General features: G+C 42.4%; 205 protein-coding genes, 6 tRNA genes and 3 pseudogenes (2 of these 214 only partly in view). 105 read left to right on the top strand and 109 right to left on the bottom strand.

Features of this window, described 5'->3' with window-relative positions; translation table 11 throughout:
- Positions 1 to 457 carry the 3' portion of a DUF2806 domain-containing protein gene (locus AMBT_RS08525; protein WP_013784211.1) on the top strand. Its footprint begins 398 nt before the window's first position, so 457 of the gene's 855 nt are visible here — the last part of the coding sequence; its start codon lies beyond the left edge, outside the window; its stop codon occupies positions 455 to 457.
- A gap of 131 nt (positions 458 to 588) precedes the next feature.
- On the opposite strand, the gene AMBT_RS08520 is transcribed toward AMBT_RS08525, so the two are convergent.
- Complete coding sequence (locus AMBT_RS08520) at positions 589 to 1,290, bottom strand: toll/interleukin-1 receptor domain-containing protein (protein WP_013784210.1); 702 nt, start codon at positions 1,288 to 1,290, stop codon at positions 589 to 591.
- 236 nt (positions 1,291 to 1,526) lie between these two features.
- On the opposite strand from AMBT_RS08520, the gene istA reads away from it, so the two are divergent.
- Both istA and istB read left to right on the top strand, forming a co-directional pair.
- A complete protein-coding gene (gene istA / locus AMBT_RS08515) occupies positions 1,527 to 3,071 on the top strand; it encodes an IS21 family transposase (protein ID WP_013782551.1) in 1,545 nt (514 codons plus the stop codon).
- A 29-nt stretch (positions 3,072 to 3,100) separates the two neighbouring features.
- Positions 3,101 to 3,863 (top strand): annotated as a pseudogene (gene istB / locus AMBT_RS08510) (IS21-like element ISShfr5 family helper ATPase IstB).
- A gap of 726 nt (positions 3,864 to 4,589) precedes the next feature.
- Here the strand turns inward: istB and AMBT_RS08505 are convergent.
- Positions 4,590 to 5,321: a CPBP family intramembrane glutamic endopeptidase gene (locus tag AMBT_RS08505; RefSeq protein ID WP_013784209.1), complete on the bottom strand. Its 732-nt coding sequence runs from the start codon at positions 5,319 to 5,321 to the stop codon at positions 4,590 to 4,592.
- Positions 5,322 to 5,423: 102 nt separating this feature from the next.
- On the opposite strand from AMBT_RS08505, the gene AMBT_RS08500 reads away from it, so the two are divergent.
- From AMBT_RS08500 to AMBT_RS08425, 15 genes are all read left to right on the top strand, one after another.
- Positions 5,424 to 6,338 carry a LysR family transcriptional regulator gene (locus AMBT_RS08500; RefSeq protein ID WP_013784208.1) on the top strand — a complete coding sequence of 305 codons (915 nt, stop codon included), beginning with the start codon at positions 5,424 to 5,426 and terminating at the stop codon, positions 6,336 to 6,338.
- Between the two features lie 977 nt (positions 6,339 to 7,315).
- Positions 7,316 to 8,251, top strand: a complete 936-nt coding sequence (locus tag AMBT_RS08490) for a retron St85 family effector protein (RefSeq protein ID WP_148259090.1) — start codon at positions 7,316 to 7,318, stop codon at positions 8,249 to 8,251.
- Positions 8,252 to 9,190, top strand: a complete 939-nt coding sequence (locus AMBT_RS08485; RefSeq protein WP_013784205.1) for a retron St85 family RNA-directed DNA polymerase — start codon at positions 8,252 to 8,254, stop codon at positions 9,188 to 9,190.
- Between the two features lie 118 nt (positions 9,191 to 9,308).
- A complete protein-coding gene (locus tag AMBT_RS08480; RefSeq protein ID WP_148259089.1) occupies positions 9,309 to 9,509 on the top strand; it encodes a hypothetical protein in 201 nt (66 codons plus the stop codon).
- Between the two features lie 539 nt (positions 9,510 to 10,048).
- Positions 10,049 to 10,444 (top strand): hypothetical protein, encoded by a 396-nt coding sequence (locus tag AMBT_RS08475; RefSeq protein ID WP_013784203.1) that lies wholly within the window; start codon positions 10,049 to 10,051, stop codon positions 10,442 to 10,444.
- A gap of 114 nt (positions 10,445 to 10,558) precedes the next feature.
- Positions 10,559 to 11,071 (top strand): hypothetical protein, encoded by a 513-nt coding sequence (locus AMBT_RS08470; RefSeq protein WP_013784202.1) that lies wholly within the window; start codon positions 10,559 to 10,561, stop codon positions 11,069 to 11,071.
- A gap of 125 nt (positions 11,072 to 11,196) precedes the next feature.
- Entirely contained in the window at positions 11,197 to 11,583 is a 387-nt protein-coding gene (locus AMBT_RS08465) for a hypothetical protein (RefSeq protein WP_013784201.1), read from the top strand.
- Positions 11,584 to 11,597: 14 nt separating this feature from the next.
- The gene (locus AMBT_RS08460; RefSeq protein ID WP_148259088.1) at positions 11,598 to 12,179 is read left to right on the top strand and encodes a hypothetical protein; all 582 of its coding nucleotides are present in this window, start codon (positions 11,598 to 11,600) and stop codon (positions 12,177 to 12,179) included.
- A gap of 97 nt (positions 12,180 to 12,276) precedes the next feature.
- Positions 12,277 to 12,627, top strand: coding sequence for a DUF6438 domain-containing protein (locus AMBT_RS08455; RefSeq protein ID WP_013784199.1), 351 nt, complete (start codon positions 12,277 to 12,279; stop codon positions 12,625 to 12,627).
- Positions 12,628 to 12,866: 239 nt separating this feature from the next.
- The gene (locus tag AMBT_RS08450; protein ID WP_013784198.1) at positions 12,867 to 13,580 is read left to right on the top strand and encodes a MalM family protein; all 714 of its coding nucleotides are present in this window, start codon (positions 12,867 to 12,869) and stop codon (positions 13,578 to 13,580) included.
- 543 nt (positions 13,581 to 14,123) lie between these two features.
- Entirely contained in the window at positions 14,124 to 14,495 is a 372-nt protein-coding gene (locus tag AMBT_RS08445) for a MerR family transcriptional regulator (protein WP_013784197.1), read from the top strand.
- A gap of 72 nt (positions 14,496 to 14,567) precedes the next feature.
- Positions 14,568 to 15,560: an NAD-dependent epimerase/dehydratase family protein gene (locus tag AMBT_RS08440; protein WP_013784196.1), complete on the top strand. Its 993-nt coding sequence runs from the start codon at positions 14,568 to 14,570 to the stop codon at positions 15,558 to 15,560.
- Positions 15,561 to 16,155: 595 nt separating this feature from the next.
- Complete coding sequence (locus tag AMBT_RS08435; protein WP_013784195.1) at positions 16,156 to 17,115, top strand: hypothetical protein; 960 nt, start codon at positions 16,156 to 16,158, stop codon at positions 17,113 to 17,115.
- 77 nt (positions 17,116 to 17,192) lie between these two features.
- Positions 17,193 to 18,017, top strand: a complete 825-nt coding sequence (locus AMBT_RS08430) for a hypothetical protein (RefSeq protein ID WP_013784194.1) — start codon at positions 17,193 to 17,195, stop codon at positions 18,015 to 18,017.
- Positions 18,018 to 18,141: 124 nt separating this feature from the next.
- On the top strand, positions 18,142 to 18,684 hold the full coding sequence (locus AMBT_RS08425; protein ID WP_013784193.1) for a hypothetical protein: 543 nt from the start codon (positions 18,142 to 18,144) through the stop codon (positions 18,682 to 18,684).
- A gap of 413 nt (positions 18,685 to 19,097) precedes the next feature.
- Here the strand turns inward: AMBT_RS08425 and AMBT_RS08420 are convergent, their stop codons facing one another.
- Positions 19,098 to 20,252: an IS110 family RNA-guided transposase gene (locus AMBT_RS08420; protein WP_013784192.1), complete on the bottom strand. Its 1,155-nt coding sequence runs from the start codon at positions 20,250 to 20,252 to the stop codon at positions 19,098 to 19,100.
- A gap of 128 nt (positions 20,253 to 20,380) precedes the next feature.
- Here AMBT_RS08420 and AMBT_RS08415 point away from each other — a divergent pair, with 128 nt between their 5' ends.
- The 5 genes from AMBT_RS08415 (at position 20,381) to AMBT_RS08385 (ending at position 25,323) form a co-directional block, all read left to right on the top strand.
- On the top strand, positions 20,381 to 21,121 hold the full coding sequence (locus AMBT_RS08415) for a hypothetical protein (RefSeq protein WP_013784191.1): 741 nt from the start codon (positions 20,381 to 20,383) through the stop codon (positions 21,119 to 21,121).
- A gap of 113 nt (positions 21,122 to 21,234) precedes the next feature.
- Positions 21,235 to 22,644, top strand: a complete 1,410-nt coding sequence (locus AMBT_RS08410) for a serine hydrolase domain-containing protein (RefSeq protein ID WP_013784190.1) — start codon at positions 21,235 to 21,237, stop codon at positions 22,642 to 22,644.
- A 53-nt stretch (positions 22,645 to 22,697) separates the two neighbouring features.
- Entirely contained in the window at positions 22,698 to 23,207 is a 510-nt protein-coding gene (locus AMBT_RS21900; protein ID WP_013784189.1) for a hypothetical protein, read from the top strand.
- 448 nt (positions 23,208 to 23,655) lie between these two features.
- A complete protein-coding gene (locus AMBT_RS08395; protein ID WP_041452530.1) occupies positions 23,656 to 24,339 on the top strand; it encodes a DUF4386 family protein in 684 nt (227 codons plus the stop codon).
- Positions 24,340 to 25,026: 687 nt separating this feature from the next.
- Positions 25,027 to 25,323 (top strand): hypothetical protein, encoded by a 297-nt coding sequence (locus tag AMBT_RS08385; protein ID WP_148259087.1) that lies wholly within the window; start codon positions 25,027 to 25,029, stop codon positions 25,321 to 25,323.
- A gap of 39 nt (positions 25,324 to 25,362) precedes the next feature.
- Here the strand turns inward: AMBT_RS08385 and AMBT_RS08380 are convergent, their stop codons facing one another.
- The gene (locus AMBT_RS08380; RefSeq protein ID WP_013784184.1) at positions 25,363 to 25,860 is read right to left on the bottom strand and encodes a GNAT family N-acetyltransferase; all 498 of its coding nucleotides are present in this window, start codon (positions 25,858 to 25,860) and stop codon (positions 25,363 to 25,365) included.
- Positions 25,857 to 26,129, bottom strand: a complete 273-nt coding sequence (locus tag AMBT_RS08375; RefSeq protein WP_013784183.1) for a type II toxin-antitoxin system TacA family antitoxin — start codon at positions 26,127 to 26,129, stop codon at positions 25,857 to 25,859. The genes AMBT_RS08380 and AMBT_RS08375 overlap by 4 nt, the downstream gene beginning before the upstream one ends.
- Before the next feature lie 278 nt (positions 26,130 to 26,407).
- On the opposite strand from AMBT_RS08375, the gene AMBT_RS22920 reads away from it, so the two are divergent.
- From AMBT_RS22920 to AMBT_RS08345, 6 genes are all read left to right on the top strand, one after another.
- The gene (locus tag AMBT_RS22920) at positions 26,408 to 28,153 is read left to right on the top strand and encodes a YHYH protein (RefSeq protein WP_013784182.1); all 1,746 of its coding nucleotides are present in this window, start codon (positions 26,408 to 26,410) and stop codon (positions 28,151 to 28,153) included.
- An 8-nt stretch (positions 28,154 to 28,161) separates the two neighbouring features.
- Positions 28,162 to 28,689: a hypothetical protein gene (locus AMBT_RS08365; protein WP_013784181.1), complete on the top strand. Its 528-nt coding sequence runs from the start codon at positions 28,162 to 28,164 to the stop codon at positions 28,687 to 28,689.
- Between the two features lie 210 nt (positions 28,690 to 28,899).
- The gene (locus AMBT_RS08360; protein ID WP_013784180.1) at positions 28,900 to 29,604 is read left to right on the top strand and encodes a spondin domain-containing protein; all 705 of its coding nucleotides are present in this window, start codon (positions 28,900 to 28,902) and stop codon (positions 29,602 to 29,604) included.
- Between the two features lie 10 nt (positions 29,605 to 29,614).
- Positions 29,615 to 30,337, top strand: a complete 723-nt coding sequence (locus AMBT_RS08355) for a spondin domain-containing protein (protein WP_013784179.1) — start codon at positions 29,615 to 29,617, stop codon at positions 30,335 to 30,337.
- Positions 30,338 to 30,466: 129 nt separating this feature from the next.
- Positions 30,467 to 31,180 (top strand): winged helix-turn-helix domain-containing protein, encoded by a 714-nt coding sequence (locus AMBT_RS08350; protein ID WP_013784178.1) that lies wholly within the window; start codon positions 30,467 to 30,469, stop codon positions 31,178 to 31,180.
- Positions 31,181 to 31,184: 4 nt separating this feature from the next.
- Positions 31,185 to 32,672: a sensor histidine kinase gene (locus tag AMBT_RS08345; protein WP_013784177.1), complete on the top strand. Its 1,488-nt coding sequence runs from the start codon at positions 31,185 to 31,187 to the stop codon at positions 32,670 to 32,672.
- 171 nt (positions 32,673 to 32,843) lie between these two features.
- Here AMBT_RS08345 and yfaE read toward each other — a convergent pair whose 3' ends face one another.
- The 4 genes from yfaE to ubiG all read right to left on the bottom strand — a co-directional run bounded on the left by yfaE (position 32,844) and on the right by ubiG (position 37,986).
- A complete protein-coding gene (gene yfaE, locus AMBT_RS08340; RefSeq protein ID WP_013784176.1) occupies positions 32,844 to 33,116 on the bottom strand; it encodes a class I ribonucleotide reductase maintenance protein YfaE in 273 nt (90 codons plus the stop codon).
- Positions 33,117 to 33,189: 73 nt separating this feature from the next.
- Entirely contained in the window at positions 33,190 to 34,320 is a 1,131-nt protein-coding gene (gene nrdB / locus AMBT_RS08335; RefSeq protein WP_013784175.1) for a class Ia ribonucleoside-diphosphate reductase subunit beta, read from the bottom strand.
- A gap of 86 nt (positions 34,321 to 34,406) precedes the next feature.
- Positions 34,407 to 36,728: a class 1a ribonucleoside-diphosphate reductase subunit alpha gene (gene nrdA, locus AMBT_RS08330; protein ID WP_013784174.1), complete on the bottom strand. Its 2,322-nt coding sequence runs from the start codon at positions 36,726 to 36,728 to the stop codon at positions 34,407 to 34,409.
- Positions 36,729 to 37,281: 553 nt separating this feature from the next.
- A complete protein-coding gene (gene ubiG / locus AMBT_RS08325; RefSeq protein ID WP_013784173.1) occupies positions 37,282 to 37,986 on the bottom strand; it encodes a bifunctional 2-polyprenyl-6-hydroxyphenol methylase/3-demethylubiquinol 3-O-methyltransferase UbiG in 705 nt (234 codons plus the stop codon).
- A gap of 424 nt (positions 37,987 to 38,410) precedes the next feature.
- On the opposite strand from ubiG, the gene gyrA reads away from it, so the two are divergent.
- The 10 genes from gyrA (at position 38,411) to pyrF (ending at position 51,275) form a co-directional block, all read left to right on the top strand.
- Positions 38,411 to 41,107: a DNA topoisomerase (ATP-hydrolyzing) subunit A gene (gyrA, locus tag AMBT_RS08320; RefSeq protein ID WP_013784172.1), complete on the top strand. Its 2,697-nt coding sequence runs from the start codon at positions 38,411 to 38,413 to the stop codon at positions 41,105 to 41,107.
- A 96-nt stretch (positions 41,108 to 41,203) separates the two neighbouring features.
- Positions 41,204 to 42,289 (top strand): 3-phosphoserine/phosphohydroxythreonine transaminase, encoded by a 1,086-nt coding sequence (serC, locus tag AMBT_RS08315; RefSeq protein WP_013784171.1) that lies wholly within the window; start codon positions 41,204 to 41,206, stop codon positions 42,287 to 42,289.
- A 2-nt stretch (positions 42,290 to 42,291) separates the two neighbouring features.
- The gene (gene aroA, locus AMBT_RS08310) at positions 42,292 to 43,572 is read left to right on the top strand and encodes a 3-phosphoshikimate 1-carboxyvinyltransferase (protein ID WP_013784170.1); all 1,281 of its coding nucleotides are present in this window, start codon (positions 42,292 to 42,294) and stop codon (positions 43,570 to 43,572) included.
- Positions 43,573 to 43,729: 157 nt separating this feature from the next.
- On the top strand, positions 43,730 to 44,401 hold the full coding sequence (gene cmk, locus AMBT_RS08305; protein WP_013784169.1) for a (d)CMP kinase: 672 nt from the start codon (positions 43,730 to 43,732) through the stop codon (positions 44,399 to 44,401).
- A gap of 121 nt (positions 44,402 to 44,522) precedes the next feature.
- Positions 44,523 to 46,193, top strand: a complete 1,671-nt coding sequence (gene rpsA / locus AMBT_RS08300) for a 30S ribosomal protein S1 (RefSeq protein ID WP_013784168.1) — start codon at positions 44,523 to 44,525, stop codon at positions 46,191 to 46,193.
- Between the two features lie 76 nt (positions 46,194 to 46,269).
- Entirely contained in the window at positions 46,270 to 46,557 is a 288-nt protein-coding gene (gene ihfB, locus AMBT_RS08295) for an integration host factor subunit beta (RefSeq protein ID WP_013784167.1), read from the top strand.
- A gap of 152 nt (positions 46,558 to 46,709) precedes the next feature.
- A complete protein-coding gene (locus tag AMBT_RS08290; RefSeq protein ID WP_013784166.1) occupies positions 46,710 to 49,049 on the top strand; it encodes a PilZ domain-containing protein in 2,340 nt (779 codons plus the stop codon).
- A gap of 94 nt (positions 49,050 to 49,143) precedes the next feature.
- Entirely contained in the window at positions 49,144 to 49,401 is a 258-nt protein-coding gene (locus AMBT_RS08285) for a LapA family protein (RefSeq protein WP_041452528.1), read from the top strand.
- Position 49,402: 1 nt separating this feature from the next.
- A complete protein-coding gene (gene lapB, locus AMBT_RS08280; protein ID WP_013784164.1) occupies positions 49,403 to 50,572 on the top strand; it encodes a lipopolysaccharide assembly protein LapB in 1,170 nt (389 codons plus the stop codon).
- A 7-nt stretch (positions 50,573 to 50,579) separates the two neighbouring features.
- Positions 50,580 to 51,275 carry an orotidine-5'-phosphate decarboxylase gene (gene pyrF, locus AMBT_RS08275; protein WP_013784163.1) on the top strand — a complete coding sequence of 232 codons (696 nt, stop codon included), beginning with the start codon at positions 50,580 to 50,582 and terminating at the stop codon, positions 51,273 to 51,275.
- Between the two features lie 146 nt (positions 51,276 to 51,421).
- Here the strand turns inward: pyrF and ald are convergent, their stop codons facing one another.
- Positions 51,422 to 52,552 carry an alanine dehydrogenase gene (ald, locus tag AMBT_RS08270; RefSeq protein ID WP_013784162.1) on the bottom strand — a complete coding sequence of 377 codons (1,131 nt, stop codon included), beginning with the start codon at positions 52,550 to 52,552 and terminating at the stop codon, positions 51,422 to 51,424.
- A 146-nt stretch (positions 52,553 to 52,698) separates the two neighbouring features.
- Here ald and lrp point away from each other — a divergent pair, with 146 nt between their 5' ends.
- The 6 genes from lrp to serS all read left to right on the top strand — a co-directional run bounded on the left by lrp (position 52,699) and on the right by serS (position 59,916).
- On the top strand, positions 52,699 to 53,184 hold the full coding sequence (gene lrp / locus AMBT_RS08265; protein WP_013784161.1) for a leucine-responsive transcriptional regulator Lrp: 486 nt from the start codon (positions 52,699 to 52,701) through the stop codon (positions 53,182 to 53,184).
- A gap of 240 nt (positions 53,185 to 53,424) precedes the next feature.
- A complete protein-coding gene (locus AMBT_RS23125) occupies positions 53,425 to 56,118 on the top strand; it encodes a DNA translocase FtsK (protein ID WP_013784160.1) in 2,694 nt (897 codons plus the stop codon).
- A 5-nt stretch (positions 56,119 to 56,123) separates the two neighbouring features.
- Positions 56,124 to 56,879 carry an outer membrane lipoprotein periplasmic chaperone LolA gene (gene lolA / locus AMBT_RS08255; RefSeq protein WP_013784159.1) on the top strand — a complete coding sequence of 252 codons (756 nt, stop codon included), beginning with the start codon at positions 56,124 to 56,126 and terminating at the stop codon, positions 56,877 to 56,879.
- Between the two features lie 10 nt (positions 56,880 to 56,889).
- Entirely contained in the window at positions 56,890 to 58,224 is a 1,335-nt protein-coding gene (locus tag AMBT_RS08250) for a replication-associated recombination protein A (protein WP_013784158.1), read from the top strand.
- Positions 58,225 to 58,229: 5 nt separating this feature from the next.
- On the top strand, positions 58,230 to 58,613 hold the full coding sequence (gene crcB / locus AMBT_RS08245) for a fluoride efflux transporter CrcB (RefSeq protein WP_041452527.1): 384 nt from the start codon (positions 58,230 to 58,232) through the stop codon (positions 58,611 to 58,613).
- A 10-nt stretch (positions 58,614 to 58,623) separates the two neighbouring features.
- Entirely contained in the window at positions 58,624 to 59,916 is a 1,293-nt protein-coding gene (gene serS / locus AMBT_RS08240) for a serine--tRNA ligase (protein WP_013784156.1), read from the top strand.
- A gap of 182 nt (positions 59,917 to 60,098) precedes the next feature.
- Here the strand turns inward: serS and AMBT_RS08235 are convergent, their stop codons facing one another.
- The 6 genes from AMBT_RS08235 to AMBT_RS08210 all read right to left on the bottom strand — a co-directional run bounded on the left by AMBT_RS08235 (position 60,099) and on the right by AMBT_RS08210 (position 63,319).
- A complete protein-coding gene (locus AMBT_RS08235) occupies positions 60,099 to 60,917 on the bottom strand; it encodes an HAD family hydrolase (protein ID WP_013784155.1) in 819 nt (272 codons plus the stop codon).
- A gap of 72 nt (positions 60,918 to 60,989) precedes the next feature.
- Positions 60,990 to 61,337 carry a TusE/DsrC/DsvC family sulfur relay protein gene (locus AMBT_RS08230; RefSeq protein ID WP_013784154.1) on the bottom strand — a complete coding sequence of 116 codons (348 nt, stop codon included), beginning with the start codon at positions 61,335 to 61,337 and terminating at the stop codon, positions 60,990 to 60,992.
- Positions 61,338 to 61,392: 55 nt separating this feature from the next.
- Complete coding sequence (locus AMBT_RS08225) at positions 61,393 to 61,776, bottom strand: DsrH/TusB family sulfur metabolism protein (protein ID WP_013784153.1); 384 nt, start codon at positions 61,774 to 61,776, stop codon at positions 61,393 to 61,395.
- Positions 61,776 to 62,138: a DsrE family protein gene (locus tag AMBT_RS08220; protein WP_013784152.1), complete on the bottom strand. Its 363-nt coding sequence runs from the start codon at positions 62,136 to 62,138 to the stop codon at positions 61,776 to 61,778. The genes AMBT_RS08225 and AMBT_RS08220 overlap by 1 nt, the downstream gene beginning before the upstream one ends.
- Complete coding sequence (gene tusD, locus AMBT_RS08215) at positions 62,138 to 62,527, bottom strand: sulfurtransferase complex subunit TusD (RefSeq protein WP_013784151.1); 390 nt, start codon at positions 62,525 to 62,527, stop codon at positions 62,138 to 62,140. The genes AMBT_RS08220 and tusD overlap by 1 nt, the downstream gene beginning before the upstream one ends.
- A gap of 126 nt (positions 62,528 to 62,653) precedes the next feature.
- Positions 62,654 to 63,319, bottom strand: coding sequence for a Bax inhibitor-1/YccA family protein (locus AMBT_RS08210; RefSeq protein WP_013784150.1), 666 nt, complete (start codon positions 63,317 to 63,319; stop codon positions 62,654 to 62,656).
- 237 nt (positions 63,320 to 63,556) lie between these two features.
- Here AMBT_RS08210 and AMBT_RS08205 point away from each other — a divergent pair.
- Positions 63,557 to 63,648, top strand: a tRNA-Ser gene (locus tag AMBT_RS08205).
- A 114-nt stretch (positions 63,649 to 63,762) separates the two neighbouring features.
- Here AMBT_RS08205 and AMBT_RS08200 read toward each other — a convergent pair.
- Positions 63,763 to 64,932, bottom strand: a complete 1,170-nt coding sequence (locus AMBT_RS08200) for a serine hydrolase domain-containing protein (RefSeq protein WP_013784149.1) — start codon at positions 64,930 to 64,932, stop codon at positions 63,763 to 63,765.
- Positions 64,933 to 65,122: 190 nt separating this feature from the next.
- Between AMBT_RS08200 and AMBT_RS08195 the strand changes: the two genes are divergently transcribed.
- Positions 65,123 to 65,704: a porin gene (locus AMBT_RS08195; RefSeq protein WP_013784148.1), complete on the top strand. Its 582-nt coding sequence runs from the start codon at positions 65,123 to 65,125 to the stop codon at positions 65,702 to 65,704.
- 158 nt (positions 65,705 to 65,862) lie between these two features.
- Here AMBT_RS08195 and AMBT_RS08190 read toward each other — a convergent pair whose 3' ends face one another.
- Genes AMBT_RS08190 through AMBT_RS08180 form a run of 3 tightly spaced genes read right to left on the bottom strand, consistent with a single transcriptional unit; the run spans position 65,863 to position 69,316 of the window.
- A complete protein-coding gene (locus tag AMBT_RS08190; protein ID WP_013784147.1) occupies positions 65,863 to 67,107 on the bottom strand; it encodes an aspartyl protease family protein in 1,245 nt (414 codons plus the stop codon).
- A 43-nt stretch (positions 67,108 to 67,150) separates the two neighbouring features.
- A complete protein-coding gene (locus tag AMBT_RS08185) occupies positions 67,151 to 68,215 on the bottom strand; it encodes a type 1 glutamine amidotransferase domain-containing protein (protein WP_013784146.1) in 1,065 nt (354 codons plus the stop codon).
- A gap of 51 nt (positions 68,216 to 68,266) precedes the next feature.
- Positions 68,267 to 69,316, bottom strand: a complete 1,050-nt coding sequence (locus AMBT_RS08180) for a S41 family peptidase (RefSeq protein WP_158306766.1) — start codon at positions 69,314 to 69,316, stop codon at positions 68,267 to 68,269.
- Between the two features lie 214 nt (positions 69,317 to 69,530).
- Here AMBT_RS08180 and AMBT_RS08175 point away from each other — a divergent pair, with 214 nt between their 5' ends.
- Together AMBT_RS08175 and AMBT_RS08170 are read left to right on the top strand one after the other, a co-directional pair.
- On the top strand, positions 69,531 to 70,220 hold the full coding sequence (locus AMBT_RS08175) for a response regulator transcription factor (RefSeq protein WP_013784144.1): 690 nt from the start codon (positions 69,531 to 69,533) through the stop codon (positions 70,218 to 70,220).
- Positions 70,213 to 71,439 carry a sensor histidine kinase gene (locus AMBT_RS08170; RefSeq protein WP_013784143.1) on the top strand — a complete coding sequence of 409 codons (1,227 nt, stop codon included), beginning with the start codon at positions 70,213 to 70,215 and terminating at the stop codon, positions 71,437 to 71,439. Before AMBT_RS08175 ends, AMBT_RS08170 begins: the two co-directional genes overlap by 8 nt.
- A gap of 90 nt (positions 71,440 to 71,529) precedes the next feature.
- Here the strand turns inward: AMBT_RS08170 and AMBT_RS08165 are convergent, their stop codons facing one another.
- Positions 71,530 to 72,207, bottom strand: coding sequence for a hypothetical protein (locus tag AMBT_RS08165; RefSeq protein WP_013784142.1), 678 nt, complete (start codon positions 72,205 to 72,207; stop codon positions 71,530 to 71,532).
- A 375-nt stretch (positions 72,208 to 72,582) separates the two neighbouring features.
- Here AMBT_RS08165 and AMBT_RS22400 point away from each other — a divergent pair, with 375 nt between their 5' ends.
- Both AMBT_RS22400 and AMBT_RS08160 read left to right on the top strand, forming a co-directional pair.
- The gene (locus tag AMBT_RS22400) at positions 72,583 to 72,729 is read left to right on the top strand and encodes an NmrA family NAD(P)-binding protein (protein WP_013784141.1); all 147 of its coding nucleotides are present in this window, start codon (positions 72,583 to 72,585) and stop codon (positions 72,727 to 72,729) included.
- A 159-nt stretch (positions 72,730 to 72,888) separates the two neighbouring features.
- Complete coding sequence (locus AMBT_RS08160; RefSeq protein ID WP_013784140.1) at positions 72,889 to 73,311, top strand: MarR family winged helix-turn-helix transcriptional regulator; 423 nt, start codon at positions 72,889 to 72,891, stop codon at positions 73,309 to 73,311.
- A 42-nt stretch (positions 73,312 to 73,353) separates the two neighbouring features.
- Here AMBT_RS08160 and AMBT_RS08155 read toward each other — a convergent pair whose 3' ends face one another.
- Entirely contained in the window at positions 73,354 to 73,842 is a 489-nt protein-coding gene (locus AMBT_RS08155) for a nuclear transport factor 2 family protein (RefSeq protein ID WP_158306765.1), read from the bottom strand.
- A 404-nt stretch (positions 73,843 to 74,246) separates the two neighbouring features.
- Here AMBT_RS08155 and AMBT_RS08150 point away from each other — a divergent pair, with 404 nt between their 5' ends.
- From AMBT_RS08150 to AMBT_RS08055, 20 genes are all read left to right on the top strand, one after another.
- Positions 74,247 to 75,713 carry a DUF3360 family protein gene (locus AMBT_RS08150; protein ID WP_013784138.1) on the top strand — a complete coding sequence of 489 codons (1,467 nt, stop codon included), beginning with the start codon at positions 74,247 to 74,249 and terminating at the stop codon, positions 75,711 to 75,713.
- A 286-nt stretch (positions 75,714 to 75,999) separates the two neighbouring features.
- A tRNA-Ser gene (locus tag AMBT_RS08145) sits at positions 76,000 to 76,091 on the top strand.
- A 158-nt stretch (positions 76,092 to 76,249) separates the two neighbouring features.
- A tRNA-Ser gene (locus AMBT_RS08140) sits at positions 76,250 to 76,341 on the top strand.
- 647 nt (positions 76,342 to 76,988) lie between these two features.
- Positions 76,989 to 79,088, top strand: a complete 2,100-nt coding sequence (gene ovoA, locus AMBT_RS08135) for a 5-histidylcysteine sulfoxide synthase (RefSeq protein WP_013784137.1) — start codon at positions 76,989 to 76,991, stop codon at positions 79,086 to 79,088.
- Between the two features lie 51 nt (positions 79,089 to 79,139).
- Positions 79,140 to 80,624: an aminotransferase class I/II-fold pyridoxal phosphate-dependent enzyme gene (locus AMBT_RS08130; RefSeq protein WP_013784136.1), complete on the top strand. Its 1,485-nt coding sequence runs from the start codon at positions 79,140 to 79,142 to the stop codon at positions 80,622 to 80,624.
- Positions 80,625 to 80,877: 253 nt separating this feature from the next.
- The gene (locus AMBT_RS08125) at positions 80,878 to 81,603 is read left to right on the top strand and encodes a pirin family protein (RefSeq protein ID WP_013784135.1); all 726 of its coding nucleotides are present in this window, start codon (positions 80,878 to 80,880) and stop codon (positions 81,601 to 81,603) included.
- 205 nt (positions 81,604 to 81,808) lie between these two features.
- Positions 81,809 to 82,453 carry a UvrY/SirA/GacA family response regulator transcription factor gene (gene uvrY, locus AMBT_RS08120; protein ID WP_013784134.1) on the top strand — a complete coding sequence of 215 codons (645 nt, stop codon included), beginning with the start codon at positions 81,809 to 81,811 and terminating at the stop codon, positions 82,451 to 82,453.
- 6 nt (positions 82,454 to 82,459) lie between these two features.
- Positions 82,460 to 84,277 carry an excinuclease ABC subunit UvrC gene (gene uvrC, locus AMBT_RS08115; protein WP_041452526.1) on the top strand — a complete coding sequence of 606 codons (1,818 nt, stop codon included), beginning with the start codon at positions 82,460 to 82,462 and terminating at the stop codon, positions 84,275 to 84,277.
- Positions 84,278 to 84,391: 114 nt separating this feature from the next.
- The gene (gene pgsA / locus AMBT_RS08110; RefSeq protein ID WP_013784132.1) at positions 84,392 to 84,970 is read left to right on the top strand and encodes a CDP-diacylglycerol--glycerol-3-phosphate 3-phosphatidyltransferase; all 579 of its coding nucleotides are present in this window, start codon (positions 84,392 to 84,394) and stop codon (positions 84,968 to 84,970) included.
- Between the two features lie 151 nt (positions 84,971 to 85,121).
- Positions 85,122 to 85,197: transfer RNA gene (locus AMBT_RS08105), tRNA-Gly, on the top strand.
- 14 nt (positions 85,198 to 85,211) lie between these two features.
- A tRNA-Cys gene (locus tag AMBT_RS08100) sits at positions 85,212 to 85,285 on the top strand.
- 62 nt (positions 85,286 to 85,347) lie between these two features.
- A tRNA-Leu gene (locus AMBT_RS08095) sits at positions 85,348 to 85,434 on the top strand.
- Positions 85,435 to 85,567: 133 nt separating this feature from the next.
- A complete protein-coding gene (locus tag AMBT_RS08090; RefSeq protein ID WP_013784131.1) occupies positions 85,568 to 86,275 on the top strand; it encodes a tRNA-uridine aminocarboxypropyltransferase in 708 nt (235 codons plus the stop codon).
- Positions 86,276 to 86,340: 65 nt separating this feature from the next.
- Positions 86,341 to 86,835 carry a thiol peroxidase gene (gene tpx, locus AMBT_RS08085; protein ID WP_013784130.1) on the top strand — a complete coding sequence of 165 codons (495 nt, stop codon included), beginning with the start codon at positions 86,341 to 86,343 and terminating at the stop codon, positions 86,833 to 86,835.
- 77 nt (positions 86,836 to 86,912) lie between these two features.
- Positions 86,913 to 87,737: a sulfurtransferase gene (locus AMBT_RS08080; RefSeq protein ID WP_013784129.1), complete on the top strand. Its 825-nt coding sequence runs from the start codon at positions 86,913 to 86,915 to the stop codon at positions 87,735 to 87,737.
- A gap of 58 nt (positions 87,738 to 87,795) precedes the next feature.
- A complete protein-coding gene (gene cobB / locus AMBT_RS08075) occupies positions 87,796 to 88,512 on the top strand; it encodes a Sir2 family NAD+-dependent deacetylase (RefSeq protein WP_013784128.1) in 717 nt (238 codons plus the stop codon).
- 101 nt (positions 88,513 to 88,613) lie between these two features.
- Positions 88,614 to 89,306 (top strand): LysE family translocator, encoded by a 693-nt coding sequence (locus tag AMBT_RS08070; protein WP_013784127.1) that lies wholly within the window; start codon positions 88,614 to 88,616, stop codon positions 89,304 to 89,306.
- 138 nt (positions 89,307 to 89,444) lie between these two features.
- Positions 89,445 to 90,206 (top strand): hypothetical protein, encoded by a 762-nt coding sequence (locus AMBT_RS08065; RefSeq protein ID WP_013784126.1) that lies wholly within the window; start codon positions 89,445 to 89,447, stop codon positions 90,204 to 90,206.
- Complete coding sequence (locus AMBT_RS08060; RefSeq protein WP_013784125.1) at positions 90,199 to 90,990, top strand: glucosaminidase domain-containing protein; 792 nt, start codon at positions 90,199 to 90,201, stop codon at positions 90,988 to 90,990. Before AMBT_RS08065 ends, AMBT_RS08060 begins: the two co-directional genes overlap by 8 nt.
- Complete coding sequence (locus AMBT_RS08055) at positions 90,987 to 91,622, top strand: DUF2987 domain-containing protein (RefSeq protein ID WP_013784124.1); 636 nt, start codon at positions 90,987 to 90,989, stop codon at positions 91,620 to 91,622. The genes AMBT_RS08060 and AMBT_RS08055 overlap by 4 nt, the downstream gene beginning before the upstream one ends.
- Here AMBT_RS08055 and AMBT_RS08050 read toward each other — a convergent pair.
- From AMBT_RS08050 to ccoN, 12 genes are all read right to left on the bottom strand, one after another.
- A complete protein-coding gene (locus AMBT_RS08050) occupies positions 91,614 to 92,627 on the bottom strand; it encodes a patatin-like phospholipase family protein (protein ID WP_013784123.1) in 1,014 nt (337 codons plus the stop codon). The genes AMBT_RS08055 and AMBT_RS08050 overlap by 9 nt on opposite strands.
- Positions 92,628 to 93,569, bottom strand: a complete 942-nt coding sequence (gene ttcA / locus AMBT_RS08045) for a tRNA 2-thiocytidine(32) synthetase TtcA (RefSeq protein WP_013784122.1) — start codon at positions 93,567 to 93,569, stop codon at positions 92,628 to 92,630.
- 180 nt (positions 93,570 to 93,749) lie between these two features.
- The gene (gene uspE, locus AMBT_RS08040; RefSeq protein ID WP_013784121.1) at positions 93,750 to 94,673 is read right to left on the bottom strand and encodes a universal stress protein UspE; all 924 of its coding nucleotides are present in this window, start codon (positions 94,671 to 94,673) and stop codon (positions 93,750 to 93,752) included.
- A gap of 97 nt (positions 94,674 to 94,770) precedes the next feature.
- Positions 94,771 to 95,511 carry a fumarate/nitrate reduction transcriptional regulator Fnr gene (gene fnr / locus AMBT_RS08035; RefSeq protein WP_041452525.1) on the bottom strand — a complete coding sequence of 247 codons (741 nt, stop codon included), beginning with the start codon at positions 95,509 to 95,511 and terminating at the stop codon, positions 94,771 to 94,773.
- A 50-nt stretch (positions 95,512 to 95,561) separates the two neighbouring features.
- The gene (locus AMBT_RS08030) at positions 95,562 to 96,221 is read right to left on the bottom strand and encodes a sulfite exporter TauE/SafE family protein (protein ID WP_013784119.1); all 660 of its coding nucleotides are present in this window, start codon (positions 96,219 to 96,221) and stop codon (positions 95,562 to 95,564) included.
- Positions 96,208 to 96,423 carry a cbb3-type cytochrome oxidase assembly protein CcoS gene (gene ccoS, locus AMBT_RS08025; protein WP_013784118.1) on the bottom strand — a complete coding sequence of 72 codons (216 nt, stop codon included), beginning with the start codon at positions 96,421 to 96,423 and terminating at the stop codon, positions 96,208 to 96,210. The genes AMBT_RS08030 and ccoS overlap by 14 nt, the downstream gene beginning before the upstream one ends.
- A gap of 1 nt (position 96,424) precedes the next feature.
- Positions 96,425 to 98,827: a heavy metal translocating P-type ATPase gene (locus AMBT_RS08020; RefSeq protein ID WP_013784117.1), complete on the bottom strand. Its 2,403-nt coding sequence runs from the start codon at positions 98,825 to 98,827 to the stop codon at positions 96,425 to 96,427.
- Complete coding sequence (locus AMBT_RS08015) at positions 98,827 to 99,306, bottom strand: FixH family protein (protein WP_013784116.1); 480 nt, start codon at positions 99,304 to 99,306, stop codon at positions 98,827 to 98,829. The genes AMBT_RS08020 and AMBT_RS08015 overlap by 1 nt, the downstream gene beginning before the upstream one ends.
- A gap of 137 nt (positions 99,307 to 99,443) precedes the next feature.
- Positions 99,444 to 100,397: a cytochrome-c oxidase, cbb3-type subunit III gene (gene ccoP / locus AMBT_RS08010; RefSeq protein ID WP_041452524.1), complete on the bottom strand. Its 954-nt coding sequence runs from the start codon at positions 100,395 to 100,397 to the stop codon at positions 99,444 to 99,446.
- 16 nt (positions 100,398 to 100,413) lie between these two features.
- Positions 100,414 to 100,575 carry a cbb3-type cytochrome oxidase subunit 3 gene (locus tag AMBT_RS08005; RefSeq protein WP_013784114.1) on the bottom strand — a complete coding sequence of 54 codons (162 nt, stop codon included), beginning with the start codon at positions 100,573 to 100,575 and terminating at the stop codon, positions 100,414 to 100,416.
- Position 100,576: 1 nt separating this feature from the next.
- Positions 100,577 to 101,182, bottom strand: coding sequence for a cytochrome-c oxidase, cbb3-type subunit II (gene ccoO, locus AMBT_RS08000; protein ID WP_013784113.1), 606 nt, complete (start codon positions 101,180 to 101,182; stop codon positions 100,577 to 100,579).
- Positions 101,183 to 101,197: 15 nt separating this feature from the next.
- The gene (gene ccoN, locus AMBT_RS07995) at positions 101,198 to 102,631 is read right to left on the bottom strand and encodes a cytochrome-c oxidase, cbb3-type subunit I (RefSeq protein WP_013784112.1); all 1,434 of its coding nucleotides are present in this window, start codon (positions 102,629 to 102,631) and stop codon (positions 101,198 to 101,200) included.
- Between the two features lie 322 nt (positions 102,632 to 102,953).
- Here ccoN and AMBT_RS07990 point away from each other — a divergent pair, with 322 nt between their 5' ends.
- Positions 102,954 to 103,340, top strand: a complete 387-nt coding sequence (locus tag AMBT_RS07990; RefSeq protein WP_232363206.1) for a hypothetical protein — start codon at positions 102,954 to 102,956, stop codon at positions 103,338 to 103,340.
- 6 nt (positions 103,341 to 103,346) lie between these two features.
- Here the strand turns inward: AMBT_RS07990 and bfr (AMBT_RS07985) are convergent, their stop codons facing one another.
- From bfr (AMBT_RS07985) to AMBT_RS07975, 3 genes are all read right to left on the bottom strand, one after another.
- Positions 103,347 to 103,814, bottom strand: a complete 468-nt coding sequence (gene bfr / locus AMBT_RS07985) for a bacterioferritin (protein WP_013784110.1) — start codon at positions 103,812 to 103,814, stop codon at positions 103,347 to 103,349.
- The gene (gene bfr, locus AMBT_RS07980) at positions 103,814 to 104,290 is read right to left on the bottom strand and encodes a bacterioferritin (protein ID WP_013784109.1); all 477 of its coding nucleotides are present in this window, start codon (positions 104,288 to 104,290) and stop codon (positions 103,814 to 103,816) included. The genes bfr (AMBT_RS07985) and bfr (AMBT_RS07980) overlap by 1 nt, the downstream gene beginning before the upstream one ends.
- Before the next feature lie 136 nt (positions 104,291 to 104,426).
- Entirely contained in the window at positions 104,427 to 106,001 is a 1,575-nt protein-coding gene (locus tag AMBT_RS07975; RefSeq protein WP_013784108.1) for a cation:proton antiporter domain-containing protein, read from the bottom strand.
- A 329-nt stretch (positions 106,002 to 106,330) separates the two neighbouring features.
- On the opposite strand from AMBT_RS07975, the gene AMBT_RS07970 reads away from it, so the two are divergent.
- Entirely contained in the window at positions 106,331 to 107,962 is a 1,632-nt protein-coding gene (locus AMBT_RS07970) for an FMN-binding glutamate synthase family protein (protein WP_013784107.1), read from the top strand.
- Here the strand turns inward: AMBT_RS07970 and AMBT_RS07965 are convergent.
- Entirely contained in the window at positions 107,959 to 108,447 is a 489-nt protein-coding gene (locus AMBT_RS07965) for a c-type cytochrome (protein ID WP_013784106.1), read from the bottom strand. The genes AMBT_RS07970 and AMBT_RS07965 overlap by 4 nt on opposite strands.
- Before the next feature lie 136 nt (positions 108,448 to 108,583).
- On the opposite strand from AMBT_RS07965, the gene AMBT_RS07960 reads away from it, so the two are divergent.
- Together AMBT_RS07960 and AMBT_RS07955 are read left to right on the top strand one after the other, a co-directional pair.
- On the top strand, positions 108,584 to 109,006 hold the full coding sequence (locus tag AMBT_RS07960; protein WP_013784105.1) for a universal stress protein: 423 nt from the start codon (positions 108,584 to 108,586) through the stop codon (positions 109,004 to 109,006).
- 87 nt (positions 109,007 to 109,093) lie between these two features.
- Entirely contained in the window at positions 109,094 to 109,471 is a 378-nt protein-coding gene (locus AMBT_RS07955) for a diacylglycerol kinase (protein ID WP_013784104.1), read from the top strand.
- Between the two features lie 61 nt (positions 109,472 to 109,532).
- Here the strand turns inward: AMBT_RS07955 and AMBT_RS07950 are convergent, their stop codons facing one another.
- The 4 genes and pseudogenes from AMBT_RS07950 to AMBT_RS07930 all read right to left on the bottom strand — a co-directional run bounded on the left by AMBT_RS07950 (position 109,533) and on the right by AMBT_RS07930 (position 113,950).
- Entirely contained in the window at positions 109,533 to 109,889 is a 357-nt protein-coding gene (locus AMBT_RS07950) for a hypothetical protein (protein WP_013784103.1), read from the bottom strand.
- Between the two features lie 283 nt (positions 109,890 to 110,172).
- Positions 110,173 to 111,276, bottom strand: coding sequence for a tyrosine-type recombinase/integrase (locus tag AMBT_RS07945; protein WP_013784102.1), 1,104 nt, complete (start codon positions 111,274 to 111,276; stop codon positions 110,173 to 110,175).
- A gap of 1,214 nt (positions 111,277 to 112,490) precedes the next feature.
- Positions 112,491 to 112,919: a hypothetical protein gene (locus AMBT_RS07935; RefSeq protein ID WP_013784100.1), complete on the bottom strand. Its 429-nt coding sequence runs from the start codon at positions 112,917 to 112,919 to the stop codon at positions 112,491 to 112,493.
- A pseudogene (locus AMBT_RS07930) lies at positions 112,916 to 113,950 on the bottom strand (phage/plasmid replication protein, II/X family). Before AMBT_RS07930 ends, AMBT_RS07935 begins: the two are co-directional and overlap by 4 nt.
- A 279-nt stretch (positions 113,951 to 114,229) precedes the next feature.
- On the opposite strand from AMBT_RS07930, the gene AMBT_RS23160 reads away from it, so the two are divergent.
- Together AMBT_RS23160 and AMBT_RS22590 are read left to right on the top strand one after the other, a co-directional pair.
- Entirely contained in the window at positions 114,230 to 114,355 is a 126-nt protein-coding gene (locus tag AMBT_RS23160) for a helix-turn-helix domain-containing protein (RefSeq protein ID WP_083820142.1), read from the top strand.
- 6 nt (positions 114,356 to 114,361) lie between these two features.
- The gene (locus tag AMBT_RS22590) at positions 114,362 to 114,535 is read left to right on the top strand and encodes a hypothetical protein (protein ID WP_013784097.1); all 174 of its coding nucleotides are present in this window, start codon (positions 114,362 to 114,364) and stop codon (positions 114,533 to 114,535) included.
- A 569-nt stretch (positions 114,536 to 115,104) separates the two neighbouring features.
- Here AMBT_RS22590 and AMBT_RS07925 read toward each other — a convergent pair.
- The 7 genes and pseudogenes from AMBT_RS07925 to AMBT_RS07900 form a co-directional block, all read right to left on the bottom strand.
- A pseudogene (locus AMBT_RS07925) lies at positions 115,105 to 115,503 on the bottom strand (transposase); the annotation flags it as partial.
- 326 nt (positions 115,504 to 115,829) lie between these two features.
- Complete coding sequence (locus AMBT_RS07920; RefSeq protein ID WP_013784095.1) at positions 115,830 to 116,744, bottom strand: hypothetical protein; 915 nt, start codon at positions 116,742 to 116,744, stop codon at positions 115,830 to 115,832.
- Between the two features lie 172 nt (positions 116,745 to 116,916).
- On the bottom strand, positions 116,917 to 117,267 hold the full coding sequence (locus tag AMBT_RS07915; protein ID WP_013784094.1) for a hypothetical protein: 351 nt from the start codon (positions 117,265 to 117,267) through the stop codon (positions 116,917 to 116,919).
- A gap of 107 nt (positions 117,268 to 117,374) precedes the next feature.
- A complete protein-coding gene (locus tag AMBT_RS07910; protein WP_013784093.1) occupies positions 117,375 to 118,700 on the bottom strand; it encodes a DUF2254 domain-containing protein in 1,326 nt (441 codons plus the stop codon).
- A gap of 43 nt (positions 118,701 to 118,743) precedes the next feature.
- Positions 118,744 to 118,881: a DUF2256 domain-containing protein gene (locus AMBT_RS22155; RefSeq protein ID WP_013784092.1), complete on the bottom strand. Its 138-nt coding sequence runs from the start codon at positions 118,879 to 118,881 to the stop codon at positions 118,744 to 118,746.
- On the bottom strand, positions 118,868 to 120,406 hold the full coding sequence (locus AMBT_RS07905; protein ID WP_013784091.1) for a cryptochrome/photolyase family protein: 1,539 nt from the start codon (positions 120,404 to 120,406) through the stop codon (positions 118,868 to 118,870). The genes AMBT_RS22155 and AMBT_RS07905 overlap by 14 nt, the downstream gene beginning before the upstream one ends.
- A gap of 7 nt (positions 120,407 to 120,413) precedes the next feature.
- Positions 120,414 to 121,859 carry a cryptochrome/photolyase family protein gene (locus AMBT_RS07900; protein ID WP_041452523.1) on the bottom strand — a complete coding sequence of 482 codons (1,446 nt, stop codon included), beginning with the start codon at positions 121,857 to 121,859 and terminating at the stop codon, positions 120,414 to 120,416.
- Positions 121,860 to 121,970: 111 nt separating this feature from the next.
- Here AMBT_RS07900 and AMBT_RS07895 point away from each other — a divergent pair, with 111 nt between their 5' ends.
- On the top strand, positions 121,971 to 123,284 hold the full coding sequence (locus AMBT_RS07895; RefSeq protein ID WP_013784089.1) for a DASH family cryptochrome: 1,314 nt from the start codon (positions 121,971 to 121,973) through the stop codon (positions 123,282 to 123,284).
- A gap of 124 nt (positions 123,285 to 123,408) precedes the next feature.
- Here AMBT_RS07895 and AMBT_RS07890 read toward each other — a convergent pair whose 3' ends face one another.
- Complete coding sequence (locus tag AMBT_RS07890) at positions 123,409 to 123,684, bottom strand: hypothetical protein (protein WP_013784088.1); 276 nt, start codon at positions 123,682 to 123,684, stop codon at positions 123,409 to 123,411.
- 131 nt (positions 123,685 to 123,815) lie between these two features.
- Between AMBT_RS07890 and fabA the strand changes: the two genes are divergently transcribed.
- Entirely contained in the window at positions 123,816 to 124,334 is a 519-nt protein-coding gene (gene fabA, locus AMBT_RS07885) for a bifunctional 3-hydroxydecanoyl-ACP dehydratase/trans-2-decenoyl-ACP isomerase (protein WP_013784087.1), read from the top strand.
- Between the two features lie 80 nt (positions 124,335 to 124,414).
- Here the strand turns inward: fabA and rmf are convergent, their stop codons facing one another.
- From rmf to AMBT_RS07740, 28 genes are all read right to left on the bottom strand, one after another.
- Complete coding sequence (gene rmf / locus AMBT_RS07880; RefSeq protein WP_013784086.1) at positions 124,415 to 124,591, bottom strand: ribosome modulation factor; 177 nt, start codon at positions 124,589 to 124,591, stop codon at positions 124,415 to 124,417.
- A 303-nt stretch (positions 124,592 to 124,894) separates the two neighbouring features.
- Positions 124,895 to 126,661: a DUF3466 family protein gene (locus AMBT_RS07875; protein WP_013784085.1), complete on the bottom strand. Its 1,767-nt coding sequence runs from the start codon at positions 126,659 to 126,661 to the stop codon at positions 124,895 to 124,897.
- 15 nt (positions 126,662 to 126,676) lie between these two features.
- Positions 126,677 to 128,614 (bottom strand): ATP-binding cassette ATPase Uup, encoded by a 1,938-nt coding sequence (gene uup / locus AMBT_RS07870; protein ID WP_013784084.1) that lies wholly within the window; start codon positions 128,612 to 128,614, stop codon positions 126,677 to 126,679.
- Positions 128,611 to 128,844: a glutaredoxin family protein gene (locus AMBT_RS07865; RefSeq protein ID WP_013784083.1), complete on the bottom strand. Its 234-nt coding sequence runs from the start codon at positions 128,842 to 128,844 to the stop codon at positions 128,611 to 128,613. Before AMBT_RS07865 ends, uup begins: the two co-directional genes overlap by 4 nt.
- The gene (rlmKL, locus tag AMBT_RS07860; RefSeq protein WP_013784082.1) at positions 128,841 to 130,982 is read right to left on the bottom strand and encodes a bifunctional 23S rRNA (guanine(2069)-N(7))-methyltransferase RlmK/23S rRNA (guanine(2445)-N(2))-methyltransferase RlmL; all 2,142 of its coding nucleotides are present in this window, start codon (positions 130,980 to 130,982) and stop codon (positions 128,841 to 128,843) included. The genes AMBT_RS07865 and rlmKL overlap by 4 nt, the downstream gene beginning before the upstream one ends.
- 75 nt (positions 130,983 to 131,057) lie before the next feature.
- The gene (gene pyrD, locus AMBT_RS07855; protein ID WP_041452863.1) at positions 131,058 to 132,065 is read right to left on the bottom strand and encodes a quinone-dependent dihydroorotate dehydrogenase; all 1,008 of its coding nucleotides are present in this window, start codon (positions 132,063 to 132,065) and stop codon (positions 131,058 to 131,060) included.
- Positions 132,066 to 132,142: 77 nt separating this feature from the next.
- Positions 132,143 to 136,981: an NAD-glutamate dehydrogenase gene (locus AMBT_RS07850; protein ID WP_013784080.1), complete on the bottom strand. Its 4,839-nt coding sequence runs from the start codon at positions 136,979 to 136,981 to the stop codon at positions 132,143 to 132,145.
- A 172-nt stretch (positions 136,982 to 137,153) separates the two neighbouring features.
- Positions 137,154 to 139,472, bottom strand: coding sequence for an efflux RND transporter permease subunit (locus AMBT_RS07845; RefSeq protein WP_013784079.1), 2,319 nt, complete (start codon positions 139,470 to 139,472; stop codon positions 137,154 to 137,156).
- Between the two features lie 15 nt (positions 139,473 to 139,487).
- Positions 139,488 to 140,534, bottom strand: a complete 1,047-nt coding sequence (locus tag AMBT_RS07840; RefSeq protein WP_013784078.1) for a WD40/YVTN/BNR-like repeat-containing protein — start codon at positions 140,532 to 140,534, stop codon at positions 139,488 to 139,490.
- A gap of 46 nt (positions 140,535 to 140,580) precedes the next feature.
- Positions 140,581 to 141,948, bottom strand: coding sequence for a DUF1329 domain-containing protein (locus tag AMBT_RS07835; RefSeq protein WP_013784077.1), 1,368 nt, complete (start codon positions 141,946 to 141,948; stop codon positions 140,581 to 140,583).
- 12 nt (positions 141,949 to 141,960) lie between these two features.
- Positions 141,961 to 144,024, bottom strand: coding sequence for a DUF1302 domain-containing protein (locus tag AMBT_RS07830; RefSeq protein ID WP_013784076.1), 2,064 nt, complete (start codon positions 144,022 to 144,024; stop codon positions 141,961 to 141,963).
- 256 nt (positions 144,025 to 144,280) lie between these two features.
- Complete coding sequence (locus AMBT_RS07825; RefSeq protein WP_013784075.1) at positions 144,281 to 144,523, bottom strand: DUF2835 family protein; 243 nt, start codon at positions 144,521 to 144,523, stop codon at positions 144,281 to 144,283.
- Complete coding sequence (pepN, locus tag AMBT_RS07820; RefSeq protein WP_013784074.1) at positions 144,501 to 147,161, bottom strand: aminopeptidase N; 2,661 nt, start codon at positions 147,159 to 147,161, stop codon at positions 144,501 to 144,503. The genes AMBT_RS07825 and pepN overlap by 23 nt, the downstream gene beginning before the upstream one ends.
- Before the next feature lie 33 nt (positions 147,162 to 147,194).
- A complete protein-coding gene (nhaC, locus tag AMBT_RS07815) occupies positions 147,195 to 148,676 on the bottom strand; it encodes a Na+/H+ antiporter NhaC (protein ID WP_013784073.1) in 1,482 nt (493 codons plus the stop codon).
- A 23-nt stretch (positions 148,677 to 148,699) separates the two neighbouring features.
- The gene (locus tag AMBT_RS07810; RefSeq protein ID WP_013784072.1) at positions 148,700 to 150,034 is read right to left on the bottom strand and encodes a sodium-dependent transporter; all 1,335 of its coding nucleotides are present in this window, start codon (positions 150,032 to 150,034) and stop codon (positions 148,700 to 148,702) included.
- An 87-nt stretch (positions 150,035 to 150,121) separates the two neighbouring features.
- Positions 150,122 to 152,161 (bottom strand): carboxy terminal-processing peptidase, encoded by a 2,040-nt coding sequence (gene prc, locus AMBT_RS07805; RefSeq protein ID WP_013784071.1) that lies wholly within the window; start codon positions 152,159 to 152,161, stop codon positions 150,122 to 150,124.
- A gap of 2 nt (positions 152,162 to 152,163) precedes the next feature.
- Complete coding sequence (gene proQ / locus AMBT_RS07800) at positions 152,164 to 152,835, bottom strand: RNA chaperone ProQ (RefSeq protein WP_041452862.1); 672 nt, start codon at positions 152,833 to 152,835, stop codon at positions 152,164 to 152,166.
- A gap of 17 nt (positions 152,836 to 152,852) precedes the next feature.
- Positions 152,853 to 153,143, bottom strand: a complete 291-nt coding sequence (locus tag AMBT_RS07795; protein ID WP_013784069.1) for a hypothetical protein — start codon at positions 153,141 to 153,143, stop codon at positions 152,853 to 152,855.
- A complete protein-coding gene (locus AMBT_RS07790) occupies positions 153,140 to 153,601 on the bottom strand; it encodes a free L-methionine (R)-S-oxide reductase MsrC (RefSeq protein WP_013784068.1) in 462 nt (153 codons plus the stop codon). Before AMBT_RS07790 ends, AMBT_RS07795 begins: the two co-directional genes overlap by 4 nt.
- 12 nt (positions 153,602 to 153,613) lie before the next feature.
- Positions 153,614 to 154,354: an SIMPL domain-containing protein gene (locus AMBT_RS07785; protein ID WP_013784067.1), complete on the bottom strand. Its 741-nt coding sequence runs from the start codon at positions 154,352 to 154,354 to the stop codon at positions 153,614 to 153,616.
- A gap of 235 nt (positions 154,355 to 154,589) precedes the next feature.
- The gene (locus AMBT_RS07780) at positions 154,590 to 155,711 is read right to left on the bottom strand and encodes a pyridoxal-phosphate-dependent aminotransferase family protein (protein WP_013784066.1); all 1,122 of its coding nucleotides are present in this window, start codon (positions 155,709 to 155,711) and stop codon (positions 154,590 to 154,592) included.
- Between the two features lie 577 nt (positions 155,712 to 156,288).
- Entirely contained in the window at positions 156,289 to 156,807 is a 519-nt protein-coding gene (locus AMBT_RS07770; protein WP_013784065.1) for a gamma carbonic anhydrase family protein, read from the bottom strand.
- Positions 156,808 to 156,863: 56 nt separating this feature from the next.
- Positions 156,864 to 157,727, bottom strand: a complete 864-nt coding sequence (locus AMBT_RS07765; protein ID WP_013784064.1) for an acyl-CoA thioesterase — start codon at positions 157,725 to 157,727, stop codon at positions 156,864 to 156,866.
- Positions 157,720 to 159,615 carry a protein kinase domain-containing protein gene (locus tag AMBT_RS07760; protein WP_013784063.1) on the bottom strand — a complete coding sequence of 632 codons (1,896 nt, stop codon included), beginning with the start codon at positions 159,613 to 159,615 and terminating at the stop codon, positions 157,720 to 157,722. Before AMBT_RS07760 ends, AMBT_RS07765 begins: the two co-directional genes overlap by 8 nt.
- Before the next feature lie 85 nt (positions 159,616 to 159,700).
- Positions 159,701 to 160,552 (bottom strand): 23S rRNA (adenine(2030)-N(6))-methyltransferase RlmJ, encoded by an 852-nt coding sequence (locus AMBT_RS07755; RefSeq protein ID WP_013784062.1) that lies wholly within the window; start codon positions 160,550 to 160,552, stop codon positions 159,701 to 159,703.
- Positions 160,553 to 160,813: 261 nt separating this feature from the next.
- Positions 160,814 to 162,223, bottom strand: a complete 1,410-nt coding sequence (locus tag AMBT_RS07750) for a 2-oxo acid dehydrogenase subunit E2 (RefSeq protein ID WP_013784061.1) — start codon at positions 162,221 to 162,223, stop codon at positions 160,814 to 160,816.
- A 15-nt stretch (positions 162,224 to 162,238) separates the two neighbouring features.
- Entirely contained in the window at positions 162,239 to 163,216 is a 978-nt protein-coding gene (locus AMBT_RS07745) for an alpha-ketoacid dehydrogenase subunit beta (RefSeq protein WP_013784060.1), read from the bottom strand.
- Positions 163,216 to 164,403: a thiamine pyrophosphate-dependent dehydrogenase E1 component subunit alpha gene (locus tag AMBT_RS07740; protein WP_013784059.1), complete on the bottom strand. Its 1,188-nt coding sequence runs from the start codon at positions 164,401 to 164,403 to the stop codon at positions 163,216 to 163,218. The genes AMBT_RS07745 and AMBT_RS07740 overlap by 1 nt, the downstream gene beginning before the upstream one ends.
- Positions 164,404 to 164,916: 513 nt before the next feature.
- Between AMBT_RS07740 and AMBT_RS23095 the strand changes: the two genes are divergently transcribed.
- Positions 164,917 to 169,800: a S8 family serine peptidase gene (locus AMBT_RS23095; RefSeq protein ID WP_013784058.1), complete on the top strand. Its 4,884-nt coding sequence runs from the start codon at positions 164,917 to 164,919 to the stop codon at positions 169,798 to 169,800.
- A 136-nt stretch (positions 169,801 to 169,936) separates the two neighbouring features.
- On the opposite strand, the gene rmuC is transcribed toward AMBT_RS23095, so the two are convergent.
- Both rmuC and AMBT_RS07725 read right to left on the bottom strand, forming a co-directional pair.
- On the bottom strand, positions 169,937 to 171,328 hold the full coding sequence (rmuC, locus tag AMBT_RS07730) for a DNA recombination protein RmuC (RefSeq protein WP_013784057.1): 1,392 nt from the start codon (positions 171,326 to 171,328) through the stop codon (positions 169,937 to 169,939).
- 83 nt (positions 171,329 to 171,411) lie between these two features.
- A complete protein-coding gene (locus tag AMBT_RS07725; protein WP_013784056.1) occupies positions 171,412 to 172,941 on the bottom strand; it encodes a fumarate hydratase in 1,530 nt (509 codons plus the stop codon).
- Positions 172,942 to 173,204: 263 nt separating this feature from the next.
- On the opposite strand from AMBT_RS07725, the gene pabB reads away from it, so the two are divergent.
- The 3 genes from pabB to AMBT_RS07710 all read left to right on the top strand — a co-directional run bounded on the left by pabB (position 173,205) and on the right by AMBT_RS07710 (position 176,827).
- Positions 173,205 to 174,737 (top strand): aminodeoxychorismate synthase component I, encoded by a 1,533-nt coding sequence (gene pabB, locus AMBT_RS07720; RefSeq protein ID WP_013784055.1) that lies wholly within the window; start codon positions 173,205 to 173,207, stop codon positions 174,735 to 174,737.
- Positions 174,724 to 175,296 carry a CoA pyrophosphatase gene (locus AMBT_RS07715; RefSeq protein WP_013784054.1) on the top strand — a complete coding sequence of 191 codons (573 nt, stop codon included), beginning with the start codon at positions 174,724 to 174,726 and terminating at the stop codon, positions 175,294 to 175,296. Before pabB ends, AMBT_RS07715 begins: the two co-directional genes overlap by 14 nt.
- 157 nt (positions 175,297 to 175,453) lie before the next feature.
- Positions 175,454 to 176,827, top strand: a complete 1,374-nt coding sequence (locus AMBT_RS07710) for an L-serine ammonia-lyase (RefSeq protein ID WP_013784053.1) — start codon at positions 175,454 to 175,456, stop codon at positions 176,825 to 176,827.
- A gap of 179 nt (positions 176,828 to 177,006) precedes the next feature.
- On the opposite strand, the gene cysB is transcribed toward AMBT_RS07710, so the two are convergent.
- Positions 177,007 to 177,981, bottom strand: coding sequence for an HTH-type transcriptional regulator CysB (cysB, locus tag AMBT_RS07705; protein ID WP_013784052.1), 975 nt, complete (start codon positions 177,979 to 177,981; stop codon positions 177,007 to 177,009).
- A gap of 245 nt (positions 177,982 to 178,226) precedes the next feature.
- On the opposite strand from cysB, the gene AMBT_RS07700 reads away from it, so the two are divergent.
- Complete coding sequence (locus tag AMBT_RS07700) at positions 178,227 to 178,928, top strand: sensor histidine kinase (protein WP_013784051.1); 702 nt, start codon at positions 178,227 to 178,229, stop codon at positions 178,926 to 178,928.
- Between the two features lie 72 nt (positions 178,929 to 179,000).
- Complete coding sequence (locus AMBT_RS07695; protein WP_013784050.1) at positions 179,001 to 179,756, top strand: hypothetical protein; 756 nt, start codon at positions 179,001 to 179,003, stop codon at positions 179,754 to 179,756.
- Between the two features lie 27 nt (positions 179,757 to 179,783).
- Here AMBT_RS07695 and AMBT_RS07690 read toward each other — a convergent pair whose 3' ends face one another.
- On the bottom strand, positions 179,784 to 180,671 hold the full coding sequence (locus tag AMBT_RS07690) for a LysR family transcriptional regulator (protein ID WP_013784049.1): 888 nt from the start codon (positions 180,669 to 180,671) through the stop codon (positions 179,784 to 179,786).
- Positions 180,672 to 180,889: 218 nt separating this feature from the next.
- Here AMBT_RS07690 and AMBT_RS07685 point away from each other — a divergent pair, with 218 nt between their 5' ends.
- From AMBT_RS07685 to AMBT_RS07660, 6 genes are all read left to right on the top strand, one after another.
- On the top strand, positions 180,890 to 181,621 hold the full coding sequence (locus tag AMBT_RS07685; protein WP_013784048.1) for a CoA transferase subunit A: 732 nt from the start codon (positions 180,890 to 180,892) through the stop codon (positions 181,619 to 181,621).
- A complete protein-coding gene (locus tag AMBT_RS07680; protein ID WP_013784047.1) occupies positions 181,621 to 182,277 on the top strand; it encodes a CoA transferase subunit B in 657 nt (218 codons plus the stop codon). Before AMBT_RS07685 ends, AMBT_RS07680 begins: the two co-directional genes overlap by 1 nt.
- Before the next feature lie 92 nt (positions 182,278 to 182,369).
- Positions 182,370 to 183,770 carry a DEAD/DEAH box helicase gene (locus AMBT_RS07675; RefSeq protein ID WP_013784046.1) on the top strand — a complete coding sequence of 467 codons (1,401 nt, stop codon included), beginning with the start codon at positions 182,370 to 182,372 and terminating at the stop codon, positions 183,768 to 183,770.
- Between the two features lie 433 nt (positions 183,771 to 184,203).
- Complete coding sequence (locus tag AMBT_RS22585) at positions 184,204 to 184,449, top strand: hypothetical protein (protein WP_013784045.1); 246 nt, start codon at positions 184,204 to 184,206, stop codon at positions 184,447 to 184,449.
- A 729-nt stretch (positions 184,450 to 185,178) separates the two neighbouring features.
- Entirely contained in the window at positions 185,179 to 185,415 is a 237-nt protein-coding gene (locus tag AMBT_RS07665) for a hypothetical protein (protein WP_013784044.1), read from the top strand.
- Positions 185,416 to 185,566: 151 nt separating this feature from the next.
- Entirely contained in the window at positions 185,567 to 185,920 is a 354-nt protein-coding gene (locus AMBT_RS07660) for a hypothetical protein (RefSeq protein ID WP_013784043.1), read from the top strand.
- 230 nt (positions 185,921 to 186,150) lie between these two features.
- Here AMBT_RS07660 and AMBT_RS07655 read toward each other — a convergent pair whose 3' ends face one another.
- Positions 186,151 to 187,455, bottom strand: a complete 1,305-nt coding sequence (locus tag AMBT_RS07655) for an IS1380 family transposase (protein ID WP_013784042.1) — start codon at positions 187,453 to 187,455, stop codon at positions 186,151 to 186,153.
- Between the two features lie 274 nt (positions 187,456 to 187,729).
- Here AMBT_RS07655 and AMBT_RS07650 point away from each other — a divergent pair, with 274 nt between their 5' ends.
- The 3 genes from AMBT_RS07650 (at position 187,730) to AMBT_RS07635 (ending at position 190,154) form a co-directional block, all read left to right on the top strand.
- A complete protein-coding gene (locus AMBT_RS07650; protein ID WP_013784041.1) occupies positions 187,730 to 188,647 on the top strand; it encodes an acyl-CoA thioester hydrolase/BAAT C-terminal domain-containing protein in 918 nt (305 codons plus the stop codon).
- A gap of 86 nt (positions 188,648 to 188,733) precedes the next feature.
- Positions 188,734 to 189,171 (top strand): hypothetical protein, encoded by a 438-nt coding sequence (locus AMBT_RS07645; protein ID WP_013784040.1) that lies wholly within the window; start codon positions 188,734 to 188,736, stop codon positions 189,169 to 189,171.
- A gap of 626 nt (positions 189,172 to 189,797) precedes the next feature.
- Complete coding sequence (locus AMBT_RS07635) at positions 189,798 to 190,154, top strand: hypothetical protein (RefSeq protein ID WP_013784038.1); 357 nt, start codon at positions 189,798 to 189,800, stop codon at positions 190,152 to 190,154.
- 182 nt (positions 190,155 to 190,336) lie between these two features.
- Here AMBT_RS07635 and rluF read toward each other — a convergent pair whose 3' ends face one another.
- The 4 genes from rluF to AMBT_RS07615 all read right to left on the bottom strand — a co-directional run bounded on the left by rluF (position 190,337) and on the right by AMBT_RS07615 (position 193,084).
- Complete coding sequence (gene rluF, locus AMBT_RS07630; RefSeq protein ID WP_013784037.1) at positions 190,337 to 191,077, bottom strand: 23S rRNA pseudouridine(2604) synthase RluF; 741 nt, start codon at positions 191,075 to 191,077, stop codon at positions 190,337 to 190,339.
- Positions 191,078 to 191,211: 134 nt separating this feature from the next.
- A complete protein-coding gene (locus tag AMBT_RS07625) occupies positions 191,212 to 191,454 on the bottom strand; it encodes an EF-hand domain-containing protein (RefSeq protein WP_013784036.1) in 243 nt (80 codons plus the stop codon).
- Positions 191,455 to 191,516: 62 nt separating this feature from the next.
- Positions 191,517 to 192,512 carry an oxygen-dependent tRNA uridine(34) hydroxylase TrhO gene (gene trhO, locus AMBT_RS07620; protein ID WP_013784035.1) on the bottom strand — a complete coding sequence of 332 codons (996 nt, stop codon included), beginning with the start codon at positions 192,510 to 192,512 and terminating at the stop codon, positions 191,517 to 191,519.
- An 86-nt stretch (positions 192,513 to 192,598) separates the two neighbouring features.
- Entirely contained in the window at positions 192,599 to 193,084 is a 486-nt protein-coding gene (locus AMBT_RS07615; RefSeq protein ID WP_148259085.1) for a VC2046/SO_2500 family protein, read from the bottom strand.
- Between the two features lie 192 nt (positions 193,085 to 193,276).
- On the opposite strand from AMBT_RS07615, the gene AMBT_RS07610 reads away from it, so the two are divergent.
- The 3 genes from AMBT_RS07610 (at position 193,277) to AMBT_RS07600 (ending at position 196,440) form a co-directional block, all read left to right on the top strand.
- Positions 193,277 to 194,920 (top strand): tetratricopeptide repeat-containing response regulator, encoded by a 1,644-nt coding sequence (locus AMBT_RS07610; protein ID WP_013784033.1) that lies wholly within the window; start codon positions 193,277 to 193,279, stop codon positions 194,918 to 194,920.
- Complete coding sequence (locus AMBT_RS07605) at positions 194,920 to 195,249, top strand: hypothetical protein (protein WP_013784032.1); 330 nt, start codon at positions 194,920 to 194,922, stop codon at positions 195,247 to 195,249. The genes AMBT_RS07610 and AMBT_RS07605 overlap by 1 nt, the downstream gene beginning before the upstream one ends.
- Before the next feature lie 195 nt (positions 195,250 to 195,444).
- Positions 195,445 to 196,440 (top strand): ATP-dependent 6-phosphofructokinase, encoded by a 996-nt coding sequence (locus tag AMBT_RS07600; protein ID WP_013784031.1) that lies wholly within the window; start codon positions 195,445 to 195,447, stop codon positions 196,438 to 196,440.
- A 182-nt stretch (positions 196,441 to 196,622) separates the two neighbouring features.
- Here the strand turns inward: AMBT_RS07600 and AMBT_RS07595 are convergent, their stop codons facing one another.
- From AMBT_RS07595 to AMBT_RS07580, 4 genes are all read right to left on the bottom strand, one after another.
- Positions 196,623 to 197,450: a LytR/AlgR family response regulator transcription factor gene (locus tag AMBT_RS07595; protein ID WP_013784030.1), complete on the bottom strand. Its 828-nt coding sequence runs from the start codon at positions 197,448 to 197,450 to the stop codon at positions 196,623 to 196,625.
- Entirely contained in the window at positions 197,447 to 198,526 is a 1,080-nt protein-coding gene (locus AMBT_RS07590; RefSeq protein ID WP_041452856.1) for a sensor histidine kinase, read from the bottom strand. Before AMBT_RS07590 ends, AMBT_RS07595 begins: the two co-directional genes overlap by 4 nt.
- Before the next feature lie 119 nt (positions 198,527 to 198,645).
- Positions 198,646 to 199,107, bottom strand: coding sequence for an Mpo1 family 2-hydroxy fatty acid dioxygenase (locus AMBT_RS07585; RefSeq protein ID WP_013784028.1), 462 nt, complete (start codon positions 199,105 to 199,107; stop codon positions 198,646 to 198,648).
- 57 nt (positions 199,108 to 199,164) lie between these two features.
- The gene (locus AMBT_RS07580) at positions 199,165 to 199,848 is read right to left on the bottom strand and encodes a PilZ domain-containing protein (protein WP_013784027.1); all 684 of its coding nucleotides are present in this window, start codon (positions 199,846 to 199,848) and stop codon (positions 199,165 to 199,167) included.
- Between the two features lie 130 nt (positions 199,849 to 199,978).
- On the opposite strand from AMBT_RS07580, the gene AMBT_RS07575 reads away from it, so the two are divergent.
- On the top strand, positions 199,979 to 201,763 hold the full coding sequence (locus AMBT_RS07575) for a M61 family metallopeptidase (protein ID WP_013784025.1): 1,785 nt from the start codon (positions 199,979 to 199,981) through the stop codon (positions 201,761 to 201,763).
- Between the two features lie 225 nt (positions 201,764 to 201,988).
- Here AMBT_RS07575 and AMBT_RS07570 read toward each other — a convergent pair whose 3' ends face one another.
- The 3 genes from AMBT_RS07570 to yejK form a co-directional block, all read right to left on the bottom strand.
- A complete protein-coding gene (locus AMBT_RS07570) occupies positions 201,989 to 202,876 on the bottom strand; it encodes a M23 family metallopeptidase (RefSeq protein WP_013784024.1) in 888 nt (295 codons plus the stop codon).
- Positions 202,877 to 203,029: 153 nt separating this feature from the next.
- A complete protein-coding gene (locus AMBT_RS07565; RefSeq protein ID WP_013784023.1) occupies positions 203,030 to 203,905 on the bottom strand; it encodes a 6-pyruvoyl trahydropterin synthase family protein in 876 nt (291 codons plus the stop codon).
- Between the two features lie 65 nt (positions 203,906 to 203,970).
- Positions 203,971 to 205,035: a nucleoid-associated protein YejK gene (yejK, locus tag AMBT_RS07560; protein ID WP_013784022.1), complete on the bottom strand. Its 1,065-nt coding sequence runs from the start codon at positions 205,033 to 205,035 to the stop codon at positions 203,971 to 203,973.
- Between the two features lie 159 nt (positions 205,036 to 205,194).
- On the opposite strand from yejK, the gene AMBT_RS07555 reads away from it, so the two are divergent.
- Both AMBT_RS07555 and AMBT_RS07550 read left to right on the top strand, forming a co-directional pair.
- Complete coding sequence (locus AMBT_RS07555; RefSeq protein WP_013784021.1) at positions 205,195 to 205,410, top strand: YejL family protein; 216 nt, start codon at positions 205,195 to 205,197, stop codon at positions 205,408 to 205,410.
- Between the two features lie 12 nt (positions 205,411 to 205,422).
- Positions 205,423 to 206,940 (top strand): DUF3413 domain-containing protein, encoded by a 1,518-nt coding sequence (locus AMBT_RS07550; protein ID WP_013784020.1) that lies wholly within the window; start codon positions 205,423 to 205,425, stop codon positions 206,938 to 206,940.
- A 162-nt stretch (positions 206,941 to 207,102) separates the two neighbouring features.
- Here the strand turns inward: AMBT_RS07550 and AMBT_RS07545 are convergent, their stop codons facing one another.
- The 4 genes from AMBT_RS07545 to AMBT_RS07530 all read right to left on the bottom strand — a co-directional run bounded on the left by AMBT_RS07545 (position 207,103) and on the right by AMBT_RS07530 (position 211,019).
- Positions 207,103 to 207,660: a D-glycero-alpha-D-manno-heptose-1,7-bisphosphate 7-phosphatase gene (locus AMBT_RS07545; RefSeq protein ID WP_013784019.1), complete on the bottom strand. Its 558-nt coding sequence runs from the start codon at positions 207,658 to 207,660 to the stop codon at positions 207,103 to 207,105.
- A gap of 24 nt (positions 207,661 to 207,684) precedes the next feature.
- Positions 207,685 to 208,548 (bottom strand): putative RNA methyltransferase, encoded by an 864-nt coding sequence (locus AMBT_RS07540; protein WP_013784018.1) that lies wholly within the window; start codon positions 208,546 to 208,548, stop codon positions 207,685 to 207,687.
- A 138-nt stretch (positions 208,549 to 208,686) separates the two neighbouring features.
- Positions 208,687 to 209,817: an enoyl-CoA hydratase/isomerase family protein gene (locus AMBT_RS07535; protein WP_013784017.1), complete on the bottom strand. Its 1,131-nt coding sequence runs from the start codon at positions 209,815 to 209,817 to the stop codon at positions 208,687 to 208,689.
- A 47-nt stretch (positions 209,818 to 209,864) separates the two neighbouring features.
- A complete protein-coding gene (locus AMBT_RS07530; RefSeq protein WP_013784016.1) occupies positions 209,865 to 211,019 on the bottom strand; it encodes an acyl-CoA dehydrogenase family protein in 1,155 nt (384 codons plus the stop codon).
- A 379-nt stretch (positions 211,020 to 211,398) separates the two neighbouring features.
- On the opposite strand from AMBT_RS07530, the gene AMBT_RS07525 reads away from it, so the two are divergent.
- The gene (locus AMBT_RS07525; protein ID WP_049791809.1) at positions 211,399 to 212,976 is read left to right on the top strand and encodes a response regulator; all 1,578 of its coding nucleotides are present in this window, start codon (positions 211,399 to 211,401) and stop codon (positions 212,974 to 212,976) included.
- A gap of 44 nt (positions 212,977 to 213,020) precedes the next feature.
- Here AMBT_RS07525 and AMBT_RS07520 read toward each other — a convergent pair whose 3' ends face one another.
- Entirely contained in the window at positions 213,021 to 213,932 is a 912-nt protein-coding gene (locus tag AMBT_RS07520; protein WP_013784014.1) for an NAD(P)-dependent oxidoreductase, read from the bottom strand.
- A gap of 96 nt (positions 213,933 to 214,028) precedes the next feature.
- Between AMBT_RS07520 and AMBT_RS07515 the strand changes: the two genes are divergently transcribed.
- Together AMBT_RS07515 and AMBT_RS07510 are read left to right on the top strand one after the other, a co-directional pair.
- On the top strand, positions 214,029 to 214,511 hold the full coding sequence (locus tag AMBT_RS07515) for a glutathione peroxidase (protein WP_013784013.1): 483 nt from the start codon (positions 214,029 to 214,031) through the stop codon (positions 214,509 to 214,511).
- A gap of 35 nt (positions 214,512 to 214,546) precedes the next feature.
- Positions 214,547 to 215,611 carry a 2-hydroxyacid dehydrogenase gene (locus AMBT_RS07510; RefSeq protein ID WP_013784012.1) on the top strand — a complete coding sequence of 355 codons (1,065 nt, stop codon included), beginning with the start codon at positions 214,547 to 214,549 and terminating at the stop codon, positions 215,609 to 215,611.
- 99 nt (positions 215,612 to 215,710) lie between these two features.
- On the opposite strand, the gene AMBT_RS07505 is transcribed toward AMBT_RS07510, so the two are convergent.
- The 9 genes from AMBT_RS07505 to AMBT_RS07465 form a co-directional block, all read right to left on the bottom strand.
- A complete protein-coding gene (locus AMBT_RS07505; protein ID WP_013784011.1) occupies positions 215,711 to 216,472 on the bottom strand; it encodes a methyltransferase in 762 nt (253 codons plus the stop codon).
- Positions 216,469 to 217,230, bottom strand: a complete 762-nt coding sequence (locus AMBT_RS07500) for a Nif3-like dinuclear metal center hexameric protein (RefSeq protein ID WP_013784010.1) — start codon at positions 217,228 to 217,230, stop codon at positions 216,469 to 216,471. Before AMBT_RS07500 ends, AMBT_RS07505 begins: the two co-directional genes overlap by 4 nt.
- Positions 217,231 to 217,348: 118 nt before the next feature.
- A complete protein-coding gene (locus AMBT_RS07495; RefSeq protein ID WP_013784009.1) occupies positions 217,349 to 218,440 on the bottom strand; it encodes a serine hydrolase domain-containing protein in 1,092 nt (363 codons plus the stop codon).
- 100 nt (positions 218,441 to 218,540) lie between these two features.
- A complete protein-coding gene (locus tag AMBT_RS07490; RefSeq protein WP_013784008.1) occupies positions 218,541 to 218,924 on the bottom strand; it encodes a hypothetical protein in 384 nt (127 codons plus the stop codon).
- A 110-nt stretch (positions 218,925 to 219,034) separates the two neighbouring features.
- Complete coding sequence (locus tag AMBT_RS07485) at positions 219,035 to 219,448, bottom strand: GFA family protein (protein ID WP_013784007.1); 414 nt, start codon at positions 219,446 to 219,448, stop codon at positions 219,035 to 219,037.
- A 78-nt stretch (positions 219,449 to 219,526) separates the two neighbouring features.
- Positions 219,527 to 220,165, bottom strand: a complete 639-nt coding sequence (locus tag AMBT_RS07480) for a TetR/AcrR family transcriptional regulator (protein ID WP_013784006.1) — start codon at positions 220,163 to 220,165, stop codon at positions 219,527 to 219,529.
- A 129-nt stretch (positions 220,166 to 220,294) separates the two neighbouring features.
- Positions 220,295 to 221,323, bottom strand: a complete 1,029-nt coding sequence (gene sohB / locus AMBT_RS07475; RefSeq protein WP_013784005.1) for a protease SohB — start codon at positions 221,321 to 221,323, stop codon at positions 220,295 to 220,297.
- Positions 221,324 to 221,440: 117 nt separating this feature from the next.
- On the bottom strand, positions 221,441 to 224,029 hold the full coding sequence (locus tag AMBT_RS07470; protein ID WP_013784004.1) for an acylase: 2,589 nt from the start codon (positions 224,027 to 224,029) through the stop codon (positions 221,441 to 221,443).
- A gap of 193 nt (positions 224,030 to 224,222) precedes the next feature.
- Positions 224,223 to 226,826, bottom strand: a complete 2,604-nt coding sequence (locus AMBT_RS07465; RefSeq protein ID WP_013784003.1) for a VolA/Pla-1 family phospholipase — start codon at positions 226,824 to 226,826, stop codon at positions 224,223 to 224,225.
- A 316-nt stretch (positions 226,827 to 227,142) separates the two neighbouring features.
- Between AMBT_RS07465 and AMBT_RS07460 the strand changes: the two genes are divergently transcribed.
- Positions 227,143 to 227,889 carry a YciK family oxidoreductase gene (locus AMBT_RS07460; RefSeq protein WP_013784002.1) on the top strand — a complete coding sequence of 249 codons (747 nt, stop codon included), beginning with the start codon at positions 227,143 to 227,145 and terminating at the stop codon, positions 227,887 to 227,889.
- Positions 227,890 to 227,976: 87 nt separating this feature from the next.
- Here the strand turns inward: AMBT_RS07460 and glnS are convergent, their stop codons facing one another.
- Positions 227,977 to 229,644: a glutamine--tRNA ligase gene (gene glnS, locus AMBT_RS07455; protein ID WP_013784001.1), complete on the bottom strand. Its 1,668-nt coding sequence runs from the start codon at positions 229,642 to 229,644 to the stop codon at positions 227,977 to 227,979.
- 279 nt (positions 229,645 to 229,923) lie between these two features.
- On the opposite strand from glnS, the gene AMBT_RS07450 reads away from it, so the two are divergent.
- Positions 229,924 to 230,686 carry the 5' portion of a LacI family DNA-binding transcriptional regulator gene (locus AMBT_RS07450; RefSeq protein WP_041452850.1) on the top strand. 278 nt of this gene lie beyond the right edge of the window, so the window shows 763 of its 1,041 coding nt (coding positions 1–763); it begins with the start codon at positions 229,924 to 229,926; its stop codon lies off the right edge, out of view.

Raw genomic sequence — 230,686 nt, 5'->3', positions numbered from 1 at the left:
CAAGCCTGGAAAATACTCTAAAAGAACTGTGGATTTAGTTGCATCGATGGATCGTAAAGACGCTGATTTGTTTACTCGATTTTGTCAGTTTACTTGGATGGTCGGTGAACCTACACCATTGATATTTGATGTTACGGATGAGGTTTATTCTTCTGCGGGTATTACTTTTTCTGATTTAAAACATCTTGATGCCATTGGCTTAATTTCATTTGAATCAGTATCAGGCTATGCAAAACAAGGTGTAAGTAAGAAAGGTATTGTATTTTACTTTGGTCAGAAAACTCTTCTAAAGTTTCCAGAAGATGAAAATAACAAATTTGGAATTGGCCAAGCCTTATATACTCAAGCAGGAAAGGAGTTGGTAACTATTTGCAATGCAGCTAAAAATGAGAAATTTATAGACTACTGTAAAGAGCAGTTTAAAAAACAAGGCATTGAAGTCAACCCGACTACTTAACAAGGCATTTAAACGGAATATTTACAGTTGGCCGTTTTTCGTTCCTCAAACATTTTAGCCAACTATAATTTTCCGCTTAATGCGGGGCGTTAGGCGAATAGGGTATCTTGAAGTTAGGACTTACGCGAAATTTACTCAGTCACCCAACCTTGTTCAATAGCATATAGCTTTGTTTTTTTTGTCAATGCAAAACCTCTTAGAAGACCAACACCGTCAAAGGTTTCTTGTTTAATTATAAAATCATCTGACATTAACTCATTAATATAAACCTCAGCAAAAATTCTTGAGCAACCAAGTTCATGTTGGACATCATCCAATGTGTAAAAGCCACTACCTCTATTGTAGCTTTCAACCCAAACCTTTAATAATTCTGTCTTTTTATCTGTAACACTCTCTGCAGGCTTTTCAATTACCGATTCAAATGGGTTATTGCCTACTGGCGGCTCCTTGAATAGTGGTGCTTCATGAATTTCACGTAGAAGATTATCAAACTGTAGCTCGAATTCATCTTCACGAGAAAAATTGATGTGTAGACGACTTTTTAAAAAAGTAGGAACAGTGTGAGTTCCATTTTGACGAATCAAAGGGATTACCTTTTTTGAATCAATTTGATTCATATATTCAGCAGTCATAATCATTTTTTCATAACCAACGCCACCTAAGCCATCGTTGGCTTTATTAACGTATGTGTCGGTACAAACCATAATGATGCGATCTGACTCAGCGACACTTTTTTCCATGAAACCACCTAAGTCATCACCTAAACCAACGCGAAATTGATCTAGAATTGCATCAATACCTGAGTTACGTAATCGTTGCGCTAATTCAAGCACCCACTTTTTATGGGCTTGTGCATATTCTCATGCATCGCGATCACCTAATACCATCTAAGCCGATCACCTAATACTATCCATCGCGATCACTCAATACCATCGATGCAGATCACTTTTTGGTCAAAATGGTATTGAGTGATCGGCTTGAATGGTATCGTTCAATTTATACTCATTTTTGTCTATCCAGTAGGTGTTTTTAACCGTTATCCTTTTCATTTTTGATGATGAGAATAACCATGCCAACGGCACCTATTTCAATGCGTAAACTTAAAGAGATTTTAAGACTAAAATACGACTGTAAACTCAGTCATCGAAAGATAGCAAACAGCTTATCTATTTCACCTTCAATTGTTTCTAAATATGCCTGTAAATCAGCAGAGTTAGGTATCACTTGCTGGCCACTTGATGAAAAATGGGATGATCATTCTCTGCAACGAGCATTCTTCAAAACAAAGCCCCGACTAAAAGGCTTTAGTATTCCTGACTGGTTGTTAGTTCAGCAGGAGCTGCGACCCAAAACCATGACGCTATTGCTGCTTTGGCAAGAATACAAAGAGCGACACGAGGAAGGATTTTACAGTTACACCCACTTCTGCCGACAGTACAAGGCATGGCTTAAATGTCAAAAACCGTCCATGCGACAAAACCATAAAGCAGGTGAAAAACTGTTTGTTGATTACTGCGGCCCAACTATGAATATTGTTGATGCTAGTACAGGTGAATACCGTACAGCTCAAGTGTTTGTCGCAGTTATGGGCGCATCTAATTATACGTATGCGGAGGCAACGTATAGCCAAAAGCTAGAAGATTGGGTGATGAGTCATGCTCGTTGTTTTGAGTTTCTTGGTGGTGTGCCAGAGCTGGTAATCCCTGACAACTTAAAAAGTGCGGTAACTAAACCTTGTCGATATGAGCCTGATTTAAATCCAACCTACCAACAATTGGCGACACACTACAATACGGTCATTGTGCCTGCTAGACCTTATAAGCCCAAGGATAAAGCCAAAGCAGAAGTGGGTGTGCAAATTGTCGAACGCTGGATAATGGCACGGCTTCGCAATGAAAGCTTCTTTAGCTTGCGCCAATTAAACCTAAAGATACAAAAACTGCTTGTCGACTTAAACCAGCGGAAAATGAAGAAGCACCCTGGTTCAAGGCTCAGTCAGTTTGAATCCATTGATAAACCTGCTCTCAAACCACTACCCACACAGGCTTACAGTTACACCTTAGTCAAACAAGTAAGCGTGCATATTGATTATCATGTCGAAGTTGAAAAACACTACTACTCAGTACCTCATACCTTGATCAAACAAAAGCTTGAAGCCCATGCCACAGGTCAACTGGTGACACTTTACCATCAGGGTGTTCAAGTAGCCGTTCATCCAAGATCACACCGAGAAGGTGCACACACTACGCTTGATCTACATATGCCAATAGCTCATCAAAAGCAGCAGCAATGGACACCACAACGGTTCGAGCGTTGGGCAGCTAAGTTCGGTGGTTCAACGGAGCAGTTTGTTATGCAATTGATGCAAGCTAAAAAGCATCCAGAACAAAGCTACCGTGCTTGTATGGGGTTATTAAGCCTAGGTAAGAAGTTTACTGACCAACGTCTTGAAGCAGCCTGTCATCGCGCATTAGCCACAGGTGTTACTCGCGTAAAACAAGTAAAAAACATTTTAGAAAAGGGCTTGGATAAGCAACCCTTGCCACAAGCTCAAGGTGATTTACTACAAGATATTGATCATAAAAATATCCGCGGCAACAACTATTACCATTAATCAAAAACTAACAAACCAAAGGAAATCTTATGCAAAATATCAATCAACAAGTCAATAACCAGTTAAGTAACTTAAAGCTAAGCGGTATACGTGATGCACTATTGCAGCAATATGAGCAACCCAATCTATACGTAGAACAAAGTTTCGAAGAGCGGCTAAGTTTATTGCTTGAGCATGAAATAACACAGCGTGACCAGCGTAAAATTGATCGCTTAACTCGTCAAGCAAAGTTCAGAGTTGGCGGCACACTGGCTCAACTAAACTATGGCGCAGCACGACAACTCGATAAAACTCAGATCCGTTCATTAGCACAAGGTGAATGGCTTCGCCTTCATCAAAACATCTTGATCACGGGCGCAACGGGGTGTGGCAAAACTTACCTCGCTTGCGCGCTTGGTCAAAACCACTGCCAACAAGGGAGTAGCGTTTATTATTTTAGGCTTAAAGAGCTATTAGAAAAGATGTTCTTAGCGCAAGCCGATGGTAGTTATCGAAACTGATCACAAGCTTAGCTCTGCCAATTTACTGATCCTAGATGATTGGGGATTAGAGCCATTAACAGCTCAACAACGCAGTGATTTACTGGAATTAATTGATGCGAGATATGACACAAAATCGACCTTAATTGCCAGCCAATTACCGATAGAAAATTGGTATGAAATGATCGGAGAATCGACACATGCTGATGCGATCCTAGATCGGCTTGTTCACGGAGCAATAAAGTTGGAATTAAAAGGCGAATCGATGCGAAAAAAACTAAATTCCTTGACTGATGGCGATCACTCAAGTTAGATTTTACTAAGGTCTACTGGCAGACAAAAAAGTGATCGGCTTGAATAGTATTGACCGATCGGCTTCATGGTATTACGCAGCTTGATCATCATGAGAATATGAGACAAATACTTTTGGTACAGTTATTGTCATTAGAACTTCCTTATTCATTGAGTTTAATTATTAAATGGGGGGATATTACAAATCAAGCCAAGCACTAGATTTTATTAGTAAAAAAATAGCGTGTAAATGTGAAATTCGCCTAACAACACGCCCTGAAGTGGACCACAAGCGCTAAAGCTTGCTATCCACCGCAAATTTAGACTAAATAAGAAAGGCATATTTGGAAAGTTAATGCTGCTTTTACGAAGGCTATATTCGTCGCTAATTGTGTAGGTAAACGTCTCTTATTTTTGGTCGATGGTTAGAAAAAGCAGAAGTGCGTGTAGGGGGATGAGGTGCTTAAGCGTATTTATTCCTTCAGCAGCGTAAGGTAACAATCAGTTTTGAGATATTCGTTATTTAGTTGAACGCTATTCCAGTAATCGCATTGCACTTTGTCGTCCTTAAACCCGTTGATGATGTTGATTGTGTGCGTATTGCTCAAGGTGAATCACTTTGCCAGCGGCCTGCTTAAAGCAGGTTTCAAACTGCGTGGTCAAGATTAGACATTCAGATTAACGAAAGTGTATTAAGGGACAGTTTTACCGGTTTCGAATTATGCCTGTCTTGCTAAGTTTAAAGAAACTAGCAAGCGTCTGGAACGCTACTCGCTGGTTCTGGCTTCGTATTACTACATACTATGTAGGCTAATAGCCCACCATAAATATTCACAAGTGCGTGCACTGCAATCGCAATCCATATTGTTTCTGTAAGCCATGAAATTACACCTAATATTATGCCCATAACGCCCGTTCTTAGCACATGAACGCCCCCCTGATACGCATGTGCTAAACCAAAAAGTAAGCTCGAAACAAGAAGGGCAGGCCAAAAACCAAGGAAAGGTGTCATCAAAAACCAAAGAAACCCGCGAAACAGAAGTTCTTCACAAATGCCAGCTGACAACGACACGCCACACGTAAAACACATTAATTCTTTTGGGCTTCGCGGCATCAGCCATGCTACGTGTTCCAATTGTGCTTCAAGGGTTGGGTGTGTCTCTTTTGCGTTTTTCGTCATTATTAAATTTAGCGCAAAATAGCCTGTCATCGATAACACGCCCAATGCACCTAACCAGTTATTAGTGCTGCCTATCCACACAAGTGATATTTCAACAGTACTTATCTGCTTACCATACAATCCAATAACTAGATATAAAGTGGGCAACCATAGCAAAACCATTGTTGAAGCGTAGGCTTCTAATTTTGATTGTTCGCCCGATACAACGGCCAGTTCAGTTTTATTGCCTTCCCACAAGCAATATAGCGGTATGGCAAGAATGATAACCAACATTGAGTAGGACCAGATGCTTACATTCATAAATAGTTTCTTAAGTGACTTTGTAATGCTTACAGCATATTCAACTGGCTTTGTTAAAAAAATAAATTAATATTGAATAATAGATAAACTAAAAGTTTAAGCATGAGTAATGCTATGCAATTAAGAGAATTACGAACGTTTGAGTTAGTGGCTCAAGAAGGGAATATGACTAAAGCCGCAGCGTTAATGTCGAAGAGCGTAATGGCGGTTAGCAAGCAAATTAGTAATTTAGAACACAGCGTGGGTCAGGCTCTCTTTATTCGTACACGCAGGGAACTCAAGCTTACTGAGTATGGGAGAGAGTTTCTTAAGCGATGCACTGCACTGAATAATCAACATCGTGAGCTGCAGCAGTGGGTTCAATCGACAGAGTACGAGGTGTCGGGTGAAATTCGAATTTTAACGCAAGCTAACGAAGTGATTACAGAAACTTTTACACCATGGATAGGGGAGTTTCTTAAAAAATACCCGCTTTTAAACGTTGTACTGGATGTGAAGGAATCTCTCGTCGACATTGCACATGACGAATATGACATTTATTGGGGGGTTGGCTCGTACTTAGGCGACCGCTTTAACGGATTGAAGCAACGTTCTTTATATAATGAGCGCTATGGCATTTTTGCTTCACCTGAGTACCTTAAAAGAAAAGGCACTCCCAAAGTACCTGATGACTTAGAAACACATGATGTTGTTGGTTATTTGTATAACCAGCCAAGTAATGTATTGGTATTACAGTCTCAAACAGGTGAGGTAATTCATAAGATTCTTAACTCACGGGTAAAAGCCGTTGCGGGCATGGTTGAGTGTGCTCAGTCTGGATTAGGATTAATAAATGCTTTACCTAAGGCTAAACAGATTGAGGAGGCCGTTGAAGATGGTTCATTGGTACCAGTGATGGAAGGGTACTGGTGGGATAGAGCTGAGGCGTTTATTTACTATCATCAAACTGTCACGGTAGAACCAAAAGTGTGCGCGTTTATCGATTTCTATCTTGATAAACGGCCGCACTGGGCTTAGTCACGAATAGAGACTAAACAAGACAGGCATCTTTGTGTACAAAGGTATACATATTGTGCCTGTCTTACTCTCTAGGCTGTTTATTTATACAGTCAGTCGAGTTTTTAGAATGATTAAAAATAAAAAGGAATTATTCCGGAATGTGGGGGCACTTTTTAAAGGTTAGATTGTAGTTGATTGATAACAGAGTGTTTTCGTGCGAAAGTTTGTGAATTAGCTACATGATGTACGGAAAGACTCCATCTTGTATAAAGGATTTTTTCCATATAATAAGCTGTTATGTGTAAGGTGATCAATTGAAGATTTTGGGTTTTATATTACTAATAGTTGGCGCTATTTCAGGAATTTTTTATAACGTTTTTTCTCTATATAGTTTATATAAATTTATTGCCACTAGTAATCATGAGTTCTTAATGGGAGTTGCATTTCCTCTAATTATTTCTACACCATCTTGGTTCTTTGCAAGTATAGGCGCCTATATGGTTAGGAATAAACTTAATGTAGCTCTTAACAATATGATTTACATTCTATTTTTAGCATCTACTTTATCATTGGTATACTTCTTTATTTTTGGGTAAAGTGATATTTTTTTGTTTACACATAACAAGAAAATTAAGCGGGACACATAACAGTTTGCTGCGTTCCGCTTCGCTTCACCATTTTAGCAAACTATTATTTAGCCCCTTATTTGGGCGTTAGCACTTAGTATGTGCATGAGCGTTACTTTTAGTTAGCGTGGCATTTAAATCATTAGGAAAATATGTGGCGTTGAACTATAATTTCAGCATCTTTACGCGTTTTTATGGGCTTAGGCCCTAGTCGGGTGTATAGCCAGACTCTAATTTATTGATTGGATTTAGTTGCGATGAATGCCTATCTGGAATTCATCTTCGTTCCTCAGCTAAATTCCAGATAGGCATTCATCGCTATATCTGAGGTAAAGATACCCAATTTATGGTTTGTTTAGAGAAATTGACTTGAAATTTGATGATAAAAGGACAACCCATCTAGCGAAGATTTCTTTAGATAAAAGCCGTGTCGATCTAAGTTCCCCAATTGTGTTTCTTTGTGGAGGCTTAGTTGATGTCAAACAAGCTAAGACCCCTTCTATTCGCGATGCTTTTTTGCGATATGTCTCAAGTATCGAATGCAATCTAATTGACCAAATTACATTAGCGGAAGAGTTTAAAGATTGGATACATGATTCTGTCTATAAAGATTTATTGGACTTTGAAAATGATATTGCACACATATCATCACTAATAGTTATTGTGCTTGAAAGCCCTGGGGCGTTAGCGGAGCTTGGTTTGTTTGTGAGAAATAAGGTTCTCAACAAAAAACTAGTTGTATTCGTAAACGATAAGCATTATTCCGCTAACTCTTTTGTTTCATTAGGCCCACTGAGATATCTGGAGGCTATAAAAGACAAGACTGTTTGTGCCTATCCTTGGGATCTTGAAAATATAGATGAGTCTTTGGGTGATAGTTTACCTGAAATGCGTGAAGATCTATTGGCAGCGATGTCTGGAATGGATAATTCAGAGGCATTTGATTCGGGAAATGATGGCCACGTATCATTTGTCCTATATGAAATTATAAGAATATTTAGAGCGCTCAAAGTTTCTGAAATTCAAACATATTCCAAATATATTGGTTTAGATTTGAAGCTAGACAAGGTGAAGCGCTTGCTTTTTTTGCTAACTAAATTTGAGCTCATAGCAACCGGAAAGCGCGGCCATGATCTCTATTATTACCCATTAACTGATGTTGATAAAATTCATTTTGGCGGTCATTTTGATAAAAATGAAGCCAAGGTCGCTACAATGCAGTTTTACGCGTTCAATGATTCCGAATCAAGAAGATTTAACTTCATTAAGGGATTGCAGAAGAAAGAAAAAGAAGGGGCATTATAGATGGATATCTATAATGCCTTATCTGAGCTCTTGCTAATTGATGAAGTTGAAATTGTCAGTTACATAAATAAAGCGCCGCACCGCTACAAGGTTTACAAAATACCTAAAAGAAATGGCTCTGGCTCAAGAGTTATTGCGCAGCCAGCAAAAGAGCTGAAAGTTCTTCAAAAGTCCGCCTTGAATATGCCGTTGCTAGATTTGCCAGTTCACAAATCAGCTTTTGCATATATGGAAGGGATCGGCATTAAGCAGAACGCACAAAAGCACTCAAAAAATCAATATTTATTAAAGATGGATTTTTCTGACTTTTTCCCCTCAATTGTTTCAAGCGACTTGCTTTCTCATGTTGAAAAGCACAAGGGAAAATTGGAAATTAAAGAAAAGGTTGCTCTTAAGAAGCTATTTTTTTGGTGCGTTAAAGGTAGCACGGAGCATCGCTTAAGCATTGGAGCTCCATCTTCTCCTTTTTTATCTAATACTATACTCTTTGATTTTGATACCATCGTAAATGATTATTGTACTCAGGAAAAAATTACTTATACGCGGTACGCTGATGATCTAACATTTACTACAAATGTTTCTGGCGTACTTTTCGAGTTGCCGACATATATTGAAGGCGTCCTAAAAAAACTTGAATATCCAACTCTGAAAATAAATCATTCTAAAACGGTTTTTTCATCCAAGAAAAATAATCGTCATGTGACGGGGCTGGTGCTAACTAATGATAATGCCATATCGCTCGGTCGTGATAGGAAACGATATATTCGTTCGTTAGTATATGGATTTTGTAATAAAAAACTTTCAGATGATGAATCTATAAAGTTAAGAGGGCTGATTAGTTTCGCAAAGCATGTCGAACCAACTTTCTTTAGATCACTTGTAAAAAAGTACTCACTAGCAGTAATTAGCGATATTGAGCGTTATTATCCTGATAATTAAAATTGTATCTGGCTAGGTTTGCGTGCTAACAAGGCTATGCACCGGAAAAATTAAGGTTGATGGCCAAGAAGAAGAGATAGTAATTGCTGCTTCAGACTTTAGCCTTGAAGAAGGCGATATGAGGCATATCGGAGATGGTGATTATCAATATGAAGCGCTGTACATCTACCACGGTAATGACGCTGAGATATCTTTTCAGGCAACAAATTTTAAAGGCGATGTTTCTATGTATCCATACAGCACGAGTAGAGATATAGAAATTCATGAAGACAACTTGTCTGTCGAAGGTCTAGATTACGAAGAAGATGATTACTTCTAAAAACCATAGAAAAAAGCTAACAAGTCAAAGCACTCGGACATGGTAAAGCTGTCATCTTTTTTGTTCCAAAAAAGCCGCCAACTTCACCATGCCGGTGTTTGAGGCGTTAGGCGTCATTTACTTACAGCATTTAAAAGTGGGTTAAACCGTGACATTCCAGCATCAAGGTTGTTTCGCTAGGTTGTCTTTGCGGCTAGCTCTTGTTGCTGTTTAAACGGCTTTAGCAACGCGCTTTTCATCAACATCGCAACGCCAACATTCTGCATAACCTGTTTTCTAAACTCGCTCTTTTATGCGACATTCCCGTTAACATCTGGCATTTCGCACAGGGTTGTTTTATCTTAAATCCAATAATTTAAACAAGCTGGCTAATCGGCAAGTGGTGGCAGCAAAGCTGCGTACGTTCCTTTGTACGCCTAACAAAACGCTGTTGGCACTCCCTTCGGTCGCTGGGGCGCTAACACGCGGGCTGACTCACTTCGTTCGGATTTTAGCCCACGTGCTAGCGCCCCAAAGCTTAGCGTTAGGTGTCACAAAGTATGGATACATCAGTAGTTTTTAAAACAGAACTTTTTCAGCCATTTCTGCCAGAAGATTCACAAGTCAATCCAAAGGTCTATGGCGCAGAATTAGCTTATTGGCTAGCTAAAGAACTTGCGGGACAGGGAATTTATACATCTTACCCTGAATACGAAGATTGGGGTTGGTTCATTGAGTTTATAGTAGAAGATAATGAGTATTGGTTGTGTTGTGGAAACTTTGAAAATGAGGAGAATATGTGGAAATGCTTTTTAAAAAGGCACTCAAAAGGACTCTTCAAAAAGACACTTGCACCGCTCGAGCCAGTGATTCCACTGCTAAATGCAGTAAGATTGCTACTAGACGAAACCCCAGAAATTAGCAGCATAGAATGGAGTAGTGAGCATGACACCTAACAAAACGCTTAACACGTTCCCTTCGGTCACTGGGTCAGTAACGCAGTGGCGCTTCGCTATTATGCCGCTACGTCACTGCCCGTTAGCTTAGCGTTATGTCACAAGGAGTTTTTGTTGAAGAACTTAATATTTTTAATATTGCTACTGCCTAGTTATGGATTTGCCTCAAACTTAGACATAGATATAAACAAAGGGTTTTTAGGAGCTAAATGGCTCTCTTCTCAAGAAGAGGTTGAAGCCGTGTTAGGCAAACCAAATGGATATTATCGAATAAATAAGAATAGAACGCTTTTGTTCTACGGAAAATCGGTAAGCTTACTCATTTCAAGAAATAGATTCCGAGAAGTTCATATCGGTGGCGATTTATCAGACGCACTTTCAGAACTTCCGACAACATTTAACACAAAATATGATGTCAGTAACTTAACTATCGATGGTAAGCCATTTCTCAGGGAGCGATTTGAGAAAGTCGAGGAAGCGCTGAAAATTGAATTGGGAGTTCCATCCTACAGCGTCTCTGCCGGCACGGACGAAGTATTTGTTGATTTGAGCTTTTCTGGCGTAGGCGGTTATGGTTCAGAAAACGAGTTTGTTCTAAGGAAAATAAGCTTTGCCTACCAATTGTGACATAACAAAATGCTTAAGTCGCAGTCCGCTAGGGCGGCCTGCTGGGAAGCTAACACGCAGGACGGCTTCGCCATTATGCCCTACGCGTTATCGCCCCTTATTTAAAAGTTAGGTTTCCGATAGTTATGCTTCCCGCATTTGACAAGTTACCCTCTTTATTGACATACGAAGAGGTTGAAAAGCAACTCAGTATCATTATGGATATTGCCGAGAAGAGTGAAGAACCGCCGATATACATGATTCAAGAAACAATAAACGAAGCGTTATTCTCATTGGAATACAATCCCAAAGGACGTTTTAGTGTGGAGATAGAAAATAGGGTTTCCAAATGGGGGACGTCGCATTGGGATTGGGAAAAAGCAGATAGAAACTTTATTGACGGACTAACCGCGATAATTATTAATTTTACATCGACTTCAGTAGCTAAACAGTTTTTTGAAGACAAACTCAAAACGGAAACCCGGAAGTTTGCCCAAGAAGAATTAAAGGGTGTATTAGAGAATGATGTGTAGGAAACGGAGTCACTTTGAACAGAAAATGGATTTTACTATTGCCCTTCTTTCTCACAGCCTGTGGATATAAAGGCGATGGTGAGTACAACGAGTCAGGATGGTTTTTAAAGAATTACTCCTTGATTTTGCCGCAGAAAGATTTCGCTTCAAATCGTGAATATAGCTTTTCTATTAACGGATACGGCTCTCACGACACGTCATTTCTTCGCGTAAGGTTGTCAAATGACGAGCCGGTAAACTTTCATGAATTGGATACAACTCTAGAAGTACGAATAATCGGCAAAAAGAATGTTACATACTTTTATAGAAGCTCACCCCTTAATGCTCATTATTTGAGAATGGTTGAATTAGGTGAGGCCCAATGGGCAAATGACCTTGAATGGCATTCGCGCTATCAGTATTCAGATGAAAAAATGAAAAATAGGGCTGTTTCTTTCGACCCAGCCTATAAACCAATAGCAACGTCAGATGTTATGTATATTCACAGTTTTCCTTCTGGGACTGAAAACTATAGAGTTAACGTGAAAATCGGAAATGTCCCTGAAGCTTATGAAAACACCAAGATTTCACTAGAGTTTATTTCAGGTTGGAAATAGCTAATGTCGCAAAAACCTAACAACTCAATAAACTCATGCCATTCTGCCCCACATGCCTGCGCCCCTTATTTAAAAGTTATGTGCCGAGGATGAATCTATGAAATACGTTATTTTTTTATTGTCCTTTATATCAACCCCTAGTGCGGCAGATGCTTTTAGCATGGAAACTACTGCTTGTTTTGGCACATGCCCTGCTTATAGAGTTGACGTATTCTCTGATGGAGTAATTGTCTATAAAGGGGATGCCCATACTAAACTAGTGGGTACATATCGGCTTCCCAGCAATCCAGAACTATTCCAAAGAATTCTGCGCCTTCTCGATGAGAACAGCTTTCAAAAACTCCGCGATGATTATGGGTGGGTCGGAGAGGGAGAAGAAAGTCCTTGTAGCGAAGAATGGACAGATCACCCTAGTACAGTTTTATCTTACAGTTTGCGAGCAATTTAAAAACAGTGCATCACTACCATGGCTGTAAAGGTTTCGATCGGGAAGAAGAGCTAGAAGCTTTAGAGAAAACACTTTTTGAACTCATAGGCCTCAGTGACTATGTTGGCACATAACAAGCCAACACATTCACTTCGTTCGCTGGGACGCAAACACGCGGGGCGGCCTCAGCAAGCTATTAATCGCCGCTTAAAACGGCGTTAGCTCTTTTGTCTTAATAATGATTTCTGAATGGAAGTAAAATGCAAAAAAAACTAAAATATATAGCACTAATATCATTAGTCATCTGGCTTTCAGGGTGCGCTTCAAGCCGTCATTTACCTAAAGTCGAAAATGCAGAAAAAAGCTTTTCCGAACGCATGGCGACATACAAAGCTAAAAAATGTTGCAAATCCATGAGCGAATTAATCGTTACTGAGTTTGATGACGAGTTAATATTTACGATGGAAGAAAATGAAAACTTAATTTCACTCGATGGTAAAGAAACCAACTACATGCTTTTCGGTGTGACAGAAAGGAGTGAGAAACTTTATTATGGCATTAGGTCTTTTTACGTTGATCATAAGTTCGCTTTCATCCCAAAAGTATCTGTGTTAGATAAATCATTTAACGTCTTGGGTAGTACGCACCCAAGTTTTATACAGTATCAACATCAAAGTCTTGTTTGGGACGATTCACACTTTTTGCTGTATTTCAGCATCGATAATAGTAAAAACTCAGACGTGGCATACGTAGTAATACATCAACAAGAAGAGTTAGGTAGCAAATTTCAAATATCCCCGAGAGAAAGTACAAATATAGAAACCACATTTATTAATGGGCAGCCGATCTCATATAGTCAAAACGCGACCTCTTTTAGCTTTCCAACTTTGGTTTCTCCATCAGGAATATTAGTGCTTCAAAAACTAAATAGTTGGAACAAACCGGTTAATAACAGTATTTTTTATCAGTTTTAGGTGAAAAATAAGCGACTAAACAAGACAGGCATAATTGGAAAGGTAAAGCTGCTTTTATGAAGGCTATATTCGTCGCTAATTGTGTAGATAAACGTTTTTTTAGTTGATGGCTAGAGAAAAGCAGAAGTGCGCGTAAGAGTAGCAGGCGCTTAAGTGTATTTATTCCTTCGCCCGCGTATAGTAGCAATCAGTTTTGCAAGATTCGCTATTTAGATCCAACACTATCCCAGTAATCGCATTGCATTTTGTCGCCCTTGAACTCGTTGCTGATGTTGGTTGTGTGCATATTGCTCAAGGTGAACCACTTTGCCAGCGACCTGCTTAAAGCAGGTTTCAAACTGCGTGGTTAAGATAAGCCATTCAGATTAAAAAAAGTGTACTAAGGGACAGTTTCGGTGGTTTCGAATTATGCCTGTCTGGTTAAGTTTCTCTCTCTGGTTTATAAAAAGTTAGAAGAATTCAAACAAAAATCTGTCTAGTAAAGTCTGACCGATTCAATATGCCAATTTCGTAAGCGTTACACCCATTAGGATTAGAAAAAACATGTATATAGGAGAAGTTTCAAAACTTACTGGCGCGTCAAAAAAAGCAATTCATCACTACGAGGCACTAGGGTTGTTGTCAAAGGTGCCTAGATTAGGGAAGTACCGCATTTACGATAAGCACCATGTCGTCATAATCTCGATGATAAAAAAAGCGCAATCCCTGGGTTTTAAACTTTCAGAATTGCTGCCAATGATTGAAGTTAAGGCAAAAGAAAATCGCTTTCCGGTCGAGGTGGCGATAAATGCCATAAAGAAAAAGCAGAAGCACATTAGAATCGAGATTGAACAAGCCGAACAACTAGATGTTGAGTTAGGGTCATTAAAACAAGAACTGATTGATCAATTTCCGCTTAACAACCCAAATAATTAAATGCCCTTGACTGTTCCCCTAGGGGGAGAGTTTATAGTCTTGTCACTTAATAACTTTATAGGTGAATACAAGATGTCTAATGTATGTTTGGTAACCGGGGCGAACGGTCATTTAGGAGGGAATGTAGTTAGAGCGCTTATAGCGCAAGGCGAAACCGTAAGGGCAGGGATGCGTGATATTCAAAATGTGGATAATTTTTTCCACTTGAACTGCCAAGTCGTCTATACCGAAATGCAAGATATAGACGCAATGAGAAAAGCCCTGGAAGGTGTCGATATTTTATATCATGTTGCCGCGGTATTTAAACATTGGGCTAAAGATCCTATTACTGAAATCGTCCAGCCGAATGTAAAAGGGACTGAAATTGTCCTTAAAGCGGCGGCCGAAGCCAATGTGAAAAAAGTGGTTTATGTTAGCTCGGTTGCGGCTGTTGGGCACGATGGAAACTATCTAGATGAAAATAGTTGGAACACGTTATCTAACAACGCCTATTACAACTCTAAAATAAAGTCAGAGCAAAAAGCTTGGGAGTTGGCAAAAAAATACAATATTTGGATGGTTTCCGTTCTACCCTCAGCAATGATTGGTCCCCATGCTAATCGACTCACAGACACTATGCAGTTTATTGAAACAATTAGAACCAATAAGCTTCTGATAGACCCTCATTTTTTCTTTAATTTCGTTGATGTTCGCGATGTGGCAAAAGGCGTAGTTGCTGCTACTACGAAAGGCAGTTCTGGTAGCCGTTACATATTGGCTAATAACAACGCTTCGTCACTTACTGAGATATACAATGCTGCCCAATCAACGGGAATTAACTTAAAAGCTCCAGCACGACTACCAAAGTGGGTAATATATTTTATTGCCTTGTGCGCAGAGCTGGCAGCTAAGGTGACAGGTAAACCCGCAGAGCTTATTAGAAGCCAAGTGGCTTTATTCTATGGCATCAGGCAGGAGTATGAAATAACGAAAGCTCGTAATGAACTTGGATACGAGCCTCGCTCACCATCAGAAGCGCTGCGCGATGTATTTGAATACTTAAACGGGCGCGAAAGTAAATTATGACCTTCTCCACAATTCCTCCGTAATTTGTTATTACACTATGATTAATTGGCCAAATTAAGCACAAAGTGGCGAGATCACGGTGGAGCATTCCTCATGAAGCACAATCAACGACTAAACAAGACAGGCATCTTTAGAAAGGTAAAGCTGTTTTCGAATTATGCCTGTCATGTTTAGCTACAACATCCAAGCCCAGAACTGACAAAATTATTAGAAGAAGTAGGGGGCTTAGAACACTTACGGTTGTAAGTGAAAGACCGGGTGGTTATTTAGCGTAATAGGTTGGTGTTTGGGTGAGTTGGATTGCCGGGCATTAGGGGACTGTTTTTTATACAGTACTTTGTGTTTTTAAAGTTAGTAAAAATAAAAAGGAATTGTTCCGGAATGCGGGGGCGGTTTTGAAAGGCAGGACGTAGTACATTGATAATAGAATGTTTTCGTGCGAAAGTTTGTAAGTTAGGGAAATGATGTACGGAAACTTTCCATCTTGTATAAAGGAATTTTTCCACATAATAAGCTGTTATGCTTTCAGTAGTCGAAAAGTAATCATCCCAATTATTTTTTGGTGGTTTCAATAGGGATATTGGAGATTATTCAAATGAGAACATTAATACTGCTATTTTTTACTTTATGTCTTGCTTCTTGCTCTAGCATTAAATCTATTCAAGAGCCAACGTCTGATGATGTAAATGGGCTGACATATTACATGCCTAAGAAAGACTTTGTGGTTACAGTGAATGTTAAGAGCAACAAGATAACAAAAGTATCCTTTGGAACAACGCCTGCATTTCCGGACTTATCCAAACAATATGTTCTGAATCATGGTAGTAACTTCTTAGGTAAAAACACGCTGGATGTAGCTATAACAGAAAAAGGGTTATTGACTTCGAGCAAATCAACTACTGTAAGTAATGTGACTGATGCATTTAAGAACCTTGCGACGACTTACGGGCAACTTAGAACTTTTAGCTTGGTTGGTCCACCAGCTCCATCGGGAAATTGCACAACAGATGGGGATCACATTTTTACATACTCGAAAGCGGGTTCTTATACCCCATGCAATCTGACAGTCACTATTAGTAAAGCTTCAACCAGTAACGGAACTAAAGGTCATTCAAAAAGTTCGGCTGAATCACATTCTGGTATTTTCTATCGTCAAAATGAGCCGTACACAGTGTCTGCAACAGGCCAAGGCTTAAACGTATCATCAATAGTATTTTCGCCCTCAGATTCTAAAACTCTGTTTCTTCCAGTATCTAAGACATTTTTTGCTAACAACGAAGCGGACTTTGCATTCGTAGATGGTGTTCCTACAAAGTATAAACAAGATACAGACGGGGAAGCTATAGCGTTGCTAAAACTGCCTGCTGATATCTTAGGCGCTTATTTCGGTGCGGTGGGTTCAGTGTTTGATAGCTTTAAGTCTAACGACGGTAAGGAAGTTGAAGCATTGAATAGCTCTCTTTCTCTAGAGCTTGCTAAAAAGAAATATGCTGCGTGCATTGAGGCAATAGAGGCAGAGGACGACGATCTTATCAAGGAACTAGAGTGTAAATAGCATAACAAAGCCAGCCAGTAGGACGCAGCGAAGCTGCGCCTCTGCTGGCGGCGTTAGGCTTCTCAAGGATGCAGTGCATGGAATCTATTATCGAGTTAATTTCAAAAGTGCCTAATGTGATTTGGAGTGCGGTCATTGCTTCATGCCTTACATTCTTAGGTGTTTTATGGACAAATAGAGGTAATGAAAAGCGACAAGCTGCGTTACTCGAACACGAAAAACAAAAGTATCAATCCGAACAAAAATTAGCATTAAAAAAGGAAGTGTTTTTAAACGTAGCTAGATCATTTGCTGATGCATTAGGAATAATTCCTAAACTAATAAATTTAGATTTCACACAAAAAGATATTGAAATTAAAATGGCAGATCATAGTGGAATCGTTGCCAAGTCCTACCTTGCAGCTAAAGAAGATTCAGTTGCAGCTATTTTGAATTATTCCGCCGAAACAGCTGAAGTTTTTATTTCTTTGATGAAAGAAAGAGCTGTAGTCTTAGATCATAAAAAAGCGATCGAAATCTACCAATCAACTATTGATTCCGCAAACAATGAAAAAGATCGAATAATTTCAATAATGAAAGAGTTGAATCTTCAAGGTCACAATAATCAGGCTACTTTTGACTATTTAAATAAAAGTTACGAAACCCAACAAGGTATTGTTGATCGAAGCACTGCTAGCTTAAATGAGCAAAAATCAATATTGCAGCCTTTACATATGGATTTTGCAAAAAAATGCATGAGTGAGCATAGTCATCTTTTATCATTATTGCCCCCTATGACAATAGCTCTGCGTGCCGAGCTAGAAAATGATGAAAACTCTCAAAAATTTGTAGATGCATTAAATGATAATATCAAAAGAATGAATGTGGCTTTTGATAGCTTATTTGAAAGTGAAGAAGCCTAACAAGGGTTTTCAAGCCGGACAAAAAACAGTTGGCTTTGTTCGTGCCTCACAAATTATAGCCAACTATTTTTGCCGCTTAAAACGGCGTTAGCTTTCCCTTCCATTAATCTAACTCGGAGTAATTATGTTAGAAATCATTCTAAAAGAGTTAAAAGATAAATCAGTAGCAACAAAATGGTTATATGCAGTTTTCTTTGTTTTTGCAATACACGGCATACAAGATGCGTTCTTTAGCATTTACAAAAACATCAAGGAGTTTAACTCCCCCACGGAGATGGTTGCTTATGTTCAAAGTGCTGATTATCAAGGGAGCAGCTTTGATCAATTTTCCGTGAACATTAGAAACCCCACAAAAGATGACGGCTCAATTAATAACTTTGCTTTTTATTGCAAGCAGTATATAGGAGAACCGATTTACCTAAATGTTGCTAATAACCACTCGATATTTAAGCTTCAAAAACCATCAATGGAAACAATGCCAATAAATATAAAGAAAGGCGAGTCAAAAACAGTTCAAATATACGTAGCAAAAACTAAAGACTCTTTACTCGTTAATGAGCAATGCAAGTCTATAGCTCCTATTTGGTCTGATACCAATTTAAAACAACAAACAGGTAAATCAATTAATCTGAGAAAAGGCTCTGTTTATAATAACTTTACAAACTAAAGCTAACAAGCCGGTCAAGAACGGACGCAAAACAGTAGGCTTGCGCTCGTTTCTCGCTATCTTAGCCTACTATTTATGCGCCGCTTACCGGGGCGTTGGTATGACTCCCCTTGTCAATAAAAACCGAGCGTAACCCTGACACTCTTTCAGCCCATAATTAGCTTTTTTTCTCACTTAAAATAAATGAGCTAACGCACCGGATGAGGCAGTAATGTCGTCGGTTGTCATGCTGGTATTCGTGGATTATTCATCTCTCAATGAACAGCGCCTACCTTACTCACTCCGCCGTGGTCACCTTCTCATCAGTCTATGTTCGTGGATCAATAACCGTTAAGTTATTGCCGTCATAACGCCCTCGTAGGTTGTGCCACATTCCGCGGCCTGATCCGAATGCATTAGCTCAAACTCTTTTATCATGCAGGTACTCTGCTCAATCTCAATTTTGGATTAACTGGCGTAAGCACCACTTCTTTAGCGATAGCCCATATGTAGGCTGCCATCTCTCTGGCTATTGCGGTGATAATGAGGTTGTAATGCTTACCTTTTTTACTCATTCGCTGATAGCGTTTGCACAGACGAAGCTGTGCTTTCCAAGCAATATCGACGATGTCTTTGGGTAAGCCTTCCTGTCGTAGTTGAATATCCGTCGAGATATTGGCTGGATAGCGATAACTATGTGCGCCCTCAATAAGTAAGCGCCTGGCTCTACCATTCCCACATTTGGTTATTGCGCCTAAGTGCCGTTTTCCTCCTGAGGAATGCTCGCTTGGTACCAAACCTAAATAAGCCATGAGCTTTCTAGGGTGGTCGAAACGATTTAAATCACCAAGCTCAGCAACAACCCCAACCGCCACTAGCAGTCTCACACCACGCATGGCTTGGATTGCTTTAACGACAGGATAATACCGCCACTGGTGAACGTGATGGGTTAATTCATTATCTAGCCTTTCTAGCCGACGAATGCGCTCTTCTATGGTTTGCAACTGTTCTTGCAAGACAATTTGCTGAGCCGGATGAGGCAAAATCAGTTCAGTGAGCCAGCGAAGGTGCTTCTTCGACCAGTTGGCAGTGCCTTCATAACGAATGTTGTTGCGCAGCAGTAAGGCTTTAAGCTGGTACTTAGCTTCTTTTAAATCTTTCATTGCTGCTTCTCGGGCGCGGGATAAATCCCGAACAGCTTCATCCTCCGGCTCAGGCACATAAATGGGTGTAAGATCTTCCGACTTTAGCAACTTCACTAATTTAAGTGCATCACGGCGGTCAGTCTTAATCCGTTCACCAGGCTTTTTGGGTATAAGGGACGGCGCTACAACATAGCAACAATGCCCTAAACTTGTTATCAACCGATAAATCCAGTAGCCACAAGGTCCTGCTTCGTAAACCACATGAATTGTCGCGCCCGGATACTTCGATTCAAACTGACGAATGAGTTTTTTGACGCTGACTTTTGAAGAAGGAATGCGGCCATAGTGCACCGCACTTGCTCCACGCTGCTCTTCACAATAAGCCACTTCGTGAAACTCTTTATGCGTATCCAACCCTATAAAAATCATGCTATGTTTGTTCATGCTAGCCTCCAAATGATTTAGTCTTAAGCAAACTAATTATGGCACTGGCTTTTTAAGCTAACCCACGAAAATGCGGAGGCTAGCATTTCACAGGGAGTCATTGTGTCTATACAAACAAGGATAGATTGGTGAACTTTTTTAGTAATAATTTTAAAGCTATTTGGTGGGGAGTTATTGTGATTACCCTCGGCTTTTATTTTTGGCAACGTTTCCCAGATCTATCAACTGGCAAAACAGTAACTGCAGATATGCTTGTCTTTATTGTTTGGATCGCGGTTTGCCTTGTTCCTTTTTTCAATCAATTTGAATTCTTAGGTATCAAATTAAAAGGTCAAATTGATGAAGTGAAAAAAGAATTGAAAGGTGAGATAAACTCACTACGAAGTGAAATATCTAACACCAACAACGTTGATGTAAAACCAAGTGTTTGGGTTGGCAATCAATCAACTCCTGCTAGTGATGAAAAACTGCTAGAAATGGAAGAAAAGCTTAATCGTATTGTTAAAGCCACAGAAGCTGGCTTTGGTTATGAGGCTAAGAATAAGGCTTCAAGCAATATTGAACCTGACATCATGTTCCTATTTGAAACACGATATCAAATAGAATCGGGGCTCAGAAAACTGGCTCCTTTGTCTGGTATTGTTGTTGAGCGTAGAGCTCTTCCGATGGTTAAAATACTTTATCAACTTGTTGAAAATGAAGTCTTACCTTCAGAACTAGCCAAAGTGGCTAGAGAAGTATATTCAATATGTTCACCTGCAATACATGGTGACATTGATAAAATTACTCCTACTCAGGTTGAATTTGTTAAAAAAGTTTCTCCTGAGCTTATTTCTGTTATTAATAGTGCAGTGGAAAAGTTTGTATAACAAGTTGCTTAAACGGACAAAAAACAGTTGGCTTTTTGCTCGTTCCTCGCTAATTTTAGCCAACCATTTTATTGCCGCTTAGCAAAGCATTATGACAGAAAGGATTCCGCCTAATGGTTCAAAATTTAGCTTTAATCTTTCTTTTATTCTTTGCCAGTTCTTCACTGGCTTTGGACAGTGAGGATATAAAGCAAGATAAATCTGTTAGTCTCGCAACGATTGCTGACAGCATCGCCATGCAATACCAGCAGATGGGCTGGTTTTCCGGCGCATTACTGATAACTAAAGATAATGAGGTGGAGTTTGCGTCATCTTATGGCTTTCAGAATGTCGAAGAAAAAATAAAGAACAGCATTCAAAGTCGCTTTAATCTTGGCTCCATCATGAAAGACTTTACCAAGGTCTTGATCTTGCAACAGGTTGAGGCTGGCAAATTAAAGTTAAGTGATAAACTAGTTAGCTTCGAGTTGGGGTTCAAACAACCTGATGCTGATAAAATCACGATTGAGCACCTACTAAATCATAGTGCAGGCTTTGCTGATATCTTTGTGGCCGAATATCGTCAGAATCAACTTGCATTTGATACTCTAAACAAGAAAATAAAGATATTGATAAATAACCCCCTTTTATATACACCTGGTACTGATCGAAAATATTCAAATTATGGGTATGTGGTATTAGGAGTGATTCTTGAAAAAGTAACTGGAAAGCCTTTCGAAGAACTACTCAAAAACAATATCTTCAATCGGGTTGAGATGTCTTCAACGACCTTCAGGCCGGTTAATTCTCATGAATATCAGTCAGTCCGATATACATTCCAATACAATGGCAATTTGAGGAAGGTCGGTATTATTGAACACCCTAGTCCCGATGGCGGCATTGAATCGACTGTTGTGGATGTGCAACGATTTTATCGAGCGTTATTCTATAGCAATAAGTTATTAAAGAACTCAGACGCGATTAATCGCCATTTATTTGCAATGGACGGCTCCCATTGGGGCGCATATGGAGGTGGTCAGGGCGTCAGTGCAGCCGCGGAAGTAGATTTGGACACTAGCTATGAAATAGTTGTTCTGGCAAACACTGATCACTTAGTTGCAGAACGCATTTCTGGTCGAATACACTCTTACATCAAAAATGGTGAGTATCAACCAATTAGACAATTGGAAAAAAACTTTGCCTTTAAGTACTACCAATCAAAAGGAAAACAACAATTCTATAAACACTTCAAACAGGTTTACAACGACAATGGTTACAGTCGATTCATCGGCAGAACAATTAATGAAGTAGGAATGGGACTACTTAAAACAAAATCATGGACCGAGGCATTTGATATGTTCGAATATTTAGTTTCATTGTTTCCCAATGCACCGCAGGCCTACGACAGTTTGGCATTCGCCTATTTATCGAAAGGAGATAGCGAAGCTGCGAAAAGTACTTTTAGCAAATCTTTAACTATTGATGGTAGTTTTAAAAGTGATTACGTGAGTGATAATTACGGTCATAACAATACGTTCAAGTAAGGACAGGCTATCGCCAGCCTCTTAGCTTTGCGTTATGTTTCATGGAGGATTAAGTGAGCATCGGCCCCGATTACAAGTCTTATACAATCGATGAACTTCTTGAAGCTCATGAAGCGATAGATCGGAAAGCTTTTCCATTACGATTTAAAGTTTTAAATGACGAAATCACTTCTCGCTCAATTGCTTTAACTAAATCAGGGGTAGAGAGAGAGCAAAAGGGTGAAACGGTAGATGTGTATGTTCCAAATGAGGTTCCTATTTGGGAACAACTTAAAAATATCCTTCTGTCCATTGGAGTAATATTATTTGGCGGCATTGGAGTTTTTGAAAATGATCTCGCGGTGAAAATTTGTCGCCGATGTGAAACTGTTTATCATCTTAAAGATGAGGCTGCATGGGTGATGTATGCATCTATGCTGCTCATGGCCGTGGGGCTTGTCTCAGAAGTGGTAGATCACTATGACAAAAGAAACAATGAGCATGTATACCACCGAATTTCCAATTTAACCATGTTACCGGGCTTAGTGTTATTTGGACTTGCAATGTACTTGCATACACAATGAAACATAACAATTAAAACCAGTGTCCACTTTTAAGGGTGAACTCTCCTGGGAAGTTATACATACGGAAGAAACATTAAGTTAAATGGATTACTCAAATAAGTGGTTAGTCGGCTTAGCCACATTACCAGCAACCGCTGTTTCAGTGACATTATTAGGCCAATTTGGTTTTTGGGGCTTACTTGTCTCTTTTGTAATTTTCATTGTGGTTACTAATATTTATCTTTTAGTCGTTGCTACCGCGGAAAAGTCCCAAAGGCTTATTAGGTTAAGCGCATTTTTTCTCGCACCATTCGCTTTCTTCGTAGTTGCAATGTATGTATAACGAATAATTTATGGTACTCGCTGCCGCTCGTTGGGACGCAGGCACGTGCGCGGCTTCGCTATTTTCGCGCACGTGTCTGCGCCCCATATTTGGAAGTTAGCAATACAACAAACGGAGTTTCGCCAAATGAAGGGTCTACAAAAACTAGCTGGTATCGCAGCAACTTTCCAAGGGCTTATTTACATAGCAGCCTTTGTGTATTTTGGTGCTTTTTGGTCATATCCGGTTGATGGTAGTCCAGTCGAAAAAATGACTTACATGGCAGAAAATCAACTTCTATTTTCAATGATCTATTTTCTAATGTACGTGGTGTTTGGCGTTTTTCTGGCCATACTCGTTATTGGTATGTATGAGAGGCTTAAACATAAAGTGAATCCCTTAATCACTATTGGATCTCTATTCGGGGGCATTTGGGTGGGTCTGGTGATCGCAAGTGGAATGATTTCGAATATCGGGCTTGATCATGCAATCAATCTGATGGATGCAAATCCAGAAAAAGCCCTTGATATGTGGATAATCGTTTCAGTGATAACAGAAAGTATAGGTGGTGGAAATGAATTAGTTGGCGGACTTTGGGTTCTATTGATTAGCGTAGCAGCTATACAAGAGGGCAGATTACCCCGGTCACTTAACTATCTCGGATATTTTGTAGGCATAGCGGGCATTGCAACGATTTATCCTGACAAACTATTTACTGAAATATTTGGCGTATCACAAATTGTTTGGTTTATTTGGTTGGGTATATGTTTACTAACCGAGGAAAATGCTAACAAATCAATTCAGCAGACCGCTAACGCGTCGGCTGATTGAGGCGTTATAAACCCTTAAGGGATGATTCCGATTCATTTAACAAGGACTGTTCTTGAAAGTTAACGAAACCGTACGACATTACTTGGGGATGTTTTTAGGCATTGGATTATTCATTCTACTTGCGCTTGGTGGCTGGGAACTTTCGGAGCACTCCGAGTGGTTTGGAAGTCTATGGGCATCTGAACTTAATCGATGGCTACTTCTCCTAGGCGGCATTGTTTTGATTCCTATGTCACTCCTAAAGATCTATTCTTTTTTTTGGGGTAGAGGAAAGCTAATTAGAACTTTTAAGCAAAAGACTAGGTCTAGAATATCCAACTGTAAAGATAACGATATTGTGCGTATTCAGGGGAATCTTATTTCTTTGGCTAAGCCACTAATTGCCCCATTAACCCAACGAGAATGTTCAGCCTACACGTTCAGATTTTCAGAAAAGGTGCAAAGAGTTAATGCTCGGTCTAAGACAGAGGAAGCGTGGCAAACTTCGAAATATGTAGAAACTTCAAAACCATTCTTAATAGAGTGTGAGGATGCTCTGGCTCTAATCCGCACGGATGAGTCAAAAGTAATTGTACACGTAGATAAAGTGCATGATGAGAGTACTTACATGAAAGATAGCGGTGGGTTTCTGACAAAAGAAGAAAACGAAAACCGGGCGTTAGCGTTACAAGGATTTGATGAAAGGTTATGGCTTCAAAAATTAGCGTTTTTTCTTTGCCCTTTATATTACTTACGATGTGTTCATGTTCTACATCGGCACCAATTGTTGTACATGAGCAATACGGTGAGATGAGTGCCGATAATGAACTGTTTCGCAAAGAAGCGAGTGATTGTGCGTTACAAGCTAGAGAAAGTGTTACTGGCACAACTTTAGATAAAAATTCACGTAAAGAAGATGTAACCGTTGCAAGCGTCCAGTTATTATCATTTTTTAGCGGTAATGCTTCATGTCTTAAATCTAAAGGTTGGTACATTAAAGAGTAATGCTATAAGTCAATCAAGCGACTAAAGGCTAGCGGTTAACTAGCCTAAGCTTGCTCTCACATCTGCAATGGAAATGAAGAGTTTGTTTTCAGCGTCTTGAAATGCCTGAAAACCATAGCGTTCATAGAAAAGTTTTGCTCCGTCTTTGGCATCAACAATAACAACTGGAAATGCAACGCTATCACTAGCGGCTAATAGCTTTGTGAGTGCGTCGATAAGCAGCCACTCACCAAAGCCTTTCCCTTTGTATCGGTCATCGACAGCAAGACGGGCAATCAGACCACCAGAAGTGGATGATTGATGCTTTTTTTGTAACTTATCAGGCAATGCCTGTAAGTCAATTGGTGTCATTGTTAGCGTGTAAAAGCCGATGACATGTGAGTTGTCGCTATCATCTTCCAAAACAAACGTTCTGGTGTTGTCCTTCTTTGCTTGCTGACTCGCTATTACCTTTAAGTAATTATTGAGAGCTTCGATGCCACAGTTGAATCGGTTTCTATCGTGTTTAACTTTATCTAACAGTACCGTATTCATCATTGAGTTTTGCTATCGTATCGATCAGCAGCAGCTTTTAGTTTTGAGTTCTGTGTTGCAGTACAGTCTAAAGCTTCCATAAGCAACATCGCGTCAGCTTGGCTCAGTTTTAAAGCCTGTTCACGTTCGATAACTTGTTTAGCTTTTTCGATTGCAGCGCTTAGAACAAACGAGTTGATGCTAGACATGCCGGCAATCGCGGCCGCCTTAGTAAGTAAGTCTTGTGTATCGACATCAACTCTAGCGGTGATGCGAGGCAAAGTAGTAGCCATAATGTTATCTCCTGTTGTGTCAAAATGTCACATGTGCATTATGGTCTTAAAGTGTGGAATAAGCAATTTCGGTGTCACTTTGGCACGCAAGCGAACAAGTAATTAAAGATTAATTCGGCACGCTGCTATTGTGGCGAAGCAAGTAGATCTACGCTTGGGTTTCTTCATCATATTGTAAATTATTGTCTTAGCCATAGTTTCTCCGAAAATTGTTGTTACACTATGATTAATAAGCCAAATTAAGCACAAAGTGGCGACATCACGGTGGAGCTATCCTCATGAAACACAATCATTTATTTTTAGTGTTACTTTTAAGTGGCGGCGTACTATCAGCTTGCCATCAGCCCGATACTGCGCAATGCGATATCATATCAGCGTCTGTAGAAGAGGCCGGTTTTAGTAAGTCGGTACAGGTAACATGTGACGACAGCTATGCTTATTTAACTTCTAGTACCTATCCTAGCCACGATATGATGAATGGCATTACGGGCACCAACGAACAAATTCCGGTACCCGCTTTAGATTATGCAGCCCCCATAAAGCTTAAACCTACCAAAGCTGAATCATTAACCAGTATTGATGCTGCATTAGGTGTTGCCGTTAATGGCGTTCCTATATACGACTATTCATCTCAAGGCGAACTTGATTTATCACACTACAACGAAAACGTTGATACCGTTAAATTAGGCCAGTTAGACAACTGTGGTGGTCACGCAGGGCGGGGCGACGATTACCACTACCATGCGGCGCCTACTTGTATGATTGAAACCATGGCGAATCGTAAAAATAACCCCATTATTGGATGGGCGTATGACGGGTATCCTATTTACGGAGACGATAATCCAGATGGTAGTATAATAGAAAAGGGCACACTGGATGACTGTAACGGTCAGGCTGATGATGTATTTGGTTATCGTTACCATACGTCAGAGGCGCCGCCTTATATCGTTCAATGTTTGGTTGGAAAAGTTGATGTAGGTGACCTACCCAGAGTAGCACCGCTTACCAGCACCGATAAAGATGGTTCTACAACAACACTGAATGCTATGCGAGATAACTTAACGCCTCCCAGAGATGGCGTTGAAAATTTAAAGCATACTGTGTCCGATACTGGTAAACGTTCTATGACCTATACCTATCAGGGCCAAGATTACTTTGTGCATTACACGCCGAATTCCAGCAAATCAAACTGTTTCGATTTCGAACAAAAAACGGTAAGCAACGGTGGGATAGTAGAAACAGGTACGTTTTGTCGAAATACCGATTCAAAACAAAACCCAACCCAAAACCAAAGCCAAAATGAAGAACCAGGCAGAAGACAAGACAACTCTCCGCCACCGCCACCAAAAGGTGATAGAAAGCCACCTCGCCAAAACGACCCTAATAGTGCAAAAGTTAATAAAACGACACACACTACAATGGTGAACAAAAGCCATACTTTTAAACTTGAAGCATGGGCAGACAATTGGTTCGCGGCGTATCTTAACCAGCAACTTATTGTTGAAGATTCAGTACCTATTACCACCGAGCGTTCTTTCAACGCAGAAGAGGTTACATTTTCGGCCGATTACCCGCTCACTATCAATTTAGTTATTAAAGACTTTAAGCAAAACGATACTGGGCTTGAATATATTGGTACACCAAGGCAACAAATGGGAGATGGCGGCTTCATCATGCAGCTTACCGATATTTCAACCAATGAAATGGTTGCGGTTAGTAATAGCGCCTGGCATTGCAAGGTACTTCATGAAGCGCCATTAAATAAGCAGTGTGAAACTGAGTTAAACCCAACCGCTGGCACAGCACCTTGTGATTATACTAGTACCGAAGCACCTTCTGGGTGGAAAAAAGCAGGGTTTGATGTAAGTGAATGGCCAAATGCTACCGAATATAGCGCGGCAATGGTTAGCCCTAAAGATGGCTACAACCTTATAAGTTGGGATGATCGTGCGAAGTTAATTTGGGGCGACGATTTAGAAACCAGTAATACGCTTATTTGTAAATTTACGGTTGAGAAGCCGTGAGAAAGCGCATGACTACATTCTTGTTTTCAGTATCGTATTTACGCGCCTTGCTAAAGGGGGGGCTTGCATTTACTTGTTTGCTACTCTCTTTTGTAACAAATGCTCATGTGGTTGAAGAAACCACGGCGCAAGTTATATTGCGAGACGGGCAAGTAGAAATACGGATGCAAACCGACAGAGCCCATTGGGTAGCAGCAGTAAGTGATAGCGCCGCGTTTTTAGTCGGTGATATAGACAGCGTTATGCCGAAGGGGCTATCCATTAAAGCGCAAGATACCTTTTTTACGTCGATTCTTAAAAGGCAAACGGTAATAAGCGTCAATAACATTGAACAAGCTATTGATGGCATTACTGTAATAGAAAACGAGAACAGCCAAAAAATGACTGTTGTGATGTACGCTACCCATACGTTATCAAAGGTAGAAAGCATTGGGGTAAGCTTTCCACAAAGCTTAGGGAACATTCACAGCAGTTTCAGTAAACCTCAATATCGAACGATACCTGCAGGAAGTTACCGTAGCGTAACACTGGAATAGTATGGATTCTGTAACGGCAGAGAAGTTAAAAACCAATGGCCGTGTTTAAAATTTTCCGCTACTAATATTGCACACACTAACTTCCACTTCTTTACAAACCTGTTATGTCATCAGTACAGTTTTGTCCCATTTTCTGGATACTTTCGTGACATCTTTCTTTCAGTATTGATAGGGCGTTAACACAAACCTATTTATTACTAAGGAAACATCATGAAGCGATTTAATAAAATTTCTGCAGCGGCATTGCTTGCGTTTGCAAGCCAACAAAGTTTCGCTGCTGATATAACAGTAGAAATTCAGAACTTAACTCACGGGTTGTACTTCACACCTATTGCCGCTGTGGCGCACACCGCTGATGCTAGCTTATTTGAAGTAGGCGAAGCTGCCAGCACTGAATTACAAATGATGGCCGAAGGCGGCAGCTTAGACGGTATTGCTACCATTGGTACAGCCATTGGTGCAGACGTAATTGCTAACCCTGCAGGCGGACTGTTAGCGCCTACCATGTCTACGTCAGCCGACTTAATGACAGCCGACGACAATGTTGTATTGTCGGTAGTAGCGATGATCCTTCCTTCTAACGATGGTTTTATCGGGTTAGATAACTGGGAAATTCCAACAGAAGCTGGCACTTATACGGTTTTCATTAATGCTTATGATGCGGGCACAGAAGCTAACGACGAATTACGTGGTAGCGGTGAACCAGGTATGGCGGGTATGCCAGTACCACCACCATTAGACCCATTACTTGGTAATGGTGGAACCGGTGTAGCAGGCGCAGATACTAACACTACCGTACATATTCACCGCGGAAACATTGGCGACGACTCGTTAACGGAAGGTGCAAGTGACGTAGACAACGCCGTTCATCGTTGGTTGAACCCAGTAGCTAAAGTAACAGTAACCGTACGATAAGGAGGCTGTTATGCAATATTTAGCCAAACATTATAAAAAAGCATTGGTACTTACGTTACCCTTTTTGCTTGCGGCGTGTGGTGATGACGATACCCGTGAAGTAATTGTAGAAGTAGAAGTGCCAGCTGAAATTCCCGATCCAGTGCCGGTATCGTACGACGTAACCGTCACTAATTTAACCAATGGTCAGCCAGTTTCGCCGCCTGCGGTAGTGCTGCATAGCGAAGGTACCTTGTGGGAGGTAGGTGCCGTTGCATCGGTGGAACTAGAGCGTATTGCCGAAGTAGGCGATTCAGCCGACTTTTTAACATTAGGTGATGCAAGTGCTGGCGGCGTTGGCCCAATTACCCCAGGCGACTCACAAACAATTAGTGTCACTATTAACGATATTACTGACGCTAACCTGACTATTGCTGCCATGCTGGGAAATACCAACGATGCCTTTACCGGTATTAACAGTTGGAGCCTAGCCAACCTTGAAGTAGGCGCTACCTATACCACTGTTAGCCCAGCTTATGATGCAGGTACGGAAGCAAACACAGAAAGTGCTGCAACCGTACCAGGCCCTGCAGCGAACGGAGAGGGCTTTAGCCCAAGTCGTGACGACACAGGGTTTATCTCAATGCACCCAGGTGTGGTGAGCTCGGACGACGGCCTTACAACCTCGGCGTTAACGGTTGAACATAAGTTCGATAACCCGGTTATTCGTATACAAATTACGCGAACTGAGTAATGAAAAATAATGCCCAGGACTTAGACTAAAGTCTACTTTAGCGAGCAGGTAAATAAAAAGCGTTAATCTTGTGAAAGATTAACGCTTTTCCATCGTTCTATTAGTTTTTGAACTGTGGCTTTCCCAAACATGACCGACAAAATATTAATTGTTGAAGACGACCAAGATATCGCAAATTTAATGCGGGTTAATCTGTTAGAACTGGGTGTTGAAATAGAACATCAAACTGACGGAAAAGTAGCACTGGAATGCGCGTTGTCTGATGAATTTGCCATTGTAATTTTGGATGTGATGCTACCTAGCATGAGCGGCTTAGATATATGCCGCAAGGTGCGAGATGCCTTGCCTATGCAAAGTATTATTATGCTTACCTCGAAAACCTCTGAAACCGACAGAGTATTAGGGTTAGAGCTTGGCGCCGACGATTACATGACAAAGCCATTCAGTGTAAGAGAACTGCAAGCAAGGGTGCGTTCTCAGCTTCGAAAATATCATGTGGTGCAACAAACTCAAACCACGCAACAACAAATAGATACACCGTTAAAACTAGGCCGCCTTGTTATCGACCAGCGAAATCATCAGGTATTTTTATCTGAAGAAGAATTGGTACTAACCGCCACTGAATTTGAATTGCTTCATCACTTAGCCAGTCACCCTGGGCAAGTGTTTAGTCGCAGCCAATTATTAGAATCGGTGTGGGGTTACCATCATAGTGGCTACGAGCATACGGTGAATTCACATATTAACCGGCTGCGTTCGAAGTTAGAAAACGACGCCACCGCGCCCCAAATTGTACAAACCGTATGGGGTGTAGGGTACAAATTTAATCCTCAAGGAGTGTAACTCTATGAAATTTGGCTTTTATCCTCGCCTTGCCGTGTGCTTGGTTGGCGTATTTATGGTGGTGATGATTGCCTGTTTTTACTCCACGAATTTATTACAAAAACGTACTCAACAAGAAGCAGAACAAAAACTGCATATTGGCTTAGCGGAACATCTTGTTAGTGATAATCCGCTGCTTAAGGAAGGGGTGTACGACTACGAAGCCCTTGGAAACCTTTTCCATACGCTAATGATTTTGGGCCCAAGTTTTGAGTTCTATTATTTAGACCCTGAAGGCACCATTCTTACGTATTCGGCCGAGCCTGGAAAAGTGAAAGCCGATGCGGTGGATATTGCCCCTATAAAACAGCTTATTAATACCGATCGCGGCTTTCCCATTGAAGGTGACGACCCAAGAAACATTGGCCTGCAAAAAATATTTTCTGCGGCACCGGTTTATAACAACGAACAACTGCAAGGCTATTTGTATGTGATTATTGGTGGTGAGCGTTACGACTCCATTATCGCGAATTTACAAAACAGCCAGAGCATGCGCGAAGTCGCATTATTTATGTTTGTTGGTTTGTTTTTACTCTTGCTAGCGTTACTTGTGTTGTTTAAATATTTCACCACGCCATTAAGACGCTTAAGCGATGATATGGACTGCGTACGAGAAGCCGATTTTCATCGAGAAAAACTACCCCCTAATTTGGCTACATGGAACAGAAACAGCGCCAACGAAATAGACCGCTTAGGCTGTGCGTTTACCGATATGCTTACCCATATAGACAATCAGTTCGACCAACTTAATAAAATTGATAGCCAGCGGCGTGTACTGCTTGCCGACTTATCACACGACCTGCGTACTCCTTTGGCTAGCCTACAAGGTTACATTGAAACATTAGCGCTGAATGAAGACAGTTTATCTAAAGAAGATAGAAGACATTTTGTGGATGTGTCGCTTAAAAACGCGAAAAACTTAAAGCATCTTATCGACCAAATATTTGAGCTTGCGTATTTAGAAGGCGGGCAAGTTACCTTGCATCAAGAGTCTTTTCCGTTAGGTGAATTACTGCATGATGTGGCCGCAAAGTTCGAGCTTGATGCTAAACAAAAAAATATCGCTATTAAAGTTATTCCCGATCACTTTGAATACTACGTGTTTGCTGATATTGGTAAGCTTGAGCGCGTGCTTACGAACCTTATTGCCAATGCTATTCGCCATACCCCGGAAAATGGCAGCATAGACCTTGCTGTGGTGTTACATAGCGATAAGCTTAGGGTAGATATTCGTGATACCGGTATTGGAATTAGCGATAAAGAAATAGCGTACATTTTTGATGCTAGGTATCAGGCCAGTAATACAGAAAAAGACACCTGTAGCCACGCAGGTTTAGGTTTGGCTATTTGCAAAAAGCTAATGGCACTGCTTAATTCAGATTTACGAGTAGAGAGTCAATTAGGGAAGGGCACGTGTTTTAGTTTTGAACTTACCTTAGCGAATAGTCATTAAGGTTGGGCTTAACGCGGTAGGTAAATTATAGCGTTACTCGATTTATAGCGGGCTCGATTTATGGCGGGCTCGAATTACAGCGGGCTCGAATTACAGCGGGCTCGATTTATAGCGGGACTCGATTTATGGCGGGCTCGAATTACAGCGGGCTCGAATTACAGCGGGCTCGATTTATAAAGGCACTTTGATTTTAAGCGGGCATAAGGCTACGCAGCAGCACGGAAGAATTTCGTCATCATCAATAAAGGCGAGGGGATCGGTAGTATATTCTACTTCGCCTTCAATCAACTTAGTTCTACACGCACCACAAAAACCTTCACGGCAATGGTAGTGAATATTGATGTTAGCGGCTTCAAGGGCGGTAAGAAGCGTAGTATCAGGGGGGGATGAAATACACCCCACATCAACAACGTCGATGCGGAGTGTTTTATCAGCTGTGCTCATTATTTTTTGGCGCTACTTCTTAGCGTTTTTGTAGTGTGATCTGTTAACGCTAGCGCTCAAAATCAGCTTAGCGCTACAGTTCGAAATCAGCAAAATCGTCTTCACTCACCGCAGAGTCAATTTGACCTACCAAGTAAGAACTAATTTCAGACTCTTGTGGTGCTACCTGAACGTTGTCAGAGTTAAGGTAGTTATTCATCCACGGCAGAGGGTTACTGCTGATTTCAAATGGCGCATCTAGGCCAATTGCCGTCATACGTTGATTCGCAATATATTCAACGTAAGAACAAAGGATTTCTTTGTTAAGGCCAATCATAGAGCCGGTTTTGAATAGGTAATCAGCCCATTCTTTTTCTTGTTCAACCGCGTTCATGAAAATAGCGCGTGCTTCTTCTTTGCAATCTTGTGCAATTTGCGCCATTTCAGGGTCGTCTTTGCTTCGTGCCCACAAATTCAAAATATGTTGGGTAGAAGACAAATGTAGGTTTTCATCACGGGCAATCAGGCGGATAATTTTTGAATTACCTTCCATCAACTTGCGTTCCGCAAAGGCAAACGTACAGGCAAACGACACGTAGAAACGAATGGCTTCTAAAGCATTCACTGAGTTCATGCACAAGAAAAGCTTCTTCTTTAACTCGTACATGTTGATGGTATGTGGCACGCCATCAACTGTGTGCACACCTTCACCTTGTGTTTGCCATAACTGAGTGGCAAAAATAAGGTCGTCGTAGTACTTCGAAATATCGGCGGCACGGCGCTTAATTTCATCGTTAACCACAATGTCTTCAAAAATTTCACTCGGGTCTGAAAACAAGTTACGCAAAATGTGCGTGTAAGAGCGAGAGTGGATGGTTTCAAAGAAAGACCATGTTTCCACCCAGGTCTCAAGCTCAGGCAAGGAGATGATAGGTAGAAAGGCAATATTAGGGCTGCGGCCTTGAACCGAGTCTAATAGGGTTTGGTATTTCAAGTTTGAAATAAAGATGTGCTTTTCAGGGTCGGTTAATTTTTGAAAATCAACACGATCGCGAGATACATCTACTTCCTCAGGGCGCCAGAAAAAGCTAATTTGCTTTTCAATAAGCTTTTCGAAAATGGCATGCTTTTGTTGGTCGTAACGGGCTACATTCACCGGGTTACCGAAGAACATAGGTTCAACCAATGGGTTGGTACTTTGCTGATTAAACGTAGTATATTTCATGAGTGCCTAACTAAAAACTTAATGATAAACGCGTTTTATTATTTATGTTCTTGCTGCGATACCGATTTCGCAAAAGCGGGCGCGTGCTATATTTTGCACGCACCGCCTGCACAATCATCGTCTTCTTCTATAACCACTTCTTCTTGACGAGGTAACGGCTCATTGGCCTTAACATCTAATGCTGAAGCGTCTGTCGCACCATCGCGTGTGTTGTGGTAGTACAGGGTTTTTACGCCCAGTTTGTACGTTGTTAATAGGTCTTTCAGTAACAGCTTCATCGGAACCTTGTTACCGTCATAACGGCTAGGATCGTAGTTGGTGTTAGCAGAGATAGTTTGGTCGATAAACTTCTGCATAATACCTACTAGCTGCAAGTAACCATCGTTAGAAGGAATATCCCACAACAATTCGTACTGATCTCTTAAGCGTTCGTACTCTGGTACGACTTGCTTAAGTACGCCGTCTTTACTTGATTTAATACTAATAAAGCCACGTGGCGGCTCAACACCGTTTGTTGCGTTTGAAATTTGAGAAGATGTCTCAGAAGGCATTAACGCAGACAAGGTAGAGTTACGTAAACCGTGAGTCTTGATTTCTTCACGAAGGGCATCCCAATCGTAATGAAGCGGCTCGTTACATACGCCATCAAGATCTTTCTTGTAGCTATCGATAGGCATAATGCCTTGCGAATAAGTAGTCTCGTTAAACTTAGGACACGCGCCTTTTTCTTTCGCTAGGTTGTTCGATGCTTTCAGTAGGTAATACTGCATAGCTTCAAACGTGCGGTGAACTAGGCCGTTAGCGCTATGGTCTGAATACTTCACACCGTTTTTAGCTAAGTAGTAAGCGAAGTTAATAACACCTACACCTAAGGTTCTGCGACCCATAGTGGCATTATATGCCGCTGGTACGGGGTAGTCTTGGTAATCGAGTAGGTTATCAAGTGCACGTACTGCTAGGTCTGATAATTCTTCAAATTCGTCTAGTGACTTAATTGCCCCTAAGTTGAAGGCAGATAGCGTACAAAGGGCAATTTCACCTTCTTCGTCGTTAACGTGCTGCAAAGGCTTAGTAGGCAATGCAATTTCAAGACAAAGGTTACTTTGACGTACAGGTGCCACTTCAGGGTTGAACGGGCTGTGCGTGTTACAGTGGTCAACGTTTTGAAGGTAAATACGACCTGTGCTTGCACGCTCTTGCATGAACAAGCTGAACAGCTCCATGGCTTTAATGCGCTTTTTACGAATGTTGTCATCGTTTTCGTATTGCACATACAAACGCTCAAATTTTTCTTGATCGGCAAAGAACGCATCGTAAAGGCCAGGTACGTCAGATGGGCTAAATAATGAAATATAGTCATCTTTCATCATGCGTTGATACATGAGTTTGTTGAACTGTACGCCGTAGTCTAAGTGACGAACGCGGTTTTCTTCTACACCACGGTTGTTCTTAAGCACTAATAACGATTCAACTTCCATATGCCATAGTGGGTAGAACAAAGTAGCTGCGCCACCACGAACACCGCCTTGCGAACAGCTTTTAACGGCTGTTTGGAAGTACTTATAGAAAGGAATACAACCTGTGTGGAAAGCTTCTCCACCACGAATAGGGCTACCTAGTGCGCGAATACGGCCAGCATTCACACCGATACCTGCTCGCTGGCTTACGTATTTAACGATAGCGCTAGCGGTGGCGTTAATTGAATCAAGGCTATCGCCAGTTTCAATGAGTACACACGAGCTAAATTGACGAGTAGGGGTACGTACGCCAGACATAATTGGCGTAGGTAGTGATAACTTAAACGTAGAAGCGGCATCGTAGAAACGACGGATGTAGCTCATACGGGTATCTTTCGGGTAGTTAGCGAACAGACACGCTGCTACCAAGATATAAAGGAACTGGGCACTTTCGTAAATTTCACCGGTTACACGGTTTTGAACCAGGTACTTACCTTCAAGCTGCTTAACGGCGGCGTAGCTGAAGTTCATGTCGCGCCAATGATCGATATAAGTATCCATCTCGGCAAATTCTTCAGCAGTATAATCTTCAATTAAATGCTTATCGTATTTGCCCATCTCAACCATGTTGGTGACATGCTCAAACAGTGCAGGGGGCTCGAACTGACCGTAGGCTTTCTTGCGAAGGTGGAAAATAGCAAGGCGAGCTGCCAAGTATTGGTAATCAGGCGCGTCGGTAGAAATTAAGTCTGCAGCTGATTTGATAAGGGTTTCATGGATTTCGCTGGTATTGATACCGTCGAAAAACTGAATTTGAGCTTTAATTTCAACTTGTGAAACTGAGACGTTTTCAAGTCCTTTTGCAGCCCATGTCACCACCTTATGAATTTTTTCTAAGTCGATGGATTCTTGCTCACCATTTCGCTTGGTGACGGATAAACTATTATTCATGTTACTCTGGCCGTTGTCTGTTAGCGCGCGAGGCGTGGGTATATCACCCTGTTATAATGTGTATTCTTTTTAAGTTAGTTGTTTCGCTGCGAAGTAATACATCTGCGTAAGACCATTTGCGCGAAATACACAACTAACCACGACCAACCCTAAACTTATTAGCGCATAAGTTTGAGAGATGCCGCTGAATGCTTTTCTTTAATAGTATGTTTTGTCTGATCATCCGAAAAAACGCAGTGAAAGGATCGTTGTCGATCTCAATATTTTCCAAAAATTCACTTTGGGATCCCGCGTTGGATTAAACACAAGATAGTGAGGTTTGCCTCACAATGCAACCCAATATCTGGTGCTTAAACGAGCACTTAAACTGGCACGGATTTTAGGTTAGTAGTGACTAACTTTTTAGCTTTGTACAAGCCTTAAATATACTGATTGCAAGTACTATTCGAAAAAATGATCGAGGCTTAAAATAATTTAACTTAATATCGTACTTAACACTTAAACACGATATGTGGTGTTGAAATTATCATCAAGCCCCAATATGTAGTGCTAATTAATCTTGCGACACCGTATATAGTAGGTAGTTAACGTCTACATTGCGGTCAGACAGATAAAAGCCCTGGGAAACCGGGTCCATATGTAAGCCGGTCATATCTCGTGGTAGTAAACCGGCATCATCGGTCATCTGCATAAGTTCAGAAGGTTTAATGAATCGAGAATGATCGTGAGTGCCTTTTGGCACCAGCTTTAATAAATACTCAGCGCCAACGATCCCCATCAAATAAGACTTTATATTGCGGTTTAATGTAGAGAAGAAAACATGGCCACCAGGCTTAACTAATTTAGCGCAAGACCGCACTACCGAAGCAGGGTCGGGTACATGTTCAAGCATTTCCATACAGGTCACTACATCGAACTCGCCCGCATGACTGTCTGCGAAGGATTCAGCGGTAACACAGTGGTAGTCAACATTAATGCCCGACTCTAAACCATGAAGCTTGGCAATTTCTAATGACGCACTTGCCATATCGAGCCCAACAACTTCAGCACCGGCTTTCGCCATAGACTCTGCCAATATGCCGCCACCGCAACCAATATCCACCACTTTCTTGTTAAACAAGCCATTACTGTGTTGGTTAATAAAATCTAAACGAAGTGGGTTAATTAAATGTAGGGGTTTGAACTCACCTTCAGGATCCCACCACCGTGAGGCTAACTCAGAAAACTTATCAATTTCCTGCTCATCAACGTTTGTCATTTATATTTTTTCCTTTCTGCGCCTGCTAATTATTTTGCATTGATTTATCGCATCGATTTTTACATACCGATTTTGCAAAAGAACGCGCATGACTAATGCCGCTCGACAGATAGAAGCTATCTGCAATTAATTAAACACTGCCTATATAAGAGCAATAACATAACGCAAAACCAGCGTTAAGGCATCGTTTTTGGCACTTGAATGTAGTTTCGAGTGTCTGCTTGAACGAAAAATAATCGCTTGTTCACGAGTACGTAAGGAAGGGCAATTAAGCGCTACATAAATGTGTCATCAAGTGTTACACTCGAAGCAAGATTATGACCCCATAATAACAATGCAAATCTATCATTTGCTTCTCTATATTGTGTAGATTGAGCTAAATAGATAATGCAGAACAAACCGAAATAAAGGGATTAAGCAGTTTATGTCTGATAACGCTAACGAAATCCTCCCCGTTAATATTGAGGAAGAGTTAAAGAACTCCTATCTCGATTACGCGATGAGCGTTATTGTCGGGCGAGCATTGCCTGACGTGAGAGATGGTTTGAAGCCTGTACACCGCCGTGTGCTGTTCGCAATGAACGAACTGAAAAACGACTTCAACAAACCATACAAGAAATCTGCCCGTGTGGTAGGTGATGTAATTGGTAAGTATCACCCACATGGTGATTCTGCGGTATACGATACTATTGTACGTATGGCCCAGCCATTCTCACTTCGCTATATGTTGGTAGACGGCCAAGGTAACTTTGGTTCGGTAGATGGCGATTCAGCCGCTGCGATGCGTTACACCGAAATACGTATGGCAAAAATTGCCCACGAACTTCTTGCCGACCTCGATAAAGAAACCGTCGACTTCGTACCTAACTACGATGGCACTGAACACATTCCAGAAGTGTTACCTACCAAGGTTCCTAACTTACTGGTAAACGGTTCTTCTGGTATCGCGGTAGGTATGGCAACTAACATTCCGCCACATAACTTAACTGAAGTTATCAACGGTTGTATTGCCCTTATTAAAGACCCATCAATTACGATTGATGACTTAATGCTTCATATCCCTGGTCCTGATTTCCCAACTGCCGCTATGATCAGTGGTCGTAAAGGTATTGATGACGCTTACCGTACCGGTCGCGGCAAAATATACATGCGCGCCAAAGCGGAAATTGAAACGGAAGATAACGGTAAAGAAACCATTATCATTAATGAAATTCCGTACCAGGTTAACAAAGCTCGCCTTATTGAAAAAATTGCTGAGCTAGTTAAAGAAAAACGTATCGAAGGTATTTCTGCACTACGTGACGAGTCTGATAAAGACGGTATGCGTATTGTTGTTGAAGTAAAACGTAACGAATCAGCAGAAGTACTGCTTAACCATTTATATGCCAATACGCAGTTACAAACGGTATTCGGTATTAACATGGTTGCGTTAGATAACGGCCAGCCTAAAGTCTTTAACTTAAAAGAGACCTTAGAAGCCTTTATTCTGCATCGCCGTGAAGTCGTTACCCGCAGAACGGTATTTGAACTACGTAAAGCTCGCGACCGTGCACACATCCTTGAAGGTTTAGCTATTGCGCTAGCCAATATCGACCCAATCATTGAGCTAATTAAAGCCTCACCTGGTCCTGCTGATGCGAAAAAAGCGTTAGTCGCACAAGGGTGGGATTTAGGCGATGTTTCGCAAATGCTTGAACGTGCTGGTGATGATGCTGCACGCCCAGATTGGTTAATGCCTGAGTTTGGTATTCGTGACGGACAATACTTCCTTACCGAACAACAAGCACAAGCTATTCTAGACCTTCGCTTGCACAGACTGACTGGTCTTGAGCACGAAAAAATTCTTGAAGAATATAAACAGCTTCTAGAAGTAATCGCTGAACTACTTCACATCCTTAATAGCCCAGAGCGATTAATGGAAGTGATTGAAGAAGAGCTTGAAAAAATTCGTGAAGAATTTGGTGACGCGCGCCGTACTGAAATTACTGCTGCTAGTCACGATATTGATATTGAAGACCTAATCGAACAAGAAGATGTTGTTGTTACCTTGTCTCGTGAAGGCTATGTGAAGTATCAAAAACTTAATGATTATGAATCTCAGCGTCGTGGTGGCCGTGGTAAATCCGCTACCAAGATGAAGAATGAAGATTTCATTGAGAAGCTACTCGTTGCGAATACTCATGACCACATACTTTGCTTCTCAACCCGTGGCCGTTTGTACTGGTTGAAAGTGTATCAATTGCCGTTAGCGAGCCGTAACGCGCGTGGTCGTCCAATTGTAAACATTCTTCCTTTAGAAGATAACGAGCGTATTACTGCAATTCTACCTATCAAAGAATTTGAAGAAGGTAAGTTTGTATTAATGGCGACGGCTAACGGTACGGTGAAGAAAACCGATTTAAGCCTTTATTCACGCCCACGTTCAAGCGGTATCATTGCTGTTAACTTGAACGAAGGTGATGAACTAATTGGTGTTGACATTACCCATGGTGATGACGACATTATGTTGTTCTCAGACGCGGGTAAAGTGGTTCGCTTTAACGAAAAACTGCGTGACAGCGAAACAGGTAACGTTAAATTAGATCCTGAAACTGGCGAAGAACTATTAGCACTACGTCCAATGGGTCGTACCGCTACCGGTGTTCGTGGTATCAGATTACAAGACGACCAACGCGTTGTGTCCCTAATTGTACCTCGTGGTGATGGTCCTATCCTTACTGCCACAGAGAACGGTTTTGGTAAACGTACACCGCTTGAAGATTACCCAGCGAAGAGCCGTGCTACACAAGGTGTAGTATCGATTAAGGTTTCTGAGCGTAATGGTAAAGTGGTTGGCGCGGTTCAAGTTGATGAAGCCAATGAAATCATGCTTATTTCTGACCAAGGTACTTTAGTACGTACCCGCGTTGGTGAAGTATCAGTGGTAGGTCGAAATACCCAAGGTGTTCGCTTAATCCGTACTGTTGAGAATGAACACGTTGTTGGCTTACAACGTATAGAAGAAGTAGTAGAAGAATTGCTAGAGTTAGATGAAGATGGCAATCCAATCGCTATAGAAGAACCTATTGAGCAAGAAGAAAACGCTGCACAAGACGGCGACAGCTCAACGACAGAAGAGTAGGGTATTGCCCGCTTAATTTAAAAGCGGGCAGTTATCGGTGTTCTTTATTACAAGCGGCTTAGGCCGCTTGTTATTTTATAGGTGTTGAAAAACGCAATGAAAGAGGTTTTCAATTTTAGCGCTGGCCCGGCAAAGTTGCCTGAAGCCGTAATGCAAAAAGCACAAGCTGAATTTACTAACTGGCGCGACTCAGGTTGCTCGGTAATGGAAGTCAGTCACCGCGGAAAAGATTTCATCGAGATAGCAGCCAAAGCTGAACAAGATTTGCGCGAATTACTCTCGGTTCCTAAAAATTATCATGTTCTTTTCACCCATGGCGGTGGACGTGGTCAATTTGCAGCGGTTCCCCTTAATTTATCGTCTGCTTCAGACACCAGTCTTCACTTAGTCAGTGGGTCTTGGTCTGATGGTGCGGTGAGTGAAGCTGCGAAATACAATAATGCTGTAGTGGTAGGCGAGCTTTCTAAAAAAGAGGGTTTGCATTACATGCCGCAACCCTCACTGGCCAATGTAGATCAATCTGCAGCGTATTATCATTTCTGCCCGAATGAAACCGTTGACGGTATCGCCTACGATTGGTTACCAGAGTCTGGCGATGTACCGCTGGTTTCTGATATGTCTTCTACTATTTTGTCTCAGCCTGTTGATGTTGCTAAACACGGTCTTATTTACGCCGGTGCGCAGAAAAATATAGGCCCAAGTGGTTTGTCGGTAGTGATTGTTCGTGAAGACTTAGTGGGCAAAGCTCGTAAAGAAACACCGTCTATTTTCGACTACGCATTAGCCGCTAAAGCTGATTCTATGTATAACACGCCGCCCACGTTCTCGTGGTATTTGGCGGGGTTAGTGTTTGAGTGGCTCAAAGAGATGGGCGGCGTTGATGCTATGGCAAAACGCAACAGCGAAAAAGCATCATTGTTGTATTCTGCTATCGACAGCTCTGATTTTTATGCTAGCCAAGTACACCCAGACAATCGTTCTAAAATGAATGTGCCGTTTCAGTTGGCTAACCCAGAATTAGATGCGCTATTTTTACGCCAAGCACAAGATGCTGGTTTAATGGCATTAAAAGGTCACCGCTCTGTAGGCGGAATGCGTGCTAGCATTTATAACGCTATGCCCGTTGAAGGGGTGATGGCGTTAGTAGAATTTATGCGTGAATTTGAACGAGTAAACGGGTAGTCATGGAACAGTTAACATTAGAACCTATTAGCAAAGTATCAGGGGAAGTAAACGTTCCTGGGTCTAAAAGCCTGTCGAACCGAGCATTACTGCTTGCTGCATTAGCTGAAGGCGAAACCGAACTAACAAACTTGCTTGATAGTGAAGATATTGAGCATATGCTAAATGCGCTAACCAAACTTGGCGTTACTTATTCACTTAGTGAAGATAAAACTCGCTGTAAAGTAGTGGGTAACGGCGGGGCGTTTTCAGTTGCCGAGCCATTAGAACTTTTCTTAGGTAATGCAGGTACGGCAATGCGCCCACTATGCGCTGCACTCGCTGCAAGTAAGGTAGAAGTCGTACTTACCGGTGAGCCGCGCATGGAAGAGCGCCCTATAGGCGATTTGGTTGATGCATTACGCATGGGTAACGCGGAAATTGAATACCTTAAAAACGACGGTTTTCCTCCGCTACAAATTAAGGGTAAGACGTTATCCGGCGGTGAAATGGAAGTAGACGGTAGTGTGTCGAGTCAATTTTTGACTGCACTATTAATGTCTGCACCCTTGTTTACTGGTGACGTGACCATTCGTATTAAAGGCGAATTAGTGTCAAAACCGTATATCGATATTACCCTAGATACCATGGCGAAGTTTGGTGTTGAAGTAAACAACGATAACTATCAAACATTCACCATTAGTGCAGGGCAATCATATCGTTCGCCAGGTAAATTTATGGTGGAAGGTGATGCTTCATCGGCTTCTTACTTCCTTGCAGCCGGCGCCATTAAAGGCGGCACGGTACGCGTAACCGGAATTGGTAAAAATAGCATCCAAGGTGATATTCGCTTTGCCGATGTGCTTGAAGCCATGGGCGCTAAAATCACTTGGCATGATGAATATGTGGAAGTAACAGGGGCTCCACTTAAGGGTATAGACATGGATATGAACCATATTCCTGATGCGGCCATGACCATTGCCACTACTGCACTTTTTGCACAAGGGCCAACCAGTATTACTAACATCTACAACTGGCGAGTAAAAGAGACTGACCGTTTAAACGCCATGGCCACTGAGCTTAGAAAGTTGGGTGCAGAAGTAGAAGAAGGGCATGACTATATAAAAGTATGGCCAACGGATATGTTAAAGCATGCTGCCATTGATACCTATAACGATCATCGCATTGCCATGTGCTTTTCGCTAGTAGCACTCAGTGATACGCCGGTAACCATTAACGACCCAGGTTGTACCCGCAAAACCTTCCCTGATTACTTCACACGGTTTGCCACACTCTATTCTTAGTCTGAAAAAAGACCTTATTTCGTTCATAGCGTATTATTTTTAAAACGAAATTTAGCCTTATGTACAATGCCATCAACGCTCGATGGCATTGCTTATCTCTACTTAACGCGTATAATTGCGCGCGATTTTTACGTATTTTATAAATTCTGGAGCAGGTATGCATTCTACACCCGTAGTCACGGTTGACGGTCCCAGCGGTGCAGGTAAGGGAACGTTAAGTAGCTTACTCGCAAAGAAGCTTGGATGGCACTTTTTAGATAGCGGCGCGATTTATCGTGTTCTGGCTGTCGCAGCTCTACACCACGACTTACCGTGCGACGATGAAGAATGTGTTGTTCCGTTAGCAACGGGTCTTGATGTAAGTTTTGAAACTGACAAAGACACCACACGTGTCATTTTGGAAGGTGAAGACGTAACTGACGACATTCGTACTGAAGAAGTGGGTAGTGTTGCATCGAAGGTTGCCGCGTTACCTCGCGTTCGTGAAGCTTTGCTTCGACGTCAACGTGCTTTTCAACAAGATCCTGGCCTTGTCGCCGACGGTCGAGACATGGGTACAGTGGTTTTCCCCGACGCAAAAGTGAAGATATTTCTTACCGCTAGCGCCGAAGCCCGTGCTGAACGTCGCTATAGCCAGTTGAAAGCTAAAGGTATGGATGTTAATATTGCGCGCCTTTTAACCGATATCAAGGCCAGAGATGAGCGAGATACACAACGTTCAGTGGCGCCATTGGTACCGGCTCAAGATGCGGTAATTATAGACTCAACGGACTTGGATATAGACCAAGTCTTTGAAAAAGCGATGGATATCATCAATTCGCGCCTTTAAGTAAGGTGAGTTTTTAAGGTATTCAAAGCAGTGCTACCACAGGGAGTGGCGGCTTTTACTAATAACCCCACGTTATCCGGATTTGAAGCGTGGATATCAACTTAAAGTTAATTTAAACCTTATGACTGAAAATTTTGCACAACTTTTTGAAGAAAGCTTACAAGAACTAGAAACACGTCCAGGTTCAATTGTAAAAGGTACTGTAGTTTCTATCGACAAAGACATCGTTCTTGTTGATGCAGGCTTGAAATCAGAAAGTGCTATACCAGCTGACCAATTTAAAAACGCTGAAGGCGAGCTTGAAATCGCTATCGGTGACGAAGTAGATGTAGCTCTAGACGCAGTAGAAGATGGTTTCGGTGAAACAATCCTTTCTCGCGAAAAAGCGAAGCGTCACGAAGCGTGGGTTGAGCTGGAAAAAGCTTACGATGATAAAGTTACCATTAAAGGTATTATCAACGGTAAAGTTAAAGGCGGTTTCACTGTTGAAGTTAACACAGTGCGCGCTTTCCTTCCTGGTTCATTGGTTGATGTACGTCCAGTACGTGACACAACTCACCTTGAAGGCAAAGAGCTAGAATTTAAAGTTATCAAACTTGACGCTAAGCGTAACAACGTTGTTGTTTCACGTCGTGCCGTTATTGAAGCAGAAAGCAGCGCAGAGCGCGAATCTCTTCTTGCTAACCTTGAAGAAGGCCACGAAATCAAAGGTATCGTTAAGAACCTTACTGATTACGGAGCATTCGTTGACCTTGGTGGCGTAGACGGTCTACTACACATTACCGATATGGCTTGGAAGCGCGTTAAGCACCCAAGTGAAATCGTAAATGTTGGTGACGAAATCAACGTTAAAGTACTTAAGTTCGATAAAGAGAAGCAACGTGTTTCTCTTGGCATGAAGCAAATGGGCAACGATCCATGGCAAGAAATTGCTTCACGTTACCCAGAAGGTACTAAGATCTCTGGTCAGGTTACGAATCTTACCGATTACGGCTGCTTCGTTGAAATCGAAGACGGCGTTGAAGGTCTTGTACACGTTTCTGAAATGGATTGGACTAACAAGAACATCCACCCATCTAAGGTTGTTAACCTAGGTGACACAGTTGACGTTATGGTTCTTGAAATCGACGAAGAACGTCGTCGTATTTCTCTAGGCCTTAAACAGTGCATCGACAACCCTTGGGAAACTTTCGCTAAGTCACACGAAAAAGGTGACAAAGTGTCTGGTAAGATCAAGTCTATTACTGACTTCGGTATCTTCATCGGCCTTGACGGCGGCATCGACGGTCTAGTTCACCTTTCTGACATTAGCTGGAACAAGTCTGGTGAAGACGCTGTTCGTGACTATAAGAAAGGCGACGAAATCTCAGCTGTTGTTCTTCAAGTTGACCCTGAGCGTGAGCGTATCTCTCTTGGCGTTAAGCAAATCGAAGAAGACCCTTTCAACAAGTATCTGACAGATAACAAGAAAGGTGCTATCGTTGTAGGTACGGTTACTGAAGTTGACGCTAAAGGCGTTACAGTTAACCTTTCTGAAGAAGTTGATGGCTACATTCGCGTTGCAGATTTATCTGTTGACCGTATTGAAGACGCAACTGAAGCTGCTAACGTTGGCGACAGCATCGAAGCGAAATTTATGGGCGTTGACCGTAAAAACCGCACCGTTAACCTATCTGTGAAAGCAAAAGATCAGGCTGACGAAAAAGAAGCTATCGACAAGGTTAATCAGCAAGAAGATGCTGGTTTTGCTAGCGCAATGGCAGAAGCATTTAAAGCTGCTAAAGGCGAATAATAAGCTATATGTGGGAGTGTCTTGCACTCCCTTGTTCGCAGTAGCTGTTTAACGATAATATTGAAACGAGGTTAGTATGACCAAGTCTGAATTAATTGAACGGCTCGCGGATCAAGCGCGTCAAATTCCTGCAAAAGATCTTGAACTGGCAATTAAAGAACTTCTCGAACAGATGGCCCAGACCCTTCAAAAAGGCGACAGGATTGAAATTCGAGGCTTCGGCAGTTTTTCATTACATTACCGCGCTCCGCGCGTGGGACGTAACCCGAAAACTGGCGAAACAGTAGAGTTAGATGGCAAATATGTCCCTCACTTTAAGCCAGGAAAAGAGCTTCGAGAAAGAGTAGACGCCTCCATAGCTTAAATAAAAAAAACCGCACATGTTGCGGTTTTTTTATATCTATTAAAAAAAATTTGGTATATTCGTTACTTAAGTTTAAATTTATATCTGGATGCAGGTTTTATTTTCAAATCTGAATAGATTGTAGTTAATTAAATACGGTGCATGGTGTACCAATGTCGGCCGGCGAAGAACAACAAATCATAAAGCAGTATCAGCCGCTTATTCGTGCCTTAATTCCTTATGAGCAAGATAATCGCTTATTGGAAGGTATTAATAAATTTTCAAAGCGGCTCCCAGGCAATATCCGCAAAATCATTAAAGAGGAAGTCGTTAGGCTTACGTCTTTAACTGATGCATCTGCGGACAATTCTGCGTTCGCGAAATTCCCTGTCATGAAGTTTAAACATTTTGGCATCCCCATGCGTTTAGACAAAGTGGGCGCTAAAATCCTTCAAAATGAAACTGCCTTATATCAAGAACGATATACCGTAGGGGTGTTTGAATCGGTGATGAACTCCGATTTTTATCAAACACAAATTAAGCGCGATCAATTTAAAAAAATTGTTGAAGCATTTAATGTAGAAAGCCAGTCATTTACTGATATAGATTTTGGTGACGACATTGCTGTAAGACCCAACTTCACCGTGTCTTCCGTAGATTTTGAAAAGGGGAGGCATTGCACCGTAAGCTCCCTTTCTTTTACCGGTATTGCTGTTGAAACAAAACGACCGCCTAACGTTTCCACCGGGGATATTATTACCTTCGTTATACCCGAAGTAATGGGCTTAACCACCGAACCGACTGAAATTACCTACGAACTCGATGCCATTAAGTACAATAAGCACTTAGGTAAGTACGAGTCATTTTTTACGGTTTCATCAGAAACCGATCTTAGCCTGCTTAATAATTTGAAGCGCTACATTAAAGGCACGTCGTATAAACAGCCTTTGCAGCGAGACTTAGAAATTGAAAGGGCCATGCAAGACCTCGAACGCGACCGTATTTTAGAAAACAGCCCCTGGTTGCCAGTTTTTCTTTCTGCCCATCAAAAATCGCTTAAGCCAATTATTGCGCTATTTACTAAAGCGAATGTGGACAACAATAATTCAGAGAAGCTACTAGCGAGTCTGCAAGACAAAACGCATTTTGAAAATTTGGTCCAAGAATTACATAAGTACAATGAAGCTTTTATCTTCCATGGTGTGATTAAAACCAAAAGCGGTCAAATTACTATCACTGCAACCCATCGCCAACTTGTAGAACTTGGGCAACTCAATGCCATCGTTTATCTACTGGTTAAAAGTGGGGAGTTTACTTGCACGCAGTGCCGCTTAGAAGAGGTAAGCCGAGAAGATAAAGTAAAAGCATTCGCTATTCATGACATCCCTAGCAAAGAATTTGAACATCTTGCTGCGTTAAGCCATGTAATGTACTGCCGAGATATCTCTATGTACCTTACTAATTTAACCCTCAGCGAAAAGTGTGATTTTAAACCCTTATCGAAAACGCTGCGGGCTACGGGCGACAACTGGTCCATCGATTTCGTGATGGAAGATGATCTTGATAGGCGTTCTGAGACCCGCTATATCATCGATAAAGTCGCCATGATAAAAGTAGGGCTGCTATCTTCAATTAATGTACGTGTTGCCGATTTATCTGCCAGTGGTATGAAGTTAATGGTTGCCCCAGGCACTGAGCTGCAAAGCGATGTACGGGTATCGGTACCAGATCTTAAAATTAAAAATGAGAGGTATAAGGTTGTTCACTATGACGCTGCGTCAGGCGTTGTGCGCTTATGCTTAGAAGATGTGAAAAAATCTAAAGCTGGGGCAAATGTTGACGCCATGGTTGAAGAAAATACCGCGTATTTCAAAATAAGAGACATTGCGCGTATTCAACGCTCAACCCATCGATTCATTTGGGAACTAGCCGTACGCCATATGCCTTCGCTTTCTGTGCTTTGCGTCATGAACAGGCATATTCTGGATAGACTTAAAACCGTATATCAAAGCGATTCATCTGACGACTTGTACCCATTTTCTCGTACGGCAAATATTATTCCATTACATGGCTTTTTTGCTGATAAAGCGGTAGCTAAGCCTAAATCGATGATGCTTGAAGCCATGTTTAAAGGCGATGTTGAAAACAATCTAGTGGTGCATTGTGTACGTAAAAGCGACAATCGCTTGGTATACATAAAAGAAAGCGATTTTCTTTATTCTAAATTACGCACGCAAATTCAAAATCAGCTAGAAGAAGAAAAAGTGCAGGTGAGTGCCACTAATGTAACGGCTATACGCTGTTATGGCGCCACTACACCGCTGACAAAGAAGCGCTTAGCACAGCTGTCTAAACTTGATAAGGCAATGTACGATAAATTAGAAACCATGCAAGCTGGCTATACACACTGTATTTTTGTGACTAATATGTCTGCATTGCATCACGACTTGGTTATGGCCAAATTAATTGCAAAGCAAGAGCGCCCTTTATCAGAAGATGAAGCCACCGCCTAACGCTAAGTAAGCACAACTAAAACCTTGGGTTTTGGTGTTATCTCTTGCTGCATTTTGCTATTCTTTATTAATTACGTACAAGAAGGGTTTGGTCTTGAAAGGGATCCTCACAATACTCGCCATTTTGGTATTACTGACATTTGCTTTTGTCATTGGCACACAAAACGAAGCCTATATCACCGTTAACTATCTTATTGCTCAAGCTAACATGCGGGTTTCCACCCTTATTGCTATTGCGCTTTCTTTGGGTGTGTTAGTCGGGATACTTATTATGTCAGCAAGCTGGTTGCGTTTACGCGTGCAGTTGTTGTCGGCGAACTCAAAAATCAATAGCCTGAAAAAAGAACACTAATATGCTCGAACTGCTGTTTTTACTTTTGCCTGTTGCAGCAGGTTACGGATGGATTATGGGCCGTAACAGTGTTCGCCAAGCACAACGTAAACAGTCTAGTATTCTTTCTAAGCATTATTATAAAGGCTTAAACTTCCTCCTTTCCGATCAACCAGATAAAGCGGTAGACACCTTAATCAAAATGATTAATGTGAACAGCGATACGGTTGAAACTCACATTGCGATGGGCAGCTTCTTTCGCCACCGCGGCGAAATAGACAGAGCCATAAAGGTTCACCAAAACCTAGTAAGCCGAGACGAGCTGCAACCTACGCAACGTGAAAGCGCGTTAAAAGAACTTGGCCATGATTACACTCATGCTGGTTTCTTAGAACGGGCTGAAAACGCTTTTCTTCAATTGCTTAATAGCGACAAGCACTATTTAGTGGCGCAAACCCAGCTATTTAGTATTTACCAAACCACCAAAGAGTGGGACAGAGCCATTGAGCTTGCCGAGCGCATGGTGGAATGCCATGGCGACAACGATGATGTGTGCGAACGCTTAGCGCATTTTTATTGTGAACATGCGGTAGCGAAGCTTAAAGACGATGATCAAGGCACTGCGTTGTCCTTGCTTCAAAAGGCCGTTAATGCCGATGAGCATGCAGTAAGACCGTGGTTAATGCTTGGACAGCTTGCACTTCAACAACAACGTTACAGCGACGCACGGGCTTATTTTGTGCAAGTGGCAGAGCGTGACATTAATTGGTTCAGTGAAGCGGTTCCCAGTTTAGAAAAAATTGCGGAAGAAACCGGAGACTGGGATAGTTTCGCCGAAAGCTTAGAAGCCCATTGGCAAGAATGTGCAACCTCGTACCTTGCCATGGTTGATGTATTGTTGAAAAAAGGCGATACCACGCAAGCGGCGGATTATCTATTAGAACAACTACGTAAACGCCCAACCATGCGTGGCTTCAAAACCTTAATGGGGTTGTATATCGACCAGTTAGACGATAAGACCTCAGCAGAGAGCTTACGTATATTAAAAGAATTAGTAGAAAAGCAAATGTTGCAACGCCCTAAATACCGCTGCCATAGCTGCGGGTTTTCAGGGCGTAAACTCTACTGGCTATGTCCTTCATGTAAAAAATGGGGCGTAGTAAAACCAATAAAAGGGCTAGACGGAGAATAACTTCACCATGCAAGAACCTCGCGTTATTGTTGCACTCGACTATGACAACCAAGAACAAGCACTTTCGTTTGTAGACCAATTAGATCCCAGCCTGTGTAAAGTTAAAGTGGGCAAAGAAATGTTCACCTTATTTGGCCCTGAGTTTGTAAAATCTTTAGTGGCGAAAGGCTTCGACGTTTTTCTTGATTTGAAATTTCATGACATCCCCAATACTGTAGGTAAAGCGTGTAAGGCAGCCGCTGAACTTGGCGTGTGGATGGTAAACGTGCACGCCAGCGGTGGACTTCCAATGATGCAGGCAGCCAAAGAAGGTATTGCGCAAAGTAGCCGTCCTGAAACCAAATTAATTGCGGTTACAGTACTTACCAGCATGGATCAATCGCAGCTAAGCGGCGTGATTGATAATGTAACGCCCGAGCAACAAGTGTTGCGCCTAGCATCGTTAACTGCCCAAGCGGGTTTAGATGGTGTGGTGTGTTCTGCTAAAGAAGCCGTGATGCTACGTAATGAAATTGGCGAAGACTTTTTGTTGGTGACTCCTGGCATACGTCCTAAGGGGAGTGACGCGGGCGATCAAAAACGTGTGATGACGCCGCCAGAAGCAATCGACAGTGGCGTAAGTTATTTAGTGATGGGAAGACCAATTACGCAAGCTAGCGACCCTATGGATGTGTTAAAGCAGGTAAACGCCTCTATTAGTTAGTTGCCCACTAGCTAACTTCAAGCAAATAGTAGCAAACGAATACATACAAAAAAACGCCCAGTAGTGACGCATTCAATATGCTAACCACTTACTGGGCGTTTTTATTTGCTAGCACTTATATAAGTACTAGCAAGCCAAACATTTACTTACGCGTTAAGTGCTTCTTGTGCAGGTGTGTAAGTTAAACCTAACTTTTCACCTAATGCGTCAACGACTGCTTTATAAGTTACTTTGCCTTCATGAACGTTAAGACCGTTCAATAAATGCTTATCTTCAAGCATGGCTTTAGCAGGGCCTTTATTCGCTAATGCTAAACCAAACGGAAGGGTTGCATTGTTAAGGGCCATCGTTGAAGTACGTGCAACACCACCTGGCATATTGGCAACACAGTAATGCACTACGTCGTCGATGATGTATACAGGGTCTTGGTGTGTAGTGGCTTTAGAGGTTTCAAAACAACCACCTTGGTCGATAGCAACATCAACCAACACAGAGCCTGGCTTCATGGCTGCTATTTGTTCGCGGTTAAGAAGCTTAGGTGCTGCTGCGCCAGGAATAAGTACGGCACCAACAACAAGATCAGCTTTTGAAGAGTAATGTTCAATAGCATCAACCGTTGAGTAAACCGTTTTAACTTGGCCATTAAAAATGTCATCTAACTGACGAAGGCGAGGAAGTGAACGGTCTAGAATAGTAACGTCAGCGCCTAGGCCTAAAGCCATTTTAGCTGCTTGCGTTCCTACAACACCGCCACCAATAATAAGTACTTTACCCGGTGCTACACCAGGAACGCCGCCTAGAAGGGTGCCGCTGCCGCCATGTGCTTTTTCTAAATAATGTGCACCGGCTTGAACTGACATACGGCCAGCCACTTCGCTCATTGGCGCTAATAACGGCAAGCCACCACGGTCGTCGGTTACGGTTTCGTAAGCGATACAGGTTGCGCCAGAAGCAATAAGAAGCTCTGTTTGCGTAGGATCAGGGGCTAAATGAAGGTAAGTGTAAAGGGTTTGGCCTTTACGAAGCATTTTACATTCATTTGTTTGTGGTTCTTTCACTTTAATAATCATTTCTGCTTCAGCAAAAACTTGCTCAGCAGTAGATGCGATAGAAGCACCAGCTTCAACGTACATTTCATCGGTAAAACCAATTGCATCACCGGCTAGCGTCTCAACTAACACTGAATGACCATGACTGGTAAATTCTTTCACTGCCGCAGGCGTTAAGCCAACGCGATATTCATGGTTCTTAATTTCTTTTGGTACACCGATTAACATAACTTTTCCTCTAATTGATTAGCCTAGTGGCTCACTTGCCGATTATTATTTGATTCAGTATACGTGAGATAAAAACGAACTATGTGCTGAAAAAATATCAGTTGCAGCATATAATCTGGCATAGCGTGATTAAGTCGGAATAAAATATGTTGGTAAAAACTCCAAAACACCTTGACCGAATAGACAGGAATATACTGATTTCGCTACAAAAAAACGGGCGAATATCAAACGTGGAATTGGCGAAAGACGTGGGCTTGAGCCCTAGTCCTTGTTTAGAGCGAGTTAAGCGGTTAGAGAGCCAAGGCTATATAAAAGGCTACCATGCCGTGGTTGATCCAGAAAAGCTGGGTGCGGCCATGCTCGTTTTTGTAGAAATAACGTTAACGAAGACGTCAGTAGATATCTTCGCAGAATTTTCTGCGGCAGTTAGGCTCCATGACGATATTCAAGAATGCCATCTTGTCTCTGGGGATTTTGATTTCTTGCTAAAAGCACGGGTTGCAGACATGTCGAGTTACCGTAGATTATTGGGCGACACCTTACTGCGCCTTCCAGGTGTGAGTGAGTCACGAACCTATGTAGTCATGGAAGAAGTGAAAAGTACAACATCACTTCGGATTAATTTGAAGTAATGAAAGCATGGCTCAATTATGGGCATTTGTGATAGGCTGTGCAAAAACACAGTGGTTATTGTTAGTGTAAATTTGACTCGCAATAGTGGGTGTACGTAAACCGATTTGTAATACACCTTATTAATAAATTACTTATTGAAAACATTACGATAATATTGGCACTGCATTTGTATTCTTCTTTATCGATAGAATTATCACAACATCGAAACATCAATTTAGTTTAATAAGTGACTTAGGGTTATGACGCAATTAACAGGGATTCAGCGAATTTGGGAAGCCGGCATGATTATAGCCTGTGTCTTCGCCTTTTTCTTATTGCTGGCATTAGTATCTTTTCATCCGGGTGACCCTGGCTGGAGCCAAGCCGGCTTGCAATTAGACGTACATAACTGGGTAGGGTCTACCGGCGCGTGGAGTGCCGATTTATTACTTTTCTCTTTTGGCTTTTTAGCTTACCTACTGCCTTTTGGAGCCGCCTTTTTAGGTTGGTTCTTATTCCAGCACATAAAAGCCTTAGAAGAGTTCGATTACCTCACAATTGGTTTACGAATTATTGGTGGTTTATTGATGGCACTGGGTGCCACGGGAATTGCCAGTATAAATTTTGACGACATATACAACTTTTCTGCCGGCGGCTTTGTTGGCGATGTTATTAGTTCAGCCCTTGTGCCGTACTTTAATACCGCAGGCACTATTTTATTGCTTTTGTGTTTTTTCTGTACAGGCTTTACTTTACTCACGGGTATTAGCTGGTTAAGTATTGTGGACAGACTTGGTGAAATGACACTTTGGTTTGGGCGCAAATGTGTCTCTTTACCCCAACAGGCACTTGCGCTCGATATGCCAAGGCTTGCGCTTCCTTCTCGTAGTGCAAAGTCTGAAAATGATGAATTAGACATAACCAGCATGCGTGCCGAGCCCGCAGAAACACCTGAACCTGTCTATACGCCGCCACCTCAGGCAGAGCGTAGTGAGCCTTCATTTGGTGTTCCTGATGATGTATTTGATGATGACGATGTTCCGCCTTTTGAAACACAGCGCCACACGCCTGATAATACTGATAGTGAAAGCAAACCTAAGTCGAGTTTTTCTTTATCTGGTATGCGTGAAGCAGTGCGCAACAAAGTGAAAGAAGCCAAGCCTTCTAGTAATGACGAGGCTGCAGTTAATCGTCAAGATACTCAGTCGCAGTCTGATGAAATGATTGAGCCAACCTTCGATATATCGCAAACCGATACGTTAGATGAAGCGCAAGCGACTGAGGCACAACACACTGCTGAGCCTGTTAATGCAGAGCCATTAGACGCGCAGCCTGCGCCTGCGCCTGCTCCTGAATCAGCACCACAGCCAGCGCCTAAGCCAGTACATCAACCCTTTACACCAGTGGCGATGGGAGCAAAATCCATTACTCGTCATGAAGGGGAGGGGAGCGAGCCTATTACGGCTATGCCTTCGTTCGACTTGCTTGAGCGTGCAGATAAACACGAAAATCCTCTCACTCAGGAAGAGATAGACGGTATTTCAAGGCTAGTTGAAGAGAAACTGGCTGACTTTAATATTGAAGCCACGGTAGTGGGTGTTTATCCCGGTCCTGTTATTACGCGTTTCGAGCTAGATTTAGCACCTGGTGTGAAGGTAAGCAAAATTACGGGGTTATCTAAAGATTTGGCACGCGCTATGTCTGCCATATCGGTGCGAGTAGTGGAAGTTATTCCGGGTAAATCTGTTATAGGCCTTGAGCTTCCAAACAAAAAGCGTGAAATGGTGCGTTTAAGTGAAGTGATTGGCGGTGATGCATTCCAGCGCAATAGTTCACCGCTTACCATGGTGTTAGGTGCGGATATTTCCGGTAAGCCTGTCATAGTAGATTTGGCAAAAATGCCTCATTTGTTGGTGGCAGGTACAACGGGGTCAGGTAAATCGGTTGGGGTTAACGTTATGATCTTAAGCTTGCTGTATAAGAGCACGCCAGAAGATGTACGTATGATCATGATAGACCCGAAAATGCTTGAACTATCGGTATATGAAGGCATTCCGCATCTGCTTGCCGAAGTGGTAACCGACATGAAAGAAGCGGCCAACGCCCTTCGTTGGTGTGTAGGCGAGATGGAGCGTCGTTATCGCTTAATGAGTGCCTTAGGGGTAAGAAACCTAAAAGGCTACAACGCAAAAGTGGAAGAAGCGATTGCCGCTGGTACGCCTATTCAAGATCCGTTGTGGAAGAGTGAAGAAAGCATGGAGCCCCATGCGCCTGATTTAGAAAAGCTGCCTGCTATTGTGGTTGTGGTTGATGAATTCGCCGACATGATGATGATTGTAGGCAAAAAGGTGGAAGAGCTTATTGCTCGTATTGCGCAAAAAGCCCGAGCAGCTGGTATTCATTTAGTTTTGGCTACGCAGCGACCTTCGGTAGATGTTATTACCGGCCTGATTAAAGCGAATATTCCAACGCGTATTGCATTCCAAGTTTCCAGTAAAATTGATTCACGAACTATTTTAGACCAGCAAGGTGCTGAAGCACTGCTAGGTATGGGTGATATGTTGTACTTGCCACCAGGTAGCCCAGTACCTACGCGTGTGCACGGCGCATTTGTAGACGACCATGAAGTTCATGCTGTTGTAGCAGATTGGAAGCGTCGTGGTGCACCTAAATATATTGATGAGATATTAAATGGCGAAGCGTCCGCCGAGGTACTTTTACCCGGTGAACAAGCCGAAGGTGAAGATCAAGAATTTGATGCATTTTATGATGAAGCCGTCGCCTTTGTTACCGAAACAAGAAGGGCAAGTGTCTCTAGTGTGCAACGCAAATTCAGAATTGGTTACAATCGCGCCGCGCGATTAGTGGAACAAATGGAATCTAGTGGCGTCGTAAGTGCACAGGGTCACAACGGTAACCGCGAAGTATTAGCTCCGCCAGCGCCTAAGGATTAAAAAGAATGAACAAAGTAGTACCTATTATGATGGCAATGGCGCTAACGGCGCCGTTAAGCTTATCTGCAATGCCAGTAGAGGCAATTAATGATGTCAGTGGTGGGGCCGAAGTGGTGGTTGAAGCTGCTACAAAGCCTGAATTTACCTCTCACAGTGCTGGACAAATTTCAAAAGCCGATGATGCAAATGTACTCTTAAAAAAACGCCTACATGGATTACAACAATACCAAGCTGCTTTTAACCAAACGGTAACGGATGCCCAAGGTAATATTGTGCATGAAGCCCAAGGTACCCTAACCATGATGCGCCCCAATAAACTTCGCTGGGAAACCACCTTTCCTGATGAAACCTTGCTGATTGCCGATGGTGAAGCGGTATGGAATATCGATACCTTTGTTGAACAGGTGACTATTATTTCGCAAGACCAAGCGATTAAAGACAATCCTATTGTTTTATTAACGGCTAACGACGATGAAACTTGGAATAGCTTTGTGATCAGTAAGCTTGATGACGCGAAGGCCAGTTCAACGTTAGAGCAATACCAAATTGTGCCTAAATCGACAGATGGCCAAATAAAGTCACTGACATTAGGGTTCAACAGCGACGGTATTCTGTCGACACTTGATATGCTTGATGCACAAGACCAAACCAGTGCGTTAGTGTTTAGCAACCAAGACTTAGATTTTGCTATTGATACTGCTAAAGATAACCTATTCTCTGTAGACGTGCCGCAAAGCTATATTATTGATGATCAGCGATAGCCAAGAATAGATGATTAACGATAACAAAGAACCGCTTGAGCCTTTCGCGCCACTAGCAGCTAAAATGCGGCCAGTTACCATAGATGAATATGCTGGCCAGTCGCATCTATTAGGCACCAACAAACCATTACGTAAAATGCTAGAAGCAGGCCATTGCCATTCTATGATTTTATGGGGCCCGCCAGGTACGGGTAAAACGACGTTAGCCGAGCTTATTGCCACCTATACCAATGCTTCGGTTATTCGCATTTCAGCGGTAACTTCTGGTGTTAAAGATATTCGTGCTGCAATGGATGCCGCAAAAGAAAACTCTCGCTATAACCAACGTACCTTGCTGTTTGTGGACGAAGTACATAGGTTCAACAAAAGCCAGCAAGATGCGTTTTTACCCTTCGTAGAATCTGGCACCGTCACTTTTATTGGTGCCACCACTGAAAACCCCTCATTTGAATTAAATAATGCATTGCTTTCTCGTGTTCGGGTTTACGTACTTAAAGCGTTAGAACAAGAGGCGCTTGCTGAATTAATGCAACGCGCGCTAACCGACGAAGAGAAAGGGCTAGGTTCACGCCAATTAAGCATTGAGGAAGATGCCAGTAACGCCTTATTAGGGTTGTGCGGCGGCGATGGTCGAAGGTTACTTACGTATTTAGAGCTAGCAGCCGACTTTACCGAGAACAGTGTTATTTCTATTGCCGATATTGAACAAGCCGTAGGCGAAAAAATTGCCAGCTACGACAATAAAGGTGATACATTTTATGACTTAATATCGGCGTTTCATAAGTCGGTACGGGGTTCAGACCCTGATGCTGCATTATATTGGTACGCTCGTATATTAGACGGTGGTGGTGACGCGCTGTATGTCGCTAGGCGATTATTGGCCATTGCTTCGGAAGATATAGGCAATGCCGACCCTAGAGCCATGCAGTTAAGCATAAACGCCTGGGATACCTTTCATCGCGTAGGGCCTGCTGAAGGTGAACGTGCAATAGCGCAAGCTGCTGTTTATTGTGCCTTAGCGGCAAAGAGTAATGCTGTTTATATGGCATTTAGCCAGGCTAAAGCATTAGCTCGAAAAACTTCAGATGCACCGGTTCCCATGCATTTACGTAATGCGCCAACTGACTTAATGAAAGACTTAGGCCATGGCGACGGCTATCGGTATGCCCATAACGAACCTAATGCTTTTGCCGCAGGAGAGGTTTACTTGCCCGATAGCATTGTAGGCACTCGTTTATACGAGCCTAACGAACGCGGGTTAGAGAAAGCGCTTAAAGCAAAACGTGACTATTTAGATCAACTTAACTTAGCTGCGCGCAGCGCGCAAAATAATCAGAAACGGTGAATATTGTGCCCCAAGGCGTTATTTTATACTGCTATATTGCAGCAGGCGGAGCAATTGGCGCTTGCTTGCGTTATTTTTGTACCACAACCATAGATTCTTGGTTTGGAAAAAATATGCCCTTTGGTACACTAGCGGTGAACGTTGTAGGCTCATTTGCTTTAGTTACGCTATACGGCTTTATTGAGCGCAACGAATTAACCGACTCTCCCTTTCGTGCATTAATTGGGGTAGGGTTGTTGGGCGCGTTTACTACATTTTCAACATTCTCTGTGGAAACGCTCACATTATTAGAAAACGAGCTGTGGTTAAAAGCCATTGCTAACATATTTCTTAACGTTGGCGCTTGCTTATCAGCAGGTTGGCTGGCTATTGAACTCATGAAAGGATAAGTAGGAACACATGTTAGATCCAAAGTGTTTACGAAGCGATATAGAAGAAACTGCCAAGCGTTTGGCTGCCCGTGGTTATAACCTCGATGTAGCAACATTTAACTCGCTAGAAGAAAAAAGAAAAACACTTCAGTCCAAAACACAGGATCTGCAGAACGAACGTAATGTTCGAAGTAAGTCCATTGGTAAAGCAAAGTCACAAGGTGAAGATATTGCGCCTTTGTTGGCAGAAGTGGGCAAATTAGGCGATGACTTAGATGCGGCTAAAGCTGAACTAACAGTATTGCTTGATGAAATCACTGCCTTTACCCAAGGCATTCCTAACTTACCGCATGAGTCGGTACCTGAAGGTAAAGACGAAGACGACAACGTGGAGATTTCACGTTGGGGCGAGCCACGCGCTTTCGATTTTGACGTGAAAGATCACGTTGATATTGGTGAAGGGCTAAATAACAGCTTAGATTTTGCTACGGCAACTAAATTAACAGGCAGTCGCTTTGTAGTGATGCGCCGTGAGATGGCTCGCTTAAACCGTGCTATTGCCCAGTTCATGTTGGATGTTCACACCACCGAACATGGTTACGATGAAATGTACGTGCCGTTTTTGGTAAACGCTGACAGCCTGTATGGCACAGGGCAATTACCTAAATTTGGTGAAGACTTATTTCATACGCAGCCAGCAACAGAAGAAGGCCAAGGGCTTTCACTTATTCCAACGGCAGAAGTGCCGTTGACGAATATTGCCCGTGATGAAATTCTAGACGAGAAATCGCTACCGATTAAAATGACTGCGCATACCCCTTGTTTTCGTTCAGAAGCAGGCTCGTATGGCCGTGATACCCGTGGTTTGATTCGTCAGCATCAGTTCGACAAAGTTGAGCTTGTACAGCTAGTGAAGCCTGAAGATAGTTTCGATGCATTAGAGGAACTTACTCAGCACGCCGAAACTATTTTACAGAAGCTTGAATTGCCATACCGTAAAGTGTTGCTTTGTACTGGTGACATGGGCTTCGGCGCATGTAAAACCTACGATTTAGAAGTATGGTTGCCAGCGCAAAATACGTATCGTGAAATTTCATCATGTTCAAACATGGTAGATTTTCAGGCCAGACGTATGCAAGCCCGCTTCAGAAATCCAGAAACGAACAAGCCTGAGTTGCTTCATACCTTAAATGGTTCTGGTTTAGCGGTTGGCCGCACGTTGGTGGCTATTTTAGAAAACTACCAACAAGCCGACGGAAGTGTAACGGTACCTAAAGCCCTTGTACCTTATATGAATGGTTTAGAAGTGATAAAGGCTTAAGCCTTTAAGGCATGCGCTTTGAGGTATAGCCTTTAAGGTCTAGAGCCACAACTTACATTTCATATTTAATGACTATTTATAAGCTCGTAGATGTTCTATCTGCGAGCTTATTTGTATGTGGGATATAAATAGCTAAAGGCAAATGGCTTCGTGCATTAGAATTACCGTGTAGTACTTGTTAATTAAAGTGAGAATCGCTGCCTGAGAAAGCGCGCTACACCGTCTTCATTATGGTGTCCAATCACTTCACTGGCTGCGTTTTTGATAACAGTCTTAGCGTTGTCGGGGGCATAACATTCATTAGCCAATTCAAACATGCTTAAATCGTTGTCGCTGTCGCCAAAACAAATAACATTGGTAGCACCCAGTTGTTGTTTCAAATTCATGACCGCACTACCTTTACTTGCTGCACGGTGGTGAATATCCATCCAACTAAAAGAATTTCCCTCTATTGCGGGCCCTGAATACGCAATAAGGTTTTCAACGTCGTTAATGGTTTTCCACATATTTCTAACCGTTGTATTGTCGCCAATCATACTGATGTTGGTTATTTTAGCGGAAAGGGAAAGTTGGCTTATCGGGCGAAGTATTGCGTTCGTCTTTTTAAAATATTTGTCTAGTAAATTTTGTTCTATTGGGTGTTTTGCCGTGGGGTGATAAACAACATGAGATGTGCCATCAATAACGTTAACAAAAGGGGTGATATCATTTTGATGCGCAAGATGAATAATGAATTCAAGCTCATTAGTATTGACTAGGTTTTCGAGGGTTAATGCATTGGCTGTTGGGTCCCATATAGCCACACCGTTATTATAAATATGGGGCAGCAGAAAGTTATCTTCTGCAATAATACTGTTAGCGGACAGCATGGTTCTGCCCGTCGCCACTGTATAAGCAATGCCGTTCTGTTTCAGCAGGGCTAAGGTCTCACGGGTATAGTTTGAAATTTGTGATTCGCTATTTAACAGCGTCCCGTCTAAATCGAAGAAGATAAGATCCATGTGTTGCTCCTCGTTAACCTTAATAAGTGCCTAAGCGTTTGCGCTAGCGTAAACCGCTTTTACAAGCACTTTTTATAAGCACTTTGCAGGCTTCGGTAACCCAGCAAGTTTGGTGGCTTGTTTGGCTGGCCCTTTAGGGAACAAACGTTGTAAATAACGGCTATTACCTTTTTCTGGCCCATATTTAGCTGCCATCGCTTTCACTAGCGCACGAATAGCAGGGCTAGTTTCAAACTCTTCATAAAAGTTGCGGACAAAACGAATAACTTCCCAATGAGGCTCACTAAGCGTAATGTTTTCGTTTGCTGCTAGCGTTGGCACCATGTCTTCATTCCACAAGGTGTGATCAAGCAGATAGCCTGCCTTGTCAGTAGGGATGGTAGTGCCGTTAAATTCAAAATGAAACTGTTCTTGGGTCATTAATAACGCTCTGTAATTGACGCATAAGGTTTTGTAAGTGCTTCTATTAGCGCAGCTATAAGAGCACAGCTGGATAAAAAGTATCAGTCAGTGCTACAAATTTATCCATCGATATTGGTGTGACAGATTCCGTATTGTCTTCGCTACTTGCTTCATGGCTAAGCGCTTGACTCGCTTTATGGAATAGCCCACGCAGCGCCATATCATCTTGTAGGGCAAATAGGCTTGTTGCACTGTGCATAGCTTCACCGGCATTTATTGTGTTCGCTAAACCGCTTAACAGACCGAGACCAGTCTGTTGGGTATCAGTCTGGTGGGCGTAATACACACCGTCGTCTACTAGCACAACTGCGTTGGCAGAATCAGTACTTATAAACGCCTGTTGAAGGGTTTTAACCGCTACAGCACTTAGCGGGTAAAATTTTACAATAAAGAGCATTAGAAGGTCACCACATGGTCTACGCGCGCGCACAGTGCTAGCTTTTCATCAATTGATAACAGTGAAGCATCTAGTTGCGCTATTAACTCATGTTTTTGGTTAGCTAGAGGCGACTGCTTTAAACTTTCTTCGCAAACGTAACATTCTTCAATATCGAAAAAGGGCAGGGAGCCTAACCGTTTACTGTGGTTTTTTGTTCCGCGAACAGATTCAGTTTTAGTTAGCTGCAATACACCTTGTTGTTCGAACAGCACAATGATCTCATGGCCATAGTTGGTGGCAGCGAGTGCAAAGTCCAGCCCATCTTGGCTGGTGCTAGATTGATAAGGGGTTTGCGTAAATCGAATCAGTAAAGTAGCCATTAAAATTGTACCACCTTATCGCAGTCGTGAAGCGCGGTAAAAAATTCACCTAAACCAGCCTGTTCAAAACCCTCTGCCAGATTAGCACCTGATACCCCGGCGCTAGCAGCTTCCTGCTCACCAACAATTCCACGTTTAACTGCGGCAGTAATACAAAGGAGTAGGGTAACGTTATGATCGTTTTTAAGCGCTTGCCACGCAGCCAGTGGATAAAATTCATCGCCGACTTCTACCATGAAGCCATTAGCATGATGCACACCTTGGCCATAGAAGAAGACGTTATTAACAGTATGCCCCTGTGCAATAGCACTATTGATAAAGGAAACCGCACGCTGTGCATGTTGACCTTCATAAGGGGAGCTTGTTACTAAAATTGAATAGTGTGCCATGACTCTACAATATGCTTGATGATTAATTTAGTGATAAATCTAAGGTTTATTCTAGTTGTAAAAACTGCGCCGTAGAAACAAAAACACCCCAGTTACGGGGTGTCTTCTTTAACGTTTGCGTTGAACTTAGTCGTCGCCGCCAAATGCACCTAGAAGGTGAAGCATAGACGTGAACAAGTTATAAATGTTCAAGTACAAAGAAACCGTTGCGCGGATGTAGTTTGTCTCACCACCGTTGATGATACGGCTTGTATCAAACAAGATGAAACCAGACATAATAAATACGATAGCTGCGCTAATTGCCAAGCTTACCGCAGGTACTGCGAAAAACATATTCGCAATGGCCGCTACAATCACAACAACTAAACCTACAACCAAGAAGCCGCCCATAAACGAGAAATCTTTTTTGGTAGTAAGTGCATAACCAGAAAGAGCGAAGAAGACTAACGCTGTAGCACCTAACGCTTCCATAATTAAGCCTGGGCCTGCTACACCTAAATAGAAGTTAAGCGTGTAACCTAATGAAGCACCCATTAAACCGGTGAACAAAAATACCCAATAAATACCTGAAGCTGATTCAGCTTTCTTTTGTACAACAAATAAAGTAATGAATGCACCAATGGTCATGCCTAGTGACATCATAGGAGAAATACCTACAGCCATGGCAACACCAGCACAAACCGCACTGAACGCTAGTGTCATCGCAAGCAGCATATAGGTGTTGCGCAAAACCTTGTTCGTTTGCAACACTGATGGTTGAGATGCACTTGAATACATCGAACGTTGATCCATTGTTTCCTCCAAAAGGACTTTGTCTTTAACCAAAACGGTAAACTAACTATTAGTGTATGTTGTATGGGTTTTAGTTCCCATTTTCAAGTAGTTTCAAATGAAAATAGTGTTAGTAAGTATGAATTACGTGTCAACCGCGCAATTAGCGCACTAATTGTTTGAAATGCCATCACTTAACTTATTTTTTTTAATTTTTACTTTACAGTCATAAAAATATCATTAAGATACGCAGCACTTGGAGAGGTGGCAGAGCTCGGTTTAATGCACCTGACTTGAAATCAGGCGAAGGGTCAAACCTTCCGGGGGTTCGAATCCCTCCCTCTCCGCCAAGTTCTGAAAACCCGCACACTGTTGCGGGTTTTTTTATGGGTAAAAGAAAGGCGGTTGGCCAATAAGAGTGAGAACCCTCATGTGTTGTTCAACAACCTATCATACATGTCTTTCTAGCGATCCTCGAAAATAGTTTCAAGTACACTATTCGTAAAGTTTGCCGCGGGAACTTGGCAAGCTTCGTAGCCACTGCAGTTAAAAAATACGGTTAACGTAAGGTCACTGTCTGCCACATAATAGTTTTCGGTAATAAAACCAGGGTCGCCGCCGCCATGGTGATATACGTCTTTACCATTGATGTTTTGATAGAATATCCCAAGGCCGTATTGCGTTTCATTGTTAACCTGTACAAGACGGTTACTGGCAAACAGGTGTTCAGTTATTGCGGTATCTAGGGTTGAGTTTTCACCAACGATGGCACGCAATAATAAAGACATATCTTCTACTGTAGACACTAATGGCGCATCGGCTACACCAATGTTTTCGTAAATGAACTTAGTGTTTTCAATTTCACCATCAAATTCTGTGTACCCTGAAATAATGCTACCCATGTCTTTTTCAAGGCCATTGTAGTAGGTATTGTTCATGCCCAAGCCTATAAATAAACGCTCGCGCATGGCGGTGTGGTGGTGCGTTCCTAGTACCTTATCAAGAATTAACCCCGCTAATAAATAGCCGGTATTAGAATAATTAAACGCGTCACCGGGAGCAAAGTACGCTGGTCGATCAAGTGCAAACTGCAAAGCAAAAATATCGGTTTTAACTGATGTAGGATCGTTAATAATAGCTTCAAACCATTCCTCTGAACTACCGTTATCTAAGTAATCCCAAACACCAGCAGTGTGGTTCAATAACTGACGAAGGGTCATGCTCTCGCTATTTTCAATACGAGACAAAATAGTTGTGGGCAACCATGTTGATATTGAATTATCCATATTAAGTACACCTTCTTCGTGCAGCATAGCAACTAATAAGGCGGTGGCTTTTTTGCCTGAACTGCCTGTTGGCATTTGATGATACGTTTGCATAGGTGCTTGGGTGTCAATATCGGCAACCCCTGCAGCCCCAATAAAATTTATTTCAGGGCTTTCAATTGCCATAACTATCCCAGGCACACCAGAATTTACTGCCGCTTGTAACATGTCCTGATAATCAGCGGTTGGCTCAGGTTGTGGGCTTGGTATAATCGGCGCACTTGAATCGCTACTTGATCCACAAGCCGCTAAACCTAAACACACAACACTTGCTATCATCGTTTTCTGGAACACATTTATGTCTATCATATTTTATATCCTCTTAGGTAATGGACCGTTTCGTAATAAGCGAATAGTAAAATATGCAAAGTGAAATAAGGGTGAACGAATATGGTTAGTCAATCTCGTCTTGATTGTTTTGTCCATACAGCTTTCACCTTCAGTTCACCATCGAGTTGCTAGCCTTTAGGTCGTTTAAAAAAAACCATAAAGGACAAACATGTATAAAATTTTTCTCCCAACCTTGTGCTTATCGTTTTGCAGTTTCGCAACTACAGCTCAGCCTTCTTACAGTTTCTTGCAGGCAGGTTTTGTAAAAACTGAAATAGCAGATCTTGAATCATTTAACCTAAATGGATATGAGCTCAGAGCAAGTGCTGAAATAGGGTATGGCTTTTTTGCTGAATACAAACATACCGACTCTTCAGATTCTCTAGATGGATTTAAACTTGAAACTTTGCAACGACAGTTTTCGATTGGATATATCCATAATATTTCACCCCAAATGACACTAGACTACAGGCTGGGTTTAGGTAATTTTGATATGACCGGCACTCGAGATAATGATTCTGCAAGCGCCGACACAGACTACTTTAGTGTCGCAACAAACCTTCGCTACCAGCTAACTGCAGACGTAGAGGTGTTTGGTGGCTTAGAAGTGCAAAATTGGGATGGAGACGCCGATCAGAAAGCTTATAGGCTCGGTGCTCAGTATGATCTTTGGGGTTTCTTAACGGGTATTGAATATACTAAATACTCTGATCAAGAAATCGTAAATATGAGTATCAGATACGCATTCTAATTGGGCAAATAAACCTCTTTTAAAAAATGAGGCTCAACCTCGCGATAAAACGAAGTTGGGCTTTTTTTTATATTTTTGGGGCTCTCGGTATAGCAACGGCTCTCGGTACGGTAACGGTTGCGAGCAATTCACTTACAACAGCAACACTAAGAAACGAATTACCGAACAGAGTATCCCTCTATTTCTTCTGTTTGAAAGCTTTTACATATGTCGGTTGTAAAACATAATGTAAAATCACTAGGCTCGCTTGCCATCAAAAGCCAATCTTCCTCGGTAATTGTGTCTGAACGCTTGTTATTAATTGAACTCACCACGTCACCGGCCTGAATAGCTGCAATCTGCCCTGGTAGCTTTGGATACACGTAACGAACGATAAGGTTGCCTCCTCGCAACTTTCTAAGGTCAAGGCCAGCTAAGTTATAGCGCGTTTTGAATTTTACATCGGGGTAGGGGCGAATAGTGAATTGTCTATTCGGATAATCGATTATCGTCACAAATTGGTTTAACAAGGCACTACCCAATATCCACCAATCGTCTTCGTCATCGCTTTTTATGATATTAGTTTTTACACTGCGTAACGTGAGGTATCCTAATTGTAAAGCGGGCAGTGTCATTCGCTGGTGAGGTGCTTTGCCGCTCAAACCAAAGTCTGCAGCGCGAATTGAAGATGCTGGTAGCTTAATTTTATTCTTATCCGTGAAAGCGGTATTCATTTTCATATAATGTCGGCTACCTGTGTCTATAACAATGTTTCGAGTGATGCTGTCTTTATCATTAAAATAGACGGTGCTTGGTATGCTAATTTTTGAAAGTGAGGTTTTAAACGGTAAGACCACATCGTTTGCTTGCCGAGGACTTGCTTCTACCGACAATGAAATAGTTTGATTTTTTTTGTCGAAGGTCCACACAAAATGCCTCATTAGATCATGGCCAATAACACCATCAAAAATAGCCTCATCTTCTGTTAAATAGTACTGACTAGTACTGACAGGGATGTAGGCGACATCTACTTTTTCGAAGGAAATATCGTTTATCTCGAGTTCAGAAAGTTGGGTTTGATATGCGGGCGTATTCTCTCCTTCGCCCCAACCCGCCACGGCCAATGAGTAGCCTTTTTTGAACTGCAGCTTAGAAACGGCAGGGGTATCAAAAAGCATGGTGAATGAGGCACCCGTATCGACTAAAAATAGTAGTTCGTGTTGTTTATTAACGGTCAATTTAATGTATGGTTTTTCGCCAATATAATGAGCGGTTAATATTTGTTTGTTACGTTGCGCCGTTTTCCAACTCGGTTTAATTTCATTGTTCGCGTTCATCATTCTCAGGCTGTTAACGATGGAACAGCTAGATAAGGTAATGATAAATATAATGATTAGAACAGATAGTTGTAGCAACATCTTCATACTTGCTCCTGATTTGACTGGGGTAAAAGGTGTATGCACTGCGTTACTCAACTGCGTTTAAAAGCATCAGTAATTGAGAGGACTTATAAAGTTTGCCTTTAATGCCAGCGACAAGAGCGTGGGTAGCAATGGTAAGCCTACTTATATTTGTATTCGGGGTTTGGTTGAGTTCACTTATGACTCTTAGTGCGCTCTCATAGCCTTGAGTAACGAAAATCTTTAAAATCTGAACACTATTTTCTTCCGGCGTTTTTACTCTAGGCAATGGCTCATACCCTAAAGCCTTAATCGTTTCTTCCGCTACTTCCCAAACTGACCAAGGATTTTGCCCCGTAATTAGGTTGTCGTGAACACTGACTTGGTTAAGGTAATTTTCACCGGCGATAAAAGTCGCGCTTTGCTCACGCAATTTTGTTTCTAATAAAAAGGGGAAAATATTTTTAGCATCGGGGATGAAAAATAGTTCTTCGGAATTTGTAAAAGCGGAAACCTGCTTATTTTCAACAAAATATTCGCCCGTGTCCGAAACAACATCAACGAATGCTGCCGGACCATGACATACAGCAGCAATAACTTTGTTCGTTTGCCAAAAATAAGACACTGCAGCCTTAATACTTACGTCACTTGCAAAGTCGAACATTGCTCCCTTGCCGCCAACGAAATATATGGCGTCGTAGATTGCTAAGTTTGCACGTTTAATAGCAAATGAATTTTTAACTTTAAACATGGCTTTTTCATCATTCAAAAAAGCATAGTCAAACTTGCCCATATCATCAGCGTCTACCACCATAGAGGGTTCGCCACCTTCAACACTGGCTATATCAACGGTGAACCCATTAGCTTGGAAAACATAGAACGCCCGCGCTAGCTCAGTAAGTTCGTAACCTGTGCTTTTCCCCGTGGCTCCTAATGTGTCTTCACTAGTCAGTACTGCCAATATGCGCCCGCGACTAACGTTAACGCCCTCAAGAATATAGCGAATGTCTTTTGGCTGTTGTTGGCTATAGTCAGTTTTTAGCTCGTTTCCTAGAAGACTAAAAAACCATATGATGAAGCTAGTGATGCAAAAGATGACAGTAAGAGTAATGAAACCAATCTTTTTAAACATACTTATTCCTTCAAAAAGTACCAAACTATCGAAAGTGCGGTAAATTTGAGGTCAATTATTGTGATTAATAATGCTTCTTTTTACGTGCAACTTCCTGACTAATAGCTCAGTGGCTTTCTGTTCAGCATCTTCAAGTTCTATATATAAGTGTGGCTGCACGCCAACACCCTCCCAATTTGATTGAGTAACAGGGTTTATTGCTTTTGCAGTTGGTATGGCAAATCGTAATCCATGCTGGAGTTCAAAGTAACGCCAAGGGTTGGCGCCTCCCTTACTTGTTTTTCCAATGACCATTGCACGAGACATATGTTTGAAGTTATAAGCAAACTCTTCGGCAGCGGAAAACGTCTTTGGTCCAATAATGATGACTATTGGGATTTGACTTAAATGAGGGAAATCAATGGCAGGGTCTGTATAGAATTCTTCGAAGCTATCAGAAGCTCTTGAGTAAAAGGTATTTAGGTGCTGTCGGCCCTTTAAAAAATAGCTCGATATGTACTGAACAGTTTGCGCACTGCCACCTCCATTGTCTCGTAAATCAATGATAAGGCCATCAACATTTTCAATTGCCCGCATGTGATTTGAAATCACTTCTTTTGAAGTCTCGTTGAGATCAGCAAACCCCCAAAAACGTAGAAGCCCTATATTGTTTACTGAAACTTCAACACGTTCAAAGCCCCAATCGAGCCTTGCAAGTTTTTCGGACCATGATTCTTTTAGGGGGGCGCCACTACTTTTAAGATTGCTTGATACAGAAAAGTGCTGGTCAATTCTTAGAAGGGTGTTGTTTATAAACCGTGTAAAATCCTGGCGACTTTTTACATTCGCGAACGCCCTATTATGTTTAATCGCCTCTAACGTTTTAATAATTAATGGTATTTTATCAATTTCTACGTAGTTGAGATTTATTTTGGTTTTCAACTCTTCAATTAATTCAAGCTTCATTTTGTTGTTTAACTGAACACATTCAACATCGTTTTGTTGTGCAAAGGATGTGGTGGTTGTTAGGAAAAACAGTGTAGCAAACATAATAATGTCGTGTTTTCGGCAATTGAGATAGACACTTATGTCTCTCTGCCAGAACGAATTTTCTCGACTCATGTTACTGTTCATTTGAAGCACGTTATTACCTCGTTTATTGAATGAATTAACAATCATCAGTACTCTTAAGTAAATTTAGGGTGAAATGATATAAAAGATTAAATTTCACCTTCACATCACTTTCAAATAAGTAGGCTACTCATTACGATTATTGACTAAATAAAGCTGAATTATTCAGCTTTGACACAGTTTTTTTATGCAAAGGGAGAGCTGTATGAAGCGTAAATTACGCGTGCTTCTTGTTGAAGACAACCAAGCAATAGCGAATCAAATTATCGGTTTCCTACAAGGCCATGGCTGGGATGTAGATTATGCGGCAACAGGGAAGTTAGGAGTAACATTAGCATTAGAGCATACTTTTGATGTTGTTATTTTGGACTTAAATTTGCCTGATATTGACGGCCTACGAGTATGTGAAAAAATTAAGTATCATGCTAGCGCCAACATACCAATATTGATGCTTACTGCTAGGGATGCTTTTGAGGATAAAGTCAAAGGGTTTGGCAAAGGCGCTGACGATTATCTTACTAAGCCTTTTGATCTAAGAGAGCTGGCCTTGCGATGCGAGGCGATGTCAAGAAGGTCTGAGTTGCACCAAAACACCCTTGTTTCCCACGGAGCGTTATCTCTAGACACTAGATCGTTTGAGGTACTATGGAATAATGAAAACATAAAAGTGACAAAGGTGGGCTTTAAACTTTTGCATAAACTATTGAATGAAATACCTTACCCTGTCAGCCGTTCAGAACTAATTGAGCACGTTTGGGGGGATGAACCGCCTGAAAGCAATGCGCTAAAATCACACATATATGCGCTTAGAAAGGCGACCGAACAAGTAACGGGAAAACCTATTCTTCACACGATCAGCAATATTGGCTATCAGTTAAAGGGTATCGATGATTAGGTTTACGAGCTTACAAAATAGACTAATGGTTGCCTTTACCTGTTTATCGTTAATCATCTGTGTTTTTTTTATACGCTTCTCAACAATATTAATAGAAATCGCCGAAGCGAATGCCTATCAATCTGTGCTCGCGCAAGAGGAGCAACGCTTAATAGCAAACAAAAATACCTTATTAACGCCAACAATACTAAATACTGTTTTATATGCCAATATGTCGTCGGTACCCAATGAAATAATTAAGGCCGTTGGCAATGCGCGTAGTGGAAGTTTTGTCACAAAAGATAATCAACAGTTTGTTTTCAGAATACTTTTGATGGAGCAAAACACTCAACTACTACTGATGAACATAAATTCTTTGTCAGCAAATCAACATCTTAGCCAATATAAATCGTTGTTTCTTTATAGTATTTCTGGAAGTGCATTTATTCTATGTTTATTGAGCTCGTGGTACCTGTCTAAATGGCTTTCGCGCCCTATAGAGCAATTGACTAAAAATGTTGAAAAAAGAGGTAGTACTACCGACCTTAAATCTGAAAGAAAGGTGGATGTAGTATCTATGTTTGGTTTAGATAGGGCAGATGAAATTGGAAAGCTTGCCAAAGCGCTTGCAGAGTCTTATGACGAAATTCAGATATTACTGGAGCGGGAGCAAAATTTTACCCGCGACGTTAGCCATGAGCTACGTACACCCATCACGTTAATTAAAAATACCTTAACACTCAATAATGCAAAGGTGGGTAGCGAAGCTGAGTACAACCTATTAAAACAATCTGCCAATGAACTTGAACAGACGGTTGAAATACTATTGGCGCTAGCTAGACAAGAAAATTTGCAGTTTACAGAATTTAGGGTATTACCGATTATCGAGAAAACGGTACTGAAGGTTTATCATTTATACCCTGACTTTTCTTTTGATGCTCATATCACTGTTGATCCTAAAATGCGCGTCATTGGCAACGAGCTATTGTTGGGTTTGCTCTGCCAAAACCTGGTAAACAATGGGGTTTACCATGGAAACGGTAAAGCTATGAGCATCCGTTCTGCTGCCCACGAACTCATTTTTGAAAATTCACTGGAAGCCACTCAAGAGCGTCCCTATTATCAAGGTTTGGGACACGGTCAATACCTTGTAAAACGCATCGTTGAAGAAATGGGGTGGGGCGTCACGATTGAGCAAGAAAACAGTATCTACAGAGTCGCCATATCAACCATTATCTAGCCCTTATTGATTTGAAATTTCACCTTTAGATTCCCTCTATCAACGTAAAGTGCGAATGCGTATTTTTATTCAAGCCTTCTTGCTTAATCATCATTCATTTGAATAGGTGGCGTGATGACGGCACGAATGGCGCCTTTCATGCTGCAACATAAAACCTACAAATAGGAACCAAAAAATCTGTAGTAACCCAAACACTGCGCCCATTTCCTGAAGGCTTGGAATAAGCGTTAAAAAACCGAAAAAACTTATAAAGTAACCAAACATAACAAGCTTTTTACTTAGCCTTTTCTCTTTCAGTAAACAAGTATTAATCATCAATACCCAAATTGCGCCTACCCATTCAAAGCCTTCCCCTAATCCCATTTGAATGGCGTAGATATCTCGCCATAAATCAACGACAGCCGTTGCCAGCGTAAAATTCTCATTAAATAGAAATTCGATCGAAAGAATAGCGATAAAGCCGCTGGCGAATATATAACATGACCAAAGATAGCTCATTAGCATCGTAATTTGTTGAAGCACACTGTGCTCTCGCGTTTGATTTTCTAATAATGAAACGCTAAGTACTAAAACGCTTATCCCAAATACAACATAAACCAAAAAATACCAAACCTGCATTAAACCACTAAAGTTCGTAAGCGTGCGCAAGCGTTGGTCAGGGCCATTATTAAAGTCGGGCGCAATGATAAATATAAGGCACAAACCAAGAACAAAGCTTGTAGCGCAAATAAAAGAAGCGAAAACGCCATAAAGCTGCTTTTTTCTCATTTTTCTTTTGCCAACAGTAAAATCCCACCCATTGATGAGGTTGTTTTCAACGATGCAATACTAACAAAAGATTGGTTGATAGCAGGAGATTTTTTATTTGACGTTTATTATAAGCGCTTAGTTGCTCTTCGCTTAGACATTCGACTTGTTGTTAAGTGATAGCTCGGTAAAAAACAATTTAAGCCAACAATGATATCCCGATTTACGTGGAGTTTTGCTTGATAGCGTAATCGTCAGCGCGTTTGCAAGGTAAATGCATGGAAGAAACTATTGAGTATTCATTTGCCACATTCTTTATAACAAACACGTCTATTTTCACCTTCAATTTACCAGCTCTGACTGATACTGCTTACATGCCTTTTAAGGGAAAGTAAGATGAAAAAAGTGGCTATTTTTGGTGCCAGTGGATATTTAGGAAACAGCTTAATTAGAGCGGTGGTCCAAAGTGGGATCCCAGTCGTTGCTTTTGTTCGCAGAAAGGAAGCCTTTACATATTCTTTAAGAACAGTGTTCAAATTTTAAGTGAATAAAATTAACGTGAGCCTAGCGTTAAAGTATAAATTAAAAACTAAGTTGCAACTATAAATCGACAACAGGGCTATGAAAAAAACAATTAGAACTAATTTTTGGACTATTGTTGACTATTAATACTCATGCAAATTTTTTGAAGGTAATTATATTATGAAACAACATTCGGACTCTGGATCAATAACAAAAAACTTGTGGTTGAATACAGCAATCATGACTAAGCGTTTAGATAATAGTTTGGGGGATATACATGGAATAGGTTCAACCGAATACATGGTTTTGTTCACTCTAATAAAAGCACCAAGTCATACTCTTCGGCGAGTTGATATTGCTGACGCGCTAGCAAGATCGGTATCGGGAATTACTCGACTACTACAGCCAATGGAAAAGAACGGGCTTGTGACAAAAGACAGTAATGAAAGGGGCGCAAAAGTGAGCTTAATAAAACTTACTGCGGCGGGAGAGGAGTTGTTCAATAACGCCTGTGTAACCTTTGATGCGCAGTCTCAAACAATGCTTAAGAACCTCGATAAAGAAAATGCCGATAAACTCTTGAACTTATTACGGATGATTTAGAAGAAAAAAAAGGCAGCAAATACTTCTGCTGCACAGGCATGTTCATTTAGTACTCGACTCCCAGCTTTCCAACTCCGTAACGGAAAAAGTGACGGATGTAATTTTCCAATCACCACCGACTTTTATCAGGCTCCACAACTCGGTTCCGTATGAGCGTTGTTGACCACCTTCATAGTCCTTATAATCAAAGTGCACGCTGGCGAGGTATCCATCTGTATGTACTTTGATATTCGACATCTTCTCTTCTTGAGTTTCGTCTCCAGACAGCATTTTAACTGGAGAGCCAAAATCACTAAAATCGATAATAGCTGGATAGTCAGGCTTGTCTATGCGCTTCTTGGCTAGCATTTCTTTGCTGAACACCGCGACAAATGGAATGTCTTCATTTAAGAATAGCGAACTAAAAACTTCCGTATCTTGATTGATAATACTGACACGAAATTGTTCGACAATACCACGAATGTCAGCTTCAGCATCTTCAACTGATGCAAGACTAACCTGGGCAACCATTAGTGCTGGAACGCAAAACAATCCGAATCCGTTTGTCATAATAATCCTATTCTGTGTGTGGAGTGAGTGGTCTATGTAGCAAAGCTCACGCTTTTCCTTGTCGTGCGAAGGGTTACGCTCTCAACATAAACCTATGTTAGTCAGGGTGAATTTAGGGTCAAAATCTCTATGTATTTGCTGATTAAAGAGTATTTTTGTTGGTGTAACTTGCCGACAATGTGTGATCGTTCACTAATTTTTTGACGTTGAATAGGACTTCAAAACTGAGATTGCCAGTGAAGGGGTCGTGGAATGCAGCCTCCAATTTTCACATTACTAGCAGTAATAAATGTGAAATCAACGCTCATGTACGACCACAGTCGCATTGTTACACTCCATTTACATGTATAGTCTTGCGATTTCTTCCCGCAATCGTAAGGTGTTATGTGTCTCAAGAAAGTTCCTCTTATCAACAACTTCACAAATCTAGTAGTACATTCCAATCAAGAGAAGATTATCTCAACCACGAATTACAAATAATCTCGCCAAAGCGCTGGCGATTAAACCTACCGGGTAAAGACTATCGTATAGAGTGGGAAGATTGTGTGCCTGGCATGGCAGCAACGATAGGTAAAATTGTGATGGTTGCGGCCGTTGTGGGGGCATTTGCGGCTCCACTGGGGTTATCACCAGAATTTGTGGTAGAAAATGTCCGGTTTGAACTTTTGATTGCCGCCGTGTTGTTTGTTGTATTGATATCAGGTTTATTTAACCCTTCAGCGAACCTAGCAGGTACCCATGGTCCTTTGCTGCCTTTGGTTCCACTTATTGTAGCGTCGGGCGGCCACCCAATGGCGTTAGGGTTGTTAATAGGCTTTTTTGGCTTTTTACTCGGGATCACCAAAGGCGGCAGTGTACTGGCCAAATTAACCAGTAATGGAGTTTGTGGCGGCCTTTTATTGTATTTAGGTTTTATTGGCATTACAGGGCAAGTAAAAAAACTGTTTGCATGGGCAGAAAGTTTCGATATGGCCTACTTAGCATTTGTTGTTATTGTTGCCACCATACTGATGTACGCATGGTTAGAGCATATTCAAAAGCGTTGGTTGGCTATTCCATTGGGCGCAGCGATGGCTGCAACTATTGCGTTTGCTTTAGGCGCGCCGTTTGAATTCACCACGTCACCCGGTATGCCAAATTTAAACCCGGCTTATTGGTGGGGTGAAAATACAGGCTGGCAATTAGGATTACCCAATTGGTCTCATTTTATTGCTGTTCTGCCATTTGCTGTATTAGCGGTGTCTATGTGGTCTCCTGATTTTCTTGGGCATCAAGTATTTCAAAAATTGAGCTATCCGAAAAAAAGTGACAAAGCACATATGAATATCGACGACACCATGATTGCCGCGTCTAGCCGTCAGGCCGTAGGGAGTTTACTGGGCGGAGGCAACATTGCGTCATCGTGGGGAACCTATATTGTTCCTGCCTCAATTGCCCGAAGACCTATTCCAGGGGGCGCGATAGTCACTGGCCTACTATGTGTGGTTGCTGCTATTTGGGGTTACCCGATGGATCTCGCTATTTGGCCTCCCGTGTTGTGTGTTGCACTTATTGTCGGTGTGTTTTTACCGCTAATGGAAGCCGGCATGCAAATGACAAGAGAAGGCAAAACAACCCAGTCTGCAGCACTAGTGGTTATTTCCTCTGTATTAGTTAATCCAGTATTTGGTTGGTCTTTTACTATGCTATTAGACAATTTAGGCCTAGTTGGATGTAAAGAACGGGCAGGTGAACTGGGTAAAGCGGGTAGGTGGTTGATACCGGGTATTACCTTTATTGTGCTGTGCACGGTAATGGCCTTAATCGGTATGTTCCCAGGTGTGCCTGCTATTATGGCGTCGTTTCGGCTTTAGTGGCACATCTGCAAATGTGTGAAAGAGAAATGTGTGTCGCGGATTTGCGGCCCACATTTTTTACGAAAATGAACACGCATTGTGACGCTCTTACGTTATGCTGGTGAAAGTTAAAAAATACTTAATGCACAACACTTCGCGGGTGGCATTTAGTTTTTAACGTGGTGTAAATTTAACCACCAGCCGTTACTTTTTGACCAGTTTGTTTGTCTATTCATCACTTAGCACTATTTAATTAAATTAATACTTTACAGAATAAAAAAAATCGCCACAATACGCAGTACTTGGAGAGGTGGCAGAGCTCGGTTTAATGCACCTGACTTGAAATCAGGCGAAGGGTCAAACCTTCCGGGGGTTCGAATCCCTCCCTCTCCGCCAAGTTCTAAAAGCCCGCACATTGTTGCGGGTTTTTTTATGCTGTAACCACTAGGATGTAATAGTTTTTAATCAGTTTGTTTATCAATTCATCACTTAGTGCTTTTAATTTAAATTTACCCTTTACACGCTGAAAAATATCATTAAGATACGCAGCACTTGGAGAGGTGGCAGAGCTCGGTTTAATGCACCTGACTTGAAATCAGGCGAAGGGTCAAACCTTCCGGGGGTTCGAATCCCTCCCTCTCCGCCAAGTTCTAGAAACCCGCACACTGTTGCGGGTTTTTTTATGCTCGAAATAAAATGTATTAGCACCACAGCAAGCTGGAATAAGCAGCGTATATTTTCGTGCAGGTTTCATTAAATAAAATTCACAATGCTAAAACTTTTATTAAGGTTAGAAGATGTTCTAGCCACTAAGTAGCAATGCCGCATTGATAAACGTACAAACACACGTAAGATAGCGGTGAAAAAGTACTGCAACTCATTGAAAGTTTTTCTGATCTTCCTCTGTCTATAATTTGTATTAAGCACTTATAAAATGATTACATTCATTATAACTAATGTGTTCGACTCCGCGGCGTTAATAAAAATGAGTGAGAGATAGAAGAAAGGCTCTCGCGACAGTCGCATGTTGGTCATAAATTTTTGCTAAAAACGATTAACTATTAGTTTTGTATGCTATCGCTATTGTACATAGGTACACTTGCTTAAAGACGCTAATTCGCAGATGTGTGATTAGGGCTTCACTCTAATGTCCAATTGCAATTAAGGTGTATAGTAAGTGATGTAGAGGTTATTACTCATTACAGTGCTAATGCTTAAAACGAAAGTGTAAGTGAAACGCAACGACAGCTCGTTACACCCACTGACGAAAAAGAATAAATATAGAGGATTGATATGCAGGCTATGAGTACGCTCAATTTGAGTCAGGGCAGTGTTGAGCAAAAACGTCAGGAAATAAAAGCGTATTTTACGGATTCGTTTGATACCTATGAAAGCCTATTTACTTGCCTAGCAAGCGATGACGCCTATTTCCAGCGTGCTGAAAAGCTTCGCCATCCACTTATCTTTTATTTTGGCCATACCGCGACTTTTTTTATCAATAAGCTTATTTTGGCTAAAATCATTTCTGAGCGTATCAACCCGAGATTCGAGTCGTTATTTGCCATTGGTGTAGACGAAATGAGTTGGGATGATCTTAACGACGAGAACTACGCATGGCCTTCTGTTGATGAAGTACGTCAATATCGCCGCCAAGTGCGCGATCTCGTGTTATCGGTAATTGAAACCCTCGATTTTAGTATGCCTATCAATTGGGAAAGCCCAATGTGGCCGCTGGTGATGTGTATTGAACATGAACGCATTCATTTAGAAACGTCCTCAGTCCTTATCCGTCAACTGCCCATTAGCCAGGTTAAGACCGATAACGAAAATTGGCCTAGATGTAACGTTTTCTCTGGCGCCCCAATCAATACATTAATCGATGTGCCAAGTGGCGATGTTATATGCAACAAGCAATGGAACGATGACTTGTATGGGTGGGATAACGAATATGGTCACCATCAAGCTAGCGTAGCCGAATTCAAAGCCAGTCAATTCGTTGTGAGTAATGGTGAGTTTTTAACGTTTGTAGAAGCAGGCGGATATGAGAACTCAGATTACTGGGAAGAAGAAGGTAATAAATGGCGCGAATACACAAAAGCATCGCATCCGACTTTTTGGGTAAAGACTGACAACGGTTATTTGTACCGCAGTATGCTAGAAGCATTTCCGTTACCACTGAGCTGGCCTGTAGATGTGAATTACCACGAAGCCAAAGCCTTCTGTAATTATAAAAGTGAACAATCCGGCACGTTAATTCGACTACCTACTGAAGATGAGTGGTTACGTCTACGTGAGTTTGCGGGCATTACCGAAAACACCTATTCAGACGGCTATAACATTGCGCTGAACAAGTACGCGTCTAGTGAACCGGTTGATGTTAACCAAAACGGTGATTTTTACGATGTAGTGGGCAACGTATGGCAGTGGACGGAAACGCCAATTTACCCCTTTGATGGGTTTAAAGTGCACCCGTTGTACGATGATTTCACTACGCCTACCTTTGACAACAAACATAACCTTATTAAAGGCGGAAGCTGGATATCTACGGGAAATGAGGCAATGGCACAAAGCCGTTATGCATTTCGCCGTCACTTTTTTCAACACGCAGGCTTTCGCTATGTAGAAGCTGCGCTACCCATACAGGTAAATGATTTGGATTACGAAAGCGATACACAGGTATCACAATACAGTGAGTTCCATTACGGTGACACTTACTTTAATGTTGAAAACTTCGCTAAAGCGAGTGCTCATTTTTGTTTAAGCTACATGCCTGAAAATAAAGGCGGCAAGGCGTTAGACTTAGGGTGCGCAGTAGGCCGTTCATCGTTTGAATTAGCTACCTATTTTGACCATGTTGATGGTATCGATTTTTCTGCACGGTTTATTAAAACCGCCGTTGCTATGCAGGAACGAGGTGAAATCCGCTATAACCTTATTGAAGAAGGCGAACTAACTTCATTTAAAGCCAGAAAGTTAAGTAACTTGGGCTTAGCGGAATGTGCCGATAAAGTGCACTTTGCTCAAGGTGACGCCTGTAATTTGAAGCCGCAATTTACCGGCTACGACTTAATCTTTATGGGGAACTTGCTTGATAGAGTGTACAGCCCTAAGAAAGTACTGAACGACGTTACAGCAAGGCTTAATGCTGGCGGCATACTGGTAATAGCCTCACCGTTTACGTGGTTGGAAGAATACACAGAACGTAGCGAATGGTTAGGTGGTTATAAAGACGAGAATGGTGAAACGTTAACGTCGACAGAAGCGCTGGAAGCCACGCTTAAAGAAAGTTTTGAGCGAGTAGGGGCACCAACTGAAATTCCTTTTGTTATTCGTGAAACTAAGCGTAAATATCAGCATACATTGTCTGAATTTAACGTGTTTAAAAAGCGATAGTATTGTGTATAGAGCGTTTAAGCGTTGTGTTCTTTGCCAAGAAGGTCATGAATGAAAGCGGCTAAACCTAGTGCTAAAGCAGCTAAGCCTCGCGCTAAAGCGGCAAAGCCTCGCGCTAAAGCGGCAAAGCCTGACGCTAAAGCTTCGCAAGGCGATAAATCTGTGAGGCCAAGCGCGCTAGCAGGCGCTGATAAACTCGCAGACAGCAGCGTAGATATAAACGCAGCGTTGAAACAACAGGTTGCCGATATTGACAACCTGTTTTCTGCGCAACTTAGTCAATTCTCATCACTGTGGTATACACCTTTGGGTTGCGGTGATATTGAGGTCAATACTAATGATGGCGATGGCGATGGCGATGGCGATGGCGATGGCGAAACTAACGCAAGAAGCCGCTTAAAGTTTTCGTCGCTTTCTACTCGGTTCCCGCATGCACCAGAACACGCAGTAAGTATGTGGATAGCCGACATGGACACGGCGCCATCTAAGCACATTGCCCATGCTATTTCGGCATTTGTATCTTCGCATTATGGGTATCAGTCATGTGATATTGGTGATGTTGTGGCAGCCCGTTACGCTAAACAAGGTGCAGTCATTGCCGCCAATTCGGTAGTGAGTACGGCAAGTGTGATGGCTGCAGTAGATACTGCGTTGAAGGTGTGCACCACCAAAGGTGATAAAGTCATGGTGCTTTCACCTACCTACGGCCCCCTTCGAGAAAGAATTGCGGCGCAGGGTCTAAACCTCGTTGATGTGAGTATCGACGAGATTAGTTTTAAAGAAACCGGTATAGAGATAAAGATAACCGCGTTATTAGATCCAGATTGTAGTGCTTTTGTGCTTTGCCACCCGAATAACCCCACAGGCACAGTGCTAAGCGAAACACACCAACATGATATTGCCCGTTTTTGTGATACTCACAAGATCACCCTTATTCTTGATGAAGTGCACAGTGAATTTGGTTTTATTGATGCCGATGCTACTGTTGATGCTTCGAGCAACACCAATACCAATAAAGCGTGTGTTATAAGACCTTTCGCGATAAATATCCCATTTGCGCAAGATATGATTATTCGAATAAACAGTGCCGGTAAGGCATATAATTTATCGGCTATACCCGCTGCCTCATATGCCATTATCGCGAATGATGCATTACGGGCTAAATTTGCGAAGGAAATAGACAGTTGCCATCTTGAGGCGACACCTGTAGCAAAAGTTGCACTGATTGCGGCGTATGAAAAAGCTGATGATTGGTTAGCGCTAGTACTAAAGGCCATTGCGTTCAATAGGCAATACGCCAAAGCGCTTATGAACGTACTTAGCCCAACAACCCCATTTACGTTGGGCGAAGCCGGTTATTTTTTATGGTTGAATTTGAATCAATACTTTCCACAAAATACGTTCCTTGAAGCCTGCCGGCGCGGTGTTATTGGTGTTGATGGGGCAAGTTTTAACGCCCCCGGTTATTTACGCCTTAATTTGGCATGTCACCCTAGCGCGATAAAAACCGCGTTACTAAGATTATTCTCCGATTAAGTTATCGCCTTTCGTTATTCTCGCCCTAGCGTTTTTCTAGCTCTATCGTTATTGTCGCCTTTGCCTTAAATCACATTACCGCCAGCGTAAACTCATATCTAATTTATTCATTCTCAAAAAGCGAATGAACGGTGCTAATTTCGCTAATTTTATCCCGCTGCTTAGTAACTAAAATATGGTGTATTGAAAGTTAATTATCGAAAACAGGCGCATTAATGGTTCTTAAAAAGCGCCTCGATGAAAGGATATAATTATGCAATACATTCGAAAAGGTAGCGAACGAGGTAACGTTAATCTTGGTTGGCTTAACAGCAAACATAGCTTTTCATTTGGCCAGTACTATGATGCCAATCATATGGGGTTTTCTGCACTTAGGGTATTTAACGACGATATCGTACAGCCGGGCAGAGGCTTTGAAACCCATGGGCACCGGGACATGGAAATCATTTCTTTTGTGGTAAGCGGTGCGTTAAAACACAAAGACAGTACGGGTAACGACTACGTTATACCTGCTGGTGATATCCAAGTGATGAGTGCAGGGAAGGGCATTCGGCATTCTGAAATGAATGCGTCTGATAAGGAGGAAGTTAATTTTATTCAAATTTGGATTGAGCCTAACGTAACGGGTGTTCAGCCGGCCTACTTACAGAAATCGGTTAGTGATAAAAACGGATTAGAGCTTCTTGTCAGTGAATCGGGGCAAGACGGCTCGTTAAAAATTAATCAAGATGCACGTATTAGTAAACTGGCCCTTAGCCGAGGGGAAAGTTTCGACTTGGCCGTTGAATCTTCGCCAACCTTGGGGGCTGGCTATTTGCATATTGTGAAAGGTGAATTAACCGTTAACGATGTTAAGTCAGACAAGATGACTACCTTAACAAAAGGCGATGCAATAGGGTTAGGCTTGGGGCAAAAGGTAGTGGTTTTGGCCAATGAAGAAGCACTTGCGCTTTGGTTTGATTTGCCTCCTGTAGGCTAATAAGTCGGTGTAGTATCTTTATTAACCAGCTTGTTCTGTTAATGCTTGTTTTTACACATTTCCTTACTACAAATTGACACTGAAAAGTTTACCTAGTCGGTAGTCGTGGTATGATACGAACACATGATTGGTAAGTAACTGGTGGAATCCACCTCGGTTACGGATCTTTTTTGTTTGAAAGCAAACCGTAGTCAGTGAGATACATGTGATAAAAATAATCCTAGCAGATGACCATGATTTGGTCAGAAGAGGGATCCGCCGAATTCTGGAAGATGTCGTAGATTTTTCAATCATAGCTGAAGCTAAAAATGGCGAAGATGCCGTACAGCTATGTCGAAAAAACGCTCCAGATGTGGTGCTCATGGACGTAAATATGCCCGGTATTGGCGGGCTAGAAGCAACCAAACGCATTGTGCGGATGTCAGAGAACACCCGCGTAATTTGTTTGTCTATGCATAAAGAAAGCCCCATACCTATGCAGGTAATGAATGCTGGCGCGTTCGGCTTCTTAACGAAAGATGCCGAACCTGAAGAAGTTATTCGTGCCATTCATAAAGTGGTTGGTGGGCAAAAGTATATCGATAGTGAAGTTGCGAACAGCATCGCCATCGATAAGCTTTCCCCAAATTCAGACAATCCGTTCAATGACTTATCAGATAGAGAGTTAAGTATTGCGCTTCGCCTCACCAAGGGCAAGCGTGTACCTGATATTGCTACTGAACTAAGCATTAACGCAAAAACCGTCAATACATACCGTTATCGTATGTTTGAAAAGTTAGGCGTAACCACTGATGTGGAATTAACCCACTTAGCGCTTCGCCACAAACTCATCGATTCGAATTTGCTTTAGCCCAGTATGTCTGCATTTGATTCCGCAGCGTTTCTCAAAAATTTAACTTCTCAACCTGGCGTATACAGAATGTATAACGCCCAGGAAGAAGTCATTTATGTGGGTAAAGCAAAAAACCTTAAAAAGCGTGTTTCTAGCTATTTTCGAATGAATGTCGATAATGCAAAAACACGCTCATTGGTATTGCAAATTGCCAATATGGATGTCACCGTTGTAAATAGCGAAACAGAAGCATTTTTGCTAGAAAATAACTTCATCAAGAAGTACAAGCCACGTTATAACGTGGTTATGCGTGACGATAAATCCTACCCTTTTATATTCCTATCTGATCACCAGCATCCACGTTTATCGTTTCACCGCGGCCCGCAAAAGAAAAAGGGCGAATATTTTGGTCCTTATCCTAGTGCGGGGGCCGTTCGTGAAAGTCTGCGTTCTATGCAGCGTATTTTTCCAGTACGCCAATGTGAAGACAGTTACTACCGCGCTAGAAGTCGCCCTTGTTTGCAATATCAAATGCAACGATGCAGTGCACCTTGTGTTGAAGGTTACGTTAGCGACGAAGAGTATAACGAGCAGATAGACCTCGCTAGGCTATTCCTAAAAGGTAAAAACCAACAAGTCATTGGTACCTTGGTAGATAAAATGGAAAAGGCCAGCGAAGCACTAAACTTTGAAGCTGCCGCACGTTATCGCGATCAAATCAACACGCTTCGCAAAGTACAAGAGCGCCAATGGGTAGCCGGTACCCAAGATGAAATGGACGTATTTGGTTTTGCGGTAAAAGGCAATATGGCGTGTATTCAGGTGATGTTTATTCGTGACAGCCAACTTTTAGGCAGCAAGGCGTTTTTCCCAAAAGTGCCGAACACGGCCGATGAACAAGAAATATTCGAATCCTTCTTATTGCAGTTCTACTTAGCGGGCAACAAACTTATACCTAAGCAAATGGTATTTGCCAGTGCGTTGTCTGATGAAGACGCGATAGCCGATTTACTTAGCGGTGAAGCCGGATACCGTGTAAATTTCTTTAAAGGTGCACGTGAAGAGAAACGCCGTTACTTGGAACTAGCACAAGCCAATGCTGAAACCGCACTAGAGACCCAGTACGGCGAACAAAAGTCGGTATTTGCCCGATATCTCGATTTAGAAACGGCGCTTGAATTAGATGCGCCATTACAGCGTATGGAATGTTTCGACATAAGCCACACCTCCGGCGAACAAACCGTGGCCTCTTGCGTGGTGTTTAATCGTGAAGGCCCGCTTAAAAGCGATTACCGCCGCTATAATATTGAGGGCATTACGCCCGGTGATGATTACGCCGCTATGGCACAAGCCCTTAAACGTCGCTATAAATCGGTTAAAGAAGTACAAAAGATCCCTGATTTACTGCTTATTGATGGCGGTAAAGGGCAGTTGTCGCAAGCTGAAACTTTCTTTGAAGATTGGCCGCATGATAAAAAGCCTATGTTATTAGGTGTAGCGAAAGGTACAACCCGTAAGCCGGGGTTAGAAACTATTATATTGGCCGATAGCCACGACACCGTGCCTATGGACAGCCACTCACCCGCATTGCATCTTATTCAGCATATAAGAGATGAATCTCACCGCTTTGCTATTACTGGGCACAGAAACCGCCGTCAAAAGGTGAAAACCACATCAAGTTTAGAAACCATACCTGGAGTAGGGGCTAAACGTCGCCAAACATTGTTGAAATACATGGGCGGGCTGCAAGGGCTTAAAAAGGCCAGTAAAGATGAAATTGCCAGCGTACCAGGTATTAGCAAAGAGTTAGCTGACACCATATACGATCATCTTCATCTTTAATCTCATCCAATACGCGCATTAATGCGTAAATTGCGGTAATCTGTTAAAAATTGAAGGCTTAAAAAAAGCTGCGCTAAACCTGCCTATATTAGGCGAAAATTTTGAGATGTATTTATGTGGACGGTTCCAAATTTAATTACTCTATTCAGAGTAATCCTTATTCCTGTGTTTGTTGGTGTTTATTTTCTAGATTGGCGTTGGGCCCACGAAGCTGGCGCAGTTATTTTCTGGCTTGCGGCGATTACCGATTGGTTCGATGGCTACTTAGCTCGAAAACTTGAACAATCTACGCCTTTTGGTGCTTTCCTCGATCCTGTTGCCGATAAGCTTATTGTGGGGGCTGCATTATTAATGATTACCCACAGTTACGGTAGTTTATGGATTACTATTCCAGCCATTGCACTATTAGTGCGAGAAATTTATGTTTCTGCACTAAGAGAGTGGATGGGACAAAATGGTGTGAGGGAAGCGGTAAAAGTGTCATTTATTGGCAAAGCAAAAACGACTGCGCAAATGTTAGCCATTATTGGATTATTATCTGGCCTTGAATCGTTTATGGGCATTCCACTTTATTGGGTAACCCTAGGACATATTTTACTTTATATCGCTGCAGTGCTGTCAATTTGGTCAATGATTATTTACTCTCGTGCTGCGTGGCCACACCTAAGTGCGGGTTTAAAAGATAAGATTTGATCGTCTATTGAGCAATGTGAATAAAAATGTAGCAAACGATCACAAAATTGCATATTTCCTTGTTTTTCGTATTGACACTTTCAGCGTTACAGGTAGAATTCACCGCACATTTCGAGACGGCAACAACGAAACGAAATGTAAGACTTTAAATGCGGGAATAGCTCAGTTGGTAGAGCACGACCTTGCCAAGGTCGGGGTCGCGAGTTCGAATCTCGTTTCCCGCTCCAAAGTCTAGTATTACGGCGGAATGGCAGAATGGCTATGCAGCGGATTGCAAATCCGTGGATCTCGGTTCGACTCCGGGTTCCGCCTCCATAATGCTTTAATGCTACAACAGGTTTCTACGCCTGACACCCCAACCGAAAGGTTACCCCGATGCCCGGGTGGTGAAATTGGTAGACACAAGGGATTTAAAATCCCTCGTCAGTAATGACGTGCCGGTTCAAGTCCGGCCCCGGGCACCATTTTCTACATATCTAAATACATCCAATATATATTCTTAAAGCTTATAATTCGCTAATTAATTTCAGTATTTTGCTTTACGGCTAACTCACGCTCTGTGCTACCATATCACTCTAATCTTATTGAGTTTACTGCGTGCTTCCACATATTAATTCCATTCTGGCGCTTAGAACGTCTGAGCTCAAACGAGCAAAGCGAGCTTTCAATGCGCGGGGTAGTAAAGTTATCCGTTGCGATATTTGTTTACTGCCTGTAAACGCGTGTATTTGTGCCGATAAGCCTGAACCACAAGCATCCTGTGCGGTACTTTTCATCATGTACAAGGGCGAATACTACAAGCCAACCAACACAGGCCGATTAATTGCGGATGTGGTAGCTGAAAATTACGCGTTTGTGTGGCACAGAACCGAACCCGATGCAGATTTACTGACGTTACTAAGCAACCCTAAATACCAACCCATCATTATATTTCCTCACGAGTATGCTGAGCCAGCGCGTTGCATCCCCAAGCCGGAAGATAAATTAGACAAAATTCCATTGTTTATATTTTTAGACGGCACGTGGCGTGAGGCGCGAAAAATGTTTGGTAAAAGCCCGTACCTAGATAAGTTTCCGGTGCTGGGCGTATCCCCTGAAATATCATCGAATTACTTGTTGCGAGAATCTACACGAGAATTCCAGCATTGCACTGCAGAGGTGGGAATAAACGTGTTAGATTTGGCAGGTGAAGTTGAAGCGGCTACGGCGCTAGCTAAATACTTCAGTATTTTTCGACACCAATACTTAAAAGGGAAGCCCCATTTAAGTCACAAAATTGAATTTGCAAAGGCGCAAGTTAAGTAACCCTTATCTTGCGTGCATTCGCGCTTAACTATAAGGTTAAGCAATCAAAACCCAAGGAGAAAAACATGGCAACAGTTACGTTTCAAGGTAATTCAGTTTCAACTGTAGGTTCGCTTCCAGAAGTTGGGCAGCAAGCCCCAGACTTCACATTAGTAAAAGCGGATTTAGGTGAAGTAACCCTCGCTGATCTTAAGGGTAAACGCGTTATTCTTAACATTTTCCCTTCTATCGATACAGGCACGTGTGCAACGTCAGTGCGTAAATTCAATGAACAAGCAGCTGGTCTAGACAATACACAAGTTATTTGCGTATCTGCTGACTTACCGTTTGCAGCTGGCCGCTTTTGTGGTGCAGAAGGCATTGAAAATGTGATTACCGGTTCTACTTTCCGTACAAGTTTTGGTGACGACTATGGTGTGGCGTTCACTTCTATGCCGCTAACTGGTCTGCTATCACGAACAGTCGTTGTGATTGATACCGACGGTAAGGTACTTTATACCGAGCAAGTGGCTGAAACCACGGAAGAACCAAACTACGATTCAGCAATGGCTGCTTTGTAATTAAGAATATAAAGCGTAAATAGCTCAAACCAGTAATGCCCACAGCGTTACGTGGGCATTTCAATGGAGAGGGTGATATGTCGATGTTAGTTAATGTTCAACAGCTTGCCACGCAACTGCAAGATGAACCCATCATTTTAGTGCGTGCGGTTATGGACGACCCGGTTACCAAAACGCCTGATTCTCGTGATGCCATGGTGTTGCCAAACTCTGTGGATATAGACTTAGACGGCGAGGGCAGTGCTCACACTACGGGTTTTCCTCATAGTATGCCAACCGAATCTGACTTTGCTTTGTACTTAGGCCGACAAGGTTTAACCGAACGTTCGTCTGTAGTGGTTTACGATACCCGAGGTATGTACAGCGCCCCTCGTGTTTGGTGGATGCTTAAAGCCATGGGGCATGAGAACGTAAAATTGTTAAATGGCGGCCAAGTAGCGTGGGAAGAAAAAAACTTACCAGTATCAGAACAACGTATTCCCTCACATTTTAAGTATGAAAGTAATGCGCAGAGCAAATGGTTTGTAAATAGTTCAGCGGTTATTCAAGCGATTAATACCGATGCTCAACTAGTCGATGCCAGAAGTGAAGCGCGATTTTACGGGCAAGTAGAAGAGCCTCGCCCTGGGATTCGTTCGGGGCACATGCCAGGTGCTTACAATCTTCCATTCACAGCGCTGTTAGAGAATGGTTTTTTCTTAAGCGTTGAAAAATTAAAAGATGTTTTTGCCAAAGCCAATATTGATTTATCGAAGCCCATTATCTGTACCTGCGGCTCAGGGGTTACGGCGTGTATTATTGGCGTTGCTGCACTCATGTGCGGTGCAAATGATGTTGCTATTTACGATGGTTCTTGGTCTGAGTGGGGAGCAAACGCCACTTTTCCAGTAGTGAAAGATTAACCTTCGTTTAATTTAGGGTAGTCGTGTTACGTGTATATATTTCAAAGGAATTGAGCTTATGAATACACCACCTCGCGTTGTCGTGTTAACTGGTGCAGGAATTTCAGCAGAATCTGGATTAAAGACGTTTCGAGATAACAACGGATTATGGGAAGAGCACAGTGTGGAAGACGTGGCTACGCCCGAAGCTTTTGCCCGTAACCCTGAACTTGTATATCGGTTTTATAATGAACGTAGAATGCAATTGACTACGGATTGCGTTAATCCCAATGCTGCTCATGAAGCGCTAGTGACACTTGAACGCGCATTGAAAGACCGATTCACATTAATCACGCAAAATGTCGACGATTTGCACGAACGCGCGGGCAGCGAACGTATTTTGCATATGCACGGAAAATTACTGTCTAGCCGTTGCGTAACAACAAATAAGACTTTTGAATGCAAAATTGCGTTCGACGGCCAAACTGTTTGCGCCTGTTGTAATACCGCCACTTTACGACCCGACATTGTATGGTTTGGTGAAATGCCCCTTTATATGGAAGAAATTTCACAAGATATTGCGAACGCAGATATCTTCTTAGCCATTGGAACCTCAGGAAATGTTTATCCTGCCGCGGGGTTTGTGATTAATGCGAAAGACTCGGGCGCACAATGCATAGAATTAAATTTAGAACCCAGTGCGAATAATTGGTTATTCGATGAATCTATTAGCGGCAATGCCACTGAAATAGTCCCAGCGTTTGTAACGCGGTTAATTAAAGAATATTATCTTTAAATAAAGCCATAATTTGAAAAAACTCATAGCTAAAGACGCTTTACTAGCATGTAAGCTCACTGACACTGAGCGCCTAAAATATAGAGTAATATTAATAACATATGCCTTACCTGAATGAATTTTTGACCATTGCCCTAGTACACCTTGTTGCAGTAGCTAGCCCAGGCCCCGATTTTGCGGTAGTGGTTCGCAATAGCCTCGCGTACGGTCGCCGTATTGCTATTTATACAAGTGTTGGCATTGGACTGGCGATTTTGCTACACGTTGGGTATTCACTGGTGGGGTTAAGTGTAGTTATTGCCACTACGCCATGGCTTTTCAAAACCTTTAGTTATCTTGCTGCGGGTTATCTATTGTATATTGCGTATGGCGCACTAAAAAGCGGGCCTAGCCAACCGCCAACAGGCGACGAGGCAGGGGTAAGCAACAGCGTAGATAATCTGGATGAAACTAAGCTAGCTAATAACAAGGCGGCCAATAATAAAAAAGCTAACTCGCAAATATCTGCACAAAAAGCACTTTGGATTGGCTTTTTAACAAATGGCTTAAACCCCAAAGCAACCTTATTCTTCTTATCGTTGTTCACCGCTATTATTGATATCGACACGCCTTTTTCAATCAAGCTTGGTTATGGAATTTACTTAGCCATAGCAACAGGACTTTGGTTTTGTTTTCTATCCTACCTACTTAGTACCAGTAAAATTGCTCAACTTATTGGGAAAAAAGGGTACTGGCTCGACCGTGCAATGGGCGTTTTACTGGTTGGCTTGGCCGCAAAATTAGTCTTGGGCTAACGTTTCACTCATAGATTTATGCTTTGAGGCAAAACGCTGGTTATTATATTTAATCAACTAACACGTGGTAATTGGGGTTAATCGCCATATTTATGTATAATGCGGCGGTTAAATTCGATAGCAGCAGTAGAGGATCGTGTGGCAGATAATAAAATGCCTTTTAAAGATAACCAGCCATCAAGCAAGCTAGAAAGAACACTTTCAAAGCAATATGATTTCGATATTAAATCGTTGTTTTCTCGCGCTAATGGTTTGGCTAAAGCAAATTTTTTAAGCTTATTCCAAGCATCATTAGTCCTATTTCTTACGTTTGTCGTACTCGGTTTTGTTGCTCAGAAGTTCATTACTTTCAATGAAGACGGCACCTTCATTTTTGAACACCAATCGTTAATTGAAATTGTCGCTATTTTCATTGTTGCACCACTAATTGGCGGGTTGTATATGATGGGGGTGAGCCATGCCAGAGGTCAAAAAACCACGGTTTTCTCTATTTTCAGCTACGTCTCTATAATATTCGCATTAGCCCTTACTCAATTGGTGAATGGCATTGTGGTGCAAATTGGCTTGGTATTGTTAGTGGTACCTGGTGTGTATTTTTGGATGGCGACCTCTTTTTCACTCATGCTGGTTGCCGATAAATCGCTTACTCCGCTTCGCGCTATTATTTTATCCTGCCGGGTATTTAATGCTTATTGGGCACAGTTAGCCGGTGTGTTTGCCATTTTTATTATATTGTTTATTTCCGTTCCGTTTACATTAGGCTTGTCCCTTGTGTGGGTTCTACCCCTGTATTTCAGTATGCTAGGGTTGTTGTATGAAGAGATGATCGGTGAAGAGGGTGAATATACACCCAGCCAAACTGTTCAAAGTAAAACGAATGAGTCGAGCTTCGATGCATAAACGGGAAACGCTAAAAATTGTTTTAATGACTATTGCTGTATTGGCAGTAATAGTCATTAACGCGCTTATATTAACTAAGCGCGAGCCCGATATTTTAGATATTCCAGAAACACCAGAAGCCACAAAACCGGTTCCCGACTTTTCTGCGTATACCGACGTTAAAGAAAAGAAGAGTGCCTTTTTTGATTACTTACGCCCCGAAGTTGAAAAACAGAATGCGTATTTACTTACCCTTAGACATTACATACAAACGTTGTATCGCAAGGCTTTGAACGAAGAGCCGCTAACCGACGATGACATTAGCCGTCTTGAGTGGTTGCAAACTGAGTACCGTGTAAAGGCGGAACAACCGCTCACATCTCGTCTGCTTGCGTTACTTCACAAAATTGATATTTTGCCTGCTGAACTCGTGCTCGTGCAAGCGGCAAACGAGTCGGCATGGGGCACCAGTCGTTTTGCTAGAAAAGGTTATAACTTTTTTGGTATTTGGTGCTTTGTGAAAGGATGTGGTTTTGTTCCCGGTAAACGAAATGCCGGCGCAACGCACGAAGTCGCGAAGTTCCCAAGCCTATCTCGCGCGACTTATACTTATATGCGTAACCTGAATAGACACGATGCCTATACCGATTTGCGAGAAATCAGAGAGCGGTTAAGAGCAAATCAAATCCCCATTACTGGCGTAGCCTTGGCAGAGGGATTAATGAATTACTCTGAGCGCGGCGCGGCCTATGTAGACGAATTACAAACCATGATCCGGTTTAACCAGGAGTTCTTAACCGAATGAAACGTATAGCATGCGCGCTTATAGGCGCATTACTCACCTCAAGTGTTGCCGCTGAAACGGTGAATGTGGAATACAGCCGTTTTTATAGCCACGTAAAAAAACTGGATAATGAAGACACTCAAGCTTTGCAATTCGCTTTTGGTTTTCTGCGTGTTGGTGAAGGGCGGTTATGTGAAATTAATAACGCTGAGATAGTCACTGACAAACAAACTATGCCATTAGAGGTTAGTGATGAGTACCGATTCACTGTACCAACGGAAAAAGCGCTAAAATTGGCAAATGCCTATATCAGTATCGATTTAACTGAAGCGGCTAATGTATGTGATATGTCTGTGCAGCTAGAAACAAAAAGTGAATACTTAACCGCCAGTTATACAAAAGAAGAGCTGAATTTTATCTATGGCCAATATGAAGCGTTCTTCAATGAAATGGGTAGCTTTTTATCGTTCTTAATGCCAACGGTGAAAGGGTTGATGTTGCAATTTGATGATAAAAATCTGGATTATATTACCCCAGAAGGCCTGCATATTAATAACGGCATACTTCACTTAGAACAAAGTGAAATTAACGAAAATAAAGGGCTCACACTACCGAAAGCCCCACTTCGTGTTACCGCTATGGCATCAAGCTAATAGCTGATACTTAATTTGCTCAGCAATACGGGTGATGGTTTCTTCACCCTTTTCACATAGCTCTTGTGCGCGGTGAAATTCCATAATACCCACGTCGGTTAGTTGGGGCTCTATCAGAATATCCGGCGGATCGCCCGCTAAACGAGAACGTGTCACCCTTGCTTGAAGTATTTCTAACGAACTACTCATTACACTTAAAATCCCTGGAGGGTTACCTTTAGGGACTTTATTTGGTGGCGGCGAAATTGTTTCTTCTATGGCCTCAATAGCGTCGCTAGCAACGCCTTCGTTTTGCTCGCTATGTTTACTATCGGTTTCACTTTCAGTTTCCGTTTCTGCTTTTTCTTTACCATCAGGTGAGAACCACTGCTTAAGCACGTTTTGGCTTTTAGTGAAAAAGTCTTCGGTTTTTCTTTGGTTTTCTTCGTGATCGAGTCGTAATTTTTCAAGCCTAAGGGGCCTGAAGTCAGCATTAAGGTTCACGGCAATAACAAAGTCTGCACCAAGCTGACGACACAGGTTAACAGGCACTGGATTAACCACCGCGCCATCTACTAACCAACGATCGCCATGGGCGACTGGGGCAAATAGGGCAGGAATAGCACACGAAGCTTGAATGGTATTGCCAATCTCGCCGGAACTAAACACTACCTCACGACCTGTGTACAAATCGGTAGCCACAGAGGCGAACGGTTTTTCCATTGCTTCGTAGGTTGGGGCACAAAATTCGCTGGCAAGTTTATCAAACACTTTTCGCCCGCTAGCAATACCGCCCCTACGTAAACCAACGCCCATCAAAGCAAGTACCTGCCAATCTGACAAAGAACAAGACCACTCTTTAAGGCCTTCTAACTTACCACTAGCGTAAGCGGCACCAACATAGGCACCAATAGAGCAACCTGCCACCACGTCAATTTTAATACCCAGCTTTTCTAATGCTTGAATAATACCAATGTGGGTCCAACCTCTTGCGGCACCCGCACCTAATGCTAGACCAATTTTCATTTAGTTTGATTCCATCAAATTGATAACGTGAACCGTGTCGTCAGTAGGCTCACTGGGTGACTCGAAGCTGGGCGGATCGAAACCAATATCACCATCTTCAACCGGCCCGTTCTGTGTAGAGATGCCTTTAAAGTCGTGCAAATTCTTGTCGACCAAATGTGACGGCGCTACATTTTGAAGCGCACTAAACATTGACTCAATACGCCCAGGGAAACGGCGATCCCAATCTTGTAGCATGGCCTTTACGTTCTGACGCTGCAAATTTTCTTGAGACCCGCACAAGTTGCAAGGAATAATAGGAAATTCTACGGCATCAGAATAACGCTGAATGTCTTTTTCAGTACAATAAGCAAGGGGCCTTATGACAATGTGCTCACCATTATCGCTAACCAGCTTTGGTGGCATTGATTTAAGCTTACCGCCATGGAACATGTTTAAAAAGAAGGTTTCTAGCATGTCGTCACGGTGATGGCCAAGGGCAATTTTAGTGGCGCCTAGCTTTTTGGCCGTGCTGTATAAAATACCGCGACGTAATCGAGAACAAAGTGAGCACGTGGTTTTACCTTCAGGCACTTTATCCATAACAATAGAGTAGGTGTCTTCTTCTACAATTTTGTACTCTACACCTACACTTTCAAGGTATTCAGGAAGTACGTGCTCTGGAAATCCTGGCTGCTTTTGATCAAGGTTAACCGCAATAATGTCAAAATGAATTGGCGCAATGCGCTTTAAAAACATAAGAATATCAAGCATAGCGTAACTGTCTTTGCCGCCAGATAAGCACACCATGACTTTATCGTTGTTTTCAATCATGCCGAAATCAGCAATCGCTTTGCCTACATTTCGACGAAGTCGCTTTTGTAGCTTATTAAAGCTGTATTTTTGTTTGTTTTGAGACGCGGTTAACGGAGCGTCCGCACGGTTTGTGCCTGCACTGTTCATATCAATAGCTTTGTTACTGCGAAAAAAACCATTATACAGTAATCAAGTAAAATTGAATGTGCGAGGTTCAGATTTTTTAAATCTTGTTGGCCCTCTCTTCTAACAAAAAACAATAGCGTTTAAAGCTATAGCGCAAAGATAGCAAACAGTGCCGACAGGCTGTTTATGAACCTGTCTGAATTACCGTGAAAGGGGCGAAATAAAGCCGTCTGGTTTTATTGCCAGTACATCACACACAAGTTCATCAATAACATGTTCTGCGGTGTTACCTATGAGAGCCGCAGAAATACCTATTCTGCCAACCGTACCTATGATAACAAGTTCAGCGTCTATATCTTGGGCTATCTTTGGAATGACTTTTTCAGGAAGGCCTTCCTTCACATAACAGCGCTTACTATCGATAGCATACTTCTCGCTGTGTGTGTTCATCTCAAGTTCGTGATGATGCTTTACCGCGTTGTTGTAAGTGTCTGGGTCAAACTCAGGAACTTCAATAGCAATATTTAGCGGCGTAGCTGGGTAGCTGTTTACCAAATTTACGTTACCGCTGAGCAGCGCGGCATAATCGTTAGCAATCACCGTGATTTTGTCGTTAAGTAAGGCATGCTCGTCGTCTTCACTGCCTACATTTACCGCGGCAATAATTTCACCATTTTCAGGCCATTCATGATCTTTAACCAATAATACGGGGGAGGGACATTTTCTAAGTAGATGCCAGTCTGTAGGAGTAAAAATAACAGAAGCTAAATCGTCATGGCGCTTAGTTGCTTTTACCACTAAATCTATACTGTTGTCGATGACATAATGCACCACAGCTTCAAAGGCACGGTTGTTCCATTCCACAACTATATCTGTTTTAGAAAAACCTAAGTCGTCTAAAGTTTTTTTCAACCATCCAGCATGTTCTTTAGTGACCGCATCACGCATGGCTTCACGATCATCAGGGCTAAGCATGGTTGTCATATCGTAAGATAAGTCGTAAACCACCAGCATGGCGGTGACAGAGGCACCTGTCTTTTTGGCAAGTTCATATGCACGGCTAAGCGCAGGTTGGGTTTCTCTATCGGCTTCAATAACCGCTAAAATACGCTCATACTTAATCATAACCCCTCCAAACATAGTCAGAATTTTGGTTGCTACAATTTAAGTGTAATACCTATTTGCTATTACGTAACTTGTTTTAGATCAAAAGCTTTGAAGATTAGCTATTACAGGCGATATTAGGTGCAACCACAGACGTTAAACGTTGTGACATCTCATCAAAATCTAAAATAGTGATGAGTTTACCGTCCACTTGGATAATATTTTCTTTTTGAAAACGGCTTAACAGGCGGCTAATGGTCTCAATAGTTAGACCAAGATAGTTCCCAATTTCATTTCGAGTCATGGTTAGGTGAAATTCTTTATTTGAAAATCCACGTTCTTCGAAACGTTGAGAAAGCTGAGAGAGGAAATACAATAGACGTTCTTCCGCTGAGCGTTTATTAAGCAACATCATGAGATCATGATCTTGTTTAATTTCCGCACTCATAAAACTCATTATTTGATGTCTTAACTTAGGAAATTGAACCGACATTTCATCAAGCGTTTCATACGGTAATTCGCACACCATGGCGGTTTCTAATGCCTGAGCATAACTTTGGTGCTTATTTTCCCGTAAGGCATCGAAGCCGATAATATCGCCAGGGAAGTGAAAACCTGTAATCTGCTCTTCACCATCTGAATTGGTGACGAAAGACTTAAAAGAGCCCGTTCGTACTGCGTAAAGAGAGTTGAATTTATCTCCCGACTTTACCAGCAAATCACTCTTGTGAAGGGGTTTCTTTCGCTCAATAATATCATCTAAAGATTCAATCTCAGTCTTGTTTAGCGCAACGGGCAAACACAAGTGGCTGAAACTGCAATTTTGACAATGAATTGAGAATTGGCTTCCTTTGCTCATAGGTTCAAACTATAAATAGGGTCGACTTAATATTAATCTTACTCTTTTGTTTATGAAATTGCTGCATAAATTAAAAAGAGAGCGTAAATAGCCACTATTACGGAAAAGCATTGTCTTACCACGGGGTGCCTAAAACCAGCTATTAGGTACTGGCTACCTGCGCTTGCAGCTAACAAAGTGGGCAGAGTACCTAACCCAAAAAATAACATGATGGCAGCGCCGTCAACGGCCGACCCCGATGCTAATGACCACGTTAACGTGGAATAGACCAACCCGCAGGGTAGCCAGCCCCATATAAAACCATAGGGTAGTGCATAAACCGGGCTTTTGAATGGAAGAAATCGTTTAGATATTGGCTGAATAGCTTTAAATAAGCCGCGTCCCATAGCTTCAATATAATTCAAGCCTTGCCACCACTTTCCCAAATAACACGCTAATAGCAGCAGCATAACGCCACTAATCAAAGATAAAACGGGTTTAGCAATAGGCACAAACTCGGTGGCCATTTGGCCGACAGCGCCTGTAATAGCGCCGGCTAATGTGTAGCTGAGGATACGGCCAAAATTATAGGCAAGGGTGTAGGGTAATGCCGGTTCATTACTTGGCGTTACTGTGCGTAGTGCGGCAACAATACCACCGCACATACCCACACAATGCACGCCGCCAGCAATTCCAATGAAAAAAGCAGAGAATATATTAATCTCTGTCATCTGTTTCTTTGCGTTGTTGTAACTGCTTTCGCTGCTCGGCTAGCTTCTTTTCATCACCTGATAAATCATCATCAAACAAAATGCTGTAGCCCTGTCTATCAAGATCTTCAAACTGATTGGTTTTTACCGCCCAGAAAAAGATAACCAGTGCCAGCGCAACAATAATAATAGCGATGGGAATTAAGACGTAAATGATACTCATATTATTTACTTAATAACCTCGTTGAATTGGTGACCACAATAATACTACTCAGTGACATGCCAACCACGGCCATCCAGGGAGAGAGTAACCCCGACACTGCAAAGGGTAGAATGATAATATTGTAACCTACTGACCATGCAATATTTTGCTGAATTTTACGTTTTGCCTGTTTCGCCACAGAAAATAAGGTTGGCACCGATAGCAAGCTGTCTCCTAGCAAAATAACATCGGCGGCTGTTTTGGCCACATCTGTGGCGTTTCCTACCGCAACCGCCACATCTGCGCTAGCAAGAACAGGGGCATCGTTTATACCGTCGCCCATCATCATGACTTTGCGACCTTGCTTTTGCAAAGTATGCACCTGTGAATATTTTTGCTCCGGTGATAAGCCACCCTTTGCTAAGTTGATTGGTAAACTAGCAGTAAGTGCATCAACGTTTTTCTGTGTGTCGCCACTTAGCACCACTAATTGATGTTCATTCAGTGCGGTGAGTGTCGCTAAGGCATCTTGCCGCAAGCTATCATTTACGCAGAACGCGGCCATTAATACACCGTCGGCACACAAAAACACATTTGCCGGTATATCTACCTTTGAGGTGGTTGATAAATTACAAAATACGGCTGAACCCATAGTAAAAACTACGTTGTCTATCTCACCACTAATGCCGCCACCTGGTGTAACGGTAAATCCGTTCATGGTATTAGGCAGGGTTCTATGTTTTGACTTAACATTATCGTTGTCGAAGGCACGGGCAATAGGGTGCTCAGAACGAGACTCTAACAATGTAGTTAGCGCCATTACCTGCACTGGATCTACCCCTTTAGCAAACCAGCGCTGTTGCAATGAGAACTTACCTTCGGTCAGTGTGCCGGTTTTATCAAGGGCAATGGTATCAATATCGTTAAGTTGCTCTAAGGCGTCAGCACGCTTTAACAAAATGCCCTGACGATTCAGCTTCGCCATAGCGCAGGTTAACGCTGAAGGTGTGGCTAAGCCTAGCGCACAAGGGCAGGTTGCCACTAATACAGAGATGGTGATCCAAAAAGCATCTTCACTGCCCACAAACGACCAATAACTGTACGTTAAAGCCGATATCAGCAATACCGAGAACACAAAGTAACGGGAAAAGTTATCGGCAATCTGCGCAGCTTTTGGCTTGCTTGCCATGGCGCTAGCTTGTAAACGCACGATTTGATTGACCAAGGCATGCTTTAAGCTTTGGGTCACTTTAACCGTTAGTGTGCCATCTTGGTTTACTGTACCGCCGTAAACTACATGGCTGGCCGATTTACTGACGGGGTTAAATTCACCCGTTAACATAGACTCATCAACCGCAGCAGTGCCGTCTAGCACAATACCATCGACAGGGATGGTCTCACCGGGTTTCACTAGTACCACATCATTGGGCGCTAATTGCTTTGCAAGGATTTGAACGATACTGTCATCTTCTTCAATTTTAGCCGCTGAAACCGGAATGTATTGCATCATATTGGCTGAAATTTGCGCCGCACGGTGCCTGCTTCTATGTTCAAGGAATCGGCTTAACAGCAGTAGAAAGATAAACATGCATATGGATTCAAAATACACTTCACCTTGCTCAAGCAAAGTGGAACGTAAACCCGCAAAGTAGGTGCCAAATACCGCGAGGGTGACAGGCACATCCATATTCACGGTTTTTGCGCTTATTGCCTTTAATGCACTTAAATAGAACGCGCTTCCTGAATAAAGTACTACGGGGGTGGTAAGGGTGAGTGCAACCCAATAAAAGTATTGACGGGTTTCTTGTTCAATGGCACCAAACCAATCAAAATAAAGCCCTGCCATTAGCATCATCACCTGCATAGTCATGATGCCTGCCAAGCCTAACTTTTTAATAAACGATTTTTGCTCGCGTTTATAACTCGCTTCATGTTCATCTGGGTGAAACGGTGAGCCAACATACCCTATGCGTTTTAGTGTGGTGAGTATCTGGCTAAGTTTAATAACATCGGGTTCCCAGGTTATTAGTGCGCGACGCTCTTGAACGTTTACGGCGACTTGCGCAATACCTGATACTTTTGAAAGCTGCTTTTCAATCAGCCAACCGCACGCTGCACACGTTATGCCTTCAAGGGTTAGCTGTATTTGCTTGTGCTGTCCTTCGTCAAAAACAAACTCTTCTTGAAGGGCTGGGTCGTCATAAACGTTAAGCGCAGAAAGGCTTTCTAAGATACCATCGTCTGACTTTTGGGCTGGCTCAGTACGAAACTGATAATAATCTTCCAAGCCATTATCAACGATGGCTTGAGCAACAGCTTGGCAACCAGGGCAGCAGAGCTGCCTGGTTTCGCCTAATATTACTGCTTCATATTTGTGTGTTGCATCGTTAGGTAACGCGCAATGGTAACAAAGGTTTTCGCTCATTACGGATTAAACTTGATGGCGCCAGAGTAGGGAAGTTGCAGCGTATTTTGTACTTTCCAGCTGTCATCTACAGGAGAAAGCGAGACTTGCCATTTACCGGTTAAGTCCTTTTCCACAAAACCACGGTAAATACCATTAGCATCACGACTTAATAATACACTTGCATCACGCTCTTCGATGGTCACATGATAAAAATTCAATTTAAGGGCGTTTCCTTCTTGGGGAATACCTGAATGGAATTTTACTGCAATACTGCCATCAGTAATGGTTAACTCTGTTGTTATGTTTTTGCGTTTCGCGATGGCTTCTTTATCTAGCCGGGCATTAATGGCTTTACCTTCTTTGTAATAATCGTCTACTACTAAGCTGTCTTCGGTTGAAATAGCCAATTTCAATAACACGCCACCCATTACTAATGTAATTAGGGGAACCGCAATAAGGAACCAGGGCCAAAATTGTTTATACCAGGGTGTATTCATTAATTACATCAACTCGTTTACTACAGGAAAACCGGCGCGATAGGAAAAATAAGGCATCCAGTTGGAGAGGTGTATTTTCTCATAAAAAAAGCCCCGTGATAACGAGGCTTTTTAGCATTATTGTTGGTTATACGAATTTAGTCGTTAGAAAGACTATAAACGTACGATGCAACAACGTGGATTTTGTCATCACCCAAGGTTTTCTTGAATGAAGGCATAACACCATTTCGGCCGTAGGTTAGTGTTTCAGTAACCGCACGATGGCTTCCGCCATATAACCAAATGTTGTCAGTCAGGTTAGGCGCACCAAGTGCTTGGTTACCTTTACCGTCCATACCATGACAGGCAGCACATGCAGCAAAGCGAACTTTACCTGCATCAGCAAGTTGCTGGTCAACATCACGGCCGCTTAGGCTTAATGCATATTCAACCACTTCTTCGATGCCTTGCTCACCCATAACATCTATCCATGCTGGCATAGCGGCTTTACGGCCTAACGTTAGGGTTTCAACGATTTTTGCACCCGAACCACCATATAACCAATCGTTATCAGTAAGGTTAGGGAAACCACCGTTTTGGCCGCGAGCATCAGAACCGTGACACTGAGAACAGTTTTGCATAAACAAACGCTGTCCTACTTTATTCGCTTCAGGGTCGTTCGCTAGCTCCTCAACAGGAATTTGCGCATACGCTTCGAAAATTGGGTCGAACTTTTCAGCTGCATAATCCAACTCACGATCGTACTCTACAAACTTGCCTTGCTCTTTTGCATCGATACGCGCTTGCGCCGATTCTTCAAGCGTCAATATGCCTTGGTTTGAGCTCTTCCAGCCAAATAAGCCTTCGTATGAACCCAATCCAGGATAAAGGGCAAGATAGATAAAACCCCAAATGATTGTCATGTAGAACATGATTGTCCACCAACGAGGAAGTTGGTTATTCAACTCCTCGATGCCGTCAAATTCATGCCCCATTGATTCTCCTTCTGGCACGCCTGTTTGGTTAGACAAACACCAGCGCAGAAGGAAATAGCAACCAATGATTAACCCTAGGGTTATCACTGAAATCCATATTGTCCAAAACATACTCATAAGTTCGAGACTCCTGCTAATCTTCTTTTGATTTTTCTTTGTCTTCGTCTGCGAAAGGCAAATTCGCCGCTTCATCAAACTTTTGCTTGTTGCGACTACTAAAAGCCCACCAAACTATGCCAATGAAACTAACAAAGACGATGACAGTAAAAATGCTACCTACTATTCCTTGATCCATATTATTTCAAATGTGTGCCAAGAGATTGTAGGTATGCAATAAGGGCTTCCATTTCAGATTTACCCTGTACTGCCGCTTGTGCTCCCGCGACATCTTCGTCGGTATACGGCACGCCAAAGCCTTGGAAAACTTCCATCTTCTTGGCGGTTAACTTACCGTCAAGTTTGTTTTCTGCAAGCCATGGGAAACCAGGCATATTCGACTCAGGTACCACGTTACGCGGATTAAGCAGGTGAACACGGTGCCATTCATCACTGTAACGCCCACCAACACGTGCTAGGTCAGGACCAGTACGCTTAGAACCCCAAAGGAAAGGGTGTTCCCATACTGACTCACCAGCAACACTGTAGTGACCGTAACGTTCTGTTTCGGCACGGAACGGACGAATCATCTGACTGTGACAACCAACACATCCTTCACGGATATAGATGTCACGGCCTTCCAATTCTAATGCTGTATAAGGACGTAAGCCTGTCACTGGTTCCATTGTTTGCTGCTGAAACATCAACGGCGTAATTTGAACCATGGCACCGAAGCTAATCGCAACAAGGATTAGCACGGTTAACAGGCCGACATTTTTTTCAATTAACTCATGTGGATTTTTCATTATGTCGTCTCCTTATTACGCTGGCTGAGTTGTAACATCAGCAGCGATACTACCTTTAGGGGCACGAACGGTTTTCCATGTGTTGTAGGCCATGATAAGCATGCCAGTAACCACGAAACAACCACCAATGAAACGAACCACATAGAAAGGTTTAGACGCTTCAAGCGATTCTACAAAGCTATACGTTAATGTACCGTCAGCATTTACTGCACGCCACATTAGCCCTTGAAGAACACCTGACATCCACATTGCTACGATATATAGCACTACACCAATTGTTGCTAACCAGAAGTGAACATTAACAAGACGTGTGCTGTACATCGCTGGCTGACCAAACAGAATAGGTATTAAGTGGTAAATAGAACCAATTGATACCATGGCTACCCAACCTAGTGCACCTGAGTGTACGTGGCCGATAGTCCAGTCTGTGTAGTGAGACAGTGCGTTAACTGTTTTAATTGCCATCATTGGGCCTTCGAAGGTAGACATACCATAGAAAGACAATGAAACAATTAAGAAACGTAATACAGGATCAGTACGCAATTTATGCCATGCACCAGATAGCGTCATTATACCGTTTATCATTCCGCCCCAAGAAGGAACGAATAGAATGATAGACATCACCATACCTAGCGACTGTGTCCAATCGGGTAGGGCAGTATAATGTAAGTGGTGAGGACCAGCCCAAATGTACAATGAAATCAATGCCCAAAAGTGAACAATAGATAATCTGTACGAGTAAACTGGGCGACCTGCTTGCTTAGGAACGAAGTAATACATCATGCCCAAGAAGCCAGCAGTTAGGAAGAAACCTACTGCGTTATGGCCGTACCACCACTGCATCATGGCGTCTACTGCGCCTGCATACAATGAATAAGACTTAGTGAAAGACACCGGAATGGCCATGCTATTACCAATGTGCAATACAGCAACGGTAAGCATGAACGCCCCTAAGAACCAGTTCGCAACATAAATATGCGACACTTTTCGGATAACTAGGGTTCCGAAGAAGTTAATGATATAAGCGAGCCAGACTAGCGTAATCAATATATCGATTGGCCATTCTAGTTCAGCGTATTCTTTCGAGCTGGTTAAACCTAAAGGTAGAGAAACTACCGCTAATACGATAACGGCTTGCCAGCCCCAAAACGTAAATGCAGCAAGTTTGTCACTGAACAGTCTAACCTGAGAGGTACGCTGAACGATGTAGTATGACGTTGCGAACAACGCACAGCCGCCGAAGGCAAAAATAACGGCATTGGTGTGCAAAGGACGCAGACGCGAAAACGTTAGCCATGGTGTGTCAAAGTTAAGCATAGGTGCAAATAATTGCGCGGCAATAAATACCCCTAGGCCCATACCAATGATACCCCAGACTATGGTCATAATGGTAAATTGCCTAACTACTTTATAATTGTAGTCAGGTTGTGCTTGGCTTATTTCACTCATTTTAATGAATCTTCCACTTCAAATGAACTATGGTCTCCAACAGCCGTTCAAGTACGGTCTAGACATGCGAAAGCAACGGAATAACGCTTCACACCGAGCTCGGAAAGAGTAATAATTATAGTCTCCAAGCCAGTTGGTACGCGGATGATAAGGTTTTTAATTACAAAAAGATACCATAAACTACCTGAGCTTGATCTCCATCAATGAAGAAATATACAAAATTTAAGAAATGCTAAATAACAGTAACAAAAAGAGATCATTTTATTCACAAAGGTGGCTTACCCCGCTTTGCATTTTTCTCGTTGCAGTATGTGTATTTGCAGTGCATCAATACCAAATGTCCGCTATGCCTTCTTCGGGCTCCATAAAGGAAATAGGAGAGAGCTGTACATTTGTCAACGAGCACTGTGAATTTTTAATACATGGCAGGCATGCTTACGCGGAATTTTCAGAGAAAGTAGAACCTGAAACCTCTATTACCTTAGTACTCGATTTACCTGTAGGCACAAAGATAGAAAGTGCTTGGATAGAGGGCGTGAACATGTACATGGGTAAAGTGCCCGTGCTGCTTGAAAATAAACACAATGGCGAATGGTCAGGTTGGTTTATGTTGGGAAGCTGTAACGAAGAAAAAATGAAATGGCAATTGCGGTTAAATATAGAAGGTCAGGCAGCACCAAGCTACCTGAACTTCGAAACGACAATGTAGTATTAATTACATTTGAGACTGCAAGTAGTTAGACAAGCCAAGGCGTTTCACTAAGCCAAGTTGTTGCTCTAACCAATGGGCGTGATCGCGCTCGGTATCGTCAAGCAGAACAATTAAGATGTCACGTGTTACGTAGTCTTTTTCAGATTCACATAGCGCGATGACTTCTTTAAGTTTTGCATCTACTTCATATTCAACACGAAGGTCGCTCTCAAGCATTTCAGGTACATCTGAACCTACTTTAAAGCCAGTTCGCGTGACCATGTCTGGTACGCCTTCTAAAAACAGCATACGCTCGATAAGTTTAGTGGCGTGGCCACGCTCATCGTCAAATTCGTGATCGATACGCTCATAAAGTTTAGTGAGCCCCCAATCTAAATACATTTGAGAATGAATGAAGTATTGATCCATAGCGGCCAATTCGTAAGAAAGTAGCTCGTTTAGACCTTTAATGATGGTTTGATTACCTTTCATTAGTCATCTCCCATTACTTGCGCCTGAAGGTAGTTTTCAATACCCATAGCGCCAATTTGATATTCTTGAGTTTCAATCCAATCTAAATGATCTTCTTCGTACTCTAAAATTGATTCTAGGATGTCGCGCGTAACGTAATCCTGCTTCTCTTCGCACAGCGCGATAGTTTCACGTAACAGTGGTAGCTGCTCTTTTTGGAACCTGGCATCGCAGCTCAGCATTTCCTCAGTATCTTCACCAATGTAAAGTTTGCCCAACGCTTGAAGATTAGGTAACCCTTCTAAAAATAGAATGCGCTCAATCAACTCATCTGCTTGCTTCATGTCTTTAATCGACTTTTTGTAGTTCTTTTCATTGAGCTCTTGTAAGCCCCAATTCTTGAACATACGTGCATGCAGAAAGTACTGATTTATAGACGTTAACTCACTGGTGAGTACATCATTCAGCTTCGCGACGACTTGTTTGTCACCTTGCATAATAAAAACCTTAATTATCAATATGACGCTAGTGTAGAGTGAAAATACGTAAATGTCAAAAAATTACTGTAAAAACAATGGCATACAAATAGAAATGGTTATCACTTCATCCTTTGTTTGCATTAAGAATAGTCGACTATTTTTGTTGCGTATTTGCATAGGCTAAACTTTCTTCGGCAAAACCTAAACCCGCCTCGGTGAAAAAGTTAAATACTTTATCAACGCCTTGTTCTAGCAAATGATTAACTTCATCTTCATACCGTGCGATCGCTGCTACTTTACCGGTATAACCCGCGTTTCTAAGCTGACGGGTGATATTGATTGCATCTTGTATAGAAGGCAGCGCTAATAAAATTAAGTGAACATTTTTAAGTTCTAGGTTGTCCCACAAGTCTACATCTTCACCATCACCGCAAATAACGTTTAAGCCTTCGCTGGCCATCTGCTTTACTTTCACTCTATCGGCGTCCATACCCCATACACTCACCTCGGCAAGTTTAGACAGCGCATTAAACGCACCTTGCCCAACCCGTCCCATTCCCAATACTAAAAACTCAGCTTTGTGCAAAGCAGGGTAAATGTCTTCTTTAAGCCGGCGTTTTTTTTCGAAACGTTTAATCGTGTCTTTATATTTATGATATTGAGAATGCGAGGTGCGATACAGCACACTAGTAATAACGAAAGAGACTGACAATGAAAGTGCAATCACTACTAACCAGCTTTCAGCCAATAAACCCAGAGATACCGCAAGCGCGCCTACAATAAGTCCAAACTCACTAAAATTAGACAGCACTAGGCTGCTTAAGTAAGACGTTCGGCCTCGTAATCGAAGTGACGTAAATAAGCCAAAGAATAGGGTGGCCTTTATAGGGATAAACAAACAGAATACCAATGCGATAATAATCATATTGAAATCAGGAAGCGCGGTCAGCCCGATGGTAAGGAAGAAGCCTATCAAGAATAAGTCTTTGAAACTAAGCAACGATTTAGCAAGCTCACTGGCCTTTTCATGTTGCGCTAACATAATGCCAAATATCAGAGCACCTAGATCGCCTTTGATATTCACCAGCTCGAATAGGTGATAGCCGCCTAAGGCAAGAATGAACCCAGTAAGAGGGAGTAACTCTCCGTGACCTGACTTATTGATAACACGGTTAATAAGCGGCATCGCGGGAATAAGTGCCAACAACCCAAGTGCCCACACCGAAGGGAGTTTGCCTGTGGCAGCCACTAAAAATATAACAGCAAACACATCCTGCATAACCAAAATACCAATGGCAAGTCGGCCATGACGGGTTTTACTTTCACCGCTTTCTTCTAGCACCTTAATAACACAAACCGTACTGCTGAAGCTTAACGCAAAAGCAATCAGCGTAGCGCTTTGCCACGTTAGCCCTTCTATATACTGGCTGGCTACAGCAGCAATGCCATATACACCGCAAGTCACGATGCCCACCCAGATGAGGGTGTGGGTAATACTACCGGCCCATACTTCGCGTTTACTTAAGTCGCGAATGTTTAACTTTAAACCAATAGTGAACAACATGATGGTAATACCTAAGTTGGCTATCTTGGTAAGATCATCAGTGAGCGTGTAGCCTGAAAAGTTGAGTAAAAAACCGGCTATTAAATAGCCTACTAGCGGGGGTATTCCTATTAGCTTTACCGTTAAACCACACACAAATGCGAATAGAAGAAATGCATACTCCATGAATTACCTTTCACCCTTTTAATTGATTAGTACAATTATGAATCTCTGTAGTCCATTTTACCTAAAACATTCATACTTTACCTAGCGCTGTTAATCTAAGATGTTCAACTTGCTGAAGTATATATTAGTGTTTAGATTAGCATGTAATGAAACGTGAGCGAATGAGAAAAGGTAGGTGACGGAGTAGGTTAGTATTTTAGTTTAGGGAAATGGACATTACAGTAAGGCTTGTCTGATAAATAGTGAGTAGTAACGATAATATACTGCTTTAATAAACCCGAAATGGTTTTATAACAGTACACAACTGGGTAGACACCAACGGAGTAGTTATGCGAAAACGAATCTTAGGCTCACTAACAGCAATATGTACTATTAATCTATTGATAGGTTTTTATTGGCAGCCCGCTTGGTGGTTTTTGTTACTAACCGTCGCTTTGTTAGCTTTTGCCGTATATGACTCGTTGCAAACACAACACACCATTTTACGAAATTTTCCATTAATTGGCCGGACCCGTTGGACTATTGAAGCACTTAGGCCTTACTTGCAACAATATATCTTAGAGTCCGATACTGAAGGCGCGCCCATATCACGTATGTTTCGCTCTATTGTTTATCAAAGAGCAAAAGATAGCAGAGAAACTATTCCTTTTGGTACACAGCTAGATACTTACAAAGACGGGTATGAATGGATAGGGCATTCTTTATCCGCAAGGGATCTAGGCGAAATGAACCATGACCCACGTATCACTATAGGTGGCAAATATTGTAAACAACCCTACCATGCCAGTATCCTGAACATAAGTGCAATGAGCTTTGGTAGTTTGTCAAAGAACGCCATTTTAGCACTAAATAAAGGAGCTCAAAAAGGTAACTTTTATCACAACACTGGGGAAGGTGGACTAACTCCTTATCACTTAGAAAACAGTGGTGACTTAGTATGGCAAATAGGCACAGGTTACTTTGGCTGTAGAACAAAAGACGGCGATTTTGATGCTGACAAGTTTAAAGAAAAAGCCTGCCTTCCACAGGTAAAAATGATTGAGATTAAACTTAGTCAAGGCGCTAAACCTGGCCACGGCGGTATTTTACCTGCATACAAGAATACACCTGAAATTGCCAAAATTAGAGGGGTAGAGCCTGGTACACAAGTAGACTCGCCACCCAGACACAGCGCATTTTCAACGCCAATCGAAATGATAGATTTTATTACACAACTTCGCGAACTTAGCGGTGGTAAACCCATTGGTATTAAATTAGCGCTAGGGCGAAAAAGCGAGTTTGTTGCCATGTGTAAAGCTATGGTGAAAACCGGTGTAACACCTGATTTTATAACCGTTGACGGAGGCGAGGGCGGTACAGGAGCTGCGCCCCTTGAGTACACAAATTCCATTGGTTTTCCGCTAAGAGAGGCGCTAGCATTTGTAGACGACTGCTTAATAGGCTACGACCTACGAAAAGACATCAAGATTATCGCTTCTGGTAAAATCATCTCGGCATTTCAATTAGTTAAAACACTAAGTTTAGGCGCAGATGTATGTAATAGCGCTAGAGGGATGATGTTAGCGTTAGGCTGTGTTCAATCGCTATCTTGCAATACGAACAAGTGCCCGACCGGCGTTGCTACTCAGGATCCTAAGTTGACAAAGGGACTCGTAGTCGAAGACAAATTTGAGCGTGTTTACCGCTTTCACAAAAAAACGCTCCATGCGCTGATGGATATCCTTTCTTCAACCGGGCATGTAAGCACAAAGGAGCTAAATCGTACGCATATATTCAGACGATTAGATCAAGCTAACATTGCGCGCTATGATGAAATCTTTCCACTTGTAAAAACAGGTTCGCTATTGAGCGATGATATTCCAGAGCGCTTTAAACTACATGTGAAAGAAGCAAATGCTGATAGCTTCATGCCATGTAGTTTGCTAGCTGAAATTGAGGAAGAAACCAAATGTGTCTCTTAATCTCGGTCAATTATATCTTCCTCAGGCACGCGTAACTGGTACAACCGATATTCTGAAGTTCTGTAGGGAACAACCTTGTATTTAGGTTGCAAATAAGCAACTAAATCAATAAGTTCCTGAACAGTAAGTACATTGTTCATATTACGCATGCGAGACTCTCCATCTACGGAAGTCATACTAACAGGCTGTCTTCGCGTTAACTTATGTGACGGATTTATCACGCTGGTAACAAGCTCTCCATAAGTAGTGATCCTGCCGCTGCTTCCCCCTAGAGGTATTGGTTTGGGCACTAGATAAGCATGATCTTCTGGCATCGTTATGCCTTCTATTTGGTGACAGTCTGTACACTGGTACTTCTGAAATGCCACTTTACCAGCGTCTGCATTTCCCTCAGGTAAGCTAAACCCCCGAGGCGAGTCTGGTCCTAAATCGCATCCCGCCAATAACAACGCGATTAATGGTAATGCAGTAGTAAGTTTTGCCATGTTCACGACTCCAACTTTATTATTCTGAAATTTCATTATGGTGCAAAACTAGAACGGCGAATTGATTTCAATCAAAGAAATGTGAAGAGAAGTTAACTATATTGTGATTATCCACTCCCGTTAATGGAACGAACTAATGGACGATTACAAGACTGTTTTAGTACCTATAGATGTGTTTTCAGACTATTCGCAAATTTTAGCGAAAGCCCTGCGGGTAGCACCAGATCCAAAAAACGTTCATCTACTTTATGTGGCATTTCCACAGACTAACGTTGAGCCATACGGACTATTTTTGGAACGTGACTATTCACAAGACGTACAAGAACAAGCAATGACAAAATTGAAAGACATTGCGGCAATCAACAATATTCCAGATACTAACGTAAATGTAGAAATTGGTTCACCTGCAGATGAAATACATCACTTAGCTGAAAAGTTAAACGCCGATTTGATTGTGATAGGCACACATGGTCAAAGTGGTCTTCGGCTTCTACTAGGCTCGACAGCAAATGCTGTGCTGCACGGTGTAAAAAGAGATGTGTTAGCGGTAAAAATCTAAACACTGAGACATAGCGAATGACATTGATACCTGCTCTGAACGACTCTTAACATATCTGTCATTTAAATAAGTTAGTGTCTAGGAATTATGAATAAACACTGTAACGTTATGCCACCAAAGCGCTCGGGTTTTACTCGTTTATATTTTGCTACTATCTACTCTTATAGAGGAATAAAAGCGGCATTTTCCAGCGAAGCCGCGGTTAGGCAAGAAGTTGTAGCAATGGCAATATTACTTCCCATTGTGTTCATGCTTGAAGTAACAAACAGCGAAAGAGTGTTGTTACTCTTCTCACTGTTTGTCGTACTAATCACAGAACTACTTAACACTGCCGTGGAAAAACTATCAGACCACGTAAGTACTGATATGCACGAACTGATAGGGAAGGCCAAAGATATTGGATCGGCTGCGGTATTTATCAGTTTGATACTCGTGTTGGTAACATGGGGGATTATCTTGATGTAAAAATATTAAAAACGTAGATTTAATAAGATGTACGTTTATCTACAATAAGATGGCTAACCTATTACATAGTTTCTGGGCTTTTCTTTTCGTCGTAACATTGCTCGATTAACTCCACCACAGTACTACTTAAGTTCTTTAAATGTGATGCATCAACACGACTTTCACCGCCATGATTCAAATCGGAAATAGTGAACACCACATCCTCGCCGCTAGAATTCACATGAACGAGTACATTATCTTCCTCATCGACAAATGGAACTTTAATATAAAGCGGCTCATTGTTGTCAGCAAAGTAGTCAATGGCTTCATCAATTGAAGTAAATGCTGGTTTCTTTTCCGGATGAAGTGACCAAGTTTTAGATGGAATGACGAGCTCTGCAATTGTTTTACCGTGTGACGCGTTAATACCATTAGACATAACATTTCCTTTTTTAATACCTATGCTAGTTGGTACGAAGCTATTCGATAATTGGGTTCAATTTTGATAGCAAACACGGAAAAAGAAGTGAGAGATTTGAAAAAGAGGAGGGGAAAGACGGGAACGATCAGCATAAAAAGTTACGCGTAACTAAATGAGTGGGTTAACAGTATTAATATCAATAAGATATGCGATTGGTATTCTATCCCAAAGAATTACACAATTAGGACAAATAACGAGGTAAATCCAATATCGAGCACGGGCAGTTGAATGAAACCTAAAATTAACGTTTAAATTTTTCTGATAACTTAGCCATTCCGCCTCGTTTTACATTAGCTTGTTGCGTATAGTGACCAGGCATTTCAGGGGACTGCCAGCCTCCGGCCAATTGGAGTTCGGGCAAGGTAGCACCATTTTCTGCAAGTGAAACTGCGCCACCAACTCTGCCACTATGAGGCGTAATGTTTTCTTTTATTCCTGCACGGGCAGCAACTCGTTTCCATATTCGATAAACACTCGAATAATCGAGAATTGAAGATTCATATAATGGTGAATGTTGATGTGTATTTGGCTGTTCGTTATAAGGCAGCAGCGCATGCCCGCGGTTTGAAACACGGCGAAAAAGAATACCTTTGTTTAAACGGCGAGGATCATCAATTAGTCTTTCGCTCTGCGTCTTAGCATCAAAGTTAGCCTCTGCAATATATTCATCAACCATGTTGATAGTACTAGTAGAGATAAATCGATGTGAACCCTTGCCGCTTTGATCAGACTTTGATGTAACAACTAGCAATGCATTATTGCGTCTACTAATATGCTCAGCACATACACGTACTAGCTCATCAGCGCGTAAGAGTGCATCGAACATTAAGTTCATAATCGTTAAATCTCGCATTTCTAACAATGTGTCTGGAATAATTTTATTGTTTATTTCGTCCAATAAATCGATAGTAAGCGGAACGGCTTGGTTATGACTAAGTTGGAACTTACAATTTTCAATAAGTGACAAACGAACGAAGTCCCGCAGATACACCGATTGGATGATAGGATTCGGAAGTTTCGCAATGCCTAAAAATTTACTCAGCGCTGATAGGCGGCGTTTGATAGTTCTGTAGGCGAGGGGAGACTTACACAGTTCTTCTACATAGCGTTTAATTGCGTATTCGTTATGAGAGAAATCATCACTAAAACTGTCGATACGTTCTGACTGGCAGAAAATGGCGAAGTCGTTAAAGTCACTGATATAAGCGCGTTGGGTATTGCGAGGTAGCTTTGTAAATATGTCACGAAAATACGCATCAACATATTCAGCTCGTTCTGTATTGGTACTGTCACCATCGACAATAGACAGTTGTGTATTTGAACCAGGTTTGAATATAGACGACATCTAACTAACTCATTGTTTTCACGACAATTTGGCTAACTAATTTCATGCATGATAATTACAGTTATCATGCGTGAAATTACTGAAGTAGCCCTATATTACCCCGATTCTACACACTTACACTGTTGTTATATACAGCTGTAATGGTAATAACCACATTTTCTTTTATAATCGGCTATTTATTAAACGTGCGCTACGTGAAATTTAGCGGTATATACCTCTATTATGCGCTTAGATTTCACGTAGGAGCGCGTTAAGATTACTCAAGTTTCAACTTTACTGGGCCTAATATTACTCCCAACAATTAACATACTCAGTACTAGGTTAAGCGTATATTCAACTAGCATCACTTATCAATAAACACCTTACAGCCTGTATACGTTGTTTTTAGGCATAAAATATCCTCTCTAAAAGACACAATAAAAATTGATGCAACACACAAAGTATAAAATTTAAATTATAAAAAGGTTAGGTGTCTTACCAGCGGCAAGAAAAGTAAATAAGAAGTACTAGATAATCACCGCGTTAAATTAGATGCAGCTAAAATATGAATATCGTGTTGTTCAACAAATCGAATTATTAATAATAACCCTGACATTATCATTGATGCATAAACACGATAAGGGCTCGTTGAGACACACAAGCACCTGACTAATTTGTTTCCATATAAAAATACTCAACAAGCTTAATAAAGCCTTGTTAGTAATAACCATACGTATCGTATTAATAAAGCCGCCATAAATTATTAATAATGTTCGCCACGCTGCAAATTTAATAGTAAGTACATAATCCACGGTAAGCTTCTAATCATTTTCCTTAAGATTGTCCTTTAGAAAGTAGTTTCCATTTCAGCCAAATAAATTTAAACATATCGGTAAAACACACCTAAACCTAGGACAGGGAACAGTCTTAGTACTGGCCACAGCGGGATAGAGAGTTGGGAATGCATCGACACATGAACGCGCCTACCTACATAGATATCAATATCCTATTTAACATAATATACATTATGCGCAATTAAGTATATGAGGGTTTAGGGTAGTTGATGCCAGCCTTCTCGGTAGCTTTGTCGTGCGTGATGACTTACACACTTTTTTGCGTTTGCAGCTATTGCGTGGTTATGAGGTGTGTTTTTATAACGTGCGTGAGATTAAAATCTGAGGCCGCTTTGCGCGCATACGGTCACCGTATGCGCGTAGCGCAGCCTTAGTTTTCTATTAATTTGCAGGTCTATTAATTAGATTCAGTGTCCGGTCAACTTGATGACGGTAAAAAGATATATCGTCAACTCGCTCGTAATCTAGAATAAAGTCTGGCAACAACTGATGGTAAATTGCTGGCACAATTAAAGATGTATCAACCTTCGTTTGATAGATTTGGAAGTTCAGATTATCAGGACTAATATGCTCTATAATATCGTCAGTTAATTCTTGTATTACTTCACCACCATAGCTTTCACCTTTAACACTATAAGCATCCAGTAATTTACTTCCTAGGTATTCAATACCGAACCAGTTTTCTGATTCTTCCTGTAAATAATCTAAGCTAAATACACAGTAATTGTTTTGCCATTTACACAGGCAAACAATGGATTCTTTATTGAAATCGGCATGCCTGGCATAGTCCATTGCTTTGTTTAAATTCATTGTGCTTTTCTCGATTGGTGAATCAGATTCTTTGAATACGCCCAGTCCGGAACCTCAGCTGGTTTGGCTTCTAATATTCTAAACAACGGAACTACATTTGATTTCGCAGGTTCGCATGGCCTTAAATCGATATTGATCCCATATTCCATTAACGATTTTCGTTGCCGGTAATATGTGGCTTTCGACATCATACTTCTTAGGTCATGGCCCTCAGTCCATAATGTTTAAGTTGCTATTAATTTATTAGGCAGCTTTGCCGTGATTTCATCAGTTAATCTTATTTGGTCAGTCATTTCTATTTTACCTAAGTACAGGTTGAACAACTGGCGAACTCGATTGGGTGTTAAGTCTTTCGCTTGCGTAATATCGAGCTTTTCTAGTTCTTTGCGGTGTAAACGCAGCTCGATACGCAACTTGTTTTCTGCCCAATTTTCGATGCCGATATTAGTTAATTGCTCAGGTAACTGTCCGGTTTTAGTTCTGATTTCTTCGGCTTTGCAATACAGTTTAATTGCCCAGCGCTCAGAGGTTTTTCCGAAGTAAAGCGTTCCTCCCTTGGTGGTTGGTCTGCCGTGACGTGTCTTAGCTTTAAACTCCATGGCGCGGATAAATGCTAGAACATCACTGCGTGATGGTAAGTTGAACGAGTAATTTATGTCGGTCATTCCAAGGTTATAATTACCGCTACGGATAGCAACTCGCTCTGGTAATGTTGGTTGAAGCTTGAACTGGTCTGCAATAATGTTGAACGTGTCATAAACAAGCGTAAGCAGATCGTCAGAGCCAAATACATTGTGATTGTGACCTTGAAGGAATTTAGAAGGGTTGCCGCTTACCCATAAATGGGTTGCGTTGCCCTGCCCGTCTGCGCCTTCACTCTTAATAGATATTCGCTTGTCATAACTGCCAACAGCATGATTTCTTTTTGGGCTGCGCCATTCAATTTCACCATGTTCGTCCATGCTAAAAACTTCTCCAGCATTTAATGGAGCGTGAACAATTGGCAAAGAGGCACGAACCCAATCAATCATTGGATATTTACCTGTACGGTTCTCATTTTGAGACAAAAGTCGGGTATTACTAGACTTCCCAGCTCGCTGTAATTTTTCACTCTGCAAAACCTGTCAATACACTTATATGTGAAATACAAATACACATGTAAAGCAAGTCAAGCTTTATGGTTTAAAAGCGTGGTGTATGATTCTACGTACACGTGAAATAAGAGTGTTAAAGTATTTTTATAGGCGAAAATGTTAGGGCGTTAAGGTTACAAAGGGCTAATCCAATCACAGTTTGCAAGCGCATCAGCGATGCAATTAACGCAGGTTTCAAGAGTTGTGAACGGCGATACAGATCCAAAGGCGTCTACGCTTAATAAGATCATCACTTGCTTAGGCTGCACAGCTAATGATATTTTCAATAAACACAGCGAGTGACAGAAAATGAATTTAGAAGAATTAATTTATGCGAAGGATATACTCACAGGCATGGACATTAAAACCGTTGCAGTTTTATCGCGCTTGCTTGATAACCACGCGTTGTTTATTCAGCAGGTACAAGACACTTACAAGAATGACCCACATCCACAGGCTGCAGCAATGAAAAAGCGGGCTTGAATTTAGAGAAATACGGCATTAAAGAATAGGCCATCGTTTCCCCTGCTCTCGCGTTGTATTCGTCCGGTTTAGCAGGGTGGCCATGACTCTTTATTGAACGGAGTCAGGCCGTTGGGTGAAGAAGATTCTGCATTTATACCTAGAAGAACGCTTCCGTTCACTTCATGCCGGCTGGGCATAAAAAAGCCCTCAAATGAGGGCTTTTTTGCTTATTTACTAGTTTTAAAATAAATCTCAATCGTCTTACAAACCCTATTCACAAAGAAGTAGGCTATTAATAAATAAACAACTGTAGGATCGACTGTTATCATGTTTTCTATAAACTTTAATGCTTCGTTTCGCATAACGATTTTGCCGTTGTCTGTTTGCGCGCGAGGCTTGGGCAATACAGCCCTTTTATTATATTTTCTTCTACAACGACTAGCGCTCGTTGGTATATCGTCCACGTTTCACAACATTGAAAATATTCTTTAATTATACCTAATTGGAAGTACAATTTGTGAACTATTTTTGAGCGCGTTATAACTATGAATAAACCAGTCACTTTGACCACTGACCAACAGCTAAGTTTGGTACGCATGCCGTAATTGCTTATACAGCTTGCCGCCACGCAACTTGTCTTGCTGTACTTAGCCGTAAACCCACTCATGACTGACTGGGTGGCCAAGAATTTTTCCTACACCTGCAATCTGCTCGGGACTCCATTTCTGACTCAACCCAAACTTAACAAGATTCATCGTCAGGACGGGTATTCCATATTTCGCTGCCTGACATCGTCGTTTCATCGTCTTAGCCTGCGCAACTTCAGGCAAGTAGTGATTCTTCCGAATTCTGTTACGCCGTACTTCACGACCAATCCTGCTGTGGCTCACTTTAAGCCGCTTATTAATATCCCGGTAGCTGAAACCCTCGTGTAAGTAGGCCTCGATCTGGTATCGTTGGCCTTCGATCAACTGCTTGTAACTCATGATAATACTCATGATTGTTTGGCGACTACAGAGTACCACCAACAGGCAGTTGATCTCTTGTCACCGTTTAACCATGAGTGATGCACTTATTATCTGAATTCGGGGCCTTGGGTATCTCCAGAATTTACGTAGCGACACCTTAAATTTGGAATATTTTTTATATTAAGTACTATTGCATCATGATTATTCGGTATGCATTTTATTACTGCTCAATTAAATTCTTACAATACGGCCCCTATTCTCATACTAATTTCGGTCTTAAGTTATTTATTTTATATTCCTAAAGGATAAATTTTAAGCACCTGCTCCGATTCACTAAATAAATTTCATGCCGTGTTTTTTTTACTTCTCTTCCGAATTAAGTTATTAGCCTCTTCATAAAAGTAGCATGGTATATCCTTGTGGCTATTTGATAAATTTGCGTAATTAAACTCAGGGGGAGCTTCACTAGGATCTATTTCCTTAAAATCACTTATAATTTTGTTTTGCTGTTTTGTATCTGAAAAACTTAAAATATGTACGCTGATATCAGCAAGTTTTTGTAACGCTAATAGCGCCCCCTTTAAATCACCGTCGCCATATAAATTTGCACTATTACGTTCAAACTCTAACTCAAGGTTAGTTGTAGGTTTTATCAGACGACAGCAAAGTTCTTTTTCGGTGTTATGGAGAACCTGTGCGATTTGTATGAATACTTCGACTATTTGACCTTTGTCGGTCGAAGACAACTGAGTAATTAAACTATAGATTAACCCAAAATTTGCATCTAAAACATCTTCAAATGAGTTGTCTACCGTAAACGTTGGAATTCCAGACTCACTCTTTGGAAAAACTTTGTGGTGTAACTCTCTAGATCTTATTATGACATCGTCATTTATGATATTTTCTATATGCTTTTCAAATAGCTCAATATGACGATGATAGTTTGTAAAGTCGTTTTGGGCAGAGAGCAAATTTATACTTTTTTTAGTTTGTTCTGAACGGTGATTTGTTGCATATAGAGCAAGAAGAGGGATAAGTGTTGCTAGGATAGCCAAGGGAAATTTAAACATTAAAAATAAATTGTTGAATCCATTATATGTAAAGTCTAAGTATAAATCGTATTGGAATGAACTAACTATGCTTATGGTAAGCAATAAAACGATAAATAGAAAAATCACACACACACATGTTTTCTTAACTATAGCTAATTGAAAGAAACTTTGGTTTGCGGGAAATGCATCCAATAACTTGTCAAACAAAATAAAAACCTCCAATAATGAAACCAAATATTTAAACAATTTTTAAAATTATACTGAAAAATATCTCTGGTAAACAAGCTATTTGCAATCTTTCTCAATAAACAATGGGCTATTGGCGTCAATAGCATTGATGAAATCTGTAATAATTTTGCTATTAATTACAATATTTGGGTTAGTTTTTCAAAGCCGCATTTTCTATTTCTAATATAATTATGCGTTCTAACATTCTTAACAACTGCTTGCGGTTTTCTCTTTGTATTTTAGTCAGGTTTTTATTTAATAAAGTCACATCTTCTTCTGATAAAGATACTTCAACACTTTCGGTAATATTCGCGTTGTGTACAAATTGTTTGTAATGACTAACGCTGTTTTCTATTGCAGTATCTATTAAATGTTGCGAACAGCCAACTAGCTTGCCAGTAATATACGTTGCAATAACTTTTCTTACTTCTGCTAAACATGTAGGAAACGCTATAACATTTTCTACATGTTGTTTTATGTCATCACTTTCAATTGTGCTCACTAAACGCTACCTTCAATCTACATATAATCCGCGTATTGAAATCTATTATTTGGTTTTAATAGAACATTGCTGAATTCCTAAATTCAGTAAATAAAAGAATCTATGGCTTAGCTTCTTTTATTGTTTAAGCTATTCACTACTGCACTTAACATTTCTTTATCGCCGTCATGAATTAACGCTTTCATACTGCGTTCATAAGCTTCTTTAGCATGTTTAGTTGCAGCTTTACAAATATCATCATTGCTTGTTTTTGCAATGGCATCTAACGTCTTTTGTATTCTTATAGAGACTTCAATCATGGATGCACCATCTCGTGCTAAACCTGTGAATGCGTCATCAAACATATCGGCCGTACTCATGTCAGGTACGGTTACTTTATCGTATTTAATATCACCAATGTCATCGCATTTTTCTTTGTGCGCCCACTGAATAAACAGCCGAGCATAACTGCCAAGAATACTGATGGCGGTACCTGGGTCGTTTACTGAAGGTGAAAGCGCGCGGGATGCTATTTCTGATAGCACGACCAATCCATATCTAGGATCGGCTTCAAATGACCGTTCGCTGCCAATTTGAAATGCTGAAAGCAGTGCTGATTTATCGCTGGCTTTACTGCTGCTGTCATCCTCGGAGTTTTTCGGTTTAAAGCTCTCGATGTAGCACAGCGGTTTATCCGGTGTGCAAAATTGTCCGGGTAGCATGGCGATATGAACTTGAGTGTCTCGTTCTTCAGCCCACGCTTGTACTTTTGCCATATCAACCATTTGTACATAGCCAATACTATCAGTTGTTAGTGTTTGGTATTTTGAGGGATCACCGCCCTGCTCTTTCACACTGTTCGGCTGCGGCTTACCGCCGAGCCTGGGCGTCGATAATCGATGGTTAATAGCACGCATGGCGGCATCTTCAACTTTTTGTACCGTAGAGCCCACACGGCCGAGTCTCGCGACACTGTCTACCCACCGGATAAACGTAAGAATGACAATCACAAAGACGAGACAGGTAAGACAAAAAAGAAGAAATATTCCAGCGTCTTCGAAGAAATTGTTAATTGATGCGGTTATGGCGACGACGCTAAAGATAAACGCGCCTACAAAAGTAGACAGCGCATTTTGTGAGGCATCATCTGAGATGATTAAACTTACCGAACGTGGCGTCGATGACCTGCTAGCAGATGCATAGGCACTTACCATAGTGCCTGCCGAGAAAGTCGCTATGACCAGCATGCTCGATGCCATAATGGATAGCAGTGTTTCTACTGAGGATTGATCGACTTTAGGTAGATGTTCAGCGAGTGCGGTGCCGTCTGCCAGTTTTGAGGCGAACACCGCAGCGATAGACAATACGCATAGTGATAAAGGCTTTACCCACAGTTTTTCCTTGAAGCTAAAAAGTAAAAAACGAAATCTATCTACTGAAATAGGCGCATCCATTAATTCGTGTCCTTTCTTTTATTATAATTATAGTAAGAAGTTTCTATTTCATACGTTTGTTTCCGGCACAACGTTTAGAACAATACACTACGTTATCCCAATTCTTCTCCCATTTCTTACGCCAAGTGAATAGTCTGTTGCACACGGGGCACATTTTGCTTGGTAAATCAGACTTCTTCATTTTCAGATAATTTAGTTAAAAAAATTGTCACGCTGTCTTTCATTGCGTTTATATTTTCATCTTTCATGCGGCCATGAGTTTTATACATCATTGCCATTCTTGGATTACCGCTTAGCTTTTCTTTATGCTTATCGATAAAATGCCAGTATAAGTAATTGAACGGGCAAGCCTTAGGACCTGTTTTTTTACTAACTTGATAACCGCAGTTTTTGCAGTAGTTCGACATTTTATTAATATAGCTACCACTGGCGACATAAGGTTTGCTCGCGAGTTGACCGCCATCACTGTATAAGGCCATGCCTGCTACATTTGGTAGTTCTACCCATTCATACGCATCTGCATAAACCAGCAAGTACCATTGTTGAACTTCTTCGGGTGACAACCCCGTTAAAAGACAGAAATTCCCCAGCACCATTAATCGCTGTATATGATGAGCATACGCGTTTGCTTGTGTTTCCTTTATGCATTGGCGCATGCAGTTCATGTTGGTTTGGCCATTCCAAAAGAAATCGGGGAGTGAGCGATTATGGTTGAAATAATTATCGCTCTTAAGGCTTGGCATAAAGTGCCAATAAAACCCTCTAACAAATTCCCGCCACCCCAGTATTTGGCGAATAAAACCTTCAACCGAGTTAAGCGGCGCAGTGCCCGCGTAATAAGCCGATTCCGCAGCATCAATGGCTTCTTTCGGGCTAAGCAAACCACAATTTAAATAAAACGCGATATGGGAGTGATATAACCAAGGTTTGCCTTCAACCATGGCATCTTGGTATTGGCCAAAATGGGGTAACCGTTCTTCTATGAAGTCGCTAAGCACCGTTAGCGCATCGTCGCGGGTAACGGCAAAGTGAAATGGGCTAATGTCACCAAAATGATCGCTAAACTCCTTTTCAACTAAATCAATAACGTCTTGGGTAATAGCGTCTATCTTGAATTGCGTGTGGGTCGGCACATTAGTACCCGCCGGCATAGGCTCTCGGTTTTGCGCGTCGTAATTCCACTTCCCACCAATAGGGCTTTTATCTTCCATCAAGATGCCATGTTTTCTTCGCATCTCTCGGTAGAAAAATTCCATACGCAATTGTTTTCTATCATGTGCCCAATCACTAAATTCTTTGGGGCTGGCGAGAAAACGAGCGTCGTTGATTATGCTGACAGGCACACCTAAGGATTGCTCCCATTGCTGCATGCTTTTCAGTAAACGATATTCGCCAGGTGATGTCACTTTGACATTATCAAAGTCGCCGCTCGCTAGCGTATATTTAACTTGTTCGAGCAAACTGCCTTGGTTTGACTCATCGTTATATTCAATATAGTTGACGTTAAAATTATCTTCTTTCAACGCTTTTGCGAAATGTCGCATGGCACTAAAGAGGAAAACAATTTTCTTTTTGTGATGCTTTACGTAAGTAGCTTCCTCACGTACTTCTGCCATAAGCACGGTATCTTGCACTTTTTTTGCGTTTTCTAAAACAGGCAGGTTGCGAGTAAGCTGATCACCTAAAATAAGTATTAAAGACGCCATGGGTACCCTACTCTTTTAAAGCCTGAAAGGCATCTAAAGCACGCTGTCTCGATGCTTTTAAATCTACGATAGGTTTAGGATAAGTATCCCCTAAATGTACTCCTGCATCTTTAGCAATGACCGGCGGCGCATCCCAAGGCTTATGTATGTATTTATCAGGAAGGTCGGCAAGTTCAGGGCAGTACTTCCTGACGTACTTTCCTTGTTTATCAAATTTTTCTCCCTGTAATAACGGGTTAAAAATTCTGAAATAGGGTGCAGCGTCAGCGCCTGTGCCTGCTACCCACTGCCACCCAGCAGTATTACTGGCTAAATCCGCGTCTACTAGGCAGTCCCAAAACCAACGTTCGCCTTCTTGCCAACTAATAAGAAGGTTTTTAACCAAGAACGACCCTACAATCATACGTACACGGTTGTGCATATACCCGGTTTGCCACAGCTCTCGCATACCCGCGTCAACAATAGGGATGCCAGTTTGCCCTGTTTGCCACGCTTTAAGCGATTTTGCATCACTGCGCCAATTGAACTTATCAAATTTGTCATTAAAATTTTTGGTCGGTATGGTTGGAAAATGGTAAAGCAAGTAATAGCTAAACTCGCGCCAGCCCAACTCACTGAGATAAGTATCTATGCTTTTATCTTCACTGGTTTCAAACCTGTCTTTAATGGCATACCAGACTTGATTAGGCGACACTTCGCCAAAATGCAGATGAGGTGACAGGTGAGAAGTCCCATTCATTGACGGAATATCACGGGCATCTTTATATTTGCGGGCAGCGTGCTGGATAAAATATTGCAAATTGTCAGCGGCCCCGTCTTCACCTGGTTTCCAGTGATTTTTAAAATCACTGTCCCAACCGAGGGACGGAAGTAAGTTGAGATCGTCTATATTGCAAGAGTGGTTAGCCTTAGTAATTTTACTATCATCAACATCGGCGTATGTAATTCGTGCTGGCGGTGCTTGAGGATAGCGTGGAGGCTCAACGTTCAAACAACCTTTTCTATAATATGGGGTGAAAACTCGGTATGGCGTGCCGTCTTTTTTGAGCACCTTCATCGGCTCCCACAGCAAGCTACCATTACTGCTGTGCGCCTCATAGTCATTGTCTAAAAGCTGCTTTTTTATCGCTTTATCTCGATTAATTTGCCAAGGCTCATAACAGCGATTCCAATAGATTCCCTTCGCTTCATAGGCTTCCATTAATGCAGGGATAAGCGCTTTAGGATCGCCTTTAAATACTTTTAGGTGACCATTCAATCTGTCGTTCAGTGAATTCAATGAATGATGTAACCACCAATTACTCGCGCCTCCTAATGCTCTTCCATCGGTCGCATTATCATCGTAAATGTAAATCGGGATTATTTTTCCTTCATCACAAGCGGCATTTAACGCGGGGTTATCTTTTACTCTAAGGTCCTGTCTGAACCACATTATCGACACTGGCACTGTCACTTTTAACCCTTTTATTGAACAATACATGAACGCTTAAACATGCACATGACACGATAATCGCAAAAAGCAGGATCCGTCTACCCCGAATAAATGTATAAGGGAGGGAACCCTATGATACTGGATAATCATGTGATGCGTGATACAACTAGACCTACGAGAGGCCTGTTTTGGTTTCGCCACGACTTGCGTTTTCACGACCAAGTGGCGCTATCATCGCTTTGTCAGCAGGTAGACGAATTGACCCTGCTTTACATAATTGATGACAGCTGGTTTGTACCAAATTCTTACGGTATTCAACCCGTTGGTGAGCACCGTTTTAATTTTCTTATAGATACAATAGAAGCATTAAACGAAAAAGCGAGCACTTTGGGTCACTCTATTTTGACTTTAAGAGGCCAGACACCAGAACTACTGGTCTCGTTACTCTCATCAAATGCCTTTACTCACTTTGGGGTGACCGAGCACGGTGGCTATAACGAGCGCAGAGAAGTCGAGGCGGTTTCTCGTTTTTTCCCCAATATCGAAATAGTAACTGGCGAATCTAGTTCACTGTTTAATCAGGATGATCTCCCTTTTAATCTTGAAGTCATGCCGGATGTCTTTACCCCTTTTAAGCGTAAAATTGAGTCTGCAATAAAGCCGCGTGAACCTATGGCAACGTTAACCGCATTGCCTAGGTCTTATACGCCAGATATAGACGCAGAATGCCAATATACGCTTAACCGTCGACCTCCTCGTAATCAAGCAGAAGGTACATTCGTTGGAGGCGAAGACGCGGTTCTCTCTCACTTAAACAGTTATTTGTTCGAATGGAAAGTGGCTGCGAGCTATAAAGAAACACGAAACGCGTTAGATAATTGGCGCGATAGTACAAAACTATCGCCTTGGTTAGCCACAGGTGCGCTCTCGGCGCGGTACGTTATTCAAGAAGTGAAAAAGTACGAACAAAACGTAGTTAAAAATGATTCAACCTATTGGATTTATTTTGAGTTGCTTTGGCGTGAATATTTTTACTGGCTTCAACAAAAGTTTGGGTCAAAATGGTTTCAGCTTGAAGGTATCAAGTCAAAATTACCCAATACTAGTCACGACCCTCAAGTATTTGTCGGATGGTGCAACGGACAAACCGGATACCCTATTGTGGATGCGTGTATGCGTCAACTGGCTTCTACGGGGTACTTATCTAATCGAGGTCGACAATTGGTGGCAAGTTGTTTGGTGAATGAACTCAGGCAAGATTGGCGCTATGGCGCGGCTTGGTTTGAAAGCCAGTTGTTGGATTATGATGTGGCTAGCAATTGGGGGAATTGGTTGTACCTGGCAGGCGTAGGTACAGACCCCCGAGAGAACAGGCAATTTAACTTGCAGAAGCAAACCGAAATTTACGATCCGAAAGGTGAGTTCTGTGCGAAATGGCTAGATTAACACCTTTATTGGTTACGTTAACATGCCCACTAACTAGCCCCTTTTTCAAGTTATGCGTAGCCTACGGGAAGCCAATATACCCATTTTGGTTACGTGTAACCGCGCGAAGCGTAGTAAAAATGGGTTATCGGTTGTTTTTACGTAACCACTCATTAAGCAATTTAATTTGGCCACATTTGTAAGCGGCATACATCAAACGTACTGAGTTAGACACGGCTTCACTATCACTCCACCCTGTTTTCTCTCTAATTTCATCGTAGCAAAGCTTGGCTTCTGGAGAAACGTAGCCTCTCACAAGCTTTTTCCCTGCATCTCGTTGACGTTCTCGAAAGCGGCGCTGCTTATCAGCATTCGCTTTTGCCTTCTCTTTTATTGTGCTGTTTTTCGTATTTTCTGTCATAGTAATCACTAGCTCGTTAGTAATTCGAGTTTAACACGCGTTTTTATTTAGAAAAATGACTGTTCGGAGTTGTTTAGCTTACAAGTGTTCGCTAAATTAGCACCGCGAATTTAAAAAACAACGAGTTGGGAATGTCAGACAGAAAAAATAGTTTTAACAAAGAAGATTTATTAGCATGCAGCCGCGGTGAAATGTTCGGCCCAGGTAACAGCCAATTACCCGCGCCTAACATGCTAATGATGGATCGTGTCGTTTCTATTACTGAAGATGGCGGTGAACATGGGAAAGGCGAAATAATTGCTGAGTTAGACATTACGCCAGATCTTTGGTTTTTCGATTGTCACTTCCCAGGTGACCCTGTAATGCCTGGTTGCTTGGGTTTAGATGCCATGTGGCAGCTGGTCGGATTTTTCTTAGGCTGGTGTGATGGGCCAGGTAAAGGTCGTGCTCTTGGCGTGGGCGAGGTGAAATTCACAGGCCAAATACTGCCTACTGCCAAAAAAGTGAATTACAAAATCACCATGAAGCGTGTTATCAAACGTAAGCTTTTCATGGGAATGGCGGATGGTTCTGTTGAAGTAGATGGTAGAGAAATCTACGTCGCGAAAGATCTTAAAGTAGGTTTGTTCCAAGACACATCTAACTTCTAGGGCAATAACAGCGTCAAAACGATAAAAGCCCCATTACTGGGGCTTTTTCATTGCTTAATCACTTTCTAAGAGAGAAGACGTTATTTAACACTAAGACCTACGTGCCTGTCTTCTACCGCCTCGCGCCAGCCTCCTAACCATTCCGACCGAGCGTCATTCTGTTGAAAAGGACAAATATCCTTTGAACGACCGCTAATACCAGCTTGATACCCTTTTGAATGGGCGCGTGTCAGTTTATCTCTTTTTTGTCTTTTCATTGATTAGCCTCTTTAACTTTGTAGGATGTGCTACAAATTCTCTCTCGGGCCCAATACATCGTTTTTCAATTGATAGTGGCGGAAAAGTCATTGTGCACACTACTGTGATAGTGCAATGTGCAAAATGGTTCAACATAATTATTGTAAAGAGAGCATTGACATTTGGTAATACAATGAAAAATAGATGAATTTTATATTACACTTTTTGGGCATATATATTTCAATTTTTAAATCTTTTAGCAATAAAAAAGGCCGCTAGAAACGAGCGGCCTTTGAAAAATAACTAAAAGTAGAGCGAATTGATTATTTCTTCAATTTGCGACGGAAAATGGCTAGAAAACTCAGTGCCATTAAACCAAATAAGCCCGTAGATGCCCCGCTACGCTCGAAGCTATCATCAACTTCTTCACCGTCGTCATCAATACTACAATCGTCAATTGAGCCACCAGTCGGTGATAATTTCACAGCAACAATAGAATCAATCTCTATGGTTTCACCTTCAGTGCTAATTACGTCAACACCGGTAACATATTTACTTGTAGATCGAATACGTGCATTAGCGATAATCTCATCGTTATCGTTAATATCGATAGCTTCTAGCAACGTGTATTCACTGTCACACGGCGTTAAGTCGTTTAAATCAAGAAACTCTTCAGTATCAATATCGAACATGAAAGCATGTGTCTCACGAACAGTATCGGATGTCGCATCGTAGTCTGACTTACCTACAATAATATTATTATTATTGATGGCATTTGCTTGAACACCGGTAGTCGCAAAGAAACCATCTGGGTACAATTGCTCAGTGGTATCTAAGTTGTATGCGAACAAACGAGAACGCGCGATATCACTCGACTCACGTAGCACTGCACCTGCTACCCAGTTGTTATCGTTAATCGCCATCGCTTGGCTAAGTAAATTTTCTTCTCGAGGAAGCAACTCTTCGGTTTCACCATCTCTAAATACGGTAGCGACACGTTCGCTCTCATTCAAACCTGAAGAGTTAGGACGTGTAATAGTAACCGCATCACCCGTTAATGCTTCACCTACTGCAATACCTTGCTCATTAATATCATAGGCATAAGAAAAGTAATGTGAGGTGTCATCTTCTTCAGGCGTGAAAAGCAACGGGAATGTATCAGTGCTTATCACATCACCGTTAACATCTAATTGCCAAATAGTTGCATTGACTTCCGATGAAAGTACGAAAGCAGGTAAATAGTTGGTAGAGTTTGTCACGAAATAGCTAGAAATACGGGGTACGTTGAAATCACCGCCGTAAATGCTATAGAAACAGCGGCCTTCCGGCAAATCACCTCGGGTTTCATCGTCTTCACAGGTTTCTACTGCTTCATCAACCGTATCTAAGAAGCTTACAGTGCTGAAGCCAGCCACTTGCAGATTTTGATTAACTGCGCGAGCTGAAGAGAAGCCACCTAAGGTATCATCAACCGCTGGAATAATTTTAGTGCCACTTGTGGTTTGAACAAACGCTTGCTGTGGCAACTCAGAGTAAGTGTAATTGATGGTGTCGCCATCTTCGTTTTCGTATTCGTCCAGAACAACAACACCTGGAGAATCACCTACAATAAAGTTACCACTTACGCTGTCTCTGCCGCCAGCTTCTACAGACTGTGTGTAATCGTCGAACTTGTCGGTAACTTCGTCTAAGCCTGGCACCAAACTAATGTCAGTGGTATCAGTTAAGTAGGTTCTATAGCTCGCTAACTTTTGGCCCGTAGAAGCGGTTTGATTAGATAAAAGGTAGTTAACAACTAAAGTGTAGTCGGCGTCAGTGAAGACACCCTGCAACGCATCATCTTCATCTTCAAACGAACCAGAATAACTGGTAAAGAAACTGGTGTCTTCTTCTAGCTGTTCTACGTCAACAGGCGGGTTAAATTCCAACTGCACCATTGATAACATTTTTCCAGTGTTATCAATAGAACGAGCGTAGTTATTTTGACCAACATCCTGTAAAGGAAGTGGTGTTACTGTGTAGGTTTCGGCCATTGCCGAAACACTACCTGTTGCCAACAGAACGGCGACGGCAAGCTGAGTTCGTTTCATCTAAAATCCTATTTACTACTGATTATCTTCCAGCATACTTTCTAATTCATCCCAGCGCGCATATTTCTGGGATAAGGCTTGTTCTTTCTCTGCTAATAGAGCTAAGGTTTTCGCAGTTTCATCGTTCCCTTTTTTAAAGAATTCAGGGTCGTTAACTAGCAACTGCATTTCCGCTAATTCATTTTCATACTGCTCAATATCTGCAGGCAGCGATTCAAGTTCTCGTTGATCTTTATATGATAACTTTTTCGTCTTACGGGGAGAAGACTTAGCACTAGGACTATTCGAACTTAAATTAGTTTCATTCTTTACTTTGGCTTTTTCGTCTTTAATGATTTGCTGACGTTTAGCGTTCTGATCTTTGTACCAGCTCTCTACATCAGTGAAGCCTCCAATAAACTCCCGTAAAAAGCCTTCGCCTTCAAATACGACACAACTATTGGCGACGTTATCGACAAACTCCCTATCATGACTTACCAGCAAAACCGTGCCAGCATATTCATTCAACAAGGTTTCAAGCATCTCTAGTGTTTCAACGTCGAGATCGTTTGTTGGTTCATCAAGTACTAGCAAGTTACTGGGTTTGAGCATTAGCTTAGCAAGCATCAGTCTGTTTTTCTCACCACCAGAAAGTGATTTAACCGGCGCATTAACGCGCTCCGGTGAAAACAAATAATCTTGCAGATAACTAATAACATGCCTTGGGTGGCCGTTAACCATTAGGTCACGTTTACCATCACCTACAGCATCAATCACTGTTTGTTCCAAATCTAAACCGTGGCGATGTTGGTCAAAGTAAGCCACTTCAAGGTTAGTACCTTGCTTACAATTGCCGTTATCGGGTGTTATTTCACCTAATAACAACTTAATCAGCGTACTTTTACCGCTACCATTCGGTCCAACAAGGGCAAGTTTATCGCCACGTAGTACATTAAGGTTTAATCCCTTCACAATTTGATTACCGCCAATGGCGTAATCTAAATCGGTGACTTCAAACACCATCTTGCCCGAGCGCGTGCCCTGGTGCTGACTTACCACCGCGTTACCTTGTACTGCACGTCTGGCTTTACGTTCGTCACGCAGCTTTTTCAATGCACGTACACGGCCTTCGTTACGGGTACGACGGGCTTTTATACCTTGGCGTATCCATACCTCTTCTTGCGCAAGTTTCTTATCAAACTCGGCGTTATGCGCAGCTTCTACTTCAAGATCTTGCTGCTTTTTCTCTAGGTAGGTTTCGTAGTTGCCTGGGTAACTGGTTAATCCACCACGGTCTAAATCCACAATACGGGTTGCCATATTTCGGATAAACGCCCTATCGTGACTTACAAATACAATAGCGCCGTTGTAATTAGATAAACTACTTTCCAACCAGCGAATCATTTCGATATCTAAGTGGTTGGTGGGTTCGTCAAGCAACAGCAAATCAGGTGAACGAACCAATGCGCGTGCAAGTGCCGCTTTACGTCGCCAGCCACCTGATAAAGTAGACAATGAAATATCAGGCTCTAGTTTAAGCATGGTGAGCGTTTGTTCTATTTGTTGCTCAAATTGCCATGCATCACGAGCTTCCAAGGTTTCCTGCAAAGTTTGCAGACGATTTAAATTAGCTTCACTAGGGTCTTCAGTCACTAACTTAGTCTGGTGATGATAGGCTTTTATGGTGTCGCCTACATCTGCTAACCCTTCAGCAACGTAATCAAAAAGGGTCACATCTGTGGTTTGCGGCGGATCTTGCTCTAATCGAGCAATTATCGTGTCGCTTTCTATAATGCGCTGTCCGTCATCGGCTATCACATCACCTGAAATCACCTTCATTAAGGTGGATTTACCACTGCCATTTCGGCCTACTAAACACACACGCTCTTTGGGTTGAACGATCAGTTCAACACCATCTAATAAAGGAGGGTTACCGTAGATAACAGTGATGTTCTTTAACTGCAAAATACTCACTGTAAGAATGTCTCCAATGCGTTGGTATCAAATGGCCAGCCAATTTCGGCGCCATTGTCTTCCCGTTTTAATACAGGAATACGAGCACCGTATAAATGATACAAGTCGGTGCTATTACGAATATTTACTTTCTCGACGTTTAACGAAGAAAACTGCTGCGTATTAGCCAACTCAATGTCGGCTAAATCACACAAGCTACACTGAGGCCCCGTGTAAAACACTATTTTCATAAAGCTTCTCTTGATAACGCTTCTTTTGGTAACGCTTCCTTTGATAACGAAAGGATCCAGCACTTATGGATGTTTGCACGGCGGGAAAAGTCTTCTGGAATGGTTTCTTGGGTAATATTTTCAATACTAAAACCAAGCTCCTGCAACGCCTCTTCATCTAACTTAAAGCCACGTTTATTGTTAGAGAAAATTAACGTACCGCCTTCATTTAGGCAGTTTCTGGCATTCGTTAGCATGGTAATATGGTCGCGCTGAACATCCCATGTGCTTTGCATACGTTTAGAGTTTGAAAACGAAGGTGGGTCGATAAAAATTAAGTCGTACTTACCTTTATGATCGGCTAACCAGGTTGTGCAATCAGCTTGAACAAAAGCATGTGGGCCATTTAGCTTATTAAGCGCCACATTCTTTTTTGCCCAATCTAGATAGGTGTTAGACATATCAACGGTAGTTACTGATTTTGCGCCACCTTTGGCTGCAAACACAGATACACTGCCGGTGTAAGCAAACAGGTTGAGCACGTCTTTACCCTTTGAAAGCTGCATAACTTTTTGACGGGTGTTTCTATGATCTAGAAATAGCCCCGTATCTAAGTAGTCAGTCAAGTTCACCAATAGGCGCGCACCGTTTTCGTAAACTTCCATCATGGTGCCAGACTGGTTAATTTTTTCGTACTGCTTAGTCCCTTTTTGCTGGCTGCGTACTTTAAGCACAATTTGCTTAGGCGAAACACCCGTCACGCCAGGCAAATAAAGCAGTACTTCTTGCAAGCGTTTACGGGCTTTGTCTTCCGACACCGTTTTAGGTGGCGCGTATTCTTGAACTACCAACCAATCGCCGTACCTATCAATTGCTACGTTGTAATCGGGCAAGTCGGCATCGTAAATTCGGTAACAGTTGGTATCAACCTTGTTGATCCAACCTTTCATTTTCTTAAGATTTTTCTTTAAGCGATTAGCAAATTCGTGATTCGACGCATCTTCAGAAAATTGAACCGTGTTTTCTTCGCTTAACACATAATTTACTAAGCGGCACTCTAGCTTACCGTTGTTCATGCCGTAGTCTTTAGTTGCACGTAATTTTAATACACGCAATAAGTCACGGTTGCTGCTAAGCAGTGAAACGTGCCAACCTTTCCAAGCTTCTTTAAAGCGCTTACCCCATTCGCTGAAAAGCGGAATAAGAGCAGTTAGTTCACCTAAACGTTCACCGTAAGGTGGGTTAGACACCATATAACCTGGGGTCGCAACCGGCGGTGACGATTTAGTGGCATCTTGATTGCTGAATTTAATATCGTTAAAAACGCCAGCATAATCAGCATTGTCTTTGGCAATGGCAATCATTCTGCGGTTGTAATCAGCAGCAAAGATTTCGCTTTTACTTTCTGTTTGGTTCGCAATAGCATCATTTACCAACGAATCCCAATATGCAGCATCGTGGCTTAACCATTTACTAAAGCCCCAATATTCACGCTTTATGCCAGGGGCAATATTACGCGCCATGAAGGCCGCTTCTATGGCAATTGTGCCCGAACCGCACATCATGTCAGCAAGGGGCTTGTCCATGTTTTCGGTCCAGCCACTGCGCATTAGCATGGCACAGGCAATATGTTCTTTAAGTGGTGCATCACCGGTTTCTTGACGATATGAACGTTGGTGCAAACTTGCACCAGCCATATCAAGACCAATAATTACATTGTCTCGTTGAAGTCTGGCGTATACAGGGAAATCTGGCATTTTACGCTCAACCGACGGGCGAGCTTGGCCTTCTTCTACGAACTGGTCGACAATAGCATCTTTAATTCTAACCGCGCCGAACTGCGTGTTCTTAATTTCGTAGTTGGTACCAATAAATTGCACTGACAACGTATGGCGAGATTCCATATGCATCTGCCAATCAATATCCATGGCGGTCTTATACAACTCTTCAGCATTACCTGCCTTTCCTGTGCCTAAGATCCAAATAACGCGGTTGGCTAAACGGGACCAAAGGCAAAGTTTATAAGCGTCTTCTTTGCTTCCTTCAAATTGCAACATGCCCGGAGACTGTTTAATTTCTGCATCTGGGCATAAATTGAGTATTTCTTGCTTAAGGAGTTCGTCAAGACCGCGGCTGGTTGTTGCCAGAATAGTATTCATTCAATTACCTGATAGAGCGTGTGTTTATTGACACACGCTTGAGTGTATAAAACTGTAATGTGTCGCTTTCGCTAATTATAGCGCTTTTACAATGCGTTTAACGAGGTCGGGCCCCTGATAGATGAACGCAGAGTATACCTGAACTAACGATGCTCCTGCATCTAAACGTGCTTTTGCGGTCTCAGGAGAATCGATACCGCCCACACCTATGATAGGGATTGCTCTATCAAGGGCACTTGATAGCTTTTTCGTTACATTTAAGCTCATGTCGGTTAAGACAGAACCGCTCAGCCCACCCATTTCATCAGCATGCTTCAACCCTTGAACAGCTTCACGGGACAGTGTGGTATTGGTAGCGATAACGCCATCCATTTTGCTAGACAGTAACGATTGAGCAATACTTTGTATTTCGCCATCTGATAAATCCGGTGCAATTTTTATAAATAGCGGTACGTATTTACCGTGAGTTTGAGTTAGGGTTTCTTGCGCAGCTTTAAGGCCTACTAGTAACGCATCTAGCGCTTCACCATACTGAAGGTTTCTAAGCCCAGGGGTATTGGGTGAAGAAATATTGATAGTCACATAACTGGCGTAGGGGTAAACCTTGTTCAAACAAATAAGGTAATCATCAAGTGCTTTCGCATCATCAGTATCTTTATTTTTACCAATGTTGATACCAATGGGGCCTTTAAACTGGGCTTTTTTCACTTGAGACACTAAGTGATCAACGCCTTTGTTGTTAAAACCCATACGGTTAATGATGGCCTGTTTTTCAGGAATGCGGAATAATCGAGGTTTAGGGTTACCCGCTTGCGGGCGTGGTGTAACCGTCCCAATTTCTACGAAACCAAACCCCATTTCAGCAAATGCATCTATGCAATCACCGTTTTTGTCTAGGCCTGCCGCCAAACCCACAGGATTATCAAAGGTTATACCTGCAATCGTCACTGGCTTTTTGATTGTCGTGGTGCTGTAAGCCCACTTCAACGGCGTGTGTTGCGTTTTATTTAACCAGTTGATAGTAAAGTCATGGCTTTTTTCAGGTTCGCATTGAAGCAACAGTTTTTGCACTAATGATTGCATAGGTGTTTGTTTTCGCTTGTATTTGGTATAAAAAAGCCCTGTTTCACAGGGCTTCGTCATTTTTGATAGCGTGTATTCTAATGGCTAGACTTCACGCTTAAAAGCATCAATTCACGTAATGCGACAGAAAATTTCGCAAATTCGTGGGTCGTGCTGGTCTTAAACTCTGACATCATATGATACCAGCGCTTCAACAGCACTTGATTGCTCTGCATCCAATCTTCCAATATTTTGTCTGCATCGCTAGCCTCTGGGTTTATTTGAAGAAGATTAGCGGTAATTGAACGCTGCTGCCAATCCAATTCTTCACGGTAAGACGCGCGGGCTAGTGCTTGCCAATGGTTGCTGACTGCTTGATTGTTAATTTGATCTAAGAACCAATGCAATTCAAGTTTAGACCCTAGCTGGAAGTATAGGCGCGCAACAACATCAACGTTACGTTTTTCAGCTGCAACCACGTGTGCTAAATCGAAACTTGAAAACATATTAGAGAAGCTGGCCACTTGGTACGCAATATCCTTCGGTACATCTTGCGACACATAGGTACTTGTTTTCTCTTCTAGCAGTGAGTACTCGGCTTCTACTAAATAATTCTGTAGATTCTTAGATAAGTTATTGAAGGTTTCACGATAGCACGCAATGGCCTCTTCAATAGACAAGGCTTTATTGCCATGCCTAATGTACCAGCGTGCGGCGCGGCGCATAATGCGGCGAGCTTCATCTAGCATCTTAAGCTGTAGCTTAGCAGAAATAACGTTATCTAGGTCTTCAATACGGCTCCATAGCGTTTCCATATCAAAAATACCGTGCACGATAGCGTAAGCATTAGCAACGTCATCAACGCTCGCGCCGGTTTCTTCCTGAATACGGAACATAAAATTAAGGCCCATATCGTTAACCATATTGTTGGTTAATTTAGTGGCAATAATCTCGCTTCTAAGTGGATGCTGCTGCATATGTGTACTGAATTTTTCACGTAATACTTCAGGAAAAGCTTGAAGCAGCAATTTACCGTGATAAGGGTTATCAGTGATTTCAGGAATATTCAGTGCATCTTTTAACACCATTTTTCCATAGGCGATTAAGACACTAAGTTCAGGTCGAGTAAGACCACGATCTGATGCCACTCTATCCGAAATTTCATCATCACTAGGAATGAACTCAAGCTCTCTGTTAAGTTGCCCTTCACGCTCTAAGCCGTGAATAAAGCGAAGCTGTTCTTTCAATAGGCTGACGCCTGACATCTCAGTAATCGAGATAGATTGAGTTTGGCGGTAACAATCTTTAATCACAATACGGGATACGTCGTCGGTCATATCGTGCAGTAAGTTGTTGCGCTGTTTAACCGTAAGTTCACCGTCGTTAACCACACTGTTAAGCAAGATTTTGATATTAACTTCGTTATCGGAGCAATCTACACCCCCTACGTTATCAATAAAGTCAGTGTTTACGCGGCCACCGGACGCTGCATACTCAATTCTACCTAACTGTGTTAAGCCTAAGTTACCGCCCTCACCTACAATTTTGGCTTGCACGTCTTTGCCGTTTAACCGCAAATCGTCATTGGCTCTGTCGCCCACTTCAGCATGAGACTCTTTAGAGCTCTTAACGTAAGTCCCGATGCCACCATTCCAAAGCAAATCCACGGGCATTTTTAAAATATTATGGATAAGTTCGTTTGGCGTCATCGACATTTGACGGGTGCCTAACCACTTTTTCATTTCTGGGGTTAGCTTTATCGATTTCGCGGAACGGCTGAAGATACCGCCACCTTTTGAAATCAATGCTGAATCGTAATCTTCCCAACTTAACCGTGGGTTTTCGAACAACCTAGTGCGCTCTTTATAACTTGCAGCTGCATCGGGGTCTGGGTCGAAGAAAATGTGTAAATGGTTAAACGCCGATATTAACTTGGTGTGCTTAGATAAAAGCATGCCGTTACCGAATACATCTCCCGCCATATCACCCACACCTACCGCAGTGAAGTCTGTGGTTTGGCAATCGATACCAATTTCACGGAAGTGACGTTTAACAGACTCCCAACCACCACGAGCAGTGATACCCATTTTCTTATGGTCATAACCGACACTGCCACCTGAGGCAAAAGCATCACCTAACCAAAAGCCAAATTCATAAGCAATACCATTAGCGATATCAGAGAAAGTCGCGGTGCCTTTATCGGCCGCCACAACTAGATACGGGTCATCTTCATCTAGTCGCACCACATCTTTAGGCGGTACTATTTCTCCGTTTACAATGTTGTCAGTGATATCAAGCAAACTGGTAATAAAGGTGCGATAGCACGCTTGGCCTTCTGCTTGTATAGCTTCTCTACCTTCGCCAACAGGTAGTTTCTTACAAACAAAACCACCTTTCGCGCCAACAGGCACAATAACCGTATTTTTTACTTGCTGTGCTTTTACTAAGCCTAAGATTTCTGTACGGAAATCTTCTTGGCGGTCAGACCAACGAAGCCCACCACGGGCTACTTTTCCGCCACGTAAATGCACACCCTCTAAACGTGGGCTATATACAAAAATTTCAAATTTAGGCAGTGGCAATGGCATATCAGGAATCATTTCAGGCAGCATCTTAAATGACACATAAGATTTTTCATTGCCTGCTTCATCGGGCTGATAGAAGTTAGTGCGAAGGGTTGCCGACATCATATCTAAATAACGACGAATAATTCTATCGTCATCTAAGTTACTCACGCTGTCTAACTGGGTTTTAATGTTATCAAGTAACGCTTCTTCTTTCTTCGCACTACGTTTTTTCTTCGGATTAATGCGCTGATCGAAAAACTCCACTAACAAGCGGGCAATATCAGGGTAATTCGCCAAGGTGTTCGCAATGTAATCACGACTGAATGAACTGCCGGTTTGACGCATGTATTTTGCGTACGCACGTAAAATAGTGACTTTACGACCCGTTAAATTAGCACCCAAAATCAAACGGTTGAATGCATCATCTTCTAAATCGTTATTCCATACTTTCGCAAAAGCATCTTGGAATAATGTCTGTGCGCGCTCCATATCAAAGTGTTGGCCACTTTTATGTAACATGGTGAAATCCATCACCCAGTTTCTTAAACCATCTGGACAAGTGATTTTATATGGGCTTTCATCAATGACGCGTAAACCAAAGTTTTCAAGCATCGGCAGTACGTCGGAAAGATGGATAGGTTCAGCGCGGTGGAACAATTTAAGTTTCACTATCTGGCTGTCAGATTGCTCTTCTTGAGGACGATAAAACAGCATGTCGAGAGTATGATCATCATCTAACTGTTCAATTTTACCAATATCAACAAGGGCATCACCCGGTAAGTTCTGTTCCATATAGCTACGTGAAAACGCATTACCATATTTGCGCTCAAGGGCTTTACCTTGCGCTTCACCGTGTGCCGCTGAAATAGAGGAAGCTAATCGATCGCTCCACGTCTTAGTTAGCTCAATAATATTACGTTCTATTTCCTTCACATCAAATTCCGCGTTGTTGTCGTTGACCCTGGCAATGTAATGCGTGCGCGCATACACAGATTCAGAAAAGAACGTAGTAAATTCAACTTCTTCTTTAGCACCTAACGACGCTTTCAGTAGCGCTTGAGTATCTACACGTAGTTGTGTGTTGTAACGCTCACGAGGAACAAATACCATACACGAGAAGAAGCGTCCAAATACATCTTTGCGAATAAATAAGCGTGAAATACCCCGCTCTTGCATCTGGAATATACCCATCACGATTTGGGCTAATTCTTCCGCTGGTGTTTGCAGTAGCTCATCACGAGGATAGGTTTCTACAATATTAACGAAGGCTTTAAAGGCATGAGTACCCGGTTCATAGCCAGATAAATCGCAAATACGCTGAATCTTTTCGCTCAGCATAGGGAGTTGCGTCACACTTTGATTATAGAAAGACGCAGAATAAAGGCCAAGAAAACGGTGCTCACCCACAACTTGCCCGTCCTTGTTGAATGCTTTTACGCCAACATAATCCATGTAAGCAGGACGATGAACGCGAGCACGAGAGTTGGTTTTGGTCAAAATCAACGGACTTTGGCTTAGTGCTTCTGCTCTTGCACTGGCTGGCAGTTTCGACAACAGACGTTCTCTGTCGTTAATTGAGTTTTTCAATAACCCTAAACTTGTATCGTTAGAGGGTATCCAGCGATGGTCGCCTTCTATAGCCTTCACTTCGTAATAACGATAGCCCATCATGGTAAAGTTGTGATCGCTTAACCATTGCAAATAAGCTTTAGTTTGTTTCTTTTCATCAGCAGACCCAGGCCAGTTTAGTTTCGTACTGTCTTTAACCACGGTTTTTAACTTAGTGGTCATTTCTTGCCAGTCTTTAACCGCCAACGACACTTCGTCTACCACTGAGTGTAATTCTTTCGTTAATTCATCAATATCTTTTTTCGCACTTTGATGGTCAACCTCAATAAATATTACGGTTTCTTTTCTGGTATTTTCCACTGCCTTGCCAGGCTCAGCAAATTCCACCACTTGGTTTTTATCATTTCGTTTTATTCTAATTGGGCTATGCAAAAACCAATGTGCGGTTATATTTAACCGGTTGAGTGACATACGAACCGAATCGACAAGAAACGGCATGTCTCTAACAATTATTTCAACAATGGTATGGCTTGAGTGCCAGCCATGTTTTTCGATTTCTGGGTTGAAAACACGAATGTAGGGTGCTGAATTATCAAATTTAGCAAGCCCATTCCATAAGCTTAAAGTGGCGCCATATAAATCGCTGTCATTGCGATCTTCTAAGTCATCACTTGAGATATTTTTATACAACAGGCGTCCGAATTGCTGCACGAGTGACTTCTGCTGGGCATCCACCTTTTTTTCAATGAGTGCAAATACATTATCTAGCAGTACTGAGTGTCGCTGTGAGGTGACTGTCATTAGTTAACCTTATAAATGTCGTAAGTGCTAAGTTGCGCGGCTATTTTCGCTAAAACTGAGAGGTATTGAAAGCCCCTTTTTAACCTAATATTAACAGCATAGATAACTATGCAAAAAACGCATACAAAAAAGGGCCTTACGGCCCTTTTTTATGATTAGCTATGCAAAAATATTATGCACCGGGGTCGTTTCGATTCCACCACAAGAATCTCGCTAGCGCTGGAAGTACGATAATTGCTCCTAACATATTCACCACGAACATAAAGGTCAACAAAATACCCATATCCATTTGGAATTTAAGTGAAGAGAATACCCAAGTACTCACACCTATTGCCAGTGTAATACCGGTGAATAACACCGCACTACCACGCTCTTTAAGTGCAGCCAAATAAGCTTCTTGCACTGTGGCACCTTGTTTAAGCATAAGGCTCTTGGTCGACAAGATATAAATACCATAATCAACACCGATACCTACGCCTAGTGCAATAACCGGCAAGGTTGATACCGTAAGGCCTATTTGCAAATACGTCATTAGCGCTTGTGCTAATACTGAGACAACATACAGCGGAATAACCACTACTAATGTTGCACGTATAGAGCGGAAGCTAATTAAGCATAGGGCAATAACGGCACCAAAGACATAAACCATCATTGGATCTTGTGCAGCCTCTACTGCTTCGTTCGTCGCCGCCATCACCCCTACTGGGCCTGACGCTAGACTAAACGACATATCATCAGTCTCATATTCACTACGGAAGTCTTTTACTGCATCTACCACACGAGAAATGGTTTCTGCCTTGTGATCTTCCATAAACAGAATAATCGGCATGACAGAACAATCACCATTCAATAGGCCCGATGAGGTAGGCACACGGGAAATAGCTTGCACCAAGGTTTGTTGATTGCGAGGTAATACCTGCCATTTAACATTCCCTTCGTTGTAACCCGCGTTCACTATCTTAGCCACTGAAGCTAATGATACAGCAGATTGTACACCTGGAACGTTCTCCATCTTCCACTGGAAATCATCCATCGCTTTCATTACGCCGTGAGACGTACAAGCTTCAGGCGTGGTTTCTACCAGAATAGAGATGTAATCCACCGTGACTTCATACTTGTCAGTAATCAAGAAGGTATCTTGGTTATAACGTGAAGACTCATGAAGCGCTGGTGCGCCGGCATGCAAATCACCTATCTTCATGTTTTGTGCTTGGTAATGCCCAAAACCGAACAATATGGCGGTAACAATAAGAATAATGGCTGCTGGTTTTTTCCGTGAACACGCAGAAATAATAGCCCAAAAGCGAGAGTTACTATTTTCTTTGCCTGCAAACTTATCAACGTACTTCTTATCAAGTTTTAAGAAGCTCATGAGCACCGGTAACAGCATTAGGTTGGTTAAAATAATAACGGCAACACCCATACTTGCTGTAATAGCCAGCTCACGGATGATACCTATATCGATAACCAATAAGGTCATGAACCCGACGGTGTCAGAAAGTAATGCTATACCACCTGGTACCAACAAGCTTCTGAACGCGGCCATAGACGCGCGTTTTGCCCCTATACCTGTTACCGCACGCTTTTCTACCGCGTTAATCATTTGTACGCCATGACTTACACCAATAGCGAAAACTAAGAACGGCACCAGAATAGACATAGGGTCCATACCAAAGCCTAACGAAGTCAATAGACCAAGCTGCCATATAACGGCAATCACTGAACACAGTAGTGGCAATATAGTAAGCATGACACTGCGAGAGAAGAAGTACACCATGACGGCCGTTATCGCGATAGCGATGGCGAAAAACAATAGTACGTCTTTAGCGCCGTCGGCCACATCACCAATCATCTTGGCAAACCCGATAATATGAATAGAAATATTTTCGTTTTCATATTGACCGCGAAGTTGCTCTTCAAGCTCAGCCGCTAACGCAAGTGTATTTAACGGCTCACCCGTTTGTGGGTCGATATCCAGTAACTGCGCGGTCACCATGGCACAGCTGTAGTCGCTGGCTACTTGACGACCAACAATATTGGCTTTTTCAATATTCGCAGCCACTAAATCTAATGCAGCTGGGTTTGCTGAATTAAAGTCTGCTGGAATAACCGGCCCGCCAGCAAATCCGCCCTCTACAATTTCAGTAAAGCGGGTAGAAGGAGAAAACAATGAAATAACGAGAGAACGGTTCACACCATTTATGAAAAATAGTTGGTCGTGTACATTCTTTAACGTATCGAAAAAGTTCTGATTGAATATATCGTCGTTCTTATCACAAACAGAAACTAAGATATTGTTCGCACCACCGAAGTCTTGGCGATGTTCAATATAGGTTTTCATGTACTCATGATTAAGCGGAATATTTTTTTCAAAACCAGCATCAAGTCGCATTTGCGATGCTTGAAAGCCTAAAAAAACCGTCGCGATAGCAAAAAGGGCTACCACTAATTTACGGTTAGAGAAAACAAGATGTTCAATGAAATGGGTCATAAAAGCGAAACCACCCTACTTTGTATTTAGCGTTTTTATACCATTCGCGGTAACAGCTATGGTGTGGCCATTAAAGCTAACGGCATTTAACATGGCAGCTTTATCTTCAACCTGCGTCACTGTAATACCTTTTGCAGGCTCACAGTTTGCTGGGTTAGCGTATGGGTCGTGATCACTGACGGGAAGCGGACGAGTGGCTGACACCATCATACCGTTGTTACCCATGGCAACAACCGTGTCGTTATCGGACAGTAAAATTGAATTTAAGGTACTTGTTGAACAAGAATTTACGTATTCCCATTCACCTTGGTCACGCAGAACAAAAATATTTCCGCGAAGACCTACAGCCAGTAACGTTGATTCATCAAGCGCTCTAATATCGAAAAATGAGCCAGTGTAATCAACTTCAAAACGTTCCCAGTTTTTCCCCATATCGTCGCTGCTAGCTAATAAACCCGCTTCTCCAGCAAGGTATAGCTTTTCGCCATCGCGTGTTACGCGATTTAAATGAGGTAAAATAGATTCTAATTCTTGCTGATAGAAGGCTTCGTCTTCTTCTCTAACACTTTCCAAATATTCACGATCGTATGGGTCTAGTAAACTGGCATGGCGCTCGGTTTCCCAGCTTTTTCCGCCATCGGTGGTACGGTAGAAAAGGCCGTACGCGCCAGCAGCAATACCGTGACTTTCATCAAAAAATAGAACATCTAAAAATGGGCGCTGTAGTTCAGGCTGAACATTCTGAATTTCCCAGCTTTGGCCCTTGTCTGAAGAATGAATAATAGTGGCATCATGGCCTACAGCCCAAATATGATTGCCCACCACGGTTGTCGCAGTGAGTGTAGCTTGGGTAGGCACAGCAACTTGATTAAAAGCCGTTCCATCTTCTGAAATAAGAATATGACCGCGTTCTCCGACAACAACGACAAATTTATCAGCGTCAATATCAAGCAAAACTGACTGTTCAACTAAGGGTGCAATATAGGCATCTTCCGCTGAAGCAGTAACGGAGTAATTTGCTGCGAGTGCTGCAGTTATGCACGCTGCAATGGTTTTTTTCATGATTAACCATTCTCCCTAAAATTTAATTGTCTGAAAACAAAAACGCTTAGCGTTTACCTTCTCGTCGTAACGCCTGAGGCGTAAACTCTACGTCTCTTGGACGAATCGAGAAATCATACATTTTTTCTTCGTTATCTAGACCAATGGCCAAGTAACGGCGAGAGTTTAAGTCGTAATAGGTATCTAGGGTTGACCACTGTGTTGGTACTTCATAGTAGTTCACTCCATAAGCTACACCAACACGGTACAACTCACCACGATTATCATACATATCAGCAACTTGAATTTGCCAGCTATCTTCATCAATGAAGAATACACGTTTTTGATAAATGTGACGGAAACCTTCTTTCAACGTAGCTTCAACCACCCAAACACGGTGTTTTTCCCAGCGCGTTAAATCAGGGTTAACGTGGTTAGCATGAAGAATTTCATCGTAACTTACATTATCTGAATGCAGAGCATAGTTATTATAGGCTACGAACATCTCTTTCTTGCCAACGAGTTTCCAGTTATAGCGGTTAGGAGAACCATTAAACATATCGAAATCGTCAGTGGTACGTAAACCATCTGCCGCTGTTCCTGGCGTATCATAAGCAATGTTAGGGGCTAAGCGTACACGGCGCTGACCAGTATTATAAGTCCAGGCTTTACGTGGCTCTTTAACTTGGTCTACGGTTTCGTGTACTAGCAAAGCAGTACCTGCCAAACGTGCTGGCTTAGTCACTTTTTGCTTGAACATGAACAAGATATTGTCTTCAGTTAGCTTTTCAGGTGTAGCCCCTTCTTCAGCATACTTAATCATTAACTGTTCATCAAAACCGATGACGTTGTAATCACCTGAAGTGGTTACCGCAGCTTGTCCACCATTACGTTCAACTGCCGCACCGCGATAGCGCAAAATGTGGTTCCAAATCGCTTCCATACCGGTTTTAGGCATGGGGAAAGGAATACCTAACACAGCGCCTTTTATGCCGTTTCCGTCATCAAGTAATTCTGCGCTAGTCGCATTAACCTTAGTCGCATCATAAATAGCTTGCGGGTTAGATGCTGAACGGCGGGTTTGATACACCGGCATGCGGTAAGTATCAGGGTACGCTTCGAACAACTTTTTCTGACCTTCAGAAAGGAAATCAGCATATTCTTTATAATTCGATGCTGTTATCTCAAACAACACTTTATCGCCTGGATACGGGTTCGGATGGTGATCGCCTACCGAATAGCCTTCAGGTGCTGATGTAATACCACCCGTCCATGCGGGAATGCTTCCGTCAGCATTCGCTGCTTGTATAGCGCCCATAGGCGTTAGTTCACCGCCTAACTTCTTGGCATCTTCTTCAGAAACCTTAGCGTGAACACTTGCACCTGTTAGCGCTATTGAAAGCGCTGCGGCAATAATTCCTATTTTTCTAATCATATACATCACTCTTTAGATTGAATACTTGATGTTAAACGAAATAAAATCTCTGTCTGACAATGCATTAGTGGTACCAATACCACCCCAGAATGCACTATATGAAGCTGTTGCTGACCACTTGCTTAAGTAGTCGAACGTTAGCGCCAGTGCCGCAGATTTAACATCTTCAGTGAAAACATAAAGAGGGTCTGGTGTTGTACCCTCTACATCGTGAGAGAACGTAGCACGGGCTCGAAGGTTAACGCCCGCCATAATATCGTTCCAATCAGCAACGGCCAGTAGTCGATAACCCCATGCGTCATCAGTGGCAAACGGGTTAGTTTCTGGACCGTCGGAAAGACCAACGTGAAGCCCTTCACGGCTATTTCCATCGGCTGTCGGTTCAAGTGAAGGTGTACGCGCTGTACCCGGAGCATTCAAACGAATCACGTCTGGGTCTGGCATATCAACAATGTTCACATAACCTAGCTCACCTAAAAGCACGAAGTTATCTGCGCCAAACTTAGGGCCATACACATGTGAAGCGGTTAATTGCATCTGCCAAGTGTCTGAGAACAAGAAGCCTTCAGTTGTTTCACCTGGTCCTACCGCTCGGCCAATATTGTTTAATTGCGATATACCTTCTAAATCTGGGCGAAGGCCTGCATTAGCCAATTGTTCAGGCATACCCATATAGAGTAGCTCAACATCGTCAATTTGCAGCGGTTCATCAACACGGTAAGCAAATTCACCGGCTAGCGCGGTAGTGCCAACGTTGGTGTTAAAACTCACCCCGTATAACTTAATGTCTTCTGGATAATAAAACTCAGATTGGGTGAATGCACCCAGCTCAGTAAGGTTATCGCGCGTCACTTCGTTAGTTGCAATGAAGGCTAAGTCTGACGCAATACCTTCGGCGGTAAAGTCAGACGTTACACCAGAGATAAGTGGACGTTGGCTATGGTAGTTAATGTGGTAGAAACTGATTTCAGATTCGTTCAATGCCTCAGCAAACCACGTAACACGTAAACCGTATTGACCTTGGTCGTCGGCATCTTTATGCGCCTCATCTGAATAGCCACGAATAGCCACTTTAGTAGGGTATGCTAAGTAGGCAGAGGCAATATCAGCAGAATTACCGCCAGCACGTAACAAATCACCGTAGCCATTAAGTGCAGTTAACAAGTGATCTAAATCGATATCAGGGTTACCACTGAAACCTAGCTGGATGTTTTGACGTTGACCGCCCTCACCTGCAAAGTCATTACCCGCGAAGTAACTACCAGATACAGGCAACCAACTGCGTTCCCATTCATATTGATAGTAACCAGATACACTTAATGTATCGCTTAGTCCCAATGAGGCGTAAACCATGCCCACTGGAATAAATACTTCTTTAAGTTCCGCACCTGGTGCACGAGCACGAGTAACGTCTACTGGGTTTGTTGTGTTGATACCATGTTGAATAAAGGTACTTTCACCCCAGCTGATAACTTGGCGTCCGACTCGAAGTGTTAGAGGTTTGTCACCAATCCACCAATCTCCATAGAAGAAGGCATCATAAAGACGCACATCATTACACAATAAATCTTCTGCTTCTGGATCTTGGCAGTGATCATATTGAACACCGGTAATGGCATTTGAATTAGGACGGTCACCATCCATTTGTTCAAAGTCGTAAAACCAGAAACCACGTGCGAAGAAACCAAAATCGCCAAAGTTAATATCTAGCTCATGGTTTCCTGAAATTTGTGTTGCAAATGCATCACCTGGGTCGTGAGATAGATTTCCTAAGTCGCCATTGGTCGAATAACCGCCGTCAGCTAACGCCCAAACGTCGCTACTAGGATAAAGTGGATTGAATGCAGCATGGTAACCTGACCAATCAAACTGTGCGTGATTACTGTTTCCGATAAGACTGTAATCTCTAGATTCAGTACGAATACTCGTGGCAGCAGTGATTGTAGAATCAAGAGAAATGCTAACGTCTCCTACTTGCCAATTAGCGGCATTAGCAGGAAGTGCGGCAGCACCCAATAGGGTTAGCACACCTACAGCAACAGGTGACATCTTAAAAGCGCGAGGCCTATTTATCATATTTTTATACTCCCTAGTCGACGCACAAGGCTGCGTGACATCGTGATCAACCATAACGATTAACAAAATGATTACATCATTTTGCCACTTTCGCAAGAAGTAATCGTACCAGTTAACAAAATTTACAACATTAATCGTATCAAATAGTTATTGCTTTGTGGGGACTATAAAAGCAACTTATCCGAAAGGTGTAAGTAATTGGCGGGATCGTAAGAATTTACGCGCAAAAAACGACCACAGGTAAAGATTGGAAGTGCTAGCGTAACCTTTCGAAGGCTTTAATTTTGTTGTTGGCGTCTACAACCATGCGAAAACGACCGACAACACCTTGGGAGGTAATGAACTGTTTTATTCTGGTAGAGGGGACTTGTACGCTAGTGCCATTTTCGGCCACCATAACAACGGTAGGCACAGCACCAGAGTACAGTGCCTCACATTGAATGTAAGGCACGTTGACTGAAAAGTAATAAACGGTATCAGTGGCTTGAATGGTTGTCATACGCCAAACTTTTGCTCACTTTCTCAAACACATCTTTGCTTAAGCCTTTGTGGTTTAACAATCGACCTAGCTGTGCTTTCATCAACACTTGATGGGGTTCTGCAAAACCTTGCCATTGTATCAGAGGGGTCACTATCCGTGCGGCAACTTGCGGGTTAATAGCATCTAGCTTGATAAGATAGTCGGTGACAAACTTATACCCTTCCCCATCTAAACTATGGAAACGTTCGCTGTTATAGAATGCGAAACTGCCTATTAGTGAACGTACGCGATTAGGATTACCCATACTAAATTGAGGGTGCTCGTTTAACATGGTAATGGTAGCCAGTATGTCCTCGCGTGGCTGGGTTGCATGTAAGGCAAACCATTTATCTAGCACTAAGGGGTTATGACGCCATTTTTCTTCAAACTTAGCCATCAAGCTTTCAAACGCTTCAGATGGTAGTGACTGGGCGGCTTTTAAAGCACCTAGCGTGTCAGTCATGTTGTCCGTGTTATCGAACTGCGATATCACCAAGTCCTTGTGCTGTGGTAAGCGTGCCAAATGAGACAGCAGTACATTTTTACAGCGACGAGCATTAACGGCATCTTGCTGATAGCTATAGGCCTGTGTGGCGATACCGTTAAACGCGTTAAGGAGCACGTCTTCTAGCTGTGTAGAAAACTGACGGCAAAACGCATTTCGTGCCTCTATGAGTGGCTGCACATTAATATCGCTTCGAGACTGACACAAGGTTTCAAATGAAGGTATCACTAAGCATTCACTTAAAAGCTCAATGTTACTTATTTCACTGTCTATTGCAGAGCGAATACCCGCCCAAATGCCACTGTCTATCGTAGCAGTAGCGTTTTCATATAACTCACTAATACAGCGGTTATACAAAGATTGCATGGCATCCCAACGATTAAACGCATCTTGGGAATGGGTAAATATAGTGAGTAATGAAGCGGTGTCGAGCTCATTGTGTACTTTTACAGGAGCAGAAAAGTTACCAAGAAGTACCGGAGTCAACTTCTTCGTATCACACGTGATGGTAATCGTGATTTCAGGCGCATCTAGTATCAAAAGATCGTTCTGAATAATACCACTGTCATCACGGTACCGATTACCGTCTTCATCGATAACTTCAAAACCTACAGGAATATACAGAGGAAGCTTTTCGTTTTGATCTGCTGTACTAGGCGTATTTTGCGTTACGGTGAAAGTATGTACATATCCCGTATCGTGTTTGATTACATTGTGAGCAAGGGATACTTGCGGTGTACCAGATTGACTATACCAGCGAGAAAACTGAGTAAGATCTAACTCGGTAGCCGATTGCATGGCTGAAACAAAATCATCACACGTCACTGCTTGGCCGTCATGACGACGGAAGTATTCGTCCATTCCTTTTCTAAAACCTTGGGGCCCTAAAAGGGTATGGAACATGCGAATAACTTCTGCGCCTTTATCGTACACGGTCACCGTATAAAAGTTATTCATCTCAATAACTTCTTCAGGGCGAATAGGATGGCTCATCGCGCTGGCGTCTTCTGCAAATTGATGCTCGCGCATCACACGCACGTGTTTAATACGGTTGCTTAACGGCGATGTCATGTCAGCACTGAATTGCTGATCGCGAAATACGGTTAGCCCTTCTTTTAAACTAAGCTGGAACCAGTCTCTACACGTTACCCGGTTACCAGTCCAGTTATGGAAATACTCGTGAGCGATAACAGCTTCTACATTAAAAAAATCATCGTCAGTGGCTGAGTCTTGGTCGGCCAATACAAATTTACTGTTAAATACGTTCAGGCCTTTGTTTTCCATTGCGCCCATATTAAAGAAATCAACGGCCACAATCATGTAGATGTCGAGGTCGTATTCGAGCCCGAACACGTCTTCATCCCATTTCATGGCTCGCTTCAATGAATCTAACGCGAAGGTACCTTGAGATTTCTTACCTTTATCAACATAAAGCTCTAGCGCCACCTCTTTACCGCTTGTGGTGGTATAGGTATCGGTCAATAAATCAAAATCGCCTGCTACTAACGCGAATAAATAACAAGGTTTCGGATGAGGGTCGTGCCACGTAACGAAATGCGTACCATCAGGATTTTCGCCACGTGCTACAGGGTTACCGTTAGATAACAACATGGGAAACGATTTATCCCCTATTACCTTCACCGTATACACTGACAAGACATCAGGTCTGTCTAGAAAATAAGTTATACGCCTGAAACCTTCTGCTTCACACTGCGTGCAGTATGCACCGCCGGAAAGGTACAAACCTTCGAGTGCTTTGTTGTTTTCTGGGTCGACATGATTTTCAATTTCTAACTCAAAATCATCCGCATCGACATCTAGCGAAAGCGTTTCGTCATTTTGTGTAAAGTTGGTGAAAGGTTTACCGTTAATATGTATAGAAACTAACGATAATTTCTGGCCGTCTAAAACAAGTGGCTGTCTTTTGTGGCCGCTATTTGCATCAGCGCTTTCCACTGAGTTTTTACCCGTATCGGTAACAAGCGTACGCTTAACGCTAAGTTTACTTTTGACCACGGTTTTTGTTGGGTGTAAGGAAATAGTCAGGTCGACTAACGGGATAGAAAAAGCGGGCGGAAGATAATCCGCCCGACGTTTAGCTGTAACTGACATAGAGTCTCCTAAAACAGAAAGTCTACGCAACTATTATTGGTTAGCTTCGCCAGGTTGCTTTGCATAATCTGGAGGTGTTAGGCGAAGAATTTTAATTCCTAAGTAGGCGTAGATAATAGCAAGAATTGGGTTTATTACGTTAAAGAACGCATAGAAAACATAGTCGAATGGGTTAACCAACAGCACACTGTGCATGTAGGCACCACAGGTGTTCCAAGGAATAAGTGGCGACGTTAAGGTTCCACCATCTTCCAGACTTCGAGATAGATTTAACTGGTGTAAACCGCGTTTTTCGTACTCTTCTTTGTACATGCGCCCAGGCATCACGATAGAGATATACTGATCGGCCGTTACCAAGTTAGTCGCAAAACAGGTAAGAATAGTTCTGCTTACCATATCACCGGCCGACTTAGCCCCTAATAAAATGGCGGATACTGCGCGTTTCAATAATCCTACTCTTTCAAGTACCGCACCAAACGACATGGCACAAATAATTAACCAAATCGTATTGAGCATAGACGACATACCGCCTCGTGAAAGCAAACTATTCAAGTTTTCATCAGGCGTTGAGAAGCTCACGCCATCAAACAAGGCCGTCCAAACAACTTTTAACGCTCCGATACTAGCGCTATCGTCAGGGCTAGCCATGCTAGCAACTACATCGCTTTGAAACAACACAGCCCATACTGCACCTAATAATGCGCCAATAGACACGGCAGGAAACGCAGGCACTTTTTTAACCGCAAGGGTTAGTAATACAACAAGGGGAACCAATAAATACCAGCTTAAATCGAAAGACTCATTCAATAACAACTGCATTTGTTCGATGCGATCTGCTTTAGCATCGCCACTTTCACTAAAGCCCAATATTACAAACAAAATAAGCGCCAGAATAAAGCTAGGTACGGTAGTCCAAAGCATGTAACGAATGTGTTCAAATAAATCAGTTCCTGCCACGGCAGGGGCTAAATTGGTTGTTTCAGAAAGCGGAGAAATTTTATCGCCGAAGTAAGCGCCAGATACAACTGCACCGGCAGTAATGGCCGCAGACATATCCATACCCGCAGCAACGCCCATAAGCGCTACCCCCACGGTGGCCGCAGTAGTCCAAGAACTACCAATACTCATGGCAACCACAGCGCAAATCAAGCACGCAGCGGCATAAAAGAATGAAGGGTTTAATAATTCTAAACCGAAATAAATAAGTGTGGGTACGGTACCAGCCAACATCCAAGTACCAATAAGCGAACCTACTGCCAATAGAATTAAACACGCACCGAGGGACATTGAGATACCATCGACAATACCTTTTTCGATGGTCTTCCAGCTGTAACCGTTTTTCATGCCAATAATGGCAGCAAGCCCCATGGCCAGTAATAAGGCAATTTGGTTAGGGCCATATGATGAATTATCGGCAAATAAATAAACCGCACTCCCCATCATCAGCACTAAGGCTACAATGGGGATCATCGCGTCAAATAATGAAGGTTCTTTCAATTCTTTAGTTGTTGTCATTTTTATTATTCTTAAGCCTTAAATCAAAAAACTGAGCGGTAAAACATGAGCGCAATAATAACCGGGCAAACGAAGCGTACATACCAAGGCCAAATCTTCCAAAACAAACTCTGTTCTGCGTTTGCGTCGCCTTCTTTAAGTTCTGCAAGTATGGTATCTCTGCGCCACACCCATCCGGCAAATATACATAACACTAAACCAAGTAGTGGTTGACTGTACTCCGTGGTGAGAGCAATAACGAACCCAAACAGTGCATTAAAATTTAGAATAATGATGCAGCTAAGTACAAAGATAATAGCCGCCATTAACACTACTGCTTTTTTACGCACTAAGCCCCTGCTTTCCACCATGTAAGCCACAGGTACTTCAAGCATTGATATTGAAGAAGTAACGGCGGCTATCGCCATTAACGCAAAGAAAGTAAATGCAACAAACACACCTACACCACCAATTGTATCAAATAAGGCAGGCAACACTTTGAATATAAGCGAGTCACCTTGAATTAAGGCCCCCTCTGGCGTAAAGATTTCTACACCATTATGCAGCGCTACGTACATAGCGGGAATAATTAGCATGCCGGCAATAACGGCTACGCCGATATCTACTAATGCAACGGAAGCACCAATGGTGGGCAAATTTTCTTTTTTGCTTAGGTATGAACCGTAAACGAGCATAGTCCCCACACCCAATGACATAGAGAAAAAAGCTTGGCCCATGGCATCAATTAATAAGTCGGGGTCGAGAATACGTGTAAAATCAGGCACCAAATAAGCGCTCCAGCCATCAGAGGCACCAGGCTGCAAACTGACATAAACGATAAGGGCAAGAATAAGCAGCACCAGTGTGGGCATCAATCTTACCGACCATTTCTCAATGCCGGACTTTACACCACCCACAACGATAAAAGCTGTTAACGCCATGAAAATAAAGCAGAAAATAATGTTACGCGTAACTGAATATGTAAGCAACCAATCACTTGCAGACTGTAGTCCCACCATATTGACGGCAGAATCAGCAAAATAAACCAACATCCAACCGCCCACAATAGCGTAAAACGCCAGTATAAGTGAGACCGTAATACAACCCCAAATTCCGGTTGCACGACCAATGAAGCTTCCAGAAATATTGCCTAGCGCGTCCACCATATTAGAACGAGAGCTTCGCCCAATGATGAGTTCGGCCATAAGAACGGGATATGCAAGAACAAATGCGAGAAGTAAATAGACAAGAACAAATGCAGCACCGCCATTCGTTGCCACTTTGGTGGGGAAACCCCAAATATTACCGAGCCCAACCGCTGAACCCGCTGCTGCGAGCACGAACCCGATTCGAGAAGAAAACTCGCCTCTGATAGCCATGTGATTTCCCTTTATTTATTATTGTTGTATAGGTATATCAGACACAAAAAAAGGGCTGGCCATTGACCAGCCCTCTGTCATCAACCTTTAGTGTGTTATTGCGTATCTGCCTGTTTCAATCATATCAAAAGTAATATTGGCAGCTTCATCTAAGAACGGATCTAACTCTTCCATATCTTCAGGTAGGTCATCAAGTGTTTTGACTAATTCTTTACCCATACGCTGTAAACGTTCATTGGCTCTTTCGAGTGCTTTTTCTTCAGCTTCTTTTTTATCTGATTCACGTTCAGATTTTACCAATGAAATAAAGTTCTTATCTTTATTTTCTTTGTACTCAACAATATCCTCGTGGATATAAGAAAACTCAGGATCTTGCATAATACGTTTATTGTGTTTCGCAGTTAATACGTCTAATGCAGCCTGTCCGTCAGCAAACGTTGTGTAATTTGCGCGGTTAATGCTGTCCCAAGGTAATGCGTTATCCTGTTGGCTCTCGCCCCAATCAGCTGGTTCAATTGCTGAAGGATAAAGAATATCTGGCACTACCCCTTTGTGCTGCGTACTTCCGCCGTCAATACGGTAGAACTTAGCGATGGTGAACTGCACGCTACCTAGTGGGTTGTCGTACAAGTCATAAATTTTACCTAAACCACGGTGTTGTTGAACAGTCCCTTTACCGAAGGTTTGCTCACCAATAATTAACGCGCGATTATAATCTTGCATTGCTGCGGCGAAGATCTCTGACGCCGACGCACTGTAGCGGTCTACTAAAACCGTTAATGGGCCATCGTAAGAGACTTTTCCATCGGTATCGCGATCAACGCTTACTTTAGTTTGGCCGTAACGAATTTGTACCACGGGTCCTTTTTCGATGAAAAGGCCGGTAAGTAATGTTGCTTCTGTTAAAGAACCACCACCATTTCCGCGTAAATCTACAATAATACCTTTAACGTTCTGCGCTTTAAGGCTGTTTATTTCCTTTTCAACATCAGCGTGTAGGTTGTTGTAGAAACTAGGAATAGTAATAACACCTAAAGGCTGATTCGCATGAGGTCCAGTTTCAGGCGTGTAAACCTCAGACTGAGCAGCTCGGTCTTCAAGCTTAATTTTGTCGCGAGTAAGGCTAACTACAGACATCGTTTTTGCATCAGTCGCGCCTTTTTGAACTTGTAAGCGCACCGCGCTGCCTTTCGGCCCTTTGATAAGCTCTACAACTTCATCTAAACGCCAGCCAACGACATCAACGAACTCTTCGTCTTCTTGAGCAACACCAACAATTTTATCTTCCGGCTTTAACGCGCCAGATTCATCAGCAGGGCCACCAGGTACTACGCTTTTGATAACGGTGTAATCTTCTTCGCTTTGAAGTACCGCACCAATACCTTCAAATTCCAAATTCATTTCCATTTGGAATCGGTCAGCATTGCGTGGTGAAAGATAACTAGTATGAGCTTCGATGGTGCGCGCAAATGCATTCATAGCAATTTGAAAAACATCTTCGCTTTTAGTTTGCTTAGTTCGCTTAATAGAACGTGTGTAGCGTTTCTCCAGAAGCTCTTTTGCTTCTTCCCACGTCTTGTCAGCAAGAATAAGATTTAACGCATCATACTTAACACGTTGACGCCAAATCTCATCTAATTCATCTTTGCTAGTAGGCCATTCGGCTTCTTCGCGATCGTAATAAAATTTGTCATCAGCTTTTTCAAAATCAAAAGGCCCTTTCTCCAGCATAGCCAGTGCAAACTCATAACGCTCAATACGGCGTTGTGCGCTTACATTGTACATGTCGTACGCAACAGAAAGGTTACCCTTACTCAACGCATCATCAAAAGCATTGCGATATTTTTCGAAACCCACCACATCAGACAATAAAAGGACTTGCTTGTTGTGATCTAAAGATTCAATGAAGCGCTGATAGATACGTGCTGATAACACATCATCCAACGAAATTTCTTTATAGTGAGCGCGAGTAAATAACGCACTTACGCGTTTAGCAGCAACACTATGCTGTGTCTCTTGCTGAAGAACGGGTAGTTCTTCAACATCGGGGGTTGTGGTGACTGCACCAGCGCCTACCCCAACGGTAAGAAATGCACTAGCAATGGAAATTCGAAGGATATCTTTCATATTTACGACCTCTTGGAGCGTGCCAAACGTAAAGCATCTGCATTTACTTTTACCACCATACCTGAGTCTAACTGAACATGAATACCGTCTTTAGCAATTTCGGTAATAACGGCTGGCATAGGTGTTTTACCTAATTTAACCGTTACGTTTGTACCTTGTTGCATATCGGCATCAGTCAATTTAGCCGGTGGTGTCTTAGTTGGTCTCTGAATTTTCGGTTTAGTTCCCTGCTGGCCTTCTTTGTTGCTGCCTGCAGGTGTAGAACCTGAAGATTTCGGACGTGCAAATTGACGTTTTTCTTTCTTTTGAGGCTGCTGAGCTTGCTTAGCTTTGCGCTTTTCGGCGGCTTTCGCTTTGCTTTCTTCTAGCTGCTTCTGTGCATGATCGGCATGCTCTTTTTCAATGGTTTCCCCTTCAACACCATCTAAGTCGACACGGTTAGCGCCTTCTTTGATGCTGTAGAGATAACGCCAGCTATTTGTATAGTGACGAAGTGTAGAGCGGAGTAGTGTTTTACTCACTCGTTCTTCGCTTTCTAAACGCTGGGCTAAATCTTGAAAGATGCCGATCTTAAGTGGTAGGGCTTCGCCTTCAATACTAAAGCATTTAGGGAAGGTCTCGGAAAGGAAAGCGATAACTTCCTTACTGCTAGTAAACTTTTCTGGTGATTCCATTAAACTTTCTAAATTATTCAAGAGATTTCTTCATTACTCTCATCATCCCAAGTTGCCAGCGCGTGGTCAACCCAATCGAGTAATTCGTCATCATCAATTTCTAATAAATGTTTATCTTGTTGCCAAGACTCCCAACCGTGTTGCAATAATTGTTCAAGCCGATGGGTTTCAATATCTTCATCGGCTCTATCATAAATTGCGTGAAGTACGAAATTCAATCGTTCTGACGCTTCATCAGGGTCATCGTGATTGTCTTCCATATCTTCATAAGTAGATAGTACTACATGGATGTCAACGTTGTATTTCATAACGATTGCTGAGATTCAATAAGTATATCGGCTATTTTACACAACCCAAGCTCATCTTGCTCGTCGAAACGAGAAAATTCTGGGCTATCGATATCTAAAACACCAATTAGTTCGCCATTTACTACAAGAGGAATGACGATTTCGGAGTTAGAAGCGGCGTCACAGGCAATGTGGCCAGAGAAGCCGTGAACATCTGCAATACGCTGTACTGTGCGGGTTTCAGCGGCAGTACCACACACCCCCTTCCCCATAGGAATACGGATGCAAGCGGGTTGTCCTTGAAAAGGACCCAACACTAACTGCGCTTCTTTATAAAAATAAAAACCAGCCCAATTTACCTTATCGAGATGGTTAAAAAGTAGTGCACTGATGTTTGCCATGTTGGCAATGACATCGTGCTCACCAGCAACCAGGCTTTTCGCCTGGCTTATTAACTGGGCGTATTGTTCTTCTTTCAAACGGTTACCCTGCTATTGAATAATAGTGAAACTAACGTTTATGCGCGCTTCAACCGTTTCTTGCCCTGGTAAAGAAACAGACATTTCTTTGGCAAACGCATCTGCACGCATAACTGGAACGGGCATATTGCCACCAGATTCAGAGATTGCAACTACTTCGCCCACTTCAACGCCTAATTCCTTCGCTAAAAGTGCCGCTCTTGCCTTTGCATCCTTCACCGCTGCAACTAATGCAGTTTGGTATGCGTTGGTTTGCGTTGTACTAACAAACGAGAATTGTTGAATGCGGTCAACGCCACGGCCTAGCACCCCATCCAATACTTTATCATAGTTTTCGATATTGGAATCAGTCACTGATATTTCGCGACTTAACGTAAACCCTTCTTGTACTCGGCCATTAGGACTGTTCACATAGCGTGGGGTTAAACGAACTTGCATAGATTGAATGTTATTGCGCTCAATACCCTGTTCTAGCAGAAAGCTAACAACAGCGCGCAAATCGGAAGCAAGGGTCGTGTTAAGCTTACCAACGGTTTCGCCCTGTTCTTCAATAACAAAGGTGACTGAATATGCATTAGGCGTGACTGACATAGCGCCTGTGCCTTGAACATGGATAAGTTGTTGCTGAGGCTGAGCCATTGATGCCGTACTAAGCATTGTAGCAACAATGCCCGTTAATAATATCATCGGTGATAAGCGCTTGCCTGTGGCAGTACGTTTAAGAGGCATCGCTAGTTTACTGATTGAATTCATTAAAAACTCCGTGTTTATTATCATTAGTTCAGGCAAATCATAAGTAACGGTAAGTGAACGTATTATGAACCGCAACTAAATCATTCATAAAACAGGCGAGTTAACTGATACGTCAGTTTTAATAAAAAGCGTTTAACTTTTTTTGCTTTATAGGCTTACCCAATGGCGATAATAAAAAGTGGGCCCGATGGCCCACTTTTGATGTGTCGTAAACTTATGCCCTAATCTGTATTTTTTATTTTAGTACTTTTTGTAACGATGTAAGGCAATGATCGATATTGCGTGGTTTACACGCATAGCCCATTAATCCAATGCGCCATACTTTACCAGCAAACTCACCCAAACCAGCACCAATTTCTAAATTGAAATCGTTAAGTAGTCTTGCGCGAACTTCAGCGTCATTAACACCGTCTGGAATGTTCACTACATTGAGTTGAGGTAGGCGATATTCAGCATCTACGGCAAGTGAAAGACCTAAGCCTTCGAGTCCAGCCACCAGCTCGTTATGCCCAGTTTGATGGCGTTGCCATGCGTTTTCTAAGCCTTCTTCTTTTAAAATAAGTAGGGCTTCATAAAATGCATACATACTGTTTACCGGTGCAGTATGGTGATAAGCACGCTTAGCCCCTTTCCCCCAATACCCCACAATTAAGTTCATGTCTAAAAACCAGCTTTGCACTTTGGTTTTGCGGTTTTGAATAACATGCACTGCACGGTCGCTGAACGATACGGGTGAAATTCCTGGTACACAGCTTAAGCACTTTTGTGACCCCGAATAAATGGCATCAATGCCCCACCCGTCTACGTCTAGCTCAATACCGCCTAAAGAGGTTACGGCATCGACTATCGATAAACAGTCGTATTGTTTTGCAAGTTCACATAACCGTTTTGCATCGTTTCTCACACCGGTTGAGGTTTCTGCATGTACGAAAGCCAGCACTTTAATATCGGCCTCTTTTTTAAGTGCATCTTCTACCGCGTTCAAATCGGTTTGCTTGCCCCAATCGTTTTTAATCACGATAGCTTGACCGCCACATCGTTCAACATTTTCAACCATACGGTTGCCGAACACGCCGTTGATGCACACCAATACTTTATCACCTGGCTCCACAAGGTTAACAAAGCAGGCTTCCATCCCGGCGGATCCCGGGGCTGAAATAGGCATTGTTAATGCGTTTTCAGTTTTAAATGCGTATTGAAGCAGCTGTTTGGTAGCATCCATAAGCTCGATAAATAGCGGATCTAGATGACCAACAGTTGGCCTAGCAATAGCGTTAAGAATACGAGGGTTTACGTCTGAAGGACCAGGCCCCATTAATGTGCGCTCAGGCGGAAGAAAAGTGGAATGCGTTTGCATATCAGTCCTTAACAATAATAGTAACAATAGCGTACCTGCATTCTTACAATCTTAACGGCTGGGTACAACAGCTTGTTATGAACATAATTAACATGAATGGAATCACTTCACCCCATAACAAAGTGAACATTGAGCAAGATGTGGATAACCCGTGCGTATCATGAGGATAAAAGCGTTGAAAAAAAATCAGAAACTCCGACCAGTAAAAAGCCTATGATTTTTCAGAAGTTATTATCATTTTATTTAGATTAAGGGGTCTGTAAAATAAATTTCACAATGTTTAGTTTATAAAATGAACAAATATGGACTATAGTTATTGTCCGTCTGAAAGAATTTGCATGCACTTCTCCCTTGCAATAGTTAGCGCACGGCTCAGCAATGAGCCATTCCCCTATGCCCAGAACCTATGTTCTGGGCATTTTTTATGGGACAGGTATAACTTCCTTTGACCAAACGCTCTGCAATAAAGCGCTGAAATGAAGCGCAGGAATACAACGACATAATGGAAGTGGCAAGAATAATAGCGGTTAGCGGTTATTCCTACATAAGACATGATAATTTGGCTTGCGCATACTGATTAAACTTCAGAAAGGTGCTTATTGTAATGCGTGGCATTATGCGCATAGTGCGCTGCAGATGCTTGAAGCTTTTCCTCTACACTGCTATCGAACTGCTTTACCACTTTTCCCGGTGATCCCACCACTAAGCTGTAGTCTGGAATTTCCATATTTTCGGTAATTAACGTATTAGCGCCAATAATGCAGTACTTGCCAATTTTCGCGCCATTTAACACCACCGCGTTGATACCAATTAAGGAGTAGTCACCTACGGTGCAGCCATGCAACATGACTTTGTGACCCACGGTTACGCCTTTACCTAACGTTAGAGGAATGCCCGAGTCGGTATGAAGCACACTACCATCTTGTACGTTCGTGAGCTCCCCTACCGTAATCGCATCCATATCTGCGCGAATGACCACATTAAACCATACACTGCTATGGGGCTTTAATATCACGTTGCCAATAACATGTGCGCCGGGGGCAACATAACTGGTGCTATCACACTTGGGCGTTAACGTATCAAGAGAATATTGCATAAGCGTTCCTTGTTAATATTTTTATAGTTGGCTCAAAATACAGTGTTGATATGTTGTTAGTCGACATCGACTTGTCGCATTAAGCCTTCTTGCGTAGCAGAGGCTACCAGCTCACCTTGTTGAGTGAAAATCTGACCTCTCACCAAACCTCTTGCTCCGCCACTAAACGGACTTTCCATTACATATAATAACCATTCATTCATATTAACGGGGCGGTGAAACCACATCGCATGATCGATAGTCGCAATACGTAGTGATTTGTCGGTGACTGAAATTCCGTGAGGCTGTAGTGACGTGCTTAAAAAGTGGTAATCAGAAGCATACGCTAATGCCGCTTGTTGCAGTGTAATCTCTGGAGCAAGCTCATTCCTTGCTTTCATCCAAATATAGCGTTTAGCCGGTTGGCGATTAGACTGATAGGAATTCGCCGCACCAATAGTACGGATATCTACCGGGCGATGATAACTTAATGCTTCTCGCATAGGACGGGCAATTTTGTCGAAGTTCTTTTCATAAAACTCGATATCAGACTGCACTTCTTGTGGCGGTGGTACGTCAGGCATATCCGCTTGCTGGTGATGCATTCCTTCTTCTGGCACTTGGAACGATGCTGTCATGTAAAAGATGTTTCGACCATCTTGAATTGCTTTTACTCTTCGGGCAGAAAAGCTACGACCATCTCGCACTACTTCTACATCGTAGACCACAGGTTTCTTTGCATCGCCGGGTAGCAAAAAGTAAGTATGGAACGAATGGGCAACACGGTCTTTGTCTACCGTTTCATAAGCCGCAGCTAACGCCTGCCCCAAAACTTGACCACCAAATAATGCGCGAAAGCCTAAATCCCAACTTTGTCCGCGATACAAACCCGCTTCAACAGTTTCTAATTCAAATAACGAAGATAATTTAACCTCAGGCATGCTTTTCTTTCTCTTGTTGCTCAGCGTTCGGGTTTCTTGGGTAGTATTTTTCAGGTAAATACGCCCTATGCTCAAAAAATCGCGTGTCTTTATAGGGTAACTTCATAAAGCCTGAAATGCCTAGCCCTTTTATTGACGGCACATGTTCAACTAACTTGGCTAATAATTCAGAAAACCTATCTTGCTCGTGATGATTGAGCAATGTGTAATAACTATGAATCTTTAAATGGGTACTTAAGGCTTCAAAGATAATACAGCCAGTGTGATGAATCGTATTCAGCTCTTTAATAATTGTAATAATAGGCTCAGGTAATTTCAAAAGCTCATCTGGATCGTCGCCATCCTCAAAGTAAGAATGGGTTCTAGATTCATCTTGTGCCACCGATGCGCGGGACAAATCAAACGGTATTACGCATTTAGATGTTGGTACAAACGCATCGTTCTCGGTTTCTCGTTCGATATGCAGCGTGTTTTTAGCGTTAAACATGCAGCATTTAAATACCCCAGGCTTATGAATAGCGCGTGCAAGGTTAATCACGTTGTTAACCGCAAGTTCGAAAGCTGTTTTTAATGCCGCGTCGTGTAGATTTAAACTGGAGTCTACATAAACGCCGTTTGGCTCCCAGCGAATTGCCATACCACCAACAACGGGATACCGGCCAAGACGACTAATTGCCGACACAAAGGCTTTTTCGGTATCGCCCATGCCTTGCAAAAAGTTTTTGTAATATCGATCGAACTGGGCATCATCGATATACCGTAATGAAGCATCTTCTAATACCGATTGCTGGCGCAAATAAGATTTTCGAGAGCTGTAAACAACGGTTTCAATGTCATCTTGCGATGGCGTAACCCACGTAGGAATACTCGGTACATACTGCAAAACGGTGTCTTTAGAAAACACCATGTGTTTTAGCACGTGCAAATTATTGAAGAAGTAATCTCCTCCTTGTTGCCTTTTCTTTGGGTCGTCACTGAGCATGTATTCTAATATGCTTGCTAGCATTTTTGGCAAGCCTAACGATGAAGGGCGAATAACCTGATGGCCATACCGACATGATTGCCCAGATGCTAAAGCATATAGCGTGCTTGCCATACCTTGCTCATCGAAGCGTGGTGATGATAACGCCCCATTTAACTGCTCTTCTCCAATAAAATAAACATCACCTAATCGGGCGTTTGTTTGGTGAAGCTCGCTAGACATCAAATCCATCACATTGTTACTGGTGTACTGACCATTTTCATCTACTTGTGCAAACACAGATGAGCCCCAATCGATAAGCCCAATGCTCTCTGTAGATTCGTCCCATACCAAGTTAGAAGGTTTAATATCGCCATGAACGATAGGTTTGGCATTGCCATTTTGCGTATGCTGCCGAAAACACTGCAACAAATCACCAAGCTGTACCGCTATTTTCACTATGATCCTTGGCGGCAGTGGCCCACGAGCCAAACTTACTTTTTCAAGATCGTCGCCAGGGGCACGGCCCATCACCAAAATAGATTGTTTACCTATTTGCTGATATTCAACCAATGCAGGCACATAAGGATGAGATACTTGAGATAGCATAAAGGCTTCTTCCTCAAGCCGTTCTTGTACATGCTGAGGAAGATTTATTCGAGAAAACTTAAAGACGTGTTCTTGAGCGATTGAGCTTTGACTAAAGCTTGAACCTGAGCCTGGGTTTTGATTGGGCGCGGTACCTGCAAATGCAAAACCAAACGCCCCTTTTCCCAATAGGGAGATATTGCGATAACCTAAACTAGCTAACTGGTCGATGCACAGTGCTACCCAATCCTTGAGCTTTTTAGCATCAGCATGCGAGAGCAAATAAATAGACTGCTCATCGGGTATATAAAAATGCGTTAACCCTTTTACCTGAGACATGCCAATTGCCTACCTCTTTTTAATGTTTACGCTTATGTGTTTTAACTCGTTTTCGGTATTCGTTTATAAGTACAAGCTAAAGGGATTACTCTTCAGTAGTTAGCCATGTCAATGTGTACGCAGCGTTACTTCCTAATAACGGCGTGATCTCATCAAGGGCTTCACGCATACTGACATCAAGTTGCCAAGGTGGATTGATGACACATAAGCCAGAACCGTACATGCCAGCATCGGCGGTATTTTCTTCAACGGTAAGTTCAATAATGAAACAAGGCTTACCTAGTGCTGATAACGACTGACACATTTGCTGGCTAGCCCCACTTTTAGCCCCAGCTCTCTGTGATAGTAACGGATACCACACTACCATTTGCGCTTGCTGCCAACGTGCTAATACTTTCTTCACCGCACTGACTACATCTTGGTATTCAGAAAGCTTCTCGTAAGGCGGATCTATTAATACCGCGCCACGATTAGGTGATGGTGGCGTCAGTGCAATTAAGCCTTCGTAACCATCCCTGTGATGAACATGGCTCTGGCTATCGCCAATTTGCCACATGGCATCATCAAGTTTTTCGTGTTCAGCTGGATGTAACTCCATAAGATGCAACACATCGATATCACGTTTTAGTTTGGCGCTAATAGCCGGTGAACCCGGGTAACATCTATCACTTAAAAACCCGTTACATAGCGACAAATAGGATTGCAACAAAGGCGAATTTGCCGATAGGTTTGCCACTTTATCTACACCAGACTCATACTCTTTATTTTTGGATGCTAAAGCATCATCGAGCTGATAAAGCCCAGCACCACTATGTGTATCATAGAGGGTGAAAGGCTTATTTTTTTTCTTTAGATGGCTTATTACGCCCATCCAACAAAGATGTTTGATAACGTCGGCGTGGTTGCCGGCATGAAATGCATGTTGATAGCTAAGCACGATATACCATGAGTTGACGCGCAAACTGCGCAGGAAATTGTAGTTTAGCAGTCAATAATAACGCTTGGCCTAACATCCACACAAGCCCGACAACCCAGTTCCTTGCAATTAACCGCGATATAAAAAAGCTTCCCATCAATAAGCGCTCTGTAATTAAATTCAAAGCACTTGGATCAAACCATTTTGATATTAGTGTTCACATTTAAATAATTATCAATCACTAGGCTGTGGGCCTACCGCCCACGTTAAAAATACCTATCGCTATTTCAAGTGCATTAGCATGGTTTCTGGCTCCTCGATGAAGCTAGACCAGAGATTATTGAAGCGAACCATAGTGGCACCATCAATAATGCGGTGGTCGCCAGACCAATTCACCATCATAATACTGTGCGCTTCAACGCTACCGTCAGCGGCAAAGCGAGGAAGGGTTTGCGTTTTGCCCAGCGCGACAATAGCAGCTTCTGGCTTATTAATAACCGGTGTAGCTGTAATGCCACCAATAGCGCCAATATTTGAAATGCTGATAGTGCCACCTTTAAGTGCATCCCCGCTTAATTTACCTTCTCGAGCTTGCTCGATAGTGGTATGCATTTGCTGGGCGATATCAAACAAAGAAAGGTGTTCTACGCCTTTAACATTAGGCACTAAAAGACCAATTTTAGCGTCAACAGCAAAGCCGATATTATGGTGATTAAAATAAGTAAGCTCAGTGCCATCTTCGTTTAATTGGCTGTTAATGATGGGAAATTCTTTTAACGCCAACGACAATGCTTTTACAAAAAATGGCATAAAGCTAAGCTTTATTCCTTTTGCTTCAAACATAGGTTTTAGCGACTGTCTTAACGCAATTAGCTTATCCATCCTAATTTCATCGCTCACCGTAAAGTGAGGAATGGTATTTACTGACGCCACCATTTGTTTTGCCATAGCGGCCCGAATGCCTCGTACTTTTTCGGTATAGCTTGCTTCGCTTGCTGTGTTATTCACTTTAGAGCGCGACATATTGTTAGCCTCGCCCATGGCATTTGACATAGTGAAGCTTTCATCGGGGCTTTCACCAGAGCTCTCACCGGGGCTTTCATCAATGTTTGCGCTTACGCCGGTCGCGCTAGCATGGCTGACATCATGTTTTAAAATACGGCCTTTTTTGCCACTCCCCGCAACGGCAAGTAAATCAATCTCGTGCTCTCTTGCAATACGACGTACTGCAGGGCTTGCCAGTACTTTTCCTGGTATAGCGATAGGAGGCTCAAAATCCCCATCTTGCCATTTCTCATTAATGGCCGCGTTCCCTTGCTCACTGGTATTATTGTTTGCAGGCGTTGCGCGATGGTTTGTATTTTCGTTTACTTTTTGTTCTTTGCCTGCTTGCTCATCTGTAGCGACAGCCGTTGGGTCTTCGGCGCTATTTAGATGGCTTTCGCTAGCGCTTTCATCAGTATCAAGGGCAAATAGTGGGCTATGCACTTCTGCAATATCGCCTTGTTTATAATAAAGCTTATGTACCGTGCCTGAATGCTTAGCAGGAATTTCTACCACAGCCTTATCTGTCATTACCTCAACCACACTTTGGTCTTCAGCAATAACATCCCCTTCTTTCACATTCCACTTGACGATTTCGCACTCAACAATACCTTCGCCAATATCAGGTAAAATAAAATCAATATTCATATTATTGGCTCCCTTTTAATAATGTAATGAGCGCTTGATAGCTTCGTAGGTTTTAGTTTCATCAGGCATATATTCGGTTTCATGAGCAAGTGGATAAGGTGTATCTAAACCACAAACACGCGTAATAGGCGCTTCTAGATACAAAAAGCATTTTTCTTGGATAGTGGCGGTAATTTCGCTGGCGAAGCCGCCAGTGAGCGGCGCTTCATGATTAATAAGAAGTCGACCGGTTTTCATAACCGAACTGATGACTGCTTCGGCGTCCCACGGTAAAATTGAGCGCAAATCGATAATTTCACACGACACGCCATCATCTAGCGCCATTTCAGCTGCTTTCTGCAAAATCTCAATTTGTGCCCCCCACCCTAATAGGGTGATATCTGTGCCCTCTTGTACTAAATCGGCTTTACCGAGAGGCAGTTCATAATCTTCTTCAGGTACATCGGCAATAGACGCGCGATATAAACGTTTTGGCTCAAGAAACAGCACCGGGTTTTTATCACGAATAGACGCTAGAAGCAGACCTTTAGCTTGGTAAGGGTCTCGTGGAATAACCACTTTTAAACCTGCGCAGTGGGCGAAAAATGCCTCTGGCGATTGGCTGTGGTAATGACCACCCGATATACCGCCACCATATGGCGTGCGTATGGTAAGGCCGCCAACATCAAATTGGCCGCCTGAACGATAACGCCATTTGGCCGTTTCATTTACGATTTGATCGAACGCGGGGAAAATGTAATCACCGAACTGAATTTCAGCAACAGGGAAAGCGCCTTGTGATGCAAGCCCGTTTGCGAATCCAATAATGCCCTGTTCGGTAAGCGGCGTATTAAAACACCTGCCTTTGCCAAATTTTTCTTGTAGATGACTGGTAGCTCTAAATACCCCACCAAAATGGCCAACGTCTTCACCAAACACCATGACTTTTTCTTCGGCTGTCATGGCAGTAATTAACGCGTTGTTAATTGCCTGTAGTAAGTTCATTTTAGCCATTAGCGAACACTCCCAGACGTTTTAGGATATTTTTTAGGGTATTGTTTAATATGAGCTTTTAGCGAAGTAAGCTGATCTTGTAAATGCCAGGGTACACTGTCATAAACATCTTCAACTATTTCCTCTATGCCGCAAATAGGAATGGTTTCACTGACTTTCAGCGCCGCGAGCACGTCTTGACGCGCTTTATCTACCTTGGCTTTATTTTGCTTTTCATCAAACCAACCTTTATGGGTGAGCCAATTCGCCATTCGGGCGATTGGATCTTTTGCGCGCCATTTATCTTCTTCATCTCTAGAACGATAGCCCGTGGGATCGTCAGACGTAGAATGCGCAGCAAGTCGGTAAGTCATGGCTTCTATTAATACCGGGCACATTTCTGCTAACGCTATACGGCGTGCTTCCTGCGTCGCGGCGAATACCGCTAAAGGGTCATTACCATCGACCCGAATCGTTTTTACCCCATAGCCAATTCCGCGTGATGCAATACCATCACCAGCAAATTGTTCTTCTGACGGCGTTGAAATGGCATACCCATTATTACGACAGAAAAAGATAACCGGGCAATTAAGTACCGCAGCCATATTTACGCCTGCATGGAAATCCCCTTCCGAAGCTGCGCCTTCGCCAAAGTAACAAATAGTGACGGCTTCATTACCTGCCATTTTCTGCCCGTAGGCATAACCTGATGCTTGTGGTATTTGGGTTCCTAATGGAGACGATATAGTCATAAAATTCAGCGCTTTATCACCATAATGGATAGGCATCTGCCTTCCTTTATTGGGGTCGGCTTTATTGCTGAACATTTGATTCATGAATTGATCAGTTGTATAGCCTCTAAAAGCAAGTGCACCCTGTTCACGGTATTGACTCATGATCATGTCATGGGGAGATAACGCCGCTGCACTAGCAACGGCAGCGGCTTCTTCACCAGTACTTGCTAAATAGAAGCTAATTCGACCTTGGCGCTGCGCCGCCACCATTCGCTCATCGAGAATTCTGATGTATTCCATGGTGTCGTGAATTTTTAACGCCAGGGTTTGGTCAAGCTCTGGAAGCTGTGCGTTTTCATGCTCACTTCCATCTGATTTAAGCAATTGAAGCATGGGAATATCAATTAACCCGTTGCCGATAACTTCAACCCTGTTTGTTGTTTTAATTTTTCCGAGATGATTTCTATCTTCCACAATAATCTCCCTGCAATTTGAAGGATTCGAAAGCGAGATTGCTATGTTCACTATGCTAGTGGAAGTATGTTGGTGGCGTTGTGCTATTTCAGCAGTGCTTTATTAACTAAATATGATGAAAATTCTCAATATCTAATTTTAGTAGTATTGATATCCTAATAATCACCAAGAATGTTAAATCGATGCAAATAAAAGGATAAATATAAAGTACTAAATTGTAAAAATAAGCTTAGATTAGCGTAAGAGGTTGGCTGATAGGCCTTGAAATTGCGGTCATACAGTCAAATTTTCATCCTAACTTTTTAGCGAATATCAAATTAAAAAGTATGACTAAATGTAACAATATGTGTAATTCATATTAATGTTTAATATTCATTACAAAGTGAAAAAAATTGTGCTAGAAATATTATTGTCATTGTTATGACAATAAAAATTGGATCAACAAAGCCAATAAAAATAAGAAATTTCATCCATCCAGGGAAAATCCCAAAAACAGGCCGACGGAGGTTACCTGTGAATAATAAAGTGACGTTAGCTGTATCAGCTGCACTAATGTCGATGTCCATGCATTCTGCTGCAGAGCTATCATCTGCAACCGAATCGTTTTCAGTAACTGCTGATCAACTCAAAGCAGTAAAAGCGACATCGATAAACAAGTACAAGAACACTAAATCAGTTTCCACACCAAAAACACTCTACACCGCTGAGAAAGGACTCGAAAATAAAGATTACATTTACTTTGTACATCTTTCTGATGACGCAGTAGCGAGCTACGATGGTGGTGTTGAAGGTTTAGAAGCGACTAACCCCCAACTAAAAAAACAAGTTTCAGTCACACGATCTAACTCGTCTGCTAGCAAACGCTTAGACGCTTCTCTTCCAGAAGTAAAAGCATATGCCTCTTACCTTGAGAAGAAACAAGCAGAAATTATTACTAAAGCAGAGTCTGCTGTAGGTTCTTTAGAAACTGTAGCAGAATATAAATATGCACTTAACGCAATTGCGGTAAAAGTATCGCCAGCTGAGGCAGAAGCCATAGCGCGTTTGCCTGGTGTTAAAAACGTTGAACGCGATGAAGTGTATCAACTTGATACTGACACTGGCCCTATCTTAATTGGCGCTCCTGCAGTATGGGACGGCACAGCCAATGAAAGCGGCGTAGGTCGTCAAGGTGAAGGCGTAGTTGTTGCGGTACTAGATACTGGTATCAACAGTGATCACCCTTCTTTCGCTGACGTAGGTGGTGATGGTTACGATCACACTAACCCACTTGGCGCCGATGTTTACTTAGGTGAATGTGCGGTTGAAGCTGAAGTTCGTTGTAACGATAAGCTAATTGGTATTTATAGCTATCCGTCTATCTCTGACGTATACGCAGATGCCGATATCTTCCCTCAGAACGGCACTATACGTTTTGGTGAAGATTACAACGGACACGGTTCACATACTGCGAGTACTGCAGCAGGTAACGTGCTTGTCGATGTCGGTGAAGTTACGGCTGAATTTGACGTAAATGCGAGTGATGGTGTTGCAACTGGTTTTACTTTTGGTCAAATTTCAGGTGTCGCTCCTCACTCAAACATTATTTCTTATCAAGTATGTCAACCTGGTAACACTGGTGATACCTATGCAGGTTGTACTGGCGCGGCTATGGCTGCAGCGGTAGACGATGCGGTTGAATCAGGTATTGTTGATGTAATCAACTTCTCTATTTCAGGTGGTGGCTACCCTTGGAGTGGTTCGCTTAACGCAGCATGGTTGAATGCACGTAACGCGGGCATTTTTATTGCTCAATCTGCGGGTAATAGCGGCCCTGATCCAGAAACAACTGAGAAACACGCACCGTGGATTACCGTTGTTGCTGCTTCTACGCACGGTCGAAGTGTAGAGTATGATAAAGAAATCTCTTTCACTGGTGGTGCAACTGAGTTAGGTGCTATCGCTGGTAAGAGTAACTCTGGCGCGATATCTGGTTCAATCGTTTATGCAGGTGATTACACCAATGCAAACGATCCTGATGGCGATCCAGCACAATGTTTAGAGCCTTTCCCTGAAGATACTTTCGCGGGTGAAATTGTTGTTTGTGACCGTGGTGCTATTGCTCGTGTAGCTAAAGCATCTAACGTTGCAAGTGGTGGCGCTGCAGGTTTCGTTCTAGCAAACCTTGCAGATGGTGCAACATCAGTTAATAACGATGCGTATATTATCCCAGGTATCCATGTTGATGCGACGAACGGTGATATGCTGCGTTCATGGTTAGCAGAAGGTGAAGGCCATACCGCTTCAATTACTGCCTCTGAAGGCATTTTAACAGTGGACGACGACGCGGCTGATATTATGGCTGAGTTCTCTTCACGTGGTCCTAATACATCAATTAGCACACTAACACCGTCGGTAACTGCGCCGGGCGTTAGCATTTATGCTGCTTACTCTGATGAACAATACGGCCAGGACTCTACAGGTTCTGCACCTGCTGATTACGCCTACCTTCAAGGTACGTCAATGTCAGGTCCTCATGTTGCGGGTGCTGCTGCACTTGTACGTCATGAGAAACCATCGTGGACACCAGATCAAGTACGTTCTGCTCTTATGATGACGGCTACCACCGATGTTCTTAAAGAAGACGGTGTTACCGCAGCAGATTGGTTTGATATGGGCGCAGGTCGTATTGAAGTAGACCTAGCGGTTCAATCTGGCTTAGTTATGGATGAAACAGACGCAAATTATGCTTCTGCTGATCCAGCTCTAGGTGGTGAGCCTCGCACACTTAACTTACCTTCTGTTACCGATGACAACTGTGTAGGTTCTTGCACATGGACTCGTACTGTAACGGCAACTAAAGACGGCTCTTGGTCTGTAGACGGTGTGGGAATTTCTGATGGTATAGAAATTACCGTTACACCAGCTACCTTCGACCTAACGGCAGGACAATCTCAAGAGTTAACGATTGAGATTGATGCATTCCGCGCCGAAAGTGATGTTTGGTCATTTGGTCAAATCAACTTAGTTTCTGGTTCATCGCCAGACTTACATCTTCCTGTTTCAATTGTTGCATCTAACGGTAACTTACCTGATGAAATCGACTTTGAAGCACATCGTAATCAAGACTCGTACTTGCTTGAAGATGTAATGGCAGTTGAGATTACTGATCTTCAGGTTACGTCTTACGGCCTAACCAAGGCAACCAAAGTTGAAGGTATGGTTGCGCAAGACTCGGACAACAGCGACTACCTAGATGATTTAGAAGATGGCTTGCATATTACTCAAATCGAAGTACCTGAAGGTACCCTTCGTTTAGTAGCTGCAACTATGGATACGACGTCGCCAGATCTTGACTTGCGTGTTGTATTTGATGCAAATGCTGATGGTATTCCTCAAGAAGATGAGCTTATTGGCATAAGCGCCACTGCAACATCTGAAGAGTACGTTAGCGTTGAAATGCCAACCGCAGGTAGCTACTGGGTTATTGTACAAAACTGGGCTGCATCATCTGATGAAGAAGGTTTTGAAGATAGCTTTGTATTAGCGCATGCCATGGTTGATAACCAGCCAGGTGAAGGGTTAACTATTGACGCTCCTTCTGCTATTCCTCAGTTAACTGAATTCGATGTACGCTTTACATGGGATTTAACTGACGCGGTTGAGGGTGATATCTACGTTGGTGCTGTTTCAATAGGTACTGATGCTGATAACGTTGATAACCTTGGCGTTATTCCTGTTGATATCGTTCGTGCTGAAGATGATGTTTATGTAACTGCAGAATCTGAAGAGCGTGTTCTACCAGGTGAAGAAGCCACTTTCTATGTAAACGTACTTCCAAACTTTACTACGGAAGACCGTGACTATGAAATTTCACTGACGCTACCAGATAACGTTACGTTAGTTGAAGGTTCACTGTCTCATGATGGTGTTGCTACTGAAAATACGCTTTCTTGGTCTATTACCCAAGAATCGCTACTTGGTGCTACTCCATCTTACGCAATTACCACTAATGCTACTGACGCATTCTGTGCTAACCCTGACTTCGGTCAAGGCGGTGGATACATCGACCTAGCCGGTTTTGGTATTGGTATAGATGATACATTGGATGGGGATACAGTAGACGGAACTTATTCACTTCCTGCTTACTTCCTAGGCACAATGTATAGTGCAGTTACAGTTACTGATGATGGTTTTGTAACATTAGGTACTGCTATCTCGTCGCCTTGGGTTAACCAAGGGCTTCCAGATGTTGCAGATCCAAATGGTGTTCTTGCTCCGCTATGGCGCGACCAAGAATTTGACGTTGCTAACGGCGTAGGCGTTTCTGTCGCTACTGCAGGTGCTGCGTATACCATCATTGAATGGGATAACATGAGATTCTGGGGTCTTAGCGAAGATTTCGCTGATATTGCAGATTACCAAATTGTTTTCTTCAATGAGCCATCTGAAGGTCAGCCAAACATCGTATTCTCATACGATAACGTGACGCACGACCTTGGTAGTATCTTGCCTGTGACTATTGGTTACGAAGATATTGATGGCGCTACGGGTCAAGCTCCTTACTACACGCCTTACAGCCAAGACTTCTTTGATGCTAACTTTGATGCTGAAATTACATCTGGTACGCAAATCTGTATGTATCTTGATGACGTTGATAGCAGCCCTACTCAATTAGCTTACACCGTTATGGTAAATGCTGATGACGCTGGTGGTGCTATTCAAATGATGGCCATGTCTGAAGTGACTAACATTCCTGGTGCAGCATCTGCAGTATCTGAAACTTACGAAGGTTTACAAGTTGAAGGTCCTCCAGTTGTAACTATCGACGGCATGACAGTGGCAACACTAGAAGTGGTTGAATTAATGGAGTTGAACTTACCTGGCCTAGTAGAAGAGCCTAATGGCGACGCTGTCGACATTACTTGGAAGCAAGTTGAAGGACCAGCAGCTATCATTGCAGGTGCTGGCATAGAAGAAGCTATCCTAGTTGCTCCAGAAGTAACGGAAGATACGCTAATTGTGCTTGAGCTTACTGCTACTGATAGTAACGGTAACACTTCAATGGCAACCGCTAATGTAACGATAAAAGATAACTTACCACCTGTTATCAACATCACGGCTCCGTTTACTGTTGAAGAAGGTGAGTCAATCACTGTTTCTGCTACAGCAACAGATCCAGAAGGTGATGACGTTACATTTACCATCAATGACATCCCAGGCTCAAGTCTAACGACTACAGCGCCTAATACGAATAGCACTATTGCTGTTACGTTTGAAGTGGTTGCATTTGATGGCTTAAATACAACAACAGAAACAGTAACCGTAAGCGTTACTGATAAGAGCGGTGGTTCAATGGGTTGGTTAACATTGCTACTTGTTCCAGTTGTGTATTTACGCAGACGTAAAATGAAATAAGCGATATCGCCTAGATATTACTTAAACGTAAAAGGCCGCTGTTAAGCGGCCTTTTTTATATCTGATGAAACGTAGAGTATTCCTAGTTAACGTTAAACCTAATTAGCCTTATAACTACCTCAACTACGCGCTTTTATTATTCTTCATCGGATAATCTCGACAAGGTATTGTCTAACCGTTTACTGGGCTGAACCCCCATTTCTCTGAACTTCTCTACTTGCCGGACTAAATTTCCACGCCCACTTGAAAGCTTATTCATTGCTGCATCATAACTGCCATGGGCGGTATCTAGTGCTTTACCAATCTTTTCAATATCAGAGACAAAGCCTACAAATTTATCGTATAGCTTTCCTGCTTGTTCTGCGATGAGTTGCGCGTTTTGGTTCTGGTACTCATATTGCCAAATATTATTGATGGTACGTAATGCCACAAGCAAATTCGTGGGGCTAACTAACATAATATTATGATTAAGCGCGAGTGAAACAAGATCAGGCTCTTCTTCAATGGCCAATAGAAAGGCTGGCTCGATAGGAATGAACAGTAAAACATAATCTAATGTGCGCAGCCCTTTTAGCGACTGGTATTCCTTAGCGCCTAGCCCTTTTATATGGCCTTTGATTGAAGCGACATGTGCACTGAGATACTGTTTGCGGCTGGCGTCATCGTCGCAATTAAAATATTGCTCGTACGCCGCTAAGCTTACCTTGGAATCGATAATCACGTCTTTGTCATTCGGTAAATGCACCACAACATCGGGTTGCAATCGCCTACCCTGTTCAGATTGTGCCGACACTTGGGTTTCAAACTCATGACCTTCACGAAGACCAGATTCTTTGAGTATGCGCTCTAAAATAACCTCGCCCCAATTCCCCTGCTTTTTATTGTCGCCTTTAAGGGCATTGGTTAACGCTGAAGCTTCTTCGGTTATGCGCTGATTCAACGCCTTTAAACTTAAAATTTCCGTTTTTAGTGACGCTCGCTCTTGCCCTTCACGAATGTGTTGTTCTGAAATTTGTCGTTTAAACCCATCTAATTGGGATTTAAAGGGCGCCAATACCGCTTCAATATTATGTTTACTTTGGGTTTGATAGGTTGCGCTTTTCTCATCAAAAATTTTATTCGCTAAGTTTTCAAACTGGGTTTGTAAGCGTTGTTCTGAGGAATGCATTAACGCAAGCTTTTCTTCATGATTCTGCATAAGCGCATCAAGCCTAGCCTTTTGCGCTTCGTATTGCGCCTGCAACTTACTGTACTCTTTTTGCAGCACGCCTGATGCTTCACTAAGTTGATGTTTCTCAGCTAGCACCTGCTCATACTGACGTGATTTTTCAACCAGCATGCCCATACGCTCTTGGGTTTCATTGTAGGTCTGCTGCTGCGCAAGTAACGCATCATTTTTTTCGGCAATGTTCTTGTGAGCCTGGTTCAGTGTTCTACGGGTCGCTATTAGCAAAATAAGAAAAATTAACGCCAGTAAAAATAAGCCAGCATTCAAATATTGGGGGGACAAATCAGATAAGGAATACATAAATACACACGCACTGTTAATTTATACAGCACTATAAACAAAAACAGGTGCCAATGGCACCTGTTTTAAACACAAAAGTATGATTACTTAGATAACGCTTTATCTAAATCTTCAATTTTTGCTTTCCAAATAGCAGGTCCAGTTTCGTGCGCGTTAGCGCCTGTGCTGTCTACTGCTACGGTAACAGGCATGTCTTCCACATCAAATTCGTAAATGGCTTCCATACCTAAATCTTCAAACGCCACTACCCGTGACTTCTTGATAGCTTTAGAAACCAAGTATGCTGCACCACCTACGGCCATTAAATAAACTGACTGATGCTTAGCAATAGATTTGACCGTTGCAGGGCCACGCTCTGCTTTGCCAATCATACCGATAAGGCCTGTTTTTTCTAACATCATGTCAGTGAATTTATCCATACGAGTGGCAGTAGTTGGTCCCGCTGGGCCTACTACTTCATCGCCAACCGCATCAACAGGGCCTACGTAATAAATAAAGCGGTTGGTTAGGTCTACACCTTCAGGTAAACCTTCACCATTATCAAGCATAGTTTGAATACGCTTGTGCGCTGCGTCACGGCCAGTCAACATTTTTCCAGAAAGTAATACGGTTTCACCCACTTTCCAGTCTTGAATGTCTTCTTTGGTTACATCATTAAGGTTAACGCGACGGGTGTTTTCACCCACTTCCCACGTTACCTCTGGCCAATCTTCTAATTTAGGCGGCGTAAGTTCAGCTGGACCTGAGCCATCTAAATGAAAATGTGCATGTCGGGTTGCTGCACAGTTAGGGATCATCGCCACAGGCTTAGACGCCGCATGGGTAGGCAAAGACATAATTTTAACGTCTACTACGGTCGTTAAGCCTCCTAGGCCCTGAGCACCAATACCCAATTGATTCACGCGCTCGAAAATTTCAACACGTAGCTTTTCATCTGTGGTTTCTGGGCCGCGAGCAATCAGCTCTTGAATATCTACCGGATCCATTAAGCTTTCTTTAGCCAGTACAGCCGCTTTTTCTGCTGTACCACCAATGCCTATGCCTAACATGCCAGGTGGACACCAACCAGCGCCCATGGTTGGCAACGTTTTCACTACCCAGTCAGCAATATTATCGCTAGGGTTTAACATTACCATTTTAGATTTGTTTTCTGAGCCGCCGCCTTTTGCCGCAATCATCACCTCAACTTTTTCACCTGGCACCATATCAATGTGCACAACTGACGGTGTATTGTCTTTGGTATTGGTTCGCGCGCCCGCAGGGTCGGCAACGATAGAAGCGCGCAAGGGGTTATCTGGATTTAGATAAGCGCGGCGAGTACCTTCATCAACCATCTGTTGAACAGTCATGTCGGTTTTATCCCATGTCACACCCATACCTACTTTTACAAAGCAGGTCACAATACCGGTGTCTTGACATAAAGGACGTTTGCCTTCAGCTGACATTCTAGAGTTAATAAGGATTTGTGCCATCGCATCTTTAGCTGCTTGGCTTTCTTCTCGGTTATACGCTGCTTCTACGGCTTTAACGTAGTCGAGCGGGTGATAGTAAGAAATAAACTGTAGGGAATCTTCAATGCTATCAATGAAGTCCTGTTGGCGGATAACGGTCATGACATCCTCTTTTTTTATTTTGCTTTCGTGGTCTTAGCCTGCTAAAAAAGCGTATACTAGCGCATCTGTTGGCACCGTACCATGTAAAATATGGGTGAAGCTTTGCGATAAAACAAACTTGTGCAGGTAAATTTAACGCGCTTAGCTAACGTTAGCTGTTTGATAGCGTGCTAATACGGTTTAATTAATTTTCCAGTACCCATTTAACGCAGCTTCAATGCCGACAACATTCTTCTTAACCTGATGTATAGAGTTAGTTTTTAATGCCCGCAACATCGCAAGTTACCATTACGCCAATCAGCACATCGTTTTCACTTTGCCTTATAGATATTTTTGAGCAGGTTGCCCACCGCGCGGGAGCCGTTTTGCTTGATACCTGTGGCTCCACGAAAAGCAATGGTCGCTACAATGTGATGGTATGGGAGCCTAGCGCTACCGTAACGGCCAAGCACGGTGAAGCCCCTCTAGTGCAATTAGATGGCGAGAAGGCATTCACAACTAACTTTCAGCCTTTTGAAGCCGTCACGCACTACCTTCATGGATCAGTGGCCAATCTTAAGGTAGATGAGACTAGCCAATCATTAGCTAAACAACTCCCTTTTATTGTAGGCGTAACGGGTTTTGCTGGTTACGATGCAGGGCGCTATTACGAAAAGCTTCCAGCAAATGCGGCGCAAACCTATACCACCCCAGATTTTTCCGTAGGGCTTTACCTGTCATCTTTAATTGAGGATACGGTTACCGGTACCTTGTATTTTTGCTCGGCGACAGGTGAAACCACACCACCTGACTTTGTCATACAGCCTAATTTTACTACTGATTTTAAAAATAATGCTGATGCTGGTGATTTTTGCGGTGAAAACGACCATAAAGGCCGTGTCTCTTTAGCCTCCATCAATGATGAGAAAACACAAGGTGATGATATTGCTAAAACGCCGTTTTCATTAACCAGTGATTGGAAATCTAACCTAACAAAAGAAGCCTATATTGACCGTATTGAACGAATTCATGACTATTTAAAAGCGGGCGACTGTTACCAAGTAAACATGGCGCAGCGTTTCACAGCTGCATACACGGGCGATTGCTGGCACGCTTATCGCGCCTTACGAGAAAGTAACCAAGCGCCCTTTTCTGCATTCATTCAGTTAAAAAACAGCACTATTTTAAGTATATCTCCCGAACGCTTTATTAGTGTTAAGCAGGGCGTGGTGGAAACTAAACCTATAAAAGGTACACGCCCACGGTTTAGTGATGAAGCTAAAGATGCACAAAGTGCTCAGTCTTTGCTGACTGCATCGAAAGATCGTGCGGAAAACCTTATGATTGTTGATTTACTGCGTAATGATCTTTCAAAACACTGCAAGCCTCATTCAGTAAAAGTACCTGAGTTATTTGCCTTAGAAAGCTATGAAGCAGTGCATCATTTGGTGAGCACGGTTGTCGGCGAACTTAACGACGATGCAGCGCCATTAGATTTACTTGCCTCCTCATTTCCTGGCGGTTCTATTACAGGCGCACCTAAAATTAGGGCGATGGAAATTATAGACGAGCTTGAAGTACATAGACGCAATATCTATTGCGGCAGCATTTTTTATATGGGCTTTCGTGAAGATATGGACTCAAGCATTTGTATTCGTACGCTGCTTGCGGAGAATAACCAGCTGCATTGCTGGGCTGGTGGTGGTATTGTTTTAGATTCAGTGGCTAATGACGAGTACAAAGAAACCTTGGATAAAGTGTCTAAAATTCTGCCAGTGCTAACCTCCCACTTTGGAGCGGGCCGTGAACAGAGCTGATTTCCTCCGCCAATTTCACCATTTGCGTCAAACGCACCGAGAGCCCGATTACCCGCTTAAATCTAGAGGTAGGCCTGCTGCGGTATTAATTCCTTTAATGGATTATGGTAATGAGCTGACGGTATTACTCACAGAGCGTGCACATCACTTACGTCATCATCCAGGGCAAATTAGTTTCCCCGGTGGCGCAGTAGATGAAGTAGATAACAGCGTTTTTGATGCCGCTTTAAGAGAAGCCCGCGAAGAAATAGGCATGCCTTCTGAAAACGTAGAAATTATTGGGGTGTTACCCAATTACAGGACAGTAAGCGGTTATCAGATAGCCCCGGTTGTTGGTTTTGTTGAACCCAGTTTTACGCCTGTTATCGACCCTAACGAAGTAGAAAGTGCTTTCGAGGTGCCTTTAGCTCATGTACTGAATCGCAAAAATCATCTTATTCATACTGCTCGTAAAGGTAAGCGTTCATCGCCTATCTATTTTATTCCGTGGAATGAACATATGATTTGGGGTGCTACGGCTGCCATACTACGAAACTTGTCTCACCATATTCATCCTTAAGCTCACCTACTCTCAAACACACTTACCCTTGCGTGCCGTTAAATGTTTCTTTACACCACATTAGCAATTCTTATCAATTGATTAGGTTTTCTGTATTGTAGTTAAGCCCGTCTACATGCATGATCTAGGTATTAGTAATGTAGACTGGTGTATTTTTATGATTAGTGTTTTTGATATGTTTAGCGTGGGTATTGGCCCTTCAAGCTCGCACACCGTTGGCCCCATGCGTGCGGGTGCTGAATATGCTAAAACACTTGCAACAGACACCGCATTGTTTTCAAAAATCACTACGATTAAAGTGGAATTGTTTGGCTCTTTAGGTCAAACCGGTATTGGTCATGGTACAGGTAAAGCCGTTATTCTTGGATTATCGGGTGAAATGCCTGAAAGCATTGACGTGAATAAAATAGAGCCATTACTAGAAGACGTACGAAACCAAGAATCTTTGTACCTAAATGGCGAGAAGCCTATTTTATTTCCAAACAAAAACGCGATTGTCTTTCATCGCCGTAAAACCCTTCCTAAGCATGCTAATGCACTTACTTTTTACGTATATGAAAACGACACCCTGCTGTGCGAGCAAACGTACTACAGCATCGGTGGCGGTTTTATCGTAAAAGAAGAAGACTTTGATGCCACTAAAGCACATGCCGGTGCCGTTCAAGCGACTGTACCTTTTCCTTTTAAGTCTGGTGCTGCGCTGCTAGAGCAATGCAAAAATAATGGGTTAAGTATTAGCGCCCTTATGCTTAAGAACGAAACGACTTTTCAACCTGCTCACGCCGTAAAGCAAAAGCTGTTTGAAATATGGTTGGTGATGAAAGCCTGTGTTCAACGTGGCATCGACAGTGAAGGCATATTGCCAGGTGGTCTTAAAGTGGTGCGCCGTGCGCCGGCGCTTTATCGCCGCCTGCAAACTGAACATACTACCGACCCCATGCAAACCATGGACTGGGTAAACTTATTTGCATTAGCCGTAAATGAAGAAAATGCAGCTGGGGGCCGAGTGGTAACTGCGCCCACCAATGGCGCGGCCGGTATTATTCCTGCGGTTTTACATTATGTAGACAAATTTATTCGCCCAGTGGATGAAGAAGTGGCAAGCCGCTTTTTACTCACCGCAGGAGCGATTGGTATTTTGTACAAAGAAAATGCATCCATTTCGGGTGCTGAAGTAGGCTGTCAGGGTGAAGTGGGTGTGGCATGTTCTATGGCTGCGGGTGCGCTGGCAGAGATTATGGGCGGTACTGTACCTGCAGTAGAAAATGCAGCTGAAATTGGTATGGAGCATAACCTAGGATTAACTTGCGACCCCGTGGGTGGCTTGGTACAGGTTCCTTGTATTGAACGCAATGCTATGGGTGCAATTAAAGCGATAAACGCTTCACGGTTAGCACTGAGAGGCAGCGGCGAGCACAAGGTATCGTTAGATAAAGTCATTAAAACCATGCGTGATACGGGTAACGACATGAAAACCAAGTACAAAGAAACAGCACGTGGCGGGCTGGCAGTTAATATTATCGAATGCTAACCGTTAAATGAAATCACTGGCTTTAGTACACCAGTAGAGACAAAAAAGGCGATGGCGGTTTAAGTAAGAACACCGCAAATCGCCTTTTTATTCTGTTACGTATTTTCATACATAAACAGCTAATCCAAATGACCCGATTAACTTTTCAACGCTAAATTTGACTGTTTGGCTAATCTACCTTACTTAACCGGTAAGGTTACTCCTTTGAACATCTTTTCAACTTCATCATTGTTTTTCAGCATCATGGCTTTTTCAACTTTATCTTTTGTTAAATGCGGTGCAAAGCGCTCAATAAAGTCGTACATATAGCTTCGTAAGAAAGAGCCCTTTCTAAAGCCTATTTTGGTCGTGCTGTAATCGAACAAATGACTCGCATCAATTTTCACTAAGTCTGAATCGAGTTCATCGCTAACGGCCATGGAAGCAATAACACCAATACCCACACCTAACCGCACATAAGTTTTAATGACATCGGCGTCGGTGGCGGTAAAGACAATTTTAGGCGTAAGGCCCGCACGCTCAAACGCTTGGTCGAGTTCTGAGCGACCAGTGAAACCAAATACATAGGTTACTAGGGGGTATTTGGCGATATCACTAATATCGATAGAGCCTTTCTTCGACAAAGGATGGTCTTTATTGACAATTACACTTCGATTCCAGTGATAACAAGGCAACATCACCAAATCATTATATAAATGCAAAGCTTCAGTAGCGATAGCAAAGTCGGCTTCGCCCTTAGCGGCCAGATCACTGATTTGCGATGGCGTCCCTTGATGCATGTGTAAAGACACCTTCGGGTACTTGCTCATAAAACCTTGGATCACATCAGGTAGCGCATAACGTGCTTGCGTATGCGTAGTGGCGATATTTAGCTTACCTTGATCGGGTAGCGTATGCTCCCGTGCCACCGCTTTGATACTTTCTACTTTGGCTAAAATTTCGCGGGATATATTAATGACATCGTTTCCGGCATCAGTAACATGGGTTAGATGCTTACCACTACGCCCAAAAATCTGTACACCCAACTCATCCTCTAGCATTCTCACCTGCTTACTAATGCCCGGCTGAGAGGTATATAAACTTTCTGCCGTGGCAGAAACATTCAGATTATTGTTAAGTACTTCTACTATGTAACGTAGCTGTTGTAATTTCATGTAAAACATCGCTCCTTGTAACCAGTTGTGTACTATAACCTTATCGTTATAACCAAAACTACTAATAATTACGATAAGCTATTACAAAAGTGACAGATTAACCCACAAAATAGTAGGTAATTTTGCGCTAAATAAGTAATACTGAAAATGGGTTACCTACTGAATAATTGTTTTCCTTTATCCTTACAGATGTTTTAATTGGTACAACACCTTCAAATTTAAGGAAAATAACGGGTTTTATTCATATGAGTGAAAAAAAGCAACTTACCTCTCCTATCGACTTTTCGTCGGTGCTAGCTGCTGCTGTGCACGATATGAAAAATTCATTATTTCTTCTTATTCAGTCAATTGAAAATCTTTCTAATGATTTAGCCCCTGAAAATAGTAAAGCACGAGAGCAAGTAGCTAGTGTGCATTACGAAGCATCGCGGCTTAATACCAATTTAGTACAAATTTTATCACTTTATCGTGCAGAATTAGAAAGTCTGCCGATAACAGTAGATGAATGCTTTGTTAGTGACTTAATAGACGATGTAGTTGGGTCTAATAATATTTACATTGAACAAAAAGAAATTGTGGTTAAGGCGAATGTCGACCTCAATTTAAGTTGGTATTTAGATAGAGAGCTTATATACCTATTAATTAACGACGTATTGGTAAATGCCCTTCGGTATGGTACCTCTCAAATTTGTATTTCAGCACAGGTTGAAGATGACTGCCTACATATTTGCGTGGAAGATGATGGCATCGGCTATCCAACGTCTATGCTTGAGAAAAGTCACGAAGATTTAGCCGATTTTCAGCTTAGTCAAGGTAGAACAGGGTTAGGTCTTTTCTTTGCTAGACTTATTGCATCTGCTCACTCGCAAGGCAAACTGCAAGGAGAGATTTCTTTAAGCAATGGCGGTTCTCTTGGCGGAAGTGTATTTAGGGTAAAAATACCGTAACATTAACGCATAATAGTTTGGCAGTGAAAGCCAGCATATAATTCGAATTAAGTATTAAACGGAAATACGCGCATGTACATGATAATAATAATTCTGATTGTTGTATTACTGATAGCGGCAATCTTTATAAATGCTATGCAGCAACATCGCGCTAAGGCTGACTCGGAGCGTCGGGCAGATCTGGCTAAACAACGCGCGGTAATTGATGAAACAGAGAATGTTATTCTAGCGTGTTCAAACATGCCTATTTCAGGACGCATGTTACAAATCTTGGATAACCGAGTTTTAGGTGCGCTTAAAACCGTCAATGAGCTTGGCGGTACGCCAGAAACAAAACAAAAACTTGCCAATGCAGAGCAAAAATCCGCTTCACAAAACCCTGACTCGGTTAGCGCTAACGAATTCGTTTTACCCGATAATGACAAACTTATTATTCAGTACATTCAGGCTGTTAAAAAGCTTCGCATTTTACTTCGTTCAGAACACAGTAAAGGCAAAGTTGAAAGCAAAGTATTTTATGACGAAGACAAACAATTAGAACGCTTACAAATTAAGGTTAATGTTGAAACGCTAATCAAACGCGGCAGAGCTGCACAGCAGTCGAACATGTTAGGTTCAGCCCGTCAGTATTACGAAAAAGCAAAAACTGCGCTAGAAAATCAAAATCAGCAAGATGAATACACACAGTCTCGTTTGGCCACACTGCATGAATGGTTGTCAGAAATTCAAAATAATCTTAAAAGCGTTAACGCACAAGACAGAGCGAAGAAACAAGAAGAAGAGCGTGATGAATTGGATGAGTTATTTGCGCCTAAGAAAAAATGGTAACGCACCTGTTTATCAGCATTTGACACTTTACCTATGGTAGTGATGTAACACCTCAGTCCATAATGCTTGACCAGCCACTGACATATCACGCTTGGCGTTTTTCACCATGCCCACCCTTTTTACCAAGGGGTCTTCTTCCATTTTAAGCACGGTTAGCGCTATGCTTTCCATCGACGCAATGCACAGCGATGGCATAATAGCGATGCCTAACCCCTGCTTAATTAGCTGACCAAGGGTACCCAACTGCCCTGTTTCGGCAACAATAACGGCTTCACCCACGGTACTTATCTTCTGTTGCGTCCACATTCTTACTGCCGACCCCCTATTCATCATTACCATAGGGTATTCGATACACGTTTCCCAATTAACCGTTTTTGCTTTTGCCAATTCATGCTGGGGGTTCACCACCACGACAAAACAATCGTCGAAAAGAGGTGTGAATATAAGCCCCTCATTCTGCTGCGGTTCGAAGGTGAAGCCCATCTCGGCTCTGCCCTCTGATACTTCATAAATCACGTTCTCCATCACCACATCTAAAATACGCAGGTTAATATTGGGCGCAAGTTGGTGATACCGTTTAAGTAAATGCGGTAAATGTGATTCGGCAAAGGAAGGCATAGCCGCAATAGTTAGGCGCCCTTTAGCCATGGCGAACAGGTTCTGAATATCACCAAAAGTGTCGTCCCAGTCCCTCATTATTCTGATAGCGTTAGGTAATAAGGCTTCACCTTCTTTGGTTAATGCCACATGCCTGGTGCTGCGACTAAACAATTTTCCGCCAAGCTGTTCTTCCATTTTCTTTATTGCAGATGAAAGGGCTGGCTGGGTAAGGTGAAGCTTAATAGCAGCCTCAGCAAAGGTACTTGATTGCGCTACGTGAATAAAAGCCTGCAAATTTCTGTATGAAATATTCATTCAACTAAGACCCACACCCTATGTTTGAAATGATAACCGACATGATAGCCAACACATTGACTTGCCCGTAATCCGAAAAATTAACAACCATCACTAACCACTCAATTAATAAATAAAACTTATTAATTGAGTGATTAATTCAATTTTACATAATTGATAACATTGTTGATACTTTTACTTAACACATTTTATCAATGCTAAATTTAAGGGGAAGTACCATGTCGGGATTTGACAAAGTCGTCACTACCTATCAAGAAGCCATGGACGGGCTGACCGATGGTATGACAGTTATTGCTGGTGGTTTTGGGCTATGCGGCATTCCAGAAGGGCTCATTGCTCAAGTTAAAACGATGGGCACTAAAGGCCTTACTGTGGTTTCTAATAACTGTGGCGTAGATGGGTTTGGTCTAGGCATCTTGCTGGAAGACAAACAAATTAAGAAAATGGTGTCTTCTTATGTAGGTGAAAACGCCCTGTTTGAAAAGCAATTATTAAATGGCGAGCTTGAAGTTGAACTTACACCGCAAGGCACGCTAGCCGAGAAGATGCGTGCTGGTGGTGCAGGTATTCCCGCTTTTTATACTGCTACTGGCTATGGCACGCCTGTAGGCGAAGGTAAGGAAGTGAAAACGTTTAATGGCCGACCTTATATTTTAGAAGAAGCTATTAAGGGCGACTTTGCCATAGTGAAAGCGTGGAAAGCCGACCGTTACGGAAACTGTGTTTATCGTCATACTGCACAAAACTTTAACCCTATGGCAGCCACCGCGGGCACAATTACCGTTGTTGAAGCAGAAGAGATTGTTGAGCCAGGTGAGCTAAACCCTAGTGAAATTCATACGCCCGGCATTTATGTAAATAGAGTCATAAAAGGGGAATTTGAAAAACGCATAGAACGTAGGGTTGTTTCTAAAACTGCTCATAACACCACAGCAAAGGAGTCACAATAATGGCATTATCACGAGATCAAATAGCAATGCGTGTGGCTCAAGAATTCCAAGATGGTGACTATGTCAATTTAGGAATAGGTATTCCAACGTTGGCCGCCAGTTTTGTGCCTGAAGGCATTAGTGTAATGCTGCAATCTGAAAATGGTTTATTAGGTATGGGTCCCTACCCTCATGAAGATGAGCTAGACGCAGATATGATTAACGCGGGTAAAGAAACCGTTACCGCCATTACCGGAGCTTCAATTTTTAACTCTGCGGAAAGCTTCGCCATGATCCGTGGCGGCCACGTTGATTTTACCGTACTAGGCGCATTTGAAGTAGACGTAAACGGTAACATTGCGTCGTGGATGATCCCCGGAAAGCTTGTAAAAGGTATGGGCGGTGCTATGGACTTAGTGGCAGGCGCTAAAAATATAATTGTGACCATGACTCACACCGATAAACATGGCAACCCAAAACTGCTTAGTGAGTGCACCTTGCCGCTAACCGGTGTGAATTGCATAACCCGAATTATTACCGATCTTGCTGTATTAGAAGTGGTGGATGGCGCCTTTTTACTTAAAGAACGTGCTCCGGGTGTAACAGTTGAAGATATACAAGCAAAAACCGGCGGCAAATTAGTTGTTTCGGAAAATGTGACCGAAATGCAGGTATAACTGCATTTTCGCCAAGGTAAACGCATAGCAAGCTTTCATAATATCGGCCTTTAAGGGATAATACGCGATGATATTATTCATGAGGCCGAATCTTGCTAGTTACTGACTTACCCGTTCATCACAAAATCATTACCAAACTCGAAAGTAGAAACTTTACCGAGCTTACTGAAATTCAGGAAAAAAGTATGCTTCCTGCTATTCAGGGTAAAGATATTATTGCCTCATCTAAAACGGGATCGGGTAAGACACTCGCATTTTTAATTCCGGCCATAAATAGAATGATGTCGCAAAAGGCGTTAAGTCGACAAGACCCTCGCGCGCTTATTCTTGCACCTACTCGCGAATTAGCGAAGCAAGTTTTCATAGAAGCCAAAACCATGTGTACGGGATTGAACCTGTCTTGCACGTTGGTTGTGGGCGGCGAAAACTATAATGATCAGGTTAAAGCGTTACGCCGAAACCCACATATTATTGTGGGTACTGCTGGCCGGGTGGCTGACCATTTAAAAGATAAAAGCATATTTTTAAATGGCCTAGAGCTGCTTATTTTCGATGAAGCCGATCGCATGCTTGATTTAGGTTTTTCAGAACAGCTAAACATGATTAATGAATTTGCGAACCACCGTAAACGCCAAACCATGCTGTTTTCTGCCACATTGGATAGCATTGAACTTAATTACATGACTGCCCGTTTAACAAAAGCTGCTGTTCGCGTATCGGTAGGTGATTCAACGGCGCACCATGGCGATATACAACAACAGTGTTTCTTTGCTGATAATATCGAGCATAAAGACGCCCTACTTCATCACGAAATTTCAAACCGTACTTATAACCAAGCTATTGTCTTTACCGCAACCCGTGAAGATACCGACCGTTTAACCACCATGTTAAACAAAGACAAGCTTGAAGCCATCGCCTTACGAGGTGACTTACCACAAAATCAACGTGCTGCAATTATGAGTGAGTTCGCCCGAGGCCAGCATTCTGTTTTGGTGACTACCGATGTGGCATCACGAGGTTTAGATTTATCTAAAGTTGGTTTGGTTATTAATTTTGATTTGCCCAAAAATGCGGACGAATACATTCACCGTATTGGTAGGACGGGACGTGCTGGTCAAAAAGGCGAAGCCGCTTCATTTGTTGGCCCTCGCGATTGGAAGAGCTTTATAGCACTGAAGGCACATTTACAATATGACCTAGAGTGCGAGGCACACGAAGCACTACCTGCTAAATTCAAAGGAATTAAAGCCCCTACGCCTAAACAAGATACGCAGAAAAATAAAGCCAGTAAGCAAGATGGCGCAGAAGCAACTGTTGCTAAGAAAGTACGCCGCGTAGACACCATGGCAGGTACAGAAATTGGTATGGCGCCAGTAAAACGTAAACCAAGAAAAGTAGAACTTGAACCTGAAGATGATACCGAATTTGAATCTGGCATTAACCTAGATAACAGTGCTGATGATGATTTAGATAATAGCGATAAAACTAGCTAGGTATAGTTGAAACCAGAAATATTTCTGGTTACAGATTTAAATTTTTGCAAGGGAGCCTAAGGGCTCCTTTTTCTTTTTTATTGCAAATTACCCATCAATTTACTTAATCGCTGCCACAGCATTTTAAAATAATACATCTTATTCCCCTAACACACGATTTTGGTATTTTTTATTTCATGAGCAAAAATCACCATTAAGATTTGTTTTATTTTCTGGTGTTAGCGGTTAATCTGACAATATGAATAAAATTAAACACTTTATTTTGGGGTGTTTAGACAGGCCGCATTGGGGTCTCGTAAATTGTTAGTTCCCAAGCGGTATCCAATTGTTCAAAGTAATGAATTTGAATTTTGTAACAGTAGAACTGCCTAACTCGCCTGCGACTGTTAGTTAAAAGTTATATGCTTCTTGGATATTTAGAAAAGGAATTTTAATGAATAAACAAAGCAAAGTATTTCATCCAGTTACAAGAGCATGCGCAATGCTCGGTGCTGTTATTTGTGGCTTTTTTGCATTCACTCTGTTCGTTTCTAGTCTAATTGCCTTACCCGATATTATTACTGCATTAAAGGGCTGCTCTAAGGCTATTCTAATAGCTGCTCTTGCGTGGGCCTTTTGGTATGCGGCTAAATATAGTAAAAACCCTTTCCTCATCACACCATTTACCAAGCCGGAATAACGGATACATAATTCAAGGACGTATATGAACCCACCATACAACTCAATAAACTCGCTCACTACGTTCGCTGGAAAGCATACACGCAGGGCCGCTTCGCTAATATGTCCTACGTGCATGCGCGCGGTATTGAGAAGTTAGGAGACAAGGATGGAACACTTAAAATTAGCAATGCCGGGTTTAGCCTAAATTGCGATTCAATTCATCGGAATAGTAGTTCCGCAAATATTTTATCTAGTGAACCCTGTTTATTTATGGATTGCGATATGCACCGTAGGGCTTCCATGCTTATTCATTTCATTTACATTTTGGGCACTAAGACTATTTAAATTCTTTAAAAAAACATATGTATTTAGAATTTTTCTAGCTATTTCTCTAATAATTTCAACTATTCCATCAATGATTTTTTTTATTGAAATCTGGCTTCACTTTAAACCGTCTGACGGTCCTGCTCTTGGTTATATGGGAGTCTTTTATTTAGGCTACGCGTATTTGTGGTTGCCAATGTTGATTATATTAACTTTCTATGTAACAAAGGTTCCCAACAAGACACTTACAGTAAGACGATAAACGCATGGTTTTCGTTTATACCTCACTAATCTTAACCGCATATATTAGACCTCATTGTGAGGCGTAATATGCCAACGGCAATAACATTACTCGGCGGCGCGACTATTTGTAAGTTACATTTACGGGCAATTTAAAGCCCAATAAAACTCAAAGAGGGACAAAATGCCAATTAAAAAATGGATATTTCAATACAGCATCGCTTTGCCTCTAGTGTTCGCGTTACTTTCGAGCATTCAATACATTAAAGGACATACGGTTTCTTACTCTTTGGTCTTTGGTATGACTTGGTCTTTTATTTCAGTAGCAATATTCGCTACGCGCAGAGCATATAACTTTAAGAAAAATATCGACTGCCAATTATGCAACGACTTAACCCAAAGTGATTCACAACAAAAGTAGATTTAGACATGACTTATGGGGTATTTATCAAGTAAATCAACCTTTTGCGCGGGCTGGGATTCAAACGCGCGTGCTGACTTGCTTCGCTAAAGCCCGTGTAAAAACACTCCTTTTTTAGAAGCTATGTGTCTATAAACTGGAAATGCGTACTATGAAAGAATGGCTTAAAAAAGTAGAAAACGCTTTATCTAAAGCTCTGAAATCTGTAGATAGCAGCGATGAAATCCCTAGAGAGAATATGTATATGCTCGCTCCTATTATTTATTCTCAGGCCCATAACATGAATAATGGGCAGTTGTTAAAGGAAATGATAGAAGCAAATGATGAACAATTTAGGGAAGATTGTTCTCATGATGAAAATTCAAAACTCCAGTACAAGTACCATTATGTGTCTTCTTTTTTGAATTGCTATGTTGTCGCTGGAAAAATTGATGAGATGAAGTTCGATAAAATAATGGATTATATAAACGAAAAGTTGAATCTTTTTGAAGACGAATATAAATAGTACCTGAATCAGTGACGAGTATTGCTTAAGATTACAGATCGGAGCAGTCACTGTTTTATCGCTCTTTAACAATCGATTTTATTCGTACTGATGTGCGCTTGCATTGCAGGCTACTGATTTTTGCCTATTAAAGGATTTTTCTCTGGTTAAAATTCAAACAATTTTGACCGATTTGGCATGCTGAGGCCTGGCTACTAGCCATGCAAGGAATGTTTGGTATATCGAGTATGTCAGGTAATGTGATACACGCGATTGAATGCGCTAAAGCCTGGACAATGAGAGCCAAACTTAAGTGTCAGCTGTCTACCGCTCTTCACGAGTCGGCAGGCCAGATACATCAACTCTTGCATAACGGTTTTCAATCGGCGACGTTTCGCTGAGTGCCGCACAGGTGAGTCAGATTGCATTAAGCCGCGTAAACCGATCCAGCGTAAGATGTTATAAGCCATGACGGCAAAGCCCATGACCAGATCGTTGGTCGCGAACTTCCCAGATGGCAGGCGCTCTAGATCCAAGTCAGTCTTGAACTCGCTATGGAACTGTTCACACAGCGCATGCCCTTTGTAGAGTTTAATCACCGTGGCGTCATCTGCCACATCTGAAGACAATGAGGTCAACCAGCCATCTAAGCTGATTTCAGGCTCCAAGAACAACTGACCTTTGGCATCAGAGTGTCTCACCGTAACTTTGACCACTCGACGCGTATTGGCCGCATCATCCAGCTGTTGAGAGAACACGGCTTCCATTTTACCGGGTCGTGGATGATGCCACTTCGCATGTGCACAGGCTTCATCGTACCATTGCCAGACATCCTGCTTTCGTGGGTTCCATTTAATCAGGAAGTCGACGTTTTGGTTGTTCAGAAAAACACGGTTTTCAAGCGCATCATGTGCACTATCCAGTCGGATCAGTAATGACTGATCGGTCAGCTGACGTGCTCTTGGAATCACGCGTTGAAGTACATTGATAAACTCAGCATTAGCATGCTGGCTGCCAGGGCGTAACTCACAACCTAAGCACCACCCTTGCTGACCCAAATAGGCAGCAATCGGCGCATAGCCATCATGCCCTTTGTAAGTGTAGGAAACACCTTCCTTTTTAGTGTCACTGTTATCCATGGGGAACACGTCCATATCCAAGGGAATATGCCCTGTTGAGAGCTCTGTTAGTGGAATGGATGCATTCTGTAAAAACTCAACACTGGCCGAACTTAACAGTGGTAGTAAATTAACGGCATCTTCATCAAAGCGCTGACGTAATCGCGCGGATGAGGGTGATTGTTTGATACCCATGGCGGCCTTGAAGTAGGGATCATGTCTGGCTTGTTCGACGGCTTCAAAGTCACTTTTGCCCAAGCAAACGAGTCCTACATACGTACGAATAAGATCGATATTAGCGATACCATGGCGTTTAGCGACATCACGAGAAGTCTTATGAAGTGATGTCATTTGGTTGATGCAATGACCAATGAGAGCAAGACCACCATGAGGTGTGATCACTTCGGTTTTAGACTGAACAAGCTTGAACTTACGCATGGTAGTAACATCACTGATTGGGTGAATGGACAGTGATGACTATTTTAACGTTGGAAGCCTTGCTATTGCAGGGTTTTGAACACATTTATTGAATCTGAAGTCACGGATTCAGGTAGTACTAAAGCACATAACCTGCGACGGTTTTCTCCTCTTAAGATCTGTGACTGCCTTTTTGCTACTTCGCCTCTGAGCCGCTTAGCATTAGCTAATCTTAAATAGTAATGTAACAAACTTTAAAAATTAACATTTTTTAAAAAATGAAAGGAATCAAACGGTGTTGAAAATAGTTAAATATTTTAGTTTTATAGTTCTCATCATATTAATTTTGTTAGTTGGGTTTGTATTCATTACTCCAATGACATTCGATTCTAGTACTCCCCCTTTGAACTATGGAAAAGTTGATGCTGAGCTTTTTTTGGGTGAAGGTAAGGAACAAGCTTTACTTGTATACTTTGGCGGTAGTGAAGGCGGAAATAGTATGACAAAGCCTCATAACATTAAAGAAAGACAACAATATATTGATCAAGGATATGCGATGTTAGCTGTTGGATATTTTGGTATGGAAGGTATACCTCAAGAGCTAGATCGAATTTCTTTAGATGCTATTTATAATGAAATAGTTCTAACATTAAATAACCCAAGATTAAATTCTAATTGTGTCGCTGTTATGGGTGGCTCTAAGGGAGCTGAATTAGCACTTACCTTGGCTTCTAAATACACACAAATAAATGGTGTTGTTTCATTAGCTGGAAGTCATGTTGTATTTGCTGGCCCTTCTTTTTTTGCTGATGGCAAAACCTCTTCATTTATGTTTAATGACCAAGAGCTCCCTCACGTACCACTAACGCTGAATATTTTACCATCAGTTTTAATGGGTGATTTACGACGTGCTCATGAAATAGCACTAGAGGATATTGATGCTGCCGAGGCCGCTAGAATAAAGGTTGAGGATATTAATGGCCCTATTCTGTTGGTTTCTGGTGAAAAAGATCACATATGGCCTTCACAAGAAATGTCAGTAGAAGTTATAGAGAGATTGAAAACAAAAGGCTTCCCCCATCCTTTTAAACATATTGCTGTACCTAACGGAAATCATTTTCAACCTCAAAATGATTTCCACCCGGAAGTGATTAAATTTTTGAATGAAAAATTCTTGCCTTACTGCCATGCCTCTTATCAGACCATCACCTGACATGAGCGATAAGGTTCGTAAATTCGCTCGTACAATTAGCAGTAGATTATTGTCGCTGTTTTCATTTAAGTACTAAAGGATTCTAGATGGGTAGGAATAATCAACTAATAATAGCCGGCGGTTTGAGCTTTCTAGCCGCACTACTGCACATTGGTTGTATTTTCGGGGGCCCAGACTGGTATCTCTTCTTTGGCGCAGGCGAGAGAATGGCTACACTCTCAGCAGAGGGTTCCCCCTACCCTACATTTGTTACATTAGGTATTGCCTCAGTGCTAATCGGATGGGGTTTATATGCTTTATCTGGGGCTGGTGTAATTTTTAAACTACCTTTGCTCAAAACCTGTTTAGTGTTAATTACCACAGTTTATTTATTACGTGGATTTGCCGGCTTAGCAGGACCGTTTATTACTTCAGCGCCTGTTATTCATCAAAACTCTATTTCGTTTTGGATAGTTAGCTCTTTAGTATGCTGTATCTTCGGTACATTTTATCTATTAGGCACAATAAAGTTGTGGCGGCAGTAAATATATTTCATTTTGCATCTGGAAACCGCACTTTGCTAGTTCATGGGACAAAAGAAAAATAGAATTTGCCGATGCCGTCCCCCTGATGGATCAGAATACCTTTTAGCGATAGGTTACCCTTGCGCTAACGGAACATAAGCAACGTTACCTGCTATTATGGCAACGCTTACTTTAAGTTTCAGCAGAATAGTACTCGCCCTTATTGGGTTGTTCTTTTTAAGGAAGATATGCGTAGCATTCAAATTTTAGGCTTAATAAGCGCACTCGTTGCTCTAGTAGTTTCGTACTGGTCAATATTTATCATAACTCCGGTATCAAGCGAGTCTGCCGCTAGTTCGGTAGGCTTAGTATAAATGTTTGTTATTGTTCCTTTATTTGGGTTTTCTGCCACCCTATTAATCCCATCGTCCTTAGCTTTAGTAAATGCTAAGTTTAGAAGAGCCACCTTCTTCTTCGGTAAATTTTGGTACTGTGTATGGGGTATTAATAGCTTTTTTTCATTGGCCTATTTAGCCGTGGGATTATACTTTTCTTACCTTTATCTTACTGTTGGTTATGGGAATTAAACTCACGATTAAAAATTTTCAAAGTCATCTACTCAAATAATGGCTAATAGGGAAAAGCCAATGAGACAGTTTCTTTTAAGTTTGTTTGTATCAACCCTGCTTGGTGCTGCTATTTTATTTTTTTCACCCTATTTTATCGGTGAAATTGAGCCTTGGAGCTCAGATTCCTATTACTACACTGGCGCGCTAGTCTTGGCAGGTTTTATAATGCTTGTTGATCGGCATGCTTCTTACGAAAGCATTTTTATAGGCATTGTGCTTGGGCAGGCTATTTACATGTTTACTTTTATACCTGTAGATTCATTGGTTGGTGTTGCTTTGGTTATTATGGCCTTTAAAAGCTTGTTGTCTTGTGTAGGTCTATTGTTAAAGTCAGCAATTAGTGACGTTTTGCATTTGATTAAAGGGAACACCTAACATTCTGTTAAATATGTTCTCACCCCACTTAGTCACTGTTTTAAAGATAAACTGAATCGCCTGTCGAAGTTTTTTTATCAAGGGTTACTTGCACTTCACACGGCGGACAATTTGCTATTACAAAACTATGAAGTGGCCAGTAACTATTGTGTTTCTATACTGGCTCCCTCTAATAGCATCGCCTACCCTGCTGTTTTAGACGATTGCTGTACGGCGTTATTTAGCTGATTAAGCTCTTTTTCAGTAAGGTTTCGCCATTGGCCTGGCTTTAAGTTACCTAGCTCTAGATGCATAATGCGCGTGCGTTTCAACTTGGTAACTTCATAACCGAGGAACTCGCACATGCGACGGATTTGTCGGTTTAAGCCTTGGGTTAGAATAATTGAAAATTGAAACTTACCACGAGCATTTACCTTACACGGTTTAGTTACCGTTCCTAAAATGGGAACGCCTTTTGCCATTTTTTGTACAAAACGCTCACTAATGGGCTGGTTAACTGTCACTTCGTATTCTTTGTCATGGGAATTTTCAGCGCGCAGAATTTTATTCACAATGTCGCCGTCACTGGTCAGAATAATCAATCCTTCTGATGGCTTATCAAGTCTGCCTACTGGAAAGATTCTCTGTTTGTGCTTGATTGCATCAATGATGTTGCCTTTCACATGACGCTCGGTAGTGCAGGTAATGCCAATGGGCTTGTTGTATACCAAGTAAATGCGGTCTGATTTATCTTCGGCTACCGCTTTAACAAGCTTTCCATCAACCTTCACTTTATCGCCTTGCGCAACTTTGGTGCCCAGCTCAGGCAGCTTATCGTTAATGGTAACTCGATTTTGCTCAATTAATTTATCAGCTTCACGTCGTGAGCACAGTCCTGTATCACTGATATATTTATTAAGACGTTTTGTTACCTCAGAGCTCATGCTAAAAGTCCTTACCCTTTTTTCTAAACGACAACGTGAGTAAACCGTGCCGGTTGTATTCTCAACTTTATTACCGTTAATTTTACTATAAAAAAAGCGAGCTAAAAGCTCGCTTTTTTAACATTCAGTTAGTATTAATATTCCCACCAACACTCTTGCCACCACTCAAGGAATTCCTCAAAGTCGATATAGCCGTCGTTATTGCTGTCTATTAATTTAAAACCTTCCTGTACATGGCTGGCTTTTGTTTTTGGCGAAATAACGGTTAATAACTCGATAAACTCCGTTAAATCAATCTGACCATTACCATCTTGGTCGAAGAAGGTAAAATCTTTCTTTATTTCTTCAATTTTTTCGTCTGAAAGTTGAGCGGTCACACGCTTTCCCTTTTTTTAGCAACTACATAGAGGGTGAGTGTAACGCCCTTATTGAGTAGTGTCTATGCCTGATTTTCTCTTGCTTTTAACGCGCGTTCACGTTGCAAACGGGCTTTTTCATCACGCTTTTGTTCCATGGTGATCCGCGCCTCTGTACCCACGTGTTCTTGCTGCCTCATCTTCGCAAGATTAACTTGTTTTTCACGTTCACGAAAACGAGAAAGTTGATCTTCTGTATGGGTACCAAAACAATGCGGGCAGCTTACGCCAGACTCATACTTCTCACTTTGCATGTCTTCATCTGTAATCGGTAAGCGACAGGCATAACATTGATGATAGTCACTTTTTTCAAGATCGTGATTCACAGCCACACGATTATCAAATACAAAACAGTCACCTTCCCACAGTGATTCTTCTTTTGGTACATCTTCTAAATATTGAAGAATACCGCCTTCCAGATGGTATACCTCGTCAAACCCCTGCTCTTTTAAATAGGCCGTAGATTTTTCACAGCGAATACCGCCGGTGCAAAACATGGCTACTTTTTTGTTTTTCTCTGGGCTTAATGTTTTAGCGACATATTCTGGAAACTCGCGAAAAGTCTCCGTTTTTGGGTCGATAGCGTGCTTGAAAGTGCCGATTTCGATTTCATAGCCGTTACGGGTGTCTATCACGGTGACGTCGGGATCGCTAATTAGCGCGTTCCAGTCACTAGGTTTCACGTACGTACCTACGGTTTTACGCGGGTCGATACCTTCAACACCCATGGTGACGATTTCTTTTTTAAGTTTTACCTTGGTGCGGTAGAAAGGCTGTTCTTCGTGAAGTGACTCTTTACAAGAGATAGGATTAATTCTCTCGTCGGCGTTAAGATATTGGAGTAATCCGTCAATACCTTCTCGCGTGCCTGAAACGGTGCCATTAATGCCTTCGCTGGCAAGTAAAAGCGTACCTTTAATGCCATTAGATTCCATGGCAGTTAATAGTGGTTGGCGCATGGCCTCGAAGTTTTCAAGCGCGACGAACTTGTACATCGCGCAAACGATATATTTAGACATAGTAGTATTTACCTTTGCTAGTTGGAACGTAAAACCAGTGCAAAAATGCGGCGCGCACTATATCAAACCAGTTTTAAAATTTCCAGTTAGGCAGCAAGAAAGGATTCAGACTGCTCAATAATGTCACTAAGCATTGTGTTGTCTTCATCAATAGAAGTGGAATAAGTAGCGGCAATGCGCTTTTGAGTGGCTAACGAACAGTTCGTAATAATATCTTGGCTGATTTTTTTGGCGTCATTCGTTTGTGCAAGAGGTACTGGGTGCATTTCATTGTGAAGGCGTACTTCGTCAAACTGCAGTGATATGGGCTCATGCAGTGCTACTTGATGCGCTATTGTTTGAGACAATCGATTCATGTGCAACCAATCTGACTCACTCGCACAAAGTGGTGCTCTACGGTAGAAATTAAGTGCTTCTAGCCGCTGTGTAATACCACTAGTGGCTTCGTCTTCGTTTGGGCTTTCTATCGATATAGTGTCGGCAAGTGCACTTTGTTGCATTGCCAAATACAAAGCAAAAAGCGTGGCATTACCCGCTGCTTTTGACAGAGTACCGTTCCATTCCCAAGCCATACTGGGGTCTATGGATTTATTTACATTTATATCGTTATCAGACACAAAAATAGGAAGATTTAAAATTCATACCTATAGTGTCGGCAAGATAATGTTTTTCTTAAGCTTATTCTTGCCCTTATCGGTATTTTAAACAATCATATATAGAACCTCTCAAGTAGTTAAAGTGTCATGGTTATCATTGGATGAAAAATGAACTTTTCGGATAAGCAGGTGCTTATTGTTGAAGATCAACGCCCTTTTCTCTTACTGCTTCGTGGATTATTACACTCCATGGGTGCAAGTGACGTTGTCACTAAATCTTCTGCGGAAAAGGCCCTGTCTCTTTGTAAAAAGCAAAAATTTGATATTGTTGTTTGCGATCTTCATTTAGGGGTAGACAAGAAAAACGGTTTCGAGCTTATTGAAGAGCTTAGAATAAAACGCTTAATTAAACCCACCACCGTGTTTATATTAATTAGCGCTGATAGTGCGCGCCCTGTGGTACTTGGCTCTATTGAGCGACGCCCTGATGATTATCTTATTAAGCCTTTTTCGCAAGTACAACTTAAAACACGTATTACCCGTGCCTGGCAGAAACGGCAGTTTTTAGGGGCAGTATTACAAGAGGTGGCCAATGAAAATATCAACAATGCTATCGATTTGTGTGAAGATCTTATTGGTACCCCATCGCCCTACAAAGGTACCTGTGAGCAGTTGTTGGTTGAACTGTATTTGCGCCTAGAGCAATACGACAAAGCGTTGGACGTACTTTCGCCCTACTTAGAAGGAAAGCCAATAATTTGGGCCAAAGTTGCGTTGGCAAAAACCTATCTCGCCTCAGAAAAATACGATAAAGCCATAGGTATTGCCGAGGATATTATTAAACGCAACCGGTTTAATGCCGAGGCGCATGATGTATTGGCGAAAGCCAATGATGCAAAGAACCAAGGCGAAATTGCAATTTCTGCTATCAAGCAGGCTATAAAACTTTCGCCCTTTTCGTTGCCTAGGCATTTTAGTGCATGCTCTATCGCGCGAAACCATAACGATTATATTTTAGCCTCTACCTCTAGTTTGGCCATTTGGGATTTATCGAAAAGAACCGTGCATCAAAACAGCCTGCATTGGTGTGGGTTTATTCGAAGCTTGCTTGATGTCGCCGAATATACAGATGACAAACGTACACGAAACCGCTATCAACAAGAGGCTTTACTTGCCCTGCAACGAGGTAAGTTTGATGAAAACATACTACGAATAGATGAAGATTTTGACGTCAGTATTTTTGGCAGCATTATTAACGCCCGAGTTAATGCTATTGATGGAAAAATGCTGGATGCAAAAAAGAACTTGGCGCAATCACAAGCTGCTATAGACGAAAAATACACCACGCCGCCAATCGCATTTATTCCAGATAGCCTTAAAGTCATGTACGACCTTGGTGAATATGAAGATGCACTACAACTTCAAGATATTATTAAGCAGCAGAATTTAGAATTCGATTCCAACAGCAACTTTTTATTGCATTCTGAGACGACCAAAGCCCAACAAAATCTTACAAATTATCAGCAGTTTAACCGTGAAGGCATTCAGCTTTATCAACAAGGACAATATGAAAAAGCAAAAGACTCTTTTGCTCTTGCGCAAGGTTTTTCGCCGGTAAATACAGGTGTAGCGCTCAACTTACTGCAGTGCTTATTACAAATATTAAGCAAGAACCAAAAGCCAGATCCTGATTTATTTAAACAATGCCGTCGACTTTATAAACTCATTGACGACATGCCACTAAAGGCTCAACACGAAGAAAAATACTCCACGCTTCGCAATGACTTAGACACTTTTATGGGAACAACATAATGATAATAACCCAATCTAAAAAAATCTGTGCGCTTGCTAGCCTACTTTCAGTTTTAGCACTTAATGGGTGCAGCCAAACACCACCTTGTGAAGACATTGTAGAAGTAAATCGCCAATTACATGTATGCAAAAGTTTGTCGAAAGTGATGAATGACAACCGCTATCCCCAACAAGCTATGTCAGCGAAAAAACGTTATGAAAGTGAATGTGAAAACTTCAGATACTATCGAGATGATTACGACACTATTTGTAAAGGAGAGCAGCAAGCCATTGGTAAAAAGGCACAAGCTGCGGTTAAAAAGGAAAGTTTGCCGGCCAAAGACTACTAAGTAGAAGGTTCTTTATGTACCCAGCTTTATTTGGGAATGTCGTACATAAAACTTACATGCGCAACTAGTTTTGATTGGCGATGTGGTTTTGATTTAACCATGTTACGGTACGGTGAAGCGCCATGTGAGTAGCAACATCTTTTCAATGGGGCGTATAAGTAGGCGACAATAAGTAGGCGAGAAAAGGATATGAATATGTCTAAACGCGTTGCAGTGCTAACATCAGGTGGTGATGCACCAGGAATGAATGCTTGTATTCGAGCTATTGTTATAGCCTGTGAAAGGCACGGATTTACACTATTTGGTTATCAGCATGGGTATAATGGCTTACTTGAGCAAGAGTACGAAATACTTGCGCTTCAAGCAACGCACAACCTCATTCAGCAAGGGGGCACCGTGCTGCACAGCGCCCGTTGTGAACCTTTCAAAACCGACGAAGGTGCGAAAACTGCTGCCACAAACCTAACAGAACTAGAGATTGATACCCTAATTGTGATTGGCGGCGATGGGTCTTTTAGAGGCGCCGATCACTTAGCTGATTTCTGGCACGGTCAAATCATTGGTATTCCCGGCACTATAGATAATGATGTGGCTGGCACCGATGCTACCATAGGTTATTACACCGCTATCGATACCGTTGTTTCATCAATCGATAAAGTGAGGGACACCGCAGACGCTTTTGAACGTATTTTCATTGTAGAAGTGATGGGCAGACATGCCGGTTTTCTTGCGCTAAATTCCGCCCTCGCCTCGGCGGCCGATTACGTTATTTTGCCAGAAACCTTTCAACATTGTGACGCAGAATTGGATAAAATTACGGAGCAAATTGAGAAGAGAAGGCAACTCAAAGGCGCGATTAGTTTTATCATAGTGGTAGCTGAAAATGTGTGGCCTGGTGGACTTAACGATTTGGCCGACAAACTGGTATCAAAAACCCAGTCTGAAGTTCGACCTGTAACGCTAGGGCATGTTCAGCGTGGTGGTTCACCGGTGAGTCAAGACCGGTTGCTTGCCACTAAGTTAGGCACCTATGCGGTAAGTTTAGTGGGCAGTGACACCAACGGTATTATGGTAGGTGAACTTAATGGTACGCCGAGTGAAATTGCCTTAACGGAAACATGGGAGAAGGATAAACCCCTAAACCCTTCCAGTATGGAAACCATGCTCACCATCATGAATGAGCGCTATTAAAATAAAGCTAATTGGGTAATACACCACCAAAATAGTTATGCGTAACCAAATATTATCCATATATATCAAAAAGTTGAATTAATATATTGGTAAACACAAAAATGCCCGATTTCTCGGGCATTTTTCGTCAATCTTACTGTTCGCATAGCCAGTTTGTAGCTATGGTACCAAAGCTTTTAGCCTTACATTTTCATAGCCGCTTTTACTTTATCTCTATGACTACGGCTAACTTTTAGTTCGGTGTCATTTTGCAAAATAAGGTGATATTCACCGCTAATGTGGCTTACCAATTTTTTCACGAAACGAATATTGGCTATGGCAGAACGATGTACTCTAACAAACCATTGAGGGTTAAGCTCTTGCTCAAGCTCTTTCATGGTTTTACGCATAATATGCATGCCATCTAATGCGTGAACACACATATAATCACCCGCAGCATCTATCCACTGTATGTCTTGTACGTTCACCCTAGTGACTTCAGAACCATCTTTTATGGCTAAAACATCTGGATAAGGGTTAGTTTCTACCGGCTCGCCATTGGCAAGCTTACGCAAGATTTCTTCGCAATCGTCGCCAGTAAGTTCGGCAACCAAATTTACCAAACGTTTTGACTGTTCATCTTGATGCTGTGTAGCGAAGTATTCTCGCACTTTTACTAGGGCATCTTTAAGGCGTTCATCGTCAGCAGGCTTTAACAAGTAGTCTAGAGCATGCACATCGAATGCTTTAATCGCATAACTGTCATACGCAGTAACAAACACGACCATAGGGATAGGTTGATTAAGCTCTCGTAGCTTATGAATTACCTGAAAACCATTTAGCCCAGGCATTTGAATATCAAGAAAGACTAAGTCAGGGCGAAGTTGTGAAATGCTACTTACCGCTTCTAGCCCATTTTGACACTCTGCCAGTACCTGAATGTCGTCATGACGTTCTAACCTAGCGCGAAGTCCACGGCGGGCGAGTGGCTCATCGTCCACCACCAAGGTTTTAATTACTTGCTTTGTCATGCGCATACATCCTTTACTTCATAGGGAATACGAATTCGAACCCGCACACCCGACGGCTGATTATCTTCAATCGAAAATGCGAAATTGCGTTGATACAGTGAATGCAATCTTTCTTTAATATTTGCCAGTCCAACACCATTTTCACGGCTTAACTGACCATCTACAATGTTGGCACCGGGCCCATTATCAGCCACATCCATGAGTAAATCGTTTCCAAACGCGCGGGCTGTTATCGCAATTTGACCACCGTTCTCCATTTTAGAGATGGCGTGCTTAACAGCATTTTCAATAATAGGCTGCAATATCATGCTAGGAACAAGTGCATTCTCACACTCTTCATCGATATTCCATACTACTTCTAATCTGTCATCAAATCGTACTTTTTCAATCTCAAGATATAACCGCAAGGCCTTTATTTCCTGGCCTAAAGGTACTCGTTTAATAGGGTCATTATCTAAAGAATAGCGTAAAAAGTCGCTCAAGCGAGAGACCATGGCCTCTGCAGTATCGTTTTCTTTTAACAACACTAAGGTAGAAATTGCGTTTAACGTGTTGAACAAGAAGTGAGGATTGAGCTGATAACGCAGCATCTTTATATGCGCTTGATGAGCCATAGTGCTGGCTTTAAGGGCATTTTGCTTTTCTTTTTGTAACATCTGGAAGTTTTTTATGCCGAAGTAAACACCACTCCAACACCCCACCATGATGAGTGAGTTAATTGTATTGGTAAAATACATGTACCAAGCATCAGGCCGGTAACCATGCTTGTAAATTTCCCAATAGTTTATATTTTTAACCACAGCCCACAATAACGCTATCAAATAACAAGACGCTATCACTGTCATCAACATGTTCAGCGGCGACTGTTTTCTTGCCCAGCGATAAACGTATCGCAATGGTATAGTTAGCAACCAGCCAGCATAGGCATTGAGTAATATGATAAATACCCAAATTGGCCTTACATCGTGAAGGAACGAGCCAATATAATAAATGATGGCAAAACCTGCCCAGCCTGCGCTGTGCAAAGTCCAAAATAATCTTTCGTTACTTTCAATAACGCGCTGAAAGCGGCTCACATGTTTACCAGTGGTTGAATTGATTGATAGATTATACGCAAGGTAAGCCCCTTGCGGAGCATCTTGGTCGTACTTCATATGCGACTTGTCGCACGCTTTGCTAAGATTAGTGACTGCAACTAATAACTAATATTCAATCTCTTAAGCCAATGCATCCACCACCATGCAGGACCCACAAGTAAAAATTGAAGATCTTCTAAAAATGAGGGCTTTTTACCTTCAATTTTATGACCTATAAATTGCAGTATCCACATGACAATAAACAGTGATAGACAGAACAGCCAAACACTTACGCCATAGTAGGCAATCAAATTAATACCACCGAAACAAGCTATGGTAAGCAGTGTCATGGCCGCGCCAATTGGCCCAGACAATTTGAAATAATAAAATAGGATTGGAATGGCGATAATATGCGCCCACGTCACATTGAAATCGGCAATGAAATCGGGCACCGGTACGGCCCAAATAAGTCCTAAAGTGACAAAATAGATGCTGGGCACCGCAATGGCATGAATAAGCACATTGGTTTTATTTTGATGGCTTTCGTTATATTGCAGTAATAGCTTTTCAATCGTTCTCATAGCAAATTCCACTTATTGTTATAATAATTGTTTTATTTTTTTGTTGTGAACATCGTATTAACTAATTAGCGTATGGCCTGCTAACAGCGCATTGACGGCATCGTCGTCGCTATCGAATTTCAAGCCATAATAAACAAAGTCTGATTCTAGCTGGTTATTTTTAACAGTGGCATTCAACGTGGCCTCTTTACCATCAGTTGAATAAACTAATGCAATTTTAGTTTCATCAATCATGATTGGCCATTCAGGCTTAAGAGGTAAGGCTATGCGGCAGCCATCGTTAGAAATATCCACTATAATACCGGTCACATGTTCAGACTCAGGAAAAGCTTCACAGGAGACTTTAACCGCAATACCAGGCTGCGCCCGCTTATTGGCACGAAGGCCTATCGATTCGATTCGACGAGGAAAGCTGGTAATCAACAACCCTGAGGGTTTAGCCAATAATTTGAGTACCTTTACCCTAAACGCTATGACCTGCCCGGCATCGCCTTCCAGTACAAAGCGCACTACAACGTCGTTGCCCACCGTCAATAAGTCTCTTACCACTATCCATTTTGCAGAAGTGGGGATCTGGAATATCATGCAGGTGGCCATTTCCATACCTACATAAGCAGTTTTCACCCGCTTAGGTGCCGTTGGTGTTGTAATTTGTAAATCTACCACTGCACCAGGTGGTAAGGCACACAAATTATCGACGTCTTCTCGGTTAAGTTGACTACTTACTGCATTTTCTGACATGTATTTAAGAACATTCTTATTATACTTACGCTAAATGTAACCAATTTTGTGTCGGCTGACAAAACCTTCTCTATCAGGCATGATGTCGCCATATTTTTTATGATACGAATAATTTTTTATAAAGGTCACCATGAATAACGCTTCACTTCACTACCAATTGTCGATTTACTCGTGGCAACAACATTTATTTGATGTAACGTTAACTGTGCCATCTCACGAATCACAAAGCTTATCGCTCACGTTACCGTCTTGGATCCCGGGCAGCTACATGGTAAGAGACTTTGCCAAAAATATAGTGTCGTTAGCAGCTAAGAATACTGAATCTAACGAACCGATTGCATGCGCTAAGTTAGATAAGCAAACCTGGCGAGTCGACACTCAGGGTGAGGCAGTCACTATTACCTATCGGGTGCATGCCAACGACTTATCAGTGCGTTCTGCGTTTATTAACGACGAATATGCCTTTATAAACGGCACTAGTGCATTTCTTAGCGTTGAAGGCTTTGAACAACAACCATGTAAATTACAAATCATTAAACCCGCGGTGGCGAATTGGCGTGCCTATACCAGTATGCCAATGACTGACGATATGCCAGATAGCTGGGAATATGAAGTGGCAGACTTTGCTGAGTTTATCGATCACCCTCTTTATATTGGGGTATGTAACTTTCACAACTTTGAAGTGGAAGGCGTTACCTTCGAGTTGTTATTCTCTGGCAGAAATAACCTCGACATAGAGCGCATTGCCAATGACTTAACCCCAATTTGTAAGCATCACATGCAGTTGTTTGGCGATCCGCAGCCTATTAAACGTTATTTGTTTATGACCTTGTTGGCAGATACTGGCTTTGGTGGTTTAGAACACCGTGATTCCACCGCTCTACTCTTTCCCCGCTTCGACCTTCCCATGGTGGGCGAAAGCGATACCAAAACCGATGGTTACATTACGTTTTTAAGTTTGTGCAGCCACGAACTTTTCCATACATGGCATGTTAAGCGAATTAAACCAGAGGTAATGGTTAAGCCTGATTTGCAAAAAGAAACGTATACCAACCAACTGTGGATTTATGAAGGCTTTACCAGCTTTTATGATGACGTTACCTTAGCGCGTGTAGGCGCTATCAGCCCACAAAAATACTTAGACATTGTGTCGCAAAATATAACGCGCCTGCTGCAAAATGCGGGCAGGTTCAAACAATCGGTAGCAGAAAGCAGCTTTGATGCATGGACAAAATTTTATAAGCAAGATGCCAGTGCTACTAACGCGATTGTTAGTTACTACACCAAGGGCGGCATTATTGCGTTCGGACTAGATTTGTTACTACGTGAAAAATCAAATAATGAAATCAACTTAGATTTGCTAATGCGTCATTTATGGGATCAGTACGGCCGAGACGAAAAAGGCACGCCCGACGATGTCATTGCCACTTTATGTAAGCAAGATTTAGATATTGATATTTCTGACTATCTTGCTGATGTGGTTTACGGTACGAAAGATGTGCCGTTAGAGAATTGGTTGTCGAACATTGGCGTTGAATTACTCACCCGTACTAAAGTATCAGCTGACGATAAAGGTGGCAAAACAAGCGCCGAGGGTATGAAAAGACAATTGGGTGCTAACTGCAAACCTGCCCCGTTAGGGTTAACGGTTACTCAAGTCTTCGAAGGTCTAGCAGCTGCCGACGCGGGTATTATGGTTAACGATATCATTATTGCCGTAAATGGTTTTGTGGTGAACCAAGCGAAATTACAACGTATATTAGATGCAACAAATACCGGGCAAGTTAGCCTTTCACTTATTCGAGATGGCCGATTGTTAACAGGCGATCTTGATATTAGAAATGCACGAGAAGATGTGTGCAACTTTTCAATAGCGGATGAGCGCAAATTTTCGGCATGGTTGGGGCTTAACTAGCGATTCTTAATTAATCTTTATTAATCTTTGCTTATGTAGATTAGCGCTGTTGAAGAATCGCAAATACGTTTGGATACTAGTAGATACAAAAATGGGCTACCGTGTTGGGTAGCCCTTTTAATTTTAAGGCGATGGCCGGAGCCGTTAGCCTTTTTAGGCGTTCCCGCTCTATTCTGGGGTTCCCGCTCTATTCAGGGGTTCCCGCTCTATTCTGGGGTTCCCGCTCTATTCTGGGGTTCCCGACACTACCGTCTGTGGGTCGAGACGCATCTTGCCTAAGTTAATTCGCCAATCTAGGTGTGGCCCCGTTGCTCTACCCGTAGCGCCAATGGTGCCAATCTGCTCGCCTTGCGCTACCGTATCGCCAACTTTCACAGTGATAGAGTCTAAGTGAAGGAAAGTAGAAAAGACGCCCATTCCATGGTCAAGAATTAACGTATTACCTGAATAATATAAATCTTCTGCCAAGGTTACTGTGCCTTCAACGGGCGCGGTAACTGGCGCGCCTGTTGGCCCACCTACATCAACGCCAAAGTGTGGCCATTTTGGCACACCATTCAATACACGCTGGCTTCCGTATACGCCGGTTATCGGCCCTTTTGCTGGCCACTCAAATCGGGTAAACAATGCGTCGGCATCGGTTACTTTACTTCGTGCAATCGACACATTAACGTTGTCTTGCCTAATTCTTTCAAGCACGGCTTTTGGCGGTGTCACCATCTTAGAATCAAGCCCATCTATACGTTGAATGTTGTATTCACGTTTAGTGAGGGTAATATCCCGTACTAATGTGGTGCCATCGGGAAGTTCAACATTAAGCGTGTGAGAAAGGCTTGCATCACGAGGAAAACCAAACACGAATTTTCCTTCGCTATTAAGCGCTAATGTTTCTCCATCAAGGGTAACAATTGCATCAGGGGCAACTTGCCCTCTTATCAAACTCCCTTGTGTTAGGGTACCATTTAGCGTTATCCCATCTTGCTGCGCGTGAACAGCAGTTAAACTACCACCCAACAATAGTAAGACTGACATGCCAGCAGAACGTGCTGCGACTTTTAGTGAGTTAATCACACTAGATTGGACAGACTCTACACCCTTAACCCTAGAACTCATTACTACTCCTTTCTCGCACTTTAATCACACTTGATTCGCATCGATGCTGAATTTATAAAGTACTTATGCAGCGCTTGTGCCGTTCTTTTATTCTAAGCTTGCCAATAGCCTTTACCCGATTTTGCCTACCATACTTAAACAAAAATGAAGTAATTAGTCAGACACCATGGCGCCTTTACCCACACCTTCATACGCCACTACTTGGCAATGATTGTTGGGAGTGCGTTTCTTTTGCTCAACTAACAAGTACTGAGCTAAACATTCCACCGTTGAATCTGTAGTGATCACTTCACAATCGGCCTTAGGAATAAGTAACTCAAAATAGCCTTGTGATGATTCGTAAGCAAACGAGAAATAATCGCTAGGGGTAGCGACTGAACCGGTTATTTTGCGATCTTCATACGCTATTTCATCTTCCGTAGTGGCGATATAGATATCGTCCCAACGGTTCGCCCAATAGGCTTGTTCTTGTTCGCTTATTTTACCATCGAGGTAAATATCAATACGAGAGCGATGACCATGCGCTATACGCTGACAGTTTCCGTCATGCTTTTTTAACCCGTGGGTATAATGATAAAACGGAGACTCTATCACCTCGGTACGCAGCTTTAATGTAATGTTATCAACGTTTTCGGGTAAATGGGTGGCAAGCACCTCTTTTAAATAAACGCTCACCGATTCCATGGTAACTACATCTGAATACAAAAACGCATAAGCTTCTGCTGGGCAGCGAAGCATGATTTCTCGGCTGTCTTCACAAGTAAAGCGCACTTCAACCTGTTCATTCACGTCGTCATGGATAACTGTTGCGCCCGCATATTCTGCTGGCACAAGCAATTTATGATCGACATATTCATCAATCAGTCGCTTAAGGTCTTTTTTAACAATACCAAAATCCTGAACCATACTTTCTTCGTTAAGTTCACCGGTTAGGATTACATCGACAATCCAGCTTTCACCTACCATACCGCGCTTAGGGCAAAGGTAAGAAAAGTCCATTACTGTCAAATCGTTTACAAATAGTTGCATGACACCCTTGTATCGTGTTCGTTTTCTGTTGTTAGTATACGTTTTTTACGTGTTAAACGCAGTGATTAGTCCATAGAAGATTGGCGATTAAGCTGATCTTTTAAATTAGGTGGTATACCACGAATCGTTAAGGTATCGGTGGCAGGGTCGTAAAATACCCGATCGCCCATCAATTTGCGCTCGAAGCTTACCGATACACCGCCGCCCTGCCCCGTAAATTTCGCGAGTTGTTTTAGCGCAGCGGGATCTGGCTGAATTTCTTTTTCAAGCGGTACTTCCATAGACTGAGTAAATGAAGAAAAGTTGCTGCTAGTTTCTTCGTTTGAAGGCAGCCTATTCGCCAACTCATCTACCGATAAGCTTTCGCCTGCGTCTATTTTTTCTTTGAAATACGTTTTCACTTCTTCACGGTGCTGGTGTTGCTCTTGCGGGTCTAACGACTCACTGGCCAAATAGGCATCTACCGATGAAATTAGCTGCTTATTTTGCTGCTTTACATCAACCAGCTCTTCGCAGCCAACGAATTGCATAAAGAAGTCAGAAACCTTACGACCCATACGACCTTTTATAAAGCTGACGTAACGTTGCTGTTCTGGTTGTATATCCCATTGGGTTAAGTCGATGCGAACCGCGAGTTGCATGCGCGCCAAATCTAGATGCTCTCGTGCAGACAGATCCAGTGAATTGGTTACTTCAACGTGAGAGCGCGTATTTAGCAATGCAATCATTAAATATTGGGTAGCCAAGAACTCGTATTGGCAAAAAATAAGAAACCCTGTTTCTACTGTGCCCGTATCTATTAACGTTTTCACTAATCGCTTAGTGGCTGATAACGAAAAGCTATGAAATTCTTCTTCTAAATTGTCGCCGCCCGCTTTTTTCTGCGCTAGGTAGTTTTTTAGACCTTCTGAAAATTCTGCTACGTTATCAGTGTTTTCTTCATTGCTTTGCAAAACAAAGTGACCAACCCCTTTGCCTGGCTTGGCATTAAAGCTGTGGTTAATCTGATGTGCGAGAAGCTCAATTTCTGGCGTTACTGCCAAACAATTGTCACGAGGGATAGCTTCTATTTTATCCTCGTTATTAACGACTAAACGGTGTACAACAAAGTGATGAATCAGTGCACTCATAGCGATTAGGGTGTCCTGTTGCTTAAAAAATGTCAGAAAAACTAACGGAATTGCGGGATTTTAGAATGAATGATTGTTATCACTCAAACAACGATTATAATCATTTTACGAGTAAAACCATTCTTTTTATCAAAGAAATCATGAAAAAGAGGCGTAACAGTGCCCCAGAACAGTCGTTATACCAATGCTGAATTTGAAACCTTAATGAATAAAGTCATTCTAACCCTCGAAGAAAACGATGCGGGGAGAGATTTATCGCTAATGGTATTAGGTAATGTGATTACCCATATTTTACAGACTCAGGTTAGTCCTGACAAACGCGAAGCCATGGCAGATCAGTTTGCTAATGTGCTCAAGAAGAGTGTTCAAGGTTAAGTAGGCTTTTTTATGATTTTAGCCGAATCTCCTCGCCGCCAGCGAGTGACGAAACTAGTTAATTGGGGCCATTGGTTCGCGCTAGCGAATATAATAATAGCCATTGTTATTGCATCAATTTTTGTTTTTTCTTCACCCATGCCAGGCACGGGCGTGGGCACGCTTTATTTACTGACCAATTGGTTGGGCCATATTGGCTTCATGACCTTTTTTGGCTTTGTCATTTTTATTTTGCCTTTATGCTATTTAGCCACCAATCCAAGGGCAATTAAAGCCAGTGCGTCTATTATTGCAGCGGTTGGGCTTGCTTTGTTAGCATTCGATGCGTTGTTATTTAATCGCACCGGTTTTCATATCAGCTTTCACGCTGCCGACTTGCTTAAAACCGAAGCACAAACACAAATAAGTGAGTTCTACTGGCAACAGTGGGCCTATTTATTCATGCTGTTTTTAGTGTGGCTAGGCTTTCAGCTTGTGCTTGCCAATGCTATATGGAAAAGAGTTGAGCGCTTTTCACAGCATAAAATTGGCGTACCGGTAGCCAGCTTTTTCGTGGTGTGCTTTGTCACCAGCCATGCGGTGCATGTATGGGCCGATGCCGAACTGTATCAGCCTATCATCAAGCAAGATAATATGTTCCCGCTGTCGTATCCGGCTACCGCTAAAACGACTATGTCCCGTTATGGATTGCTTGATTTGGCCGCTTATGAAGAGCGTAAACAGCTGCAGTTTAATACTGATATTCATAATATTAACTATCCTGCGGAACCGGTTTATTGCTCTATAGATTCCGGTATGAATATGACAGTGATAGTGCAGATTGATGATGCCCCTATTTCTGGTATCGACACACTTGGGCTTAATGCGTTAGAAAACTATCATTCTACCGCCAGTAGTTTACGAGGGTTGATTACTACCACCTTGTTTGGTGTGCCAGAAATTTATCAAGACTCATTAAGCCAAAAACGCCCTGTGCTGCTTGCCTTGCCAGTTGGCCTAGGAATGCCTGTCTCTACTCATTTTGATGAAAGTTTGCCTGACGATTTGTTTAAAAGTTATCGCCAGCCCCTTTCAAACAATCACAATGGCTTACACATAGCATTTTTACCTGCATCTGTGATTGAGGGCTATGTAACGCAAGATATGCTGCAGTCCAATAAGGTGATGATTGCAACCGGTTACGGCAATGAGAGTTCACAAGGCATGCTGTACAGTAACATGTCGCTAAGTGCTGATATTGCCAGCACTGAAGATCTGGCGCCAACGATTATGAATGCCCTTGGATGCGCAGCTCCTACTACCTTCTACTCTACCGGTCAAAACTTGTTGAACCCTAGTCGTAAATGGCTAGTAAGTACCTCTGGTGAGCGTATTGTGGTGTTCCATAATGGAAAACGTACTGATGTGTTAAGCAACGGCAGTTACGAAATTACTGAGGTTGCTACAGGCAAGCGCAGCAATGCCCCGCTTAATGTTGATTTATTAAGCCAAGCCATCAAACACTTATCTCGGTTTTCTAATCAAAACTAAGATGTTAAAGGCGCCCAATTAGGCGCCTTTTTTGTATCTTTTCAAATTCTTTTTTATTCAACACCCAATGTAAATGCTGATTGAGTACTGCACGGTGTTCTCTTCAATCTAGGTTCCCTCATCATGAACAGTAGTGTTCGCCAGCATGAAGCCAAATGCGACCTATACGCTACTGGGAACAGGTATATCGTTCAAAGAGGTGACTTGTGTGACATTTTCTAATTCAGCATTGGGCGGTGGGGCTTTGCTGGAAACATAATAACAGTGAGACAAATTGACTTCTTGCCCTGCTTGTATATCTCGCCAACTGTCACCAATCATGATACTTAAAGGTAGTGAAATAGAATGGTCTTCTGCGGCCTGTATTAACATGCCTGGATTAGGTTTGCGGCACACACACTGCTTTTTGTATGTCCCAATGCCGTGTTCTGGATGATGAGGACAAAAATACACAGACACTTCACCAATTCCGGCTTGGTAAAAGTCTTGCTGAACCGCGCTCATCAATGCCTTAAAATCATCTTCAGAATACAAGCCTCGTGCAATGCCCGACTGATTGGTAACGATGATAATTTTATAGCCCGCATTTTCAAAACGCGTTATTAGCGAGAATATGCCGTCTACATATTCAAAATCTTCGTACCGGCCCACATAACCATGGTCGACATTTACAATGCCATCACGGTCTAAAAATAAGGCTTTAACAGTGTGTGAACCCATGTTGTGCTATCTCTTCAACTGCATTCAAGCGGTTTCTGGCATTTTTAGCCAAGCTTGAACACGAAAATCAACGGTGACGTGGTTTAGCTTTTCAACAATGACAGCCAATCTATCCGGAGGTAAACGCCAGTAATAAGGCGTCATTTTTATCAACGCGATTTTTTGTTCATCGTTATCGAAATGCAAAGGGTAATTGACGGTTTCATCCAAAGTTTGTTCAAAACCCACCCGCTGTTCTTTTTCTACAGCATGTTTTGCGGGGTTGTCGTATACCAGCGACTTTAACTCGAACAAATGCATGGGTGCAGGGTCCACGGTAAGCAAGAGCCCACCCGCTTTTAACACCCGTGCATACTCTTCACTGCTACCGGGGGCAAAAACTTGAATTACAACATCTTGCGTATTTGATTCAATGGGCAAATCAAAGCTACTGGCCACAACAAACTGCTGCGATTTATACGCTTTCGCTGCTAATTCCACCGCAATTTTCGCAATATCACTACCACTGCCAGAAGTATTAATACCGTGGGCTTCTAAACCGGTTACTAGGGCGTTCAAATAACTCCCTTCCCCGCACCCTGCATCGTAGATTGCAAGCTCTTCTTTCCCATTGATACTGGCATTTTCACGCTTGCGTGTATCGGTGTAATACTGTGCCACTATATCGGTCATGCGTTGCTTTAACGGCCCATAACCATTGAGGTCGTGGAACTCTCTTCGAGCGCGAACCATACTTTTGTCGTCACCAGGTGACTTAGAGTTTTTAAATTGGACGGGAAGAAGGTTAACGTAGCCTGCTTTCGCTTTGTCAAAACTATGGTTATTGCTGCATTGGATGACCGAGGCGCTAATATCGATTGGCCTTCGGCAAAGTGGGCATTGCCACATAAAAAAGAGTCCACTGTAAAACTGTCTAATACTGGCAGCGAGTTTATCAAACTTCGCTGCCGGTGTCGTGACTGCTTCAGCCTTGATACTAGGTTGTGAAAGTGTTTAAGGTAAAGTATGGCTCACAATAAAGCGTGGCTATAAATCAGCCAATGGATGGGTTTCATTGGTCCAGGGTGAGTCAAAGAAGGATGCAACCACCTCTTCTGGCACATCTTCCACTCTCTTGTACTTCCATTTAGGCGATAAATCTTTTTCTATTAGCAATGCACGTACGCCTTCCTGAAACTCTCCGTGTTGACCACAGCGACAAGACATAATAGCTTCCATACGAAAGCAATCAGCCAAAGATAGTTTGGCGCCACGTTTGCACTCTTCAAATACTAAATGCGCCGTTATAGGCGACCCTTTAGCCAATGTAGATTGTGCCCGGCTTAACCACTTATCTTCGCTTACATCTGCTGATAATAAATTATTCACCACATCAGTTACATTATCGGGTTCACACCACTTCTCGATAACGGCTCGGTGAGATTCTACATTTGCTACAAGCTCATTTTCTGGCGTGTTAAGGCCGTTTAAAATAGTGGTAACTTGCCCGTTAAGTGACTCAGATTTATCATCAAGTTTCCACGAGAAGCTTTGCAGTGCATCAAACATGGCGGGCTGTTGATCAGACGCCACTAATACATCAGCTAATTCTACGTAACAGGCGTCTGCCCCATTCATTTGTACACCGGTTAGTCCTAAGAAAAGGCCAGTTTTGCCTGGTAAGCGTGGCAGAAAATAGCTGCCTCCTACATCAGGATATAACCCAATGGTTATTTCAGGCATAGCAAGACGTGACGTTTCGGTGACCACGCGATGGCTTGCACCACATATTAACCCCATTCCACCGCCCATAACGATACCAGAGCCCCACACAATAATGGGTTTGGCGTAATGATGAATTGTATAATCGAGTGTATATTCAGTACGGAAAAAAGAGGCTAGAAAATCAGGAATTTCGCCATTCGATTCAAGCATTGCATTGTACATAGAGACAATATCGCCACCGGCACAAAATGCTTTTTCCCCTGCCGCTTTTAATACGACACAAACAAGATCGCTTCTATTTTCCCATGCTTGAAGTGCGTCTAATAACAAACTCGCCATTTCTAAATCTAACGCATTTAGGGCTTTTGGCTTATTTAGGGTAAGCACGCCAATCGTATGCCCTGACTGTGTTGGGATTTCTTCAACAATCACTACAGATTTTGTATGTTCCACTTTTTACTCCTTGTAGCATCAGCTCTTCTTTTTCATCAAGCCTGTTATCACAGAACGCTATTTTCATCGCTTAGCAAGCGCCTTCCGATGATAACTCGCATAATTTCGTTTGTGCCTTCCAATATTTGATGTACCCGCACATCTCTTACGTGACGCTCTAACGGATACTCTTTGATATAGCCGTATCCACCATGCAACTGTAACGCGTCGTTACACACCTTAAAACCCACATCTGTAGCGAATCGTTTCGCCATTGCGCAATAGGTACTGCTATCGGCATGTTTACTATCAAGTTTACTGGCTGCCATTCTCACCATTTGACGGGCAGCAACCAATTCAGTTGCCATATCTGCTAATTTAAATTGCAACGCTTGGAAAGTAGCAATGGGGTTTCCAAATTGCTCGCGCTCAGTGAGATACTGCCTGGCCACATTAAGCGCTTGTTGCGCCGTTCCTATGGAGCATGTTGCTATATTAATTCTCCCACCATCTACCCCCTGCATAGCCATTTTAAAGCCTTGGCCTTCATCACCTAAACGACACGACGCATCAATCTTTACATTGTCGAAAGTGATCATTCTGGTTGGCTGGGCATTCCAGCCCATTTTCTCTTCCGCTTTGCCATAAATAATACCGTCGGCATCAGCGGGAACTGCAAACGCACTGATCCCTTTTGGGCCGTCACCACCGGTTCTAGCCATTACCACAAGCACGTCGGTACTTCCTGCGCCCGATATAAACACTTTTGCGCCGTTGAGCACATAGCCATTATCTACCGGCGTAGCTTTAGTTTTCAATGAAGCAGCATCTGAGCCAGCACCGGGCTCGGTTAAGCAATAAGAAGCCAGTTTTTCCCCTGATACAAGTACTTCACACCATTGCTTTTTAGTCGCTTCTTGGCCCCAAGTAGCAATCATCCACGTGGCCATGTTGTGAATGGTCAACATGGCAGTGGTGGTAGTGCACCCCATGGAAAGCTGCTCAAAAATAATAGATGCATCAAGGCGCGATAATCCCAGCCCGCCTTCTGATTCGGGGGTATATAAACCACAAAAACCTAGTTCACCCGCTTTTTTAATGGCCTCAACGGGAAAGTGATGGTCTCTGTCCCATTGAGCTGCATGGGGGGCAAATTCCTGCATCGCAAATTGACGGGCGGTTTCTTCAAAGGCGAGTTGATCATCTGAAAGGTCGAAATTCATATTACTTGCCCTTCTGGGTAATAAATTGGTGATGTATTATGCCTGTATCAACTAGAACACAAGCATTGAGTAGTCAGTCGTAAATACAGTATATAACAACTTACCTTCACGTAAACGTAAACATCAAAAATAAATAAAGTTAATGTGAAATAATTGTGAAAAATACAGTTATACATTAATCTAATTTTCAACTCCCCTTGCCTTAAAATAATAAATAAAGACATATAGTTAGAAAGTTAAACTTACGGCTAATGCACTTTACACCCAGCGCTGATAAGCTATGTTTATTAAAACACTACTATACTGACACCTCTTGGATTATCGGATTGCTATTGTTGAAGATAACGCAACTGCGCGCACCACGTTGCGGGGGCACCTCCTGCCCATTGCAAAATTAAACGTGAGCAGTTTTGGTTCAGGTGTAGAACTTAAATCGGCGTTACGTAAGCAGCATTTCGAACTCATCATTATGGACTACCACTTAGGCCAAGGAAGAACAGGAGTGGAATGGGTGCAAAGCCTTAAAGAATCAGGTTTTATTCGCCCTAGCACCGGCCTTATTTTTCTTACCTCCGATCGTTCTCCGCAAACCATCGGCCGCATAATGGATTTGCAACCTGATGCGTTGCTTATAAAACCTTACACGATTGCCTCGTTGTCTCGTCAAATTAAGCACTATTTGAGCTATCGCAAGTATATTGAGCCCGTGTTACGGGAAATGGATAACAAACAACGCCCTTCTGCTATCACACTGTTACGTAAAAAATTGCGAGAAGGCGTACCACCAAGGCTAGCGTCTGATGTAGGTAAACTTTACGCCAAACTCTTGTTTGAAAACGAAGATATTTTACATGCGATGCGTGTATATGATGATGTACTCACGCGTTCAGATAAAGTACTTTGGGCACAGTGGGGCAAAATTAGGTGCCAATATGCGGCGGGACTATGGCCCGATTGCCAAGACGAACTTAGTGGTATGGTAACTTCAACCCTAGCGCGAGACAGCGCGTTTGAATGGCTTGCCTCTCTATCTTTTGAGCAAAAGTCGTATGAGCAAGTAGAGACCTATTTAAGCCAGATAAAGTTCAGCGATCTTAGTTTACCCGCTGCTAGGTTAAAATCTCTCGCGTATCAAAAACAGGACAAGGTGGTAGAGGCTATAGATCTGCTCCAAAAAAAGCGCGCTATGCATCGAAGTGCCAGAGACAGATTTAACGATTTCACCTTCGAATTGGCGGAGTTTTACTTATTGCTAGCAGAAGAAGCGCCTAGTACCAATCGAGAAGAAAGCTTAAGCCAAGCTCGTAAGTTAGTTGGCTTGGCAGGTCGCAGTCAAAGTGATCGCCAAGTATTGCAAAAAAGAGACTACCTACTGGCCTTTTCAGCCATTTTAGAAAGCGAAGATCAAAAAGCCGCTCACTTACTTGAAAGTGACTACATGGATGATTACTTGCGTACCGAGCCTTCGATGCTAGTGATTGCCGCAAAAGTACATCATGGTTTGGGCGAGGAAGGTAAAGCTAGCCAATTACTTGCCCTTGCAAAGCAGAAGAATGCCGAGCTGCAGATCATCTCAGAGCAGGTTGCTAACGACGATCTTATTTTTAGTGGTGGTGAGCGCCTGGGCCTTAATCATGACCAGGCAGTTATGCTAAATGAAACCGGTACACAGTTGTTTATGAACAAACAATACTTGCCGGCAATGAAACATTTCTATGATGCATTGAATTTATCGCCAGAAACGGCAGCATTCGGGCTTAATTTATTGCAGTGCATGATTGAATCAGACACCGCCGTTTATCGCAAATACGGAATTCGCAAACTGCTTCGTGTTATTGCTGATATGGCACTTTCAGATAGTAATCATCATAGGCTCACCCAATTAAACCTAACGGCCCAAGCTAATGCAGAAAAGCTAATAGCCCCTGCTATCAACGAAGACAACAAGCACCATTAAACGTTAGGTATAAACTGACCAAGTGTGCTCATACCGATGGTATGTTATTTCAAACGCATTAGTAGGCTTGATGTATCCCAGCGATGGCCACCCATTTTCTGAACGTCGCCATAATATTGGTCGACCAAGGCCGTTAGCGCTAATGTTGAACCATTTCGACGCGCTTCATCAAGGGCAATAGATAAATCTTTTCGCATCCAATCTACCGCAAAGCCATAATCATAATGGTTTTCGAGCATGGTAGACGCACGATTTTCCATTTGCCAAGATTGTGCAGCGCCTTTACTAATGACATCAATCACCGCTTTACAATCTAATCCTGCTTTTTGACCAAAATGAAGTGCCTCCGCTAGCCCTTGAACAATACCGGCAATGCAAATTTGGTTCATCATTTTTGCTAACTGGCCACTACCACTTTCACCTAGCAATTGACTGTGTCTAGCATAAGCAGAAAAAACAGCTTCAGCACGGTCAAAAGCCTGTTGTTCGCCTCCCACCATAACGGTAAGCAAACCATTTTCAGCACCGGCCTGGCCGCCTGACACTGGTGCATCTAAAAAGTCGATAGACTGCTTTTGACATAGTGAAAACATTTCACGCGCTACTTCTGCCGACGCGGTAGTGTGATCTATCAGTAGTGTACCCGGCCCCATCGTACCTAAGGCTTGGCTGGCAACGTCTTTAACATCGTTGTCGTTACCTACGCACATCAACACTATATCAGCATCTTTTGCGGCTTCTGCTGGGGATAGGGCAAGGGCGCCCTGAAACTCTTTAACCCACTTATCTGACTTCGCTTTTGTGCGATTATAAACAGTAACATCGAAGCCTGATTTTGCTAGATGCCCTGCCATGGGGTAGCCCATCACGCCAAGCCCTAGAAAACTGACTTTTATCGATGCATTATCGATAGGTGAATCTACAGATGAAGACGTTGTAGTTGTATTATTTGACATAGTGTAACTCTCTTCATAACTGATTATACTGAAGCGAAGTGTAACAAACTTTCTGATAACTAAAACAAAACAATAACTAAAATAAAGAGAAGCGCTATGAGCATATATACTCACCAAGTGGTTAGAAACAATGGCGAAGCTATTGCTATGTCAGACTTTAAAGGCAAAGTATTACTTATCGTTAATACCGCCAGTAAATGTGGTTTTACTAATCAATATGAAGGTTTAGAAAAACTCTATAAAGCATATAGTCCGAAGGGCTTCGAAATATTGGCATTTCCTTGCGATCAATTTGGTCACCAGGAACCGGGCTCAGATGATGATATTGCTCAATTTTGTAATATGAACTTTGGTGTTTCTTTTCCATTATTTAAAAAAACTGACGTTAATGGAACGCAAACCCATCCTCTTTACGTTGAATTAAAATCACAAGCACCTGGTTTACTTGGCTCTAAACGCATAAAGTGGAATTTCACTAAGTTTCTTGTCGATGCTAACGGAAACGTGGTTAAGCGTTACGGCCCAACCACGAAGCCGAGTGAAATAAGTAATGATATTGATGGACTCTTGAAAGCCTAAATTATTAACGTTTGATGAAGAGGGAGTGCAGTGTAATGAAAGTCGCGTTTTTTAGTGCCAAGCCTTATGAAGAAACTGTTTTTAAGGCAGCAGCCTTGAGCTTAGAAAAAGCCTTGAGCTCAGAAAAAGCCTTGAGCGTAGAAAAAGCCGAGGGCATTCCCCCTATTTCCTTTACTTATTTCCCTCATCAACTCACCGCTGAGACTGCCTTGCTTTGCCAAGGCTACGATGCAGTCTGTGTTTTCGTCAATGATGAACTTAACGCGAAAACTTTATATATTTTGCATGAGGCTGGCATCAAGCATATTGCCCTACGCTGCGCCGGTTTCAATAATGTTGATATCGCAACAGCCCATGAACTCAATATCAGCGTATCGAGAGTACCTGCCTACAGCCCGGAAACCGTGGCTGAACACACGTTAGCACTCATTCTTACCCTAAATCGCAAGACACATAAAGCCTATAACAGGGTAAAAGAAGGTAACTTTGAATTAAGCGGTTTACTGGGTTTCACTTTACACAACAAAACAGTAGGCGTGATAGGTACAGGGCGTATTGGCCAATCGGTGATCCGAATTTTGAAAGGCTTTGGTTGCAATGTCTTATGCTACGACCCCTACCCTAATGAGCAACTTAAACAAGAAGGCGTAGTTTACACGTCACTTGAATCGCTTTTTAGCCAAAGCCACATTGTTACTCTTCACTGCCCGCTTACTGAGCAAAGCTATCACCTTATCAATGAGTCGAGTATTGCCCTAATGCCCAAAGGCGCCATGCTGATAAACACATCACGTGGCGGATTGATTGATGATAAGTCGGTAATCAATGCGCTAAAAAGTGGGCATTTAGGGTATGTAGGTTTAGATGTTTATGAGCGAGAATCAGAGTTGTTTTTCAGTGACCACTCACAAGATATTATTCAAGACGACGTATTTCAGCGCTTACTCACGTTTCCCAATGTATTGGTAACTGGGCATCAAGGCTTTTTCACCAAAGAGGCTTTGAGTGAGATTGCCACCATTACCCTAGATAACTTACGCTTCTTTGCCGGTGACTCTAGCCTGAACGTTAACAACAATATGGTTCAGCACATAACTTAAGGGGCTTATTTTAAGAGGCTTGGCTTAACGGGTTAAAGCTAATGAGCATAGAATCAAGCACAACGCTTAAAGAAAATAGTAGAAAAGTAGCAATATTTGCTACTTTTCCAACACAAGATGGAAGTACTTTCCTAACCACATAAACGGTTCTGTTTGGTTATAGGTTCGTTCTAGGTTTACCAACCCTTCAAACTGGGTAGTTTGATGTTCTGGGTTCTTCAAGTAATCATGAAAACATCGTATGCCAGTTTTCGCTTTTACCGTAAAACCAATAGACTCACAAAAATCGCTGGCTTGTTTAGCCGGTAACGGATTTTTAGGGTTAAGGCGAACTTGGTTCCTGACTTTCATACCTTGCGCAATGTAATCAAAATTACCGTAAATGGCGTTAGTCATTAAGTTTGCATCACGGTTAAAAAAACTCAGGCTTAATATTGCCCCTTTACGCATGTTGTCATAGAGAAACTGAATAGCTTGGTAGGGCTCATTCAACCATTCCAATACCGCATGGCACACTATAAAATCAAAGTCTTCCATATTTTGAATATCTAACAAATATTGATGTTGAATACTCACGTTTGGAAACGTTTTTAAATTGTCTTTGGCATGAACTAATACATCTTCTGATCCATCAGTTAACAGTACACTATGTCCTAGCGATGCCAAGTGAGCGGCCATCACACCTGTGCCGCCCCCCACTTCTATCACCTTTTTAGGCTGTATGTTGTCTGATACTTCAACAAAAGGCGCTAACGCCTCACAAAGCATAATTTGCCTAAGTTTCCCTTTTGTCGTGCCATAGATGTTATCGGCAAATTTTGCGGCTATACCGTCAAAAATATGATCTGATTTTTCTGTCATGCTGGGTTTGGAATATCAATAAAAGTCACGTCTAGGTTAAACTCGATTTGAATGTGCTCACCTAATGCCTTCACGCCGTAGCGTTCAGTGGCATGATGACCCGCCGCAAAAAAGCTAATACCCATTTCACGCGCCGTATGAATAGTTTGTTCAGACACTTCACCGGTAATAAACGCATCTACCCCTTCCGCAACAGCTTGTTCGATAAAGCCTTGACCGCCGCCTGTACACCAAGCAACGGTTTTAATAGCTTTATTATCATCACCTTCCGCTAATACAGCTCGTCCTAACTTATCAGCTAATAGCTGCTGTAGGTCATGCTGAGACATTGGGCTTTCGAACTCCCCTTGCATAACCACACCCGTAGGTTTTACGCCGCTTAGGGCTCGCACATTGTCAATATTAAGCAGTGTCGCAAGCTGTCGGTTATTCCCAAACTCGGGGTGAACATCTAACGGTAGATGGTATGCGTATAAATTAATATCGTGTTCAAGTAATGCCTGAATGCGCTTTTTCTTCATGCCGGTAATTGCTTGCGACTCGCCTTTCCAAAAATAGCCATGATGCACCACGATGGCATCGGCATTTTCTGCAATGGCGGCATCAATCAAGGCTTGTGAGGCCGTAACCCCTGTTACTACACGTTGAATTTCTGGCTTGCCTTCAACTTGCAGACCATTAGGGCAATAGTCGCTAATCTCATGGGCTCTAAGTGTGCCATCTAGATAGCGTTTAAGTTCAAGGTTACTTACTGACACAAACACTCCGGTTAACTGTTATACAATCAGTTCAACAATCATGTTGAACCTATAGAATTGTTAAGCATTATACTAATTTTGAACGACTACTGCCGTCCTTTCTTTTTACACACGCCAGCTACCATTCCCCGGTCTTATTTAAAATTTCCGTAATGGACTTTGCAATTTCCCAGCGCGGTGTATCACTTGAGTTACTCAGTATAATTATTGCGTTTTTACTGTCTGGATATGTAAGCACTAGCGATTTGTACCCACGAACACTACCTGGATGCCTCGCGACTTTCCCATATTCATTCTCATAAACCTGCCAACCTAGTGCCATGTATATTTCACCCCACGTGGTTTTTACTTGTGGCACTAACATCGCATCGAAGGATTGCTTATCTAAAATGACAGGAGCGTGGTTAAGCGTGAGCGTAAGCCATTGGCTTAAATCGTATACATTAGCAATGAGGCCTTCACTGGGGTTAAAAGCTAAGTCATAGGGTCGCTGCTCAAGCTTGTCTATTAACTTTCCCCTGTAGGTTGGATGCGTTTCAGCGAAATTTTCATTTGAGCCATCATAAAAATGACTTTTTCTGATTTTTGCTGGCTTAAAAATATTGTCATAGATGAAAGCGTCATAGCGCTGACCACTAACTGAGAGAATGATCTCACCCAACAGATTATAATTAGTGTCACTAAACACAAAGCTGTGACTTTCAGATTCTTCGGGGACAGCGCCTCTCACCAATTCTAAATAACGCTTCAGCGATCTACCTTGTTTAACACTCACAGGCCTAATAACGTCCGTTAAGCCTGAAGAATGGGTGAGTAATTGCTTTATAGTAATTTGAGATTTTTCAAGCTGGGGGATGTATAAACCCACTTCGTCATCGAGGCTTAATTTTCTTCGCTCTACTAATTTCATTATGGCTTGCGCGGTGAAAAGTTTAGAAATTGACGCAGCCCTGAATAGCGTTTTATCCGTTGTGGGCTTGGTTAACTTCTCATCTAGGTAGCCGAAACCTTCAATATAACTGACTTTGCCGGCAGTAATGACCTCGACTGCCATTGCGGGAATAGCAGACTCACCTCGAACTTCATCCAAATACTGAGTCAGCTCCTTATGACTGTCTGGTTCGCCAGAAATAGCATTTACTGAAAAAATGAATAGTGTTGAAATAGTAAAGTTACGGCATATATACCCAAACGCGTATTCAGTATTCACAAAGGGTTTCCCTACTCATAGCCAAAATTAAAAATAACTTCGGCTATGCCGTTTTAAAATGAAAGTAGCGGTTGGTTCACGATGAAGGTAGAGGACGTAGTTACCAGAATTTTAATACGTTTGCTGCCAGATAACCTACACCTATACCGAAGCACATCATAGAAATTGTTCTAATGAACTTCAAAACCTTTGAAGCATCGTATATTTGCTTACCTTTGAGCAATGAATCAATTATATGATCCTGCCCCGTAATCGACAAAATAATGGAAGCCACAAAAAAGCCGAGGGAGACATAAAGATCTTTATCTGCTTCTATGGCTTTCAATTGAACAAGAACGACGATTGCACCAATAGCAGCGGAAGATAACCACGCATATTGTTTTAGTAATTCAAAATGTAATTCTGTGGTTAGGGTCTCATTTTTGATTTTATTCTGTTGGGCTGAATCTAGTTCCGGTTTTTCTTCTAATTCCAATGAATCCATTATAAACATCCAATTTTAATGTAGATCTACTCTCATTGATGAGGCTAATAATACTTTTGCAATTTTCTTACAGGAGATGAACCAACAGCATTTCATTAGTTGCGTTCAATTTACCGACTTTGTCTAGTAGGCTCAAACGTATCATATCTTGGCAGCGCAGCATCTAAGTTGTCCCAGTTTGCTTTTGACGTAACAAAGTTGTGAGAGATGGGTCTTTCTGAAATATCTGAATCTACAATACCAAGCCGAATTCTCAGTTTTTCAGGATTAGCTGCATTTGAACTATAAATGGGTGATGCACAGGTCGAGCAAAAATGTCTATTTTTACCCGGTTTAAATTCGTAAGTAGCCAGTTTCTTTTGTGGGTCTATTAGGCGGAATTCGTTAGCATTGATAAAGCCATTGGTGGCATAGGCAGTACCACTATTCTTTCTACAAAGTGAGCAATGACAATGAATGATGTCATCTATCGAGCCTAAAATCTCCACGCTTATTTCGCCGCACAGACAGGTTCCGTAATACATATATACTTCCTTTTACTTAATCCCTATCTAGAATGCATGTTATCCACCCTCGGTAACTTGACACTCTGACCCCATTTTTTAGTTATTTTGTGAAATGTTACCAGCAACACCTTGTGCTACAAACGGTACTAGGTGACTGATCCCCTCTTCAATATTCACATGCTTGTGAAAATCTGACTCAGCGATTTCTGTCAACGCTCGACTTGAAGCCATTGAGAAGACAAAACTACCCATTGCAAAGTGCAAGCGCCAGAAAAGCGCTTCTTCAGGTAGGTCGGGTAAGCACTGTTGAATAGCGTCAACCAAGGCTCTAATTGTCTCGCCATAATCGTTCATAATGAAACGGCGCAAATGACCTTGGGTTTCGTTATACCCTCGGCCCAATAGCTGGACAAAAATGGCTGTGCCCGACGGTCTTAGCACATTGAGTTTCAACATAGGAGGAATAAGTGCATACAACAAGGTAGCAACACCTTCGCTACCGGAAGATACCTTATTGTTGGCAAGGCAGGTATTCACTTCAGGCATCAAAACATCGAAATACCTTTTTAGCACTGCCTGAATAAGGTTCTTCTTACTACCAAAGTGATAATTGACTGACGCTAGATTAACCTCGGCCCGAGTCGTAATCTCGCGCATCGATGTCTGCGTGAACCCTTGCTCTGAAAAGAGCAGTTCAGCAGCATCTAAAATATCAGCTTTAGTTTGCTTCGCCATTTTTTATTTTTCTTTAACCTAAGTCTCATCACGCCCGTTCAATCATGTAAAAACGACTCGGAACGGGGCGAAAAGGTTACGCATAACCACAAAAGAATGCTGTAACCTATTATTTTATATTAATTATTATTAAAACCAGTGCCTTGCTTTGTTCCAAGTCTGCATGACTACCCGTTCTGCAACAGCTGCAACCGACAGCCCTAGTTTTTCTGCCACATTCTTTTTCAACGAGTACTTAACCTTAAATATTTCGCGCTCTGGGAAGTGCGATAAAATGTAATCGTCTGAGGTTGAAAGCGCATCTACCAAACCTAGTTCTTTTGCTTTAACACCAGGCCAATATTCACCCGTTGCCACTTTCTCAATGTTCATATCAGGGCGCTGACTATGAACGAAGTCTTTAAATAACGTGTGAATTTCTTCAATTTCTTCTTTAAATTTTGCACGCCCTTCGTCATTATTTTCGCCAAACACGGTAAGCGTACGTTTGTATTCACCTGCCGTATGTTGCTCAAATTCCACATCGTTCTTCTTCAATAATTTGTTGAAGTTCGGCAATTGCGCTAACACACCAATTGAACCGATATAAGCAAATTGTGATGCTAACAATTTATCTGCCACACAAGCCATCATGTAGCCGCCACTGGCAGCTACTTTGTCTACCGCGATGGTTAATGTTAGGCCTTTTTCTTTGATGCGCTGTAACTGCGAAGCCGCTAGTCCGTAACCATGTACCACACCACCACCACTTTCCAAGCGCACAAGTACTTCATCTTCTTTGTTAGCCACACATAAAATAGCGGTTATCTCTTCACGTAAGTGTTCAACCTCGTTGGCATCCATAGAGCCTTTAAAATCAATCACAAATAACCGAGACTTTTCTTCTTCATCGTTCGCTTTTTTACTTTTGCTTTTGGCCTTATCTTCTTTCTTCTGCTTTTTAGCCAATTGCTTCAATGCTGCTTTGTCGAGCAACACTTGCTTCGCGTAATGAGTAATGTCTTTTAGTTGCTCTGAAAGAGAGATTATTTCTAACTGACCTTTACCCTGTTTCTGCTTACTAGCAACGCCAACGATGGTCGATACCACAATAATAAACGCGATAACCAAGGTAACGGCCTTAGCCACAAATAAACCGTATTCGTACAAAAACTCCAAACCTATCTCCTAGTACAAAATAAAAGGGTCTGTTATCAGACCCTTCTTAACGACCTTATTGTCCTAAATAGAACTTACATTAAGGCGACTTTATATAATGGCGCCTATAATAGCAGTCTAATTTTCCTCTGACGATAGGGTTAATGTACTGATTGTATTTGCAGTTATTTCTTCGTCGGTAAAATACAAATCACGTAACGTGGGTTGAGCCGAGTAAAGCTCGGTTTGATCAGTCGAATGTTCACTGCCATACCCCCTAGATTGAGAGTATGAAAGAAGCCCCCTCCCTTGTGGCCCCTCTTCAGTAAAGTTGATGACCATCATCCAACTGCTTCCATAATTAATATGGTAACCCTCTGCTTCTGCGCTCATAATGGTATTACTGTTAAGCGGCGCATAGGTATGTCTTGGCAGTAAAGTGCCATTGTTCCCAGGCACAATATTAAACACATTAAAACCACCTTCAATGTTATGTGCTCCAGCCCATGGAAGTTTTACGCCCGATGCAGACCCGTCTGGAAGGCTCCGTTCTACAAATTGTACTTCGCCTAAGGTTGCATCAAGCGCTACACCGGCTTGGTTAACAACCTGAACTGCAGCAGCAAATTGATTAATTGTGGTGTCATTCTGCAATAAACCACTTGGCGTGGTAACAGGGTTATCAACAGAAAACGGTGTTTCCCACTGTGGCTCCCTGTCGAATTGAAATGCAAACTCTCTAAATACGTGCGCCCCAACACTGTCTTTGTTCATGGTGCCATCCCACGAGGCCAATGCTGCACAGCCAGCGGAGATATCCACGTCTTCACCATTTACCGTAACAGGATCACTACCTTGGGCAGTACAAGCTTGAAGTAAGCTAGGCAACACCATATCGGCCAGCATGCTTCGGTTGTTAACTAGCAAGGTTTCCACTTCGTCAGGCGTGAATGTGTTGTCACTACCTGCTTCAGATTCAATAAATTGCTGAGCTAACCGTGATCGCAGACTTTGTTGATTTTCCACATTGCCATAAAGTGGCGAAACACCCGTGATAGGTGATGATAAATTTGTTAACCAGAAGCTGTTGTTGGAGTTTTGAACTGAATCTGTTCCTTCATATTTTGGTGCTTCCTCGTAAGGTACAGGTCCATCAAAATCAAACGCTGAGGCAAAACCGGGTAAAACAGTAAAACCTGCCGCTATCTTGGTTTGTATTAAAACAGGATTAGTGGTTAATTCTGAAATGGCGGTTTCAGTTAAGTTGGGCACAGTAGAATCGTCAATATAAAATACCTGACCGTCCGCTGAAGCAGACATGGTGTTGTTAAAAATAACACCATCATAGTCTTTGAAGGCTTGTTTGAACTCATCCATAGAGCCCGCCATATTCATCGCTAGCCAGTGATCAACAACATCCAAATTCGGCAAATTTGCATCTTTAATGGCAAACGCATTTGTGTCCGTCCACTCAAAATTACCCGGCACTTCAATCATAGGCCCGTAATTTGTGTAATAGGCTGTTTTATTGAGCATGATGGTTTGACCTGGTGCCACCGCCACCTCAATCTGCATTGGCTTCTCGTAAATGGTTCGTTTACTACCATCAACCCTGTGGGTAAGACCCGTATCATCATCTTCATCTAACGTTAATTGATAAACGACAAAGTGCTCAGCGGTAGAAAAGGTGTGTGTCCATGCAACGTTTTCGTTGAAGCCTATATTCACCGCACCTGGTAACCCCGTTAAAGAGCCACCTGTTACGTTTAAATAACCTGGTATTTGCGTATGGAACTGCCAAAAACGTAAATTCCCTGTGTGAGGAAAATGGGGGTTTCCTAGAACCATTCCCATACCGTTAGTGGTTTTATCGCTCCCTAATCCCCAGCCGTTTGAACCCATGTCTTGCGGATTTTTTTCCGGCAGTACTATGGTAGGGTTAATGTTAAATGGCATGGCATTTACTCGCCTATTCGCCGCCATGGCAGTGGCTGATGCATCTGTCTCTTGTGAAGCGATGTTCGTGTTTGCCGCAGGTGTAGGTAAGTAACTTTCCCCTTCAGGCGCCGCTAAAAACATTGGGCCTAAAAAGTTAGCAGCACCGGGGAGTAAAGCAACACCCAGTGAATACGTTAATAAATCAGTACTGTCAATTTCTGTTACCCAAGGCTGTCCAGCACACGATTGATCTTGGTCAGCCACAGGGGTGTCGGCCAAGTAGCGGTTATAACCTGCTGTATAACCTTGAAACATGGCTCTTGAGTTTGCTGACATGCGTGCTAAATTTTCTTCAGCCAGCGCACGAATCCCTAGTGTTAAAAAGCCGAAATCGTTAATAAGATGCTCTGAATCACCACTGCCCGCTTGGTTGTCGGGTCCAAAGTATTTCGAGCGCTCAGAATTATATTTAATAATTTGGTCGGCTAAAACACACAAATTATCTTTAGCAAACGCATAACCCACCCCGTAGGCCATACTTTCTAGATTATCCGCTTTAATATGAGGTACACCGTAAGTCGTCCACGTTATGTCAGCCGTTAATACACCATCTGTATCGAAAGCTGGTACCGGTGTAGGTGTAGGTTCAACGGGAGATGGCTCAGGGGTGGTAGGCGTTTGAACGTTATCAAAATTATTATCGTTCCCTCCACAACCTACTAGCGTGGCAGCAATAGAGGCTGCGAGAAGTGTACGATATGGCAAAATACGATTTTTTGGTATTTTCACAAACGGTCCCTTATTGTTGTAATACGCGAAATCAAGATCCTGTATCTTTTTTCTTCAACAGATCCGGCCAATTAACACTACATTAACAACAGGAAACATTCAAACAACATTTTGATTTTTAGCTTAAATAAGCAAAAAAAAGACCGACATAAGTCGGCCTTTTCATATTTACAAATCAACTAGTTACATATCGTTAGTTAGATACAACCGTTTCATCAGTAATGGGTAATACTGTAGCGTCAGTAGAAATATACCCGGCTACTTCTCTTTGCATTTCAGCCGTAACTTCAGCGCTGGAGGCTGGGCTTAAACTTGATGCATGCGCACCACTGTTAAATAAGACCAAGCCACTTAGTGCATCGGTACCAGATTGGGTAGTCGTGACCTGCTCTAAACCAATGGTATTGGCAAGCGCTAACTGGCCAGACAATGGTAATGATGTGGTTACTGGTATCACTTGGTCAGGCAGGTTTTCTTCGCCGCCATCACCTACTACCGTCATCATGTGTACTGGTGTCGTTTCACCAAGCGTAGTGGCATAGTTAGTTGGGTCTCCAGCATCCATCACAGTTTGTGCTGCAAATGCAAACTCAGCAAGTACCGCATTTACTTCTGCTGCTTGCTCATCACTTAAGGCATCCATAAATGCGCTTACCGCACCCACTAATTGTGCTTCTGAAACATCCGTTGTGCCATAAAGCTGAGTTAACAAGGCAACAAAATCTTCAGATGACTGTGATAACAATAACCCTTTGATAAGCGGACCAAAAGTAGGAGACTCAAGTAAGAACTGAGCCGCACCGCCTCCTGGAGACTCTAACGAGGCTTGTTTAACAGCATACATACCGTCTAGCGCACCTAAAGTCTCGCCCATGCTGGTATTCGCTACTGCGGCAAAGTTACCGCCAGTAATAGCGCCTAGTGATACACCCATGATAGACACACGAGACATATCAAATGACACGTTCTGGCTTGCTGTAGCATCAACTACTGCGTTCAAACCTAAACGTAAGCCCAATAAATCAGACACGCTTTGACGCAGGTTATCACGAGCAGTTGGTAAGCTTGCCAAATTCATGTAATGCGTCGCGCTTACCGTTGTAGCATTGATGTCATCAGTGCCGTCGCCGTCCAAGTCGTAACCACGAGTACCGTGAAGTGGTTGGTCGATAGCCACTGAAGCAATACCTGCCAACGACAACGTACCCGTAATGGCTAGCATATCTTCTTTTTTACTCGTAATACCATGGGCTAAAATCACTACTGGCCAACCCGCATCAGGCATGCTGACAGAGAAGCCGAGTGCACCAGCAATTGCTGGGTCTGGAATTGTCACCTGCACATCTAGCGTTTCTTCACCCATGTTTCCGCCCGTCATCTGAGGGAATGGGTTAAACTTAGTGATGTTACGCGCGTTATCTAGCATTTCGCCATCAACACGTAAATCAGATAAGCCAAGGCTTGAGCACGTTTCGAAGTTTGGACCTGGTGTGGCACTGGCGAGTACTTCATCAGAAGCTGTTGCTAACACAATACCGCTGTCGCAAGCTGCTTGCCAAAATTCATTAACTGGTGCAGTTGGGTTTTCTGCACTTGGAACACCTAAGAAATAAGGAAGCGACACGCTACCCTCATAACGTTGTGCGGCACAAAATGGACCCGCTTCAGCAAGTATGCCAGTCGACACAGCCACAGCGAAATCGTTAACCGCACCCCATTGGGCAGATAACTGACCAGAAACGGTACCTGCTAACCCAGCGCACGTTTCAAGGGCACTGAAGTCGGTGGCTTCAATAACAGGTATTAAGGCTGCTGCCTCAGCAGGTAAACTGTCGATACCGACTGAGACCGCACCAGCGACTACTTCTTCGGTAACTAAATTTAATGCTTCCATAGCCGTAGGTGCACTATCAACGTCTCCTACTACAATAACAGGAAGTGCTTCACCCGCGGTTGGGTCTCCAGCAGCAGCGCGTGCTGCAAACTCACCTACCATTACTTTTTTGATGGTATCGAGTGAATTCGCAATTGATTGCGTGGTAAATGCAGAAACATAGGTGATATCTTCACGCTCATAACCTGCACCAATCACTGGGTTTACCAGTGAGTTCACAATGCCTTGAAGCAATAATTGATCATCACTTGATAATGGCAGTGTATTGATATCTTGTCGTGTTGAATCCCACGATGTAGAGCCTTGTACAGACTTACCAGACGAATCTTTCAACGCGGTGGTCATTACCAACATGTGACCTTGAGCCGGCTTCAGTGGCTTTAATGGTACAAAGGTAATTGTTGATTCATCAGCAAGAGAAAGCACATAATCTTCGCCGTAAACCAACTGATCGCCAAGCTTACAACCCGCAGAAGGCGTCGTGATTTGCGCGCAATCTGGATCATTTAAATCCAACCCTAGGGTGGCTTCAAACATCAACACGCCAGCCGCCAAGGTAGACGCGTCAAGTGAAACACCTGCCGGCGTCTCTACCGATATAGCAAATGGATGCTGTGTTGACCATCCGTCTAGTACATTAAGTGCGTTTTGTGGGTCAGCAAAGTTAGTTGGATCGTCTACCGGAATGTTAAGGGTATAATCGAAAAAGCCGTCATCCCCTGGTAGCATTAGAAGATCATTAGGTATATTTAAATCGCCACTAGCGGGATCAAACACGATACGTGAAAATGGTGTTTGGACCTCTGTCTCGGCCTGAATATCGGACAGGGTATCATCGGAGCCGCCACAGCCTGTTAGACCCAGCGCAAGGGCCACACTGGAACTTAATATGAGTTTTCTCATTCTTACTCCCTACAAGCATTGTTGTTATTCTGTGTATCTAAAACTCGCATTGCTTGTAAGCTGGCACCTTTAACGCCTTGTTCTTACTGCAAACTCACCGAGTTTCAAACATGTTAGACCAGTTGTATCTCCCTCAATCTTATTAACTTTGTTGCAACTTTGCAAAGTTTTGTTAACGCTAAACGTTATTTTTTTTTACGTTTGGTGTTTTTATACTTCGAAAGTTTTACTTATTGCGTAGTGTGAGTATCATCTGCACCTATATAATATGAACCTATTGCGCAGATAACTATATGCGAATTTATTAAGGATACTGATGAACGATTATCAAGCCCCTGCCGATTTATTAAAGGGTAAAGTCATTCTTATCACAGGTGCTGGCGATGGCATCGGTGCTCAAGCAGCGCGGACTTACGCAAAACATGGTGCCACCTGTATTTTATTAGGCAGAACCGTCTCTAAGCTAGAAGCCGTTTACGACGAAATCGTAAATGCTGGAAGTGCTGAACCTGCAATAGTACCGCTAGATATAAAAGGCGCAACACCGTCACACTATCAACAAATGACGCAAACCATTACAGACCAATTCGGTAAGTTAGATGGTGTGTTACACAACGCTTCTGTGCTTGGGCATTTAAGTTCTTTTAAAGATATTGAGCAACAAGAATGGCTTGATGTGATGCAAACCAACGTAAATGGTACGGTTTTCTTAACACAGGCGCTAATCCCTGCCCTAGAAAAAGCTGATAATGCATCGGTTATTTTTACTACCTCTAGCGTTGGGCGAAAAGGTCGCGCGTTTTGGGGGACTTATGCGGTATCGAAGTTCGCTACAGAAGGTGTCATGCAGACGTTAGCTGACGAGTATCAAAATAAGTCGCTGCGCTTTAACTGTATTAACCCAGGTGGCACACGCACTAATATGCGCGCGCAGGCTTTTCCTGCTGAAAATCCTGATACATTGAAAACACCTGCCGACATCATGCCTATGTATCTTTACCTCATGGGTAACGACAGTATTGATGTGAATGGTCAATCTCTTGATTGCCAACCTAAACGCTAAAAGTGACTACCAACACATAGCCATAGAAAAAGCCGCGTAAACGCGGCTTTTTTATGGTGAAACTTTATGTTTGCTTGATGGCGTGGCTTAGTCGCCTATTTTAGCCCACGTATCACGTAACCCTACCGTGCGGTTAAATACAGGCTTGTCATCTGTACTGTCTGCATCTAAACAAAAATAACCGGTACGCTCAAACTGCCATGCACCTGCTTCAGGCGCTCGCTTAGCAAGCCCAGCTTCAGCCCAGCCAGTCAGAACCGTTAATGACTCTGGGTTTATCACATCAGTAAAGTTCTCTTCAGCGGCTGGGTTAGGCACGTTGAACAAACGATCGTACAACCTAAACTCAGCTTGCTGCGCTGTTCCTGCGTCAACCCAATGGATAACGCCTTTAACCTTGCGGCCATCAGCCGGGTCTTTACCTAGCGTGTCAGCATCATAGGTACAGTAAACCGTGGTTACGTTACCTTCTGCGTCTTTTTCAACACGATTAGCTTTAACCACATACGCATTACGTAAACGCACTTCTTTGTCTAGCACTAAACGTTTGAACTTTTTATTTGCTGACTCGCGAAAATCTTCCGCTTCAATCCAAATTTCTCGACCGAAACTAATTTCGCGTGTGCCCATAGCCTCATCACTAGGATGATTTGGCGCGACTAATATTTCGCTGTTGTTTTCTGGATAATTTTCAATCACTAATTTAATAGGATCGAGAACTGCCATCGCACGAGGTGCGTTCACGTTTAAGTCTTCACGAACACACGCTTCTAGCATGGACATTTCTACCATGTTGTCCATTTTAGTCACGCCAATACGCTTGCAAAATTCACGTACTGAACCCGCGGTATAACCACGACGACGCAAGCCTGCCACAGTCGGCATGCGAGGGTCGTCCCACCCGCTAACGTGATTTTCTTCAACCAGCTGAATTAATCGACGTTTGCTCAATACGGTGTATTCAAGGTTAAGACGTGAAAACTCATACTGACGTGGTGTGCTGTCAATAGTGATATTTTCAATTACCCAATCATACAAACGGCGGTTGTCTTGGAACTCCAAGGTACACAATGAATGGGTAATACCTTCAATGGCGTCCGAAATACAGTGCGTAAAGTCGTACATGGGGTAAACACACCATTTATCACCCGTTTGGTGATGGTGAGCGTGTTTAACACGGTAAATTACCGGGTCACGCATGCACATAAACGGTGAAGCCATATCGATTTTAGCGCGAAGACTACACTCACCTTCTTTATAATCGCCCGCTGTCATCTTAGCGAATTCACGCTGGTTGGTTTCAACGTCGGTATCACGGTATGGGCTATTCTTACCTGGCGCAGTTAATGTGCCTCGTAGTTCGCGCATCACGTCTTGAGTAGAAAAGTCGACATAAGCTAGGCCTTTGTCGATTAATTCATTCGCAAAGCCATGAAGCTGATCGAAATAATTTGAAGAGTAACGCTCTTCACCATCCCACTCAAAACCCAACCATTTAACGTCTTCTTTGATAGAGTTAACGAAGGTAATGTCTTCTTTTGCTGGATTTGTGTCGTCGAAGCGCAGATTACAAGAACCTGAGTAATCTTGCGCAACACCAAAATTTAGGCAAATAGACTTTGCATGACCAATATGCAAAAAGCCATTTGGCTCCGGCGGGAACCGAGTTTTAATACTCTCGTGCACACCATTGGCAAGGTCTTTGTCGATGATCTGACGGATAAAGTTGGTCGGACGGTGCTCAGTCTCGGCCATTCGCGAGTTCCCCTTAGCGTTTGAATTAACGTTTAAAAATAATCTTAACGTTTAAAATTAATTAATATTGTGGATTAGTATAACACTGACCTAAAACTGACAACCACGTTTTATTACACCTAGCCTTACAAGTGATTAGTTTTAACGCGATGAAACGTTTTTTTACTGGTTCTTGTATTAAAAAAAGGCGTGTGACTAGCAAATAAAGCGTGGTTAGAAGAAAGTATGGTATCTTTCTTCTTGTCGACAACTCGGTCGTAGCAGACAAACATGGTGCCCATGAAAGAAAAAGCAACCTCTTTTGATATTGCACATTTGGCAGGCGTTTCTCAATCAACAGTATCAAGAGCACTGAATAACAGCCCCTTGGTAAATCAAGAAACCCGTGATCGGGTTCAGCGCATTGCTCGCGAACTTAATTATAAAGTTGATAAGAATGCCAGTAATCTACGCAAGCAAAAAAGTAGCACCATTGCACTTTTGTTGTTTGAAGATCCTACCTCAGATGATTCAATGATTAACCCTTTCTTCCTCGCCATGTTAGGAAGTATTACCCGTGCCTGTGCGGCTGCGGGTTACGACTTGCTGGTGTCGTTCCAAAACTTGGAAGATGACTGGCATGCAGAATATGAAGACTCAAATAAAGCAGATGGCATAATTTTATTGGGTTACGGTGATTACACCGATTATCGCAGTAAAGTGGCACAACTTGAGTCACAAGGCACACATTTCGTTCGTTGGGGCGCACCCGATGCCGCTCATCCAGGTGTGAGTGTTGGCTGTGATAATTTTCAAGGTGGGTACAGCATTACCGAACACTTAATCGCCCTGGGTAGAACTCGGTTTGCGTTTATCGGCGATTCAGGCAATGAAGCCCCTGAGTTTATGGCTCGTTTTCAAGGTTATACAGAGGCGCTAACAAGCCATAATTTATACGAAAGTTCGTTGCAAAGTGATGCGGTTTCTACCGAAGAAGCTGGCTTTGATGCTATTCAAGGTATGTTGAACGATGCTAAAACTAACGAAGCAGGCTTACCTGACG

Source organism: Alteromonas naphthalenivorans (genome assembly GCF_000213655.1).
Classification (GTDB): domain Bacteria; phylum Pseudomonadota; class Gammaproteobacteria; order Enterobacterales; family Alteromonadaceae; genus Alteromonas; species Alteromonas naphthalenivorans.
Note: the sequence above shows the minus strand (reverse complement) of the source record. Positions and strands in the feature narration are given on the sequence as shown.

Excerpts from the sequence above, each read along its gene's own strand:
- AMBT_RS07725 (WP_013784056.1), bottom strand. The coding sequence starts at position 172,941 with ATGACCGTTATCCGCCAACAGGACTTCATTGATAGCATTGAAGATTCC.
- AMBT_RS07970 (WP_013784107.1), top strand. The coding sequence starts at position 106,331 with ATGCGAAAACGAATCTTAGGCTCACTAACAGCAATATGTACTATTAAT.
- AMBT_RS08290 (WP_013784166.1), top strand. The coding sequence starts at position 46,710 with ATGTCGGCCGGCGAAGAACAACAAATCATAAAGCAGTATCAGCCGCTT.
- AMBT_RS08435 (WP_013784195.1), top strand. The coding sequence starts at position 16,156 with ATGAGAACATTAATACTGCTATTTTTTACTTTATGTCTTGCTTCTTGC.
- istA (WP_013782551.1), top strand. The coding sequence starts at position 1,527 with ATGCCAACGGCACCTATTTCAATGCGTAAACTTAAAGAGATTTTAAGA.
- gyrA (WP_013784172.1), top strand. The coding sequence starts at position 38,411 with ATGTCTGATAACGCTAACGAAATCCTCCCCGTTAATATTGAGGAAGAG.
- pgsA (WP_013784132.1), top strand. The coding sequence starts at position 84,392 with ATGTGGACGGTTCCAAATTTAATTACTCTATTCAGAGTAATCCTTATT.
- AMBT_RS07895 (WP_013784089.1), top strand. The coding sequence starts at position 121,971 with ATGATACTGGATAATCATGTGATGCGTGATACAACTAGACCTACGAGA.
- AMBT_RS08080 (WP_013784129.1), top strand. The coding sequence starts at position 86,913 with ATGTCGATGTTAGTTAATGTTCAACAGCTTGCCACGCAACTGCAAGAT.
- AMBT_RS08440 (WP_013784196.1), top strand. The coding sequence starts at position 14,568 with ATGTCTAATGTATGTTTGGTAACCGGGGCGAACGGTCATTTAGGAGGG.
- AMBT_RS08430 (WP_013784194.1), top strand. The coding sequence starts at position 17,193 with ATGGAATCTATTATCGAGTTAATTTCAAAAGTGCCTAATGTGATTTGG.
- AMBT_RS08420 (WP_013784192.1), bottom strand. The coding sequence starts at position 20,252 with ATGAACAAACATAGCATGATTTTTATAGGGTTGGATACGCATAAAGAG.
- AMBT_RS07600 (WP_013784031.1), top strand. The coding sequence starts at position 195,445 with ATGTCTAAACGCGTTGCAGTGCTAACATCAGGTGGTGATGCACCAGGA.
- AMBT_RS08070 (WP_013784127.1), top strand. The coding sequence starts at position 88,614 with ATGCCTTACCTGAATGAATTTTTGACCATTGCCCTAGTACACCTTGTT.
- AMBT_RS07615 (WP_148259085.1), bottom strand. The coding sequence starts at position 193,084 with ATGGCTTGGGAATGGAACGGTACTCTGTCAAAAGCAGCGGGTAATGCC.
- serS (WP_013784156.1), top strand. The coding sequence starts at position 58,624 with ATGTTAGATCCAAAGTGTTTACGAAGCGATATAGAAGAAACTGCCAAG.
- AMBT_RS08365 (WP_013784181.1), top strand. The coding sequence starts at position 28,162 with ATGACTACATTCTTGTTTTCAGTATCGTATTTACGCGCCTTGCTAAAG.
- AMBT_RS08005 (WP_013784114.1), bottom strand. The coding sequence starts at position 100,575 with ATGGATCAAGGAATAGTAGGTAGCATTTTTACTGTCATCGTCTTTGTT.
- AMBT_RS07655 (WP_013784042.1), bottom strand. The coding sequence starts at position 187,455 with ATGCGTAAGTTCAAGCTTGTTCAGTCTAAAACCGAAGTGATCACACCT.
- AMBT_RS08505 (WP_013784209.1), bottom strand. The coding sequence starts at position 5,321 with ATGAATGTAAGCATCTGGTCCTACTCAATGTTGGTTATCATTCTTGCC.
- AMBT_RS08450 (WP_013784198.1), top strand. The coding sequence starts at position 12,867 with ATGCAAAAAAAACTAAAATATATAGCACTAATATCATTAGTCATCTGG.
- AMBT_RS08180 (WP_158306766.1), bottom strand. The coding sequence starts at position 69,316 with ATGAGTCGAGAAAATTCGTTCTGGCAGAGAGACATAAGTGTCTATCTC.
- AMBT_RS08170 (WP_013784143.1), top strand. The coding sequence starts at position 70,213 with ATGATTAGGTTTACGAGCTTACAAAATAGACTAATGGTTGCCTTTACC.
- AMBT_RS08165 (WP_013784142.1), bottom strand. The coding sequence starts at position 72,207 with ATGAGAAAAAAGCAGCTTTATGGCGTTTTCGCTTCTTTTATTTGCGCT.
- nrdA (WP_013784174.1), bottom strand. The coding sequence starts at position 36,728 with ATGAATAATAGTTTATCCGTCACCAAGCGAAATGGTGAGCAAGAATCC.
- proQ (WP_041452862.1), bottom strand. The coding sequence starts at position 152,835 with ATGGAATCACCAGAAAAGTTTACTAGCAGTAAGGAAGTTATCGCTTTC.
- ihfB (WP_013784167.1), top strand. The coding sequence starts at position 46,270 with ATGACCAAGTCTGAATTAATTGAACGGCTCGCGGATCAAGCGCGTCAA.
- AMBT_RS08345 (WP_013784177.1), top strand. The coding sequence starts at position 31,185 with ATGAAATTTGGCTTTTATCCTCGCCTTGCCGTGTGCTTGGTTGGCGTA.
- AMBT_RS07685 (WP_013784048.1), top strand. The coding sequence starts at position 180,890 with ATGTCGGGATTTGACAAAGTCGTCACTACCTATCAAGAAGCCATGGAC.
- AMBT_RS08500 (WP_013784208.1), top strand. The coding sequence starts at position 5,424 with ATGAGTAATGCTATGCAATTAAGAGAATTACGAACGTTTGAGTTAGTG.
- AMBT_RS07935 (WP_013784100.1), bottom strand. The coding sequence starts at position 112,919 with ATGAATTTAAACAAAGCAATGGACTATGCCAGGCATGCCGATTTCAAT.
- bfr (WP_013784109.1), bottom strand. The coding sequence starts at position 104,290 with ATGCAAGGTGACAAACAAGTCGTCGCGAAGCTGAATGATGTACTCACC.
- AMBT_RS22585 (WP_013784045.1), top strand. The coding sequence starts at position 184,204 with ATGAATAAACAAAGCAAAGTATTTCATCCAGTTACAAGAGCATGCGCA.
- AMBT_RS07875 (WP_013784085.1), bottom strand. The coding sequence starts at position 126,661 with ATGAAACGAACTCAGCTTGCCGTCGCCGTTCTGTTGGCAACAGGTAGT.
- lapB (WP_013784164.1), top strand. The coding sequence starts at position 49,403 with ATGCTCGAACTGCTGTTTTTACTTTTGCCTGTTGCAGCAGGTTACGGA.
- rluF (WP_013784037.1), bottom strand. The coding sequence starts at position 191,077 with ATGAGCTCTGAGGTAACAAAACGTCTTAATAAATATATCAGTGATACA.
- AMBT_RS08020 (WP_013784117.1), bottom strand. The coding sequence starts at position 98,827 with ATGAGCGAAAACCTTTGTTACCATTGCGCGTTACCTAACGATGCAACA.
- ttcA (WP_013784122.1), bottom strand. The coding sequence starts at position 93,569 with ATGAACAGTGCAGGCACAAACCGTGCGGACGCTCCGTTAACCGCGTCT.
- AMBT_RS08250 (WP_013784158.1), top strand. The coding sequence starts at position 56,890 with ATGATTAACGATAACAAAGAACCGCTTGAGCCTTTCGCGCCACTAGCA.
- rlmKL (WP_013784082.1), bottom strand. The coding sequence starts at position 130,982 with ATGAATACTATTCTGGCAACAACCAGCCGCGGTCTTGACGAACTCCTT.
- fnr (WP_041452525.1), bottom strand. The coding sequence starts at position 95,511 with ATGAGCAAAGGAAGCCAATTCTCAATTCATTGTCAAAATTGCAGTTTC.
- rmf (WP_013784086.1), bottom strand. The coding sequence starts at position 124,591 with ATGAAAAGACAAAAAAGAGATAAACTGACACGCGCCCATTCAAAAGGG.
- ubiG (WP_013784173.1), bottom strand. The coding sequence starts at position 37,986 with ATGACAAACGTTGATGAGCAGGAAATTGATAAGTTTTCTGAGTTAGCC.
- AMBT_RS08425 (WP_013784193.1), top strand. The coding sequence starts at position 18,142 with ATGTTAGAAATCATTCTAAAAGAGTTAAAAGATAAATCAGTAGCAACA.
- ccoS (WP_013784118.1), bottom strand. The coding sequence starts at position 96,423 with ATGAGTATCATTTACGTCTTAATTCCCATCGCTATTATTATTGTTGCG.
- AMBT_RS07480 (WP_013784006.1), bottom strand. The coding sequence starts at position 220,165 with ATGGCGAAGCAAACTAAAGCTGATATTTTAGATGCTGCTGAACTGCTC.
- AMBT_RS08195 (WP_013784148.1), top strand. The coding sequence starts at position 65,123 with ATGTATAAAATTTTTCTCCCAACCTTGTGCTTATCGTTTTGCAGTTTC.
- AMBT_RS08455 (WP_013784199.1), top strand. The coding sequence starts at position 12,277 with ATGAAATACGTTATTTTTTTATTGTCCTTTATATCAACCCCTAGTGCG.
- AMBT_RS23160 (WP_083820142.1), top strand. The coding sequence starts at position 114,230 with ATGCAATTAACGCAGGTTTCAAGAGTTGTGAACGGCGATACAGATCCA.
- AMBT_RS08355 (WP_013784179.1), top strand. The coding sequence starts at position 29,615 with ATGCAATATTTAGCCAAACATTATAAAAAAGCATTGGTACTTACGTTA.
- AMBT_RS08050 (WP_013784123.1), bottom strand. The coding sequence starts at position 92,627 with ATGAAAATTGGTCTAGCATTAGGTGCGGGTGCCGCAAGAGGTTGGACC.
- AMBT_RS22920 (WP_013784182.1), top strand. The coding sequence starts at position 26,408 with ATGAAACACAATCATTTATTTTTAGTGTTACTTTTAAGTGGCGGCGTA.
- pyrF (WP_013784163.1), top strand. The coding sequence starts at position 50,580 with ATGCAAGAACCTCGCGTTATTGTTGCACTCGACTATGACAACCAAGAA.
- lrp (WP_013784161.1), top strand. The coding sequence starts at position 52,699 with ATGTTGGTAAAAACTCCAAAACACCTTGACCGAATAGACAGGAATATA.
- AMBT_RS08130 (WP_013784136.1), top strand. The coding sequence starts at position 79,140 with ATGAAAGCGGCTAAACCTAGTGCTAAAGCAGCTAAGCCTCGCGCTAAA.
- AMBT_RS07710 (WP_013784053.1), top strand. The coding sequence starts at position 175,454 with ATGATTAGTGTTTTTGATATGTTTAGCGTGGGTATTGGCCCTTCAAGC.
- glnS (WP_013784001.1), bottom strand. The coding sequence starts at position 229,644 with ATGGCCGAGACTGAGCACCGTCCGACCAACTTTATCCGTCAGATCATC.
- prc (WP_013784071.1), bottom strand. The coding sequence starts at position 152,161 with ATGAAAGATATCCTTCGAATTTCCATTGCTAGTGCATTTCTTACCGTT.
- AMBT_RS07910 (WP_013784093.1), bottom strand. The coding sequence starts at position 118,700 with ATGGATGCGCCTATTTCAGTAGATAGATTTCGTTTTTTACTTTTTAGC.
- ccoO (WP_013784113.1), bottom strand. The coding sequence starts at position 101,182 with ATGAAAAATCCACATGAGTTAATTGAAAAAAATGTCGGCCTGTTAACC.
- pabB (WP_013784055.1), top strand. The coding sequence starts at position 173,205 with ATGCCCGCAACATCGCAAGTTACCATTACGCCAATCAGCACATCGTTT.
- AMBT_RS07605 (WP_013784032.1), top strand. The coding sequence starts at position 194,920 with ATGATAATAACCCAATCTAAAAAAATCTGTGCGCTTGCTAGCCTACTT.
- AMBT_RS08190 (WP_013784147.1), bottom strand. The coding sequence starts at position 67,107 with ATGAAGATGTTGCTACAACTATCTGTTCTAATCATTATATTTATCATT.
- AMBT_RS08210 (WP_013784150.1), bottom strand. The coding sequence starts at position 63,319 with ATGGATCAACGTTCGATGTATTCAAGTGCATCTCAACCATCAGTGTTG.
- AMBT_RS07765 (WP_013784064.1), bottom strand. The coding sequence starts at position 157,727 with ATGCCTGAGGTTAAATTATCTTCGTTATTTGAATTAGAAACTGTTGAA.
- fabA (WP_013784087.1), top strand. The coding sequence starts at position 123,816 with ATGTCAGACAGAAAAAATAGTTTTAACAAAGAAGATTTATTAGCATGC.
- AMBT_RS07610 (WP_013784033.1), top strand. The coding sequence starts at position 193,277 with ATGAACTTTTCGGATAAGCAGGTGCTTATTGTTGAAGATCAACGCCCT.
- AMBT_RS08380 (WP_013784184.1), bottom strand. The coding sequence starts at position 25,860 with ATGATGAATACGGTACTGTTAGATAAAGTTAAACACGATAGAAACCGA.
- AMBT_RS07570 (WP_013784024.1), bottom strand. The coding sequence starts at position 202,876 with ATGAGTTCTAGGGTTAAGGGTGTAGAGTCTGTCCAATCTAGTGTGATT.
- AMBT_RS08465 (WP_013784201.1), top strand. The coding sequence starts at position 11,197 with ATGCTTCCCGCATTTGACAAGTTACCCTCTTTATTGACATACGAAGAG.
- tpx (WP_013784130.1), top strand. The coding sequence starts at position 86,341 with ATGGCAACAGTTACGTTTCAAGGTAATTCAGTTTCAACTGTAGGTTCG.
- AMBT_RS07540 (WP_013784018.1), bottom strand. The coding sequence starts at position 208,548 with ATGTGGCAATGCCCACTTTGCCGAAGGCCAATCGATATTAGCGCCTCG.
- rpsA (WP_013784168.1), top strand. The coding sequence starts at position 44,523 with ATGACTGAAAATTTTGCACAACTTTTTGAAGAAAGCTTACAAGAACTA.
- AMBT_RS07830 (WP_013784076.1), bottom strand. The coding sequence starts at position 144,024 with ATGATAAATAGGCCTCGCGCTTTTAAGATGTCACCTGTTGCTGTAGGT.
- AMBT_RS08220 (WP_013784152.1), bottom strand. The coding sequence starts at position 62,138 with ATGGCTACTTTACTGATTCGATTTACGCAAACCCCTTATCAATCTAGC.
- AMBT_RS08235 (WP_013784155.1), bottom strand. The coding sequence starts at position 60,917 with ATGGATCTTATCTTCTTCGATTTAGACGGGACGCTGTTAAATAGCGAA.
- pepN (WP_013784074.1), bottom strand. The coding sequence starts at position 147,161 with ATGTCAGTTACAGCTAAACGTCGGGCGGATTATCTTCCGCCCGCTTTT.
- AMBT_RS08445 (WP_013784197.1), top strand. The coding sequence starts at position 14,124 with ATGTATATAGGAGAAGTTTCAAAACTTACTGGCGCGTCAAAAAAAGCA.
- AMBT_RS07690 (WP_013784049.1), bottom strand. The coding sequence starts at position 180,671 with ATGAATATTTCATACAGAAATTTGCAGGCTTTTATTCACGTAGCGCAA.
- AMBT_RS07505 (WP_013784011.1), bottom strand. The coding sequence starts at position 216,472 with ATGACAGAAAAATCAGATCATATTTTTGACGGTATAGCCGCAAAATTT.
- AMBT_RS08125 (WP_013784135.1), top strand. The coding sequence starts at position 80,878 with ATGCAATACATTCGAAAAGGTAGCGAACGAGGTAACGTTAATCTTGGT.
- ovoA (WP_013784137.1), top strand. The coding sequence starts at position 76,989 with ATGCAGGCTATGAGTACGCTCAATTTGAGTCAGGGCAGTGTTGAGCAA.
- AMBT_RS07840 (WP_013784078.1), bottom strand. The coding sequence starts at position 140,534 with ATGAAAAAAACCATTGCAGCGTGCATAACTGCAGCACTCGCAGCAAAT.
- AMBT_RS07780 (WP_013784066.1), bottom strand. The coding sequence starts at position 155,711 with ATGCAAACGCATTCCACTTTTCTTCCGCCTGAGCGCACATTAATGGGG.
- AMBT_RS08225 (WP_013784153.1), bottom strand. The coding sequence starts at position 61,776 with ATGCTCTTTATTGTAAAATTTTACCCGCTAAGTGCTGTAGCGGTTAAA.
- AMBT_RS08160 (WP_013784140.1), top strand. The coding sequence starts at position 72,889 with ATGAAACAACATTCGGACTCTGGATCAATAACAAAAAACTTGTGGTTG.
- AMBT_RS08055 (WP_013784124.1), top strand. The coding sequence starts at position 90,987 with ATGAAACGTATAGCATGCGCGCTTATAGGCGCATTACTCACCTCAAGT.
- AMBT_RS07760 (WP_013784063.1), bottom strand. The coding sequence starts at position 159,615 with ATGTCTCAGGTAAAAGGGTTAACGCATTTTTATATACCCGATGAGCAG.
- AMBT_RS07835 (WP_013784077.1), bottom strand. The coding sequence starts at position 141,948 with ATGATTAGAAAAATAGGAATTATTGCCGCAGCGCTTTCAATAGCGCTA.
- AMBT_RS07750 (WP_013784061.1), bottom strand. The coding sequence starts at position 162,223 with ATGAATATTGATTTTATTTTACCTGATATTGGCGAAGGTATTGTTGAG.
- AMBT_RS08030 (WP_013784119.1), bottom strand. The coding sequence starts at position 96,221 with ATGACAGAGATTAATATATTCTCTGCTTTTTTCATTGGAATTGCTGGC.
- AMBT_RS07700 (WP_013784051.1), top strand. The coding sequence starts at position 178,227 with ATGAGTGAAAAAAAGCAACTTACCTCTCCTATCGACTTTTCGTCGGTG.
- cobB (WP_013784128.1), top strand. The coding sequence starts at position 87,796 with ATGAATACACCACCTCGCGTTGTCGTGTTAACTGGTGCAGGAATTTCA.
- AMBT_RS07565 (WP_013784023.1), bottom strand. The coding sequence starts at position 203,905 with ATGCAACTATTTGTAAACGATTTGACAGTAATGGACTTTTCTTACCTT.
- AMBT_RS07660 (WP_013784043.1), top strand. The coding sequence starts at position 185,567 with ATGAAAGAATGGCTTAAAAAAGTAGAAAACGCTTTATCTAAAGCTCTG.
- AMBT_RS07890 (WP_013784088.1), bottom strand. The coding sequence starts at position 123,684 with ATGACAGAAAATACGAAAAACAGCACAATAAAAGAGAAGGCAAAAGCG.
- uspE (WP_013784121.1), bottom strand. The coding sequence starts at position 94,673 with ATGATTAAGTATGAGCGTATTTTAGCGGTTATTGAAGCCGATAGAGAA.
- AMBT_RS08485 (WP_013784205.1), top strand. The coding sequence starts at position 8,252 with ATGGATATCTATAATGCCTTATCTGAGCTCTTGCTAATTGATGAAGTT.
- AMBT_RS22400 (WP_013784141.1), top strand. The coding sequence starts at position 72,583 with ATGAAAAAAGTGGCTATTTTTGGTGCCAGTGGATATTTAGGAAACAGC.
- ald (WP_013784162.1), bottom strand. The coding sequence starts at position 52,552 with ATGTTAATCGGTGTACCAAAAGAAATTAAGAACCATGAATATCGCGTT.
- AMBT_RS08185 (WP_013784146.1), bottom strand. The coding sequence starts at position 68,215 with ATGTTTAAAAAGATTGGTTTCATTACTCTTACTGTCATCTTTTGCATC.
- nhaC (WP_013784073.1), bottom strand. The coding sequence starts at position 148,676 with ATGACAACAACTAAAGAATTGAAAGAACCTTCATTATTTGACGCGATG.
- AMBT_RS08385 (WP_148259087.1), top strand. The coding sequence starts at position 25,027 with ATGGCTTCAAAAATTAGCGTTTTTTCTTTGCCCTTTATATTACTTACG.
- AMBT_RS07460 (WP_013784002.1), top strand. The coding sequence starts at position 227,143 with ATGAACGATTATCAAGCCCCTGCCGATTTATTAAAGGGTAAAGTCATT.
- nrdB (WP_013784175.1), bottom strand. The coding sequence starts at position 34,320 with ATGAAATATACTACGTTTAATCAGCAAAGTACCAACCCATTGGTTGAA.
- AMBT_RS07965 (WP_013784106.1), bottom strand. The coding sequence starts at position 108,447 with ATGGCAAAACTTACTACTGCATTACCATTAATCGCGTTGTTATTGGCG.
- AMBT_RS08060 (WP_013784125.1), top strand. The coding sequence starts at position 90,199 with ATGCATAAACGGGAAACGCTAAAAATTGTTTTAATGACTATTGCTGTA.
- yfaE (WP_013784176.1), bottom strand. The coding sequence starts at position 33,116 with ATGAGCACAGCTGATAAAACACTCCGCATCGACGTTGTTGATGTGGGG.
- AMBT_RS07680 (WP_013784047.1), top strand. The coding sequence starts at position 181,621 with ATGGCATTATCACGAGATCAAATAGCAATGCGTGTGGCTCAAGAATTC.
- AMBT_RS08410 (WP_013784190.1), top strand. The coding sequence starts at position 21,235 with ATGGTTCAAAATTTAGCTTTAATCTTTCTTTTATTCTTTGCCAGTTCT.
- AMBT_RS07545 (WP_013784019.1), bottom strand. The coding sequence starts at position 207,660 with ATGGGTTCACACACTGTTAAAGCCTTATTTTTAGACCGTGATGGCATT.
- ccoN (WP_013784112.1), bottom strand. The coding sequence starts at position 102,631 with ATGAGTGAAATAAGCCAAGCACAACCTGACTACAATTATAAAGTAGTT.
- AMBT_RS08475 (WP_013784203.1), top strand. The coding sequence starts at position 10,049 with ATGGATACATCAGTAGTTTTTAAAACAGAACTTTTTCAGCCATTTCTG.
- cysB (WP_013784052.1), bottom strand. The coding sequence starts at position 177,981 with ATGAAATTACAACAGCTACGTTACATAGTAGAAGTACTTAACAATAAT.
- AMBT_RS07825 (WP_013784075.1), bottom strand. The coding sequence starts at position 144,523 with ATGACAACCATTCAAGCCACTGATACCGTTTATTACTTTTCAGTCAAC.
- AMBT_RS07530 (WP_013784016.1), bottom strand. The coding sequence starts at position 211,019 with ATGAATTTCGACCTTTCAGATGATCAACTCGCCTTTGAAGAAACCGCC.
- AMBT_RS07770 (WP_013784065.1), bottom strand. The coding sequence starts at position 156,807 with ATGCAATATTCTCTTGATACGTTAACGCCCAAGTGTGATAGCACCAGT.
- AMBT_RS07810 (WP_013784072.1), bottom strand. The coding sequence starts at position 150,034 with ATGGCTATCAGAGGCGAGTTTTCTTCTCGAATCGGGTTCGTGCTCGCA.
- AMBT_RS22155 (WP_013784092.1), bottom strand. The coding sequence starts at position 118,881 with ATGAAGAAGTCTGATTTACCAAGCAAAATGTGCCCCGTGTGCAACAGA.
- AMBT_RS07950 (WP_013784103.1), bottom strand. The coding sequence starts at position 109,889 with ATGTCTAATGGTATTAACGCGTCACACGGTAAAACAATTGCAGAGCTC.
- AMBT_RS07695 (WP_013784050.1), top strand. The coding sequence starts at position 179,001 with ATGTACATGATAATAATAATTCTGATTGTTGTATTACTGATAGCGGCA.
- rmuC (WP_013784057.1), bottom strand. The coding sequence starts at position 171,328 with ATGTATTCCTTATCTGATTTGTCCCCCCAATATTTGAATGCTGGCTTA.
- AMBT_RS08480 (WP_148259089.1), top strand. The coding sequence starts at position 9,309 with ATGAGGCATATCGGAGATGGTGATTATCAATATGAAGCGCTGTACATC.
- lolA (WP_013784159.1), top strand. The coding sequence starts at position 56,124 with ATGAACAAAGTAGTACCTATTATGATGGCAATGGCGCTAACGGCGCCG.
- AMBT_RS07580 (WP_013784027.1), bottom strand. The coding sequence starts at position 199,848 with ATGTCAGAAAATGCAGTAAGTAGTCAACTTAACCGAGAAGACGTCGAT.
- AMBT_RS07955 (WP_013784104.1), top strand. The coding sequence starts at position 109,094 with ATGAATAAACACTGTAACGTTATGCCACCAAAGCGCTCGGGTTTTACT.
- AMBT_RS07905 (WP_013784091.1), bottom strand. The coding sequence starts at position 120,406 with ATGGCGTCTTTAATACTTATTTTAGGTGATCAGCTTACTCGCAACCTG.
- tusD (WP_013784151.1), bottom strand. The coding sequence starts at position 62,527 with ATGGCACACTATTCAATTTTAGTAACAAGCTCCCCTTATGAAGGTCAA.
- AMBT_RS08375 (WP_013784183.1), bottom strand. The coding sequence starts at position 26,129 with ATGGCTACTACTTTGCCTCGCATCACCGCTAGAGTTGATGTCGATACA.
- AMBT_RS07635 (WP_013784038.1), top strand. The coding sequence starts at position 189,798 with ATGAGACAGTTTCTTTTAAGTTTGTTTGTATCAACCCTGCTTGGTGCT.
- bfr (WP_013784110.1), bottom strand. The coding sequence starts at position 103,814 with ATGAAAGGTAATCAAACCATCATTAAAGGTCTAAACGAGCTACTTTCT.
- uvrC (WP_041452526.1), top strand. The coding sequence starts at position 82,460 with ATGTCTGCATTTGATTCCGCAGCGTTTCTCAAAAATTTAACTTCTCAA.
- AMBT_RS07645 (WP_013784040.1), top strand. The coding sequence starts at position 188,734 with ATGGGTAGGAATAATCAACTAATAATAGCCGGCGGTTTGAGCTTTCTA.
- AMBT_RS07595 (WP_013784030.1), bottom strand. The coding sequence starts at position 197,450 with ATGACAAAGCAAGTAATTAAAACCTTGGTGGTGGACGATGAGCCACTC.
- AMBT_RS08230 (WP_013784154.1), bottom strand. The coding sequence starts at position 61,337 with ATGACCCAAGAACAGTTTCATTTTGAATTTAACGGCACTACCATCCCT.
- AMBT_RS07585 (WP_013784028.1), bottom strand. The coding sequence starts at position 199,107 with ATGAGAACGATTGAAAAGCTATTACTGCAATATAACGAAAGCCATCAA.
- AMBT_RS07515 (WP_013784013.1), top strand. The coding sequence starts at position 214,029 with ATGAGCATATATACTCACCAAGTGGTTAGAAACAATGGCGAAGCTATT.
- AMBT_RS07960 (WP_013784105.1), top strand. The coding sequence starts at position 108,584 with ATGGACGATTACAAGACTGTTTTAGTACCTATAGATGTGTTTTCAGAC.
- AMBT_RS07665 (WP_013784044.1), top strand. The coding sequence starts at position 185,179 with ATGCCAATTAAAAAATGGATATTTCAATACAGCATCGCTTTGCCTCTA.
- AMBT_RS08395 (WP_041452530.1), top strand. The coding sequence starts at position 23,656 with ATGAAGGGTCTACAAAAACTAGCTGGTATCGCAGCAACTTTCCAAGGG.
- AMBT_RS23125 (WP_013784160.1), top strand. The coding sequence starts at position 53,425 with ATGACGCAATTAACAGGGATTCAGCGAATTTGGGAAGCCGGCATGATT.
- pyrD (WP_041452863.1), bottom strand. The coding sequence starts at position 132,065 with ATGCAATCATTAGTGCAAAAACTGTTGCTTCAATGCGAACCTGAAAAA.
- AMBT_RS07485 (WP_013784007.1), bottom strand. The coding sequence starts at position 219,448 with ATGTATTACGGAACCTGTCTGTGCGGCGAAATAAGCGTGGAGATTTTA.
- AMBT_RS08360 (WP_013784180.1), top strand. The coding sequence starts at position 28,900 with ATGAAGCGATTTAATAAAATTTCTGCAGCGGCATTGCTTGCGTTTGCA.
- AMBT_RS22590 (WP_013784097.1), top strand. The coding sequence starts at position 114,362 with ATGAATTTAGAAGAATTAATTTATGCGAAGGATATACTCACAGGCATG.
- AMBT_RS07465 (WP_013784003.1), bottom strand. The coding sequence starts at position 226,826 with ATGAGAAAACTCATATTAAGTTCCAGTGTGGCCCTTGCGCTGGGTCTA.
- AMBT_RS07520 (WP_013784014.1), bottom strand. The coding sequence starts at position 213,932 with ATGTCAAATAATACAACTACAACGTCTTCATCTGTAGATTCACCTATC.
- AMBT_RS08200 (WP_013784149.1), bottom strand. The coding sequence starts at position 64,932 with ATGATAGACATAAATGTGTTCCAGAAAACGATGATAGCAAGTGTTGTG.
- AMBT_RS07850 (WP_013784080.1), bottom strand. The coding sequence starts at position 136,981 with ATGACAGTCACCTCACAGCGACACTCAGTACTGCTAGATAATGTATTT.
- AMBT_RS07490 (WP_013784008.1), bottom strand. The coding sequence starts at position 218,924 with ATGGATTCATTGGAATTAGAAGAAAAACCGGAACTAGATTCAGCCCAA.
- serC (WP_013784171.1), top strand. The coding sequence starts at position 41,204 with ATGAAAGAGGTTTTCAATTTTAGCGCTGGCCCGGCAAAGTTGCCTGAA.
- AMBT_RS07575 (WP_013784025.1), top strand. The coding sequence starts at position 199,979 with ATGAATAACGCTTCACTTCACTACCAATTGTCGATTTACTCGTGGCAA.
- AMBT_RS07550 (WP_013784020.1), top strand. The coding sequence starts at position 205,423 with ATGATTTTAGCCGAATCTCCTCGCCGCCAGCGAGTGACGAAACTAGTT.
- AMBT_RS08175 (WP_013784144.1), top strand. The coding sequence starts at position 69,531 with ATGAAGCGTAAATTACGCGTGCTTCTTGTTGAAGACAACCAAGCAATA.
- AMBT_RS07975 (WP_013784108.1), bottom strand. The coding sequence starts at position 106,001 with ATGGAGTATGCATTTCTTCTATTCGCATTTGTGTGTGGTTTAACGGTA.
- AMBT_RS07845 (WP_013784079.1), bottom strand. The coding sequence starts at position 139,472 with ATGACCCATTTCATTGAACATCTTGTTTTCTCTAACCGTAAATTAGTG.
- AMBT_RS08350 (WP_013784178.1), top strand. The coding sequence starts at position 30,467 with ATGACCGACAAAATATTAATTGTTGAAGACGACCAAGATATCGCAAAT.
- trhO (WP_013784035.1), bottom strand. The coding sequence starts at position 192,512 with ATGTCTAAATATATCGTTTGCGCGATGTACAAGTTCGTCGCGCTTGAA.
- AMBT_RS07510 (WP_013784012.1), top strand. The coding sequence starts at position 214,547 with ATGAAAGTCGCGTTTTTTAGTGCCAAGCCTTATGAAGAAACTGTTTTT.
- AMBT_RS08015 (WP_013784116.1), bottom strand. The coding sequence starts at position 99,306 with ATGAATACACCCTGGTATAAACAATTTTGGCCCTGGTTCCTTATTGCG.
- AMBT_RS07945 (WP_013784102.1), bottom strand. The coding sequence starts at position 111,276 with ATGTCGTCTATATTCAAACCTGGTTCAAATACACAACTGTCTATTGTC.
- cmk (WP_013784169.1), top strand. The coding sequence starts at position 43,730 with ATGCATTCTACACCCGTAGTCACGGTTGACGGTCCCAGCGGTGCAGGT.
- AMBT_RS07745 (WP_013784060.1), bottom strand. The coding sequence starts at position 163,216 with ATGGCTAAAATGAACTTACTACAGGCAATTAACAACGCGTTAATTACT.
- AMBT_RS07795 (WP_013784069.1), bottom strand. The coding sequence starts at position 153,143 with ATGAAATACAACGTTGACATCCATGTAGTACTATCTACTTATGAAGAT.
- aroA (WP_013784170.1), top strand. The coding sequence starts at position 42,292 with ATGGAACAGTTAACATTAGAACCTATTAGCAAAGTATCAGGGGAAGTA.
- ccoP (WP_041452524.1), bottom strand. The coding sequence starts at position 100,397 with ATGAGTATGTTTTGGACAATATGGATTTCAGTGATAACCCTAGGGTTA.
- yejK (WP_013784022.1), bottom strand. The coding sequence starts at position 205,035 with ATGAGTGCACTGATTCATCACTTTGTTGTACACCGTTTAGTCGTTAAT.
- AMBT_RS07785 (WP_013784067.1), bottom strand. The coding sequence starts at position 154,354 with ATGAATTCAATCAGTAAACTAGCGATGCCTCTTAAACGTACTGCCACA.
- AMBT_RS07865 (WP_013784083.1), bottom strand. The coding sequence starts at position 128,844 with ATGAAAATAGTGTTTTACACGGGGCCTCAGTGTAGCTTGTGTGATTTA.